Source organism: Streptomyces sp. NPDC059224 (assembly GCF_042754285.1).
In the GTDB taxonomy this organism is placed as follows: Bacteria; Actinomycetota; Actinomycetes; order Streptomycetales; family Streptomycetaceae; genus Streptomyces.
In genome coordinates this window covers 1-189,405 of sequence record NZ_JBHZAN010000023.1, presented here as the reverse complement: position 1 = coordinate 189,405, position 189,405 = coordinate 1, and the positions used below count along the sequence as shown (strand labels likewise).

The following is a 189,405-nucleotide window of genomic DNA, read 5'->3' as shown; positions in this document are numbered from 1 at the left end:
GGCGTTCGCCGGCGCGCATGCCCTCACTCACCGCATGTCCGCCCGAGCCCTACAGCCGCCGCAGTCAGAGGCGTAGCAGGTCCCCCACGGTCGCGGGGGGGGGGGGGGGGGGCCCCCCCCCCCCCCCCCCCCCCCACCCCCGGCCCCCCCCCCGGCGGCGGCGCCCCCCCCCCCCCCCCCACGCCTGTGACACCGCCTGGACGACGGGTCACGGGGGACGGCGCGGTCAGGCCGAGCGGGACGCGATCACGGTCGAGACCGGATACGCGCCGTGCGGCGCGGTGTGTTCGCGGCGCTGGTGATCTTCGGAGCGGTGGCGGGGCCGGCCCTGCTCTTCGGCCTGTCCACCGGTCTCGAACGGACGCTGCCGCCGGTGGGCGCGGTGCCGGCCGTCGTGCTGTTCTTCGCCCGGGAGGTCAGCGTGCCGGTCCGCTTCCGGCCCTCCCCTCAGCCCAGCCAGCCGGGCCGCACCAGCCCCGACTCGTAGGCCAGGACGACCAGTTGGGCCCGGTCGCGGGCGCCCAGCTTGACCATCGTGCGGCTCACATGGGTCTTGGCGGTGAGCGGGCTGACCACCAGGCGGCGGGCGATCTCGTCGTTCGACAGGCCCATGCCGACCAGGGCCATCACCTCCCTCTCCCGGTCCGTGAGCCGGGCCAGCGCGCCGGCGGCGGCCGGCTCCTTGGAGCGGGCCGCGAACTCCGCGATCAGCCGGCGCGTCACCCCCGGCGACAGCAGCGCGTCCCCGCCCACCACCGCCCGGACGGCGCGCACGAGTTCTTCCGGCTCGGTGTCCTTCACCAGGAACCCGGAGGCGCCGGAGCGGATCGCCTCGAAGACGTACTCGTCCAGTTCGAACGTCGTCAGCATCACCACCTTGACGTCCGTCAGCTCCCGCTCACCGGTGATCCGGCGAGTCGCGGCCAGGCCGTCCAGCCGTGGCATGCGGATGTCCATGAGGACGACGTCGGGGCGCAGTTCGCGCACCTTGCGCAGCGCCTCCTCGCCGTCCGCCGCCTCCCCGGCCACCTCGACGTCCGGCTGCGCGTCGAGCAACGCCCGGAACCCGGCCCGCACCAGCGACTGGTCGTCGGCGAGCAGTACCCGGATCATCGGTCCTCCCGGTCGGTCAGGGGCAGCACGGCCAGGACCCGGAAGCCGCCGTCGGCGCGTGGCCCCGCCTCGATCGTGCCACCGAGGGCGGCCGCCCGTTCCCGCATCCCGGCCAGGCCGTTCCCGCTGCCGCCCGCGTCCGCGCCGGTCGCCGGACCGTCGTCGTCGATCCGCAACCGCAGCTCCCCGCCCCCGCCCCCGCGTCCGAGCCGCACGCGCGCGTGCCGGGAACCCGAGTGCCGTACGACGTTGGTGAGCGCCTCCTGGACGATCCGGAAGGCGGCCAGATCGGCGCCGGGCGGCAGCCGGGGCGGCTCCCCCTCCACGGTCACCGTGAGCCCTGCGCTCGCCGCCTGTTCGACCAGTTCCGGCAGCCGCCCGAGGCCGGGAGCGGGCGTTCGCGGCGCGTCTCCCGGGGCGCGCAGGGTGTCCAGGACCTGACGCACCTCGCCGAGCGCCTCCCTGCTGGCGGCCTTGATGGTGGTGAGCGCGGCCCGGGCCTGCTCGGGGTCGGCGTCCAGGAGCGCCAGGCCCATGCTCGCCTGGACGTTGATGACGGAGATGCTGTGCGCCAGTACGTCGTGCAGTTCGCGGGCGATCCGCAGCCGTTCCGCGTCCGCCCGCCGCCGGGCCGCCTGAGCGCGGTCGGCCCGCTCCCGCGCCCACTGCTCACGCCGCAGCCGGACCAGCTCCGCCACGAAGAGGACGATCAGCACCCAGGTGGCGACGATCACCTCCTGGCCCGCGCTTGCCCCCGTGTCACCCGGTGGGGGCAGCCTGCGGTACAGCCAGAGCGAGATCAGCAGGTGGCCGCCCCACAGCATCCCGACGGCCGCCCAGGCGGCCCGGCGGCGCCCGGCGACGACGGCGCTGAAGCAGGCGACGGCCACGGCCGCGAAGACCGGGCCGTAGGGGTAGCCGGCCGCCAGGTAGCCGAGGGCGAGCACCGCCGTGCCGAACACCACGGGCACCGGGTGCCGGTGCCGCCACAGCAGCAGCGCGCAGGCGGCCAGCAGCAGCAGCCGGGCGTACCCGTCCAGGGGCTCGCGGTGCGGCTGCCCGTGGGCGGCGAGGTTCGAGCCGGCCAGGACCAGCACGGTGAGCGGGAGGGTGGTGCGCCATGGGAGCCGGCCGCGCGGCGGCTCGCCCGTGCCCTCGCCCTCGTGGTGCCACCACGGGGGGCCGTGGTGCCACCACTGCGCGGGGCCGCGCCCCCGTTCCCGCCGCTCGTCCATGCCCGCCACGCTAGACGGCACCCGCCCGCACGAGCGTCAGCCCGGCGAGGTGATCACACGTACTCCCCGCGGAGTAGGGAGCCGCGTGCGGTGCGGCGGGAGGCCGTGCGGTGCGGTCAGCGGCCGCACGGACAGGAGCCGTGCGGTCAGGAACCGTGCGGTCAGGAGTCGCGGTCAGCGGCCGTCCGTCAGTTCGGCGACCTCGGCGTCGAAGAGCCGCTCCGGATCGAACCCCATGCCCGTGAACTGCCCGGCGAGTTCCAGCGAGAGCACACCGTGCATCCGGGTCCAGAACGCCAGCGCCCTGCGCAGCACCCCCGGCGACGCGGGGTGGCCCCCGGCCCACTCGCGGTGCTGGGCGAGGTGGGCCGTGAAGCCCGCGGAGGCCGGTGCCTCGGGCTCGGCCGCGGCGCACACGTCGAGCAGTGCGGCCATGATCTCCTGGGCGATGGCGGTGATGTCGTCGGGCGCGTGGTAGCCGGGCACCGGCGTGCCGTAGACGAGGAAGTACCGCTGGGGGTCGTCGAGCGCCCAGCGGCGCAGAACGTGCGCGAGGCCTTCGATGCCGGCCCGGGAGCCGGCCGCGGCGCGGAAGGTCTCGGCAAGGCCCCGGTAGGCGTCCCGGATCAGCTCGGTGATCAGCTCGTCGCGGCTGCCGAAGTAGCGGTAGAGGGCGGGGCCGCTCATGCCCAGCTCCTTGGCGATCGCGTTCAGGGACAGGCCCGACGCGCCGGACTTCGCGATCTGTTTCCAGGCGTGCGCCTTGATGTCGGCCCGCACCTGGCTCCGGTACCGCTCGCGGGGGCTCACTGCTTCTGCCGCCATGACCTGCACGCTCCTCTCGCTGCTGACGTGTGCGCTTCGGGGCTGTTCCGGCCGTTTCAACCTATCACTTCAGGGATCACCTCTAACGGAAACTAGCACCACCCATTTCGCGAGAGCTTGACACCCAAGCTATGACCAATCATTTTAGTTATAGCTTCTAACGCAAGCAGGCACCCCTCCCGCTTGCGACTGCGTCTTCAGGGAGATCGTCATGGAGGTCGTGATGGAAAACGCCGCAAACACCGCACCCCAGCAGGGCACCACCATCGGCACCGAGCTCGTCGAGGTCGTCCTGCCGGGCATCGTGGAGCCCGAAGGCCTGCAGATCCGGCACCGGCAGATCCCGGCCCCGGGCGCCGGCCAGATCGTCGTACGCGTGGAGGCCACCGGCGTCTCCTTCGCGGAGCAGCAGATGCGCCGCGGCCGCTACTACGACCAGCCGCCGTTCCCCTTCGTCCCCGGCTACGACCTGGTCGGCACCGTGCTCACGGCCGGCGAGGCAGTCACGCCCGGCCTCGTCGGCAAGCGGGTGGCGTCCCTGGTCAAGGTGGGCGGCTGGGCCAGTCACGTCGTACTCGACGCGGCCGACGCCGTGGAGGTGCCGGCCGGGGTCGGGGCGGCGGAGGCCGAGACGCTGGTCGTCAACGGCATCACGGCCTGGCAGATGCTCCATCGCAAGGCCAGGGTGCGGCAGGGCGGCACGATCCTGGTGCACGGCGCCAACGGCGGGGTCGGCACGGTCCTCGTCCAGCTCGCGCGCGCCGCGGGCCTGCGCGTCATCGGCACGGCCTCCGCCCGCCACCACGACGCGCTGCGGGAGATGGGCGTCACCCCGGTCGACTACCGTGCCGAGGACGTCCCCGCCCGGGTCCGCGAACTGGCCCCCGGTGGTGTCGACGCCGTCTTCGACCACCTCGGCGGCCGCAGCGTCGTCGACTCCTGGAATCTCCTCGCCCGGGCCGGCACCCTCGTCGCCTACGGCAGCGCCACCACCCGGGACGACTCGGGCTCCAAGCAACTGCCCGTCCTGAAGATCCTCGGCCGGGTGTGGCTGTGGAACGCGCTGCCCAACGGCCGGCACGCCTGCTTCTTCAACGTCTGGGAGGGCCGCGCCCTCGGCAAGAACCGCTTCCGGGCCCGGCTGAGCGCCGACCTCACCCAGGTGTTCGAGGCCCTCCAGCGCGGCGAGGTCACCGCCCGCATCGCCGCCCGGATGCCCCTCACCCGGGCCGCGGAGGCCCTGCGGCTCGCCGAGTCGGGGACGGTCGCGGGCAAGATCGTACTCGTCCCGGACACCGGCGCCGGAACGTCGGCCGCCGAGGCCCGGTGACGGCCGCCTGCACCGGGACGGGTGCCGACACCGGGACGGCGCCGGCCCGGCGACCGGTCTTCACCCGGATCGCCGGAGCCCGCCGCGGCAAGACGGGTTGCCGCAGGACGGGCTACGGGAAGACCAGGCCCACCCCGTGGGCGAGCTGCGCGGCCGCATGCCGGAAGAACCGGTCACGGTCCTCCACGACCCCCTTGAACTGGCCGAACAGTTCGAAGCCGACCAGCCCGAACAGCTGCGCCCACGCCGCGGCCATGGCCACGGCCACCTCGGGCGGCAGGCCCGGCATGAGTTCGTCGGCCATCCGGCGGGCCTCGGGCGCGAGTTCGGCGGGCACGGGGGTGCGGGCCAGACCCCGTCGCTCGAACGCGTCGAGCAGGATGCCGATCAGGACGAGGGCGACCCGGGCGGCCGGCTGGATGGTGGTGTCCGGCGCCGAGTAACCGGGCACCGGCGAGCCGTAGATCAGCGCGTACTCGTGGGGGTGGGCCAGCGCCCAGCCGCGCACCGCCTCGCAGACCGTGACCCAGCGCTGCGCGGGGGCGGCGTCGGCGTCGGCGGCGTGCGCGGTCTCGGCGGCCTCGCCGAGGGAGTCGTACGCGTCGATGATCAGCGCGGTGAGCAGGTCGTCGCGGCTCGGGAAGTAGCGGTAGAGCGCCGAGGACACCATGCCGAGTTCGCGCGCGACGGCCCGCAGCGACAGTTTGGCCGCGCCCTCGGCCGCGAGCTGTCGGCGCGCCTCGTCCTTGATGGCCGCGGTGACTTCCATCCTGGCTCGCGCGCGGGCGCCCTGTGCGGTGGTCATGGAGAGCAGTCTGCCACGCGGGCAGAGCGGTGCACACATTTTGGAGCAGTGCACTCGAACTGGAGCACCGCACCTCCTTCAGTGCACCGATCCCAAAGAAGTGCACCGCACAAAAAAGAGAGCACTGCTCTTGCTTTGGATCGCCGATCTCCCCCACACTGAAGTCAAGCGAGAGCACCGCTCTCCCAAATGGTGGGGGTCACCGTGTCGACACATGTTCAGAAGCCCGGCTGGTTCACCGTCAAGGTCTTCAACCGGGCCGTGGCCTCGCTCACCGGGCGCGGCATCAGCATCTGGGGCTCCCGCGTGCTCGCCGTCCGCGGACGCAAGAGCGGGGAGTGGCGGACCACCCCCGTGAACCTGCTGACGGTGGACGGACAGCAGTATCTGCTCGCGCCGCGCGGCCACGTCCAGTGGACCCACAACATGCGCGCCGCCGGCGGCGGCGAACTGCGGCTCGGCAAGAACGTGGACGTCTTCACCGCCACGGAGGTCGCCGACGACGACAAGGTCGAGCTGCTGCGGGCCTACCTGAAGCGCTGGAAGGCCGAGGTCGGCGTCTTCTTCAACGGGGTCGGCCCCGACTCTCCGGACGCCGACCTGCGCCGCATCGCACCGGACCACCCGGTCTTCCGGATCGCCGTCACGAAGTGACCGAGCCCTCCGTGTTCGGGTCGTCCACGTCGTCCGTCTCGTCCGCCTCGGCGTCGGCGGCCCGCTGCGCGGCGACCGGCTCCGGAGCCAGTGTGGTGAGGGCGCGCTGGGCCAGCGGGTGGGAGCGGACGAGTTCGCCGAGCGAGGTCCGGCCCTGGGTGATCTCCTTGAATGCGCGCCAGGCGGGGCGGAAGCCGGTCAGGGCCGCGTGGAACAGGCCGGGCCTGCGCTCGAACACCGCCAGCATCCGCTTGCCGACGCTCATCTCGACGCCGAGGCCGGCCTTGACGGCGAAGGCGTAGTTCAGCGCCTGACGGCGGGTGTCCACGGCGTCGTGGGCCTCGGCGATGCGCACCGCCCACTCCCCCGCGAGCCGTCCGGAGCGCAGCGCGAAGGAGATGCCCTCGCGGGTCCACGGCTCCAGCAGGCCCGCCGCGTCACCGCACACGAGCACCCGGCCCCGCGACAGCGGTGAGTCGTCGGCGCGGCAGCGGGTCAGGTGGCCTGAGGAGATGCTCGGTTCGAAGCCGGCGAGGCCGAGCCGGGCGATGAAGTCCTCCAAGTAGCGCTTGGTCGCCGCGCCTTCGCCCCGTGCCGAGATCACGCCGACGGTCAGGGTGTCGCCCTTGGGGAAGACCCAGCCGTAACTGCCGGGCATCGGGCCCCAGTCGATGAGCACCCGCCCCTTCCAGTCCTCGGCGACCGTCTCCGGCACCGGGATCTCCGCCTCCAGGCCGAGGTCCACCTGGTCGACCTTCACGCCGACGTGGGCGCCTATCCGGCTCGCACTGCCGTCGGCACCGACCACCGCGTGGGCCAGCACGGTCTCGCCGCCCTGGAGGACCACGGCGACCGTGCGCCGGTCGGGGACGGCCGAGCCGTGCTGCTCGACGCGCTGCACGGCGGCGCCGGTGCGCAGTTCGGCACCCGCCTTCTGGGCGTGCTCGACCAGCTGCTGGTCGAACTCGGGCCGGTTGATCAGCCCGAACATCATCTGCTTGGAACGGCGGGTGCGGGTGAACCGGCCGTTGTTGGAGAAGGTGACCGCGTGCACCCGGTCCTTGAGGGGCAGCTCGAAGCCGGGCGGGAGCGAGTCGCGCGAGGGTCCGATGATGCCGCCGCCGCAGGTCTTGTACCGGGGCAGCTCGGCTTTCTCCAGCAACAGCACGCGCCGTCCCGCGACCGCCGCCGCGTAGGCCGCCGAGGCCCCTGCGGGTCCCGCGCCCACCACGACGACGTCCCACACCCGCTGCATGTCGTCCGCCGAGGAATTCTCACCGCTCACGATGGTCCGCTGCTCCGATCAAGCCGTAGAAGCCGTAAAAGCCGTATGCCGTGTCCGGCCGTAGGGGCCGTGGTCAGGCCGTGGGCGCCGTCCCGGCCCGCGGGCCGGGACCTGCCCGTCCGCAGCCGGGCACCCATCACCTGTCCCCCCGCATCCTACGGCGGAGATCGCCGCAGGCCGCTGTGGGAGGATCACTCCACTCACCAGTTCAACGTCGCACCCACGAGGAGCGTGCCCATGTCGTCCAATCCGGTCGCCGAGACCGTCGCCGCCCTGCTGCCCAGGGCGAGGGCGGAGCTCGCCGAGCTGGTGGCCTTCAAGTCGGTGGCGGACTTCGCCCAGTTCCCGAGGAGCGAGAGCGAGGGCGCCGCGAACTGGGTCGCCGACGCGCTGCGCGCCGAGGACTTCGTGGACGTCGCCGTGCTGGACACCCCGGACGGCACCCAGTCGGTGTACGGCTACCTGCCTGGGCCGGAGGGTGCCAAAACGGTCCTGCTGTACGCGCACTACGATGTGCAGCCGCCGCTGGACGAGGCCGCCTGGACCAGCCCGCCCTTCGAGCTGACCGAGCGGGACGGCCGCTGGTACGGACGCGGTGCCGCCGACTGCAAGGGCGGCGTGATCATGCACCTGCTCGCGCTGCGGGCGCTGAAGGCGAACGGTGGCGTCCCGGTCCACGTCAAGGTGATCGCCGAGGGCTCGGAGGAGATGGGCACCGGCGGTCTGGAGCGGTACGCCGAACAGCACCCCGGCCTGCTGACAGCGGACACGATCGTGATCGGCGACGCGGGCAACTTCCGTGTCGGCCTGCCCACGGTGACCACGACCCTGCGCGGCATGGCCATGCTCCGGGTCCAGATCGACACCCTCCAGGGCAATCTGCACTCCGGGCAGTTCGGCGGTGCCGCCCCGGACGCGCTTGCCGCGCTGATCCGGGTACTGGACTCGCTGCGCGCCGAGGACGGTTCGACGACGGTCGACGGGCTCGCGCCGGAGTCGGGCTGGGAGGGGCTGGAGTACGCCGAGGAGCAGTTCCGCACGGACGCCAAGGTGCTGGACGGCGTCGGCCTGATCGGTGACGGCTCGGTCGCGGACCGCATCTGGGCGCGTCCGGCGGTCACGGTGCTCGGCATCGACTGCCCGCCGGTGGTCGGCGCCACCCCGTCGGTCCAGGCGAGCGCCCGTGCCCTGGTCAGCCTGCGGGTGCCGCCGGGCGTGGACGCGGCCGAGGCGAGCAAGCTGCTCCAGGCCCACCTGGAGGCGCACACGCCGTGGGGTGCCCGGGTGCGGACCGAGGCGGTCGGCCAGGGCCAGGCGTTCCGCGCCGACACCACCAGCCCGGCGTACCAGGCGATGGCCGACGCGATGTCGGTCGCCTATCCGGGCGAGACGATGCAGTACGCCGGCCAGGGCGGCTCCATCCCGCTGTGCAACACCCTGGCGAGCCTGTACCCGGACGCCGAGATCCTGCTGATCGGGCTGAGCGAGCCGGAGGCGCAGATCCACGCGGTCGACGAGAGCGTGTCGCCCGAGGAGCTGGAGCGCCTGTCGGTGGCGGAGGCGCTGTTCCTGCGGAACTACGCGGCGGGCTGAACCGCTCTGCCCTCGGCAGAGGACCCTCGTCCGCGGACGGGGGTCCTCCTACGGTCGGGACATGGACGTCATCGAGCTGTTCCCCCGGCTGCACCTGCTGCGCTTCCCCGTCGGCCAGGCCTACCTGTGGCACGACCCGGACACCGGCGTCTCGACCCTGATCGACGCCGGCCCGCTCGGCTCCGGCAGGCCCGTCGCCGACGCGCTCACCGCGCTGGGGCGGTCCCCTTCGTCGGTACGGCGGATCGTCCTCACCCATTTCCACGAGGATCACGTCGGCGGGGCTGCCGAGTTCGCCGCCCTCAGCGGCGCCGAGGTGCTGGCCCACCGTCTGGACGCGCCGGTGATACGGGGCGACCTCCCGGGGCCGCCCCCGGTGTTCGAGGAGTGGGAACTGCCGGTCCACGCCGCGGCCGCGAAGCAGCTGCCCGTCGGTGAGCCGGCCCGTCCGGGCCTGGTGACGGAGTTGTCCGACGGTGACGTCCTGGACTTCGGCGGCGGCGCCCGCGTCGTGCACGTCCCGGGGCATACCCACGGCAGTATCGCCCTGCATCTTCCCTCGCAAGAGCTGCTGTTCACCGGGGACGCGGCGGCGGCCGCGCCGGACACCGGCTCGGTGATGCCCGGGGTGTTCAACCTCGACCGGAACCAAGCCCTCGCGTCCTTCCGGCGGCTGGCTGCTCTGCGGGCGGAGGTGGCCTGCTTCGGACACGGCGATCCGGTGACCGCGGGCGCCTGCGGGGCGCTGCGGAAATCCGCGGACACCTACGGGTCGCCGTGGTGACCATGGGGCTGGATGTTCTTCTCGATGACGTAGGTGAACGTGCCGCCGGCCTTGGTGTCACCGGAGTTGCAGGTGTCCGCCTCGCCCTGGCTGGAGCGGGAGGCGGGACCGGCCGAGGTTCCCTTTTCGCCGCCACCACCGCCACCGCTGCTGCAGGCGGCGAGCGCCAGGATGAGCCCGGCGGGAAGAGAGTCCCCTTGTGGGGGCCGAAGAGTGCGCGCGCATGTCCCTCCTTCGAGCGGTGGATGTCCGGCCTGTGCACGGCGGCCGGCGGCCGCGAGGAAGTTGAGCCGCGCACCGACGTCAGAACGCCCGTATACCTCCTTCACGTTCCTGTTCATACGGGACGGCGCCGATTCACCCTCGGTTGTCCCTCGGAACCTTCCGCCCCACGCAATGTCCCCTGCACAAGCCCCGGACAGGGTCGTGGATGCGTCAACTTACGCAAGATCAAATCTGTTTGACGGTTCATCAGAGAGTGTCAACCGACCGGAACGCCGGCCTCCAGATAGAGCGCGGCACCGCGCTCGCGTGCCCGCAGCGCCCAGCGCAGCCGTTCGTAGCGCACCGGGGGCAGCAGCTCCGCGGCCTCCTGTTCGGTGACGAAGCGCCAGCCGCGCAGTTCGGGCCCCGGCAGCACCAGCCGCCCGGCCTCGGCGGAGTCCAGCCGGCCGCCGTCGAAGAGCAGCCGCAGGCCTCCGTAGCGGGGCGGTACGGGCTGCTCCCAGTCGACGACCAGCAGTCTCGGCACCTTCTCCAGCCGTATCCCGGTCTCCTCCTCGACCTCGCGCACGCCCGCCTGCGCGGGGGCCTCACCGGGCTCGACGACACCGCCGGGGAACTCCCAGCCGGCCTTGTAGGTGGGGTCGACCAGCAGGACACGGTCCCGCTCGTCGAAGAGGAGCACTCCGGCCGCGAGGGTCTCGGCGGTGGGTTCCGGGGTCTGCACGATCTCGCAGGCGGTCGCGGCACCGGTGCCGACGGCCTCGGCGATGTACACGGCCGTCTCGTAGGGGGTGAGGGCGCTGGTGTCCACGAGATGGGCGTCGGCGCCGATCCAGGCGGCGAGGGCCGCGCGGTAGGGCTCGATCCGGTCGTAGGACCACTGCCGGACGCGTATCTCGCCGTCCTGCAGGTCGGGCGGGATCTCCCGGCCGGCTATCCGCTCGCGCAGGATCGTTTCGGCCGGGGTGAGACACAGGTGCCGGACGGCGATCCGGCGGGCCGCGAGACCGCCGAAGATCTCGTCGCGGTACTCCTGGCGCAACAACGTCATCGGAACCACCAGGGTCCCGCCCAGCTCGGCCAGCATCGCCGCCGCGGTGTCGATCACCAGCCGGCGCCAGATCGGCAGATCCTGGAAGTCGCCGGTCTCGGCGAGCTGCTTGGCCGGCAGCAGGTGTGTCAGCGCCCCGCCGATGACCTCGGGGTCGAAGAGCGTGCTGTTCGGGATCAGTTCGATCAGTTCACGTGCGGTGGTGCTCTTGCCCGCACCGAACGCGCCGTTGACCCAGACGATCACGGACTCCCCCTCTTCTGTTGGCCCCCTGAGGCTTGCCCGTTCCACACTGCCACGGAAACCAGTTCCCGTTGAGGGCGCGCAGAACGGAGTGCCGGTGCCCCTTGGGGGAACACCGGCACCGTCGGCCGCTCCGGCCCCGCCGGACTACCGCCGGCCCAGGAAGTCCTGATCGGCCTTCAGGCTGTCCTCGCCCACGAGGTGGCCGACGTGCTCCAGGGTGTCCGAGACGAACAGGCCGTCGAGCGGACCGCCGGAGGCGGTTGCGGCGTGCGACGGGGTGATGGCGGCCACGACGAATCCGGTGGCCAGGCTGGCGATGGCGAGCATGCTGCGCTTCTTCATGCCCCTTTCAACTTCGCCGGCGGCCAGGGGTCACGGGTGGACCCACCTGGGGAGCAACGCGGCACGGGAGCTGAAGTGGCGCGGCCGGCCGCCTCGGCCGCCCGAGCAGCAGATCCCGTTGGGCAGGACATCGGATGTCCGGCGCCGCGGCGCCCCGCAGACCCCACAGGCCGGCCTCAGGCACCTCACAGTCTCTCGCGACGTCACCATTCAACACAACCCAACGGACATCAAAGCCTTTCCGCCTCAACCAGCAGGACAACCAGGCCAGTAGAGCCGGCAAAGCAACCTTCACCACTTCCCTTCCAACACAGCCGAACAGCTCCTACCATAAGCGCGCACCGATGACGCCCACCCACCGCTATCCCACCTTTCGCGAGTCGGAGGAACGTAACGATGCGTCACCCTCACACCCGCACAACCCGCCGAAGAGTGGTCGGAGCACTGACCGCGGCCCTTCTGTGTACGGCGGGGCTCGCCGCGCCCGCGGCCGCCGGCGCCGGGGCCCCCGGCTCGGCCGCCCCGGCCGACGGTCTCGCCCTCACCCCGCCGATGGGCTTCAACAACTGGAACTCCACGCACTGCGGCGCGGACTTCGACGAGACCATGGTCGAGGGCATCGCGGACCTCTTCGTGTCGAAGGGCCTCAAGGACGCCGGCTACCGGTACGTCAACCTCGACGACTGCTGGGCCCTGCCGAGCCGCGACGCGGACGGCAAGCTGGTCCCGGACCCGGCCCGGTTCCCGCACGGCATCAAGGCGGTCGCCGACTACGTGCACGCCAAGGGTCTCAAGCTCGGCATCTACACCAGCGCGGGCACCAAGACCTGCAACGACGCGGGCTTCCCCGGCGCCCTCGGCCACGAGTACAGCGACGCCCGGCAGTTCGCCGACTGGGGTGTCGACTACCTCAAGTACGACAACTGCAACAACCAGGGCGTGGACGCCAGGCAGCGCTACCTCACCATGCGGGACGCGCTGAGGGCCACCGGCCGGCCCATCGTCTACAGCATCTGCGAATGGGGCGAGAACAAGCCCTGGGAGTGGGCGTCGGACGTCGGTCAGCTGTGGCGCACCACCGGGGACATCAGTGACAGCTGGGGCTCGATGGTCTCGATCCTGAAGCAGAACCTGCCCCTCGCGCCCTACGCGGGCCCCGGGCACTGGAACGACCCGGACATGCTGGAGGTCGGCAACGGCGGCATGACCGACACCGAGTACCGCACGCACTTCTCGATGTGGTCGATGATGGCGGCCCCGCTGCTCATCGGCACCGACCTGCGCAAGGCCACCCCGGCGACCTTCGACATCCTGGACAACAAGGAGGTCATCGCCGTCGACCAGGACCCGCTGGGCGAACAGGGCACGGTGCTCTCCTCTGCGGGCGGACGCTGGGTCGTCGCCAAGGAGATGAAGGACGGCAGCCGCGCGGTCGCCCTCTTCAACGAGTCCGGCTCTCCCCAGCGCATCGCGACCACCGCGGCGGCGGTCGGCCTCCCGAAGGCGCCCGCCTACACCCTGCGCGACCTGTGGCAGCACCGGAGCTACAACACCGCGGGCACCATCTCCGCGGTCGTCCCGGCGCACGGCACGGCCCTGGTCCGGGTCGCCGCCGACCGGCACTGGGCGGCCAACCCGCCGGCCGTCGAACTCGGCCTGGACGGCAGCCGGTTCATCGAGCCGGGCAGTACGGCAGCACTCACCGCCTCGGTCACCGACCTCGGCCGCACGACGGCACGCAAGGTCTCCGTGGCGCTCACCGGCCCCCGCGGCTGGACCCTCACGCCGACCTCGCGGACCCGGGCCACGGCACTGCCGACGGGCCGCGCCCTGCGCACCGGCTGGCGGGTGACCGCTCCCGCGGGGACGCCGAAGGGGTCGTACGACCTCGAACTCAGGGCCGCCTACCGGTCACCGGCCGGAGCACGCGCCGAGACCACGATGACGATCACCATGACCGTCGCGGACCCGCCGCCCGCCGGAAGCTCCTATCTCAGCGACCTTCCCTGGCTGTCGGCCGACAACGGCTGGGGGCCCGTGGAGCGCGACACCAGCAACGGGGAGACCGCCGCGGGCGACGGGCATCCGATCACCATCGCCGGGGTGGTGTACGCCAAGGGGCTCGGCGCCCATGCCCCGAGCCAGGTCGACTACTACACCGGGAAGGCATGCGAGAGGGTCACCGCCGAGGTCGGCGTGGACGACGAGGAAGGCGCCGCCGGAAGCGTCTCCTTCGAGGTGTGGGCGGACGGCACGAAGGTCGCCTCCACCGGCGTGCTGACCACGGAGATGGCCGCTCAGCCGCTCACCGCCGACGTCAGCGGCGCCGAGGTGGTCAGCCTCGTCGTCACCGACGGCGGGAACGGCGTCACCTCCGACCACGGCGACTGGGCGGCCGCGCGGATCACCTGCTGACGGCCGTCCACGAGCGGCCCGGTCGGCCCGGCCTGAACCCCGGCCGACCGGGCCTGGACGTTACCGCCGGGCCCCGTGGCCGCCTCAGACCCCCGCGGCCGTCGCGTCCGTACCCAGTCGTGCCAGGGCGGCCGCCGCGGCGCCCACCAGACCCGCGTCCGTGCCCATCTGGGCCGGCACGACCGTCAGCCGCTGCACGAAGGAGAGGGTCGCGTAGTCGGTGAGGGCCTTGCGCAACGGCGTGAAGAGGATGTCCCCCGCCTTGCCCACCCCGCCACCGATCACCGCGATGTCGATCTCGACCAGGGTCGCGGTGGCCGCGATCCCGGCCGCCAGCGCCTGTGCGGCCCGCTCGAAGGACGCCACCGCGACCGGGTCACCGGTCCGGGCGGCGTCCGCGACCGCCGCGGCCGAGGTGTCGCCGTCGGGCCCCGGCTGCCAGCCGCCCTCCAGGGCGCGCCGGGCGATGTTGGGCCCGCTCGCGATGCGTTCCACGCAGCCGCGTGACCCGCAGGGGCAGGGGTCCCCGTCGAGGTCGACGCTGATGTGGCCGATGTGCCCCGCGTTGCCGGTCGGCCCGGGGTGCAGCTTGCCGCCGAGCACCAGGCCGCCGCCGACGCCCGTCGACACCACCATGCACAGCGCGTTGTCGTGACCGCGAGCCGCGCCCTGCCAGTGTTCGGCGGCCGTGATGGCGACGCCGTCGCCGATCAGTTCGACCGGCAGCCCGCCGGTGGCCGCCCGCACCCGCTCGACGAGCGGGAAGTCCCGCCAGCCCGGCACGTTGACCGGACTCACGGTGCCGGCGGAGGCGTCCACCGGGCCCGCGCTGCCGATGCCGAGCGAGCCGGCCCTTCCCCACAGGGGTGAACCGGCGAGTTCGCCGACCACCTCCTCGACGGCACCCATGACCGTCTCGCCGTCCTGCTGGGCGGGCGTCGCACGCTGGGAGCGCGCCTGGATCCGTCCGTGACCGTCCACCAGTGCGCCGGCGATCTTTGTGCCGCCGATGTCGAGGGCCGCCACGAGGTCGGTGTGCATCAGAGTCAGATCTCCCCGTCAACCATGAGTAGCCGAGTGAAAGGCAGCCGTCCAGCGGTGGGGTCGCGGGCCGGAGATTGCGGTGGACAGTCTCCCTCGCATCTGACAACGTTGTCCAGGCTCTATGCTCGACGCCACATCCTCATACAAACCCATGGACCTGTGCATCCCCCGTGGACAACAGGAATCCCACCGTGGACGACAGGACAGGACGCCGCATCGTGCCCGACACCTCCCGCCGCGCAGACCGTCTTCCCGGCTCCCGTTACGGGACCCGGCCGACGATGAAGGACGTGGCTGCGCGCGCCGGTGTCGGCCTGAAGACGGTGAGCCGGGTGGTCAACGGCGAGCCCGGGGTGACCCCGGACACCGAGCGCCGGGTCCAGGAGGCGATCGACGCGCTCGGCTTCCGCCGCAACGACAGCGCGCGGGTGCTGCGCAAGGGCCGCACCGCGAGCATCGGTCTCGTCCTGGAGGACCTGGCCGACCCGTTCTACGGCCCGCTCAGCCGTGCCGTGGAGGAGGTGGCCAGGGCCCACGGCGCGCTGCTGATCAACGGCTCCAGCGCCGAGGACGCGGACCGGGAACAGGAGTTGGCGCTCGCGCTGTGCGCGCGGCGGGTGGACGGGCTGGTGGTGATCCCGGCCGGCGACGACCACCGCTATCTGGAGCCGGAGATCAGGGCGGGCGTGGCCACGGTGTTCGTGGACCGCCCGGCCGGGAAGATCGACGCCGACGTGGTGCTGTCCGACAGCTACGGCGGCGCCCGGGACGGGGTCGCCCATCTGATCGCGCACGGCCACCGCCGGATCGGCTTCATCGGTGACATGCCCCGGATCCACACGGCGGCCGAGCGGCTGCGCGGCTACCGGGCGGCGATGGAGGACGCCGGGATATCCGTCGAGCCGGCCTGGACCTCGCTCGGCGTGACGGACCCGGAGCGGGTGCGCCGGGCGGCGGAGGAAATGCTGACCGGGCCCGGCCGGGTCACCGCGGTCTTCGCGGGCAACAACCGGGTGACCGTCACGGTGATCCGGGTGCTGGCCGAACTGCCCCGCCCGGTCGCGCTCGTGGGCTTCGACGACATCGAGCTGGCCGATCTGCTGCACCCGGGCCTCACGGTCGTCGCCCAGGACGCGGCCCTGCTCGGCCGCACGGCCGCCGAGCGGCTCTTCCGCCAGCTGGACGGCACGCTGCTGGCGCCGGAGCGCATCGAGCTGCCGACCCGGCTGGTCACCCGCGGCTCGGGCGAGCTGCCGCCCTCGGAGTGAGCGGCGGATGACCGGCCGTACGCTCGCGGAACTGGGCCTCGACCAGGCACCGCGCGACCACCCGCTGGCCTACCCCGGCACCTGGCCCGCCGACTCCGCGCTCCTCGACGGCGACCGGCTGCTGCCGCTGGAACGGCTGGTGCACGACGACGGCCGGGTGCCGGTCCTCGCGGTCGGTTCCAACGCCTCCCCCGCCCAACTCCAGCACAAGATGGCCGAGTCCGGGACGAGCGGTCCGATCCCCATGGTGCGCACCCGGGTGAGCGGCCTGGACGTGGGTGTTTCCGCGCACATCAGCCGCCTCGGCTATGTCTCGGCGTCCCCGCTGTGCTCCCCCACGTCGGTACGGGAGTTGTTCGTCGTCTGGCTGGACCGCCCGCAGCTGGAGGTGATCGACGCGAGCGAGGGCGTAGCGCTGCCGGGCGGCAACTTCGGCCGGGCCTGGCTGCCCGCCCCCCACGTGCGAGTCACGCTCGCGGACGGCACCGCGCTGCCCGGCGTCCATGCCTACGTCAACCGGCACGGCGTCCTCCACGACGGCACCGGAGCGCCCCGCCGCCACCCCGGCGAGCGCGCCCTGCTGACCGAACTCCTCGGGGAGTCGGCCGAGTTGCGGAAACTGTTCGGTGGCACGCCCGAGGAGTTCTGCGCGCGGGCGCGAGCCGACGCCGAACTGTGCCGACGGGGCACCCGGCTGTTCGCCGAGCGGAAGTGGGCGGTCCCGTCGGGCCTGGAGCGGTACCTGCGGGTCGAGCGGACGGGGAGCCTTGAGAGCGGCTCGTCGTCACCACCTCGGTGACCCGGCCGCCGCGCCTCAGTTGCCCGAGGCCGTCAGACCGCCGCGCCGGGGTGTCGCGAAGCCTTCCAGGTCGGCCCGGGTCAGACCGGTCAGCCGGGCCACCTCGGCGATGTCGAGGGCGCCGCAGTCCAGTCCGCGCAGCAGGTAGCCACCGAGGGCCTTGGCGGTGGCGGGCTCGTCCATGACGTCACCACCGGTGCGGTTGGCGTACCGGGCGAGCCGGGCGGCGGCCTGCTCGAACCCCTCGCGGTAGAAGGCGAACACGGCCGCGTACCGGGTCGGGATGTGACCGGGGTGCATGTCCCAGCCCTGGTAGTAGGCGCGGGCCAGGGCGCGCCGGGTGAGCCCGTAGTGCAGCCGCCAGGCGTCGTGCACCTTCGCGGTCGGGCCGACCGGCAGCACGTTGGTGGAACCGTCCGACACGCGTACGCCGGTGCCTGCGGCCGCCACCTGCATGACCGCCTTGGCGTGGTCGGCCGCCGGGTGGTCGCTCGCCTGGTAGGCGGCGGAGACGCCGAGGCAGGCGCTGTAGTCGAAGGTGCCGTAGTGCAGTCCGGTGGCGCGGCCCTCGGCGGCCTGGATCATCCGGGCGACGGTGGCGGTGCCGTCGGTGGCGAGGATGGACTGGCTGGTCTCGATCTGGATCTCGAAGCCGATCCGGCCCGTCTCCAGACCGTGCGCCTCCTCGAAGGCCTCCAGGAGCCGGACCATCGCGGTGACCTGCTCGGGATAGGTCACCTTGGGCAGGGTCAGCACCAGACCCGCGGGCAGTCCGCCGGCCGCCATCAGCCCGGTGAGGAAGATGTCGAGGGTGCGGATGCCCCGGTCGCGCACCGCGGCCTCCATGCACTTCGTCCGGATGCCCATGTACGGGGCCGCCGTCCCCTCGGCGTACGCCTCGGCGATCAGCCGCGCCGCCCGGGCCGCCGTCTCGTCCTCCTCGGCGTCGGGACGGGGTCCGTAGCCGTCCTCGAAGTCGACCCGCAGGTCTTCGATCGGCTCGCGCTCCAGTTTGGCGCGGACCCGGGAGTGGACGGGCTCGGCGAGTTCCTCGGACAGACCGAGGACTGCGGCGAAGGAGGCGGCGTCCGGGGCGTGTTCGTCCAGCGCGGCCAGCGCCCGGTCGCCCCAGGAGCGAACGGTGTCGGCGGCGAAGGCGTCACCGGGGACGTACACGGTGTGGACGGGCTGGCGGGTGCCGGGGTCGCCCGGGTAGCGGCGCTCCAGTTCGGCGTCGACCGGCGCGAGGGAGACGCTGATCTCCTCGCTGACGGCGCCCGCGAGACTCGTCGCCACCTTCTCCTGCTGACCCATCCCACACCCTCCTGTTTTCCACTGTACGGAATCAACAATCCGTTGAATGAAGTTATCCGGGCCCCTTCGGGATGGTCAACACCATGTCCACGGGGCGACACATCCCGCTCCGGGCATGTTCACGCGTGACTCGGACCTGGGTAGCACACTCTCTGCGCAGGACTCGCCTCACGCACGCCTCGTCCGGCCGCCGCCACCCAAGGAGCACCCGTGCCGAACCAGCGCCGAGTCACCCGCCGCCTGGGCCTGAAGGTCCTGCTGGCCGCGGCTGTCACCGTGCCCCTCGCCAGTGCCGCGATCTCCGCCTCGTCCGCCTCCTCCAGAGCGTCCGCCACCCCGCGGTCCGCGCGGACGGCCCCGTCGGCTTTGCCGCGGCGCGCGCCCCGGCTCGACGTCATGACCTTCAACCTGCGGTACGCGAGCACCGCGGAACCCCACAGCTGGGCCGACCGCCGGCCCGTGATGCGCGAACTGCTGCGGCGCGCCCGCCCTCAGGTCATCGGCACCCAGGAGGGCCTCTACCAGCAGCTGCGCGACATCGACACGGACCTCGGACCGCACTACGACTGGATCGGCACCGGTCGTGAGGGCGGCAGCCGGGACGAGTCCACGGCGATCTACTACGACATCCGGCGCCTGGCCCCCGTGGAGCACTACACCTTCTGGCTCTCCGACACCCCGGAGGTCATCCGCTCCAACACCTGGAACGCCGCTTTCCCCCGCATCGTCACCTGGGTCCGCTTCCGCGATCTCGCCGACGACGGCCGGGAGTTCTATGTCGCCAACACCCACTTCGACCAGAAGAGCCAGTACGCCCGGGCGCGCAGCGCGACCCTGCTCGCCCAGCGGATCACTCAGTTCGACCCCGCGCTGCCGGTCGTGGTGACCGGCGACTTCAACGCCGCCGCGCACCAGAACCCGGCCTACGACACCCTGGTGGGCTCCGGGCTCGTGGACGCCTGGGACGCGGCGGAGCGGCGCGGCACCCTGTACGGCACCTTCCACGGGTACCGCAGGCTCGTGCGGGACGGCGACCGTATCGACTGGCTCCTGACCTCGCCCGGGGTGACCACGCACCGGGCGACGATCGACACCTTCTCGATGCACGGCCAGTTCCCCAGCGACCATCTGCCCGTGCAGGCCTCGCTGAGCCTGCGCTGACACCACGAGGCCCCCGTGACCGGTACAGGTCACGGGGGCCTCGGACAGCCTGAAGGCGATCAGCCCTTGCGGGTGTTGATCTCCTCGGTGAGCTGGGGGACGACGTCGAAGAGGTCGCCGACCACGCCGAAGTCGACGAGTTCGAAGATCGGGGCCTCGGCGTCCTTGTTGACCGCCACGATCGTCTTCGAGGTCTGCATGCCGGCCCGGTGCTGGATGGCGCCCGAGATGCCGTTGGCGATGTACAGCTGCGGGGAGACGGACTTGCCGGTCTGGCCGACCTGGTTGGTGTGCGGGTACCAGCCGGCGTCGACGGCGGCACGCGAGGCGCCCACGGCCGCGCCGAGGGAGTCGGCGAGGGCCTCGATGACCGCGAAGTTCTCGGCGCCGTTGACGCCGCGGCCGCCGGAGACCACGATCGCGGCCTCGGTCAGCTCCGGACGCCCGGTCGACTCGCGCGGGGTACGCCCGGTCACCTTGGTGCCGGTGGCCTGGTCGGAGAAGGTGACGCTCAGGGTCTCGACGGCACCGGCGGCCGGGGCGGCCTCCACGGCGGCGCTGTTGGGCTTGACCGTGATGACCGCGGTGCCCTTGGAGATACGGGACTTGGTGGTGAAGGACGCGGCGAACACCGACTGGGTGGCCACCGGGCCCTCCTCGCCGGCCTCCAGGTCGACTGCGTCGGTGATGATGCCGGACCCGATCCGCAGCGCCAGACGGGCGGCGATCTCCTTGCCCTCCGCGGAGGACGGCACCAGCACCGCGGCCGGGGACACCGCGGCGACGGCGGCCTGCAGAGCGTCGACCTTCGGGACGACCAGGTAGTCGGCGTACTCGGAGGCGTCGTGGGTCAGCACCTTCGCCGCGCCGTGCTCGGCGAGGGTGGCGGCGGTGTCGGAGGCGCCGTTGCCCAGCGCGACGGCGACGGGCTCGCCGATCCGGCGGGCCAGGGTCAACAGCTCCAGGGTGGGCTTGCGGACGGCACCGTCCACGTGGTCGACGTAGACGAGGACTTCAGCCATGGGAATGCTCTCCTGCGAAACGAGGGGGAAGGGCGGTCAGCGGCTACGGGGCTCAGATGAACTTCTGGCCCGCGAGGAACTCGGCGAGCTGCTTGCCGCCCTCGCCCTCGTCCTTGACGATCGTGCCCGCGGTACGGGCCGGACGCGCGGTCGCGGTCTCGACCTTGGTCCAGGAACCCTCCAGGCCGACCGCGCCGGCCTCGATGTCCAGGTCGGACAGGTCCCAGGACTGAACCGGCTTCTTCTTCGCGGCCATGATGCCCTTGAAGGACGGGTAACGCGCCTCACCCGACTGGTCGGTGACCGACACGACCGCCGGCAGGGAGGCCTCCAGCTGCTCACTGGCGGCGTCGCCGTCACGACGGCCCTTGACCGTGCCGTCCTCGACCGAGACCTCGGACAGCAGGGTGACCTGCGGGACACCGAGACGCTCGGCCAGCAGGGCCGGGACCACACCGGCGGTGCCGTCGGTGGAGGCCATGCCCGAGACCACCAGGTCGAAGCCGGCCTTCTCGATCGCCTTGGCCAGCACCAGCGAGGTACCGATGACGTCACTGCCGTGCAGGTCGTCGTCCTCGACGTGGATCGCCTTGTCCGCACCCATCGACAGCGCCTTGCGCAGCGCGTCCTTCGCGTCCTCCGGACCCACCGTCAGGACGGTGACCTCGACGTCGTCGTCGGAGTTCTCGGAGATCTGCAGCGCCTGCTCGACCGCGTACTCGTCCAGTTCGGAGAGCAGACCGTCCACGTCGTCACGGTCCACGGTCAGGTCATCGGCGAAATGCCGGTCGCCCGTGGCGTCGGGCACGTACTTCACAGTGACAACGATCCTCAGGCTCACGCCGGCTCTCCTACTGCATCGTCTTTTCTGGGCTGCCTCTTGAAGGCAGCATAGGCGCCCCAAGCGGCTCATCCCGGTCGGGGCGGCCGTGCGCTCCGAACGAAATATTACTCGTCAGTACACCCAGTTCGTTCCCGCTAAGCAAGCGCTTTGAACTGTGACCTTCGCAACGCAGCGTAACCGGAACCCGACGCCTCCGCAGAAGAGGGCGCGTGATCAATCGCGCAGTCCGTTGAAACCGCCCTGGTGGTACAGGAGCGGGCGGCCGGCGCGGGAGGGGTCTCCGACGACCACCTCGGCCAGCACGATGCGGTGGTCGCCGGCCGGAACGCGTGCGACGACCCGGCACACCAGCCAGACCAGCACGTCGTCGAGGACCGGAACCCCCGCGTGGCCCTCGCGCCAGCCGGTGGGCGCCCCGAACCGGTCGGCGCCGCTGCGCGCGAAGGTGGCCGCGAGCTCCGCCTGGTGCTCGCCGAGGATGTGCACGCCGATGTGCTCGGCGGTGGATATCGCGGGCCAGCTGGAGGCGCCCGTGCCGACACCGAAGGAGAGCATCGGGGGTTCGGCGGAGACGGAGGTGAGCGAGGTGGCGGTGAAGCCGACCGGACCGCCGGCACCCCGTGCGGTGATCACCGCGACTCCGGCGGCATGCCGCCGGAAGGCGGACCGGAGAAGGTCGGGAGAGGCGAGCTGCGGGGTACCGAGGTCGGGCGTGGCCGTCATGGAGTCTTCCTTCTGAGTGAGGCGGCGTTCAGGTCCGGGGCTGTTCAGCGACCCGGACAGCGCGCGCTCGCGGTGCGGGCCAGGTCGACGTGGACCCGCCCGAAGAGAAGGAGTTCATGGGACATACGGTCAGGCTGACGATAGGTGGCACGCCCAGTCAAGTACGTTCCGGGATATGGGAGCTGCCTCACCGTCATCGGCACGTCCGTCAGACCGCCTCTCCCAGCGCGGCGATGACGTCCGCCTTCCGCGGCTGCCCGGTGGCCCGGCGCACCACCCGGCCGTCGGCGTCGAGCACCAGGACGGTGGGTGTCTTGAGGATCTCCAGCTCGCGCACCAGGTCCAGGCGGTCCTCCGCGTCGATCTCGACGTGCGTGACGCCGGGGACCATCGCGGCGACCTCGCCGAGCACCCGCCGGGTGGCCCGGCAGGGGGCGCAGAACGCGCTGGAGAACCGCACCAGCGTCGCCCGTCGGCCCAGTTCGCCGCCGATCTCGGCCGATCCCAGCCGTTTGCCGTCGTCCCGCCCGCGCACTCGTACCCTCCCGCTCCGCCGCCTGTGCAGCACTCCGTAGACGCTCGCCACGGCGAGCACCGCCACGCACACCACCAGTCCGGTCGTCACGGACCCCAGCATTCACGACCCTGCCCGCCCTTTCGACCAGCGTTCACGAGACTGCAAAGATTCCCGGCTCCCGTATCGGCCGCCGGGGCGGAATCCTTGGCTCATGGACATCGACGCACGTGGGCCGCGATTCGCGGCGGCCGTGACGACGGTCGTACTGGCCGCCGCGCTGATCACCCGAAGCCCCTGGATCCTCGCCTGGCAGACGCTGGTGTTCGCGCTCGGCGCCGCAGCGGGCGTGAGCCGTTCACCGTACGGCTGGGCGTTCCGGACGGCCGTACGCCCCCGGCTCGCTCCCGCTACCGAATTCGAACCACCCGAACCCCCGCGATTCGCCCAGGCGGTGGGACTGGTGTTCGCCGGACTCGGTCTGGTCGGCTTCGTGTTGGGCCCCGGCTGGCTGGGCCTCGCTGCGACCGGACTGGCGCTCGCGGCGGCGTTCCTGAACGCGGCGTTCGGGTACTGCCTGGGGTGCGAGATGTTCCTGCTCGTCCGCCGATTCACCGTACGCACAGAGTAAAGGGGGGTTAAAAATCCGAGGTGGATCATAGGCCGACGTGACGAGGATCTCGCCACTCCGGGGCACCAGGGCTGGCTCCCCGCCCGTTCTTCGGGCACGATCTGCGAAAGCCGTAAACCTACGGCTCCGTAACTTTCCCGCCGGGAGCCCCTTTCCCAGGCAGAGCAGAAAGGGTCCGCCCCGCCCATGGCAGAGCTGGTCTACCGTCCCGTCATCGGTTTCGCCAAGACGCTGTTCAAGGTCTGGGACCTCAAGATCGACTGCCAGGGTTCCGAGAACATCCCGCGCTCGGGCGGGGCCGTGCTGGTGAGCAATCACATCAGCTATCTGGACTTCGTCTTCGACGGCCTGGCCGCTCTCCCGCAGAAGCGCCTGGTGCGTTTCATGGCCAAGGAGTCGGTCTTCCGGCACCGGATCTCCGGTCCGCTGATGCGCGGGATGAAGCACATCCCGGTGGACCGCAAGCAGGGCGAGACGGCATACCAGCACGCGCTGGACTCGCTCAAGTCCGGTGAGATCGTGGGGGTCTTCCCGGAGGCCACGATCTCCCAGTCGTTCACGCTGAAGAGCTTCAAGTCGGGCGCGGCCCGCCTCGCCCAGGAGGCCGGCGTCCCGCTGATCCCGATGGCACTGTGGGGCACCCAGCGGCTGTGGACCAAGGGCCAGCCGCGCAACTTCAAGCGCAACCACCTCCCCATCACCGTCCGGGTGGGCGAGCCGCTCGAGGCCCCGCGCGACCAGTACGCGGGCGCCATCACCCGCCGCCTGCGCGAGCGCGTCCAGGACCTGCTGGACGCGGCCCAACGCGCCTACCCGGCCCGCCCGAAGGACACGACCGACACCTGGTGGCTGCCGAGCCACCTGGGCGGTACGGCACCCACGCAGGAGCAGCTGAAGGCGGCCGAAGCGGTCTGAGTCTCAGCCGGCCGACTCGGGCGCCCGCACCTCGACACGCGCCCCCGGGCTGAACTTCTCCAGCAGCTCGGCGAGTTCGGCACCCGCCGACTCGACGTCGGCGACCGGCATCGGGGCGAGGCTCTCCAGCAGGAAGAGGGCCGAGGTGGTCCGCTCGGTCAGGCGGGTGCGGGGGCCCTGGCGCCAGTTCCAGCGACGGCAGGTGACACCCCCTCCGTCGCACCACACGACCTCGCCGGCGTCCGGGTGCTCGACGCTCTCCTCGCCCCCCGTGACCGTCACGAAGTCCTCCTCGCCCGTGGCCCGCACCAGGCGCATGCCGCCCTGGACGAGGTCGAGGTCCTCGCCGCCGACGGGGATGAGGTGGGCGACGCTGATGGCGTTGTAGAGGTCGACGAGCAGGTTGATGCGGGGCAGGCCGCCGTCCGCGAGGGCCCGCTTGGCCAGCGCCTCCGCGGAGTTCCGGGTACGGGACGGCTTGGAACCGAACGCGGTGTAGGCCGCACGCCAGGCCACCATGTGCGGGTCCTCGTGCGGGGCGCGCCCGTCCAGGCGCGCGGCGAGCCGCCGCGCCGCGTCGTCGAGGAGAGCCGAACTCGCGTCGGTGCCGGGCCCGTTGACCAGACCATGGGCCTCGATCGCGAGATGCCTGAAGCCGGGCGCGAGTGCACGCACCTCGTCGGACACGGTGAGCGTGAGAGTCATCCGGCTTGCCTCAGAGTGCGGTGGGGAGCGTCTTCCACAGGGCCGGACGGTCGGGCGCCGCTTGCAACGCGCCGAGCACCACCGGGTGAGGTTCAGCGTACAGGACCGGATAGTCCACCTCACTGGACCGCGGATCGGGGACCCAGGCCAGCCGCTCGCCGTCCAGGGAGAACCGGGCGTCGACGCCGGGCTTGTTGCCGCGCGGATCCTGCCGGTGCCAGGCACCGCCGAAGCGGACGGCGACCAGTCCGTGCACGACGTGACCGGCACCGTCGTCGTCCGCCAGCCGCTGGTAGCACAGGGCCGTGGGGATGTCCTCGGCCCGCAACAGGGCGGCCAGGGCGTGGGCCTTCGCGTGGCAGATGCCGGTGCGCTGCTCCAGCACGTCCGACGCCCGCCAGGTGACACGCAGATCACCGGCATCGGCGGAGTGCGGGATGGTGTCCCGTACGAACTCGTAGGCGGCCCGCGCATAGGCATACGAGTCCTCGACGCCCGACGCCAGCCGCGCGGCCGTCTCGCGGACCCGTGGGTGCTGATGGTCGACGGCCTCACCGGCGGCCAGGTAAGCGGACAGGTCGGCGTTGTTCTGGATCAGCTGCATGGGCGCAGAGCATAGGAATGCGGTCACCCGACAGTCAATGACTTTTCAGGCGACCGCATATCTATGCACTTTCCGCGGTGGGCTCGCTCAGCGCGCCATCTCCTCCTTGAGCGCCGCCACGAACGCGTCCACGTCCTCCTCGGTGGTGTCGAAGGCGCACATCCAGCGCACGTCTCCGGCGGCCTCGTCCCAGAAGTAGAACCGGAACCGCTTCTGCAGACGAAGGCTCACGTCGTGCGGGAGCCGCGCGAACACCCCGTTGGCCTGCACCGGGTGCAGGATCTCCACGCCGTGCACCGCACGCACGCCCTCGGCGAGCCGCTGGGCCATCTCGTTGGCGTGCCGGGCGTTGCGCAGCCACAGGTCCTTCGCCAGCAGCGCCTCCAGCTGCACCGACACGAAGCGCATCTTGGAGGCGAGCTGCATGGACAGCTTGCGCAGGTGCTTCATGTGGCTGACGGCGTCCTGGTTGATCACCACGACCGCCTCACCGAACACGGCCCCGTTCTTGGTACCGCCCAGGGAGAGGATGTCGACGCCGACGGCGTTGGTGAACGTGCGCATCGGCACGTTCAGGGAGGCCGCCGCGTTGGCTATCCGGGAGCCGTCCAGGTGGACCCTCATGCCGTGCGCGTGGGCGTGCTCGCAGATCGCGCGGATCTCCTCCGGCGTGTAGAGCGTGCCCAGCTCGGTGCTCTGGGTGATCGACACGACCTGCGGCATCGCGCGGTGCTCGTCGTCCCAGCCGTACGCCTGCCGGTCGATCAGCTCCGGGGTGAGCTTGCCGTCGGGCGTGGGCACGGTGAGCAGCTTGAGGCCGCCCATGCGCTCGGGGGCGCCGCCCTCGTCGACGTTGATGTGCGCGCTCTCGGCGCAGATCACCGCACCCCAGCGGTCGGTGACCGCCTGGAGCGCGACGACGTTCGCGCCGGTGCCGTTGAAGACCGGGAAGGCTTCCGCGGTCGCGCCGAAGTGGCCGCGGATGATCCGCTGGAGGTTCTCGGTGTACTCGTCCTCGCCGTAGGCCACCTGGTGACCGCCGTTGGCGAGGGCCAGAGCGGCCAGTATCTCGGGGTGGGTGCCGGCGTAGTTGTCACTGGCGAAGCCGCGGACCTCCGGGTCGTGGTGGCGACGTGCGTCGGTCTTCGGAGGGTTCACGGCTGCTCGGTCAGCCACAGACGGTTTCCGTTCACTTCGGAGGCGGACTTGCTCCAGACGCCCTCGACGGCCTGGGCCAGGTCCGTGACGTCCGTGAAGCCCGCGAACTTCGCGTTGGGCCGCTCGGCGCGCATCGCGTCGTGCACCAACGCCTTCACCACCAGGATGACAGCAGCGGAGGTCGGGCCCCCGGCGCCCTCGGTCGTCCCGGCCTTGCGGAAGCCGTCGGCCATGGCGAGCGTCCAGGCCTCGGCGGCGGCCTTGGCGGCGGAGTACGCGGCGTTCCCGGCGGTCGGCTTCGAGGCACCGGAGGCACTGATCAGCACGTACCGGCCACGGTCACTGCGCTGCAGGCCGTCGTAGAAGGCCAGCGAGGTGTGCTGGACGGTGCGGATCAGCAGCTTCTCGAGGAGGTCCCAGTCGGCCAGGTCGGTCTCGGTGAACTTGGAGCTGCCGCGCCAGCCGCCGACCAGGTGGACGAGGCCGTCGACCCGGCCGTGGTCCTTCTCGATGCGGTCGGCCCACGCCCGGGTCGAGTCCAGGTTGAGCAGGTCGACCGTCTCACCGGTTACCACGGCGCCGCCGCCCGCGTAGCGGGCCGCGTCCACGGCCTCGGCCAGGCGCTCGGGATTGTTGTCGGCGCCGACCACGGTCGCACCCGCCCCCGCGAGCCTGACCAGGGTCGCGTGCCCGGCGGGTCCACCCGCCCCCGCCACCGCGATCACCGCACCACTGAGAGACCCGTTGCCCGCCATCCGCTTCCCCTCTTGAGCCGTGTTCCGAAGGCGGTCGCTCACGCGGCGACCGGCTCGGCGCTGTCCGCGGTGATGCCCTTGGTCTCGGCGATCACGTTCTTCAGCTTCTTGGACAGGGCCTCGTAGAACATGCTCAGCGGAAACTCGTCCGCAAGCACGTCGTCCACGAGCTTGCGCGGCGGCAGGCTCAGGTCGAGGGCCTCGGGGCCCTTGGCCCACTTGGAGCCGGGGTGCGGGGCGAGGTAGGTGGCGACCAGGTCGTAGCCGGCGAACCAGTGGACCAGCTTCGGGCGGTCGATGCCGTCCCGGTAGAGCTTCTCGATCTCGCCGCACAGCTGGTTGGTGACCTGCGGGGCACGCTCCCAGTCGATGGCGAGCTTGTTGTCGGTCCAGCGCACCACGTCGTGCTTGTGCAGGTAGGCGAAGAGCAGCTGGCCGCCGAGCCCGTCGTAGTTGCGCACCCGGTCGCCGGTGACCGGGAAGCGGAACATCCGGTCGAAGAGGACCGCGTACTGCACGTCGCGGGCCTGCGGGACGCCGTCGGCCGCCAGCTTCACGGCCTCCTTGAAGGCGGTGAGGTCGCAGCGCAGCTCCTCCAGGCCGTACATCCAGAACGGCTGGCGCTGCTTGATCATGAACGGGTCGAACGGCAGGTCGCCGTGGCTGTGGGTGCGGTCGTGGACCATGTCCCACAGCACGAAGGCCTCCTCGCAGCGCTTCTGGTCGTGGACCATGGCGGCGACGTCCTCGGGAAGTTCGAGGCCGAGGAGGTCCACCGCCGCGTCGGTGACCCGGCGGAACCGGGCGGCCTCGCGGTCGCAGAAGATGCCGCCCCAGGAGAATCGTTCCGGCGCCTGGCGCACGGCGATGGTCTCCGGGAAGAGGACGGCGGAGTTGGTGTCGTACCCGGCCGTGAAGTCCTCGAAGGTGATGCCGCAGAACAGCGGGTTGTCGTACCGGGTGCGCTCCAGCTCGGCCAGCCAGTCGGGCCAGACCATGCGCAGCGCGACCGCCTCCAGGTTGCGGTCCGGGTTGCCGTTCTGGGTGTACATCGGGAAGACGACCAGATGCTGGAGGCCGTGCGCGCGGCTCGCGGCGGGCTGGAAGGCCAGCAGCGAGTCGAGGAAGTCGGGCACCTGGAAGCCGCCGACGGCCCACCGCCGCAGGTCGGTCACCAGGGCGCGGTGGTAGTCGGCGTCGTGCGGAAGCAGCGGGGACAGCTCCTCGACGGCGGCGATCACCGTGTCCACGGCGCGTTCGGCGTCGGCGCGCGCGGGCGCGCCCTCGGCGTCGAAGTCGATCGACCCGTCCTTGGACTGCCATGGCCGGATCCGTTCCACGCCATCCTTGAGCATGGGCCACGCCGGGTGCTCGACCACCCTGGTCACGGGAGGAACCCGCTCCTCCGAACCCACCTGCACAAGAATTTCCGTCATGACCCATCCTCCACGGGTGTACCTCGCGTAAGGACACCGTATGCATACGGGCTTTCTCCCAGCAAGAGGGCCCTCAGGAAATTATCCTGCGGCACCGCATCTTCACCGCGCTTTTTCCTGTCTGAAACCGTGAAGGCGCTCACATTCGTCGCGATCAATGACGGAGCGTCAGCTGTTCCGCATCGCATGGATCCGGCCGGTCAATGCGCGGCGGGACGCGCCCACCCCCGGGTGACCTCCGACAGGGGCACGAGCCAGGCACCACGCGCCCGGCGCACCAATCCCCCGCGCACGCAGGGGGTTCATCACGACGGGCGGCCATTAGGCTGCGCCCAGCCGCGTGGACAGCGACGTCCCGTCGTACGGTCCGCGCGCGTGCATCCCCGCCGCCGTCGACGGAAGCGAGTTGAATCTTGAACTTCCTTACCATCGGTCACCGCGGAGTCATGGGCGTCGAGCCCGAGAACACCCTCCGTTCCTTCGTCGCCGCCCAGCAGGCCGGCCTCGACCTGATCGAACTCGATCTGCACCTCAGCAAGGACGGCGCCCTGGTCGTCATGCACGACGCGGAGGTCGACCGCACGACCGACGGCACCGGCCCGATCGCCGAGAAGACCCTGGAGGAGCTGCGCACCCTGGACGCGGGCCGCGGTGAGCGGGTGCCCGTCTTCGAGGAGGTCCTGGACGCGGTGCAGGCCCCGTTGCAGGCCGAGATCAAGGACGTGGCGGCGGCCCGCGCGCTGGCCCAGCTGATGCAGCGGCGGGACCTGGTGTCCCGGGTGGAGGTGTCGTCGTTCCACGACGAGGCCGTCGCCGAGATCGGCCGGCTGGTGCCGGGCGTACGGACCGCGCTGATCGCCAGCCGCTACGGCACCGACGTGGTGGAGCGGGCCCGGGAGGCGGGGGCGGCGACCCTCTGCCTGAACATCCGGCGGCTGACCCTGGAGGTCGTCGAGCTCGCCCGCAAGGCGGACCTGAAGGTGATCGGCTGGGTGGTGAACACCCAGGACGACCTGCGGCTGGTGCGCGCCCTCCAGCTGGACGGCGCGACGACCGACTACCCGGAGATCAAACGCACCGCCCGCTTCACCGCGTGAGCCGTCACACCAGAGGCTTGACCAGCAGCTCGAACTGCAGGTCGGCACGCTGGGGGATGCCGAAGCGCTCGTCACCGTACGGGAACGGCGTCATCTTTCCCGTACGGCGGTAGCCGCGCCGCTCGTACCACGCGATCAGGTCGTCGCGCACGGAGATCACCGTCATGTGCATCTCCGTGGCGCCCCAGTCCTCGCGGGCCCGGCGCTCCGCCTCGGCGATGACGACCTTGCCGAGGCCGGCGCCCTGGAGGGCGGGGCTGACCGCGAACATGCCGAAGTAGGCGTGGGTGCCGCGGTGCTCCAGCTGGCAGCAGGCGACCATCCGGCCGTCCCGCTCGACCGTGAGCAGCTTGCCGTCCGGCGCCTTGACGACCTCGAGGACGCCCTCCGGGTCGGTCCGCTGTCCCTCCAGGATGTCCGCCTCGGTCGTCCAGCCGGTCCGGCTCTCGTCGCCCCGGTACGCCGACTCGATCAGCGCGACCAGCGCGTCCACGTCGGCGTCGGTGGCGTCGCGGAAGGTCAGTGCGGTGACGGGGTTCTCCATGGGCGGTCTCTCCGATCTCGGGCAGCCTGAACCGCACCCGAGCCTATCGCCGCCCCTCACCGCCGACGGAGCGAGGCAGGGAGCGCACGGTCACCGGGTGGCGGGTGCCGGGTGGCGGCGTCGGGTGGGGTTACGCTCCGGTCGCATGGTGCACGTCGTGAGCAGTCGTACTCTTGTCCGCCCCAGCGACCCCGAGCGCTCCCGCGCCTTCTACGGGGAGCAGCTCGGCCTCGCCGTCTACCGCGAGTTCGGCACCGGCCCCGAGCGCGGCACGGTCTACTTCCTGGGTGGCGGCTTCCTGGAGGTCTCCGGCCGCGCGGACGTCCCCGCCGCCCCCGCCGTCCAGCTGTGGATGCAGGTCCCCGACGTCGGCGCGGCGCACGAGGAACTGGTGGCCAGGGGCGTCGAGATCGTCCGCCCGCCGGTGAAGGAGCCGTGGGGCCTGGTCGAGATGTGGCTCGCGGATCCGGACGGCATCAGGATCGTGCTGGTGGAGGTACCGGCCGACCATCCGATCCGGCACACCGGTCCGCGGGGCGTGGTGTTCGGCGTCCTGCGGCCGGATGAGGAAGGCTGAAGGGACGGGCTGAGGGCCCGGCTCAGGGGAAGGGCCCGGCCCTCCTGCCGTCAGGCTCGCAGAGCACCCATTCGGCCCTCCAGGCGTCCCAGCAACTCGGCCAGCAGGCCGGCCAGTTCGCCCTGTCCGGCGGGGGCGAGCACGGACAGCACCGCCGTCTCGTAGGCGAGTTGCTCGGGCAGGATGCCGTCGACCAGCTCGCGCCCGGCGTCGGTGAGACGGAGGTGGGCCACCCGCCGGTCCCGGGCGTCGCCGCGTCGCTCGACCAGGCCCCGCTCGGTCAGCTGCTTGAGGCGTTTGGTGACGGCGGCACCGGAGGAGAAGGTCTCCTTCGCCAGCTCGCTCGGGGTCAGTTCGTGGCCGGTGCGGCGCAGCGCTCCGAGCAGGTCGAACTCGGGTCGGCTGAGGCCCGCCCGGCGCAGCGGGGCGTCCTCCGCCTGCTGGAGAAGGGCGGCGCAGCGGTTGATCCGGCCGATGACCTCCATGGGTCCGGTGTCCAGCTGGGGATGGACGCTCCGCCACTGACGGACGACGGCGGCGACCGTGTCGTCTCTGCCCGGGCCTCCGTCCGCGTCGCCGCCGGCCGCCGGTCGTCCGCTGGTCGCCGTCATGGCCGTACGTCCTCCGTAGTCCTCGTGCCGTTCCAGGAGTGCGGTCCCTGGCGTCGTACCGTCGCGGCGAGCGTACGGTGTCCGGACTGCTCGGCGAGCACGACCCGCTCCTCGGGCAGTGCGCGCTGCCACCACTCGCCGGACGCGGCGTCGGCCACGGCGCGCAGCTCGGCGAGGGCGGCGGACAGGGTACGGCGGGCGGTCTCCAGGGCACGCGGGGCCGGGCGCTGCTCGGCCAGCAGCCGGGCGGCCTCCTCCCGGGCCCGTTCGACCGCGGTCAGGGCGTGTTCGATGCGGTCGCCGGCCCGCCGGTCGGTGACCACGACGGCGGCGGCGAAGCCGACGAGCGCACCGACCAGGGTGTCCAGGACCCGCTCGGTGATCAGCTGCCCGGAGTCCTGGGTGCGGGCGAACTCGGTGATGAGCAGCGCCATCGGGGTGACGCAGACGCTGCCGAGCCAGTAGTTGCGGCCGATCAGCGCCTCGGCACCGAAGTTGAAGGCGAGGCAGCTCAGCACCAGCACGGCCGGGTGCGGACGGGCGAGCGGCGCGACCGCGGCGAAGACCAGGACGCCGAGGAGGTTGCCGACGACGCGCTGGACGCCCCGGCTCCAGGTGAGGGTGGTGTTGGCCTGGTAGAGGGAGGCGGCGGTGACCAGCGCCCAGTAGGGGCGGCCGACGCCGAGGGCGAGGGAGGCGTATCCGGCGAGGGCGCAGCCGAGCGCGGTACGGGTGGCGAGTGGGGCGAGCGGGCGGAGCCGGTGCCACAGGGAGCGGTCCGGCAGGGCGCGTTCGGTGTCGACGCCGAGGAGTTCGTCGGCGGCGCCGGCCACCCGCGGGACGCGTCCGGTGCCGCGCAGCAGGTGTGCCCAGCCGCGCAGCCGCTCCGGGTCGGCGTCGGCCGGGGCGGCGAGGGCGACCTCGGCACGGACGACGAGGTGTTCGAGGGCACGGCGGGTGCGGTCGGGACGGGCGCCGGTGGCGAGCAGGGACTGCCAGGCGGCCTGCACGGCGGCCGCCGCGGCGGCCCGGGCCCGGGCGTGGCCCTCTCCGGTACCGCGGGTGCCGGCGTAGGCGGCGGTGGCGTGCAGCGCCCGGGCGGTGGCCCGGCGTTCGGGACCGTGCGGGCGCAGCAGCCCGGGCGCCATGCCGACCAGCCAGGCCCAGGCGCCCGCGAGCAGGGCGAGTCCGACGTGGCCGGGTACCTGGCCGAGAGCCTGCGGGGCGAACAGCCCGGCGGAGCTGATGAAGGTGAGGACCACGTTGCCGGGCGGGCCGACCCGGGTGGCGTCGCACAGCACCTTCTGCACGGCGGCCATCAGGGCGCCGACGGTGACCAGGGCGGCCGCGTTCGTGGTGAGCGAAGCCGCGAGCAGGGCGACGGCGAGGCCGCCGGTCATGCCGAGTACGACCAGGGCCAGGGTGCGGGCGCGGGCCGGGTAGGGACGGTTGTGGCCGTAGAGGGCGCACAGCGACCCGGCCATCGTGTACATCGCCAGGTCGAGGCGGCCGAGGGTCAGCAGGGTCAGGTTGGGCGGAGCGACCGCGGCGACCGCGCTGAGGGCGGGCTTGAACCAGATGTCGGAGGGCCGCCCGAGGCGCAGCGCACCGGCGAGGGGCAGACGGCGGGTGGTCGGGGTCGCAGTGCTCATACCCATCAATTTAGCATGTGTTTTACTGGTGAAATATTCTCGGACATGCCGCCGGGACGACCGCCGGATACCGTGCGAACACGCCACCCTCACCTGCTGTGCTCTACCGAGTGCTCCCCGTGTACATCTTTGCGCTCGCGTGCGCGCCGGGTGGGCGGGGCATCGCATCCATCGATGCGATGTCGAGCGGGGAGGCGCGCGTGCACGGACCGGCTTCGCCCGGCTGGCTGCTGGTCGCGCTGTGCGCGGCGACCGGGGCCTACTGCCTGCTGCGGATGCGCAGCAGCGTCGAGGAACAGCGGCGCGCCGCGGGCGGCGAGGCGCTGATGGGGTTCGGCATGGCCGCGATGGCCGTACCCGCGACCGTCTTCACCCCACCGGTCTGGGCATGGCCGCTGTACGCGACGGTGTTCGGCGCCGCCGCGGCGCGCGCCCTGTTCAGCGCCCGCGACAGCCTGCACCATCTCCACCACCTGGTGGGGACGGTGGCGATGGTCTACATGGCGGCGGCGATGGCGGCCTCTCCCGGCGCTCATCACCACGGCGGCGCTGGAGTACCGGCGGTGACCGGGCTGCTGCTCGTCTACTTCACCGGCTATGTCCTGCTGTCCGGGGCCCGGCTGGTTCCGGTCGCGGTCGCCGCGGCCGGGAGCGGGACGGCCGGCTGGGGCGACCGGCCCGAACTGGCCCGGGCCTGCCGGTTGTCGATGGGAATCGGCATGGTCGCGATGCTGCTGGGACTGTGAGCGGGTGACGGCACCCGGAGCGCACACGTTGCCTGCGTCACTTTGGCGCAACGGGCTGTACCCCTCGGTGGCACCCCGCTCATAGGCTGCCGACCATGATGGTCCCCGTGGCACTGCTGCTGCTCGGCGCCCTGACGGCCGTGGCCGGCCCCCGGCTGCTCGCCCGGGCCGACTGGACGGACCGGGAGCCGGTCGTCGCCCTGTGGGTGTGGCAGTGCGTGGTGGCGGCCGTACTGCTGTGCTGTGCGCTGTCGATGACGCTGAGCGCGGCGGCGGCCTGGCAGGCGGCGCGGGGGCGGCTGTTCGCGAACGCCCCGAGCGGGGTGGCGGACGCCTACCCGCTCACCGCGAGCGGCCCCTGGGCGGCGGTGACCGCGCTGACACTCGCCTGCGCCGGGCTGTGGAGCGGCGCGATGCTGGTGCGCGAGATCTCGGGCGCCAGGGCCCGGCGCCGGCAGCGGCGGGCCGAACTCCTCGCCCGCGCACCGCTGTTGCCCGGTGAGGAGAGGTCCACCGACCGCCTGGTCGTCCTGGAGGGTGACCGCTCCGACGCCTGGTGGCTGCCCGGCGCACCGCCTCGACTCGTGGTGACCACGGCCGCGTTGCGACGGCTGAAGGGCGGCCGGCTGGACGCGGTCCTCGCCCACGAACAGGGGCACGCCCAGGCCCGGCACGACTGGCTGCTGCACTGTTCGGCCGCGCTGGCGGGCGGGTTTCCGCAGATCCCGGTGTTCGCCGCGTTCCGCGACGAGATGCACCGGCTGGTCGAACTGGCCGCCGACGACATGGCCTCCCGGCGCCACGGCCGCCTCACCACCGCGCTCGCCCTGGTCGAACTCAACGAGGACCGGGGCGTGTTCGGTCCCGGACCGGCCTCGCACGCGCATGTCCCGCAGCGCGTCGACCGGTTGCTCACCGCCCCGGACCGGCTCCCGGCCCGGCACCGGCTGCGGCTGACCGCGACCGCGGCCCTTGTTCCGGCGGTCCCGGTACTGGTGGCGCTCGTGCCCGGACTGCGCGCGCTCGGGTAAAGCCTTGTCGACATGGGGAATTGCCCTGCGGGCAATGATTCGGCAAAGATCACGTCATGCGCCCCCCGCCCAGCGACCGTCCCGCCCCGCTTCTCACGACCGCCGTCCTCGCCCTCTCCTCGGCGCTGCTGCTCGCCCTCGTCGCCGGCGAGTGGCCCCCGCTGGTCGCACTGGACGAGGACATCGCCGGCACGACCCACCGCTGGGCCGTCGCGGACCACGGCACCACCCAGGTGCTGCGCATCCTCACGGACTGGGTCTGGGACCCGCTGACCATGCGCCTGCTGTGCGCGGGGGTCGCGGTGTGGCTGGTGTGGCGGCACTCGGCATGGTGGACCGCCCTGTGGCTGGCCGTGACGTGCGCGCTGGGCACCGTCGCCCAGCAGTCCCTGAAGGCCGCCGTCGACCGCCCGCGTCCGGAGTGGCACGACCCGGTCGCGTCCGCCCACTACGCGGCGTTCCCCTCGGGGCACACCATGACGGCCACCGTGGTCTGCGGCCTGCTGCTGTGGCTGCTGCACCGCTGCGGCACCGGCCGGGCACTGCGGCGCACGGCCCTGCTCGGGGCCGGTGTCTCGATCGTCGGCGTCGGCCTGACCCGGGTGTGGCTCGGCGTCCACTGGCCCTCGGACGTCCTGGGCGGCTGGCTGCTCGGGGCCCTGGTGGTGGCGCTGGCGGTGGTGGCGTACGAGTGGGAGCGCGACGGCCGTCGACGCTCCCACTAACGTACGGCCCCTTTCAGGGCCCTGCCGCCGGTCCCGCTGCCGACGATCGGCGGCCTGGCGGTCGGCCCTCGGCCCTCGGCAGCAGGGCGTCCACACCGCAGGAGGCGCAGGCGCGGGCGCGGGGAGCGGACCGGGCGGCCGGGACCGTGGCGGCGGCGCGGATCCCCAGGGGACGCTCCTCACCGGCGACTTCGCCGTCAGACGCGGCCGGCCGGCCGTCACGTTCCACTGCGCCCCGCTCCCCGCCGAGCCGGGACGGAGCACCTCCCGGGCGGCAGTCCGCGCCGGACGGCGGCCCGGGTAAAGTCCGGTCCATGGCTGCCGTGCTCTTCGACTTCTCCGGGACGCTCTTCCGTATCGAGTCCACCGAATCCTGGCTGCGGGCGGTGCTCGCCGAGACCGGGGCCGGTACGGCGCCCGGGGCGCGGCTCACCGAAGCGGAGCTGGCCGTGACCGCACGGGCGCTCGAGGTGGCCGGAGCGCAGCCCGGCGGGGCGAACCCGGTGGAGCTGCCCGCGGAACTCGCCGAGGTGTGGGAGGTGCGCGACCGGAGCGCGGAGCAGCACCGGGCCGCGTACACCGGGCTCTCCCGCCGGGTGCCGCTGCCGGATCCGGCCCTGCACGAGGCTCTGTACCGGCGGCACATGGTCCCGGACGCCTGGGCACCGTACCCGGATGCCGCCGAGGTGCTGCGGACGCTGCGCGCACAGGGGATCGGGGTCGGCGTGGTCAGCAACATCGGCTGGGACCTGCGCCCGGTCTTCCGCGCCCACGGTCTCGACGCGTTCGTGGACACGTACGTCCTGTCGTACGAGCACGGTGTGCAGAAGCCCGATCCGCGGCTCTTCGCGGTCGCCCTGGAGGCGCTCGGGGCCGCGCCCGCCGAGACGCTGATGGTCGGGGACAGCAGGCCCGCCGACGGCGGCGCGGCGGCGCTGGGCTGCCGGGTGCACTTCGTGGACCATCTGCCGGTGACCGAACGTCCGGACGCGCTGCTGCCGGTGCTCGACCTGGTGGGCGTGGCCCGCCGACCGGTAACGCCCACACAGGCCTGACCTGTGTGAGCCGTCCGCCCGAGACGCTCCCCCGTGTCGTCCCGGACGGACGGCAGCACTGAACAGGCCCCGCGCAAGGCGGTGCCCACTGCGTCGATTATAGTTGGCTGGCAGCCAGTCAACGCAGGAGCTCCAGCATGTCCCCTCGCAGCGCCTCGGTCAATGAAGAGTTGCGCAGGCGTTCCCGGGAGCGGCTGCTGCAGGCCGCGGTCGAGCTGGTCGACGAGCACGGTTTCGAGGCCACCACGCTGGGCGCCATCGCCGACCGGGCCGGATCGGCGCGCGGACTGGTGTCGTACTACTTCCCCGGCAAGCGCCAGCTGGTGCAGTCGGCCGTGCACCGGCTGATGCACCGCACGCTGGAGGAGGGACTGGAGCGCGAGCCGCACACGGAGGACGGCCGGGAGCGGCTGGCCCGCGCCATCGACGCCATCCTGGGTCTCACGCGCGACAGGCCGGTGCTGATGCGCCAGCACATGGCCGGCCTGCTCCAGGCGGAGGGCTTCGTGCAGTGCCCCGAGCAGCGCCGGCTGTCGGAGCTGCTCGGCGACACCGTCGCCCGCTACGGCTCGCCCGACGTCACGGCCGACTACCCGATGCTGCGCGCGCTACTGATGGGGGCGGTGTACGCGGCGCTGGTGCCGGGGGTACCGATGCCGGTCCCGGTGCTGCGGGCGGAGTTGTTCGAGCGCTACGGGCTCGACTGGGAGCTGGGCGTCCCCCCGGAGTCCGCGCCCGCGACAGAGCCGCAGGACCTGTCGCGGTTCTTCGCCACGGAGGACCGGTCCGGGTCCATGTGACCGGCGCGGTCAGCGTCGTGCGTGACGCGGTGTCAGAAAGCCCGCGTCACGCGCCTGGGCGATGAGCCGGAGCGACCGCCGGCGGCTGTGCCCGGTCGCCCGCATCACGGCGAGGACGGGGTCGGCACCCTCCTCCTGCGCGGCCCGGTACTCCTGGGCGACCAGCCACCGCCCCTCGATGCCCCGTGGCCAGGCGGGCCGGGCGCGTCGCGGACCGGCGGCACCCTCCGCGCCTTCACCGCCCTCCGTCCGCTCCGCTCCCTCGGCGCCTTCCGGACCCGCCGAACCGTCGTCGAGATCCTCGGCCGCGGGCTCCTCGTCCGCGTACGACTCCATCCCGCACGCCCTGAACAGCGGCTCCTCGATCCAGTCGGCGAGCACCGTCAGATCGGCCAGGGACAGCGCGGGCTGCGCCTTGACGTCCTCGATCGACACCCGTCCCCCGGCCACCACGGCGAGGGCCTCCACCTGAGCGCCGTCCCCGAAGGCCAGCCGGACCTGGAACCAGGACGTGGCCCCCGTGTGCTCCTGCACCTCCCAGGCCGGCGTCACGGACACCGTGCCGTCCTCCGCACGCCGATCAGAAAGATTAAGAAAGGATGCTTCTAGCACACACGAAACGTAACCGCATGATCACATCTCGTACGGCCGGACACGCTTCCGCTTCACCCCAGCGGCCCCTGTCGAGGCGGACGTACCGGTGGGATGCTGGAGCCACCAGCCCCTCGGGCAAGGAGTCCCCCGTGTTGCGTGTCGCCGTCGTCGGCTCCGGGCCCAGCGGGTGCTACACCGCCCAGAGCCTCGTCCAGCTCGACCCCACGGTGGTCGTGGACGTCCTGGACCGGCTGCCGTGCCCGTACGGGCTGGTGCGCTACGGCGTCGCCCCGGACCACGAGAAGATCAAGTCGCTGCAGGGCAACCTGCGCACGGTCCTCGAACACGAGCGGGTGCGGTTCCTCGGCGGGGTCCGGATCGGCGGCGGTCCCGGCGAACTCCCGGTGGAGCGGCTGCGCGAGCTGTACCACGCGGTGGTGTACTGCGTGGGCGCCGCCGGTGACCGGCGCCTGGGCATCCCGGGCGAGGAGCTGCCGGGCAGTTGGTCGGCGACCGAGTTCGTGTCCTGGTACAGCGCGCATCCGGACGCGATCGACGCCGGTTTCGTGCGCGACGCCCGCTCGGCGGTGGTCATCGGCGTCGGCAATGTCGCGGTGGACGTGGCCCGGATGCTGGCCCGGGGCGTGGCGGAACTGAGCCCGACCGACATGCCGCAGGCGGCGCTGACCGCGCTGGCGGCGAGCCGCATAAGAGAGGTCCATGTGGTGGGCCGGCGCGGGCCCTCCCAAGCCCGTTTCACCACCAAGGAACTGCGCGAGCTCGCTGCTCTGCCGGACACCGAAGTCCGCGTGGATCCGCATGAGTTGGCGCTCGACCCGGCCTACGCGGACCCGTCCGCGCTGCCTGCCGCGCAGCGCCGCAACGTGGAGGTGCTGCGCGGCTGGGACGGGGCCGGCGCCCGGGGTGCGCGGCGCCGCATCTGGCTCCGGTTCTTCCTGCGCCCGGTCGAACTGCTCGCGGACGGCGGGCGGGTGAGCGCGGTGCGCTTCGAACGGACGGAGCCGGACGAGTTCGGCGGGGTGCGGGGCACCGGCCGGTACGAGACCCTCGACGCGCAGTTGGTGCTGCGGTCGGTGGGCTATCGCGGGGTACCGCTGGCCGGGCTCCCGTTCGACGCGGGGACGGGCACGGTGCCGCACGCGGCCGGCCGGGTCCTGCACGGTCGCGCCGGTGCGCCCGGTGACTACGTGGCCGGCTGGATCAAGCGCGGCCCGACCGGCGTCATCGGCACCAACCGGCCCGACGCCAAGGAGACGGTGACCTCGCTCCTGGCGGACGCGCCCGTGCTGCTCGGCCGGGCGGTGCCGGAGGATCCGGTCGCCGCGCTGCGCTCGCTGGGCGTCCGGCCGGTCGAGTGGCCGGGGTGGCAGGCGATCGAACGGGCGGAGGCGGCGCTCGGTGCCCGCCTCGGCCGCGGGGTGGTCAAGCTGGCCGACTGGGACGCCCTGCTGACGGCGGCGCGCTCGGGGGCGTAGCGCGTCGAGCGCGATCAGGTGGGCAGGACATGTACCGGCAACACCACGGCAATCAACAAACTGTTCAAGCCGCTTACGGTCTCGTCCTGACCGGATGTCGTCCCGCCGCCGCCCTGGAGTGCTCGTGTCCACCACCGCCGCCCCCGCCCCCGTCCATCCCGTCGACGAGGTGCCACCCGTACGGCACCTGGCCGCGTTCGGCCTGCAGCACGTGCTCGCGATGTACGCGGGCGCCGTCGCCGTCCCGCTGATCGTGGGCGGTGCGATGAAGCTGTCGGCCGCCGACCTGGCGTATCTGATCACCGCCGACCTGCTGGTGTGCGGGGTGGCGACGCTCATCCAGTGCGTCGGCTTCTGGCGCTTCGGCGTCCGGCTGCCGATCATGCAGGGCTGCACGTTCGCCGCGGTGTCGCCGATGGTCCTGATCGGCACCACGGGCGGCGGCCTGCCCGCGATCTACGGCTCGGTGATCGTCTCGGGTCTGGCGATCATGCTCCTGGCCCCGGTCTTCGGAAAGCTGCTGCGCTTCTTCCCGCCGCTGGTCACCGGCACGGTGATCCTGATCATCGGGCTCTCGCTGCTGCCGGTGGCGGGCAACTGGGCGGCGGGCGGCGCCGGTGCGAAGGACTTCGGCGAACCGAAGAACCTGGCGCTGGCCGCCTTCGTGCTCGCGGTGGTGATCGGCGTGCGGCGGTTCGCCCCGGTGTACCTCGCCCGGATCGCGGTCCTGGTCGGGATCGCGGTCGGCCTCGCGGTGGCGGTGCCCTTCGGGTTCACGGACTTCGGCGGGGTCGGCGACGCGGACTGGCTGGGCATCAGCACGCCGTTCCACTTCGGTACGCCGACGTTCAGGGCGTCCGCGATCGTCTCCATGCTGGTGGTGGCCCTGGTCACCATGACGGAGACGACCGGTGACCTGATCGCGGTCGGCGAGATGACCGGCCGCAGGGTCGAGCCGCGCTCCCTGTCCGACGGTCTGCGTGCCGACGGTCTCTCAACCGTCCTGGGCGGGGTCTTCAACACGTTCCCGTACACGGCGTTCGCGCAGAACGTGGGGCTGGTCGGCATGACCCGGGTGCGCAGCCGCTGGGTGGTCGCGGCGGCCGGCGGCATGCTGGTGCTGCTCGGTCTGCTGCCCAAACTGGGCGCGGTGGTCGCGGCCGTACCGGCCCCGGTGCTCGGCGGCGCCGGCCTGGTGATGTTCGGGACGGTCGCGGCGAGCGGCCTGCGTACGCTGGCGACCGTGGACTTCCGCGGCAACGACAACCTGACGGTGGTGGCCGTCTCGGTGGCGGTCGGACTGCTGCCGGTGGGGGTGCCGACGGTCTACGAGAAGTTCCCCGACTGGTTCCAGACGGTGATGAACAGCGGTATCAGCGCGGGCTGTCTGACCGCGATCGTCCTGAACCTGCTCTTCAACCACCTGCCGGCGAAAGCGGATCCGGCACCGAGGAGCGTGCCGTCCGGAGCCGAACCCGTCTGATCGGCTCGCGCCGGCGAGGGGTACACGACCTCGGCGGTCACCTGCAAGTGAGCCCGGGCGGCGGGGCCTTCGCCACTCATCCGGTGCCGGCCGCGTCCCGGGTGGTTCGCGTGCGCCGTGGAGCGGGGATGAACCAGGAGACCGGGGGACGGAGTCGGGCATGGCGGCAGGGAACGCAGAGAACATCGACGAGGTCGTGGACAGGCTCGCCGGGATCGTGGGGGAGGCCGCCCGCGCCGGTGACCGGGTCGGGTACTTCGCGGCGCTGTACCGCCAGGTGACCGTCGAGGTCCGGACGGCCATCCACGGCGGGCTCTTCGACGACGGCCCCCGCATGGACCGTTTCGACACCCACTTCGGCAACCGCTACTTCGAGGCGTACGACGCCTGGCGCCGCGACGACGGCGGGCCGCGCTGCTGGCGCGAGGCGTTCGGGCTGCTGGAGGACGCCGACACCGTCATCGTGCAGCATCTGGTGCTCGGCGTGAACGCCCACATCAACCTCGACCTGGCCGTCGCCGCCGCGCGGACCAGCCCGGGCCCGGCCGTCCAGGAGTTGCGGCACGACTTCCTGCTGATCAACGACATCCTGGCGCGGGTGGTGCTGGCGGTGCAGGATTCAGTCGACGCCCTCTCGCCGTTCATGTCACTGCTCGACCGGGTCGGTGGCCGTACCGACGAACGGATCCTCGACTTCAGTGTCCGGCAGTCCCGCGAGGAGGCCTGGTACAACGCCGTCCTGCTGGCCGGCCAGAGCGAAGCGGAACGCGAGGCCACCATCGAGCGGCTCGACGTGCGGGCCGCCGTGCTCGCGCGGTTGATCGCCCGGCCGGGCGGCCTCCTGCGGCCGGCTCTGGAACTGATCCGGCGCACCGAGAACGGTGACGCGCGCGCCGTCATCACCCGTCTGGACAACGCCATGGAGCAGGCCGCCGCCCACCCGGGGACGGGGTGAGTCCGGCCGGGCGGGCGAGGCCCTTCCGCACACCCGGTCCGTCAGGTCGGAGTGCCGGGCACCGGCGGCTGGTCGGGCCAGGCGACCGCGTACCGGGGATCGCCGCCGCGGCTCAGCCGTACGAAGCGCAGGAGTTCGCGGACGACGCCCGCGTTGCCCATCGCCCAGCCGGTGCGCGGTTCGAGGTCGCCGGGGACGGGCCGGTGTTGGACGTTGGACCAGCGAGCGCCGTCCTCGTCCCGGATCGCGCGGGCGGCGAGGTCCGCGACGAGCACGTGGGCGAACTCGTAGGGGTCCTGCCGTTCGGCGATCCGGTCGCAGGCCAGGGCGAGGACGCCCGCGGTGCCGCAGCAGCGGCCGTTGTTGTCCCAGAAGCCGGGGCGCAGCCGCTGGGGCAGGCCGGAGCGGGTGACCGTGTGCCAGCAGCGGTCGGCGAGGTCGGTCCAGACCGGGTCGGCGGTGACGTCCCGCAGCAGCCGGAAGGCCTGGGCGTCGCCGGCCGGGCCGTGGCACCAGCCGTAGCTGACGGGATCGACCACGTCGGGGCGGTACTGGGGGGTGGAGTGCGGCACCAGGAAGCCCACGGGCCCCGCCCGGTCCCGCGCCACCACGTCCGCGGCACCGGCCAGGGCCAGTTCGACCAGGTCCGTGCGGCCCGTGGCTCCGCCGACCCGGGCCAGCGCCAGGACGATCCCGAGCGTGCCGTGCGACACGTGGTGCAGACGGGATTCGACACCCGTGCGGTGAGGCCACTGGACGCCCGCCGGCGTCGGCTCCGCCGTCCGCAGGTACGGCTCCACGGCCAGGACGGCCAGTTCGGGGTCTCCGGCCGCGAGTGCGCCGAGGCCGATCCCCGCGTTGCCGCCCATCAGCTCGAACAGGACCCCCCACCGGGTGCCGTCGAAGCGTGACCGCACGACCGCCAGCGCCCGGTCGGCCGCGGCACCGGCGGCCTGGTCGCCGAGAGCTTCCTGAAGCTCCCTCAGGACCAGCGCCATTCCGGTGCGGCCGAAGTACAGGGAGTCGTCGTCGACGCCGGCGACGGCGTCCGCGAGGCCGCGGCCCGCGCGCAGGGCGGTGTCGGCGTAGGAGTCGTCGCCGAAGTGGCGCCATGCCTCCAGGAGCACCGGGACCTGCCCGGCCGTACCGCTGTAGAACGCCGGGGCGACGTCGCTGTCAGAGCGGCGGTTCGGCCAGCCGAGGCCCCCCGCGGTGGTCTCCCGCGCGGACCCGGTCAGCCACCGCAGTCCGGCGGCCGCGAGCGCCTCGGCTTCGCCGGCCACCGCCGCCGTGTCCCGTGCTGCCGTCATGGGACCACTCTCGCATGATCGTCCGGACTCGCCCAGGGAGATTCCCGTGCCGCCGCACTCCGGTCCCGGGCCCCTCACGGGCGGTCCGGCGCCCGCCGGGGTCAGCCGGCTTCGCCCGACGTCACCCGCCCTCGGCCGGCTCGCCCAGTTCCGCGCGGTAGGCCGCGTAGGCGCCGCGCAGGTCGTCGCCCGGCCAGTCGGCGGGCAGGAGTTCCGGGGGCAGGACGGGGTCTTTCAGCAGGTGCCGTACGGCCGCCGCGAAGACCGTGAAGCGGTCCGGCGGGCGGTGGGCCTCGGCCGCGCGGCTCAGCAGGGCGCGGGCGGTAGCCGCCCAGGTGGTCAACGGCCAGAGCTCGGCGGCGAGTTCGGATGCGGGGCGGGACGGGCGGGCCGTGCAGGGCTCGGTGATCTCCAGCACGTCGGCGGGCAGCGGGCGGACCAGGTTCGCCGGGCGGAGCCAGACGCCCTCACGGAGTTCGGCCAGGCGGAGAAAGGCCAGGCGGGTGCGCAGGTCCGCGCGTTCGGCGGGGCCGCGGCCCGTGGTCGTGATGATCAGCATCTCCCAGTCGCCCTGCCAGGCGCGCGTGCGGGGCCGCACCGCCTCGTCCTGGCGCCGCTGGCGGGCCAGCAGTCGGTCGCTGAGGCCGTAGACGGCGTCGTCGGTGCGGCGCAGGTCGCCGGCGGCCGTCATCCGGCTGAGCGCGGCCCGGAGCGCGGAGCCGCCGACCCCGAACGGCTCCACGAGCCGGAGCAGGTCCTTCACCGGCAGCCGCGGCGGATGCGTGCCCAGCAGCAGGCTCAGCACGACCGACCGGGCGGACAGCGGCCGCAGACCCGCGCCGTCGGGCTCGGCGGACACGTTCATACGCATGGTCACGTACTCTACGTGCGGCGCCATATTGCAGTATTGCTACAGCCGTAGCGAGAGTGCAACATGGAGTCATGGACTCGACCGCCGCGCTCCCTCAGCCGCAGTACGCCACCCACGACGTCACCAATCAGCCGCCGCCGCTCGCTCCGTACGACGCCTCCGACGACCCGGCCCTGCTCGAAGGGCTGCGCCGGGAGGGCGCCGAGTGGGCCGAGCAGGGGATCCGGCGGCTGGGGGCGCGGGCCGGGAGCGCGGAGGCGCAGGAGTGGGGGGAGCTGGCCAACCGGCACGAGCCGGAGCTGCGCAGCCACGACCGGTACGGCAACCGGGTCGACGAGGTCGACTTCCACCCCAGCTGGCACCACCTGATGCGGACGGCCGTGACCGAGGGCCTGGCGGGGGCGGCCTGGGCGGACGACCGCCCCGGCGCCCATGTCGCGCGGACGGCCGGCGGACTGGTGTGGGGACACACCGACTCCGGCCACGGCTGCCCCGTCTCGATGACCTATGCGGCCGTACCCGCGCTGCGCGCCACACCGGAACTGGCCAAGGTGTACGAGCCGCTGCTGACCAGCCGGGAGTACGACCCCGGGCTGCGGGTCCCGGCCGAGAAGCCGGGGCTGCTCGCCGGGATGGGGATGACCGAGAAGCAGGGCGGTTCGGACGTCCGGACGAACACCACGGCCGCCACGCCCACCGCCGAGCCGGGCGTCTACACCCTGCGCGGGCACAAGTGGTTCACCTCGGCGCCGATGTGCGACGTCTTCCTGGTGCTGGCCCAGGCCCCGGGCGGGCTGTCGTGCTTCCTCGTGCCGCGGGTGCTGCCCGACGGCAGCCGTAACGCGTTCCGTATCCAGCGGCTCAAGGACAAACTCGGAAACCGGTCCAACGCGTCCTCGGAACCGGAGTTCGACGGAACCGTGGCCTGGCTCGTCGGGGCCGAGGGGCGGGGCGTGAAGACCATCATCGAGATGGTCAACTGCACCCGGCTGGACTGCGTGATGAACTCGGCGACCCTGATGCGCAAGACGCTCGTGGAGGCCGGTCATCATGTGCGCCACCGCGGCGCGTTCGGCGCGCGGCTCGTCGACCAGCCGCTGATGCGCAACGTCCTGGCCGACCTGGCGCTGGAGTCGGAGGCCGCGACCACGCTCACGCTGCGGCTGGCCGGTGCCGCCGACCGCGCGGTGCGCGGGGACGCACAGGAGCGGGCCTTCCGGCGGATCGCGACCGCCGTCGGCAAGTACTGGGTCACCAAGCGCGGCCCGGCGTTCACCGCCGAGGCCCTGGAGTGCCTGGGCGGCAACGGCTACGTCGAGGACTCCGGCATGCCCCGCCACTACCGCGAGGCACCCCTGCTGTCGATCTGGGAGGGCTCGGGCAACGTCAACGCGCTCGACGTGCTGCGGGCGCTGGCCCGTGAACCCGGCGCCGCCGACGCCCTGTTCGGGGAGCTCGCGCTCGCGCGCGGGGCGGACGCCCGGCTGGATGCCACCGTGACCCGGCTGAAGGCCGAGTTGGCGGAAACCGATCAGGCGGGCGCCCGCCGGCTGGTCGAGCGGATGGCGCTGGCCCTCCAGGCCTCGTTGCTGGTCCGGTACGCCCCGACCGCCGTCGCGGAGGCCTTCTGCGCGACCCGGCTCGGTGGCGACTGGGGGTACGCGTTCGGCACGCTGCCCGTCGGCACGGGGATCGACGCGATCCTGGAGCGGGCGCTGCCTGGCGCGAACTGATCCCCCCGGGGGCCGTGGCTGGCCGGTGACCGTCGACGGATCGCACACAGTCGTCGTCCGATTCCGCATCGTTGTCAGTGCCGTGGTGCAAACTCCTGAGCAGGTGCTACTCGCCCGGGGAGGACAACGTGTTCACGGGGATCGACGAGGTCGACTGGGCCTCGCTGCGGCACGCGTACGGCAGCGCGGAGGACGTGCCCGGTCTGCTGCGCGCACTGGCCTCGCCGGACGCCGCCGAGCGGGAGGTCGCGCTGGACGGGATGTACGGCTCGGTGCACCACCAGGGGAACGTGTACGACTCGACGCTCGCCTGCGTTCCGTTCCTCTTCGCGCTCGCCACCCGCGCGGAGGTACCGGACCGGGGCGCCATAGTCGAACTGCTGGTCAGCATCGGGACGGAGAGCGCCGGCCCGCCCGCCCAGGCCGCGGTGCGGGCCGGTGCCGAGGCCTTCGTGCCGCTGGCCGACGATCCGTGCCCGGGGGTACGGCGGGCGGCCACGCCCGCGCTGGTCCGGTTCCTGGACGAACCCGCTCGGGTGCTGGAGCTGCTGCGCCGGCGGATCACGATGGAGCGGGACGAACAGGTGCTGCCGGCCCTGACCGCGTCCCTCGGCCTGTTCGCGCGACGCCATCCCGCCGACGCGGCCGGGGCGGTGGAGCTGCTGGCCGCGCAGAGCGAGCCACCGCACTCGCCGGGGACGCGGCTCGCCGCGCTCGGCCAGCTGGCCCTCGGCGCACCGGAGCGACTGCCCGCCGATCTGGTGCCGACGGCGGTCCGGCTGCTCCGCGAGCGGTCCGGGCGGCGCGCCACGGGTCCGGACCGGACGGACCCGCACACGCTGGTCGGCCGGATACGGCGGCTGAGGCCCTCGGACGAGGAGGGCTCCTCGCTGCTGCGCACCCTCCACCGGGGGCTGGACGACCGGGTGGCCGAGCGGATCGCCCTGCTCGTGGGCCAGTTGGGCAGTCCGGACGCCATGGACCGGTGCAACGCGGTGCGTATGTCGGCCGGGCTGTTCCGGGAGTGGCGGGCGGACTTCAGCGTGCCCGTCTCCCTGATCGGCACCCAACTGGGCTGCGAGGAAGACCAGTTGCGTGATGCCGCGGTCTCGGTGCTCGCCGAGCTGTTCGAGCTGGCCGCGCCCGCCGCCGACGAGCTGCACGCACTGGTGATCGCGCGGCCCGACCTGTGGGTACGGACCTGGGAGCGGGGCAGGCCCTCGCTGGGCGGACCGCTCAAGGCGCTGGCCAGAAGCGGTGATCCGCGAGCGGTCCCGGTCCTGGCGCAGTCACTGGCGGGCCCGGCGGCCCCCGCCGGCCTGGGCTTCGAGGTGGTCCGGCTGGGCCCGGCCGCCGCTCCGCTCGCCCCCGCACTGCGCCGCCGGCTGGGCCGGATACCGCTGGACTCCCCCGAGGCCGCCGAACTGGCCGCTCCGCTGCTGGCGGCCCTGACCGCCCTCAGGGATCCGGCGGCGGTGCCCGAGGTGCTGCGCCTGCTGCGCGGCGCACCGGACGGGCTCGGGGCGCGGGAGGCCCTCGTCGGACAGGCCGTGCGCACACTCGACGCCCTGGGTGCATCGGCCCGGGCGGCGTCGCCGCTCCTGCGCAGGCTCCTCGACACCCGGCACGCGCCGCTGGCGGCGGGCGCCCTGTGGTCGGCGGAGGGCGACGCGGGCGCCGTACTTCCGCCGCTGTTGCGGGAGTTGACGCACGGTCGCAGTCGCAGCGCCCGGACGGCGGCCGAGCAGCTGGGGCGGCTCGGGGCCGCCGCCGGCGACGCACTGCCCGCGCTGCGCAGGCTGGCCGGATCGGGCCGGGTGTGGGAGCGGACGGCGGCGGCGCAGGCCTGCTGGCGGATCGACGGGGACCCGGATCCGGTGCTGCCGGTGCTGAAGGCCGCCTGGTCGGAGAACCCGTACACGCGCGCCACGATCGCCGGCTGCCTGGCGGAGATGGGCCCTGCGGGTGCGCCGCTGCGCGACCTGCTGACGGCCGAACTCGCCACCGCCCGGCGGCACACGGCCCGCCCCGGCGGATACGGCAGCCACGACATCGCCCGGGACGAACAGCTGCTCGCCGACTGCCGGAGGGCACTGGCCGGTCAGTGACCTCGAAGCCACCGGGACGGCCCGGTTCAGCCGATCGTCCGGCCCCACTGCGGGCCGAGCCGCGACCACTCGGCGTCCCAGCGGTCCATCCGCCTCCGCTCCAGCCGGCCGCGCGCCACGAGCCCGGCGACGAACGGGACGGCCGCCGCGCTCAGCCCGACCAGACCGCCGATCAGCGCGGACCGGACGTGGGCCTCGGACGCGGTGACGGGCCGGGTGACGAGACGCCCCTGGGGGTCCGTCCAGACGGGGACCGGGGTGCCGACCTTGCTGCCCGCCGCGACCCGCGCCTGGCCGGTGTGCGCGGAGCCGTCGGCGACGGTCCAGCCCACCCTCGCCCAGACCCGTTCGCCGCCGGAGGACGGGGACTTGGGCGCGGACCCTCCTGGGGCCCTGTCCATGACGTGGGCCACGACCGGGTGCCATTCGGCGCGTTCACGGGCCAGACCGTCGTCGACCGACCGGGCCGCCGCGAGCCCGCCGAGCACTCCGGCCACCAGGGTGAACAGCCAGGCGCCGAGCAGCACCCAGGCCTCGAGCGTGTCGCCGGGACGCTTCAGCGGGTTGCGCCGCCAGCGCCACAACCAGACCTTCGGACCACGGAACGCCTTCAAAGGCATCCTCCTCACGCGCGCACGGAAAGCCCGGACCGCCCTCCCATACGGGAGCGGCCGCCAGGTTGCTCACGGCGAACCTCCGAGTCGACGGTCGCACGACCGAGCCCGCCCGCGCAGGCGTCTTTCCGAACGAGTCCCGCCACCTTGTCCGAACGGGCCGGCACGGCGGCTCCGACCTGACCCGGCGGAGGGCCGAAGGCCGCGGTTCCTGTCGTACGAGCCGACGGTCCGGTCATCCTCGGCCGTCCCGCGACCGCGGCTTGATCACCGACCCGTGTACGGCAGTAGGGTGACGCCGTGGCACCACGACCCTTGCATGAAATCGTCGAACCGGGCTGGGCGAAAGCCCTGGAACCCGTGGCCGGGAAGATCGCCGCGATGGGCGACTTCCTGCGCACGGAGATCGCCGCGGGACGCACCTACCTCCCGGCCGGGCCGAACGTGCTGCGGGCCTTCCAGCAGCCCTTCGACGACGTTCGCGTCCTGATCGTCGGTCAGGACCCGTATCCCACTCCGGGGCACGCGGTGGGCCTGTCGTTCTCGGTCGCGCCCGAGGTACGCCCGCTGCCGGGCAGCCTGATCAACATCTTCCGGGAGCTGAACACCGACCTCGGCCTGCCCCAGCCGTCCAGCGGCGACCTCACCCCCTGGACCCGGCAGGGCGTCCTGCTGCTCAACAGGGCGCTCACGACGGCTCCGCGCAGCCCGGCCGCGCACCGGGGCAAGGGCTGGGAGGAGGTCACCGAGCAGGCGATCCGGGCGCTGGCCGGGCGCGGCAAGCCGCTGGTGTCCGTCCTGTGGGGCCGGGACGCCCGCAACCTCCGTCCGTTGCTCGGCCAGTTGCCGGCCGTGGAGTCCGCGCACCCCTCGCCCATGTCGGCGGACCGCGGCTTCTTCGGCTCCCGCCCGTTCAGCCGGGCCAACGACCTGCTGATCCAGCAGGGGGGACAGCCGGTGGACTGGCGCCTGCCGTGAGGCACCTCCCATGAGGCACCTCCTATGACGAAGGGAGCGGCGCCGCGCGCCTTCGACCGGTGGGGCGGCGCCGGGCCGCTCACTCAGCCGGGTGATGAAAAGCTGCTCTCCGTAGTACATACAAAAAGGGATTGATCCCACTCGGACGTGAAGTGTCCGACAGTTGGCGGGATCACCTCCGAATCATGCGTAACTCATCAGACAAAACCGGACGGATACCGCTCACCTGCACCCTCCCCGAACAGGGGAGCCCCCTGAGCCAGTAACATGCGTCGCCATGAGCTCCCCCACTGGGCCCGCGTCCGGCCTGCCAGTACGAATGCCGCGACCTCGCCAGCCCGGGCGGCACCGCCGACCCGAGCCGCTGGTGGCTCCCGAGGACGCGCCCGCGCTCGTCCTCGCGGTGCCGGGTACCCCCAGCGCAGCCACCCGCGGCCTCGCCGAGGAAGTCGTGAGCATCGCCCGCTCCGAGCTGCCCGGCCTGGATGCCAGGATCGGGTACCTGGACGGCGACGACGCCGAGTTCCCCACCCTGCAGTCCGTGCTCGCCGGTGCCGCCGAGGAGCGCACCGCCCGCTATGAGCAGGCCGTCGCCGCCGGTGTCGAGGGCGTCAAGATGCCCGACGGACCCGTCGCGGTCGTCGTGCCGCTGCTGGCAGGCCCGGACAGCGCGCTGCTGCGCCAGGTCCGCCAGGCGGTCATGGAGAGCCGGATCGCCGCCGACCTGACCGACGTCCTCGGCCCGCACCCGCTGCTCGCCGAGGCGCTGCACGTGCGGCTGTCGGAGGCAGGTCTGGCCCGCGCCGACCGTGCCCGGCTGTTCACCGTGGCCACGGCCGCCGACGGCATCATCCTCGCCTCCGTGGGCGGCGAGGAGGCCGTGCAGGCCGCCGGGATCACCGGCATGCTGCTCGCCGCGCGCCTGGCCGTGCCGGTGATGGCCGCGGCGCTGGACCAGGAGGGTTCGATCTCCTCCATCGCGGAGCAGCTGCGGGCGTCGGGTTCGCAGCAGCTGGCGCTGGCGCCGTACCTGATCGGTCCCGAGATAGACGGAGACCTGCTGGCGGCGGCCGCCGAGGAGGCGGGGTGCGCCACGGCCGAGCCGCTGGGTCCGTATCCGGCGATCGGCAAGCTGGCGCTGGCCAAGTACACGACGGCACTGGGGATCGCTCCGCAGCAGCCGCAGGGTACGCCGGTGCGCTGAGGCCGGCGCGAGTCTCCCGACGGGTTCCTTCCTGGAAGGGACCCGTCGGTCTTTTCAGCCGAAGACCACGCAGGACGCCGCCGGGATCTCCACCGAACCGTCGTAGCGCGGCACGCCCGTCTCCTGGCCGACGGCGAACCAGGTGATGTCCCCGGAGCGTTCGTTGGCCGAGTAGAGGAAACCCCCGGACTCGGTGAGGGCCCTCGGCCAGTGCCCGCCGCACGGGACCGTGGCCGTCAGGCGGAGTTGGTCCCCGTCGACCGCGAACGTCGTCAGGACGTCCTCGCCGCGGGTCGCCGTCCAGACGAACCGGCCGTCGGGCGACACGACGATGCCGGACGGGTAGGCGTCGCCGGCCGGGGCGCCGGGCAGCACCGGGGTCTCGGCCAGGGGCTTCAGGGCGCCGGTCCCGGCGTCCCAGCGGCAGACCGTGACCGTCGGGGTGAGTTCGTTGACCACGTACGCGTACCGGCCGCCGGGGTGGAAGGCGAGGTGACGGGGGCCGGAGCCGGGGCGCAGGGCGAACTCGCGGTGGACGGCGAGGGCGCCGCCGGTCAGCGTGCAGACCCGGACCGAGTCGGTGCCGAGGTCGACGCTGACCGCCCAGCGGCCGCTGGGGTCCGGCTGCACCTGGTGGGCGTGCGGGCCGCGCTGGCGGCGCTCGTGCGGTCCGGAGCCGGTGTGCCGCAGCACCCCGGAGGCGGTGCCGGCGAGCGTGCCGTCGGGGCGGACGGGGACGGCGCTGACGCTGCCCGAGCCGTAGTTGGCGGTCAGGACGTGACCGTCGAAGACGCTGAGGTGGGTGGGGCCGCTGGCGTCGACCGGGACCGGCGGTCCGGCGAGCCGCGGCTTGTCGTCGTGGACGTGGTACGCGGCCACCGCGCCGTCGGCGGTCTCGCTGACCGCGTAGAGGGTGCGCCCGCCGGGTGAGAGCGCGAGATACGACGGGTCGGGGACGCCGTCGACACTCTCCAGCAGGGCCAGGGCACCGCTGTGCGGATGGACCGCCGCCGTGACGACCCCCGGTCCGCCCGCCGCCGTGAACGACCCGATGAAGGCCCTCCGCCGCCTGCCGCCGTCTGCCACCGGTGTCCCCTCTCGATACGAGCCGGTACGAGTCAGTACTACGAGCCAGTCCGGGCCGACGGTAGCAGTTTGCGGTCTAGACCAAGACTTCCGGGGCGGCGCGTCTCAGGCGCCGACCAGGGGTGAGCCCGAGGGGGCGCGCAACGGCTCGGCGAGTTCGGCCAGCGCGCGCTCCACGCGGTGCAGATGGGCGAGGGCGGGCTCGGTGGGCGGCTCGGCGGGGCCCGCGCTGTGTGCGCAGCCCCGGGTGAGTGCCTCCACGGCAGCCTCGACCCGCCAGCAGGTGGCGGCCAGCCGGGCGTCGTGGGAGGCCTCGGGATCGGCGGCGACGGTGACCAGCCCGCGGATCTCCCGGGCGCAGTCGTCGAGCAGGGCGAGGACCCGGCGGGCGCGGCGCTTGCGCCCGGTCATCGGGGTGAGCGGGTGGACGAGGGGGGCGACCGAGAGCCGTACCCGGCCCAGCAGCTGCTCCAGTTCGGCGAGCCGGGCGGCTGCCTCGGCCGTGCAGGCTTGGACGCAGCGCAGGGCACGCTGGATCCAGGCGTCGGTGGTCAGGTGGGTGGTGACCGGCAGCACGAACAGCACGAACAGCACGGCCAGTGCCGCGCCGAGGGCGCCCACCGCGGTCTCGGTCAGCCGGAGCGCCAGCAGGCCGGGGGTGAGGACGCCGATGAGGCCGTAGAGCCGATGAGGCCGTAGAGGAGCCCGGCGAGGAAGGTCACCCAGAGCATCATGAATGCTGTAGTGCAGCGGTTCTCGCAGGTCAAGAGGCTGCCGGCCGAGAGGGGGTCAGCAAAAAGTCAGCATCAGCGTGTCGCGCGCCGATGGCAGGAGTCATCGCCACCCCGATCGCGCTTGAAGGCCGGTGCGCTATCCGTGACGTAGCGAAGCCATGTCACATCTCGACGGGTCCATCCCAGCTGCTGACGGTTCGCCTTCGCTGCGGTGGCACAACGTCCTCGACAACCAGCCCTACACCCCAAGCTGCCTCGCCTGAACCGACAGCTCGCATGGGCAGCAGCCGACTGCCAACAGGTCTGTTCGCAGGACAGCGGTCACGTGTAGCACGCGATCCCCGGTTACGGAAATCGGGGATTCTCCGGACCATGGCCTTTGTCCACAGCAGCCTTCTTCGCCAATGGAACGCCTTGAACCAGACCTGACTGCCCATCTGCACCCTTCCGATTCAGCTCAGCCCCTCCCCTCAAAGCAAATCGACCCCGCCCCTGGAGAAACCAAACAATGGCCACCAAGACCCTCACCCGCGGCATGGGCACCTTCTTCAAGGAATGCGACCATCCCCCGAGCCACTGGTCCAAGTGCCCTCACCCTTACAAGATCAGGTACCGGGATGCCACAGGTCGGCAGCGTGAAGAGGCCGGCTACGCCACTCAGGACAAGGCGACGACTCGGCTCACCGAGATCCACCAGGCAAAGAAGGGGCCGCTCAAGACTGGGAACACAGAAGCCCAGGAGATAGCCGAGATGCGGTTCGAGGACTTCGCGGCTCGGTATATCTCGAATCGGAAGCGTGGCCTGGAGTCCAACACCATCGACCAGTACGAGCGCGGCCTCAAGACCCAGATCAACCCGCACGTCGGGAGTCGCCGCGTCGGCACATTCACACCCGGAGTGATCGAGGACTGGCTCAACGGAATGGAGCTGAACAAGGTTGGCCTGGCCAGCCAGAAGAACGCATACCTTGTTCTGAAACTCGTCATCGACGCGGCGCGTCATCGCGGGGCGATCACACTGGACCCCTTCCTTGACATCACCCCTCCCGACTATGTGCCGAATGAGGTGATCATTCCGATCTTCGAAGAGCTCAATGCCATCCGCGAAGCGGCCGAGGACGACGACCTCTGTCTTGTCATTGAGCTCATGTCTGGGTGCGGCCATCGCAACGGAGAAGCTCATGCCGTAAACATCAAGTCGATTGTGGCTGACGATGTCTATCGGATCAACGAGCAGATCCACAGCAATAAGGTCCAGCCCGCACCGCTAAAGCACCGCAAGCGTGGAGAATTCCGCGAAGTGCCACTCCCCAGAAAGACCCACGACTTCTTCTCGTATTTTACCGATAAATACGGTACCGACAAGAACGGCTACCTTCTTGTCAAGGGAAACAGCTCCGGCAACCAGCACATGCAGCACTACTTCTACGGGAAACAGACCCTGCGATGGCGATGGGACAGGTGTCTCGAACGCGCCGACGTAGAGGTCAAGTACACGATGTACTCCCTCCGCCACTACTTCGCATCGAACTGCCTTACCCACGGCATTCCCATCACTGATGTGGCGGAGTGGATGGGTCACAAATCAATCGAGGTCACCTACCGGATCTACCGGCACCTCGTGCCGGGCTCCATCACGAGAGCAGCCAAGATCCTCAACGAGCGGCTGTGAGTCTGGCAGAGAGCGCCGGACCGTAGGTCGACGCTCTTCCTCCCGCTCAGGAACGGACAAGTGGAGGGCGCGGAGACAACCCAAGAGGCATCGCCAGCTCCGACAGAGCCTTCTCCAAGCCGCGCAGATGCACGAGGGCCGACTCCGTCTCGTCCTGCTGGGGCAGCTCGCCGTTAGCGGACGCCACTCGTCTGCGCCCCAGGCCGCTGACAGTGAGCGCATCCACCGCTGCCTCGACGCGCCAGCAGGCAGCGGCCAGACGGGCGTCGTGCGACGCGACAGGATCGGCGGCAACGCACACCAGACCCCGCACTTCGCGGGCGCAGTCGTCGAGCAGCTCAATGACCTGGCGGGCACGGGATTTCCGAGCACGGAAGGGAGTCAAAGGGTGCATCAACGGAGCGAGGGCCATCCGTACCCGGCCGAGCAGCAGTTCCAGTTCGGCGGCGTGCGGGGCAGGGTCGCCCATCGGGTCTCCAGCGAGGCGAGCGGTCGCTTCGGCGGTGGCCGCGTGGACGCAGTGCAGTGCCCGCTGGATCCAGGCATCGTTCGTGGCGTGCGTGGTGACCGGCAGGACGAGGGCCACGGCCAGCGCGGCACACAGCGCGCCCACACCGGTCTCTGCAAGACGGAGCCCGAGCAGGCTGAGGTCCAGCACGCCCAGCAGGCCGTAGAGCAGGCTGACCATAACCGTCACTGCCAGCATCATCCAGGAATACGAGACGGCGGCGGTGTAGAAAATGCCGAAGACACAGACGGCAACGAGGGCGGCCGTCGGCGCGGGCGCGCCGTGCAGCGGGATGGCGACCAGCAGACCGACGGCGATACCGATCACAGTTCCGAAGACCCGGCGGAAACCGCGGACCAGGGTTTCGCCGCGAGAAGCCGTGTTGACGAAGATCCACCAGGCAGTACCGACGGCCCAGTACCAGCGCTCTTCGGAGAGCAGCTGCCCGACCAGAAGCGCGAGAGTCGAGGCAGCAGTGGCCTGGAAGGCTTGCCGGGTGGTGGGCCGCGCCAATCCGCTGCCGGGCAGGGCCGGCGGGGCTGCCGCGGGTGGGGTGTAACGCTCGATGGGCCAGAGCACGAAGCGCGTGGCGCCGGCCGCGAAGAGGGCAAGGCTTATGGCGGTGTACAGCTCGGGCAGTTGAACGGGAACCGCGTGCAGGAACTGCGCGATGAAGAAGCTCATGAACGCGAAGATCCCGAGCGCGTGGCCCCGCGGGCCCCAGCGGCGGGCATAGACCCCGCAGAAGACGACGGCCAGGAACGCGGCGTCACGGGCCGGGGTGATGCCGTGCAGTGTGGTGGCAAGCGCCAGCACGGGGAATCCGGCGATAGGAAGCAGGGCGGTGGTGAGCAGTTGGCCACGGACGGTCGCATCGGTGACCGTGAAGAGGGCGAGCAGTGCCGCGAGCCCTCCGGTGATCGATGCGGTGAGCGATAGCCCGCAGAGTTCGGAAACGGCGACGGCGGCGGCGACACCGATGACAGCGCGGGTCGCGTTCCGCAGCCTCAAGCGCCCCGGGTCCGGAGCCACGAACATCCTTTTCACGGCGGTGCGCCGCCCCCTCATGGTGGTACGCGTACTACCGGCGGTCGTCCCGGGTGGCGGACAACAAGCAGGCACGACAAAGGCACCGCGGTCCGGACCCGGCCTCGTCGCCGTCCGGCGCTACGCGGCGCCACAAGTACATGGGTAGGACAAAGATAACCACCGCCCTACCCATCGGCTCAACAGTCGCGCCGTTGACTGCGCCAATGGCACAGCTGATCCGTCTCCATGTCGACCACTGGGAGGCCAATGGATCAGACTTCACCCAGGCCCTGGGCAACAGCTGACCGGACTCTGGTAGCCACGCGCCACGCCCATCTGTGATCTCACGGCGACTTCCGCCGCATCTCACTTGGCCGGCTCCCCGACGATTGTGAAGACGTACCCGATTCCGGCTCACAGCGAGCCGATCTGCCCAGCGCCCGTGAACCGACCGCCATGGACACCAAACCTGCTGGCGGACCGACCGTATATAGCAGCGAATCCCCGGTTATGGAACCCGGGGATGCTCCGGAACATAGGTGTCACCCGTGTGCGATACGTGGCAGTAGCGCACTGCGGAAGATGGTGACCGATACCCACCTAAAGGACTCCGATGCTCGACGCCGCGAACACCCCTCCTGATGGCATCCAGCCTTCGCCCACCCCTCCTCGAAGGACCCGCCGAGTGGAGCCCGTCCTCATGGATACCAATGAGCTCGCAGCGATGCTGAACATGTCGGCAAGCTGGATCGGGCCTTGTCCCCGAGGGGTGGACACCTGTTCGTGTCGTTACGCGGCGAGTGTCAGGGTAGCTGACTGTTGCTCGTAGGCGATCGGTGCCTGCTGTCCGTTCGCCGAGTGTCGTCGGCGGGTGTTGTAGCGGCTGGTCCAGCGGAAGACGGCCAGGCGGCAGGCGCGGGCCCCGCCGAAGCGGCGGGCGCCGCGGAGCGTCTCGCGTTTGAGGGCCGCGTTGAAGCTCTCGGCGAGTGCGTTGTCCGCGCTCGTGCCGACCGCACCCATGGACTGTCGTACCCCCAACTCGGCTTATACATCGGCGAATTGGCGGGAGGTGTATTGCGCTCCGTGATCGGTGTGGAAGACGGCTCCGGCCAGGCTGCCGCGGACCCGGGCGGCTGCCCGGAGCGCGTCGGCGACCAGCGAGGTGCGCATGTGGTCGGCGATCGACCAGCCCGCCAGGCGGCGCGAGAAGCAGTCAATCACCGTCGCCAGATACAGGAATTCACCGTCGCCCACCGGCAAGTACGTGATGTCGCCGACGTACTTGGTGTTCGGCGTGCTTGCGGTGAAGTCGCGCCGGAACAGGTCCGGCACCGGCGTGGCGGACGGTTCGGGCACCGTGGTGACCTGGCGCTTGCGCAGCCGCAGCCCGGCGATGCCGAACTTCCGCATGACCCGTCCGACACGCTTGTGGTTCACGCGCTCGCCCTGGTCGCACAGCTCGGCGGTGATCCGAGGCCGGCCGTAGGTGCCGTCCCACTCGGCGTGCACGGCCCTGATCCGCTCGGCGAGCGCGGCGTCCGCCCGCTCACGCGCGGCGCGGGCCTGACGGCCGGCCCGCCATTTGTAGAAGCTGGAGCGGGCGACCTCCGGTACGTGACACAACCGCTTCACGCCCCAGGCGCGGTGGTGGTCCTCAATGAACTTGAAGCGGTTCACCAGTTCATCTCGGTGGCGAAAAACTTCGTCGCCTTGCGGAGGATGTCCCGTTCGGTGGCCAGCGTCGCGTTCTGCTTGCGCAGGTCCTTGTTCTCCGCGCGCAGGGCCGCTATCTCGGCCTCCAGCTCTTCCTTCGTGGCCTCGCTCACCGGGACGTCCTTCGTACTCTTGATCATGGCGCCGCTCTGGCCGCGGCCGGCCCGCTCGGCCCGCACCCAGTTGCGCAGCGTCTCCCGGCTGATCCCCAGATCCTTGCCGATGCCCTCGAAGGTATGGCTCGGATACGACAGGTACAGCGCGACAGCGTCCGCCTTGAACTCGGGCGAATAGACCTTCATCACCATAAGAGATCCCTCCTGCCCGGCCCCCGCCGGGGCCGGGCTCAGAGGTGTCCACCACTCAGGGACAGGTCCCCGCGACCGATCAGGCTTCGTCTGCGAGTCGTTCATCGCGGATCTCGGCCCATCGCAAGGAGCTCCGGATGCCGTCCGCGATGCTGTGGCGGGGCTCCCAGCCGAGGAGCCGCTTGGCGCGAACGCTCCGTGTGAAGGCACCGGCAGCGTCGCCGGGACGGGGATCGGTCTCCACAACGGGGACCGGTGGTGTGACCACACTGTTGAAGGCGTCCACCAGTTCTTTGACCGTGGTGCCGGTCCCGGTGCCCAGGTTGATCACACTGGACCGCGTGGAGCCACTCATGACCTCGTCGAATCGTTGCAGTGCCGACACGTGAGCGGTGGCCAGGTCCCACACGTGGATGTAGTCGCGGATCCCCGAGCCGTCCCGGGTGGGCCAGTCGGTGCCCGTGATCCGGAACGGCTCGCCCTCGGCGTGTGCCTCGATGAGCTTGCCCACGGCATGGCTGGGACGCCTCACTTGCAGGCCCGTGCGGAGCTCGGGATCCGCGCCGACCGGGTTGAAGTAGCGCAGGGACAGGACCCGGATCGGCTGGGCGGCGGCAATGTCGGCGAACATGGCTTCGCACACTGCCTTGGTACGCGAATAGGGGCTCAGCGGCTCGAGCGGGGAGTCTTCGGTGACGCTGAAGTCCGCACCGGCGGCGTAGATCGAACCGGATGAGGAGAAGATCATTCTCCCGCATCCGTTCCGGACGAGGTGACCGACGAACTCCAGACTCTTGACCACGTTCGCCTGGTAGTAGCCCACCGGATCGGCGACGGAGTCCGGGACGAGGATGAGAGCCGCGCAGTGAACGACGGCGTCGATGTCAGGGTGCTCGGTGAAGATCCGGTCGATCAGGGCACCGTCGGCGATGTCGCCCTCGTAGAAGAGCCGCCCCTCGGTGAACTCCCTTCGCCCCGTCACCAGATTGTCGAGCACGACCGGGGTGATACCGGCATCCAGGCAGGCTGAGCCGACGGTGCTGCCGATGTAGCCGGCGCCACCGGAGATCAGTACCTTCACTCGCGGGAGACCTCTCTGCTTGCGGTACGTGAGGAGCCTTGGACCTTGGCTGTCACAGCAGGTCAGTTCGTCCGGCCGGGCACCCAGGCGCTCAGCGGGACGAAGGCGCCGAGGTCTGCCACGCTCGCCCCCGCGTCAACGCGGTACGGGCTGCCCAGGCAGTCGTCGTTCGGGAAGAGGGCCGCACTGGCCGTGTGGGTGTTGGCCGCGGACTCGACCCGTCCGGCCCACCCGTGGTCGACGAGGCTGATACAAGCCCCGCTGGTGGTCAGCGAGGAGAGGGTCAGACGTTCACCGCCAAAGCCCTGCACGGAGTACAGGCACAGAGCGCCGGACGGGCAGTCGGCCGCCTGGGCGGCGTGGGCCGTGGTCGAGGTCAGGGCAGCCAGGGCCAGCGCGGCCGCCGACGCAACTCCAGCGGTCAGCCTTCGCGTTCGGTAGGGCCGCGCGGACGTACGCTTGCCTGCGGTGAGCTTGTTCATCTCGTGAATCCCTTCGTCGTGAGACGGTCACTGCTCGTCGTTGCTGACGATGACGACCTTGGCTCCCTGGTAGCCGTGGCCGTTGACGCCGATGAGTTCGACGGCCCGCTCGTGTTCGTCGAGCGGGATGTGGTGGGTGACGATGCGTTCCAGCGGCAGGTGCTCGGCCAGCGCGAGGGCGCGGGGGAAGGACGGCGCGTTGTAGTCGCCGGCGCCGACGATGCGCAGGCCACGGCGGAGGATGTCCAGTGGCTGCACCGTCACGCGGGCCCGGTCGTCGAAGCCCATGACCACGACGGTTCCCGCGGTGTCCACCAGCCGCAGCGCCGTGTCGAGCAGGCTGCCGACGGTGTCGATGACCGTGCGGGACCGGGGCGCCGACGCGGCCGTGTCCGGCTCGGTCACGCTGAGGGGCGCGGAGACCGGCAGATCGTGCAGGAGCTTGGCCGCGAGCTCACGCCGGAACGGGTCCGTCTCGACGAGGACGACACCGCTGCCCAGGTGGAGCGCCGCCATCGCGGTCACCAGACCGATGGGTCCCGCGCCGAGGACGGTCACGGCTTCGCCGGGCACGATCGACGCCGCGTCGAGGTTGTTGAGCACGCAGGCCAGCGGCTCCACGACCACCGCGCGGTCCCAGCTCATCCCGTCCGGCAGCCGGTGTACGAACCTCTCGGGCAGGACGATGTAGTCGGCGTAGGACCCGTCCCGGTCCAGGCCCACCTCGGTCCCGGCCTTGTTCATGCAGTGCTGGAATCGTGCCGCAGCGCACTGGGGGCAGGCCGAGCAGTACAGCGTGGGGTTGATCACGACACGGTTGCCCGGCGCGAACCGGCTCGCAGGGCCCGCGCTCTCGACCCGGCCGACGGCCTCGTGCCCCATGACCACGCCCGGCTCCGCCGGGAACTTGCCCGTCAGCACACCGCGATCGGTGCCGCAGATACCGGTCTGCACCACGCGGATGCGAACGTCATCGGGTCCGGTCAACCGGGGATCCGGCCGCTCGGTGCGGACGAGAGTGCCGTTCTCGCCGAAAGTGAGCGCACGCATACAACCTCCGTACGAAGTAAGGGAGTCGGGTGTCACCAACGGATGGTGTCGAGCAGGTGCGCGTGCAGCTCCGCGGTCGAGGCGGCGATGCACGAGCGCTGGTTGAGCGGAGACAAGTCGAGCAGGGCCGTCTCGTCCAGGCCTTCGCCGTACGCGTCGGTGATCACCACACCGGCCCTGCGGGCCAGGACCACCGCGGCCGCGATGTCGTAGGGGAACAGGTGGAGGACATCGCCGCCGCCGACCCTGCGGAACTCGGGCTCCGTCTCGGGCCGGTCCCGCAGGATGCGGTTGCCGATGTCGACGTATGCGTCCAGCTGGCCGGTCACGATGCGGCTGATGGAATAGCAGGCGCTGTTGAAGACGAAGACACCGCCCGTGTTGGCGGAGGCGTCGACCAGGTGGGCGTACGCGTCCGACATGAGCCGCATGGGGTGACCGTTGAACTCCAGCGACCAGAACATGTGGCGCGGGGAGACTGTGGCGCTCAGCGACGGGACCGGCGCGGCGAAGCCGTCGGCCTCCACACCCGCGGTCTCGGGGCCGGCGTACATCCAGGCGCCCGATGCGAGTTCCATGAGGAGTGCGTGCGTGACATCGCCGATGGTGGGGGTCGGCTTGTCCAATGGAGCGACCGCGATGGAGACCATCGCCATCTCCAGGCCCGCCGACGCCGGCCGGGTGCCGTCGATGGGGTCGATGACGAGGAGATGGCGCGGGTCGTCCCCGGTGTCCCGGCGATGGTTGTCCTCGGTCTGCACGGCCAGGGGGACGGAGGCGTTGGCCAGCAGGTACTTCCACAGGGCCGCCTCGGCGACCGCGTCGATGTCGAACTGGGCGTCACCGCCCGGGGAGACACCCAGCACCCGCCGGGAGAGCTGGGCCGGGCCGGCGGCCCGCAGTCTGTCGCGGATCGCCTCGGCTGTGCCGATCAGCAGGTCTTTCACGTGAGGACCTCCGTGAGCAGGGCGTCGAGGCGGTCGCACATGAGGCCGGCCTCCTGAAGCGTCATCGTGAGCGGGGGCCGGATCTTGAAGACGTTGCCGAAGCCGTAGCGCGAGCTCCGGATGATCAGGCCGTGGTCCATCGCCCGTTTTACGACCGTGTTGGCGAGGTCGACGGAGGGTTCTCCGGCTTCTTCCACCATCTCCACGCCGATCATCAGACCGACGCCACGCACATCGCCGAGCTGGGGGAACCGCGTCTGCATGACGCGCAGGCGCCGCATGACGTACTCCCCGACGGCGGTGACGTTGTCGAGGAAGCCGGGCCGGCCGATGATCTCCAGGGTCGTATTCGCCGCCGCGGCCGCCATGACGTTCGCCCCGTACGTGAAGGAGTGGTGGTGGGCGTCGAGGCCGGCCAGGCGGTCGTTGGTGAGGATCGCCGCCACTTGGGCACCGGATCCGCCGAGGCCCTTGGCCACGGTGATCGCGTCGGGTTCGACCTCGAAGTAGTCGGCAGCGAACATGTGGCCGGTGCGGCCGATGCCGGTCTGTATCTCGTCGAAGATCAGCACGATCCCGCGTTCGTCGCAGAATTCGCGGAGCCGCTGGAAGTATCCCGGCGGGGGGACGATGTTGCCGCCGTTGCCGGATATCGGCTCCACCATCACCGCGGCGATCTGACCGGTGCTGGCGTACTCGATGAAGTCGTCGATCCTGTCGACGCACATCATCGCGCAGCTCGCCGGGGTCTGGCCGTAGAAGCAACGGAAGCAGTACGGGTCGGGGACCTGGAGGCCGCCGGGCAGCAGGGAGGGGAAGGGCTCCTTCCGGAAGGCGTTCCCGGAGAGGGACGCCATCATCATCGTCTGGCCGAGGTGGCTGCGGAACAGGGTGATGACGTCCCGTTTCCCGGTCGCCACCTGTGCCATCTTGATCGCGCCCTCGTTGGCGGCGGAGCCGCTGGAGACCTTCAGGTGCACCTTGGTCAGGTTCTTCGGCGACACGGAGACTAGACGGTCGACGAGTTCGTTGACGGGTTCGCTCTGGAAGGACGACGTGATGTGGACCAGCTGGCTGGCCTGCTTCTGGATGGCAGCCACGACCTCGGGATGGCTGTAGCCGAGGCTGAGGTTGAACGTGGCGGCCGCACAGTCGATGTAGTCGCGGCCCAGGTCGTCGTAGAGGTAGACGCCCTCCCCACGGGTCATCCGGTGATCGGAGACCGGGTAGTACAGGCCTTCCGGGACCTGCCTGTCGGGCATGGTCATTTCTCTCCTGACGGCTCAATCGTGTGGTGTACCGCAGGGGGCGGACCGTCGGTGTGCGCTGCCGTCGTCGACACGTCGGGGTGCGCGGCGGCGCGGGTCCGTGCCGGGGTGGGCCCGCCCGCGCCGGCGCGCCGGATCAGGGGGCCGCTCAGCGCGACCGTGACAGCGAGGAGGAGCGGAATCAGCAAGGCGGTCGACAGGCTGGTCCAGTCCGCCAGTGAGCCGACGAGCGGCGGGCCCGCGAGGAAGCCGAAGTAGCCCAGCGTCGCGGCACGGGCGAGCGCCGCCCCGGACTGGTCGGTGCTGAGATTACCGACGGCCGTGAAGATCTGCGGTACGACGGTCGACACGCCCGCGCCGGCCAGCAACCAGCCCAGCAGGATCGGCACCAGATGCCCGGACCACACCACCAGGGCGAGGCCCGCGGCGGCCGTCGCGCCGCCCCAGCGGACGACCATGACCGATCCGTACCGGGCGACAATACGATCGCCCAGCGCCCGGCCCGTGGTCATGGCTGCGGCGAAGGCGGCGTAGGCGAGGGCCGCCACGCCGTTGTCCGCGTCCACCGTCTCCTGGAGGTGAACCCCGCCCCAGTCCGCGGCCGCTCCCTCGACGACCATGCTGCTGAACGCGACGCAACCCAGGAGCGTGGCGAGCAGGGGCAGCCGTCCCATGGCGCCGGCCCCCTCCTCCTTGGCGTCGTCGGTGTCCGAGGGGGCCACCTTCGGCAGCAGCCTGCACCTGAGCGCCACGGCCGCCGAGCCGAGCACCACGGCCGCCACCGGCAGGGAGATCTCACGGGGGACGTCCAGGCTCAGCAGCAGGGCGCCGACCCCGGCGCCCACCACTCCGCCGACACTGAACACGGCGTGGAAGGCGGACATGATGGGCCTCTCGTAGCGCCGTTCGACCTCGACGGCCTGCCCGTTCATCGAGACGTCCATCAGGCCGTTGGCCGCGCCGAGCAGAGCGAGTGAGAACACCAGCCACGGCAGCGAAGTGGCGAAGGCCGGACCCAGCAGGGTCAGCGGAAGCAGTACACCGCTGACCCGGGTCACGGCGGCCGAGCCGACGCGGTCGATGAGCCGGCCGGCGATCTGCATGGCGGCCAGGGCTCCGCCGGCCACCACCAGCAGCGCCGCTCCCAGTTGCAGGGGGCTCAGGTCCAGGTCCCGCTTGATGTCGGGGATGTGAGCCACCCACAGAGCAAGCGCCGTGCCGTTGATGCCGAAGTATCCGAAGACCGCGGCGCGAGCAGCCGCAGCTCTGGGTTCCATGCAGGTTCTCCTGTCTGGTGGGTGTGGGCCGCCCTGCGGTGCTGCGGGAGGAGCCGGGACTCGGTGCGTGCGCTATCGGATGGTCTTGAGCAGGGGAACGAGCTCCGGCCACGGTCCGTAGTCCGTGTAGGCACTGCCGCAGCGGTGCAGCGCGAGCTCCTGAGCGGTGACGTCGATACGTCCGCCGTTGGCCTTGAGGTGCTGGAGCATCCGGCGTGACTCGTCCACGGTGTCGGGGTAGGTCAGGTGCCAGTCGCCGGACGAGTACGCCTGCTCCCGCTGCACGAGCCGGGGCAGCACCGAGTCGTTCCATTTGAAATGGTGGACCTGGGGGAAAGCCTCCTCGGCGGGCATGAGCCGCCCCGTCTCGGCCCCGTGCTGTCCGAGGTGCAGTCGTACCTCGCCGCGGGCCAGGGTCACCTTGGACGAGCCGGCGCCCGGCAGGCGCAGCGTCACGAGTCCGGCGAGCGGGTACTGCACCCAGATGGATTCGTGCGGTTTCAGCGCCGTCAGACTGCCGTCGGCGGACACCCGGTCCAGCAGGGCACCCTTGACGTAGTCGTACCCGCCGGCCTCGCACGCGGCGATGATGTCGGTCAGCGGCCGGTCGTAGACATGAAACTCGTCAAGGTCCGCGACGACCCACCAGTCCTTGGGATGCCGCCGCATCTGCGCCCGGATCAGATATCCGTTGAGGTCCTCGTCCCAAGGCCCCTGATGCACGGCTGCGAAGGAGATGCCGTGCCGCGCGACCACGTCCTGGGAGCGCTGGAAGTCAGGGTCGTCGAACGTCTCGATGTGCCGGGCGATATGGAAGGACTCGACACCGAGGGTGCGGTAGTGCGTAATCGCGGCATCCAGCAGGCCGGTGTCGGCACCGACGACGGATACGAAGCGGATCGTCACGTCAGATCTCTCTCGTCTTCATCCGGGCAGTTCGGTAACCCCTCGCCGGAGGACAGGGGGAGGGGACGGGAAGGAAGGGGAAGCGGCGCGGCGGTCGGATGCTGCCGCGCCGGCGCGCTAACTCGCTGCCTCCTGCGAACTCGCCGGCCTTCCGTCACCCCTGCCCCGCGAAGCCAGCCGGAAGAGGAGGAGTACGGCGGCGAGCGCGCAGAGGCCGGCACAGATCCAGAAGACGCTGCGGTACCCCGACTGCGCGGCGACCACCCCGGTGATGGCTCCGGCGAGCAGCTGGGCAACCGGGAAGGTGGACGAGTAGAGCGCGGACACCGTGCCGGTTCCGCCGGGAACCTCCTGTTGCACCACCACCATCGGGATACTCGTGATCACCGCGATCCACATGGCGTTCGGCAACTGGAGGGCGATCAGTACGGGCGCCGAGCCCGCCATCGGCAGCAGGCAGAAGAAGATGACGGCGAGGACCACGGCGGCGGCCACGATCCGCATCTTCCCGACGCGGTCGGCCAGACGGCCCACCGTGATCATCAGCGGAATCTCCAGCGCCGCGCAGGCTCCGGCCATCAAGCCGACCAAGAAGGCCGACAGATGCAGATCCTTGGTGACGTACAGGGCGATGGTGATCAGGTACATCTGGTTCGCCACGTTGACCGCCGTAACCGCGCCGAGCAGGAGCCAGGAACGGGGCGGCACCGTGGTGAGAACGCGGGGAAGGGCCGAACGGCGGTCCTCGGCCTTGTCCTTGGGGCCCGGCCGGGGCGGCGAGGCCAGGGCCGGCAGGAACCAGCGGCCGAGGACCACGGTCAGCAGAAGCAGGGCCGCCGCAGCCGCGTACATGCGCCCGAACCCCGCGTGGGTCAGCAGGAAGAGGCCGACCGGCGGACCGACCACCCATCCGGCGGAGAAGACCGACCGCACCGCGGAACTGAACGGGGTCACCTCTCTGCCGGTCGCGTCGGCGAATTCCTTGACGTATGCGAACAACTGGGAAATGTATGCCTCGTTGAGGCCGAGGAGCACGGCCCCGGTGGCGAACACCACCGCGTAGTCACGGGCGCCCGTGAAGATCAGCGCGCCGGCGACCCCTGCCAGCGCGGTCGAGGCAAGGGCGATCCTTCGGTCGGACAGCCGGTCGGACCACCAGCCCATCGCCAGATTGATGCCGATGCCGACGACGGCACAGCCTGTGAAGTACAAGCCGATGAGCCCGGGTCCCGCACCCACGGCATCCGCGAGGAACAGGCTGAGCGTGGTGCCGAACACCGACATCGCGAGGGCATAGCATCCGGCGGCGACCCCCAGGGACGTCGCCGTCCTGCTGGGCCGGCGCGCCCGAGGGGCACCTTCCGCGTCCCCGGCGTGCGTGAGACGCGCGAGCTTCACGTTGTTCCCCCGTTGCCCAGGTGATGCGTACGCCAGCGCTCGTCGTGAGTCGCCAGCCATTTGCCTACCGAAATCGCGGATGCGAAGATCGAGAGGCGAGGTTCGGTAGGGGCTCCGATCACGACAGCCTCACCGACGGCTTCGAGCATGGGAATGTCGTTGGCCCGGTCCCCGAAGGCGACGGCGTCGGCCGGCGTCAAGCCCGCCTCCTGGAGGATTCTCCGTACCGCATGTCCCTTGGAGGCGAGGGGCGACATTACTTCGACCGGTCCGCCTTCCTCCGGCCTGCAGGAGTAGGTGACGGTGACACCGAACCCCAGGGCCTCCGCCTTGTGGGCCAAGTCCCCGGCATTCAGGTCTCCGCTACGGCAGAGCAGTTTCGTGATGGTTAGGGCGCTGCTGGTCAGGTCCGGGATGTCCGCGCAGAATCCGTCCGCCCCCGTATCTGTGGCCGGCCACCAGGCATATCCCGGCTCGTAGCCGAATGCGGACTCGAACTCCGTCGCGAAGTTGACCTTGGGGTCGACCCTGCGGAGCGCTTCGGAGAAATCCCGCACCCGCTGTCCGTGCAGTGCAGCAAGGATCCGCGTCCCGCCGTCCACGACCTCCGACGCCCCGTTCGAGGTGACGACGCGACGGGAGAGCTCCTCGACCGCTGCCGGAAGATCGGACAGACAGCGTGAGGGACGCCCTGTCACGAAGACAAGACGGGCTCCGCCGGAGGTCACCTGCCGCAGCAGGTCAATGTCCTCGTCGAGGACGAGCCCACCCGGGCGCACGAGAGTCCCGTCGAGGTCGCAGAAGATCGCCCTGATCACTTCGTCCCCCGTCGACGCCGTATCACACTTCCGCGGCTCGCCACCACCAAGAGGTTCCTGAGAGCGGCGTACGCCCCTGCGCCGGGTTCGCCGCGCTGCACACCTCTCCACGCCACCGTGCACGCCTTCCTGAGTTCGTGGCGCAGGGACATGGTGGGCAGCACTTTCAGGGATTCACCGTGCGCCTGGCCCGCTCCGTAGGCCCGGACGCTTCTCAGGTCGTCCCGTACGCTGAGAGGTTTGTGCCAGATAACCGCTTGCGGGACGAGTCGCACCGGTACGTTCGACTTCCGCCGGCGCAGCTCGAAATCGCGGTCCTCGCGCCACTTCATGGCAGTGTTGAAGTGGTAGCCGCCCATCTTCTCCACGATGCCCGTGCTGTAGAGAAGCGGCGGGCTGTAGGCGTTGACCTTCTTCGTGACCAAAGGGTCTTCCGTCAGTCGCCGCGCCGCGGCCACCAACCGGCTGCCACGGCCTGCGGTTTCGAACTGAACGCGTCCCTTCACCAACCCGAAGGACGCTTCGGCCAGCATCGAGGCAATGGCTCCCGGCTCAAACACGCAGTCGGAGTCCATGAGGAGAACCAGCGGCGTGACCGCCTGCGTGATCGCGCGGTTGTAGGCCAGACCGATTCCGCTCTCCGAGGTGCTCAGGACGGTCACCTGCGACGCGGCCTTCGCATACGTCGTCAATCCCTCGAGGAACCAGTCCGGCGACCCGTTGGTGGAGATGATGACGGGGCAGAGGACGTCGATGGACGCCAAGCACCGATAGATCAGGGGATCGTCGCGCACAGGGATGATGATCGTCAGGTCGTGCGAGGACAAGGGCGGGGGCGTGGGGGAGACAGAAGGCGAGGAGTCGACGGAGCCGGCGCTCAATGGGAACTCCTCGGTCGGCTCACGGCTGCTTCGAACCGCCGGACCACGGCATCGGGATCGATGTGCGTCACCAGACGGTGTGCTCCATCTCCTGGCCTGAATCGAATGGCCCCGCGGCTCGCCAGATCTGTGTCGACGGAGATGGTCCCCGTCTCTTCCTTGTACGGCAGGGTGGCGTCCGCCATGAGTGAGGCCGCCACCACGTCCCAGATGGGTTCGCGGTCCGTGCTCTCGCCCCGCGGCGACTCGCGTTCGAGCTTGTCCAGAGCCGCACCCAGCGGAGTGCCGGTACGCCTGATCCGGTCCACCGCCGCCGGCACCAGCCGAGGGGCCTGCAGAACCTCGAGCGGGACCATCACCACGGTCTCCCACTCCGCCGACAGACACTCCTCCAGGGCTTCGGGGTCGGCGAACGTGTTGAACTCGGCGTGCTCCGTCACGTTTCCGCTCTCGATGGATCCACCGGAGATCCACAGACGATGCCGCGCCAGGACGGAAGGTGCGAGCTGCCGCAGGGCCCGGGCGATGTTCGTGACCGGACCGAGGGCGAGGACTTCGGACCCTTGAGATCGCGTCAGGGCCGCGGCCAGCGCATCGGGCGCCGGCCCGTCCTCGGTGCGGGTGCCCCAGAAGGCCTCGTTGTCCGGGCGCAGCGAAGCGACATACGTGTCCGCCGGCAGGTCCGCGACGACCCCGCGCACGCCCTCCCGGACGGGCTCGTACCACCACAGAGGCTTCTCGCACCCCCGTACGACACCGATGTCCAGAAGGTGATCACGGGCCAGTGCGTGCGCGTGTCGCGCCGAGGTGGTGGCAGTGGTGTTTCCGAAGACCGTGGTGATGAGGCGAGGGACCCGCGCCAGGGTGAAGAGATAGTGGAGCGCGAGGGCGTCGTCGTTGATGCCCAACGTATCGGTGTCGACGAGCAGATCGCGCTCGGTGTCCTGCTCAGAACTCAGCTCAGAACTCAATGGGGGCTCCCAAGCTCATCCAGTACCGGAGCGCCTGTGCGTAACCGCGCCCTTCGTTTTCGAGAAGGTCCACGGCCTCCTCCGGCCGCAGCACGCTGACGGAGTCGACCTGTTCGGCGCCGGCCGGGTTCGTGGGGGGACCGACGAGCTTTCCTTCGACCACTCCCCACAACCAGGCCTTCAGCGGGAAAGGAGCGTAGGGCTTGTAGGGGACGCGGTTGTAGCAGACGCCGCTGTGCGCGGCGAACCAGTGGGGTCGCCCCTTCATGAGGAAACCCGCCTCTTCGGCGAGTTCGCGACTCATGCAAGCGTCGACGGACTCACCTTCCTCCCTGGTACCACCAGGGAGGAAGGCCGTGCCGTCGGAAAGCCGGCAGACCACGACACCGTCCTCTACCAGGGGGATGGCCCGAACGCTCTGGACCACCTGATCCGGAGGCCGTCGGTCGGTGAACCTGACGATCGTCTGAGCCCACTCCCAGTCCTCTAGGTGTTCTCGCACACCAGCCCCCGGGCTCCTGCCGCCTCGGCGATGAACTTCAGATCGGTCCGGTAGGTCACGAACGATTCCGCGTACGGGACGCCGATGGCGGCCCCCTGGACAGCGTCGGCCCGCTCGATCCCGCTCATGGACCGCAGATGCGGGTCCGGCTTGGTCTGATGTCGGTAGCACGCGACCGCGGCCTGTTTCTGCCCGTAGTGCTCGGTGATGTCGAGGGTGGCTGTCGCCTGCTCCAGCTGCGAGCTCCATGAATCCTCGGGACACTGATAGCCCAGGATCACGGACGGAGCGTGATGGCCGGCTCCGCGGTTGCGGCATGCGGCGAACGCCGCCTGGTGGGCCACCTGGTGGTCCTGGTGGAACGCTCCGCGAGCCGGTAACAGCACGAGTTGTGGCCGCACACGGTCGATCGAGATCGGAGAGCCGGACTCTATCGACTCGACGAGTCGAGCCGTGTGTGTGTGCAGTGTGTCCCGGTGATCGCCGTCCTCGATCATCACGTGGAAATCGCTGACGCCCAGCTTGCTGCATGCCAGCGCAAACTCCGTGCCCCGGTCGGCAGCTACCCGGGCGGCGGCCGGGCCACCGGTGTTGATCCCGTGCTGAACGATGAGCTCCACATAGACGTCCATGCCGGAGGCCGCCAGTGTCGCGATGGTGCCCCCGCACCCGAACGTCTCGTCATCGGGATGCGGCGCAATTACGAGCACGCTCCCACGCGCCATTTCTAATCCTTCCCCGTTCGCGGCTCCATGAGAGCGATGAATTCCTCTGCTTCCGGCCTGACTAGTGTTTCGTAGCTCGGAACACGCACGAGTAGAGTCGTGGTGAAAAAGCGCCTTCCATGCAGCCCTTCAGGCAGCTTTCTCTCTCCGCTGGTCAGCAGGGCAAGATACTGTTCCACCAGATGCGTCGTGCCCCAGAAAGCGGCCGCGCATCCGCCGCCGAACCGTACGTTGATCTCCGTGAAGACGATGCCGTCGGGCTGAAGGAATCCCTGCACACAGGAAGGCCCTACTACCTGAAGTTCTTGCAGCAGTTCGGCGATGAGCAGTTCCAGATCCGGGTGGTGGAAGGTCTCGGTGACCGTGGACATGCCCGAGCGCGTCCGCAGCCGCCGTCGGGCGACGACGAGCGGCAGATCCGAGCCCGTGTACAAACAGTCGGCAGAGAATTCCTGTCCCGTCAGCACTTCCTGAACCAATCCATCCGGATTCCGGGCCAGCCAGGCATCCAGCTCCGGCCGACTGGAGCAGACCATGGCATCCGCCCCGCCGCTGCCCGAGCGCGTCTTGACGAACACGCCGGCAGCCGGGAGGAGATCAGCGCGCAGGTCATCTGCCGAGAAGGAGACCGGCGTTCGGAATCGGGAGTCCCGGCTCAGCCGGCCTGCAAACTCTGCCTTGTCCGAGCAGACCCGGACCGTTTCAGGTGCGGGAATCCACTGCGTCAGACCCAACTCGCTCAGGGTGTCCACCTCGTGGGCGGCGTAACGCACCTCGGCGTCCGTGTTGAAGCTGACGCAGTCGGCTCCGAAGTCCTTCGCTGCCTTCGCCAGTGCTTCGAGGTAGGCGCCGCCTTCCGATGCCAGAGGGAGCAGTTGCGCCCGATGGGAGTTGGTCAGCAGTGCAGGGCAGAGGGGATCGGCGTCGGCCCAGAGGACCTCGTACCCGAGCTGCTCGGCTTGCAGCGCCACTGCGTAGCCGGATGCGCCGCCGGTTCCCGTGACAACTATCCGCATACGGTCCATTTCGTTCTCGAGCTCGCAGGAGTCCCCGCCGCGGGGCGGGAGGAAGCAGTGCCGTCGAGCACGCGACTAGTCCCACTCTCCTCGGGCCACGATCTCCCGGACGCGCTCGCCGAAGGTCGGGTCTGCACCCGGGTACGGATTGGCGATCACGGTGCCCTCTCCGAGGAAGTGGGCCATCCCGCGGCCCATCTTGCGACCCGCTTCGGTGTGGATGTCGAGCGCGTAGTCCGGGATGACCGGGCCACGGAGTCCCTTGTTCATCGTGTGGCGCGACCACATGCAGATTTCGTCCGTGGTCTCGTCCTTGGGGAACGCGACCAGGTAGCGGAGCGCCTGGACGAGGAAGCCCCAGCGTTCGCCGGTGCCCCGCTGCATGCGCATGCCCACGCGATGCAGGGACTCGACGACGAGTGTCTGCATGAATGTCCCGTCATTGCAGTCCGACACGGAGATCACCAAGAGTCGGTTCCACAAGTGCGCTTCCAGCTCCGGGCTCGTCTCGTACATCTCCCGGGCGACGAGAAGTGCCTCCTCCAGATTTCCCCTGCGGATGTATTTCTGCAGGGCGGATATCAACTCATCACACTGAAAGCCGCGGACGCTCGTCACGTCTGCCCAAGGATCTCGGGTGGTCGGCGGAAGGGACATGTTCCTCCTTGCAACTCGATCGGTGCCACAGCCCCTTGTCCGGGAGCTTGTGCTCGCTTCCGGCGGAATCTGTGCGATGTCACGGCGAGGCATTTCTCATTCCAACACGACCGCAAACGTAGATCGCGGCAGCGGGAAAGGGTAGGAACTTTCACGCCCCACAGCACCGGGTTGGAATGTCCCAGTTCGGCCGTTAAGGCGACGACTGTTCGCGGACGCGACGACCGAGCGCTCGCTCCGTGGCGGGCGATGTACGCGCCGGGGTAGCTGCAGCCCAGAGGGGACGCGAAGGTCGATCCGCTTCTCTCATTAGTTAAGAAAAGGCGTGTGCTCGTCTGGTTGGCTGGTTAACGACTCCGACGACGGCGAGACCATGAGGCTCGTGTGGAACTCGACTGGTCTCGGTGAGTTGCCGGGTCCACCCGGCGCGGGGTACGGGTGGCCCACGGACCTGGGCGGCCGGCCGAGGCGTGGGCCCCTCAAAGGTGGTGGCTGAGCAGGGTAATTGCCCGTCGGTGCAGATGAGTTGTCTCGCTCATCCGGACGTGCCGACGGGCTTTCGCGGTGAACGTGGACCGCTGCACAGTCGCGAGGCTCGCCGCCGGAGGTCGCCGAGTGGGGCGCGACTCCGACCGGTAGGTTGTCGTGCGGGCGGTGTCGTAGCGGTCGAGTCCTGTCGGTGAGGGTGAGAATCAGCCATCCGCATGACTACATGACTTTATTTAACTGGTGAAGGAACTTCCTGTCGTCTCGTGGCCCGCTGAACTGCAGTGACTGTCTCACTGGACGCTGACCTGTACGACGCGAGCGGCTCCCCAAGCCCCCTGCCAACAGCCGCCGATTGAGTTGCAAAAGAGGTCATAACGCCCCCGGGTAGGGGACGTGAATCTTGCTGCCGTTTCTCAGCTGCGGTGATCTACGTTTGCAACTGCGGTCACATGCGAGGAGCCGTCCTCCAGTTGCCAGGCTCTCCAGTTCGTTCCACCGTCGGGTGATGCCGGGCCCAGGTGCCGCCGGTATTGCTGCCCTGACGGGCGGTGCAGCGCCGGATTCCGCCGGGGGGCGGTGAGTACCGAAGCGCCAAGAGTCGTCACACCTGTTCCCGCTCGAAGTCCACCGACTCCGGGCCCTTCGCTGTGAAGATCGCCAGAGAAAGAGGAGTGAGCATGACCGACCTCATCCACGCGGTGCGCGACTGGTCCATGTCGGGATACCGGTTGCAGTCGATGATTCGGCTCGCGGAGCGCATTCCGGTGCTCTCGGACGACCTGCGCTACTCCTTCGGCCTCGTGGACCGGCCCATGTACGCCTACGGCGTGCGCAAAGCCGTGGAGCTGGCTCGCTCGCTGAAGCATGACGGAGTGACCGTACTGGAGTTCGGTGTGGGGGAGGGCGGCGGCCTCGAGGCCTTGAGCCGGCACGCGCGGCGCTACTCCCGCAGCAGCGGCATCGACGTCCATGTCTTCGGCTTCGACACCGGTCACGGGCTGCCTGACTCCACCGACTACCGAGATGTGCCCTACATGTGGACGCAGGGCCAATACCAGCTGCGGAAGGACGAATTGCTCGCTCGGCTCGCCGGTTCCGCCCAGCTGGTGCTCGGTGACGTGTCCGAGACGATACCCGAGTTCGTTCGCACCCACGCAGACCACCTGATCAGGAATCCTCTGGGGTTCGTCTCCTTCGACCTGGACTACTACTCCTCCACCACCTCGGCCCTGGCGCTGTTTCGCGACGCGCACGACGAGCACCTTTTGCCGCGCGTCACCGGCTACTTCGACGACATTCTCTCCATCGTCGAGGAGACCGGTGAACTCGCCGCCATCGCCGATTTCAACCGTGCGGAGAAGAAGGGAATCATCGGCAAGGTGAACGCCCTGCGCAGCCACCTTCCCTTCGACCCCCTATGGGCCGACCAGATATTCGAGTACCACCGCTTCGAACACCCGAACTACGGCCGCCACGAGTCGGCACGGAACAATCCGAACTGGCGCCCCTGAGCTGCCGCGCGCATCGGGAGTCCTACAGGAACCTCGTTGGCCACGACGAGGAGCTGAACTCTGGGGTACAGACGCGCGCCTTCATGGCCGTGGCAGTGCTTCCTTGCAGTGAGCCGTGTGCATCGTGACGTTGCAGGTCACGGGTGTGGTGTGCGTGGGGTTCTCGATACTCGTGCCGGTCGCGGGTGGATGACTTCGGTGAAGATCGTCGGTCAGCGGGAGACTTCGCGGTTCGTCAGGACCAGCAGGGCCCTGACCAGGGCTGTTGCCCACGTCGGGCCCGTGCGGACCTTGCCGAGGACCCGCCAGTTCTTGAGATGGGCGAAGCCGTGCTCGACCGGTGCCCGGACGGCGGCGAGCGCCTTGTTGGACTGTTTCTGCCCTCGGGTCAGGGGCCGGTTGCGGGCGGCTTTGTAGCCGGTGATCACCGTCGGGTCGGCGTCCGGTCCGCTGTCGTCGAGGCTGGTGAAGCCCAGGTCGGCGATGGCGCCGAGCCCGGCCGCCCGAAGTTTCGCGGTGAGCTGGTCGTGGCGGCAGGCGGTGATCTCCGAGGATCGTCCGGGCCGGGCAGCCGAGACCCACAGCAGGCGGCCCCGGTCGTCGGTGAGCGCGATCACGAGCAGGCCATGGCATTTGTGCTTGCCGGAGTAGTTCTTCCGGTTCGCCGTGCCGGTGCGCCGCCGGGTCCGCATCAGGGTGCCGTCGAGCAGCACCACTCCGCCACCCGTTCGGGCGATCTTCTTCAGGGCGCGGTCCAGGCGCTGGGCGCGGGCGGCGAGCAGGCCGACGGCCTCCCGCACCCACCGGGTGGCGGTGGTGCGGTGCACTCCGTTGCCGTCGGCGAGGTCGCCGGGGCGCTGGTCACAGCGCAGCACCGCCAGCACGATGCCGGCGATCTTCCCCGCGGGCAGGGCCCGCCACCGCGAGCCGATCTTCTTGCAGTGGCCGCGTATCAGGGTGGCGCTCGACAGCGGCAGGCGGGCGGTGTAGACAAGGCCGTCAGGGCCCGCTCGGCGACCAGCAGTTCCTCCCGCTCGGCCTGGACCTCCTGCAGCTGCTTGGCCAACTCCTCAGCGAGCGTGTCCAGTTCACTGCGGCGAGCGATGATCCGCTCCAGGTCCCCCATACCCTGCACCCTCCCGCGATCTCAACCCGTACCGCCCCGGTCACGGATCGTAGGAGCGGTCCCGCGACGAGCGCAGCGGAACCCGAGAACCGCCTCAGCCGACAGGGCAGACGATCTTCACCGTGGACACCCGCCGCCGACCAGCACGGGCACGGCAACTCGCCCGCACACCAGCCCACCTCACCTGCACGTTTCACGATGCACGGGTCTCACAGCCCCTATGAGCGGGGTACTGGCTGTAGCTGTTTGACCAGGTGGAAGACCTCCCAGGCAGCGTAGCGTTTGAGGCAGCGGACGATTTCGCGCCGGGTCTTGCCCTCCTTGATCCGGCGCTCGTAGTAGTCCTGGGTGCGCGAGTCGACCCGTAGACGGGTGAACACGATGCGGTGGAGCGCGGCGTTGGCCTGCCGGTCGCCGCCGCGGTTGAGGCGACGGAACTGCCGACGTCCCGAGGAACGCTCGACAGGGCTGACACCGCAGAGGGCGGCGAACGACGCCTCGCTGTCGAGTCGTTCCGGGTTGTCCCCCACCGTGATCAGCAACGTGACCGCCGTGTCCGGACCGATCCCCACCACATCGAGAAGCTGCGGGGCATGCTGTTCCATGAGCCGGGTCAGACGAGTCTCCACGTCCCGGATCTGCTCGGAGAGCTGGCCGATCCGGTGAGCCAGCAGGCCCAGCGTGATCCGGGTGGCCTGCAGCACCGACTCCTCGCCGACCTCTTCGTGACCACGCGCATCGGTGAACTGTGCGCAGGTACGAAAGAGTTCGGCATTGCCCAGTCCGGCCAGCTCCTCCCGCAAGACGGGATCGGCAGTGACGAGTACGGCTTTGAGCTGATTGATGGCCGTAGTGCGGGCCTTGACGACGGGCAGCAGCGCGGTGGTGAGGGCCTGCCCGCGCACGGTGGCGTCGGCGACCGTGAACAGGGCGAGGAGCGCGGCCAGCCCGCCGGTGACGGTGCCCGTCAGGGAGTGCCCGGCGACCCCGCAGAGCACGACCGCGAGGCCGATGCCCAGCACGGCCCGCCCGGCGAAGCGCAGCCGCACCCGTCCCGGGTCCGGAGCCGTGAACGCCCTCTTCAGCACTGCTTCCCCTCCTGTGGACGGCACAGAAATGGCGCCGCGGGGATCCGCAGCGCCATCGACACCCCCCATGAGAGCACCGCCGGGCAGACTGGCTCAAGTCATCCCGATTTTGCTGGACCATTGGCCCACTCGCCGGAATCAGTTCATCCCTGACGCGGCGCCATTGGCACGCATCGGCGCGGTTGCGCTGTGAGCCATTGGTACAGTCGGGCAGATGGCCGTGGACGAGCTCGACACCCGCATCCTGCGCCTGCTGCTGGAGCAGCCGCGCACCAGCGTGCGCGAGTACGCCCGGATCCTCGGGGTCGCCCGGGGCACCCTGCAGGCCCGCCTGGACCGGCTGGAACGGGACGGCGTGATCACCGGTGCCGGCCCCTGTCTCTCCCCCGCCGCGCTCGGTCACCCGGTGCTGGCCTTCGTGCACATCGAGGTGACCCAGGGCCACCTCGACGATGTCGGGGACGCGCTGGCCGCCGTACCGGAGATCGTGGAGGCCTTCTCCGTCACGGGCGGCGGGGACCTGCTGACCCGGGTGGTGGCGAGGGACAACGCACACCTGGAGGACGTGATCCAGAAGCTGATCAGCCTGCCGGGCGTGGTACGCACCCGCACCGAGGTGGTCCTGCGCGAACGCGTCCCGCACCGACTGCTTCCCCTGGTCGAGTCCATCGGCCGGGCCGCACGCACCTGACGGCGTCCTGCGTCACCCGCACGGAGCAGCGCCGCCAGCCGTTCGCTCCGCCGGTCGTGCGATGTCCGAGAGGGCTGCCTAGCGTGACGGCATGACCACGACCTGGGCGAAGCCACAGCGACCGGCCACCGAGGACCGGCGGTGGCGGGCGCTCGGGGTGTGTCTGGCGGCCGGTTTCATCTCGCTGCTCGACACCTCCATCGTGAACGTGGCGCTGCCCTCGATCGAGCATGGGCTCGGCGCGAGCGATGCCGCCCAGTCCTGGGTGGTCTCCGGCTACGCCCTGACCTTCGGGCTGGCGCTCGTCCCGGCCGGCCGGCTCGGCGACATGCGCGGACGGCGCCAGGCCTTCCTGATCGGACTCGCCGTGTTCACGCTGGCGTCGACGGCCTGCGGGCTCGCCGCGAGCCCTGACTGGCTGGTGGTGTTCCGGCTGATCCAGGGCGCGGCGGCGGGCATGGTGGCCCCGCAGACCTCGGGGCTGATCCAGCAGATGTTCCAGGGCGCCGAGCGCGCCAGGGCCTTCGGGCTGCTCGGCAGTGTCATCGGCGTCTCGACGGCGGTGGGTCCGCTGGCGGGTGGTCTGATCATCGACGCGGTCGGCACCGGCGACGGCTGGCGCTGGGTGTTCTTCGTCAACCTGCCCATCGGGGTGGCCGCGCTCGCGGCCGGACTGCGGCTGCTGCCTCGGTTTCCCCCCTCGACCGGGCGGCGCGAGGAGTTCGACCCCGTCGGCGTGGTGCTCCTCGGTGGCGGGGTGCTCGCGCTGATGCTGCCGCTGGTGCAGGAGCAGCAGTGGACCGGGCGGCTGAAGTGGGCGCTGCTGCCGGTGGGCGGGCTGCTGCTGTGCCTGTTCTGGGCGTGGGAACGGCGCCAGGGCCGGCTCGGCCGGGCGCCCCTGGTCGATCTGGAGCTGTTCTCGCTGCGGTCCTTCACCCGCGGCGCGCTGATCAGCCTGAGCTACTTCGCGGGCTTCACCACGGTCTTCTTCGTTCTCGCCCTCTTCCTGCAGAACGCGGCCGGATACAGCGCGCTGGCCTCCGGTCTCACGGTGCTGCCCTTCGCGGTCTCCTCGGCGGTCGGTGCCGCCCTCGGGGGCCGGCTGGTGGTGCGCCACGGGCGCAGGCTGGTCGTCATCGGCCTCAGCGCAGTGGCGGTGGGGCTGCTCGGGATCGCCGCGGTGGCGTGGCTGGTGCCGCTGGAGGACCTGGGATGGGCCGCGGCGGTACCGATGATCATCGGCGGGATCGGCTCCGGTGTCACGGTCCCCCCCAATACGACGCTCACCCTCACCCTCGTCCCGGTGAAGCGCGCCGGCGCGGCCGGCGGGGTGCTGCAGACCGGCCAGCGCGTCGGCTCGGCGGCCGGGATCGCCGTGGTGGGCGCGGTGTACTTCGCCCACCTGGCGAACGGCGGCCCGGCCACCGAGGCGCTCCAGCTGGGCCTGCTCACGTCCGTCGGGCTCATCCTGCTGGCGTTGTGCCTGGCCGTCGCCGACCTGCGCGACCGCTCGCACGCGCCGCAGGACGACTGAACCCAGGAGGTCCTGGGCCGGCGCCCGTACGAACGGCGGCCTACGACCGGCGGCGGGGCTTTCCGCGTTTCGCCGGCTTGCCGGACTGGGCGCGCTTGGCTCCGCCGGCTGCGGCCCGGCCCTGTGCGCCACGACCCGCCGCGGCCGCCTTCTGCGACCGTTTCGGCTGCGTCCGCGCGCCCTGGGACCCCTGGGAGGGCTGTTCGGTCTGGCGGCCACGCGTGCTGTTGACCGTACGGCCGCGGACGATGCCGATGAAGTCCTCGACCAGGTCCGTGGTCGCCTCCTCGGGCCAGGACAGGGCGACCGTCGACCGGGGGGCGTCGGTGAGCGGCCGGTAGGTGAGGTCCCGGCGGTGGTAGAGCCTGGCCAGCGACTGCGGAACGGCCACCAGGCCGACGCCGGCGGCGACCAGTTCGACGGCGTCCTCGGTGGTGGCCGGGCGCTCGAAGGCGGGCTCGCCGGGCGGTGCGTCCCAGTCGAGGACGTCGTCCAGGGGGTGGAAGAGGACCTCGTCGGCGAGGTCGGCGACGGTGACCTCCTCGGCCGCCGTGATCACGTGGTCCTTGGGTACGACGACCACCGTGGCCTCGGTGTAGAGGGGGATCGCGCTGAAGAACGTGCGGTCCACCGGGAGCCGTACCAGACCCGCGTCCGCGCCGCGGGCGCGCAGCAGGTCGGACGCCTCGGCGGGCGTGACCTGGTGGAGGCTGAGAGGAATGCCGGGCAGCCGCTCATTCCAGATCCGAACCCATTTGGCGGGCGTCACGCCGGGGACGTACGCGAGCCGGAACGACGGTGTTTCCTCCGAGCCTGTCACCTGGCCAGGTTAACCGCCCGGCGGCGGCCGCCCCGCATCGGCCGTGGCCGGCGGCCCGGCACCGGCCGTGGCGGGCCGCCCCACGTCAGGCGTGGCGGGCCCCCCGCGTCGGCCGTGGTCGGCGCTCACGTACCCGGCCGATACCCTTGACCTCATGAGTTCGCACCAGACCACCCAGACGATGAAGCCCGCGACCGCGGCGAAGAAGCTGGGTGTGTACCTGCCCGCCACGCCCGCCGCCTTCCAGGAGGGTGTCGTCTCGCGCGCCGAGCTGACCGGACTCCAGGCGGATCCGCCCGAGTGGCTGCGCGAACTGCGGGCCAACGGGCCGCACCCGCGTCCGGTGGTCGCGGAGCGGCTGGGCGTGTCCATCGCGGGGCTGGCGCGCGGCGGAGTGACCGAGCCGCTCACCACCGAGCAGATCGAGGAGCTCAGGCGCGAGCGGCCCGAGTGGCTGGAGAAGGAACGCGCCACCCAGGCGGAGGTCCGCAAGGAGGGCGCACGCCTGAAGAACCTGAAGCGGGAGAAGGAGGCGCGGCAGGGCTGAGACCCTCGCCCGCGTGACGTCGGTACGGCCCCGGTCCAGGCGTGTCCGCCTGGACCGGGGCCGTTCGCGTACCTTGCCGCATGTCGTCGGACCGCCCAGCTCACCTGCGACGCGTTCTTACACCGTCGCCGAGGACCGCGCGGGGCGTTGTCAGTGCTCTCCCCTACAGTCGCCCTCACTTGATCACTGCGGTGCGGGGAGGCACGCATGGGGTGGGTGACGGCCGGGGACTACGAAGTGGCCCTGGACGACGGGAAGGTGATCTGCCGCAACGCGGCGGGACGGCGGCTGAAGTCCGTGCCCGCGAAGCTCGCGGACGATCCGGCGGTGGTGGGACTGCGGCAGCTCTCCGAGTGGCTGGAGCGGCACGAACGGCAGTGCCTGGCCGATGTGGAGCGGTGGTTGACCCGTTCCCTGCCGGTGCCGCTGGAGGTCCTCACCCGCGTCTGGCCGGACCCCGCCTGGCAGGCGGCGCTGCGCGACCTGGTGGTCACCGGCGCCGACGGCGAGGTCGCCGGTTTCCTGCGGGACGCCGACACCGAGCGCGGGCTCGGCCTGGTGGATCTCGACGGCGACACCGTGCGCATCACACCCGACCTGGTCCGGCTGCCGCATCCGGTGCTCCTCGAAGACCTCGAGGAACTGCGGGAGTTCGCCGTCGAGCTGGGCGTCGAGCAGCAGGCCCGGCAGCTCTTCCGTGAGGTCTGGCACCGCCCCGCCGGCCTGGACGCGGACGCCACGCAGGTCGAGGAGTACGCGGGCGGGGTCTTCAAGGAGCTGCGCTTCCTGCACGGCAGGGTCACACAGTTGGGGTACCGGGTGCGCGGCGGCCACGCGGTGTGCTCCGTGCTGGAGGAGGGCCGCGGGATCGAGGCCCGGGTGTGGGTCGGCGACTTCGACGCCTACTACGAGACCGAGACCGGCCCCCTGGTGTGGACCGATCCGGCGGGCCGGGCACTGAGGCTCAGTCAGGTCGGCCCGGTCGCCTGGTCGGAGGGCATGCGGATGGCGGCGGCGCTGTACGCCGGGCGGGACATCGAGGACGAGGAGCGGGCGGCATGAGCACGTACGACGACACCAGCACGGCCGCGCTGCTGGACGCCGGCGCGATCCTGCCGTCGGGCACCACCGGGCGCGAGGACGCCGACGTCCTGACCGCCCGCACCTACACCCATCCCGCTCTGGACGACCGCCCGGTGGTGCGCCTGGTGCCGGGCACCCTCGGTGAGGCCGAGGACCTGGCCCTGGAGTTCCTCGGCCTCGCCCGGGAGCCGGAGGCGCCCGAGGTCGGTCAGGTGCGCCGGGAGACCCTGGGCTTCCCCGCCTGGGCACTGGTCCACGACCCGGCCAACGGCCATCACGCCCTCGCCCTGGTCAAGGACGTCGAGCGGCTGGCCCGGCAGGCCAAGTCCAGGCCGGGCAACGCGAAGGAGGGCTTCGAGGCGCTCGGCGAACGGCTGGGCCGGGCCGTCCCGCACTTCCTGCCGACCTTCTACGAGCAGGCCGCGCGGGTCTTCCTCCAGTACGAGAACACCACCTACGCGGCGGCCTTCTTCGGCAAGGCCCGCGAGGCGGAGCGGGTGCACGCCCTGGCCGTGGACGAGGAGCGGCAGCGTGCGGTGTTCCTGGAGTTCGCCTTCGCCGGGGCGCTCACCGTCAAGGCGCTCAAGGAATACGTGAGGGACCTCGCCCGACGGCTCGAACCGGGCACCGCCTGGGCCCAGTTCCGGCAGCTGACGGTGGAGCGCTGCGCGGCCGGCATGCCCCCGTACGCCTCGCTGCCGCAGGACGCGCGCGGGCTGATCAGGGCGGCGGGGCTCGACCGGGTCACCGAGGAGTGTGCGCTGGTCGCCGATCTCCTCGCCTCCCCGGCCGCTGTGCGGGCACCGGCCTCCTTCTGGAACGCCTACCGCGGTGTGCTGCCGGTCCTCGCCGAGTCCCGGCCCGAGGTCCGGGTGCGGCTGCTGGAGATCATGCCGGCCGGGCTGGGCCGGGAGGTGGCGGACGACGAGTTCTGGCTGGCGCTGCTGGCCGAGTGCGGGGCGGATCTGCTGCTCACCTCCGACGGCGGGGCCGACGGGATCGACGGGGGCCTGAACGCGGCGGACTGGCTGAGCCGCTGGGCCCAGCACCGCAAGCACGGGGCGGCGTACTCGCATCGCTCCCCCGCCACGCTGGCGCTGGTCGAGCGGATGGCGTCCCGGCTGCGGGCCTCGGGGCGGCCCGTTGACCTGTTCACCGGGCGCTGGCAGGCCGGGGCCGACCTCGACCTGCTGGACCTGTGCGTGTCGGAGGGCGTCGCACTGACCGCTCCGGACGCGGACACCCAGGTGCATCTGCCGCTGAGCGCCTGGCTGCGCGACGAGCGGCCCGGGCGGCGGGATCTGAAGACGCTGGCCGCCGAATCCCGTTACCGCACCCTGCTGTCCGAGGCCGTCGAGGAGCTCGGGCGTGGGCGGGGACCCGCGGATCTCCCCCGGGTGAGCGCGCATCCGGTCCTCGGCGCGGTGCTGCGCGAGTGGCTGCGGGAGGCGACCGCTCAGTTCGCCGCCGCGGCCGGACTGCCCGGCGCCGACGCGAAGCTGCAGCGGCTGCGCCCGTTCCGGGCGGTCATGCCGGAGAGCCCGCCCGCCGTGCGAGGGCTCACCGCGTACGACGTCGTCCCGGTCCTCGGCCGTACGCTCCGCGCCGGACTCCTGGACGAACTGGGCTGGCCCGCGCTGGAGGACGCGCTGGAGCTGCTCGACTCCGAGGTGCGCAAGGACCGTGACAACGCGCTGTCGGTGACCGAGGCGTGGCCCGCGCTGATCCTGGCGCGCGGCCACAAGGCGATCGTGGTCGGCCCCGAAGGGGTGCTGCTCACGCACGACCTGCGGCTGCCGGCGGACCTGGACCGCTGGCAACGGCCCCGGTTCCGTTACGCCGACGGCGAGTTGCTGGTGCTGTGGCGGGACGGCTCGAAGCAGTACGGCTACTGGTCGAACCGCCCGTCCGAGGTGTTCTCGCTCGGCGGTGAGCAGGTGCCCGGCTGGTGGTCCGGCATGGACGCGGCCAACGCGTCGATCCCGCTGCCCGGCGGCGGCCGGGCCACGGGCGGCCACACCCTGCACGCGGGCGACACGGTCCTGCCGCCGAGCCGCCCGGTGCTGGGCGACGGCACCACGTACTGGCGTCAGGGCAGGCAGGGGCGGCAGTCGGTGTGGCTGGAGTACGACCCGGCGACCGGTGAGCACGGACGCGCCTCGCTGCCGGCGCTGCTGGCCTCGGCCGTCCGCGAGGACGCGTCGCTGCTGCACGGCTCCTGCGAGGTGCTGCCGTTGCAACCCGGGCTCGAGCACAGCCCGTTCGGCACCGACGGCACGGTCCTGGGACGCTGGGTGCGCACGGAGGGCGAGGGTGCCGAGGCCCGGACCGTCGTCGGTACGCCGGACGGGCGGACGGCGGCTCTGCGGGCGGACCGCGACGGCCGGGTCCGGGGGGTGCCGCTGGGCGGGCTGCGGCTGCCGGGCGGGGCCGAGCCGATGGCCGCGCAGACGCACCAGAGCGTGGCCCTGCACGCCGGCGACGGCACCGAACTCGGCCGGCTGTCCTTCGGCGAGGGCGGCGGGACGTACGCGGCCGGTACCCGGCTGGTGCCGCCGGTCGCGTTCTGGCACGCGCTGCGCCCCCGTGACGAAAGCGGCTCCGGTGCGCTGCGTGCCCTGAGCGACGAGGCGGCCGGCGCCCTGATGCGGGCGACGGCGACGGCACTGGACGAACGCCGGCAGGCGCTGGCCGGGGCCGGGCAGGACGAGCGGGCCAGAGCCGCGGTGCCGGCCGCCGACGAGGTGGCCGTGGCCGCGGTGGCACGGTCGCTGCCCGCGCTGACCGACCGGCGGCTGCTGACCGGTGTCGCCTCCGTCGTCCGGGCTGCGCTGCGGATCGCCGAGTCCGCCGTGTCCCTGGCCACGCCCGCGCAGGAGCGGCCTCGGCAGCCCCGGCAGCGGACCGAGGGGATGTTCGCCGACTACTCCCCCGAGCACGGCGGGGACCGGGCCCTGCACGACGCCGTCGCCGGAGTGGTCATGCTGCAGAACGCGTGGCAGAACGGCTGGGCCGCGCTGCGGCAGATCCGGTCGGTGAACCATGTGCTGTCCGGCAGGCCCGCCGACGGCAAGCCGCTGCCGGGACACGAGCAGCTCGCCGCCCTGGGCGACGGCTGGCTGAGCGACGAGCACACCGTCCCCGGCGTCGGCGCGATCTGGCCGGCCGTCCTGGGAGCGCTGCGCCCGCTCGCCTACCGGGCCGCCTCACCGGCCCTGACCGACGTCCAGCGCGAGCCGCTGCTCCTGCTGTTCGAGGCGCTGACCGAGGGACCGCTCGCCGGGCTGGGGAGCACGCTGCGCGAGGTGGTGCTGAGCGAACCGCACGACAAGCAGCAGCGGGCGGGGCAGGTGCTGCGCCGGAACGGCCGAACGGTGGTGGTCCTCGGCTGCCAGAGCGTGGACGTCCGGCAGGGCCAGGTCGAGTGGCTGGCCCTGGACCACGATCCGTCCGGGGCGTTCGGTGCCGTGGGGCACTTCACGCTGGTCCGGGAGACCCGGCACACCCCCGGGATTCCGGCGGACCGGCTCGCGGCCCTGACCCGGCTGGTCCGGGAGAAGGGCGCCGCACCCTGGCGACCCGAGGCCCCCGAGGCGCTGGTGGCCGCCACGGGCGGCGGGCTCGGTCCGCTCCAGGCCACCGTGCTGCTGGCCGGCCATCCCCAGGCTCCCGGCGCCGACGGCCTTGCCACCATCGGTCTCAAGCCTCGCCAGCGCGGCTTCGGCGCCGAGATGTTGAACTCCCTTGATCCGGCCGAGCAGCGGGCGCTGCTCGGCGCGCTCCTGCCGGACGACCCGGCCGACCTGTGGACGTCCGGCCCCGCCACGGCGGCCGCGGCCCGGCTGTGGGCCGAGCTGCTCGGCACCCTGGTGCGCCTGCCGGAGGATCTCAGCACCGATCTGGCGGGCATGGGCGTCTCTCACGCCGAGGCGGTGCTCAACCCCGGACGAACCCCTTGGCTGGCCCGTACCACGGTGTTCCGGCCCGACGAGGACGGCGACCCGGCGCCCGCCGATCCGTCGGCGGTACCCGGTTCGCACACGCTGGCCGGAGCCGTGGAGAGCCTCGCGGCGCTCGCCTATCTGCTGCCGTACGGGCATCCGCTGCGAGCCGGGCTGACGGACGGGCACAGCGCGCTGCGCCGCCGGCTGGCCGACCCCGGGCTGCTGCTCGAACCGGGCCTGGAGTGGACGGAGAAGGGCGGCCCGACCTCCGTCCAGCTGCGCAGGGTCTTCGGCCTGCCCGAGTCCGGCGGCGCCGACGCCGACGGACTGACCCGGGCCGGTGACACGCTGGTGCTGCGCCCCTGGTACGCGGAGACGGAGCACGTCATGATCCGGCCCGCCACGCTGAGCGGAGCGGACGACCCGGTCCTCGGGCTCCTGGAGGGGCTGGTCGGCGAGGGGCGCACCACCGGGCTGCGCGCCCTGCGGACGATCCTCGGCGACGACCTGGCCCGCGCCCTCGCCGCCGACGGGCCCGCCGGGTACGCCCAGGACCCTACGGTCAGCGTGCCCGCGCTGGTCGCCGAGGTCGCCTCGGCCCAGGGTCTCGGCGAGGACGCGGCGGCGCTCTACCTCCAATTGCTGGCGCTGCCAGACCCGACCGACCGCAACTGCGCCCGCTGGACAGGCTGGAAGCCCGCCCGGACGAAGAAGGCCCGCGCCGAACTGGCGGCGGCCGCCCTGGTCGTCGAGGCCAAGCGCCCGCGCGCCGGCCGCACCCTCTTCCTGCCGGGCGGCTGGCGCGACCTCAAGGCCCCGGCTCTGCCGGTGGAGACCTGGAAGGAGGCGCTCTACCCGGTCTCCGACGGCGAACGCACCCTCCCGCTGGTCCCGGTGCCGGAACTGTTCGCCCGCGCCTGGGAGCGCGTGCGGGCCGGGGACGCGCCCGCGTACGAGCAGCTGACCACGCGGGCCGCTCGCGCCGGCCGCCGCCGATGACCACGATCCGTACCACCGCGAAGGACGACCACCGATGACCGCCAGTGCCGCTCCGCTCCGCCAGATCGTGCCGCCCGAGGACCGGTACGCCACCGAACTGGCCTTCCTCGCCGCCTACGACGGCGGGCCGCGCCCGCCCGCCTGGCGGCTCACGCCCCGCGCCGTCGTCACCTTCGTCATGGGCAGCGACGGCCGGGCGCTGCGGCTGCCGGACGACGCCGAGGTGCCGGCCGGGGTGCCGCGCCGGCTGGTCGTGGCGGGCAAGTTCGTCGGCGACCGGGCCCTGGTCGAGCGCTGTGTGGTCACGCTCGCCGGGGAGCGGGGTCTGCTGCTGGTGGGCGAGCCCGGTACCGCCAAGTCGATGCTGTCCGAGCTGCTCTCGGCCGCCGTGTGCGGCACCAGCGGGCTGGTCGTCCAGGGCACCGCGGGCACGACCGAGGACCAGCTCAAGTACGGCTGGAACTACGCCCTGCTGCTCGCCCAGGGGCCCAGCCGGCAGGCGCTCGTCCCCTCCCCGGTGCTCACCGCGATGTCCCGGGGCGCCGTGGCCCGGGTGGAGGAGGTGACCCGCTGTCTGCCCGAGGTCCAGGACTCCCTGGTGTCGTTGCTGTCCGAGCGGCGCATCGCGGTGCCCGAACTGGCGGGCACCGAGGACGCGCTGGCGCACGCCGCGCCCGGCTTCACCCTCATCGCCACGGCCAACCTGCGCGACCGGGGCGTCTCGGAGATGTCGGCCGCGCTCAAGCGCCGTTTCAACTTCGAGACCGTGGGCCCGATCGCGGACCTGGACGCCGAGACCGCGCTGGTGCGTGGCCAGGCCCGGGCGTCGGTGGAGCGGGCCGGAGCGCCGTTCCAGGTCGACGACGCGGTGCTCGAGGCGCTGGTCACCGCGTTCCGGGATCTGCGGGAGGGACGGTCGGCGGAGGGCTGGGAGGTGGAGCGCCCGTCCACGGTGATGAGCACGGCGGAGGCGGTGTCGGTGGCGGGCGCGCTGGCCCTGGCCGCGGCCTACTTCCCCGGGGACCGCGATGTCCTCGGCCTGCTCCCGGGACATCTCCTGGGCGTCGTGCGCAAGGACGATCCCGCCGACGCGGCACGGCTGCGCGGCTACTGGGACGGTCCGGTGCGCCGGCGCGCGGAACAGGGCTCGGCGACCTGGCGCACCCTGTGGGACCTGCGCACGGTCCTGGAGGCGTGACCATCGTGACCGACTCCCCCGAGGCCGCTCTGGCGGCCCTCACCGACCCTGCCGGCCCGTACCTGATCGGCGTACGGCACCACGCGCCCTCCCTGGCCGCGGCCGTGCCCGAGCTGCTGGACGCCGCCGGGCCGGACGTGCTCCTGGTCGAGCTGCCCGCGGAGCTGCAGGAGTGGCTGCCGTGGCTGGCCCACGAGGAGACCCGGGCCCCGGTGGCCCTGGCGGCGGCACCGTCCGACGGCAGCGGCGGGCCGGCGTTCTATCCGTTCGCCGACTTCTCCCCGGAGCTGGCGGCGGTGCGGTGGGCGGCGCGGCAGGGAGTACCGGTGGTGGCCTGCGATCTGCCGCTGGCGGATCGGGGATGGCACGAGGGGGAACGCACGGCGCAGGGGCCGGGCCGGCTGTCGGGCGCCCTGCGTTCCCGGATCACCGGACGCGCGGGCGAGGACCTCTGGGACCGGTTGGTCGAGGCCGCCGCGCCCGGTTCGGCACCGGAGGCGCTGCGGCGGGCGGCCCTGCTGACGGGGTGGGCGCTGCGGGCGGAGTCGGATGTGCCGGAGGTCGACCTGCGGCGGGAGGAGTGGATGCGTTCCCGGCTGGCGGAGGCCACGCGGGGCGGCGGCCGGGCGGCCGTGCTCGTGGGCGCCTTCCACACTCCCGCGCTGCTGAGCCCCTCCGGGGACGCGGGGCCGCGGTCGATGTGCGGCCACCACGAGGCGGGTACGACCGGCCCCCGCCCGGCCACGGCCGGATGGGCCACCTCACTCATCCCCTACACCTACGCCCTCCTGGACGAGCGCTCCGGTTACCCGGCAGGCATCCGCGATCCCGAATGGCAGCACCTGATCCTCGAAGCGGCCGGTGAACCGGCCGCTCTTCAGGACGCGTTGACCAGTTCGGCGGTCCGGATCTGTGCCGGCCTCCGCGAGCTGGGCCACCCGTCGGGTCCCGCCGACGCCCGGGAGATCACCCGCCTCGCGGGAGATCTCGCCCGGCTGCGCGGCCTGCCGGCCGCGGGCCGCGGAGAGCTGGTCGAAGCGGTCCAGACCGTGCTGACGCAGGGAGAGCCCTACGGGCGTGGCCGAGCCGTGGCGCGGGCGATGGAGAGCGTGCTGGTGGGTACTCGTACCGGCTCGCCCGCGCCCGGCGCTCCGCGAAGCGGCCTGGCACCCGCCGTGGAGGCCGACCTCGCGGCCCTCGGTCTGCCCGGCCCCGCGGACCCCGGGCCCGCCCGGGACCTGCGGCTCGACCCCCTGCGCTCGGACCTCGACCGGCGCCGCGAACTGCTGCTGCACCGGCTGGCGTTGTGCTCGGTGCCCTACGCCGAGCACAGGCAGGTGACCGGTACCGGCGGTGCCGAGGCCCTCACCTCGCGCTGGGAGGTGCGCTGGACCCCGGCGACCGCCGCGATGCTGACGGCGGCCGGGGTCCGCGGGGTCACCCTCGTCCAGGCCGCCGAGGGCCTGCTGCGCGAGCGGAGCCGCAAGGAGCGGGAGGCGGGCGGCCCCACGGCGGCGCAGGTGCTCGACGGCCTGGGGCAGGCGGCCCGCTGCGGCCTGCCCGGCCTGGTGGACGAGCGGCTCGACGACACCGCGGCCGCCCTGCCGAACGCCGGCACCCTGCCCGAGCTCCTCACCGGACTGGCCCTGCTGGACCGGCTGCGGGCCGGTCATGTCGCCGGTCTCGGCACGGACGAGGACCGTACGGCCCGCGTGGTCGCCGCGGCCGAGTTGCTGACCGCCGCCGCGGTGCGCCAGGTGGACGGCCTCACGGGTTCCGAGGACCCGGCCGACGCCCGTGCACTGCTCGAACTCGCCCATCGTGCCGATCTGTCGGGCGGGATCCGGCTCACCGACGCGCTGGCCCGGCTGGCCGCCGGCGGGTCCCCGTTGATGCGGGGTGCCGCCGGAGCCGTCCGGGTCCTGCTCGGTCAGGAGGACCCGGGTGACTTCGGGGGCAGGGTCGCTTCCTGGGTGGACGGGGCTGTCGACGCCGAGTCGCGTACCGCGCTCACCGCCCGGCTGACCGGGCTGCTGACGGCCGCCGGACGCCTGCTGGAGGCGGCCGCGCCGGCGCTGGAACCGCTGGTCGGCCGGGTGTCGGAGCTGTCCGACCGGGACTTCCTCGACCGGCTGCCGGCCCTGCGGGGCGGCTTCGACGCGCTGAGCCCGGCCGACCGCGGCCGGCTGCTGGCCGGTGTGGAGGAGCGTCTGGGCGCCGACCGGGTGGCCGACACCGGCGCCGTCGACCCCGCCGCGCTGGCCATCTGGGCGCGGGCGGATCTCGCCGCCCGCGAGACCCTGCACACGCTAGGCCTGTTGCCGCCCCGCCGCAGACACGCGGAGCCCGCCGCCGTCAGCGCCGCCGCGCTCTTGGCGGACCATCGGCTGGCCCCCGCCGACCGCTGGCGCCTGCTGCTCGGCCGCCGCGCCGATCAACTCCCCCCGCGGGCACGCGCGGTGGCGACCGCGCTCGACGAGTTGTACGGCAGCGGGCGCGGTGAGGGCAGCCGGGGCGACCTCGGTGGCGGTACCGGCGGCGGGCGCGAGGCGCCGTATCCCGGGGTGCGGGAGTGGTCGCAGGAACTCGCGGCGCTGTTCGGGCCGGGTGTCCGGGAGGAGGTGCTGGCGGCGGCCGCCGCGACCGGCCGTCAGGACGTGCTGGCCGAGCTGGACCCGGACAGCGTGCGCCCCTCCGTGGATCTGCTGCGCTCGGTGCTGCGGCACGCGGGCGGGCTGCCGGAGGCCAGGCTGGCCGCGCTGCGCCCACTGGTGCGACGCCTGGTCGACGCTCTGACCCGGGAGCTGGCGACGCGACTGCGCCCCGCGCTGCACGGCACGACGCTGCCCCGCCCCGGCAGGCGACCGGGCGGCGGCCTCGACCTGCCCCGTACGCTGCGGGCCAACCTGGCCACCGCCCGCCGGGCGGCCGACGGCACGGTCCGGGTGGTCCCGGAGCGTCCGGTCTTCCGCACCCGGGCCCGGCGCGCGTCCGACTGGCGGCTGGTCCTGGTCACCGATGTGTCGGGGTCCATGGAGGCGTCGACCGTCTGGGCGGCGCTCACGGCCTCCGTGCTGGCCGGTGTGCCGACCCTGTCCACGCACTTCCTGGCGTTCTCCACCGAGGTCATCGACCTCACCGACCATGTCGAGGACCCGCTGTCGCTGCTGCTGGAGGTCAGGGTGGGCGGCGGCACCCATATCGCGGCCGGACTGCGGCATGCGCGCGAGCTGGTGACGGTGCCGTCCCGGACGCTCGTCGTCGTGGTCAGCGACTTCGAGGAGGGCTACCCGGTCGGCGGGCTGCTCGCCGAGGTCAGGGCGCTGGTCGCCGCGGGGTGTCAGGTGCTGGGCTGCGCCAGCCTCGACGACTCGGGGCGCCCCCGGTACTCCACCGGGATCGCCGGACAGCTGGTGGCCGCCGGCATGCCGGTCGCCGCTCTCAGCCCCCTCGAACTCGCCCGCTGGGTAGGGGAGAAGATCGCATGAGCCTCGAACTGCCCGCGGTCGCGCCCGCGGTGACCGCCGAACTGGTCGCGGCGCTCTCGCCCCGGCTGCGCAAGCGGCTGGACGCGGGCGTCGCCAAGCTGGCGGGCCGCCCGGTGGTCCGGGACGGCGACACCGTGCGCGTCACCGTCGACGACGAGGGCTCGGAGCTCGAACTGCACGCCCCCGGGGGCGTCGTGGCCGGGACGGCGGCCATCCGCTGCGGCTGTCTGCTGTCCCCGGACTGCCTGCACCGCGCGGCGGCGGCTTCGGCGGCACCGGTGGCGGACGCGCCTGCGCCCGCGCCGACGGCCGACGCGGCCGTCGCGGCCGTCGCGGCCGTCGCGGTGCCGGGCTCCCCGGAGACCCTCGATGAACCGGCGTCCGGCTCGACGGCACCAACGGCTCCCGCCCCCGCTCCGCCTCCCGCCTCCGAGGAATCCGCCACGCACCCTCAACGCGTCGCCGCCGGAGCCGTTCTCGCCGCCGCGGCCGCTGTGCTCGACGCCGGCACGGACGGTTCCGGCGCGGTGCTCCAGGCGGAGCTGCTGCACGCCGCGCACGCCGCGCGTCTCGCGGGGCTCCCCCGGGCGGCCACGGCCGTGGTCTCCGTGGTCACCGCCCTGCGTGCGGTCCGCGCCGCCGACCCGGCGTTCCGGCTCGCCGAGCTGGTGGCCGCCCTGTCGGAGACCCTGTACGTGGCTCACCGCGTTCCGTCCGCGACCGGCCCGGAACTGACCGGGCTGCGCGGCACCGTACGGCAGCCGTACACCCCGGACGGTTCGCTGCGGTTGTACGGGCTGTTCTCCGAACCCGTGCTGACCGCGAGCGGCTACGCGGGCGCCGTCACCTGGACCGCCGACGCCGAGGGCCGCCTGTACACGGTCTCGGACGTGGCCCCGGGCGGCGCGGGCCGGGCGGTGGGCGCCGCCGACCGCGCCGTCCGCATCGGCGACACCGCTCTGACGCACCGGGAGTTGGCGCGGGCGGGCCTCGCGGTGTCGGGCGCGACGGTGTCCGCGACCGGGCGGCTGGGAGCGGGCGCGGGGGTACGGGCCGTGCGCGCGTCCGGAGCGGGCTGGCGGGCCGAACCACTGGACCGGTTGTGGACGGTGCCGGTGGCCGAGCAGGTCGGGCGTGCCCAGAGCGGCGGTCACGATCTGCTGTTCCTGGAGGTCACCCCGGCCGGCGTGGCACGCGAGGCGGCGGGCGACGCTCTGCTGGCCGACTGCGGCGGGGTGCCGCTGCGGCTGACGGCGGCACACGACCATCCGGCGCTGCCGCACCGCGACAACCTGCGGTTGCTGTCGGCGGCCCGGGGCGGTCGGCTGCGTGTGGTCGCGCGTCTGGTGTCCGCCCCGCACGCCCGTGCCCAGTTGCTCGCGACCGAGCATCCGACGATCGCCGGGAACCGTGTCGACGTGGGCCTGGACCGGCTCCAGCACGCGGACCTGCCGGCTCCGGCGGCGGCCTCTGCCGTGCCCACCGCCGAGGAGGCGCCGCTGCACCTGCTGCGCCGCAGGGTCGAGCAGGCGGCCGCGGGCGGCCGGCGGGTGCTGGCCTTCCCGGGGAACACGACCGCGGACGTCCACCGGCTGCACCGGCACGGTCTCGCCACGGCCGGGGATGTCCTCGACGAGCTGCTCGCGGCCGCGGCGGAGCGCTCGCGCGACGCCTTCGGCCGCCTGCTGCCGGCCGACACGGGCCGGTTCGCGCGGGCGTGGCTGACCGCGGCGCGCTACGCGGACGAGGTCGACCGTGTGCTGTGTGCCGCGGCCTGGGGCGGCTGAGCGGGCCGACGACCGGACGCGGGCCGCCGCTCCCCCGTGCCGGCGGCCCGCACGACCGGAGTCGTCGCACCCGATCCCGGTGCCCGGTTGAAGCATGCGACAGCAGGCCGTGGCATGGGTATGCGTAGAACTGCGTAGGAGCGCGGGCGGAGAGGAACACGTGATACGAGGGCTGGACAGGGCCTACGAACGCCTCACGGGGCTCGCCGTGGCCGCGTTGAACGAGCGCGAGCCCGAACGGCTGTGGCCACTGCTCGCCGACGCGCTGACCGACCTGTGCGAAGGCGAGACGCTGATCTACAAGCTGGACGACTGGAACGAGGGCGAGGGCACGCTCGGCATGTCCGCCGCTGCCGCCGACGAGTTGGACCGGCTCGGCCACCGGGAGCTGGGCGTGCTCCGCTCGGGCTACCCGTTCGCCCGTCACTACGCGGCCGGCCCCGGGCGGGTGCCCGCCACGGCCCGCCGCCTCGCGGGCGGGGCCTGGACGGCGAGCGAGACCGCGCGGGTGCTCGGCCGGGCCCTGGACCTGGACCAGGTGCTGGCCCTTCCGCTGCCCGGGACGGTCGCGCCGATCACCGGCTGCCTGATCTACCGCTCCGGGGCGGACTTCACCGAGGACCACCTGCGCACCGCCGAGCGTGCCCAGCCGCTGCTGGCCGCCGTCGAGCGGCAGCGCCAACTGCTGGAGCAGTGGCGCGGGTCGGCCGCACCCGCCGGCGAGCCGGAGGAGCGGGCGGCGGACTGTGCGCTGACGCCCCGTGAACTGACCGTCCTGCTCCTGCTCACCGATGCCCTGACGGCGGACGCGATCGGCCGGCGGCTCGGCATCTCGGCCCGCACGGTGCACAAGCACGTCGAGAACATCTACCGCAAGCTCGGCACCCGCGACCGTTTGAGCACGGTCCTCAAGGCCCAGCGTCTGGGTCTGGTGTCCGTCCCCGACCGGGCGGCGGACGGCCGTCGCAGCAGTGACCGGGGCCGGGAAATTGCGTGGACGGCGGTTGAGGCCGCCCGGCAGAGTGGCCGTCCATGACGAGCAGCGAGCTGTGGAGCCGTGCCGAGGCCGACCGTTACGACGCCGAGGAGACCGAGATGACCTCGGCGGCCGTGCTCGGGCCGACCGTCGAGTTCCTCGCCGGACTCGCCGGCCGGGGGCGGGCGTTGGAGTTCGCCATCGGCACCGGCCGGGTGGGGGTGCCACTCCGTGAGCGTGGGGTGCCCGTGGTGGGGATCGAGTTCTCCGAGCACATGGCGGCCGTGCTGCGCCGCAAGGTCGACGCCGCGACGCTGCCGGTGGTGATCGGGGACATGGCGACGACCACCGTGCCCGGTGAGTTCTCCCTGGTGTACCTCGTCTACAACACCATCTCGAACCTGCTCACGCAGGACGAGCAGGTCGAGTGCTTCCGCAACGCGGCGCGGCATCTGGCGCCCGGCGGCCGGTTCGTGATCGAGCTGGGGGTGCCGCCGCTGCGGCTGCTGCCGCCCGGTCAGACCGCGGTGCCCTTCGACGTGTCCGCGGGGCACATCGGTTTCGACACCTTCGACCTGGTCGGGCAGATCCTCGTCTCGCACCATCTCACCCGTGACGGCGAGGACGGCCGCTACCGCCGCGACGCCTCCCGGCACCGGTACGCGTGGCCGGCCGAGCTGGATCTGATGGCCAGGATCGCGGGGCTCGAACCGGAGCGGCGCGTCGCGGACTGGGACGGTTCCCCGTTCACCCGGGACTCGGCGAAGCACATCTCCGTGTGGCGCAGGCCGGCGTAGCCCGTGGAGCGCGGGGCCGGAATCCAGCCGGTCGGCGCGTCCGGCGGGCGGAGCGGGTTCAGGCGCCGAGCCGCCCGGCGGAGGCCCAGGCGGCGTACTCCTGGCGGACGTAGTCGCGGTGGCTCTGCCCGGACGGGACCTCGTCGGGTCGGTGCGGCCCGGCCACCAGGTCGGGACGGGACCGGTCGTGCGCCAGGAGGTGTCCGGCGGTCTGCGCGGCGGCGCCCGCCGGGCCCGGGTCGGCGCTCTCCAGCGCCATCCGGTCCATGAGGGCCGCCCGGCGCAGCAGCCAGGCACGTTCGGCGACCGCGGCGTCGGCCGGCGGGTCGGCGACGGTCCTGGGCCCGCGGCCGTCACGCTCGGCCCCGAGGGCGAGCACCCGGTGCATCTCGCGGCGCAGGGCGGGCGCGTTCGCGTACGCCTCGTGCGGGGGCGGAGCGTCGATCTCGTCGCCGGTGTCCGGGGGCACATCCCCGCCCGGCGGACGGGGGCGGTCGCCCTGGCGTGCGGGGCCGGTCATGCCGAACACCTCAGGCAGGCGCGGACCTCGCGGCCGCCGCGCGTCTGGTGGACCTCGGTCGACTCCGCGAGGCACCGGACGATGCCGGTGCCGCGTCCGTGCTCGTCCGGGGCGATGTCGGGGCGGGGGCGCTCCACGGCGGTGCCGGAGTCACTGACCACGATGTGCAGGGTGCCGAGGTCGAGCACGAGCAGCAGGGTCATGCGCTCACGGCCGTACTGGGCGGCGTTGGCCGCGAGTTCGTCGACGATGAGTACGGCGGAGTCCCGCTCGCTCTCCGGAACGCTCCAGGTCTCCAGCAGATCGGCCGCGAAGTGACGAGCGGCGGGGACGTGCGCCTCCTGCGCGGGCAGGGTGAGCAGTGCCTCGCGGCGGCGGAGCGGGGAGAGCAGTGGGTTCAGGCGGGGGGCATCGGTTACAGACATGGTCTTCCGACTCTTCTGTGGGGGTTCCTGTAGAGGAGCGCTCACTCAGTTCCACGGATGACACATGCCGGACGGTTCGAGCAAATTCGCGCCTTTTGCTCCGCTGTCTCACGCCTGGATCGTGACGAGTTTCCGGCCGTCGCCGGCGACGATCTCGAAGTGCTCGATGGCATTCGGAGACATGGGAACCGCGCCCGGGACCGTGGTGCCGGGAGGGTATTCGCCCGCCCGCCAGGTGGCGCCGTCCGCCCTGACCCCGCCGTGCCCGACGGCCTGCAGCCGGCAGGTGATCCCGGCGGGCGCTCCCTTGGCGGAGACCAGCAGGACGCTGCCCCAGGCGGAGGGCGAGACCTTCACCGAGGCGGTGACCCCGGTGGCGGGATCGCTTCCGGAGAAGGTGCGCGCAGGAGCCGGCGCGGTGGGTCCGGGCTGTTTCGCCTCACTGCCCAGGGACCCGACGGTCGCCAGCCAGGCGCCGGTGACCGCTCCCGCCACGAGCATCAGGGAGGCGGCGGCCCCCGCCAGCTGCATCCGCCAGGTCCTGCGGCGCCGGGCGGCGGCCTGTCCCAGCAGCCTCTCCAGCACCCCTGCCTCGTGCGCCTGCGGTGCCGCGGCCGCGACGGGCCGCTCGGGCGCAGCGGCCGGCGTGCCCTCGGCGGCCCGCGCCACCAGCCGACCGGCCGGGTCCCCGTCGGCAGCGGGTACCGTCAGGCCGGCGGCTTCGGTCGCGGTCACCGTCGCCAGCAGCGCCGGCAGTCCCGCCAACTGGGCGTGTTCCGCCCGGCACTCGGCGCACCCCGCGAGATGGCCGCGCACCCGTTCCGCCTCCTGCGGCGGCAGTGTGCCCAGGACGTAGCCCCCCAGCGCCAGCCGGAGGGCGTCGCACTCCGCACTCATGGTGCCCACCTCCCGCACGGCGTGGTCATGGCTCGATGCCCCGTTCCTGCAGCGCCAGCCGCAGGGCATGCAGGGCGTAGTACGTCCGCGACTTCACGGTGCCGAGGGGGATGCCCAGCACCCGCGCGGCCTCCGCCATGGTCCGGCCCCGGTAATAGGTCTCCAACAAAACGGCGCGGTGGTCAGGGGACAGCGCCCGGAGGGCTTCCGCCACCGCCCAGCTCTGCAGCGCCTGCTCGATCTCGTCCTCGCCCGGCGCCTGCTCCGCGACCCGCTCGAGCGCCTCGCCGCCGGCCTCGGCCGGCCTGGCCCGGCGGGCCCGGTGGGCATCGATGACCAGGTGCCGGGCGACCGTGCACAGCCATGCCCGGGCCGGGCCCCGCGCGGGATCGAACGCGTCGGGATGCTGCCACGCTCGCAGCAACGTCTCCTGCACGACGTCCTCCGCCCATTGCCGGTCACCCGAGGTCAGCCGAAGCGCGTAGTGGAACAGGGGCCCCGCGTGCTCGGCGTACAGGGTGCGCAGCAGTTCCTCGTCCGTGGTCGAAAGGGTCCCTCTACCAGAGACACGGTCCGTGGAGCGATCCGGATCGGTCCTCGGGTCACGTTTTCGGGAACGCCAGGACATAAGCCGATCATTACGCAGACTCACCGCTTTGTCCTGTGATGCACCGCACCGGATCAGTCACTCCCCGTGAGCGTCATCATCCCCTGTCCACACGAGGGCGAAAGCCGTCGAAAAAGGTGCGAACCGACCGAACCGTTCGCCCCCTGCCGCCCGTGAAGCCAGACGAGAGCCGACGAACGCGGCACATCCCGCCGGCGTCCCAGGCCGGTCCCGCCCACGGAGATTGCCCACGGACAGCGCCCGCGGACGGGGAACCGCCGCATGGCGCCCGAGACTTCGCCTCGTCAGCGCACCCGTTCGGCGCACTGCCCGACTCCATCCGATCACGAGGAACGAACAGCATGCATGTACACCTTCGTACACCAGGCCGGCGGTCACTCACCGCCACCGGACTTGCCGTCGCCACCGCCGGCGCGCTGGGGCTCCTGAGCGCATGCGGCCAGTCGTCGCACGCCCCGTCCGCCGGGACCGTCGCCATCACACCGGGACGCGCCCAGCATCAGACCGCCGGGATGCCCGGCACCTCCGGACCGCGGAACGCGGCAGGCTCCGCTCCCGGCGCCTCGCCGATGCCCCACATGAGCATGCCCATGAGCCCCCCGAGCACCGGGACGCCGACCGCGCCGGTGGCCGGAGACGCCGTGGCGATCAAGAACTTCGCGTTCGCGCCGGCCGCGCTGAAGGTCAGGGCGGGCACGACGGTGACCTGGACCAACCAGGACAGCGACCCCCACACCGTCACCAGCACCCAGCCGGGCGGCCCGTTGCACTCGGCCGCCCTGACCAGCCACGCCACCTACAGCTACCGGTTCACCAAGCCCGGTACCTACGCCTACCTCTGCACCGTCCATCCGTTCATGACCGCCACCGTGGAGGTGACCCGATGACCGAGTACCTCGACCCTCAGCCGGCAGGACCCGGCGACGGCACCGAGCACGGCACCGAGCAGCCGGCCCGGGAACACGACATGACCCGCCGCCAGCTCCTGCGGCATGCGGGATGGTTCGGCGGGGCCGTGGTCCTGACCCTGACCGCCGGAGAGGTGGTCAGTCAGATCGCGGGCTCCGGGGACACCACCGCCGGGGCGGCCTCGGCGACGGACGGAACGACGGCGAGCGGGGAGCTGCGTTTCGTGCAGGTCTCCGACAGCCACATCGGATTCCAGGGCCCGGCGAACACGGACGTGGTCGGCTCCTTCACCGAAGCCATCCACCAGGTCAACTCGCTCGGATTCCGGCCCGACTTCGTCATGCACAGCGGTGACCTCACCCACCTTTCCACGGCAGCCCAGTTCGACCAGGTCCGGCAGATGCTGACCGGCATGGAGACCGACCGCGTCTTCACCGTGCCGGGCGAGCACGACTCCATCGGCGACGGGGGCCGCGCCTACCGGCAGACCTTCGGCAAGGGCACGCTCGGCGACGGCTGGTACAGCTTCGACACCCACGGCGTGCACGTCATCGCCCTGGTCAACACCCTGAGCCTGGAGAAGCTCGGCCATCTGGGCGACGAACAGATCGAGTTCGTACGCAAGGACCTGCAGGGACTGTCGTCGGACACGCCCATCGTCGTCTTCAGCCACATCCCGCTGTTCGCCATGTATCCGCGGTGGGGCTGGAGCACGGACGACGCGTTGCGGGTCATCGCGCTCCTGCGCCGCTTCTCCTCCGTCACCTGCCTCAACGGGCATGTCCACCAGCTGTTCACGAAGACGGACGGCAACATCACCTTCCACTCCGCCACCACCACGGCCTACCCGCTGCCGAAGCCGGGCCGGGCCCCCGCACCGACGCCTCAGGTCGTCCCCGCCCGACAGCTCAAGGACGCCCTCGGCATCCGCACCGTCGGCTACCGGCGGGGCGACCGGGAGCTGGCGATCAAGGAAGAGAGGCTGACATGACGCCCGGAAGACTCCTCGACCCGGCCCTGCGCGTGGCGACCGCCGTCACCCTCGCCGTGAGCGGGTACCTCCACGCCCGGCTCTACGCCGACGGGTACCGCTTCATCCACGTCGTCGGCCCCCTCTTCCTGGTCCAGGCGAGCGTGTCCTTCGCGGTCGCCGCCCTGCTGCTGATCGGCATGCCGCCGCTGCTGTCGCTCGCCGCCGGCGGTGTGGCGCTGGGCGCCCTCGGCGGATTCGCCGCCTCCCGCACCGTGGGCGTCTTCGGATTCACCGAACACGGTCTGCAGCCGGCCCCGCAGGCCCTGCTCAGCCTCCTGGCCGAAGCCGGGACCCTGCTGCTCATCGCCGTCCGGCAGGCAGGCGTGGCCAGACGGCGCCGCGCCGGCCGGGCCCCCCGCCGACCGCCGGCCCGGGACCGGGTCACCCTCCACACCCCACCCAAGTGACAGAACCGAACGGAACCAAGGAGTCTCCCCATGCCACCGCAACCACACCCGGCAACCGGCGGACCGAGCCCGCGGCCGCGCGGACTGAGGGAGCGCGTGCGCGCCCTGCTCGGCCTGGACGACGACACCGCCGTCGTGATCCGCGAGTTCCGGTACACCGAACCCGGCCGGCCACCGCGCAGGACCGTCGTCGCCGTGCTCCCCATGGACGGCGAGGCACACCGCTGGACGCTTCACCGCCCTCCCGACCAGATCACCGATCAGGCCCTGCGGGCCGCGCTGCTCCACCAGCCGCCCGCCTGAGCGGTCCGGGCCCGTCCCCGCCCGCGGTGAAGTCAGCCCAGGAAGCTCAGCCGGACCTGACGGTCGGTGTTGTCCTTGTTCGTGTCGACCAGGCACACCGACTGCCAGGTGCCCAGTGCCGGCCGGCCGTCGATCACCGGGAGGGTGGCGTGCGGGGGCACGAAGGCCGGCAGGACGTGGTCGCGGCCGTGGCCCGGGCTGCCGTGCCGGTGCTGCCAGCGGTCGTCGGCGGGGAGCAGGGTGTGCAGGGCGGCCAGCAGGTCGTCGTCGCTGCCGGCGCCGGTCTCGATGACCGCGATCCCGGCCGTCGCGTGCGGCGTGAAGACGTTCAGCAGGCCGTCCCGGCCGGCCGCGGCCTCGCGGAGGAAGGCCTCGCACTCCGCGGTCAGGTCGACGACCCGCTCGCGGGTCCCGGTGGTGACGTGCAGCACGCGTGTGGTGAAGGCATCCGGCATGCCCCCATCCTCGCGCATCCGCCGCACCGCCGGCGCACGCGGCCGCCGTGGCGGGAAGATCCGTGGCGGGTCTCCTGTTGGTGGAAGCGTGAACAACATGCGCGAGGTCGAGGTGGTCGTCGCGGGCGCTGGTCAGGCCGGTCTGTCCAGCGCCTATCACCTGCGCCGCACCGGTTTCGAGCCGGACCGCGACTTCGTGGTCCTGGACCACTCCCCCGCCCCGGGCGGCGCCTGGCAGTTCCGGTGGCCGTCGCTGACGTACGGCAAGGTCCACGGGATGCACGCGCTGCCGGGCATGGAGCTGACCGGGGCCGACCCGGCGCGGCCCTCCGCCGAGGTGATCGGCGCGTACTTCGCGGACTACGAGCGCACCTTCGACCTGCGCGTACGGCGCCCCGTGAACGTCCGCGCGGTGCGCGAGGGCGAGGGCGGACGGCTGCTCGTGGAGACGGACGCCGGGGACTGGTCGGCGCGGGCGCTGATCAACGCGACCGGTACCTGGGACCGGCCGTTCTGGCCGCGTTACCCGGGTCAGGAGACGTTCCGCGGCCGGCAGTTGCACACCGCGCAGTACGCCGGGCCCGAGGAGTTCACCGGGAAGCGGGTGGTGGTCGTCGGTGGCGGTGCCTCCGGCACCCAGCACCTGCTGGAGCTCGCCCCGTACGCGGCCGCCACCACCTGGGTCACCCGGCGCCCGCCGGTCTTCCGTGAGGGGCCCTTCGACGAGGGCGCGGGCCGGTCCGCGGTGGCGCTGGTGGAGGAGCGGGTCCGGCAGGGGCTGCCGCCGCGGAGCGTGGTCTCGGTGACCGGGCTGCCCCTCAACGACGCGATCCGCCAGGGCCTGAGGGACGGTGTCCTGGACCGGCGCCCGATGTTCGCCCGCCTGACGCCGGACGGGGTGGAGTGGAGCGACGGCAGTCGTGTCGAGGCCGACGTCATCCTGTGGGCGACCGGTTTCCGTGCCGCCCTCGACCATCTGACGCCGCTGCGGCTGCGCGAGCCGGGCGGCGGGATCCGCGTCGAGGGAACCCGTTCGGTCGTCGATCCGCGGGTCCATCTCGTGGGGTACGGCCCCTCGGCCAGCACCATCGGCGCCAACCGCGCCGGCCGCCAGGCCGTCACGGACATCAGGCGGCTGCTCGCGGGAGAGCGGGTCGCCGCGTGACACCCGGCCGCGCTGCCCCGCACGTGGGGCAGCGGCGTCTCAGCCGGACGGCTGCGCGGCCGACGGCGACCTCCGGGTGGTGTCCTTCGCCTCCGCGTTCTTCCGCTCCGCGTTGAACTCCGCGACATTGCGCTGGTGTTCGGCGTAGTCGGCGGTGAACCGGGTGTCCCCCGGCTTGACCGTGACGAAGTACAGCCAGTTGCCCGGCGTGGGGTTCATCGCGGCGCGCATGGCGTCCTCGCCCGGGTTGTCGATGGGACTGGGCGGCAGGCCCATGCGCTGGTAGGAGTTGTACGGGTTCTCGACACGGGTGTCGGCCACCGTGGTGTCGAGGGTGCTGCGGCCGAGGGCGTAGTTGAGGGTGGAGTCCATCTGCAGCGGCATGCCGCTCTGCAGCCGGTTGAAGACGACCCGGGCCACCTTCCCCATGTCGGCCTTGTCCGCCGCCTCGGCCTGGACGATGCTGGCGATGGTCACCGCCTGGTAGACGTTCATCGCGTCGCGCTGCGCACCGGCCGCGACGGGCGCCCCGCCGAACCGCTGGTTGGCGGTGTCGACCATGTACCGCAGCACGGACTGCGGGGTCGCGTCCTTGTCCAGCGGATAGGTGGCCGGGAAGAGATAGCCCTCGGGGTTGCCCCCAGCGTCGCCGGGCAGTTTCAGGCCCGCGTCGCCGACGGACTGCCTGGTGCTGCCCGCGGGAAGGGCGAGCGCCCTGTCGACGGCGTCGTAGACCTGGCTGGCGCGCCAGCCCTCCGGAATGACCAGGGTGGTGGGCCTGCCGGCCGCGCCGTGGGCCAGGACCAGCAGCGGCACCGTCACGGCGGCGCCCGCCACGACGACACCGGCCGCACCGAGGAGGAGCCTGCCCCGACGCGTCAGCCGGACGGCCTTCCGCCGGATCGCCCTCGACCGGACCGTGTTCCGTCGGACCGCGCCCCCTCGGGCGGCTTTCCGTCGCGGAGTGTTCATCTGCATGCGGGAACGTTAGCCCGCAAACAGTCATAAACCCGACATATCGTCAGCTTGTCGGGCTCAGCTTGTCGGCGGAGTCACCCACTGCCGCCGCATGATCGCCCCGCCGGCGCCCCGGCCGTCTCGCCGTCTCCCACGGGGCCGCGTCGCCGGTCTGGCCCGGCCGCTCCCTCGCGGCACCATCCGTCGCCTCCGATGCCGCCGCCGTCTCCACCCGGGCGTCCCGGCGCACCAGCGCCGCGTACCGTCCGTCGCGTTCCAGCAGCTCCTCGTGCGTGCCCCGTTCGGCCACCCGGCCGGAGTCGAGAACGACGATCTGGTCGGCACCGCGGATCGTGGACAGCCGGTGGGCGATGGTGACGGTCGTCCGGTTGGCCGCGAGGGAGTCGATGGCTTGCTGGACCGCGTGCTCGGTGCGGGTGTCCAGGGCGCTGGTCGCCTCGTCGAGGATGAGGACCGGCGGATCGCGCAGGATGGTACGCGCGATGGCCAGCCGCTGCTTCTCGCCGCCGGAGAAACGGTGGCCGCGTTCGCCGACGACGGTGTCGTAGCCGTCGGGCAGTGCGGCGATGTGATCGTGGATCTGGGCCGCGCGGGCGGCCGCGCGAAGTTCCTCGTCGGTGGCGTCCGGCTTGGCGAAGCGCAGGTTGTCGGCGACCGAGGCGTGGAAGAGGTACGTCTCCTGGGAGACGACGCCGACCGCGCGGGCGAGGGTGTCGAAGTCGAGGTCACGGACGTCGACGCCGTCCAGGGTGACCCGGCCGCCGGTGACGTCGTAGAGCCGCGGCACCAGGTAGCCGAGCGTGGACTTGCCGGCGCCGGTCGGGCCGACGACCGCCAGGCTGCCGCCGGCCGGGACGGTGAGGTCGATGCCGTCGAGGACCGGACCGCTCTTGTCGTCGTAGCGGAACTCGACCTTCTCGAAGCGCACCTCGCCCTTCACCCGGTCGAGGTGGACCGGCTCGTCCCGCTCGGTGATGTCGACGGGCAGGTCGAGGTACTCGAAGATGCGCTGGAACAGGGCGAGGGAGGTCTGGATCTGCACGCCGGTCGCCAGCAGGCTCACGGCGGGCCGGAACAGGCCCTGCTGGAGCGAGACGAAGGCGACGATGGTGCCGAGCGAGATCCGCGGGCCGCCCAGGTGGAGCGCCATGCCGGCGGTCCAGTAGATGACGGCGGGCATCGCGGCCATCACGATCGTGATCACGGCCATGCGCCAGCGGCCGGCCATGTTCGAGCGCACTTCCAGGCCGACGAGCCGCTCGGACTCCTCCGCGAAGGAGGCGGTGAGCGAGTCGGCGCGGCCCATGGTCCGGCCGAGCAGGATGCCGCTGACGGAGAGCGACTCGGTGACCGTCGCGGCCATCGCGGCCATCTGCTTCTGGCGCTCGGTGGTGATCCTCTTGCGCTCGTTGCCGACCCGGCGGCTGATCCACACGAAGGCGGGCAGCAGGACCAGCGAGACGACGGTGAGCCGCCAGTCGAGGGCGATCATCGCGATGATCGTGGCGACCACGCCGGTCAGGTTGGAGACCAGGGAGGTGGCCGTCGAGGTGACGGTGGCCTGCATGCCGCCGATGTCGTTGGCGATGCGGGACTGCACCTCGCCGGTGCGGGTGCGGGTGAAGAAGGCGAGCGACATGCGCTGCAGCCGGCCGTAGACGGCGGTGCGCAGGTCGTGCATGACGCGCTGGCCGACGGTGGTGGATATCAGCGTCTGCAGGACGCCGAAGACGCTGGTGAGGACGGCACTGAGGATCATGCCCAGCGCCAGCAGGCTGAGCAGTCCGGTGCGGCCCTGCGGGATGGCGGTGTCGAGGATCGCCTTCAGCAGGAAGGGCGTGGCGACCGACACCAGCGATGCGGCGCCGACCAGCAGGCCGACGATCGCGAGCCGTCCGCGGTAGGGGCGGAAGAGGCTGAGGATACGGCGCACCTGCCGGGGTTCTCCGGTCGAGGTGCCGTCTGGGGTCCAGTTGATCTCGTCTCGGGGCATGGCTCCTGCGGATGGGTGCGGTGTGTACGGATTCACGGAGCATAGCTCACTGTTACCTATGCTCACAATGAACATAGTCCTGATATTGTTCCCGTATGAGCACCCCCGACTCCGACGGCCCGCTCGCCGAGCAGTTGCTGCACCTCACCCGCCGGGTGTGGCGTATCCAGAAGCGCCATCTGGCGGCGCGCGATCTGGGCGTCACTCCGGCCCAGTCTCGGCTGCTGCGCACTCTCGCGCACTACGACGCACCTCCGCGCATGGCCGACCTCGCCGCACGCCTCGAGGTGGTGCCGCGCGCGGTGACGACGCTGGTCGACGGCCTGGAGGCGAGCGGCAAGGTGTGCCGGGTACCGGATCCGACGAACCGCCGGGTGACCCGGATCGAGATCACGGACGAGGGGCACGCGACCCTGCGTGAGCTGCGCGCCGCCCGGAGGTCCGCGGCGGAGGAGATCCTCGCCCCGCTGTCGGAGGAGCAGCGGGAGGTACTGGGCGGACTGCTCGACACCCTGGTCGACGGGCCGGTGCCGGCGAGGCACTGCTGAGCCGCGACGGAGCGGCTCACCCCGCCCGGCCTTCCGGAGGATGAGCCGCTCCCCGCTCCGCGGCCGCCGCTCAGCAGCCGTCGCGGTCCGCCGTCAGCACCCCCTGTTCGGTGGTCAGCAACCGGTCGTAGCACCCGCCGGATCCGTACAGCCGGAAGCGCTCGCTCGACGTGCCGACCGCGTGCCGCTGGTCGCGCGGCACGTTCAAGGTGTACGTCGCGTCGCCGCGGTAGGTGTCGTCCAGCCATGACCGACCGCCCAGGGGCGAGGTGACCGCCGCCCGGTCGCCGAGGGTAAGTCCGGTGCGCAGCCGGCCGTCGGCGCCGATCGTGATGGCCCCGCCCATCGTGTACGTCCGCCGGGTGCGCGTCGTCCGGGGCGCCCCGCCCGCCCGCACCGTGACACTCTGGTCGTCCGTCCAGACGGCGTCGAGCGCGTCGGTCGTCTCGCCGTCGGTCCAGCGGTGCGCGGAGGTGTTGGCCAGCGTCCGGCTGACGGTGGTGGTCACCCGGCCGTGCGAGGTGTCGACGTATCCGGAGACGGTCAGCCGGTGCCCGGCGCCGGTGTCGACCCGGTACTCCCCCGGACCCGGGGTGTACACCGAGGAGTTGACGGGTGCGGAGGCCCTGGCGACGGTGACCGCGCCGGTGACGCGGGCGCGGTGCGCGTCCTGCCAGACCAGCACGTTCACAGGGGCGCTCCAGCCGGCCTGCCCCTCGGGCACCCCGGCCACGGAGACCTCGACCCGGTGCGGGCGACCGTCGTCGAGCAGTCCGGCGAACGGCGTCAGGTCGTACTCGATCGGCTTGACGTCGAAGGCGCGGGGGGCCGGCACGACGTACCAGAGGAAGGGGTTGGACCAGCCGCCGGTCCACACGTTCGGGAACGGCGCGGCGATTCCGGCCGGCCGGCCGTCCACCGTGATCTGCACCTCCCGGTAGGGGCCGCGGTCCGCCTTGCAGGAGTACGACGCCGGGTCGGCGACCGTCAGGTACCAGAACTCCTCGCAGCCGCCGCCGGATCCGGTGGCGTACACCTCTGCGACGATGCGCTCGCTGTTGCGCGGGGTGGTCAGGGTGGTGCCGCCGTCGAGGGTGAGCACCCGGTCGGGGACCGTGGCCCGGGGGCGTCCCGCGTAGAACGTGAGCGTGGCCTTGACGTCGATGACGCCCGTGTACGTGTCGTCGACGACGTTGCCGATCAGCATCTCGACGTCCTGGGTGCCGCGGAAGGTGTCGCTGTAGCGGGTGACGTCCTTCTCCACGTGCCACTCGATGCCGTCCGGCGAGGGTTCGGGGGTGGAGGTGCGCAGCACCTCCACCCCTCCGACGTGCAGATAGCCGAGCCGGTCGTACTGACGGCCCTTCACCTTGCCGTCGAGCCGCAGCACCACCTCGCTCCAGCGTCCGCCGCAGCCCCGGGGCGGTGCGTAGGTGCCCCGGTACGGCGTGAAGTCGCGGAACCGGGCCTCGGCCAGGGTGACTTGGCAGGACTTCGCGCCCTTGGGCACGGACACCGGCGGGGCGGCGGTCACCGGGTCGTGCCAGTCGGTGCCGAACTCCGCCGGGACGTCGGCCGCCGAGGCGGCCGGGGCGCCCGTGCCCAAGAGCGCGCTCGCCAGGAGGGTCACCCCGGCAAGCATGGACATGACGATCCGTCTTCTCATGGCCGGTGTTCTACGGGGAGTTGCCCCCCGACCGCAACGAGGAGACCGGCCTACCACCCCAGCGGCGCGCGCACGCGCGCACGGATCCGCACGGGCACCCACCAGGGGTAAATATGGTGCTATAAACCGATCCTGCTGCCACAGTGCTCCCATGGAGATCACGACCGGCCGCGTCCGTCGCATGGCCCTCGCCCTCGCCCTCGGCGGTGCCACCGCCCTCACCTGCGACGCCGTGCTCGCCGGCCTCCCGCACCGGGACCACGACTCCCCCTCCCCCGGCCCTTCGGCCGCCGCCTCCGGCCCGGCCCAGGCCCCGGCCCAGGCCCCGGCCCCAGCCCCAGCCCCAGCCCCCGGCGCGCCGGGTATCGGCGATCCGCTGATGCCGCTGGACGGCAACGGCGGCTACACGGTGCGCCGTTACGCACTCGACTTCGACTGGCAGGCACCCGGGACGCCCTTCGAGGCCGGCGCCACCGTCAGCGCGACCGCCACGCAGGCGCTGTCCCGCTTCGACCTGGACTTCGCCGGCAACACCCTGCACAAGGTCACCGTCGACGGCACACCGGCCACGGCCGTACGGGACGGCGACGAACTCGTCGTCACGCCCGCCCGGCCGATCCCGCGCGGCCGCGCGTTCGCCGTCCGCGTCACCTACACCGCCGACCCCACCCAGCGCCGGCGGCGCGGCGACGCGATCCGGGAGTACGGCTGGGTGCCCACCGCCGACGGGACCCTGCTGTATGCACAGCCCGACGGCGCCAAACTGGTCTTCCCGGTGGACGACCACCCCAGCCTGCGGGCGCCGGTCACCTTCCGCATCACCACCCCCGCGGGGCTCCGCGCGGTGGCCAACGGACGGCTCGTCGAGCGCGCGCCCCGGCCCGGCGGACGCGTGCGGTGGACGTACGACTCCGAGGAGCCGCTCGCGGCCCAGCTGATCCAGGTGGCGATCGGGAAGTTCACGGTCCTCGACAGCACCGGTCCGCGCGGACTGCCCGTCAGGGACGTGGTGCCGGACGGCCTGGTCGCGGACACCGCGGCCGCCCGCGCGCTCACGGCGGACCACCTCGCCTGGCTGGAGGAGCGTCTCGGGCCGTACCCGTTCCGTCGCTACGGCGTCCTGGTCGGGGACACCGACCTGCCGGTGGCGCTGGAGACGCAGTCCCTGTCCGTCGTACCGAAGGACGACCTGCTGGGCGACCGCGTCGACGCCGAACGCAATCTCGTGCACGAGCTGACCCACCACTGGACCGGGGACAGCGTCGCCATCCGGCGGTGGTCCGACCTGTGGCTGAGTGAGGGTCATGCCCGGTACTACGAACGGCTGTACTCCGACGAGCACGGCGGCGTCCGCATGGAGGACGCCATGCGGGACGCGTACGAGCAGCACGACCAGTGGCGCCACGACGACGGGGCACCCGCCGAGCCCACGGAGCCGACGCTCTTCAAGGTGATGCGCTACGACGGCTCGGCACTGGTGCTGTACGCCCTGCGGCAGAAGGTAGGTGACGAGACGTTCGACCGGATCGAACGCACCTGGGTGACCAGGTACCGGGGCCGTGCGGCCGGCACCAAGGACTTCGTCGCGCTCGCCTCGCGGGTCGCGGGCGAGGATCTGACGCCCTTTCTGACGGCCTGGCTGTACGGGCCGGACACCCCGCCGATGCCCGGCCATCCCGACTGGCGGGTGGATCCGGTCGAGGACTGAGTCCGGACGGTCCGCGGCCACCCCCTCGGATGCCGATGCGCTGCCGCCGACCGGGTGGCCTCTGCCGGACCGCTGGTCCACCCGGTTGACGTTCGGCGCGCCGTGCCGCGCGGGACACGGAAGCGTACGGGGGGTGGCATAAGGGCGGTCCCTTCGCCCTGGTTGCGACGAGCGTGGTTGGAGACCCTCAGCAAGCGGTTGGAGACCCTCAGGTATGAGAAGAACTGTCGCCCAACGTGTCCCCGGCGGCCTGCGAACCTGCCGACTGACGGCGTGTCTGCTCGCGACGGCCGCGCTGCTGCCACCGCTGCTGATCCTCCCGGCGTCGGGCGCCGACGAGGCGGAGGACCAGCGCCTGCAGAACGCCTTCACGGACGCCGCCCGCGAGTTCCACGTCCCGAGCAGTGTGCTCCTGAGCGTGTCCTACATGCAGTCGCGCTGGGACTCCCACCCCGGCACCCCCAGCGTCGCGGGCGGGTACGGGCCGATGCACCTGGTGGAGACCGGCGGCGGCACCGGCGGCGCACCGGCGACGCCGGACGGCCGCGAGAACAGCGCCGTCGCCGGGACGGTGTTCGCCTCGGGCGGGCACGCCGTGCAGCCTGCGGACCTGGATCGCGCCGCCCGCCTCATCAAGGCGCCGCCCGCCGTCCTGCGATCGGACGCCGTCGCCAACGTACGCGGCGGCGCGGCCCTGCTCGCCGCCGCGCAGCGGCACCTCGGCAAGCGGCTCAGCAAGGACCCGGCGGACTGGTGGCAGGCGGTGGAACGTTTCCCCGGCACCCGTGACGTCGCCACGGCGACGACGTACGCCGACGACGTCTTCGCCCTGATCCGCCGGGGTGCCCACCGGACCACCGCCGAGGGCCAGGAGGTCACGCTCCCCGCGAGTCCCGGTGTCCGCTCGAACCCCGGGCCGCAGGTCCCGCGGCGGCCCAAGGAGGTCGAGTGCCCTCCGGAGCTGGCCTGCGACTGGCTCGCCGCGCCGTACGTGCAGATCGACGAGGACGGCGACTACGGCAACCACGACCTGGCCGACCGCCCCCGGGACCAGAAGATCGAGTACATCGTCATCCACGACACCGAGTCGACGCTGCCGAACATGTTCAAGACCGTGCAGGACCCGACCGAGGCGTCCTGGCACTACTCGATCCGCTCCACCGACGGCCACGTCACCCAGCACGTGCGGACCAAGGACGAGGCCTGGCACTCGGGCAGCCAGTTCGTCAACGCCCGTTCGATCGGCGTCGAGCACGAGGGGTTCCTCGCCCACCCCGGCGCCTGGTACACGGAGCAGATGTACCGGTCCTCGGCCCGTCTGGTGCGCTTCCTGGCGAGGAAGTACGGCGTCCCGCTCGACCGGCAGCACATCTTCGGGCATGACAACGTGCCCGCCCCGACCGGCGACAGCATCCCCGAGATGCACGAGGACCCCGGCCCGTTCTGGGACTGGCAGCACTACTTCGACCTGCTCGGCGCTCCGCTGAAGGCCACGGCCGGACCGGCCGGCGACATGGTGATGATCCTGCCCGACTACGCCACCCACAAGCCCCGGTACACCGGGTGCGACGGCGCGGGGAAGCGGTGCCAGCCGCACGGCTCCAGCGCCGTCCGCCTGCACACCCAACCGGCCGACGACGCCCCGCTGATCCAGGACCCGGGCCGCAGGCCGGACGGCGAGGAGTCCACCGAGGACGTCAGCGACCTCGGTTCGCGGGTCTCCACCGGCCAGACCTTCGCCGTCGCCGACCGCCGCGGCGAATGGACGGCCATCTGGTTCCAGGGCAACAAGGCCTGGTTCAAGAACCCCAAGGACCACCCGACGGCCGTCGGTGCCGGCGGCCGCATGGTGACCCCGAAGCAGGGACTGGACGAGATCCCCGTGTACGGGCGCGCCCTGCCGGAGGAAACCGCCTACCCCGAGGGGATGGAGGAGGAGTCCGACTCGCCGCTCCCGTACAGCCTCCGGGCCGGCCAGCGATATGTTACCCAGTCCGGCGTGGAGAGTTCCTACGTCGACAGGTCGACCTTCTCCGACATTCCCCAGCCCGTGGTACTGGGCCGGGAGAAGTACTACGAGATCCAGTTCGGCCACCGGCTCGCCTACGTCCGGGCGAACGACGTGGACCTGGTGCACACCAGCACCGGATCGGCGGGGACACCCGAGGTGAAGCCCGGCACCACCGGCCGGTGATCCCGCGCGGCACCCGGTGTCCCGCTAGGCCAGCAGGTCCGCCCGGTCCCCCATCACCACGACGGGGTAGCGGTCCGGGTCGAACGTGCGGAGCAGGACATTCATGGCCTCCTCCGGGAGGCCGATACAGGCCGAGGTGCCGCTGCCGTGGTCGAGGTGGAGCCAGATCTTGCCGCCCCGGCCGGCGCCCCAGGGGCGGGTGGCGTCGTGCGGCGGCGCGCCCCGCAACCGGTTGTAGTCGATGGCGATGACGTAGTCGAAGTCGTGCTGGTACGCCGCGCTCCAGTAGGGCGGGGGCACGTAGGCGGCCCTGTCGTGGGTGTAGGAGAGCCGGGTGCCGGGGTCGGGGAGCACACCGCCCGCGTCGCTGACGGTGAACACGCCGACCGGGCTGCGCCCGTCGCCCGCGTAGTGGTCGGTGGTCCAGCCGTTCCGTCCGTTGTGCGCGGGCCAGCTGCCCACCGGGCGCCAGCCGTCGTCCCCCAGGACGTACAGCACGACCGTGGAGTCGGCCGAGTCCCGGCCCTCGCCGTACACGACCAGAACCTGGCCGGATCCGGGAGGGATCCCCGTGTGCAGGCGCTCGCCGACGCCGGGCAGCGTGGCCGGGTCGCCGACGGGGACGGACGCGGCAACGGGTACGGCCGGACTCGGCCGCTCCGCCGGGCCCGTCCCGGCGGCTCTGCCGGGTGTGCCCGGCACACCGTTCTTCGCGCCGTCGCCGCTCTCCGGTCCCCCGCACCCGCCCAGGGCCATCAGGACGGCCCCGAAGGCCACCGCCGTCACGGCCGCCGCACGCCGAACGTTTTTGATCTGCACCCGGTCATCCTGGCATCACATAACATCACATTGAATTACTTTCCTGACATGTGCCGCGTGTTGGATGGTGAGCCCTGGCCGGAAAGCGGTGGATTTCGCCGATCGTCCAGGAAAACCGTTTGATTTCGACCACGCCCCGACGCGAACCTTTCACGGCTTGTCGCCACCTTTCCCCCCGACACGAGCCGCTGGGACGTCATGCACATTCAAGATCTTCCGTATTCCGATCCGGGCGTGCCGGACGCACGTTCAGGTCCCCGGTTCCTGTGGTGGCTCGGGCGGAACCAGCTCGGCGGCCAGCTGAAGGCGCTGGCCTGGGGACTGCTGCACTTCGTGGCCGTCTCCGCGCTCCCCTTCTGCGTGGGGTTCGCCGTGCAGGCCGTCGTCGACCGTTCCGGTACCCGGCTGGCGCTGACGGGCGGTCTGCTCGTGCTGTGCGGCGCGGCGATCGCCGTCGGCGACACCTTCCTGCACCGCGCCGCCGTCACCAACTGGATCACCGCGGCCGCCCGCGTCCAGCAGCTGCTCGCCCGCAGGGCCACCCAGCTCGGCTCGGCCCTGACCCGGCGGGTGGCGGCCGGCGAGGTGGTCGCCGTCTCCACCGGCGACGTGGAGAAGATCGGCTGGTTCGTCGAGGCGGTCTCCCGGTTCACCGCGGCCGCCCTGACCGTCGTCGTGGTCGGCGTCGGCCTGTTCTTCTACCAGCCGGCGCTCGGCTGGGTGGTCGCCGCGGGACTGCCGCTGGTGGCGATCGCCGTCCTGCCGCTGCTGCCCCGGGCGACCCGGCGCGCCGACTTCCAGCGGGCGAAGGCCGGCCGGGCCACCGAGTTGGCCTCGGACACCGTGGCGGGCCTGCGGGTGCTGCGCGGCATCGGCGGCGAGGACCTCTTTCTCGACCGCTACCGCCGGGCCTCCCAGGAGGTACGGCGGGCCGCCGTGCGCAGCGCCCGGATGTGGTCCCTGATCGCCGCGATCCAGGTGCTGGTACCCGGGCTGCTGCTGATCGCGGTGGTCTGGCACGGCGTCCACCTCGCCCGGCAGGGCCGGGTCACCGTCGGCGAACTGGTCACCGTCTACAGCTCGGTCATGATCCTCAACTACCCGTTGCAGCACTTCACCGAGATCGCCATGGCGTACTCCTTCTCGCGTCCCTCGGCGAAACGGGCGGCCCGGGTGCTCTCCCTGGAGCGGGTCACCGACACCGGCGGCTCGCGCGCGGCCGCGGTGCCGGACGGCGACCTGTACGACCCGGACACCGGTCTGCTGGCCCCCGCGGGCCGGCTGACCGCCGTGGTCTGCGGCGACCCCGACGCGGCCGGCCGCCTCGCCGAACGGGTGGGCGGCCACCCGGCCGAGAGCGCGGCCTCCGTGCTGCTCGGCGGTGTACCACTCGACGAACTGCCGCTGGAGACCGCCCGTACCGCGGTGCTCGTCCAGGACAAGGACCCGGTCCTGCTCTCCGGTTCGCTGCGCGAACTGCTCGACGTGCCGGCCTCCGGCGCCGTCCGGGCCGAGGACGCGCTGGCCGCCGCCCAGTGCGCGGACGTCCTGGACGCCCTGGTCCAGGGTTCGTTGGGCGTCACCGACCCGATGGACGCCCGGATCACCGAGCGGGGCCGCTCCCTGTCCGGCGGCCAGCGCCAGCGGCTCGCGCTCGCCCGGTCGCTGATCACCGACCCCGAGGTGCTCGTCCTGGACGAGCCGACCTCCGCCGTCGACTCGCACACCGAGGCGCGGATCGCGGAGGGCATCCGTGAGGTGCGCTCGGGCCGTACGACCGTGCTGTTCACCTCCTCGCCGCTGCTGCTCGACCGGGCCGACCGGGTCGTGCTCATCCTCGACGGCGAGGTCGAGGCGGTAGGCGTGCACCGCGAACTGGTGCGCACCGAGCCCCGGTACCGGGCGGTGGTGACCCGGGAGACGGACGACGACGCCGACCTGCGAGGCGGCGCGTTCAAGGAGAAGGAAGCCGCGCTGCGGAGCGGCGCGCTGGAAGAGATCGAGGAAAGCGCATGATCGGCGTCGCACCACCGGCCTACGACCCGGCGGCCCCGACGACGGCCACCACCCTCCCCGTCGGCGCCGGCTCCACCGTGCGCGCCTACGTGGCCGAGCTGTTCCGCCGGCACCGCCGGGCCTTCACCGTCCTCGTCCTGGTCAACACGGTGGCCGTGATCGCCTCCATGGTCGGCCCCTACCTGCTCGGCGGACTGATCGAGCGGGTGTCCGACGGTGCCAGAGAACTGCATCTGGGCCTGACCATCGGCCTGTTCGTGCTCGCGCTCGCCGTCCAGGCCGTCTTCGTCCGCGAGGTACGGCTGCGCGGCGCCGTGCTCGGCGAGCGGATGCTGGCCGACCTGCGCGAGGACTTCCTCGTCCGGTCGGTCGGGCTGCCGCCGGGCGTCCTGGAACGGGCGGGCACCGGCGATCTGCTGTCCCGGATCACCACCGACATCGACCGGCTCGCCAACGCCATGCGGGAGGCCGTGCCGCAGCTGTCGATCGGCGCCGTGTGGGTGGTGCTGCTGCTCGGCGGGCTCGTGGTCACGGCGCCGCCGCTGGCCGCCGCCGTACTGCTCGCCCTGCCGGTCCTGATCGTCGGCTGCCGCTGGTACTTCAGGCGGGCCCCCGCCGGCTACCGCTCCGAAGCCGCCGGTTACGCGTCCGTGGCCGCCGCTCTCACCGAGTCCGTGGACGCCGGGCGCACCATCGAGGCGCACCGCCTCGGCGCCCGGCGCGTCGCCCTGTCCGACCGCCGGATCAAGGAATGGACCAGCTGGGAGCGGTACACCCTGTGGCTGCGCTCGGTGCTCTTCCCCGTCACCAACGCCACCCACACCACCGTGCTCGGCTCGGTGCTGATGATCGGAGGCGTCTTCGTCCTCCACGGCTGGCTCGACGTCGGCCAGCTGACCACGGGCGCCCTCATCGCCCAGATGCTCGTCGAACCGGTGAACCTGATCCTGCGCTGGTACGACGAGGTGCAGGTCGCGCACGTGTCGCTGGCCCGGCTGGTCGGCGTACGGGACATCGAGCCGGAGCCCGGCGACGCCGCGCTGACACCCGAGGGCCGCGAGGTGCACGCCGACGAGGTCCGGTTCGGCTACCTGCAGGGCGTCGACGTGCTGCGCCGGGTCTCCCTGGAGGTCGCGCCGGGCACCCGGCTCGCCCTGGTCGGCCCCTCGGGCGCGGGAAAGTCCACCCTGGGCCGGCTGCTCGCCGGGATCTACGCGCCCCGCGACGGCCGGATCACCCTCGGCGGCGCCGAGCTGTCCCGGATGACCGCCGAGCGGGTCCGTTCCCATGTCGCCCTCGTCAACCAGGAGCACCACGTCTTCGTGGGCTCGCTGCGCGACAACCTGCTGCTCGCCCGGACCGGCGCCGAGGACGCCGAGCTGTGGGCGGCCCTGGGCGCCGTCGACGCCGACGGCTGGGCGCGGGCCCTGGAACAGGGCCTGGAGACCGAGGTGGGCTCCGGCGGCCTCACACTGACCCCGGCGCAGGCCCAGCAGATCGCGCTGGCCCGGCTGGTGCTGGCCGACCCGCACACCCTGGTCCTGGACGAGGCGACCTCGCTCCTGGACCCGCGGGCGGCCCGCCACCTGGAACGGTCCCTGGCCCGGGTCCTCGACGGCCGCACCGTGGTCGCCATCGCGCACCGGCTGCACACCGCCCATGACGCGGACGTCATCGCCGTGGTCGAGAACGGCCGGATCAGCGAGCTCGGCAGCCACGACGAGCTGGTGGCGGCCGACGGCGCCTACGCGGCGCTGTGGCGGTCGTGGCACGGGTGACCGGCCCTGGCACGGGGGGCGCGCGCCGCAGGTCGCACCCCGTGCCGTTGCGCGGGTACGAGCAGGGGTGGAAGGCTGGAGAGCGGCACCGGTTCGGGGGCGGGCCGGGAACCGGAGGGTTCGCGGCGCGTGAGGCCCGTGCCGAGCATGCCGGCGGGCCGCCCCTCGGACCGCCGCCTCACCCCCTGGAGGTAGCCGTGACCACCGCCGACGGATGGGGGGACGACGTCTACCAGCCCGACGGATCCGAGATCCGTGAGGACACGGGAGTGCTCGACGTGGAGGACACGCTGGAGTCCGACGGCGTCAGCGATCCCCTGGACCGGGGCTGGTCCCCGCCCGAACGGCCGTGGGCCGTGGAACACACCGGGGTGACCGCGGCGGAGGGCCACCGGGGCGAGACCCTGGACCAGCGCCTCGCCGAGGAACTGCCCGATCCGGCCGCCCCCGACGGCGACGGCATCGGAGACTGCCAGGGCAGTGACGGCGAGCTCCTGGACAACGAGGTCGGTGATCTGCGCTCCGGCCGTCTCGTGGCACCCGACGAGGGGGCGCACGAGGACGACGAGAGCGGCCTCGTCGCCACCGACGTCGGCATCGACGGCGCCGGGGCCTCCGCGGAGGAGGCCGCGATGCACATCGTCGACGAGGACACCGCCTACGGCTGACGCCGGACCGCCCTGCTCGTCCGCCCCGACCGACCTGTCCGCCTTGTTGTCCGCCTTGCCGGAGGAGACGCCATGCAGCAGGACAAGCAGCCCGACTACCACCCCGTGGTCTTCCGCGACCGCGCCGCCGGGTACGCCTTCCTCACCCGGTCCACCGCGACCAGCGACCAGACCATCGACTGGGACGACGGCGAGACCTACCCGGTGGTCGACGTGGAGATCTCCTCCGAGAGCCACCCCTTCTACACCGGGAAGGCCCGCACGGTGGACACCGAGGGCCGTGTCGCCGCGTTCGAGCGACGCTACGGAGGCGGTTCCCCGCAGGCCGGCTGACCCCCGGGCCCCCGCGCTCAGATCACGTTCAGGGCGGCGGCGCAGCCTATGCCTCCCAGCACCATGAACACCGGCATCAGCACCTTGATCTCGACCCAGCTGCCCGCGCGGAACCGCATCACCTTCGGCGGGCCCAGCGGGTACCAGCGCTTGCGGCCGATCGGGATGGGCCACAGGATCGGGCAGCCGGAGACGGTCAGCGCGTCCCCGATGTCGTGCACCAGCGCCCCCAGCACCACCGGCAGCCCCAGCCACAGGTACTCCTGGCCGGGCTGGGTGAACAACCAGTCCGAGCCGTTGCCCGGCTTGTCCAGGATGCCCGCCAGGATCCAGGCGCTGGTCCCCGCGAGCAGCCACACCAGCACGTCGCTGCTGGAGCCGCGGGCGGCCCGCCACAGCAGGCCCTCGATCGCCAGCACCATGTGCGCGAAGAGGATCGCCAGGACCGCCCAGCGCCCGCCGAGGATCGCCGCGGCGGAACAGCCCCCGCCGATCAGCACCGCCCACACCCAGGTGTGGGTCAGCGTGCGGTGGCCGCCGGAGCGGCGCGGGTCGCCCGGCTTCCGGGTCGACTTGTAGGCGGCGTAGGAGAGCTTGTCGACGATCTCGCAGAGCCAGCGTGACAGCGGCCCGAAGGCGCGCGAGATGGTGGCCGCCTTGTGGTCGAGGTCCGGGGCGAGCGCCGCGCCGGCGCAGATCAGTGCCCCGACCAGGAGTACCGGCCAGGGCATCCCGTGCCCGGCCGCGGCCGCCGCGGCTCCGACGCCGAGCCAGGCGGCGGCTCCCGACAGTGAGTGTGCTGGTCCCATCATGGCCGCTGTGCGCCCCATTCCTCTTGTGCCGCTGTCCAGTTGACCGGGTGCGATGACGCTCCGTCGGCGACACAGCATAGGCGTCGTGATCATCGGCCTCGAAGCCGATTCCCCCCTCGGGCGTCGGGCCAGGCAAGATGGGTGCGTGACCCTCATCGATCGACTGCCGCCCACCGCCGACCCCGACGCCCTGTACGAAGCCTTCGAGTCCTGGGCGCAGGAGCGCGGTCTCACGCTCTACCCCCACCAGGAGGAGGCGCTGATCGAGGCGGTCTCCGGGGCGAACGTGATCGTGTCGACGCCGACCGGCTCCGGCAAGAGCATGATCGCCGCGGGCGCGCACTTCGCCGCCCTGGCCCGGGACGAGGTCACCTTCTACACGGCGCCGATCAAGGCGCTGGTGTCGGAGAAGTTCTTCGAGCTGTGCAAGATCTTCGGCACCGAGAACGTCGGCATGCTCACCGGCGACGCCTCCGTGAACTCCGACGCACCCGTCATCTGCTGCACCGCCGAGGTACTCGCCTCCATCGCCCTGCGCGACGGCAGGCAGGCGGACGTCGGCCAGGTCGTCATGGACGAGTTCCACTTCTACGCCGAGGGCGACCGCGGCTGGGCCTGGCAGATCCCGCTCCTCGAACTGCCGCAGGCCCAGTTCATCCTGATGTCCGCCACCCTCGGTGACGTCTCCTTCTTCGAGAAGGACCTGGCCCGCCGCACCGGCCGTCCCACCTCGGTGGTCCGCTCGGCGACCCGCCCGGTACCGCTGTCCTACGAGTACAAGTTCACCCCGCTCACCGAGACGCTGACCGAACTGCTGGAGAGCAGGCAGGCGCCGGTGTACATCGTGCACTTCACGCAGGCGCAGGCGGTGGAGCGGGCGCAGGCGCTGATGAGCATCAACATGTGCTCGAAGGAGGAGAAGGAGCAGATCGCCGAACTGATCGGCAACTTCCGCTTCACCACCAAGTTCGGCCGCAACCTCTCCCGGTACGTGCGGCACGGCATCGGCGTCCACCACGCCGGCATGCTGCCCAAGTACCGGCGGCTGGTGGAGAAGCTCGCGCAGGCCGGCCTGCTGAAGGTCATCTGCGGTACCGACACCCTGGGCGTGGGCGTCAACGTGCCCATCCGCACGGTGTTGTTCACCGCCCTCACCAAGTACGACGGCAACCGGGTGCGCACGCTGCGCGCCCGCGAGTTCCACCAGATCGCCGGGCGGGCGGGCCGGGCCGGCTTCGACACGGCCGGGCTGGTGGTCGCGCAGGCGCCCGAGCACGTCATCGAGAACGAGAAGGCGCTGGCGAAGGCGGGCGACGACCCGAAGAAGCGGCGCAAGGTGGTGCGCAAGAAGGCACCGGAGGGCTTCGTCGCCTGGTCGGAGACCACGTTCGAGAAGCTGATCGCGTCCGAGCCGGAGCCGCTGACGTCCCGGTTCCGGGTGACGCACACGATGCTGCTGTCGGTGATCGCCCGCCCGGGCAATGCCTTCGAGGCGATGCGCCATCTGCTGGAGGACAACCACGAGCCGCGCAAGCAGCAGCTGCGGCACATCCGCCGGGCGATCGCCATCTACCGCTCGCTCCTGGACGGCGGCATCGTCGAGAAGCTCGACGAGCCGGACCCGACCGGCCGTATCGTCCGCCTCACCGTCGACCTCCAGCAGGACTTCGCGCTCAACCAGCCGCTCTCCACGTTCGCCCTCGCCGCGTTCGAACTCCTCGACCCCGAATCGCCGTCCTACGCGCTCGACATGGTGTCCGTCGTCGAGTCCACCCTGGACGACCCGCGGCAGATCCTGGTCGCCCAGCTGAACAAGGCGAAGGGCGAGGCGGTGGCCGCGATGAAGGCGGACGGCGTCGAGTACGAGGAGCGCATGGAGCGCCTCCAGGACGTCACCTACCCGAAGCCCCTGGAAGAGCTGCTGTTCCACGCGTACGACACCTACCGCAAGAGCCACCCCTGGGTCGGCGACCATCCGCTGTCGCCGAAGTCGGTGATCCGGGACATGTACGAACGGGCCATGTCCTTCACCGAGTTGGTCTCCTTCTACGAACTGGCCCGGACCGAGGGGATCGTGCTGCGCTACCTGGCGAGCGCGTACAAGACGCTGGACCACAACATCCCCGACGACCTCAAGTCCGAGGACCTGCAGGACCTGATCGAGTGGCTGGGCGAGATGGTCCGCCAGGTCGACTCCAGCCTGCTGGACGAGTGGGAACAGCTCGCCAACCCGGAGGAGATGACCGCCGAGGAGGCCCAGGAGAAGGCCGACGAGGTCAAGCCGGTCACCGCCAACGCACGGGCCTTCCGGGTCCTGGTCCGCAACGCGATGTTCCGCCGCGTGGAGCTGGCGGCCCTCGACCACGTCGACGAGCTGGGCGAGCTGGACGCGGAGTCCGGCTGGGACGCCGACGCCTGGGGCGAGGCGATGGACAAGTACTGGGACGAGTACGAGGACCTGGGCACCGGTCCCGACGCCCGTGGTCCCAAGCTGCTCGTGATCCAGGAGGAGCCGCAGAACGCGCTGTGGCGGGTCAGGCAGATCTTCGACGACCCGAACGACGACCACGACTGGGGCATCAGCGCGGAGATCGACCTGACGGCGTCCGACGCCGAGGGCCGCGCGGTCGTCCGCGTCACCGATGTCGGCCAGCTCTGACCACAGGAGAACTCCACCCATGACCAACCCGGCCGAGAGACTGGTCGGCCTGCTCGACCTGGAGAAGATCGAGGTCGACATCTTCAGTGGCCGCAGTCCCCAGGAGTCCATCCAACGGGTCTTCGGCGGGCAGGTGGCCGGCCAGGCGCTGGTCGCGGCCGGCCGCACCACGGCGGGCGACCGCCCCGTGCACTCGCTGCACGCGTACTTCCTGCGCCCGGGCCGGCCCGGGGTGCCGATCGTGTACCAGGTCGAACGGATCCGGGACGGGCGGTCGTTCACGACACGCCGGGTCACCGCCGTGCAGCAGGGCCGCACGATCTTCAATCTGACCGCCTCCTTCCACAAGCCCGAGGTGGGAGCTTTCGAGCACCAGCTGCCGCCGGCCCGCGAGGTGCCGCACCCGGAGTCGCTGCCGACGCTCGCCGAGGAGATCCGCGAGCATCTGGGCCAGCTGCCCGAGCAGTTGGAGCGGATGGCACGCCGCCAGCCCTTCGACATCCGTTATGTCGACCGGCTGCGCTGGAACACCGAGGAGATAGCGGGCTCCGACCCGCGCAGCGCGGTGTGGATGCGGGCGGTCGGTTCGCTGGGTGACGATCCGCTGGTGCACACCTGCGCGCTGACCTACGCCAGCGACATGACCCTGCTGGACGCGGTACGGGTGCCCGTCGAACCCCTCTGGGGGCCGCGGAACTTCGACATGGCCTCGCTGGACCACGCCATGTGGTTCCACCGGCCGTTCCGTGCCGACGAGTGGTTCCTGTACGAGCAGGAGTCGCCCATCGCCACGGGGGGCCTGGGACTGGCCCGCGGCCGGGTCTACGACCTGGAGGGACGGCTGCTGGTGTCGGTCGTCCAGGAAGGGCTGTTCAGGGCCCTGCAGTAGAGACGCAACCAGCCGCGAAGACCCCGCGGGTGCCCCGGTTTCGCCGGTGCCCGGAGCTGCGACCGGGTGGCGGCCGGGTGCGGTCGCTCCGTCGGGCGCGGCGCGGGCCGGACGACGCGGGCCTCCGCCGCTGCCCGTGCCAGGTCGTTGCGGAACCAGTCGATCTCGTCCGGATCGTCCGCCGTCATCAGCTCCTCGGCGAGCAGCGCGCTCGGCGACCCCGGTGCGCCGTGGGCGGGCGGGGCCGGACGGAGTGCCTTCACGTGCGCACGCTCGTGGGGATCCGCCAGAGCGTCGTCGATCTCCTCGGGACCGAGGAAGGCCGCCACCGCCCCGGCGCGCTCCCACGGCCCGTACGCCGCCCGCAGCAGGAAGCCGCAGTGGCGTCCGCGCCAGTTGCGGGCCCGCTTGTCCGCTCCCGTCCTCAGCCGGTCACGCAGCTCCTCGGGTGTGCGGCCGGTCAGCAGAGGCGCGTTCTTCTCGTCGGCCGCGAACTGCCGCAGTTCCTCCGCCAGATAGAGCCAGACCACGGCCCGATAGCGGTTCGGGTACCAGTTCACCGGAGTCACCAGGCCGAGTTTCGCCAAGCGGGTGAACCGGCCCGCCGGGATCTCCATCAGGGCGGCGCCCTCGGTCGTACCGACGGCTCGTACGCTCGCGCGGAGGCTGTCCGCCCGGTCCTGGAACCGCTCGATCTCGGCCAGGGCGACGCGGCGGCCTTTGCCACCGCCCTCGTCGGGCACGGTGCGGATCCGGCCAAGGTGTACCGCGAGGTCGAACTCGCCCCGCCTGAGGCCCAGTTCACGGGCGGCTCGACTGAACGTGCAGCTGGCCGGGCGGGTTCGGGCGATGGTGGTGACGGACATGGTCGTACTCCCCCGTGGAGCGGTGACTCGCGCCGGATGCGCTCGCCGTGGAAAAACGGTAGCCGCTCCGGCGGATCTCCTGGCGGGCCTGTGGACAACTCCGCGCCGAGGTTGAAACAGCAGGTCAGAGGTCCGCTGCGGAGGAACGCTCCGGTTGCCGGGCGTCCACCCCGAGATGTTCGCCGACCCGGTTGACGAGCAGTGTCATCTCGTAGGCGATCTGGCCGATGTCCGCCTCCGCGCCGCTGAGCACGCACAGACAGCTGCCGGTTCCGGCGGCGGTCACGAAGAGGACCGCGTCGTCGTACTCGATCATCGTCTGGCGGACCTGGCCCGCCCCGAAGTGCCGTCCGGAGCCCTTGGCGAGGCTGTGCAGCCCGGAGGCGACGGCGGCCAGATGCTCGGCGTCCTCCCGGCGAAGGCCGTTGCTCGCTCCCGTGACCAGCCCGTCGTTCGACAGGACCAGCGCGTGTCGTACGTGCTCCACGCGTTCGGTCAGGTCGTCGAGCAGCCAGCCGAGTTTCTGGTTCTGCGCCATGTCGTAGCGTCTCCCCGTGTGCCGTCTCCCCCTGGCGGGAGGATCTCCCCGCCAGCCTTCCCCACCACCGGCGTCCGGGCAAGGAGGATGGGGGCATGGCACAGAAGATGACCGACGAGGAATGGCGGGCGTTCGTCTCTCAGGGCACCCGCACCGGCAAGCTCTCCACCGTCAGGGCCGACGGCAGCCCGCACGTGGCCCCCATCTGGTTTCTGCTGGACGGGGACGATCTGGTCTTCAACACCGGCAAGGACACCGTGAAGGGGCGCAACCTGGCCCGCGACGGGCGGGTCGCCCTGTGCGTGGACGACGACCGGCCCCCCTTCCATTTCGTGGTGCTGAGCGGGACCGCCCGGCTGTCGGAGGAACCGGGTGCGCTGCGCGACTGGGCCACCCGGATCGCGGCCCGTTACGTGGGCGAGGATCACGCGGAGGAGTTCGGCGCCCGTAACGGCGTCCCGGGCGAGCTGCTGGTCCGGGTCGCCGTGGAGAAGGTGGTGGCCCTCAAGGACCTCACGGGCTGAGGCTCAGCCCACCGAGTCGAGAAGCCGGGCGGTGTGCATCCGCCCGGCGTACTCGACGAGCCGGATCAGCACCTCCTTGCCGGAGTCCCGGTCACGGGCGTCGCACAGCACCACGGGCGTGCCCTGGTCCAGGTCCAGGGCGTGCGAGACGTCACGCGCGCCGTAGGTCCGGGCTCCGACGAAGCAGTTGACGGCGACGACGAACGGGATGTGCCGGTGCTCGAAGTAGTCGACCGCCGGGAAGCAGTCCTCCAGGCGCCGGGTGTCGGCGAGGACGACGGCGCCGAGGGCTCCTTGCGACAGCTCGTCCCAGAGGAACCAGAAACGGTCCTGGCCGGGGGTGCCGAAGAGGTACAGGGAGAGCCCGGAACGGATGGTGATGCGGCCGAAGTCCATGGCCACGGTGGTGGTGACCTTGTGGTCCACGCCGTCGGTGTCGTCCACCAGCTGGCCCGCCTCACTGAGCAGCTCCTCGGTGCGCAGCGGCCGGATCTCACTGACGGCACCGACCAGCGTCGTCTTTCCGACGCCGAAGCCGCCGGCGACCAATATCTTGAGCGCCAGGGCCGATGTGTCGTCGGCGGCGGACTCGGGATGCTCGGAGACCATGATCACTTCTCTCGTGAGGGCCGGCTGCGGACGACATGCTCAGGAGGCTCGGGACGCGAAGCCAGCATCATGACAACTGCGGTCGCCTCGCGTGCGGTTGGACCGGAACGCGTCTGTTCTGACCGGCGGCTGCGCGGTTGGTTCCGGATGCTCATCTACAGTGCCCGCAATCCCGCGATGACCTCGCGCAGAATCCGCTCGTCGGGAAGCTGGGCCGGTGGCACCGGACGGCTCACGGTGACGCAGCCCCCTTCGAGCAGATCGCCCAGGAGCACCCGGACCACGCCCACCGGAAGGTCCGCGCCGGCCGCGAGTTCGGCGACGGACTGCGTCTCCACCCGGCACAGGTCGATCAGCGCGCGGTGTTCGGGGCCGAGCGCGGTGTCGCCGTCGGCGCCGGGCGCGCCCGGGTCGAGCGTGACGAGGGCGATCAGGTCGAACCTGACTCCGGTGGGGCCGGGTCTGGTGCGGCCGCCGGTCATGGCGTAGGGACGGACGAGGGGCCCGGCCTCGCCGTCGTACCACTGGCTGCCCGCCTCGCGCGGGGCGCCGGTCGTGTACTCGGTCATCGGGGACGCTTCCGGCTCATCCGGCGGCGGGCGGCCGGGCGGCGACCCGCGGTGCGGTGTAGAGGTGCTCACCGACGCGCTTGACCAGGCGTGCCATCTCGTAGGCGACCAGGCCGATGTCGGCGGTGACGGCGGTGAGTACGGCGAGGCAGGAGCCGTCGCCGGCGGCGGCCACGAAGAGAAAGGCGTCGTCCATCTCGACCATGGTCTGGCGCACCCCGCCGGCCCCGAAGTGCCGTCCCGTGCCCTTGGCGAGACTGTTGAAGCCGGAGGCGACGGCGGCGAGGTGCTCGGCGTCCTCACGTCCGAGGGCGGTCGAGGCGCCGACGGCGAGGCCGTCGTTGGAGAGCACCACCGCGTGCCGTACCTCTTCGACACGCAGCACCAGGTCGTCCAGCAGCCAGTCGAGTTCACCGGATCGGTGGTCGGCCCTCAGGCCCGGGTCCTGGATCATGCGCGGTCTCCTTCGGTGCTGTCGGTGCCCTCTTCGGGTTCCGGGGTGGCTGCGCGGCCGGGCTGCCTGCCGCCGCCGCGCGCCCAGCCGTCGCGGTAGGCCGTCATGCGGTCGCGGACGAGTTCGGGGGTGCGTTCGTCCCCGCCCCGGGCGGGCGTGGGTGCCTCGGTGTGTGGATCGCGCAGTTGGGGGGCGAGGCTCGCCTGCCGCACCCGGCGTGGCAGGTCGTCGTCGCGGGGTTCGGAGCCGTGCGGTGGGCGGTGCGGCCTCAAGGTCGTGACTCCGGGGGGTGGTGGCTCGGGCGCCGGGTGCGCAGTGGTGCGGGTGGTGGGGGTCGTGGCGAGGGCGGGACGGGCGGCGGGGGCGACGGGGGCCTGCGGGGAGTCGGTGCCGGGCACGCGCGCGTCCTCCCCGCCTTCCGGTGCCTGTCCGACGCCGGCCGCCGGACGGCCGGAACGTTCCGCCGGACCCGCGTGCAGCAGGGCCTTCGGCAGCAGGACCACCGCGGTGGTGCCGCCGTAGGGCGAGGTCCGCAGGTGCACCTTGATGCCGTGGCGGGCCGCGAGCCGGCTGACGACGAACAGGCCGAGCCGGTCGCTGTCGAACAGGTCGAGGGCCTCCGACTGCTCGATCCGCCGGTTGGCCTCGGCGAGGGTCTCCTGGCCCATGCCGAGTCCGCGGTCCTCGACCTCCAGGACGTAGCCGTTGCCGACGGGTTCCCCGCAGACGCGCACGCGCGTGTGCGGCGGCGAGAACTGGGCGGCGTTCTCCACGACCTCGGCGAGCAGATGGGTGAGGTCGGCCACGGCCGCGCCGACGACGGCCGCCTCGGGGAGCCGGCGTACCTCCACGCGCGCGTAGTCCTCGACCTCCGACACCGCGGCCCGTACGACGTTGGTCAGGGAGACCGGCATGCGCCAGGCCCGGCCGGGGGCCGCCCCGGAGAGGATGATCAGGCTCTCCGCGTGGCGGCGCATCCGGGTGGTGAGGTGGTCGAGGCGGAACAGGTCGCTGAGTTCGTTCGGGTCGTCGGAGCGGCGTTCCATGCTGTCCAGCAGGCTCAGCTGCCGGTGGACCAGGACCTGGCTGCGGCGGGCGAGGTTGACGAACACGCCCGCGATGCCGCTGGCGAGTTCGGCGCGCTCCACGGCGGCGCGCAGGGCTGCCCGGTGCACGGTGGCGAGGGCCTCCGCGACCTGTCCGGTCTCGTCCTCCGCGGGCGGCCCCGGTGGTGCCTCCGCGTGGACGTCGATCTCCTCGCCGGCCCGCAGTCTGCGCATCGCCTCGGGGAGCTTGCGCCGGGCGATCTCCAGTGCGCCGTTACGCAGGCTCACCAGCTCGATCACGAGGCCGCGTCCGATGCGTACCGAGATGACGAGCGAGGCGGTCACCGCGAGGAGCCCGAAGAGGACGGCGGCTCCGGCCGGGGTGAGCAGGCCGCGCGCGAACGGATCGGCCCGGCCCGCGACCGCCCGTGCCGTGCCGGTCTGGATGGTCCGCATACCGTCCCGCACGCGCGCGTGAGCGGCGTCCCAGGTCGCCTCCGGGACCGCGTCCAGCGCCTTGGCTCCGGGCCGGCTCGCGAGGATCCGGTCCTCGGCGGCCCCCAGCGCGCCGTAGTCGTCACCTGCGGCGAGCCGACTCCAGGCGGTGCGCTGTGCGCCGGGCAGGTCCGCGACGGCCACGTCGGTCAGGGCTCGGCGGGTGTCGACGGCGCCGGTGAACAGGCGCAGCGGCTCGCCGTCCAGGCCACCGGTCCGCCGGGCACCGGCGAGGACCGCGTCCTCCTGGGCCAACGCCTCTCCCGCGCGGGAGAATTCGAGCAGCACGCGCGCGTCGGCGCCCATGTCGTCGGCCTGGACGCCGGTGAGGGAGCCGTCCACGGCGAAGGCCCTGGCGATGGTCTGCGTGTACCGCCCGTAGGTCTCGTCCCAGCCGGCGCCCCGGCCCGGTACCGCCGTCCGGCGGGCGCGCAGTCCCTCGGCGTCGGTGACGAAGACCTGGAGGCGCTGGGCGACACCGGAGGGCAGTTCCCCGCTGTCGGCGACGGTGCTGTCCTTGCCGAGCCTCAGCTCGGCCACGGCCCGGTCGGTACGGGTGCCGAGCCTCTTGAGGTCACCGCCCCGTTCGGCGGTGGGGTCGGTGGCGTAGCGGACGGCCGCGGTACGTTCGGCCTGGAGCGCGGCGACGGCGTCGGCGACCGGGGTCCGCAACGCGGCGTCGACGCGTTGGGACTGGCGCAGCCGGGAGACGTCCTGAGCGGTGGTGACCGTGGCGTACGCCCACAGGGCGAGCAGCGACATGACCGGCACCATGAGCAGGCAGACGACCTTGGCCCGGACCGTCCGGGGACGGATCCGCCAGCCTCCGGCGGGCGCGTCGCCGGACGTGGTGCCGACGACGTCGTCGACCGGTTCGTCGGCCGGTGCTCCGGCGTGCGCGCGGCGGCCGCTGGGTGGCCGCGGGGACGGTGTCCGCGGGTCTGCCGTGGGGGTCCTACGGGGTGTACGCATGGCCTCCTCGCTCGGGAGTGGGTAGGGGACCGCGGGCCCGGGCCGCACCGGGTCGCGTGCGGCGGCCGGTCGGTGCGGCGCGGGGCCGGTCACCGCGCGGTGCTGGTGACGGGCCGCTGGGCCGAGGCGGACGCCGCGCGCTCGCCGGCCGTGGGAGACAGCGCGACGAAGGCCGAGGTGAGGAACAGATAGGACCCGAGGCCGACGGCGAGCGGGAAGATGAACTGCATCGCCGTGGCTCCGGGCAGGGCGGCTCCGGACGGGGTGACGCGCACACTGACCGCGAACATCCCCGTGTAGTGCATGCTGCTGACGGCCGCGCCCATGACCAGTGAGGCGACGGTGACCGCCACGGGTGACTTGATGTTGAGCGCCGCCCACAGGGCCGCGGTCGCGGCGGCCACCGCGATGAGCACGGAGAGCCCGACGAGCATCGGGTCGTAGTGCACGTCACCGTGCAGCCGGACCGCCGCCATCCCGAGGTAGTGCATGCTGGCGACGCCCAGGCCGGTGGTGAGCCCGCCCAGCAGAAGTGCCCGGTTGCGGTCGCGGCTGTAGCCGACGGCGAAGACGCCGGCGGTGACCACGATCACGGCGACGAGCAGGCTGAGGATGGTCAGCGGCACGTCGTAGCGGATGTCGGTGCCACTGACGCCGAAGCCGAGCATGGCCACGAAGTGCATGGTCCAGATGCCGGTGCCGAGTGCGGACGCCGCGGTGAGGAGCCAGTTGCGGCGCGAGCGGCCGGTGCTGCCGAGTGCACGGACGGTGCAGCGCAGCCCCAGTGCGGCGCCTATGCAGGCCATGACGTACGACAGCACGGGGGTCAGCCAGCCGAAGGTGGCGTGGTCCAGGTGTCCCATGACCAAGGGACGCTAGGGGGCACGGAAGCATGAAGCGGGCGCATTTCGAAAGGTGTTGCAATATGACCCGGAGATGTGCCGGAACGATCGCGTCCGGCTCGAACGTGCGCGCAGGTTCATCCTCCGTGACGGTGAGGGAACATGCGAACCATGAGCGACGACCACACGCACGTCCAGGAGTTCTTCACAGCACGAGCGGCCGACTGGGACAGCAGGTTCCCCGACGACGGCCCCGCGTACGCGGCGGCCGTGACCGAGTTGGGGCTGCGCGCGGGTGACCGGGTGCTCGACGCGGGCTGCGGTACGGGCCGCGCGCTGCCGCCGCTGCGCACCGCCGTCGGACCCTCGGGCGCGGTCCTCGGAATGGACCTGACCCCGGCGATGCTGCAGGCCGCGGTACGCGCCGGGCGCCACCGTGACGGACGGCTGCTGCTCGCCGACGTCGCCGCGCTGCCCGTGCGCTCGAAGTCACTGGACGCCGTGTTCGCCGCGGGTCTGATCGCCCACCTGCCCCGGCCCGCCCGGAATCTGCGGGAGTTGGCGCGTGTGGTCCGCCCCGGCGGCACGCTCGCCCTGTTCCACCCCATCGGCCGGGCCGCCCTGGCGGCGCGCCAGGGACGGCGGATCACCCCCGGCGACCTGCGCGCGGAGGGCAACCTCGGTCCGCTGCTCGCCGGTTCGGGCTGGCACATGACCTCGTACGTGGACGAGGACACCCGTTTCCTGGCACTCGCGGTCCGCGGCGACTAGCCGGCGACCGCCGCTCCCCCGAGGCCGGGCCGGGGCCGGTCGGGACGGGTCGGCCATGCCCTCTTCTGTCGCCGGGGCTTCAACTCTACGTTCGACAGAGGAAGACGAATGTTCGCGAGCGACAGTCATGCGACAGCCGACGAAGGAAGGTGGCCGGCATGTTCGACCGGATGCGCAGGTACGCGGAGAGGGTTCGTGGCGCCGGGGGCACGCGGGTGCCGGAGCGTCGTGAGAAGCGTGCACACAATTTGTTCGAGGCGGCGGCCGCCTATGTGGCGGCCCGCGCGGAGGACGACCAGGACCGGATCGAGGAGACGGCCGGCTGGGTGTCGCCGGAGGCGCTGTCGTTCGGGGTGAGCGAACTGGCCTGCCGTGCCGTCGTCACGCTGGCGCGGGAACGCGGGCAGTCGCCGCGGACGGTGGCGCGCGACCTCCTCGGACTGCCGGTCGCCTGATGCTTCGCCCCGCCGAGGTCGTTTCGTCCCCCTCCCGGTGGAAAGCTGCAGCTCCGGCTGTGGTGGCCGGTCGTGACAACGGCCTTCCGATCGCACTAGGGTGCGCGCCGTTGGACGAACGACTGGGAGGCAGGCATGGCCGGGACGGACGAGGAGGCCCTCGCCGCCGCGGACGAGGCGCTGTACGTGCTCACCGCGGTGCTGCTGACGCCCGCGCAGTTTCCGAGCGTCTTGGGCGACGACTACCCGGAGGCCTGCGCGGCGCTGGAGCTGGCACCGCGCGCCGACGGCTACGGCCTGGTGCTGGGCCAGGACGGTGGTGGGGCGCGCTGGACGGTCGTCGTGGACGACGTCTCGCTGGTCGCGGTCGCGATCGCGTCCTGGGACTGCGGCATGGAGCACGACCTCTCCCCGGACGAGCGCACCGTGGTCGCCGCCCTGCCCGGCTGGCCGCTCGCGGTCGCCGTGGCGGCCCCGAACGTGCCCGCGCCGCACGACCCCGGCCCCGAGATCGCCGACCGTGCCCCGCTGACCCCGCCGGACACCAGTTCCTGGGGCCCCGCGCAGCGGCGGCTGGGCGCGGACGAGATCGCCCTCCAGTGGGCGGTCTGGCGGGAACAGATCGGCGACGACCACTTCCCGGCGCTGGACGAGGCACCGAAAGCCTCCGAGGAGGCCCCTGGGGACGGCGTGACGGCCGCGAAGGGGCACCTCGGGATCCGGCGGGTACTGGCCGAGGCGCGCGCCTACGTGGACACGCCTCCGCCGCTGGGCCGGGTCCGCTCGTCGTTCGCCCCGGGTGACGCGCGGACCCTGCGCGCCGACGGGCCCGGCTGGTCGATGGTGGCCCGCACCGACGACATCGCCTTCGTGCTTCTCGACGCGGAGCCCGGGGAGGTCCTGCCCGTGGGACGTGGCCCCGAGCTCCCCGGCCTCCTGGAGGCCCTGGACAAGATGGCCGTACGGCCCCTGTGAACCCCTCCGGGCCGCGCTCCCGCCGAGGGATCCGCGGCCTCGGGCGGGTGGCTCAGCGGCCGATCTCCTTGCGCGTCACCCTGCGCAGCCTGCGCCGCTGCGAGGGGTCCAGGGTGAGGTAGGCGGCCACCGGGACGCCGACCACGATCAGGAACGTCACCCACCAGGGCAGCCATATCAGCAGGATGAGCCCGACCGCCACACCTCCTGCGGCGATCTTCGCGTTCTTCGACATCAGCGTCGCCTCCTTCGCGGCCACTGCCGCTCTCTGATCTGAAAACGGGCCCGCGCCTCCCGCGGTTCCGGACCGCGCCCCTGAGACATCCCTGACGAGCGACCCCTACTGGTCCCTGATACCGGGTCGAACAGTTTGTGAAGCAGTCCCGCTCCCAGCGTAGTCACTCCCGCCCCGGTGTCGGGACGGGTTGCCCCCCGGTGTTCCGCCGCCCGCCGGTGCCGCGCAACCGGACGGCCGGCCTGCGGAAAATCCCACTCACAGCGGCCGGTTGGCCGGATGTTCCGTCGCGCGGGGGCTGGCCGCGGCCCTGCTGATCACCGACGGCGTCTGCACCGGGTGGACACCGAAGGCGCCGGTCCGCCTCCACTACGCCGACGGCGGCGAGCAGGCCGTCAACGCGAACACGGCCCGCTGCCACGCCGCCCTGCGCGCCCACGGCGCCGACGCCCCGGTGGTCGACCTCGGCGAGCGGGACTACGGCGGTTCCCCGCACCCGGGTTCCCAGCAGGCGGGAACCGCCGCCGTGGTGCGGTGGTTCGGGTCACTGGACTGAGCCGGAGGGCCGGAACCGCGGGCGGCCCCGGCCGGCTGGGGGTCACCCCGGCAGCGAGGGCAGCAGCGAGTCCAGACCGCTCGGCAGCCCGCTGGGGAGCTCCGACGGCCAGGTGGAGGGCAGTTCGCTCGGCAGCCCCGACGGCAGACCGCTGGGCAGTCCCGACGGCAGACCGCTGGGCAGCTCCGTCGGGAGGCTGAAGGACGGCCGCGCGGAGGCGGACGCGGTCGGGCTGCTCGTGGTGGACGTGTCACCGGGCGAACCGTTGCCGCCGGACACCATCAGAAAGACGACGGCCACGGCCACCGCGGCCACCAGCACGGTCAGCACGGCGTACAGCGGTCCCCTGCGCCGGCGGGGCGGCTCCGGGGGCGGACCGGACGCCCAGTCGACGGCGGTGGGCGGGTCATGGTCCCCGAATCCCCCTCCCGAGGGCGGTCCGAACCCTCCGTACGGAGGCGGGTCGTCGCCTCCGTCCGAGGGCGGGGTGCCGTTCGGCGGGCCGGGCGGGCGGGGCGGTACGGGTGGCAGGGCCATACCGCCAAGAGTCACCGCGTACCGGTCATCGCGCGAGCCCCGAGCCGGAGTTGATACGGACTCATGCAACGGACCGCACGATTCCGGAGCATTTCCCGCACGGACCGGTCGCGGGGTGCGGGCAACCGGTCGCGCGGGTGCGGGCAACGGCACGCGCGCGTGCGGGTGTTCGCTCCGAGAGCGGCCCTCACGCGCGCGTACGGGTTCAGCCCCGGGCGCCCAGCAGGTGGTCCATCGCCAGCTGGTCGAGCTGCTCGAAGGCCATCCCGCGCGCGGCGGCCGCCTCCGCGTCGAACTCCTCGAACGCCGCGCGGTCCGCAAGGAGCGCCTGGAGGCCGTCCGCGGCCGTCGGCTGCGCCAGCTGGTCCAGGCGGGAGGCGCGCAGGGCCTCCTGGACCTCCGGGTCGGCGCGGAAGGCGGCCGCGCGCTCCTTGAGCATCAGGTAGTTGCGCATGCAGCCGGCGGCAGAGGCCCACACGCCGTCGAGGTCCTCGGTGCGCGGCGGCTTGAAGTCGAAGTGCTTCGGGCCCTCGTAGCCCGCGCTCTCCAGCAGGTCGACCAGCCAGAAGGCGGCGCGCAGGTCGCCGGCGCCGAAGCGCAGATCCTGGTCGTACTTGATGCCGGACTGACCGTTGAGGTCGATGTGGAAGAGCTTGCCGGCCCACAGCGCCTGCGCGATGCCGTGCGGGAAGTTCAGGCCGGCCATCTGCTCGTGGCCCACCTCGGGGTTGACGCCGTACAGCTCGGGGCGCTCCAGGCGCTCGATGAAGGCGAGCGCGTGGCCGACGGTGGGGAGCAGGATGTCGCCGCGGGGCTCGTTCGGCTTGGGCTCGATGGCGAAGCGCAGGTCATAGCCCTGGGAGGTGACGTACTCGCCGAGGAGGTCGAAGGCCTCCTTCATGCGGTCGAGAGCGACGCGCACGTCCTTGGCGGCGCCGGACTCCGCGCCCTCACGGCCGCCCCAGGCGACGTAGGTCTCGGCACCCAGCTCGGCGGCCAGGTCGATGTTGCGGATGGTCTTGCGCAGGGCGTAACGGCGCACGTCACGGTCGTTCGCGGTGAACGCGCCGTCCTTGAAGACCGGGTGGGTGAAGAGGTTGGTGGTGGCCATCGGCACCTTCATGCCGGTCGCGTCGAGGGCCTGGCGGAAGCGCTTGATGTGCGATTCGCGCTCGGTGTCGGAGGACCCGAAGGGGATCAGGTCGTCGTCGTGGAACGTCACACCGTGGGCGCCCAGTTCGGACAGGCGCTGCACCGTCTCGACCGGGTCGAGGGCACGGCGGGTGGCGTCGCCGAACGGGTCCCTTCCCTGCCAGCCGACGGTCCACAGGCCGAAGGTGAACCTGTCCTCGGGGGTGGGCTGGTAGCTCATGCCGCGGCTCCTTGCTCGGGGGTTCTGCGCGAAGACTGTGCCGGACGACTGTCGTGCCGACTATTTCGTCATGGCGGTTTACAAATTAGTATGCCGACGCGTCCCTGGGAAGGGTCACCCTGTCCCCGAAGGACGAAAACCGGGTCGCGACACCCCGTCGGACCGGAAAAACTGCAGGTCAGGTAAACCGCGAGCCGCGGAAAAAGGGAGAGCCCGATGTCAGCAGCCGAGGGTCCGCTCGTCGTCGGCGTGGACACGTCCACCCAGTCCACCAAGGCGCTGGTGGTCGACGCGTCCACCGGCCAGGTCGTGGCGAGCGGCCAGGCGCCGCACACCGTGTCCTCCGGCGCGGGGCGGGAGAGCGATCCGCGTCAGTGGTGGGACGCGCTGTGCGAGGCGCTGCGCCAGTGCGGGGACGCGGCGCGCGAGGCGGCGGCCGTGTCGATCGGCGGGCAGCAGCACGGTCTGGTCACGCTGGACGAGCGGGGCGAGCCGGTGCGCCCGGCCATGCTGTGGAACGACGTCCGTTCGGCGCCCCAGGCCCAGCGGCTGGTCGAGGAGCTGGGCGGGCCGAAGGCCTGGGCGGAGCGCACCGGCAGTGTTCCGGGCGCGTCCTTCACGGTCACCAAGTGGGCCTGGCTGGCGGAGCACGAGCCGGAGGCGGTCCGTGCGACCAGGGCCGTCCGGCTCCCCCACGACTACCTCACCGAGCGCCTCACCGGGCAGGGCACGACCGACCGCGGTGACGCCTCCGGCACCGGCTGGTGGGCGTCGGCGACCGAGGCGTACGACGAGGAGACCCTCGCCCACGTGGGCCTGGACCCGGCGTTCCTGCCCCGCGTGGTCCGCCCCGGCGAGATCGCCGGCACCGTGCGTGACGGTCACGAGCTGCCGTTCTCCAAGGGCACCCTGGTGGCGCCGGGTACGGGCGACAACGCGGCGGCCGCGCTGGGTCTCGGGCTGCGCCCCGGGACGCCGGTGCTCAGCCTCGGCACCTCGGGCACGGTGTACGCGGTGTCGAAGCACCGTCCCGCCGATCCGACCGGTACCGTCGCGGGCTTCGCCGACGCGCACGGCGACTGGCTGCCGCTGGCCTGCACACTGAACTGCACCCTCGCGGTCGACCGGGTCGCGGCGCTGCTCGGCCTGGACCGGGAGGCCGTCGAGCCCGGTACCTCGGTCACCCTGCTGCCGTACCTGGACGGTGAGCGCACCCCCAACCTGCCGAACGCCTCCGGGCTGCTGCACGGCCTGCGCCATGACACCACCGCCGGACAGCTCCTGCAGGCCGCCTACGACGGCGCCGTGCACGCCCTGCTCGGCGCCCTGGACCTGGTGCTCGACGCGGACGCCGACCGGACCACGCCGCTGCTGCTGATCGGCGGCGGGGCCCGGGGCCGCGCCTGGCAGGAGACGGTACGGCGGCTGTCGGGACGTCCGGTGCAGGTGCCCGAGGCGAAGGAACTGGTCGCCCTCGGTGCCGCCGCGCAGGCGGCCGGGCTGCTGACCGGTGAGGATCCGGCGGCGGTGGCCCGGCGCTGGAACACGGCGGCGGGACCGGTGCTGGACGCCGTGGAGCGGGACTCGGCGACGCTGGCGAGGATCTCCGGGGTACTCTCCGACGCGGCCCCGCTGCTGGACCGGGCGCCGCAGGAGCGGTGACCGCGCGGGAGGCAGGTCGCAGGACCGTCCAGGGGACTGAGGATTGATCGAGGCATGACCGCACCGCTGCACGAGGCCCGCCCGACGACGACCGGCCGTGCCCTGCCGGACACCCAGCAGGGCATGCGCCGGCGCAACCTCGCGCGCGTGATGCACGCGGTCAGCGCCGAGGGTTCGCTGTCGCGGGCCGCGGTCGCCTCACGCATCGGTCTGACCAGGGCGGCGGTGTCGACCCTGGTGGACGAGCTGGTCCGCTGGGGACTCCTGGAGGAGCTGGGGCCCGAGCGGCCCAGCCGGGTCGGACGGCCCGGTTCCGCGCTCGCGGTGAGCGGGCGCGGCCCGGTCGGCATCGGGGCGGAGATCGGGGTCGACCACCTCGCCGTGTGCGCGGTGGACCTGCGCGGCGAGGTACGGGCGCGTGCCGTGCGGCACGGCGCGAACCGGGGCCGGGCGCCGGAACCGGTGGTCGAGGAGCTCTCCGAGCTGGTCCGGCGGGTCGTGGCGGACGCGGAGCGCGAAGGGCTGTGGCCGGCCGGTCTCGCGGTCGCCGTCCCCGGCCTGGTGGACCGCGACGGGCACACGGTCGTCCACGCCCCGAACCTCGACTGGCACGACACCGACCTCCGCGCGCTGCTGCCCGCCGACCTCCCACCCAACGTCGACAACGAGGCCAACTTCGGTGCCCTGGCCGAACTGTGGCTCGGCGATGCCACCCCACCGGACTTCCTGCACGTGTCCGCGGAGATCGGTATCGGCGCCGCGGTCGTCGTCGGCGGCCAGCTGCTGCGGGGGAAGCGTGGGTTCGCGGGCGAACTCGGCCATGTGCCGGTCCACCCCGACGGACCGCACTGCGCCTGCGGCGGGCGCGGGTGCCTGGAGCAGTACGCCGGTGAGGAGGCGGTGCTGCGCGCGGCCGGTCTCGCACCCCGCGAGGACGCGGTGGGTCTGCTCGCGCTGCGGGCGGGCGAGGACCACGAGGGAGTACGCCGCGCCCTGCACGACGCCGGTACGGCCCTGGGCATCGCCCTGACCGGCGCCGTCAACCTCCTCGATCCCGAGACGGTGGTTCTGGGCGGCGCCCTGGCCGGCCTCGCCCCGTGGCTGCTTCCGTCCCTGGAGACCGAACTGGCCGACCGCACGACCGGCCCGGCCTGCCCGGTCGCCGTCTCCCGCCTCGGGTCCGAAGGCCCGCTCCTGGGCGCCGCCCACTCGGTGGTCCGCGCCGTACTGGACGATCCGGCGACGGTGGCGGAACGGGTCTGAGGGCGATCGCCGGGCCGGGCGCCGGCTCCTTCCCCCGTCCGGGTGACGACGTTTTCCACCAGCGCCGCCCCGTCCACAGAGCCACTTCGCGCCCTCCTTCCCCACCCGTCGGCGCCGTAACGTGTTGCACGCGAGGCGGTCCGTGGGACCGACGGGTGCACGCACGGGGGACGGCGGCATCGCCGTCGGCCGAGGTGTGCGACACCAACCACACCTGTGTGGCCGAGCTCCGCAAGGAGTGGCCGCCCGCGCGCGAGACTTACCGCGGACCGCACGCGCGGCCGCGCGAGACCGCGGTGGCCCCGCGCCGCTGACCGCGACTCCCCCGTGCTTCGGGCACGCTTCGGAAAGGGACCTCATCCATGGACCGGGCACGACCGCTCCCCACCAGGCGACTGCTCCTGAAGGGCGCGGCCCTCGCCGCCGTCCCCTACCCGCTGCTCCCCGCCCGCCCCGCGGGCGCGAGCACCGGAGTCATCGACTACCCCAGGGCCGAGTGGCAGGCGGCGAGCGACGAGAACCGCACGTCGGCCCAGCGCCCCGACGGGTGCGGCATCGACCGGGTGATCATCCATGTGACCCAGTACGCGTACGCCGGCACGCTGTCCATCTTCCAGAACCCGAAGAATCGGGTGTCCGCGCACTATCTGCTGCGTTCGGCCGACGGCCATGTGGCGCAGTGCGTCCGGGAGTCGGACGTCGCCTGGCACGCGGGGAACTGGGAGTACAACACGCGCAGCATCGGCATCGAGCACGAGGGCTGGGTGGAGAAGCCGGAGTACTTCACCGACGCCCTGTACGCGGAGTCGGCGCGGCTGACGGCGTCCATCTGCGACAGATACGGGATCCCGAAGGACCGTGACCACGTCATCGGCCATGCCGAGGTGCCGGGGACCGATCACACCGACCCGGGTCCGCACTGGGACTGGGCGCGCTACATGAGGCTGGTCGGACTGTCCTTGGAGTGAGGGCGAGGCAGAGCGGTCGAAACGGTTGTCGGACCGAACACCCTGGGTGACGATGTCCCCAGCCGCATCGCCTTCCGGGAGGCCGAGTTGACCGATCAGTGGGTGGCTCTGGAACCGGGGGCCGACCCTGCCGCGCGCGTCCGGGTGCTGCGCCGGGCGCATGAGACGTTCACGACGGCGGGTACGGTGCCGCGCCCGGTGCGGTCGGTGGTGGCCGAGTCGTGGCGGCGTTCGGCACGGGCCGGGGTGGGACCGGACGGCGCGGCCCGGGTGGAGCTGACCGACGGGGACCTCGGGACCTACCGGGCGGAGCATCCGCTGGCCAGGGTGATGCCGCTGGTGCGGGAGCTGATGGGCACGTTCGCGGCGGACGGCGAACATCTGCTGGCGGTGTGCGACGCGGACGGCAGGCTGCTGTGGGTGGAGGGGCATCCGGCGACCCGGCGGCGGGCGGACCGGATGAACTTCGTGCCGGGCGCGCGCTGGTCGGAGAGCGCGGTCGGCACCAACGCGCCGGGGACGGCGGTGGCCGTGGACCGGCCGGTGCAGGTGTTCGCGGCGGAGCACTTCATCCGCCGGGTGCAGCCGTGGACGTGCGCGGCGGCGCCGGTGCACGATCCCCGCAACGGGCGGGTGCTGGGCGCCGTCGACATCACCGGCGGCGACCGGCTGGCGCATCCGCACAGCCTGGGTTTCGTGCAGGCGGTGGCGCGGGCCGCCGAGTCGCAGCTGGCGCTGCTGGATCCGCCGGCGCCCGCCGACGAGTCGCCCGCGTTGGCGGCGCTCGGCCGTGACGAGGCCGAACTCCGGCTGGGCGGGCACCGGATCAGGCTCGGCCGCCGCCACAGCGAGCTGCTGGTGCTGCTCTCCCGCCATCCGGAGGGACTGACCGGCGACGAGCTGCTGTGCGCGCTGTACGAGGACGAGTCGGTGACGCCGGTGACACTGCGGGCCGAACTGGCCCGGCTGCGGAGGCTGCTGGGGCCCGGGCTGCTCGCCTCCCGACCGTACCGGCTGACCGCTCCGGTCGAGTCCGACGCGAGCGTCGTGGAGCGGCGGCTGGAGGCGGGGGCGGTGACGGCGGCGGTGACGGCGTACCCGGGTCCGCTGCTGCCCGCTTCGCAGGCGCCCGCGGTCGTACTGCTCAGGCGACGGCTCGCGGACGGGCTGCGGGCCGCGCTGATCGCGCGCCGCGATCCCGATCTGCTGGCGGACTGGGCGCACGCTCCGTGGGGCGAGGACGACGTCCAGGTGTGGCGTGCCCTCGCGGCGGTGCGGCCGACCCCGGTGGTCCGCAGCCGGTTGACCGCACTGGAGTCGGAGTTGGCGGCTCCGGCGCGCTGACCTGCGGTGCAACGTGAGCGCAACGTCCGCTTCCCTAGCCTGCGCGCCGGAGCTGCCCAACGGCGGGCAGCGCATCTGCAAGGAGGCAGGCCACCATGACCCGTTACACGGCGCCCGGCACCGAGGGTGCGATCGTCTCCTACCAGGCGCGCTACGACCACTTCATCGGCGGCGAGTACGTGCCGCCGGCCCGGGGACAGTACTTCGAGAACCCCTCGCCGGTGAACGGGCAGCCGTTCACCGAGGTCGCACGGGGCACCGCCGAGGACGTGGAGCGGGCCCTGGACGCGGCGCACGCGGCCGCGCCGGGCTGGGGCCGTATGTCGGTGACGGAGCGCTCCGACATCCTCCTCAAGATCGCCGACCGAATGGAGGCCCACCTCGAACCGCTCGCGGTCGCCGAGAGCTGGGAGAACGGCAAGCCGGTGCGGGAGACACTGGCCGCGGACATCCCGCTCGCCATCGACCACTTCCGCTACTTCGCGGGGGCGATCCGCGCCCAGGAGGGTTCGCTGGGCGAGATCGACGACGACACGGTGGCGTACCACTTCCATGAGCCGCTCGGGGTCGTGGCGCAGATCATTCCGTGGAACTTCCCGATCCTGATGGCGACGTGGAAACTCGCGCCCGCCCTGGCGGCCGGCAACGCCGTCGTCATCAAGCCGGCCGAACAGACCCCCGCCTCCATCCATTACTGGATGAGCCTGATCGCGGACCTGCTGCCGCCGGGCGTGGTGAACATCGTCAACGGCTTCGGCGTGGAGGCGGGCAAGCCGCTGGCTTCGAGCCCACGGGTGGCGAAGGTGGCGTTCACCGGGGAGACCACCACCGGGCGGCTGATCATGCAGTACGCCTCGGAGAACATCAAGCCGGTCACCCTGGAACTGGGCGGCAAGTCCCCGAACATCTTCTTCGACGACGTCTGGGCGCACGACGACGACTTCCGCGACAAGGCCCTCGAGGGCTTCACGATGTTCGCGCTCAACCAGGGCGAGGTCTGCACCTGCCCCTCCCGCGCCCTCGTCCAGCGCGGTCACTACGCCGAGTTCATGGCGGCGGCGGTGGCCCGCACCGAGCAGATCAAGCCGGGGCACTCCCTCGACACCGACACGATGATCGGCGCGCAGGCCTCCAACGACCAGCTGGAGAAGATCCTCTCCTACCTGGACATCGGCCGGCAGGAGGGCGCGAAGATCCTCACGGGCGGCGAACGCATCGAACACGACGGCGAGTTGAAGGGCGGCTACTACGTCCAGCCTACGATCTTCGAGGGCGACAACCGGATGCGTATCTTCCAGGAGGAGATCTTCGGCCCGGTCGTCTCGGTCACGTCCTTCGACGACTTCGACGACGCGATCAAGATGGCGAACGACACGCTGTACGGCCTCGGGGCGGGCGTCTGGACCCGTGACATCAACGCCGCGTACCGCGCGGGCCGGGCGATCCAGGCGGGCCGGGTGTGGACGAACTGCTACCACGCCTACCCGGCGCACGCGGCGTTCGGCGGCTACAAGCAGTCCGGGATCGGCCGTGAGACCCACAAGATGATGCTGGAGCACTACCAGCAGACGAAGAATCTCCTGGTGTCGTACTCGCCGAAGAGGCTGGGCTTCTTCTAAGGGTTGTCCCGCAAATGATCTCCGTATCGTCCACGACCAGGGCCCTGTCTGGCAGCCGGGATCTGCGGCAGACTTCGGGCGACAGGCTCGACTGAGGGAAGGAGAGTGCGCATAGAACGTATCAGTGAGTCGTTGACGGGGTGCGGTCCGTCTGTGCAGGACGCGCTGCGTATTGCCGGCTGGACAGCAGGTCGCGCGGTTACCACTGGGGACTGGACGCGGCAACTGACAGCGGCTGGGTTCGAGCTCAACGACGCAGCAGTCGGGATCTGGGCCGAGTTCGGCGACCTGACGATCAAGAGCTACCCGGCCCGTGCCCCCGCCTCTTCACTGCGTATAGACCCCGTGGACGCCTGCATCGACACCGCTGCGGAAGCTGCTTCGCTGAAGCACCGATATGCAGAGAACTACAGCCCTTTGGGCACGTGGTCGGTCCAGCTCAGGTCGTACATCGCAGCCGGCGGGCGCGTCGTCGCCGTGGGGCCGAATGTCCTGTGGTCCCTGGGTTCCACCTTCGCGGAGGCACTGATCTACGTCGTGTACGGCGATGGTGGAGTCGATCGTGCAGAGCAGGCGGACTGGCTCGGCAACTGCCTCACTGGCAGGTGAGACGATCTTGCGGTGGCTGGTGTGATCACGGCGTCGGAGCCCTCCTGGATAGCCCCGTTCACCGGACTGAGCCTGCGTAGCTTCGGCAAGCTCGTGACCGCCGTACGCCGCGAGGCAGCGGATACGGTCCGGCGAGGCCGGCCGTGGAGTCTGCCCCTGGAGGACCGCGTCCTGCTGGTCACAGCCTATTGGCGCACCACTTTGACGGTGCGCCAGCTCGCCTCACTGTTCGGAATCTCCAAGTCCGCAGCCGACCGCATCATCAACCGACTCGGCCCGCTGCTCGCTCTGCGGCCGCGCCAACGGTTCCGCAAGGACACTGTGCTCATCGTGGACGGCACCTTGGTGCCCACGTGTGATCACGCGGTGGCCGAGCAGTCGAAGAATTACCGGTACTCCACCAACCACCAGGTCGTCATCGACGCCGATCCCCGTCTGGTGGTCGCGATCGGGCCGGCCCCTGCCAGGCAACCGCAACGACTGCAAGGGCGTGGGAGCTGTCCGGGGCGAAGGCCGCCGTCGGCAACACCCTGGTGATCGCCGACGGCGGCTACCGCGGTACGGGGCTGGTGATCCCACACCGTCGCGAACGCGGCCAGGAAGAGCTTCCGGCCTGGAAGGAGGAGCGCAACCGCTCACACCGCAAGGTCCGCGCCCGGGTGGAGCACACCTTCGCCAGGATGAAGAACTGGAAGATCCTTCGCGACTGCCGCTCGAAAGGCGACGGCGTACATCACGCCATGCTTGGCATCGCCCGCCTCCACAACCTCGCCCTCGCGGGATAGTCAGGACGAACGTGGACGGCCCAACCCTGACCGCCGGAGCCAGTTGATCATTGCGGGACAGCCTTTAGCGAGCGCACAAGGTCGCTATCGACGCGGGCCGGGAATCCAGGAGGATGCTTCACCGGGAGGCTCTCGTCACACTCCACCGCCTCAAAGGCACCGGCCTGTCAGCCCGCAGCCGCAACGACCTGGACACCATCACTTCCGAGCTCAATAGCCGCCCACGCAAGGCGCGCGCCAGCTTCGCTGACCCGATCGCGCACTTCCAGTCGATCGCCCGCACCGGCATCGCCACGGCCGCCGGTCAGCGGTTCACGCCGAGCGTGGGCTCCTCCGCCTGGGCCACGTCCGAGGCGTCGCTGAGCCCGAGGCGCTGGTGCTCAATGTGGTAGACGGCCTGGTCGAGGAGTTCGGCGACGTGGTTGTCGTAGAGGGCGTAGATCACCGAACGGCCCTGGCGCCGGCCGATCACCAGGCCGAGGTTGCGCAGCAGGCGCAGCTGATGGGAGCACGCGGACTGTTCCATGCCGACCTCGGTGGCGAGTTCGGTGGCGGCGCAGGGGCCTTCCCGCAGGCGGGAGAGGATCAGCAGCCGGGAGGGGGTGGCGAGGGCCTGGAGGGTGGTGGCCACCCGGGCGGCGCTGTCTGCGTCCAGGCGGGTGTGCGGGACGGGGGTGTTCGCGGGAGCTGCTCCATGGCCCATGGGGCCATCATACAAGCGATACTTGAAGAGGTCTTCATATGTACCTGTATGGTGGTTGGGTCGAACCGTCCCGCCCTCCCGAAGGGTTCTTCGTCATGTCTTCGACCCTGACCGAGCGGCCCGCGCCCACGGTGACCGCGCACCCGGATGCCGCCCCACGGCGGCGAACCCGGGTCTTCGCGCTGCCTGAGGCCCGCTGGGCCGCAACGGCCACGGTGCTGTTCCTGCTCGCCCTGCCGCTGCAGCTGACCGGCGCGCCCGCCTGGGCGTGGGGCCCGCTGTACGGGCTCGCCTACGCCGTCGGCGGCTGGGAGCCCGCGCTGGCCGGGCTGCGGGCGCTGCGGGAGAGGACCCTCGACGTCGACCTGCTGATGATCGTGGCCGCGCTCGGGGCCGCCGCCGTCGGCCAGGTCATGGACGGCGCCCTGCTGATCGTCATCTTCGCCACGTCCGGCGCCTTGGAGGCGCTGGCCACCGCCCGCACCGCCGACTCGGTGCGCGGCCTGCTCGACCTGGCCCCCGCCACCGCGACCCGACTGCGCGACGACGGCGGCGAGGAGACCGTGCCCACCACCGGCCTCGCCGTCGGCGACACCGTGCTGGTGCGGCCCGGCAAGCGGATCGGCGCCGACGGCCGCGTGCTGGACGGGGCGAGCGAGGTCGACCAGGCCACCATCACCGGCGAGCCGCTGCCCGTCGCGAAGGAGCCGGGCGACGAGGTGTTCGCCGGCACCCTCAACGGCACCGGCGCCCTCCGTGTCCGGGTCGAGCGGGACGCCTCCGACTCGGTGATCGCCCGGATCGTGCAGATGGTCGAGGAGGCGTCCGAGACCAAGGCGCCGACTCAGTTGTTCATCGAGAAGGTCGAGCAGCGCTACTCGATCGGCATGGTGGTGGCCACGCTGGCCGTGTTCGCCGTGCCGCTCGCCTTCGGCGCCGCGCTGACCGGCTCGTTGCTGCGGGCGATGACCTTCATGATCGTCGCGTCGCCGTGCGCGGTGGTGCTGGCGACCATGCCGCCGCTGCTGTCCGCGATCGCCAACGCCGGGCGGCACGGTGTACTGGTGAAGTCCGCGGTGGTGATGGAGCGCCTGGATCAGGTGGACGCGGTGGCGCTGGACAAGACCGGCACGCTCACCGAAGGCACCCCGCGCGTCACCGACGTCCGTCCGCTGCCCGGCTCGCGGCTCGCGGAAGGGGAGTTGCTGCGGCTGGCCGCGGCGGCCGAACACCCCAGCGAGCACCCGCTGGCCCGCGCCGTCGTGGCCGCCGCACGCGCCCGGGGTCTCGCCCTGCCCGGCGCCGAGGACTTCGTCTCCACCCCGGGTGTCGGAGTCACCGCCACGGTGGACGGCCGCAAGATCGCTGTCGGCTCCCCGGCCCGGCTGCTGTCCGGCGCCGAGGGCGGGCACACCGCCGTCGCCGCCGCACTGGAGGAGGGCGGGCGCACCGCGGTCCTGGTGGTGGCCGACGGCACGCCGGCCGGCGTCCTGGGCATCGCCGACCGGCTGCGCCCGGACGCCATCGCCACCGTCGCCTCCCTCACCGCGCTCACCGGCACGGCGCCGACGCTGGTCACCGGCGACAACCCCCGCGCGGCCGCCCGCCTGGCCGCCGAGGCCGGCATCACCGACGTCCGCGCCGGGCTGCTGCCGCAGGACAAGGTGGCCGCGGTCCGGGAGCTGGAGCGGGCCGGCCGCAGGGTCCTGGTCGTGGGGGACGGCGTCAACGACGCGCCCGCCCTGGCCGCCGCCCACACCGGCATCGCCATGGGCCGGGCCGGCTCCGACCTCGCGTTGGCGACCGCCGACGCGGTGATCGTCCGCGACGAACTGGCCACCGCGCCCGCGGTGGTGGCACTCTCCCGCCGGGCCAGCCGCCTGGTCGTGCAGAACCTGGTCATCGCCGCGGTGTTCATCTCCGGCCTGGTCGTCTGGGACCTCACCGCCACCCTCCCCCTCCCTCTCGGCGTCCTCGGCCACGAGGGCTCGACCGTCATCGTCGGGCTCAACGGCCTGCGGCTGCTCCGCGAGGCGGCCTGGACGCGGGCCCGCATGGAGGGCCGCCGCTGACCCAGCGGGTCCCACGGCCCGTCGTACCCACACAGGGTGCGGCGGGCCGTTGCCGTCTGATTGCTCCGGGAGCGGTGCTGAACCAGGTGTGGTCACTCAACCGCACATGACCGGCCATTCATATGGACATGGATTTCATCTCTATCTACGGTGGAGCGTGCCGACCCAGCGCGAGCCACAGGGGGTGATGCGCCATGGGCGGCCGGACGACCCGACAACGCAAGGCGGTCACGCGGGCTGCCAGGACTTCGTGTCGGCCCAGGACTTGTACGCCCTTCTGGTGGCCGGCGACCACGCGATCGGCCTGACCACCGTCTACCGCGCCCTGCGCGAGCTGGAGGCGGACGGCGGCGTGGACGTAGGGGGTGCGGCGGATGCCTCCGGGACAAGCCTTGGCGGCCGTCGCTCACGAGGACCGGGTGTCCTGTTGGGCGACGGCCGCCAAGGGACAAAGTGGCGGACCTGACTGCCGACCGCCGGTTCCGGCAGGCAGCGGTCGCGATCGGCAGTGGTTCAGCAGTCGCGGAACTCCGGTGACTGGTTGAGGATCTGCGCGCGCAGGGATGTGAAGCGGGTGTGGGTGGCGCTGCCGCGCGCCTCAGGGTGGAAGGCCGCGACGCGGTGGCAGTTCTGGAAGGTGAGGGCGATGCCGAAGTGCCGTTCCAGGCTGCCCCGGATGGCGTCGCTGGACAGGGCTCGCAGGAGTTGGCCGCGCTCCCTCTCGGAGGGCGGCGGGGTCTGGTTGTCGGCGAACTCCGCCGTGCCGGACCTCAGTTCCTCGGCGAGGCGGGCGATGAGGTCATAGGCGTACGGCAGGGAGGTGCGCACCGTTTCCACGAAGTCCTGCTCCCGTACCTCGCCGTTCTCGGCTTCGGCGAGGAGCTGCGGGGAGACGTCGAGTGACATGAAGGGCTGTCCTGTTCTCTTGCTCTGGGTTTTGGTCTTGGGGAGTGGGGGTCAGGCGAAGGCGGTCAGTGATGCGGGGCCGTGGCGAAAGTCCGGGTCGACCTGGCCGGCGAGGTCTTGGCCGGTGGCTTCGTTGGCCCGGGCGGCGGCGTTGCGCAGGTGGAAGTCCACGGCGTGCTTCTGGAAGGCCGCCCAGTCCTTGGGGCGGGCGTCCACGGCCACGCGCAGCAGGTCCAGGGTGCGAGTGTTGTGCGGCTCCAGCTCGCTGTGGCTGCGGCCCTGTTCCTGCGCGCGTACGTAGGAGGACTGCTCGCAGTGCGCGAGCAGATCGTCGCCGACGTGCTTCTTGAGGAAGAGCAGGTCGTCCTCACCGGTGACCTTGTTGCCGACGACGGCGATCGGGATGCCGAACTCGGCCGCGTGATCGCGGTACTGGCGGTACACCGAGACGCTCTTGCGGGTCGGCTCGACGACCAGGAATGTCATGTCGAAGCGGGTGAACAGGCCGGAGGCGAAGGCGTCGGCGCCGGCGGTCATGTCGACGACGACGTACTCGCCGGGGCCGTCCACGAGGTGGTTCAGGTACAGCTCGACCGCGCCGAGCTTGGAGTGGTAGCAGGCCACGCCGAGGTCGCTCTCGTCGAAGGCGCCGGTCACCATGAGCGTACGCCGCCGACCTCCTGGACGTGGTGGCCGTGGATCTCGTCGTCGCCGAGCAGTCGCAGCAGCCGGGAGCCGCGTCCGGGCGGGGTTGTCTTGACCATGGCGCCGCGGGACGGGATCCGCGGATTGGTGCCCCGCAGGTAGTCCTTGATCTCGCCGGTGCGCGCGCTGAGCGGCGGGGCGGCGGAGACCTCGTCCTCGTCGAGGCCGAGGGCGTGGGCCAGGTGCTGGTTGATGTCGCCGTCGATTGCGACGACCGGCGCCCCCGAGTGTGCCAGGTGGCGGGAGAAGAGAGCCGACAGGGTGGTCTTGCCGCTGCCGCCCTTGCCGACGAAGGCAACACGCATGGCTAACCGCCACCCCCTCTATTGAAAATGGATGTCATGAGCATAGGCTGGTGGCGCGGCCAGGTGCTGTCAAATCCCCGGTGTGTCAACTTGCTTACTGCTGCGGCGGGTTGGGTCTCCGCGGCGGCAAACAGGGGATCTCTTTCACTCATGCGGAGGAAACACGGAGATGAGCGATACCGCCGACGACCGTCAGAGACGCCCTTTCACCCTTGTCGTCTGCGGCTCATGCCCTGCCGCCGCGAGGGGAGGGGCGATGAACAGGCTGCGTCACGCGGTCCGGGAGTGCCCGCACGCGGTGATGGTCTCCACCGGTTGCCTGGGAAAGGTGCTGCATTGCCAAGGCGGCCGCGGGCTGCAAGGCGCTGTGCAGCCCTGCGGGATCGACCGCAGGCCCACTGGGATGGTGGTATGCCTCGGTCCGCTGGTGACGGAAGCCGACGCCGAGGCGGTGGGGGCGTGGCTGCGGGCCGGGATGCCCGACGACGGCACACTACCCGACCGGCTCCGGGCGGCCCCGGCGCCGCAGCAGGTCGCCCACCTCAACTGAGGGTGACGATGGCGTCCAGCCGCAGCTGGGCGGCGATCTCGTCGTCCATGAAGAAGGTCTGCGCGACGGGCGCGGGGTCGGCGAGGCCGGTGGTCTCGATGAGGATGCGGTCGAACTTCTCGCGGCGCCGCACCAGTGCGCCCAGGATGCGGATGAGATCTCCGCGCACGGTGCAGCAGATGCAGCCGTTGTTCATCTCGAACATCTCTTCCTCGGCGTCGAGGACGAGGGCGTCGTCGATGCCGACCTCGCCGAACTCGTTCTCGATCACGGCGATCCTCAGGCCGTGGTTCTCGGTGAGGAAGCGGTTGAGGAGGGTGGTCTTGCCGGAGCCGAGGAAGCCGGTCAGGACGGTGACGGGAACCCGCTCGTCGCACGGCTCGCTGGGTTCGGGGGTGGTCAAGTCAGTCTCCTAGTCGTGCTCTTCAGGGGCGAGGAGGGCGGCCCGTAGGCCGTCCTCGGTGATCTGGTCGGCGGGTCGGTGCAGGGTCCAGCGGCGGGCGTCGCCCTCCATCGGCAGCACGACGGCGACGGTCTCCAACGGCGGGCAGCCCGGTTCGGTGCAGGCGAGCTGGCGGATCAAGACGGCGGTGTCGTCGTCGAGACCGAGCAGGGCACGCACGGTCTCCTTCAGCTCGCGCAGCTGCGGACTGGGCCCCGGAGGCCCGGGCCGCGATCCCAGTGGCATGGCCGTTCCTCTCCTCCCTCTCCGTCCCCGGACGGCCGGCCTGCGTCGGTGTGGGGCAGGCAGTCGGCGCAGACGCCGGTGAGTTCGACGGTGTGCTCCACCGCGGTGAAGCCGGTCGCGGCGGCGATCCGGCCCGCCCACTCCTCGACGACCTCGGAGTCCACCGGCCAGCTGCGGCCGCAGTCACGGCACATCAAGTAGTGGCGGTGACCGTCGGCCGGGCGCAGCCGGTAGAGCCGCCCGCCGGTCTCCTCGCGTACGACTCGTCGACGCCGCACACGTTCTCCAACCTGCGCAGCCCCGGATCAGTCGTACGTCCGGTCAAAGGGCGGCAATGGTTTTCATTTGCCATTGATCTGAAAATCATTTCCATCTAGCCTCGAAGGTGTCGCCACACGGCCGGCGCGTGTGCGCCGCGCGCCCGGTATCGCCCGAAGGAGCTCCGCATGTCCACCGCCCCCGCCTCCCGTTCCGCCCGGCCGACCGCGAGGATCGCCCTGGTCACGGCAACGGCCGCCCTGACGGCCGTGACGGCGACCGCGTGCTCGACCTCCTCCTCGCACACCACCGACACCCCCGCTACCGGCAGCGGCAGCGGCTCGGGGAAGGCGATCCAGGTGGTGGCGGCGGAGAACTTCTGGGGCAGCATCGCCTCCCAGCTCGGCGGCAGCCACGTGAAGGTGTCCAGCATCATCAGCAACCCGGACACCGACCCGCATGACTACGAGCCGACCGCCGCCGACGCCCGTACCGTGGCCGGCGCCCAGTACACGATCGTCAACGGCATCGGCTACGACGCCTGGGCCGACAAGCTGCTGGCCGCCAATCCCGGCAGCGGACGCACCCAGCTCAAGGTCGGCGACCTGGTCGGGATCAAGCCGGGCGGCAACCCGCACCGCTGGTACTCCCCGGACAACGTCCACCAGGTCATCGAGAGGATCACCGCCGACTACAAGAAGATCGACCCGGCGGACGCGGCCTACTTCGACCAGCAGAAGAAGACCTTCGAGACGAAGACGCTCGCCGGCTACAACAAGCTCATCACCGACATCAAGGCGAAATACGCGGGCACTCCGATCGGCGCTTCCGAGTCCATCGTCACCCCGCTCGCCGAGGGCCTGGGGCTGCAAATGCTCACCCCGGAGACGTTCCTGGACGCGATGAGCGAGGGCTCCGACCCCACGGCCAAGGACAAGGCCACCATCGACCAGCAGATCAAGAACAAGAAGATCAAGATCTACGTCTACAACTCCCAGAACTCCACGCCGGACGTGCAGGCGCAGGTCAAGGAGGCCAAGGCGCAGGGCATCCCGGTCGCCACGGTGACCGAGACCCTCAGCCCTGCCGGGGCCTCCTTCCAGCAGTGGCAGACCACCCAGCTGCAGGGCATCGAGCAGGCCCTGGCCAAGGCCACCGGGAAGTGAACTGAAGCCATGAACCCGATAGCGAAGGCCCGCGAAGCCGTCACACACGCGGTGCCCACTGCGCCCACCCAGCGCAGCGGCGGCCACGAGGCGGTCGCGGGAGAGGGAAGCGGCCCAGTGGTCGAGCTGCGCGGCGCCGCCGTGCGGGTCGGCGGCCGGATGTTGTGGTCGGGGGTGGATCTTCGCATCGGGGCCGGTGAGTTCACCGCCGTGCTCGGGCCCAACGGCGTCGGCAAGTCCACCATGATCATGGTCCTGCTCGGCGCCCTGCCTGCGGCTGTCGGCGAGGTACGGGTGCTCGGCGCCCGGCCCGGGCAGGCCAACGACCGCATCGGCTATCTGCCGCAGCGTCGCAGCTTCGACGCCAACCTGCGCATCCGCGGCATTGACGTGGTGCGCATGGGCCTGGACGGCGACCGGTGGGGGGTGCCGCTGCCGTTTCCCAGCGCGCGGCGGCGGGCCGACCGTGCGCGGGTGGACGAGGTGATCGAGCTGGTCGGGGCGTCGGCGTACGCACACCGGCCGATCGGGCAGTGTTCCGGCGGTGAGCAGCAGCGCCTGCTGATCGCCCAGGCACTGGTCCGCCGACCCGAACTGCTCCTGCTCGACGAGCCATTGGACAGTCTCGACCTGCCCAACCAGAGCGCGGTCGCGGCGCTGATCGGGCGCATCTGCCATCACGAGGGCGTGTCGGTGGTCATGGTCGCCCATGACGTGAACCCGATCCTGCACCACCTGGACCGGGTGGTGTACCTGGCCGAGGGCGGCGCCGCCACCGGCACCCCGGCGGAGGTCATCACCTCCGAGACGCTGACCCGGCTCTACGGCACTCCCGTCGAGGTGCTGCGGACCTCGGACGGCCGGCTGGTCGTGGTGGGCCAGCCGGAGGCACCGGCCGTGCACACCGACCGACACGGCACCCCGAGGAGCGGTCATGCCGCTGACTGAGACAGGGGCACCAACCTGGTCGTGGAACCTCCTGACCGACTTCCAGGACATGTGGTCCTACCCCTTCATGGTCAACGCGTTCCGCGCGGGCGCGGTCGTGGCCGTGGTCTCGGCCGTCGTGGGCTGGTTCGTGGTACTGCGGCGGCAGACGTTCGCCGCGCACACCGTCTCCGCCGTCGCCTTCCCCGGCGCCGCCGGGGCGCTCCTGCTCGGATTCAGCGCGGTCTACGGCTACTTCACGCTGTGTGTAGCCGCCGCACTGGTCATCGCCGCCCTGCGCGGCGGCGGTGAACACGAGGAGTCGGCGCTCACCGGAACCGTGCAGGCGTTCCTGCTCGCGTCCGGGTTCCTGTTCACCGCCCTGTACAGAGGACTGCTGGAGGGACCGCAGACCATCCTCTTCGGCACCTTCCTGGGAATCACCTCCTCCCAGGTGACCGTGCTGACGGTGGTCGGCGCGGTGGTGCTCGCGGTGCTCGCGCTGATCGGACGGCCGCTGCTGTTCGAGTCCGTCGACCCGCAGGTCGCCGCCGGGCGCGGTGTCCCGGTCCGCACCCTGTCCGTGGTCTTCCTCGTCCTGCTCGGCGCAGCCACCGCCGAGGCGAGCCAGATCACCGGGACCCTCCTGGTCTTCGCCCTCATGGTGATCCCGGCCGCCACTGCGCAAGTCCTCACCGCCCGCCCGGTGTTGAGCCTCGCGCTGGCCGTCCTGCTGGCCTTCGCCGCCACCTGGCTGGGACTGACCGCCGCCTACTACTCGCCCTACCCCTTGGGCTTCTTCGTGACGACCATCGCCTTCGCCGGATACCTGCTCGCCCTGGGCCGACGCTCGCTGCGCGAGGTACTCGCTCGCACCCGGGCCGGGGCCACGCCCACCGCCAGGGAGGTGATCGCATGACCGTCCTGCTCGCCGCCTCCCCGCTGTCCCACCCGTTCTTCCTGCACGCCTTCCTCGCCGGTACCGCCATCGCCGCGGCCTGCGGACTGGTCGGCTACTTCCTGGTACTGCGGGCCCAGGTCTTCACCGGCGACGCGCTCAGCCACGTCGCCTTCACCGGCGCGATGGCAGCCCTCGCCTTCGGCGCCGACCTTCGCCTCGGCCTGTTCGCCGCCACCATCGCCATGGCGCTGCTCTTCGGCACCCTCGGCCGCAAGGCGCGACCCGACGACGTGGTCATCGGGAGCGTCTTCTCCTGGATCCTGGGCCTGGGCGCCTTCTTCATCACCCTCTACACCACCTCCCGCAGCACCACGAACGGCACCGCCGGGGTGAGTGTGCTGTTCGGCTCCGTCTTCGGCATCTCCTCCAGTAGCGCAGTCGTCGCCGCTCTGGTGGCGGGTGGAGTCGGCCTGCTGGTGGTCCTCATCGCCCGGCCACTGCTGTTCGCCACGCTCGACGAGGCCGTGGCCGCCGCCCGCGGCGTACCGGTCCGACTGCTCGGATACGGCTTCCTCGCCCTGGCCGGCATCAGCGCCGCCGAGGCCACCCAAGCGGTCGGCTCCCTGCTCCTGCTCGGCCTGCTCGCAGCCCCCGCGGGCGCCGCGATCCGCCTCACCGACCGCCCCTACCGGGTACTCGCCCTCTCCGCCGGCCTGGCGGTACTGGAGATGTGGGCAGGGCTGTTCGCCTCGTATGCGGTGCCGAAGATGCCGCCGAGCTTCGCCATCATGGCCGCCGCCACGGCCGTATACGCCGCCACCTTCCTGATACGACGCCCGGTTCCCGGTCCCCGAACGCACACCGCCGTACCCACCGGCACATGAGCGAAGGCACCCGATGGCACCCGACCGCCAGCGCACCCCCACCCCGTCGCACGACGTCACGCTGATCGGCCGCCTCACCCAGCAACGCACCACCGTGGTCGAGGAACTCATCCGGGCCGACGGCTTCATCGGCGCACAAGCCCTCCACAACCAACTCGCCGCCGCCGGCTCGTCAGTCGGCCTCTCCACGGTCTACCGCACACCGACCGCCCTGGCCAGCGTCGGCCGGGCCGACCTGGTCCGCGACACCAGCGGTGAACGCCTCTTCCGCTACCGCCCCGGCCCCGAACACCGCCACTACCTCATCTGCACCGAATGCGGCCTGAGCCGGCCCGTCGACTCAGGCCCGGTGGAGGACTGGGCCGACACCATCGCGCAGACCTCCGGGTTCGCGAACCTCCGGCACACGGTGGAGCTGTCCGGGGTGTGCCCGGACTGCGGCCGACGGCAAGCTGCGGACGAGCGCGCCTGAGCGCCGGCGCCGCTTCCTGTCCGGAGTGGTCTCCGTCAAGGGCAGCAGTCGCACCCCGGAGCACAGCCGCAGGCATCCACCTCCCGCCGGCCCGCACCCGGCGCAACGGCCGCCGGCGTCGCACAACACCCCTCCCCACGCCAGGCGTCGCGCCCCTCCTTCACCGCGACAGCGGCGATGACCAGGGCCGCCAGCGGATCAGCCCACGACCAGCCGAACACGGCATTGACGACCAGGCCCACCAGCAGCACCGCCGACAAATAGGTGCACAGCAGGGTCTGCTTGGAGTCGGCCACGGCCGATGCGGAGCCGAGCTCCCGTCCGGCGCGGCGCTGGGCCGCCGACAGGACCGGCATGACCGCGAGTGAGAGGCCGGCCAGCACGATCCCGGGCAGGGAGCGCGTGGCCTCACCCGTGCCGGTCAGGGCCCGTACGGCGTCGACGCTGACGTAGGCGGCGAGCGCGAAGAACGACAGCGCGATGATCCGCAACGCGGTCTTCTCCCGGGCCTCGCGCACCGCATGCTCGCGGGCGGAGAACTGCCAGGCGACGGTGGCGGCCGAGGAGACCTCGATGACCGAGTCGAGGCCGAAGCCGATCAGCGCGGTGGACGACGCCAGTGTCCCGGCTGTGAGGGCGACGGCCGCCTCGACGGCGTTGTAGGTGATGGTCGCGGCGACCAGCAGCCGTATCCGCCGGGCAAGCACGCCACGCCTGGCCGGGTCGGGACCGAAAGACAGGGACATCTCTGCGCTCATGGTCAGCAGCACCCCTTGTCGTCGGCGTCGACGCACGTGCGGTCGCCCTCGACGGCGACCACGGCGGTGCGCAGATCGTCGAGCGCGTGGCCGAGGCGTTCGTCGGCGAGTTCGTAGCGTGTGCGTCGGCCGTCGGGGACGCTGACGACCAGGCCGCAGTCACGCAGGCACGCCAGATGGTTCGACAGCCTGGTGCGCGAGACGTCCAGCGCGTCGGCCAAGTCCGCGGGGTAGGCGGGTGCTTCCCGCAGGGCGAGCAGGACGCGGCAGCGGATCGGATCGGCGAGCGCCCGGCCGAACCGGACCAGGACCTCGATGTCGGAGGCAACAGTCAGCACACCGCCCACGCTACACAGATTCCTGAATTCAGGAAACCCTGAATCATGGAGACCACTTCGTAATGGTATTCATTTTCATGTAGCCTCTACTCACCATCCCAACGAGGAGGACTCCCATGGCTGTTCCCAAGCGGAAGATGTCCCGCAGCAACACCCGCCACCGCCGTGCCCAGTGGAAGGCGAGCACGCCGGCGCTCGTGCCGGTCACCGTCGACGGAGTGTCATACCTGGTCCCTCAGCGGCTGGTGAAAGCGTACGAGCGCGGGTTGCTGCGCCCCGAGGGCTGAGCGTTGATGCCGTCCGCCCCCGCCAGCCGCCTGCCCGTCACCGTCCTGTCCGGATTCCTCGGCGCGGGCAAGACCACCCTCCTCAACCACATCCTCGGCAACCGCGAGGGCCTGCGTGTCGCGGTGATCGTCAATGACATGAGCGACGTCAACATCGACGCCGCCCTGGTGCGGGGCGGCGAGGCGGCCCTGTCGCGTACCGAGGAACGCCTGGTCGAGATGACCAACGGCTGTATCTGCTGCACCCTGCGCGACGACCTGCTTGAGGAGGTTGACCGGCTGGCCCGCGAGGGCCGCTTCGACTACCTGCTCATCGAGTCGTCCGGCATCTCCGAACCCATGCCGGTCGCCGCGACCTTCGCCTTCGCACGCGACGACGGCGCCACCCTCGGCGACTTCGCCCGCCTGGACACCATGGTCACGGTCGTGGACGCCGCGAACTTCCTGACCGAGCTGGCAAGCGGCGACGAACTCGTCGAGCGCGGCCTGGACCAGTACGAGGACGACGAACGCACCGTCAGTGACCTGCTGATGGACCAGATCGAGTTCGCCGACGTCATCGTGCTCAACAAGCTCGACCTCGTCGACGAGGAGTCCTCCGACCGCCTGCGGGCGACGCTCACCCGCCTCAACCCGGCCGCGCGCATCGTCCCCGCCGTCCATGCTCGCGTGCAGACCGGCGAGGTCCTGGGCACCAGGCTGTTCGACCTGGAACGCGCCCAACAGGCCCCCGGCTGGGTGAGGGAGCTCAACGGCGACCACGTCCCTGAGACGGAGGAGTACGGGATCTCCTCGACCGTCTTCCGCTCTGAGCAGCCCTTCCATCCCGGCCGCCTGTGGACGTTCGTGACCAAGGAACTCGACAGCGGCGCATACGGACAGATCCTGCGCTCCAAGGGCTTCTTCACTCTCGCCAGCCGCCCGCACGTGACGGGCCTGTGGTCACAGGCCGGTTCCGTCGCGCGCTTCGAGCCCTCAGCCGCACGCGACACCGACAGCCCCGAGTGCCAGGAACTGGTCTTCATCGGCACGCACCTGCACGCGGACGCGCTGCACGCGGTACTGACCGACTGTCTCATGGCCGACGGCGAGAGCCTGCCGCCCGCGGACCCGTTCCCTACCTGGGACACCTACGGCATCGACGACACCTGCGAGCACGAGCATCCCCACCTCGTGGCGGGCGTCTGAGGCCCCGGGCCGGGCGGCGAACACAGCCACGGCGCCGCCCGCCCCGGTATGGACACCAAGAGCTCCGGATAAATGCGTTGGGCTGCCCGGCCCCCGCTGATAGCGTCTGGGCAGCCGTGAGAGAACGCGAGGAGGTGAGACCCATGAAGGCTGTATCCCTGTGGGTGCTCCCCCATGTCGTCACGGTGGGCGATTGACGTAGGTGTCGCCGGGAGCGCCTTGACAAGGCACTCCTGAAAGGCAACTCCCATGGACTCTGCGCATTCCACTCCGGGCAGGGACAACCAACCGGTCGTGGTCACGCGGGTCTCGGACACGCAGTGGCACGCCGTGGAGGACGACCTGACAGTCGGCCGCGGCGTCGCTTCGCGTCGGCCCGACGGGCGGCTCTTCGTCAGCATCGACGCGTGGCACGGCGCGGTCTTCGACCGCATCGCCGACGCGATGCTGGCGGACCTGCCGACACCGCTGTACACCGTCGTCGACGAGGCCGACCACGACTCGAGGTCCGCCTGGGAGCGGGCCGGCTTCGCCACCGCACGCCGCGAGTGGGGCTATCTCGTGCCCACCGACCCGCACATCACCGGTCTCGGCTCGGTGCGGCCCCCGTCCGGCGTGACGATCGTGCCCGCCGGTGAGGCGGAGGAGGGCCCGCTGCGCGCCCTGGACCGCCTCATCCGCGACGAGGTCGAGGCCACCGTCGGATGGCAGACGATGGCGGCCAAGGTGCTGCCCCGCCCGGCGGGCACCACCCTGCTCGACCCATCGAAGTACGCGGTGGCGCGGCACGTGGATCAGTACGTGGGACTCATCCGGGTGGCACCGCTGACGCGCCAGCCACAGATCGGGCTGATCGCCGTCCGGGCCGACAGACACCGCCGCGGCATCGCCCGGACGCTGCTGGCGCACGCGCTGGGTTCGCTGCACCACTCCGGGACCGCTTCGGCATGGGCCGAGGTGGACGAGTCCAACGCGGCGGCCACCGCCCTGTTCGAGAGCATCGATGCCCGGCGTACGGCCGGCACCCTGGAGATCGTCCGCCGCTGACGCTCCGTCACATCGCACCGGGCGACCGTTTCCTACCGAATTCGCCGTCACAGAACGGGAGAAGTGAGCGACCATGACCAAAGCAGCAGGGGGCGTAGAAGCCGAAGGCACCGTCGTCGAGTGCCTGCGCAATGCCACCTTCAGGGTGGAGCTCCAGAACGGGCACACGGTGCTCGCCCACATCAGCGGGAAGATCCGGAAGAACCGCATCAAGATCCTCCCGTACGACCGGGTGCTCGTGGAACTCAGCCCCTACGACCTCACCCGCGGCCGAATCCGCTACCGGTACCGGGCGTAGCGGAAGAAGAAGCCGGCACCTCCGAGATCACCCGGCAGGACAATCAGAAGCCGCAGTGGTTCCGCTGCCTCCCGCACATGGCCATCGCCCTACCGGGAGCTGTAGGGCAGGAGCGCCATCTCGCGTGCGTTCTTGATGGCCTGCGCTATCTGCCGCTGCTGCTGACGCGTCACGTGGGTCACCCGACGGCTGCGGATCTTGCCGCGGTCGGAGATGAACTTCCGCAGCAAGTCGGTGTCCTTGTAGTCGATGTAAGTGATGCCGGCGGCGTCCAGCGGGTTGGTGCGCTGACGCTTGGCCGTCTGCCGCCGGATGCTTGTGCGTCGGGTCATGGTGAGGTCGGTCCTCTCTCCTTCATGTCACGGGGTCGAGCAAGTCGTCGAATGCGTGCGGGAGTTGTTTCCAGCGGTCTCTGCCCGCCGCGTACTCGTCGTCGGTGAGCAGGCAGGAGTCGAGCAGGGCGGACAGGCCGTCGCGGTCCAGGCCGGGTGAGGTGAAGGTGAGGTACTGGCGGCGGTCGCCGTGTTCGGGGTGCCAGTCCACGGAGGCGGCGAGGCGGCGCTCGGCGGGCACCATCTCCCAGGCGGCGTCGGGCAGAGCTGCCAGCCAGGGGCCGGCCGACTCCACGCACAGCGCGCCGCCGGCGGCGTCCCAGGACAGCAGTGTGTCGGGACGGTCCGCCAGCCAGAACCTCCCGCGGCTGCGCGCGGCGGCGCAGGTGAGGTCCTCAAGCGCTGCGTACAGGCGCTGCGGATGGAAGGGCCGTTCGCGCCGCCAGACGAAGGTGCTCACGCCGTGTTCGTCGCACGACTGCGGCAATAGCGCGCACGCAGGATGTACACGGGCGGCGGCCGCTGCCACGTCGAAGCCCGCCAACAGCGCTGCCCCCAGGGCACCGTCGCTCTCTACGCGTACGCTTCGTGCGCCTGGTGTGAGCTGGGCGAGCAGCGCGTGGTCGGTGTCGTCGGCGACCTCGTCGCAGGAATCGTCGTCGCCGAGGGCGATCACTGTGGGGTACTCCAGCTGCCGGGCGAAGGTGTCGGCGACGGTGCGCTGGTCGGTTGGCGCGGCGGCGAGGCCGACGTCGGCCAGGTCGTCGCCGTTGGACAGGTACGGCAGGACGAGTGCGGGGTCGACCGCGGTGGCGGCCCCGGTCAGGGCCAACGGTGCGCCCGCGGCGGCGATGACTGCGGCCATGGCCTGGGGCTCGACGGAGTCCCACAGTTCCACGACGGCCAGCCGGTACGTTCCCTCCTGGGCGAGCCGCAGCAGTTCGGGGACGAGATCCTCGCGCAGTGCGCAGCAGGCGCAGTCGTTCACCAGGGGTGCGTCGCCACTGCCCAGCAGGCCGTGGGCGTCGCGCACCGTGCGGTGCACCGCGCTGTCGACGGCGGACGTCAGGTCGTGGTGCAGTGCGACCGAGCCGGGGACCGTACGCAGGATCTGCTCTACGGCGGCCCGGCGGGCGTCGGCGTGCAACCCAGCGACGATCGCCACCGGCAGCCGCGCCTCGTCCCGGTTCACGGCTTGCTCCGTCCGCGTCCGTACCGCCGCTCGAAGCGCTCGACCCGCCCCGCGGTGTCCAGGACCCGCTGGGTGCCGGTGTAGAAGGGGTGGCTCAGCGAGGAGATCTCGACGTCGATGACCGGGTAGGTGTTGCCGTCCTCCCATTCGATGGTCTTGTCGCTCGTGGCCGTGGACCGGGTGAGGAAGGCGTAGTCGGCGGCCCGGTCACGGAAGACGACCGGGCGGTACTCGGGATGGATTCCGGGCTTCACGGCTCTCAGCGCTCCTCACGGAAGTCGACGTGGCGGCCGGCGACCGGGTCGTACTTGCGCAGCGTGAGCCGGTCGGGGTTGTTACGACAGTTCTTGCGGGTCACGTAGGTGTAGCCGGTACCGGCGGTGGACCTCAGCCTGATGATCGGGCGCAGTTCGTTGCGGGCCATGAACAGCACCATACAAGAGATTGGTTTTCATTTTCATCTGACGCTAGTGTGCTGCTGCATCCGACCCCCAAGGAGGAACAGCCATGTCCGCCCACTGCCAACTCACTGGCCGACAGCCCGGCTTCGGCCACCACATCTCCCACTCTCACCGGCGCAGCAAGCGCCGCTTCGACCCCAACATCCAGAGCAAGCGCTACTGGCTGCCGAGCGAAGGCCGCCACGTCCGACTCACGCTCTCGGCCAAGGGCATCAAGACGGTCGACACGATCGGCATCGAAGCCGCGGTGGCCCGCATCCGCGCCCGTGGAGGGAAGGTCTGATGGCGAAGAAGAGCAAGATCGCGAAGAACGAGCAGCGGCGCCTCATCGTGGCCCGCCACGCCGCGCGCCGCGCCGCATTGAAGGCGATCATCGCGTTCCCCGGAAGCTCCGACGAGGACCGCGCCGCCGCCCAGCGGGAACTACGCCGGCAGCCGCGCGATGCCAGCGCCACCCGCCTACGCAATCGCGACTTTGTGGACGGCCGCCCCCGCGGCTACCTGCGCGCCTTCGGCCTGTCCCGCATCCGCCTACGCGAGATGGCCCACGCGGGCAAGCTCCCTGGCGTGACCAACAGCAGTTGGTAACCCGGCACGCCAGGGGCTCACAACGGGCGCGTCGGCGACGCAGCCCGATTCTGTGCCCGGTTTCGAGCGCGCCTTCCGCCACTTTGAACGGGGGCGGGCGGCGGCACCGGCTCGTGGCGATCTGCCACGACCAGGTGGATACGGCCTACCCCGCACGCGGACGGCTTCCGCGTGCGGGATCGAGTGCTCAGTTCATACCGGTCAGCTGGTCGTCAGGGCGGTGTCGTCCACGACGAAGCTGGTCTGCAGCGAGGAGTCCTCCACGCCGTGGAACTCCAGGGTGACCGTCTGGCCTGCCAGCGAGGACAGGTCGAAGGTCTTCTGCGCGTACCCGGAGTTGTGGTTGAGGTTCGAGTAGGTCGCCAGGGTGGTCGAACCGGCGGTGACCGTCAGCTTGTCGTACGCGAGCCGTTCGGTGACCGAGGTCCGGGCGGCGGGCACCTCTCTGGGCAACGCGGGGAACTTCCATCCCGCCACGTGGCCCCTGTCCAGTACCCGGGTCCTGGCCACGAGCAGCGCGATGTCGTCGTCGGGCACCGGGGGCGCACCGGCGATCACCCGCTCGCACAGGTCCTGCGGCGGACCGCTGGCCGGGGTGAGCCTTTCCGCCAGCGTCCGGAGCGCCTCGTCCGTCTCGCGGTGCCGCAGATCGAGCAGGCCGTCGGTGTAGAGCGCGATGACGGTGCCCTCGGGGAGGTGACCAGCGCGGTCTCGAAGTCCGCGGTCCCCGAGCCCAATGGGGGGTTGCGGATCTGCGGTTGGACCTCGGTCTGGCCGTCGGGCAGGACGAAAATCGGAGGCGTGTGGCCGGCGCTGGCGATGTCGCACTGCCGCGAGATCGAGTTGTACACCACGTACAGGCAGCTTGCGACCAGCTCGTTCTCCGCGAGGTCGTGGCTCATCGACGCGACCAAATTGTCCATCCGGGCGAGGACTTCGTCCGGCTCCAGGTCCAGGTCCGCCAAGATGCGCACCGCGGTGCGCATACGGCCCATGGTCGCGGTCGCGTTCAGCCCATGGCCGACCATGTCTCCCATCACCAGCGCGACCCGGGCGCCGGACAGCGGGATGGCGTCGAACCAGTCGCCCCCCACGCCGGCGTCCGCGGGCACATACCGGTGCCCGACGGTGACCGCCGTGCTGTCCGGGAAGTCCCGGGGAAGTAGACCCTGCTGGAGGGCCAGAGCAGTGTCGCGGGTACAGCGCAACTCGTGCTCGCGGGTCCGGCTCCAACTGAGCAGCACCCCGAGCAACGCCGACACCCCGATTTTGACCGCCGCGATGGTGGTGTCGTCCAGGCCCAGCGCGGCGTGCAGCGCCGCGTACGTTCCCACCGTCAGCGCACCGAAGGCGGTGGTCGCAGTCACGTCGTACGCCGAAGCGGCCGGCAACGGGACCAGCGCGAGTAGGAGGGCGTGGTGGCCGCGGGGGCTGGTCAGGGCGACGGTCACTGTCACGGCGACCAGCATCAGCGGTGGCAGTGCCTGCGTCCGCAGCGATACGGGGGTCATCGCACAGGGGCCCCGGGCGTGCACCCCGGAGTTGTGATCGCGGTCAGATTCATCGCCTTCCCACCCCCCGGTGCGTCCGACATGCGAGATGCGTCTTGCCTCGGGATGACCCGTAAAAGATCGACAGATATGTCAGTGCCTATGGGGGCCAATATTCGTCACCTTCCGTAGGCGGTGACGTGCAGCCAAGTCCCACGGAGACGTGTCCGACGGACGAAAACCCGTTGGCCGACTCATGCCTCCTTTACTTCTCGGTTGCTAAGCAGATTCTTTCGCCGCGGAGGGTTCGTTGCGACCACATGCAGCGCCCATGCGGATCACCATCTTCTGCCGACCTCTGGGTGCTCCGAACTGCGCGGAAGGCGCCAGATCAGGGCGCGGGCGGCGCAACGTGCAGCCGGTCTCACCCGGGCCTTCACCTGGGGGCCCGTTTCGTCGGTATCTCAGACCCGGTGGCCGTCGAGTGACGAAAGTCGCTTCCTGGGCCCGTTTCTCGCGTTGATCACGGGCTCTGTCGATCGGTCCGGCCTCTCGTTGCGTCCCTCACACGTCGAAAGCCCCCTCGCTGGCCGCCAGTGGCCGGCGAGGGGGCTTTCCACGTGTGGCGCTGTCCTATATGCAATGCGTGTCACTCAGATAGCGGACTCCAGGAACCCGATCAGGCAGGCTGCTGGGTCACGCCGGCACGCCCTGGGCGAGGTTGGCGATGTGGTCCCATGCCCGGAACTCCGCGATCCTGCGGTCGTACTCCTCCTGCAGCGGCTCGATGCCGCCCGTGCCGAAGAGCACGCGCAGCGGCGGGTTGGGGGCGTCGGCGATCACGAGCAGCGCGTCCGCTGTCGTCGCTGCGTCGCCGGTGACGAACGGCGCGTCCTTCATCCCGGCCATGAGCTCTTCGCGGACGGGCTCGTACTCCGGCATCGGGTCGACTGCCGGAGCGGTGGCGCCGAGGTCGGTAGCGAAGGTGAGGGGCTCGACTAGGGTGACCAGGATCCCCTGGTGGGCGACCTCGGCAGCCAGGGCCTGACTCAGGCTTTCCAGCGCCCACTTGGAGGAATGGTAGAGGCCCATCGTCGGATATGCGACGAGGCCGCCGTAGGAAGAGACTTGGATGATCCTGCCGTGTCCGCGGGCCCGCATGCCCGGGAGCACCGCCCGAGTGGTCCACAGGGCGCCGAAGAAGTTCACGTCGAACTGCGCCCGGGCCTGCTCCTCGGAGACCTCTTCGACGGCTCCCTGCAGCGCGTGGCCGGCGTTGTTCACCAGGATGTCGATGCCGCCGAAGCGGTGCTCGGTTTCTCCCACGGCCTGCCGGACGGCAGCGGAGTCCGCCACGTCGAACGCCAGCGGCAGTACCTGATCGCCGAACTCGCTGACCAGCGGTTCCAGTGACGAGGAGTTCCGGGCGGTGGCCGCGACGCGGTCGCCGCGGGAGAGGGCGGCCCTGGCCCAGTGGAAGCCAAGGCCTCGGGAGGCTCCGGTGACAAGCCAGACAGGGGGTGACGAGGCAGCCATCGAGTCGTTCCTTTGCGCGGTACGGGGACAACGCCGGGCAGGCGTTGCGGTCGACGGAAGAACAAACGGAGATTCATCTCCGTTTCACTGTACTCCGAATCGGAGATGAATCTCCACATAGGTGTCCGGGTCGATGACCGGGAGTCCGCGCGCCCCCGGCTGGGCCGGGCGAAACCTGGTCCGCCCCTTCTGGCTTGCTTCGGCTTTGCCAAGGGCATGCCGCGATAGGCTGTCCGCCGCAGCCGCCGTGACGTCGTCGGCGCGGTGGGCACGGGTGGCGGCCGGGTTGAGGATCGCCGTCCGGATGTCCCCTGCGGAGCCAGGGCGGCGGCGAACGAGGCGCCAGTGCCGTCCTGGGCCATGACCGAAATCGTCGGCCCACGCCCCGGTGTCCTCACCCTCGGCACCTCGGTGGGCGGGTGCCGCCCGGCCGGCCGCGGGCGGCGATTCCCGCCGGTTCAGTCCTCGGCGGCCTCGAGCTTTCGCCAGATGCGGATGAGGGCGGCGATGTCCTGCTCGCCGAGCGGTGCCACGAAGTACTGCTGTACGGCCGCTTCGAAGGTCTCGGCCACCGTATCGGCGTACCTGCGGCCCGCTTCGGTGAAGCCGATCAGGGAGATCCGGCCGTCGCCCTGGTCGGCGCTGCGGTGCAGGTGGCCTCGGTCGATCAGTTCCTGCACCAGCCGGGACGCGCGGGTGGGGCTCACGCTGACGAGTTCGCCGGCCAGCGCCCGCACGGGCTGTGGCTCCAGATCCTGCAGACGGCACAGGATCTCGAAGGCGCTGAACGAGATCTTGTGCCGCTCCATCAGCACGGCCTCGATCCGCGCGGTCAGCGCCGCGTGCGTGTAGAGGAGAGCGAACCAGGCGTCCTCCTGCGGCTGGGAGATGATCGCGTGCCTGGTGGAGGGCGGTCTCATGACGACCATGATAACAAAGATGCGTGTGCACTTGCGTGCGAGCGCACGCATCTCTATGGTGCAGGCATGAACCGATCCGAAGAACCCGCCGGAACTCCGGCAACAACCGCCGATCCGCACCACGCACACCGATGGCTGATCCTGCTGGTCGTCCTGATCTCCCAGGTGATGATCCTGATCGACGCCACCGTCATCAATGTGGCGCTCCCCTCGGCCCAGGCGGGGCTGCACTTCTCCGACGCGACCCGGCAGTGGGTGGTGACGGCCTACGTCCTCGCCTTCGGCAGCCTGCTCCCGCTCGGAGGACGGCTGGCCGACCTGGTCGGACGCAAACGGGTCTTCATCGTGGGCCTCGTGGGCTTCGGCGTGTTCTCCGCCCTCGCCGGCGCCGCCCCTGACACGGCCGTGCTACTGATCGCGCGCACTTTGCAGGGAGTGTTCGCCGCCGCACTGGCGCCCACCGCGGTCTCCCTGATCACCGTCACCTTCACCGACCACGCCGAACGCAACAAGGCGTTCGCTGTGTTCGGCGCGGTCGGCGGCGGCTCCGGAGCCCTCGGCCTGCTGCTGGGAGGGCTGCTCACCAGCTACCTGGACTGGCGGTGGACGATGTTCGTCAACATCGCCTTCGCCGCTGTCGCCCTTGTCGGCGCGCTGACCTTGATGACGAACTCCGCCGACCCGGACCGGCCGCGCCTAGATCTTCCCGGTGTGCTGCTGGCGTCGGGCGGTCTGTTCCTGCTCGTGTTCGGCAGCGCCCAGGCCGAGAAGGACGGCTGGGGCTCCGCACTCACGATCGGCTCCCTCGTCGGCGGCGCGATTCTCCTCGCCGGGTTCGTCGCCGTCGAACGCCGCGCGGTCAATCCCCTCGTCCCCCTGCGGGTGGTGATCGACCGGAACCGCGGCGCGGCCTATCTGAGCCTGCTGCTGGGCAGTGCCGCGCTGTTCGCGCTGTTCCTCTTCCTGACCTATTACTTCCAGGGAATCCTCGGCTACACCCCCATCAGAACCGGCCTCGCCTTCCTTCCCCTGCCCGTCGGGATCGCGGTCGGCGCCACCATCGCCCAAAGTGCCCTGCTTCCGCGCTTCACCGCCCGGACCATCGTCGCCTCAGGACTGGTCCTGTCGGCGCTCGGGGCCGCACTGCTCACAAGGGTGGGCGTTCAGGCCGCGTACGCGTCCCGCGTTCTTCCCGGACTCGTGCTGGTCGGCGTCGGTGTCGGCGTCTACTTCGTCATCGCCGTGACCATCGGCAGCGTTCCGGACGACCCGCGCGACGCAGGCACCGCCGGCAGCATGAACAATGTCGGCCAGCAGATCGGCACAGCGCTAGGGGTGGCTGTCATCAGCACGTTTGTCGCGTCGGCGACCAGCGGCTACTTGCACTCCCACCGTCCGGCGGGCCCGTCGATGCTCGCCCGCGCTGCCGTTCACGGGTACGCGACGGGCTTCTGGTGGGGCGCCGCTGCCTTCGCGTTCACCGCCGCACTGTGCACCGCGCTGATCAGGCCGAAGACGTCTCTGGCCGTAGCCGCCGAGCCGTCCGGCCCCCAGCCCGCGGCACCGGCCTTCCAGTGAGCGGCCCCCTGCACGGCCTGCACCCCCGCCGGCAGTGCGCTCCCACGGGTCAGTCCCCTTCGCCCTTGACCAGGGCGAGGAACTCCCCGCGGCCCAGGGGCGGGACGGGCAGCGGAGTGGGAGCGTCGGAACGCAGGCCGTCGAGCAGGAGGGGGACGAACCGGCGCCACAGGTCGGGGGACGCCCTGCCGTAGGTATCGATGAGCGTCGTCAGCAGGGACATCAGCACGCCGACGTCCGTCGACGTAATCTCGGCACGGATCGTGCCCTGGGCCTGTCCGCGCTCCAGCAACTGCTCGATGCACGACTCGACCCGGGTACGGACATCCGGCAGCATCGGGCCCTCGGGGGCACTGCGCAGGAAATCCAGGAGCGCGCGCTTGGCGGCCTGCGGCCGCAGGACCGCCTCGAAGAACGCCGCCAGCCCGGCCAAGCCGTCCTTATGCGCCGCCGCCCGCTCGGCCTCCGCCAACATGGCATCGAACGACTCGGCGAGGACGGCGTCAGCCAGTTCGTACTTGTTGGCGAAGTGCCGATAGGCGGTGCCCACACCGACACCGGCCCGCAGCGCGACATCGTCAAGGGTCGGGCTGAGGCCCCCCGCGTCGAACAACTCCCGCCCGGCGGCAATCAGCGCCTCCCGGTTGCGCGCGGCATCCCTGCGCCGGGGCCGCACCGACTGCCCGGGCTCTTCCGGCTCGCCCACGTCCGACCTCCCTCGACTGCCCTAGCCTATCTGAACGGAGAAGCACCTCCGCTTCCGCACCCGGCCGCCCAGGGAGAGGACAGCTCCGTTGTCGCCGGGTACTGCCTGGCCGGGCGGGGAGCCGGCGAAACGGGCCGGGGACCAGGCGGGCGGGCGGGCGGGCGGTGAGATGCAGCCACCGTTACGACATGTGTACCTACGTGGTGGAGCATCCGCACGATGACCAGTGAACCGTTCCGGGTTAGTGCTGATGCGGTCCTGCCTGTTCCCAGAGAGATTCGAGCCGCAATCCGGCGCCTCCGGCCACCCCTCTCGGACGGAACAGACAGAACTGATCGTTCAAGCAGCCGGCCATAAGCAGACACGGAGGTCTTTTCAACCTGCGGTCGAGCTGGCGTGATGCAGGGAGTTCCACCGGAAGACCTTTCAGTGCAGGAGTAGCCGCCGCACATCCGGACCCCGGCGATATCCGGCCAGGACTGTGGAGTGCAGACCGTGGCCAGCAAGCAGGTGGAGGGTGCGGATGCCGTTGAACCGACCGTACTCGGCGCTTTGCTTGGTCCGGCCGTAGACGCGTTTGTGGGTGGGGTCGACATCGATGAACGCCATCTGGTCGGCCCCGGGCACCAGTGGGGTACGCGCGGCCGGCGCACCCAGGAACCTCCTGTACACGGCGGGAAGTTGGAGGGCATGGCCGTGGGTGAACGCGCGCAGGAAAGTGCCGAGCGTGGAGGGGGGCACGGGTACCTGCGAACATGGCCGGCATCGCACCGTGCCGCAGGGCGTCGAGGTCGTCGATACTGTCTGTGCCTGCGGCCATGCCGCCCACGATGCTGGTGACCTTCGCGTCCGCCACCGTACCCGCGTCCTTCGTCGCCCCGATCAACTTGACCTTTTACGTCACCAGTCGCAGCAGACCACACCGCTCTGCCAGCCGCATCACCGGGACGGCCCGGCCTGCGCGATCAGATTCGGGGCATCGAACGCAGCGGAGACCGTCGCCGGCGTGCGGGAAATTTGCATCTCGGAAATACCTTGCTGATTGTGCGTGCCAGAAGCGTGAAGAACTCCCATCATCGCAGGTCAAAGGCACTTCTTCATTTTCCCAAGCATCGTCCACAGACATCGGGCGGTGGATCGAGGGCTAAGCAGGCACGTTTCTTCTCTGGTGTCGAAGAGTTCGTCATCAGCGTTCCATTGATGCCGACTCAGCAGAATCGTGGTTGTCTCCGGCCTTGTCCGTCCCTACTGTCCTTATCGATCCCGTCCGCGCCGGTGGGCGCCGGGACCAGTGGACTGCGTTGAGAAAGGAGCGGTGTGGGCTTGGGCAGTTGACGACCGCGGGATGTGCGGGGTGAGGCGTAGACGTCACAGCCAACTGTTCTGCGCCGCCTTCATTCCTGCTTCGAACCGGCTCTGTGCGCCGAGGCGCTCCATGATGGCGGACATCTGCCGACGTACCGTGCGCAGTCCGATTCCCAGTCGTTTGGCAGCAACCTGGTCCGTCATGCCCTGGGCCAGCAGGGTCAGCAATTTATGCTGGGTCTCCGTCAGGCCGTGGTCCGGATGCGTGCTCTGATCTCTGCTGTACGGGACGGCGGCGGTCCATGCCAGCTCGTACGTCGCGACCAGAGTGGCGACGATGCCGGGCTCGCGCGTGATGAGCGCGCCGGCGCGGGAGTTGTCCGGATTTATCGGCACGACCGCGACCTTCCGATCGAAGATCAGCATGCGGGGCGGCAGCACGGTGGCGATGCGCACCTGTCCCCCCTGTTCGGCCAGCCACTCCGCGTAGGTACGCGTCGGCCCGTCGTGGCGCATGGTGTCCTGATAGAGGTTGCGCAGGGTGATTCCTCGCCTCAGCGCTTCCTCGTCGAGAGGGCGGGAGGCGTTGAGGCTCGCCTGGGACTGGGCGCCGCCGGGGAGCACCGCGAGACAATCGTCCTCGACCTCTTGGGCGAGGATCTCAAGTTTCATCTCGATGGCGTCGATACCGATCAGTCGTTCCGTGCAGTCGTATACGACGCTGAGGGGCGCCCGGGCTTCCGCCACTGCCTCTCTCATGGCGGCCAACTCCTCCACCTGCCGGGCCAGTTTGACTTCCTGGTTGCGTATCAGCTTGGTGAGGGCGACCGGGATACTCACCGCACGGATGCTCGCGGGATCTTCTCTTGACGGGCGGACGAGAGACAAGGCGGCTAATTCTGCGAGTGCGGTGGATATTTCGTCTTCCTTGAGGCCGAGTGCTTCTTCGAGTTCTACGGACCGTGACTGCGGCCGGTCCGCCAGAGTCATGTATACGGCTTCGGCCGTCGAGCTGAGGCCCAGAACAGCTAGCATCGTCACCAGGCGTTTTCTCCTGTCTTCTTCCCTCCCCCGTCTCGCACGCAACGCGCTGATTGTGCCCCGGTCGGACTCGCTTCAACCACACAAGAGTTGACCTGAAGTGGGCTGACCAGGGATGTGGCACTAAGGTGCCTCGGCACGGAGGTGCCACCAGGTGGGTATTCCATCGGCACTGGCCCATCGGCAAGACTGCTGATCGTCGGTGACCGCCGCACCAGACGGATTGATTCCTGACTCACCGTAAGTAAGGGATCGTCCTTCTCGGGACTTATCTGGATCCCATGCCGCATCGTGAATGAGGAGTACTTCTCATGTACAAGATCGCGGGCCTCGTGGCCGCTGCCATCCTCGCCGTCGCTTCCCTCTCCGCCGTCGGAAGGGCAGCCTCCGTCGCCCTGGTGGGGGACGGCATCGGCTGGGACTCCGTAGGGCTGGTCTCGGCCCTGCACGACTCCGGTCGGTCCGCGCAGTCCGCTCCGGCCCAGGATAACGTTGTCAAATCGCTCTGACCTGGAACTCTGCTCGCCTCGAGTACGACGTGACCGCCGCCATGAGTCCCAAGGAGCCCACCACCGTGACCTCGACGGAGGGTCAGACCGCACCTCCACGCGCCGACTTCGCGCCCCGCGCGACGGACCAGCCTGTCCGCCTGGTCATCCTGGACGAAGACCCGATTCTGCGGGCCGGTATCCGGGCGATCCTCGACTCCTACGCGCAGATCGAGATCGTTGCCGATTTCGGTTCGGCGAGACTGGCATCCAGCCGTGCCCTGCAGACACGGACCGACGTGCTGCTCGTCGGTGGCGACTATCTCAAGGACAGGGCAGGAACGGCGCTGCACGATCAGGTCACGACCGGTCGGAGACCGGCCGTGGTGACCTTGATGCAGCCGGACGACGCCGTCACGCTGCGCAAGGCGGTGAAGTACGCGGTCCGCGGCTTCGTGGACCGCAACACCAGCCAGCATGATCTCGGCACCGCCGTGCTGGAGGCACACGGCGGACGCACCTATCTGTCCGCCTCCATCGCCGAGGTCCTGGTGGCCTGGATGGCGGACGGCATCCGGCGCGAGCACCTGTCGCTGCCCCAGGTCGAGGATGTGTTGACCGAGCGGGAGCTGGAGGTGCTGGAAGCCCTGGGTCACGGCATCACCAATACCGCCATCGCCCATCGGCTGCATGTCCAGGAGGCTACGGTCCGCAGCCACGTCTACCACATCCTCACCAAGCTCAACCTGCGCACCCGTACCGAGGCGGTACTGCTGGGCCACAGCTACGCGAACAGGCGTCCGACTCAGCGGCCGCCGAGCTGAGCACGCACGGCGATGACGAACCGGTGGCCCGTCCCCAGGGGACGGGCCACCGGTTCGTTCAGCAGGAGAGCTAGCGTGCGACGGCGGCCAGGGCGGCCCCCGCCCGATCGGGCCGCAGCACGACGGCGGCGGCCAGCGCCACGACCGCTGTCGCCGGGCCGAGCAGCAGCATGTGATGGACGCTGACACCGGCGAGGAGTACACCGGCGAACGCGTATCCGATGCTCTGCGTGGCGACGAGCACGGTGAAGGCCTCCGACATCCGGGACTGCGGGACCAGGTACCCGGGTGCCTCCGTCATCACCGAGTTCAGCGGAGCGGCGCACAGACCGAGGAGTGCGAAGCCCGCGACCAGTCCCCACCAGCCCGAGACGGTGGCGATGACCAGTGTGGCCGCAGTCATCGTGAGCAGTAGGACGACGGCACGCACCGTGAACCCGACGCCGATCCGGGTCGCGTACCAGGCATAGACGAGCCCGGCCAGCGCGCTGGCCCCGCCGAGCACCGCCGTGAGGACGGCGGCCTCGGAGGCGCCGCCGCCGTCGAGGGTCACCCGGGGCAGCGCGCCCACTTCGGCGGTGCCCAGGAAGTGTCCGAAGGCCATGGTCACCAGCGCCCAGAACAGGAAGGCCGGGTTGCGCCAGACGCCGACCGAGTCCGGGAGGCCGGGTGCGATTCCGTCGTCCTTCTTCTCCGGCTTGCCGATGGCCTCGTTCACCTCCTGGAGAACGGCCGCGCCGGACCGCTTCGGCCACAGCAGCAGCGCGTCGGCCAGCATGGCGGCACCCATGACGGCCAGCGCGTACGCAGGACCGAAGAGGGCGCAGACGAAGACCACGAAGGGTGCTCCGATGACGATGAGTTCGACGAGAACCGCGTCGAGCGACAACGCGGAGCCGATGAGTCGCTGCGGCACCGTGGTGCGCAGCAGGGTCCTGATGGCGCCGCCGACCCCGAAGGTGCCCATGTTGCCGATGAGGGACAGGACGAACAGGATCCACAGCGGGGCGTGCATGGCGAAGCCGCTGGCCACTCCGAGCCGCCCGACGCCACCCGCGGCCAGGACGCGCGGAGTCCACCGTTCGCGGCCCAGCCGCTCCAGCAGCCGGCTGAACAGCGGCGCGACCAGGATGCAGGGCACCGTCGTGAAGCCGACCAGCATGCCGCCCACGGCCGGGCTGCCGGTGTAGTGGGTGCTGGCCAGGACCAGGGCGAACGGGGCCATGATGGGAGGGAGCCGGTACAGCATGGTGGCGGCCACCCACCGCCAGTACGCCGCGTTCCTGATCAGCTCGGCCAGGGGCCGGTCCGGAGCCGGCCGTTCCGGCGCGTCGGTTGCGTCGGTCGTCATTGATTCTCCACGGTATTGCCGAGAGGGGTGCGTCGGCCGCCGGTGTACGCGGCGTCCGTTCCGGCCGAGACGGGCTGGTCCGGGTCGGTGGTGTACTGGGTGAGCAGCCGTTCGTATGCTGAGGCGAGGTCGCGCGCCGTGGCCTCGTCGAACAGGCTCGTGCGGTAGGTCAGGCCCACTTCCAGCCGGTCGCCGTGGTCCTCGACCACGCAGACCAGTTCGAACTTCGCGTATCCGGTCGGCAGGATGACGTTCTGGTCGAGCGTCAGTCCGGAGAAGGAGCGCTCCAGCGCCTTCGCGTCCTCCAGCGCGAGCAGCACCTGGAAGTACGGACTACGGCCGGGGTGCCGGCGCGGACCCAGCTTCTCCACCAACTGGTCGAACGGCAGCGCCTGGTGTGCGTAGGTGCCGAGGCAGTTGTCGCGCACCGCGGCCAGAAGGTCGCGGAAGCGGACGCCCGTGGGCACCTTCTGGCGCAGGACGACGGTGTTGCTGACGCAGCCGATCAGCCGGTCGGTGAGCGGACCGCCCCGGTTGGCGACCGGCGTGCCCACACAGAGGTCGTCGCTGCCCGAGCGGGCGTGCAGCAGGGAGTAGAAGCAGGTGAGCAGCACCATGAACGGGGTGACGCCCTCGCGCCTGGCCAGCGTGTGAACGGCTTCCCGCAGGGCGGCGGGCAGGTCCACCGCCAGACGTCGGCCGCGGTAGTCGGCGGTCTCCGGTGCGGGACGGTCGAAGCCGAGGTCCAGCGGCTCGGGCTCCGGATCCGCGAGCCGGCCGCGCCAGTAGTCGACCAGCCGGTCGAGGTTCTCTCCCCGCAGGTGGTTGCGCTGCCACAGTGCGTAGGCGCCGTACTGGAGCGGGGGCGCCGGCAGGTCCGGGTCGCGGTCGGTGCGGAAGGCCGCGTAGCAGGCGGCGAGTTCGTCCATGAAGACGTCCACGGACACGAAGTCGATGATGAGGTGGTGCGCGGTGAACACGGCGATGTGCTCGGTCGGTGACAGGGACAGGACGAGGACCCGCAGCAGCGGGGGCTCGGCCAGGTCGATCGGTTCACGTATCTCCGCTTCGCGCAGTGCCGGCACGTCGTGCGGCCGGGTCGACACGTCGACGTACCGTACGGGGATGTCCGTGTCCGGGGCGACGAACTGGACCGGGCTGCCGCCGAGAAGACCGAAGGAGGTGCGCAGCGACTCGTGTCGTCGGGCGATCTCCTCGATGGCGCGGTCGAACGCGCTGCGGTCCAGCGGTCCGGTCAGCCGGCACTGCCAGGCCTCGTTGTACAGCGGGATGTCCCGGGCGAGTTGGCTGAGCATGTACAGGCCCTGCTGGGCCGGTGAGATCGGTGCGGCGCGACGACCGTCGGCGTACCGGGCGAGGGAGGCCTCGATGGCGGCGCGTTTGCGGGCCCATTGGGCCATCTCGCGGATCTCGACCTCTTTGGCCGCCTGCGCGGCCTGCGGGGTCGGTTGCCCGTCCGGTCGTCTGCCGTCGATGAGTGCGGCGAGCTGGGCGACGGTCCGGGACGCCAGCAGGTCGTTGGGCAGGATGTCGATGCCGAGTTCGCGGTGCAGCCGTGCCGCGATCTTCACCGCCTGCAGCGAGTTGCCACCGAGGGCGAGGAACTCGTCGTCCGCGGCGACGTGGTCAAGCTTGAGCACCGACCGCCAGATCGCGGCCAGGTCCGCCTCCGTGCCCGGCCGGGCCCGCCGGCCGGCCGCGGCGCCGTCCGACCCGCCCGGTGCCGTGGACGACAGCGCCGCGAAGTCGACCTTGCCGTGCGCGGTGAGCGGAATCGCGTCCAGGACGGTGACGGTGGCCGGCACCATGTAGGCCGGGAGCAACCCGGCGAGGTAGTCGTGCAGTTGCGCGGCGCGCGGGTCGTCCGGCTGGGCCGGGAGTTCTCCCGGGGCCAGTGTGACGTGGGCCAGCAGGACCGCGCTCTCGCTGCCGTCCTCCCGCCGTTCCACGGTGACCAGGGCCTGTCGTACGGCGGGATGCTGCTGGAGTACCGCCTCGATCTCACCGGGCTCGACCCGGAACCCGCGGATCTTCACCTGGTTGTCCGTGCGGCCCAGGAACTCCAGCTGGCCGTCCGGGAGCAGCCGCGCCAGGTCGCCGGTGCGGTACATCCGGGTGCCGGCGGGTCCGTACGGGTCGGGCAGGAAGCGAGCCGCGGTCTCGCCCGGCGCCCGGTGGTAGCCGCGGGCCAGGGCTCGGCCCGCGACGAACACCTCGCCGGCGTCGCCCCTGGCCACGGGAAGCAGGTCGCCGTCCAGGAGCCGTACGTCCGTGTTGTCGATGGCGGTGCCGATCGGCAGCAGTCCGTCCGAGCGAGGCGCGGTGCGGCCCGAGTGGTGGTAGGTGGCGGTGGCGGTCGACTCGGTGGGGCCGTAGACGTGGATCAGCGGGATCCCGGACTCGCGCCAGGCCAGCACCCGGTCGGGGCGCACCCGGTCGCCGCCCATCACCACCCATCGGACCGTGTCGGGCAGGCGTCGGCCGGACTCGGCCAGTTCGTCGGCCAGTTGGTGCCAGTAAGCGGTGGTGATCTCGAAGCCGGTGACCTCGTACCGCTCCAGGATCCGCAGGAAGTGGCGGACCGTCGGCAGCGCCCGCTGATAGCCGGCCATGAGCAGCGTCGCACCGCTGAGCAGGGCGGGGAAGATCTCCTCCAGGGCGGCGGAGAAGCTGACGGAGGCGAGCTGGAGGAACCGCTGTCCGGGCCCGAGACCGAAGGTGCCGGCCGCGGCCTGCGCGAGGTTGGTGAGACCGCGGTGGGTGATCAGCACACCCTTGGGCGCACCGGTGGATCCGGAGGTGTAGATGACGCAAGCCGTGCTGTCCGGGCCCACCTCCACCCGCTGGGGAGGCGCGGGCTCACCGGCGAGTTCCGTGAATCCGGCGTCCAGCAGCAGGAGTTCGGCGCCGCCGTGCGGGAGCCGTGCCGCCGTCTCCGGCTGCGCGACGACCACGGCGGCGCCGGAGTGCTCCAGCAGGTGGCTCAGCCGGGCGGCCGGATAGTCGGGGTCGAGCGGCACGAAGGCCGCGCCCGCCTTCATGATGCCGAGCATGGCCACCGCGAGCCCCACGGACGGCTCGACGCAGATGCCCACCCGGGACTCGATGCCGACGCCCAGAGCGGTCAGCCGGTGCGCCAACCGGTCGGCGAGCGCGTCGAGTTCGGCGAACGTGAGCCGCTCGGTGTCGGCCCAGGCGGTGTCGGGACCCGCCACCGAGGCGACGGCGGTCATGCCGGGAAACTCCCGGGCACGCCGGGCGAAGACGTCGTGCACGCCGGCGGTGTCGCACGACGTTCCCGGGGACAGTCCCGGGTTGAGCAGGTCTTGGGGCGCGATCATGCGGTTCCATCCTCGTGGTCTGGCGCTGCGGAAAGGCGGGAAAGGGGCACTGCGCGCGCGGTCGCGTCGCTCAGGCCGCCGCGGCGGGCACGGCCTCCCGGCCCGCCGGCGGACGGTACTTTCCAGTGATACGCGGCGCGTTGTCGAAGACGTGGTACATCCGGTCGACGATCTCCGGTGCCGGACCGGCGCCCGGGCGGTCGTTGTAGTCCATGATCTGCCGGGCCAGCCGGTGGAACTCGACGATGTCCGGCATGTCGAGGCCCTTGCCCATGAGGTAGGGAAGCGCCCAGAAGTCGAAGTTGTATCCCGGCATCCACAGTGAGTTGGTCACCTGGTCGAACAGGGCGTGGCAGGCGTCCACCGCACCGTTGATGTCCATGGTGTTGTGCCGCCAGCTGTACTCCCGTCCGGTGAGCCCGAACTCGGCCGCCTGCTTCTGCACCGGCGCGCGGTGGTTGTACCACCAGGGTTCGGTGCGCCAGAAGGTCGGCCCGACCTCGTTGATGAAGTCGATGGTGTTCTGGACGGTCTTCTCGGTCTCACCGGGGAACCCGGAGATGAACGAGGCGAAGGTGTCGATGCCCCGCGTGTGCAGGCGCTCGATGCCGACCCGGTAGCGGTCGAGCGTGGCCACCTTCGACATGTTGCGCAGGATCCCGTCGTCGCCGGCCTCGATGCCGAGGAAGACCGCGCGGCACTTGCTCTCCGCCATCAAGTTGTAGGTCTCCTCGTCGCGGGCCGTGCCCGCGCGGAAGAAGGAGTACCACTGGAATCCGAAGTCGTTGCGCGCCATCATCCGGCACAGCTCCTTGAACCGGGGTCCGGGCACATTGAAGGTGTCGTCGATGAACACCATCTGCTTGACGCCCATCCGGTCGAGCTGTCGCAGTTCCCGTTCCACGGTCTCCACGCTGGCCAGCGTCAACGCGCCGGCACGTATCGGGTAGTCGCAGAAGCTGCACTTGAAGGCGCAGCTGCGCGCGGTGCGGGTGTGCACGGTCGGGCCGAGGCTGTCGCCGAACGTGGACCAGTCGATGGCGCACTCGTCCAGCACGTTGGCCTCGGCCTTGATCCGGGTGAGTTTGAAGTCGCCGGCACCGGTGGGCAGCAACAGGTTCGGTACGTCCTTCAGGTCGCTGCCTTCGCGCAGCGCCGCGGCGACCTGGGTGAGGGTCCACTCTCCTTGCGACTCGTTGATGTAGACGTCGGCGTCCATCCACGTCAGGACCTCGGAGAGTTCGTCCTTCTCCAGGTCCTTGAGCAGGTTGCCGACCAGCGGGCCGCCCACCACTATCGTCGTCCCGGGCAGCACCTCACGGATGAAGCGGGTGATCTCCACGACCGGGTTCGGGATGATGTAGTACGTCGTGGTGATCGCCACGACGCGGGGGCGCCGGGTCTGGAGGATGTCGCGGATACGGTCCTGCTCGCAGCCGAAGAGACTGGTGCACTCCGCGGAGAAACCGTGCCTGAGCAGGTAGTTGGCCAGGTAGTGGGCGGCGAGGTTGGGGGTCTCGCCGCCGTGGATGTAGACGTTCTCGTCCATCTTTCCGGCACGGTGCAGGACTTTGTTCATCACGTCCATGTACGGCAGCCGTTCGCCGTCGAACAGCAGGTGGTCGCGCATGAACATCAGGCGCTCGGGATCCCGCGCGCCGCGGTTGCTGACCCGGTTCCACTGCTGCGAGAACGGTACGTCGTTGTAGCCGATGATCAGGCAGTCCAGGTCTGAGGTGGGGGCCATGACTGAGCTCCGGTCTCTTCGGGAGGGCGGACGGCGAGGCGGAAGGGGGTCAGTGCGAGGGCTCTTCGTTCCTGGTCAGCGCCAGCAACTCGGTCGAGAACAGCTGCACGGTCGGCCGGCGCAGCAGGACGTCGAGCGGAACCTTGCGGCCGAGCGCGTCCTGGACGGCGCCCATGACCTGTACCGCGCGGAAGGAGTCCCCGCCGATGTCGAAGAAGTCCTCGTCACGGGCAAGCCGGGGCACACCCAGCACCGCCCGCCAGATCCCGGACACCAGATCCTCCATGCGGTCGGGGGTGGAGAGGTCGGTGGCCGCCGGGAGCGGCGTGGGCGGCGCCGGGCGTACGGCCAGGGCACGTTCCGACAGCAGCCGACGGTCCAGCTTGCCGTTCTGGGTAAGGGGCAGCGCATCGAGGACGGCGATGGCGGAGGGCAGCATGGCCTGCGGGAGCCACTCCCCCAGCCGGGCACGCAGTTCGCCGGGCAGCGCCGCACGATCCGCGTCCGGCTCCGGTACGACGTAGGCGTAGAGCCGTTTGTCGCTGCCGTCACCCGCGGCGACCACGGCGGCCTGGCGCACCCCGGGACAGCGCAGCGCCGTCGCCTCGATCTCCCCGGTCTCCACCCGCACCCCACGGATCTTCACCTGGTGGTCGATCCGCCCCAGGAACTCCAGTGCACCGTCCGCGTGACGGCGGGCCAGGTCCCCGGTGCGGTACAGGCGGCCCTCGGTGCCGGGGACTCCCGTGACGAACCGCTGCGCCGTCAGCTCCGGACGGCCCAGGTATCCGTCAGCCACGCCCACGCCTCCGATGTGGATCTCGCCCGGCTGCCCGTCGGGGACCGGCCGGCGGTTCTCGTCGAGGAGGTGCACAGTCGTGTCGGGTATCGGCGGGCCGATGAGCACCAGCTCCGGATCCGGGTCGCGCGGGCAGGTCCAGGCGGTGGCGAAAACGGTGCACTCACTGGGCCCGTAGATGTTGGTCAGCGAGGCGGTGGAGCGAGCGTGGAAGCGCCGGACCAGGTCGGCGCTGAGGGCTTCACCACCGGCGATGACGTACTTTAGCCCGTCGTAGCGTTCGGCGCCGTCGCGGTCGAGGAGGAACAGTTCCAGCAGTGAGGGAACACAGCAGAACGTCGTGACGTGTGTGCTGCGGATGAGCCGCTCGAGATGGGCTGCGTCGCGCTGCCGTCCCGGCTCGGCAATCACCACTGCCGCGCCGACCAGCAGCGGCCAGTACAGCTCGGCGAGGTAGAGATCGAAGGTGCAGGTGGTGTGGTGCAGGACGCGGTCGCCGGGGCCCATGGGGTGGCCGCTCTGGAAGGCCGCCATCCGGGAGGCAACCGCGGCGTGGCTGATGACGGAGGCCTTGGGGCGGCCGGTGGAGCCGGACGTGAAGAGGACGACGGCGGGCGCGTCGGGCGTGGTGCGAGGTGGCGCGAGCCGGTCGGGAGCCGGCTGCCGGTGGCCGTCGACCAGTAGGACCGGCGCAGGCGGGTCGAGGCGGGCCGCTCCTTCCCGGGTAGTGAGGACCAGGCGGGCCGTGCAGTCCTCGATCTCGTGCCGGGTCCGCTCGGGCGGGTCGCCGACGTCGAAGGCGACGTGGGCCGCGCCGGCGAACACGACGGCCAGCAGGGAAACCACGAACTCGATGGAGCGGGGCTGGTAGACCGCCACCCGGTCGCCGTCGACCACGCCCTGGTCGCGGAGGACTGCGGCCAGGGCCAGCACCCGGCTCTTGAGTTCGCCCGCGGTGACAACGCTGTCGCCGCGGATGAGGGCCAGCAGGTCCGGCTCGCGCTCCCACTGCCGGAGAAGGAGGAGGTCGAGCCGCCGCTCGGCCGCTGTCTCGGTCGCTTCCATCACCGCGCACCTTTCTCGTCGTGTGGGGTCGTGTCGTGGCGGGGGCCCGCGTGGTCGGGGCTCATCGGAAGTGGTCCAGGTTCGCCGCGATCGCTCCCACCAGTTCCGCCGGGCGCTCGACCAGCAGCATGTGTCCGCCCGGGATCCGGGCCTGCCGGGACCGCTCGGCGAACGGCGCCCAGCGGGCGACGCGCTCCGGAGGGCACAGCGGATCGTCCTCGCCGGAGATCACCAGGAGGGGAGAGGTGAGTACGGGTTCGGGCTCGCTCCGGTAGTCCTGGACGGCCCGCATGTCGGCGACGATGAGCGGCAGGTAGATGCGCGCCATGTCGTCGTCGGCGACGTGCTGCGGGACGTAGCCGAAGCCGCGCACCGCGGCCATCAGCTCCTCGGTGTCGTCACCGTCGGGCAGAAGTCTCGTGGCGTCCGGCGCGTGGTCCACCGACCAGTAGGAGACGGTGACGAGCCCCGCCACCAGCCCCGGATCGGAGTCCTGGAGCGTCCGTACCGCTTCCAGGGCGATGACGGCGCCCGCACAGACGCCGACCACCAGCAGGGGTGCCGTACCGGCGAGAGCGCGCGCCGTTGCCGCCACGTCGGCGGCCAGACCGGGCAGGTCTCCGACCGGCTCGCGGACGCGGGACTCGCGGCCGGGGAGCCTGACGGCCGACAGCTGCCAGTCCGGCGGCAGGTGGGGCACCAGGACGCGCGCGTTCGCCGCTCCGGCTCCCGAGTGCGGGACCAACAGGACGCGCAACGAGGCCGTGTCCGGGTCACCGCTGATCACAACATGGGGTTTGCCTGCCACGGCCGCTGTCTCCGATCGCTGTTGTCGTCCGCCCGGATCACCGGGTCCGCTCCGCTGAAGTGGTCCGCCTGGTCGAGGTGTGCCGCCGGCCAGGCCGTCTGCTCGATGGTCCGGTCCGCCGTGTGCCGCACCGGTTCTCCGCCGGCGTACGGCAGCCGCAGGTCCTGGAGGAGGGCTCCGCCGTCGCGCCGGTCGGCGGCGGCGAGGCGCACCGGCGTTCCGGTACGTGCCGGCAGGTCCCGCGGGAGACGGCCGTGCAGACATGCGCGAGTCGGGACCGCGGGTCTTCGGCGACACCGCGGTCGGCCGTCTCCCGCTGGAGGTCGGCCGCTGCCTGCTCGCCGGAAGGAGGCGCCGGCACGCCGCCGCCCAGGTCGGTCTTCGTGTCGCGGTGGAGGTCGCGCATCCGGTCTGCGAGTGGCGCGTGCGGATATCTCATGAGGGGTCGCTCGCCTTCAGTTGCGCCCGGAAGACAGCGGCGGTGTGCGGGAGTTGGGGTTCGCGCAGGATGCTGTAGTGGTCTCCCGGCACCTCCACGACGCTGAGTGGCCCGGTCACGTGGTGGGACCAACCGTGGTCCACCGCGTCGCCCAGCCGCCCGGAGCCTGCGGCGAGCAGGGTCACCGGTCCCGGGTAGGGGGTGGCGGGCCGATAGTGGTCCAGCGCGACGGCGTGTGCCGCGTACGTCCGGAACAGGCGGTCCAGCAGGACCAGGTCGTCGTCGAGGGAGAGCACACCGGCGGCCTTGGCACGTGCCAGCAACCGCTCGAGGCCGGCGCGCACCCCGATCTCCGCGAGGTCGCTGCAGGACAGGCCGAAGTCGAGGTCCAGGTTGCCTCCCCAGTCCGCGGCGAAGTCGGCCAGCAGCGCGGCCTCGTCCTGCTCACCGCCGGTGGCACCGTGCGGGTGCGCCGGGTAGCTGTCCAGCATCACCACCGGGAGGGGCCGGCCCGTCGACCGGAGGAACTGCCGGGCCATCTCAAGGGCGACGGCACCTCCCATCGACCAGCCCGCGAGGAGGAAAGGCCGGTCGGTGGTGGCTTTCGGCAGGGCGGCCAGGTAGGAGGCCGCCATGGCCTCGATGCGGTCGCGTGGCACCCCGTCGCCGCCGAGGCCACGCGCGACCAGCCCGTGGACGGGCCGGTCCGAGCCCAGTTCGTCGCACAGCCCGGCGTAGCACAGGACGTTGCCGCCGATGGGGTGGACGAGGAGGACGGGCGCCCCGGCACCGCCGCCGCGCAACGTCACCAGGGGTGACGCGTCGCCCGTGGCGTCCTCTTCGCTCAGCAGTGCGGCCAACTGCCCCACCGTGGGTGCCTGGAAGACGGCGGCGGGCCGGACAGCCCGGCCGCCCGTCTGTTCGATGCGGGCCACCATCCGCATGGCGGAGAGGGAGTTGCCGCCGAGGTCGAAGAAGTTGTCGTGCAGGCCGATGTCGTCCCGGTGCAGGACTTCTGCCCAGGCGTCCGCGACCAGGCGCTCGTGCGGGGAGCGTGGCAGTTCGGAGGCTTCCCTCGCCGGCCGGTCGACCGTCGGCGCCGGCAGGCTCGCCCGGTCGAGCTTGCCGTTCGCCGTGAGCGTCAGCGCCTGCAGCACCACCACGGCCGCAGGCACCATGTACTCCGGCAGCACCGCCGCCGCATGCGCCCGCAGGAGGGCGGATTCAGGGGCGGCGCCCGTCGTCGGCACCACGTACGCGACGATCCGTCTGTCACCCGGAACGTCCTCGCGAACCATGGCGGCGGCCTGCCGTACGGCTGGATGCGTCAGGAGCGCGGACTCGATCTCGCCGAGTTCGATGCGGAAGCCGCGGACCTTGACCTGGTCGTCCGTGCGGCCGAGGTAGGCGAGTGTTCCGTCGGCGTTCCATCTGACGAGGTCGCCGGTACGGTACATCCGCTCGCCCGGAGTGCCGAAGGGGTTGGGCAGGAACCGTTCCGCCGACAGCGCGGGCTGCCCGAAGTACCCCCTGGCCAGCTGTACACCGGACAGATACAGCTCTCCGGTGACACCGGTGGGAACGAGCTGGAGGGAGGCGTCCAGGACGTAGACCTGTGTGTTGTCGGTGGGCCGGCCGATCGGCGTCGGACCGCCGTCGGGGCCCATGGGCCGACCGGTCCATGCGGTCACTGCGACGGTGGCTTCGGTCGGTCCGTAGAGGTTGTGCAAGGGGATGTCGAACAGAGCGTCGAACGCGCGATGCAGTTCGGACGGCAGCGCCTCACCGATGCAGATCACCAGGCGCAGGCCGACGCATTCGCGGGCCGTGCGGTCGTCGAGGAACAGCTGGAGCATCGAGGGGACGAACTGAACGACTGTCACCCGCTCGTCCTGGATGAGCCCGGCAAGGTAACGGGCGTCCCGGTGACCGCCCGGCCGGGCCACCACTATCGTGGCCCCCGACGTCAAAGGCCAGAACAGCTCCCACACCGATACGTCGAATCCCACCGGCGTCTTGTGCAGAACGCGGTCGGCCGCGGTGAGCTCGTACTCGCGCTGCATCCACGCGAATTGGTTGACCACGCCGGCGTGGGAGACGGTCACACCCTTGGGCCGGCCGGTGGAGCCGGAGGTGTAGATGACATAGGCCGGGTGCTCCGGCGACAGGGGTCCGTCGCGGTCCGCGTCGGTGAGGTCCGTACCGTCCAGGTCTGCCAGGAGCGACACCGTCTCCGGGGTGTCGAGGAACAGGACCGCGGCACCGTGCCGCTCGGACAGCACGCCTGTTTCCTCGACAGAGGTCTCCGTGATGACGGTGACGGGCCGGGCGTCGTCGAGCATGTGGGCGATGCGGGCCGCCGGGTGGTCGAGGTCGATCGGTACGTATGCTCCGCCGGCCTTGAGCACGGCCAGCAGGGCGACGATCAGGTCAGCCGATCTGGGCAGCGCGACCGCGACCAGGGACTCCGGGCCGACGCCTTGCCGGACCAGGGCCCTCGCGACACGGTTCGCCCGCTCGTTCAGGCCGGTGTACGACAGTTCCTCCCTCTCGGAAGCGACCACGGCCTCCGCCGAAGGCGGCACCTGCGCGTCGGCGCCGTCGCAGAGCACGGCCGGGGCGTCCGGTGTGCGGCGCACCTGCTCCTCGATCAGGCCGTGCAGCGTGGCGGACGCGCCAGGTACGGCCGCTCCCCGTCCCTGCCGCAGCAGCCCCGACGCCTCCTCGGGCAGCAGCAGGTCCACGCTTCCCAGAGTCCGCTCCGGTTCGGCAAGGAACTGGGCGAGGAGCTCCGCGTAGCGCCGGCTCAGCCGCTGCGCGGTCTCCGGCTCGAACAGGTCGGTGCGGTAGCCGATCTCGCAGCGCAGCGTGTCGCCGTCCTCCACCACGTCCAGGCTCAGGTCGAACTTGGCGTCGCTGGTGGTCACCGCGCAGGGGACGGCCTCGATGCCGGGAAGCCGCACAGGGTCCTCGGCGCCGGTGTTCTGGAGGGTGAACATGGCCTGGAACAGCGGGTTGTGGCTCAAGGTCCGCTCCGGCCTGAGCTCCTCGACGACCAGCTCGAAGGGCACGTCCTGGTGCTCCAGCGCATCGAGCACCGTCTGCCGCGTCCGCCGCAGGTACGCCCGGAACGTGAGCTCGTCCGCGACCTCTCCGCGCAGCACCACGGTGTTGACGAAGAATCCGAGCAGCCCCTCCAGTTCGGTGCGCGGCCGACAGGCGACGTGGGATCCCACGAGAACCTCCCGCTGCCCCGACAGCCGGGCCAGCAGTACCTGGTAGGCGGCGAGCAGCACCATGTAGAGGGTGCAGCCCTCCGCGCGCGCCCGGGAGCGGACGGCGGCCGTCAGGTCCGGAGGCAGAACGAAGGCGAACTGCGCACCGGTGTACGAAGCCGCGGCCGGACGCGGCCGGTCCGTCGGCAGGGCCAGCAGGCCGGGGGCACCGGCCAGGGCACGCCGCCAGTAGGCCAGCCCTTCGGTCAGGGCGCCCTGGTCGAACCGGGTCTGCTGCCACACCGAGTAGTCGGTGTACTGCAACGCCGGTTCGGCGAGCGGCGAGCGGCGCCCCGCCCCGAACGCGGCGTACAACGCGGCCAGTTCGTCGAAGAGGACGCCGAACGACCAACCGTCGAAGACCGCGTGGTGGAAGACCAGCACCAGGGTGTGCTCGGCCGGGGCCGAGCGCACCAGCAGCGCATGGAAGAGCGGCTCCGCGGCCAGATCGAACGGGCGGGACAGCTCGCCCTCGGCCAGCAGACGCACCGCCTCGGTCCGCTCCGCCGGTGGGAGCGCGCTGACGTCGCGCACCGGCAGCCGGACCGGGCCGGCGTCGTGCACCACCTGCAGGGGGACGCCGTCCTGCGCGGTGAAGGTGGTCCGCAGCACCTGGTGCCTGCGGACGATCTCCGTCAGGCATCGCTCCAGCAGGTCCGGGTCGAGCGGGCCGCGCAAGGTCATCGCCTGGCCCAGGTTGTAGGCAGCCCGGTCGCCCGGCTCCATGACCCGGTCCAGGAACCACAGGGCGCGTTGGGCCGTGGACGCGGGCACGGGCGCGGGCACGGCGAGACCGGCCCGCAACGCGATCGGGTCGGTGTCGGCGGACACGGACGGACCGGGCTCGCTCGTCGGGTCACTGGGGATCCGTGGGGGCAGCATGACGTCGAGGTCGCCCTGGACCGCTTCCGGCCGTACGTCCGTGTGCTGGAGCGTGAGGGCGAGTTCCGCCACCGTCGGCGCCTCGAACAGCGTCCGCAGCCCCATCTCGACGTCGAGCACGTCACTCACCCTGGCGATCAGCCGGGACGCGAGCATGGAGTGACCGCCGATGTCGAAGAAGTCGTCGTCGAGTCCGACCGAGGGCAGGTCGAGTACGTCGGCGAACAGTTCGCGCAGCACGGCCTCAAGGGGTGTACCCGGCTCCCGGTCGACCGGTGCGCGGACGGGCTCGGGTGCGGGAAGGGCAGCCCGGTCCAGCCGCCCGTTGGGCGCGGTGGGCAGCGCGTCGGTCACCAGGACGGCCGCGGGCACCATGTGGGCCGCGAGCAGGCCCGCGACGTGCCGGCGCAGCTGTTGCGGTTCGACGGTCGTGCCCGATGCCGCCACCACGTGGGCGATCGGGCGCGGGCCGTCGGTGTGGTCGGCCATCGACACGACCGCCCGCTCCACCTCCGGGTGGCTCCGCAGCGCGGCCTCGACGGCGCCGGGCTCCACGGGCATGCCGTGCACGAGGACTCGATGGGCGGCGCGTCCGAGGACGACGACCCGCCCCCGGTCGTCCAGGCGGGCGAGATCGCCGGTACGGAACATCCGTGCCCCGGGCGGTCCGTAGGGGTCGGGGAGGAACCGTGCCGCAGTGCGAGCCGGACGTCCGTGGTATCCCTGTGCCAGACCCGCGCCGCCGATGTACAACTCTCCGTTCACGCCCGGAGGAAGCCTGCGCAGGTCCGCGTCGAGCACCCGGGCGCGGACCCCGGCGGCCGGGGCGAGCGGGAGCAGTCCGGACGGGGTCGGCCGGAGGTCGGCGGTGAGGGCGAGGACTGAGGTCTCGGTCTGTCCGTAACCGATGGCCGGCGCGGGTTCGCCGTCCGGCCAGGCGTCCCGGGTCACCGGGCCCTCGTCCGTGAGAGCGAGGCCCGGCACGCGAGCCGAGCGGTCGCCGGGTCCGGGGCCGACGATGGTGACGTGGTGGGACGACGGCTCGTCGGCGGAGGCGAGAACCAGGTGGGCGCCGTTGGTCAGCGCCGTGAAGGTCTCCCAGAGAGCGCGGTCGGTTCCCGGGGCGCCGTGCGGACGGACCGAGCTCCCCGGCGTCACCGCCAGGGTCGCGGCCGTGTGGTGCAACGCGTTCGCGAGGCCGTGATGGGTGAGCAGCACTCCGTGCGGCTGCGCGTCGTCCGCGCCGGTGTACAGCAGGAAGGCGGCCTGGCCGGGCAGGACGCGGGTCGGCCGGGAGGTGCCGGTGGGTGCGGCGGTGAGGGCTTCGTCGTCGAGGAGGAGGACGGTTCTGGCGTCCAGTGGCTCGCGGAGTGCCGCCTTGTCGGTGATCACCAGAGCCGGGCGGGCATCGGCCAGGACGGTGCGCAGCCTGTCCGCCGGCGCCTGGAGGTCGACGGGCAGACACACGGCACCCGCCTTGAGGACCGCCAGGGTGACCAGGACGTGGTCCGGCGACGGGGGCAGCGCCACGGCCACGACCGTCTCCGGGGTGACGCCGTGTGTGGTCAGCCACTGGGCGAGCCGGGCCGCGCCGGCGTCGAGGTCGCCGTAGGAGAGGGTGCGTTCGCCGTCCGAGACGGCCGGTTCCCGGGGTGTGGCGATCGCGTACCGCTGAACGAGGTCGTGCAGGCAGGCGGAGAGCGCCGGTGGTGCCGGCTGTGCGGCGAGCAGGAGCCGCTCCTCCGGGAGGAGCATCTCCAGGGCGCCGATGGGCGTGTCCGGCTGTGCCACGATGCTCTCCAGGAGCTGCCGGTAGTGCGCGACCATGCGCGTGACGCCTGGCTCGTCGAACAGATCGGTGGCGTATTCCACGGTCACGTCGATGGTGCCGTCGTGCTCGACGGCCGACACGTTCAGGTCGAACTTCGAGCGGCCGAGCTCGATGGGCAGGAGCTGTCCCATCTCCAAGCCGGTGAAGCGGGTCCGCTGTTGCCATTCGTCCTCGTCGTGGGACTCGAACACGACCTGGACGAGCGGGTTGTGGCTGAGGCCGCGGTGCGGGGCCAGTTCCTCCACCAGGCGGTCGAAGGAGAGCGCCTGGTGGTCGTAGGCGGACAGGAACGTGGTCCGGGTGCGGCGCAGGTGCTCCCGAAAGCTCGGATCACCGGTCAGATCGCCGCGCACCACCAGGGTGTTGACGAAGTAGCCGATCATCTGCTCGAACTCGCTGCGGACCCGGCCGTGGGCCACGGTCCCCACGCTGATGTCGCGTTGTCCGCTGTAGCGGGACAAAAGGACCTGGAAGCCGGCCAGCAGGACCGTGTACAGGGTGCTGCGCTCGCCGCGGGCCAACGCGCGCAGTCGCTCGCTGAGTTGGGCCGGGAAAACGGCGGTGTACTCCGCTCCGGCGTGCGACTGTTCGGCCGGGCGCGGCCGTAGCGTCGGCAGGGCCAGCAGGCCCGGTGCGCCGGTGAGCTGTCGGCGCCAGTAGCCGATCAGCTGCTCCAGCCGCGGACCGGTGAGGTGGCGGCGCTGCCAGCGGGCGAACTGCGGGTACTGGGGCGGGGGCGCGGTGTGCGGGGGCGTGCCGCTGGCGACGAGAGCGTTGTAGACCTGGGAGAGGTCGCGCAGGGCCACGTCCACCGAGACGGCGTCGAAGACGATGTGGTGGACGACGATCGTGAGGACGTGTTCCTCGTCGGCCACACGGATCAGCCGGAAGCGGGCCAGCGGGCCCTTCTCCAGATCGAAGGCGCAGGCGACCTCCGCGGCGCACAGGTCCGCCGTCCGCTGTTCGCGGGCGGGGCCGTCCAGCTCGCGCAGGTCGTCGACCGGGACGGGTGTGCGGAGCTGGGGGTGTACGACCTGGAGCGGACGGCCGTCCTCGACGGTGAACGTGGTGCGCAGGGCAGCGTGCCGGGCGACCAGCGCGTCCACCGCCCCGGTGAGCGCGCCGGTGTCCAGCCGGCCGCTGAGCCGCAGGCGCCAGCCGACCGTGTAGAGCCGGTCGTCGGGGGTGATCTGGTCGATGAGCCACAAGCCCTGCTGGGTGACGGAGGTCTCGCAGGTCTGCGGTACGCCGCGCTCGCGCAGCGCCCGTTCCACCAGGGCGCGTTGCGACGGAGGCAGTTCATGGAGCCGGGCGAGGAGGTCGGCGACGTCCATCAGAGCGTCCCCCGCCGTTCCACCAGCGCCTTGTGAAGGCGGGACAACCCCTCCCCGAAGGCGTCCTCGGCCCCGCCGAAGCCGAGCCGGACGCGGTCGGGATGCCCGAAGCCGGAACCGGGGACGAGCAGTAGATCGTGACGGCGGCCGAGCTCGCGGCAGAGCTCCTCGGTGTCGGCGACACCCACGACGGCCGGGAAGGCCGTGACACCGCCCGAGGGACGAGTCCAGGACACCAGGTCGGCATTGTCCTCGGCCCAGGCGGCGAGCCGGTCGAGATTACGGGTCGCCTGGGCGCGGCGGATCGCGAGAATGAGGTCGGCGTCGGTCAGGGCGCGTGCGGCGAGGTACTCGGTGAGCGGTGACAGGCAGATCGTCAGGGCGTCACGCAGCGGTACCAGGCGGGCCAGGATCTCCGGCGCGGCCAGACACCAGCCGACGCGGGTGCCGGGCAGCCCGTACGCCTTGGACATGGTGCCCAGGCCGATGCAGCGGTCGTGCAGCGTCGACGGATCCGGCAACGGTTCCTGACCGTGGACGAGTTCGGCGAACGCGGCGTCCCACACAAGGTGCAGGTCGTGGCCGTCTACCAGACCCAGCAGGTCGTCGAACTGCCCGCGGGTGAGGTGGGCGCCGGTGGGGTTGTGCGGGAAGTTGAGGACGATCATGCGGGTGCGTGGGGTCACCAGCGCACGGAGTTCGTCGAGGTCGGGCGTGAAGCCTGTCTCGGGGCGGAGCCGCCAGCGCACCAGCCCGCAGCCGATGGCCTCGGCGACGGAGGTCAGCGAGTGGTAGGCGGGGTCCGGGACGACCACCTCGTCGCCGGCGGACAGCAGGGCGTTCATGACGACGAAGATCGCCTCGGTGGACCCGTGGGTGGCCATCACACGGTCCGTGTCGCCGGCGGCGAAGCGGTCGGCGACGGCCCGGCGCAGGTTCGGGCCGCCGTAGGAGGGACTGTCGTCCAGCGCGATCTCGTCCAGTTCTTCGACGGTGATGCCGAGAAGCCGCCGCAGTTCGGCGAGCGACCAGCACTGCACGCCGCTGCTGCCCAGGTCGATGGAGGTGTCGAAGTAGAAGTCACGCATCCAGTCCTCCAGTGCGGCGTGCGGCAGATGCATGGCGTGCTCCTGATTCGTGAGTGGGGCGCGGTCCCGGCGGGCCTTCGCGAGTGACGGGTGAGCGGGTGGGGCGACTGCCTGCGCGGCTCAGGGCACCGGCTGCCTGTCCCGCGCGGTGCGGGCCGCCGCGAGAGACGGGCTGTGCAGGCCGTGCAGGACTTCGAGCGCGCCGGTGACGCCGCTGCCGGGCCGGACGGGATGCCCGAGATCGGCCAGGCCCAGTTCGATGGCGGACAGTGCGGTCAGTACGTCGAACTCGTCCATGAAGCCGCAGTGCCCGATCCGCAGGACACGGCCGTCCAACGGGGGCTGCGCCCCGGCGAGTTGCAGGGCGTAGCGGTCCAGCAACCGGTCGACCAGGGCGGTCGCGTCCACGCCCGGCGGCAGCTCGGCGGCGGTGACCGCGCTGTGGCGGTCCTCGTCCGGTGAGAACAGCCGCAGGCCGAGACCGCGAACGCCCGCCCGGGCGATCCGGCCGAGCCGCACGTGCCGGGCCAGGACGTTGTCCAGCCCTTCGGCGTGGATCTGCCGCAGAGCCACGTCGAGTTGGCTGATCAGGGAGATCGCCGGGGTCCACGGTGTGCGGGGGATCTCCACGCGCAGCGCCTCGCGTGTCTCGTCCCAGTCGAAGTAGAAACGCGGCAGGCCGGCGCGCCGGTGCTGCTCCCATGCCCGTTCGCTGACACTGGCGAAGGCCAGGCCGGGCGGAGTCATCAGCGCCTTCTGGCAGCCGCCTACGACAACGTCGATGCCCCAGTCGTCGGTGCGCAGTTCGCAGGCGCCGACTCCGGACGCGGAGTCCACCACGGTGAGTAGAGGCGCGCATGCGGACACGAACCCGCGGATGTCGTTGACCATGGCGGTCGACGTCTCGCAGTGCACGGCGATCGCGGCCCTGAGGCCCGGGGTCGCAGCCGCCGCGGAGATCCGGGCCATGTCCAGTGGTTCGCCCCATGCATGCCGCACCTCGGTGACCTCTAGCCCGAACGTGGCGGCCATCTGGCTCCAGCGCTCCCCGAAGGCGCCGTTGCTGGCGACCAGGACGGCATCGCCCGGCGCGAACAGGTTCTGCAGGGTGCCCTCGAACGCGCCGGTCATGCTGGAGGTGAACAGCAGGACGTCGTTACGGGTGCACAGGGTCCGTCGCAGGTTCTCGAGGACTCTGGCGAACACGCCGGCGAAGGCCCGGGTGCGCTCGTCCTCGACAGGGAGCAACGCGGCGGCGGCGACCTCGGGCGGGGTCGGTGTGGGGCCTGGGACCATCAGCCGGTATTTCCTCATGAAACGGTCATGCCTTTCGGTGGCCTGGCGGGGGGAGGCGGAACGGGCTCAGAAGATGACGCGGGAGCCGGCGCTCACCCGGGCGTCCCGCGACTTGCGCAGGTCGCGCGTGACGTTGACCCGCCGCAGCCAGCGATCGCGTCCGTCGTAGCGGGCCCGGTAGGGGTTCCTGCCGTGGACGGCCTTGTAGTTGTCGAGGAAGAGCACCTCGCCCGGTCGCAGGGCGATGCCGGTCAGCTTGGCGTCGATCTGCTCGACGAGGGCTTCGAACGCGGTCGCCGCCTCCGGGTCGTCGGCCGTCCGGTCCATGAAGTAGGGATCGAGCCGGCCGTAGGGCGTCCGCGGGTCGCCGAAGAGAACCGGCACCTTCTCGGGAGCAGCGTTGAGCTGGTCGATCCTGCGGATGCTGCGTTCGATGACGTCCGCCGGTGCCTGGAGCCGGCTGCGTCCGGTGCGGTTCTCCGGCTGGTGGGAGTTGTCCGGGCGGATGACGTAGCGCGGGCCGGCTAGCGCCCGCCTGGTCTCCGCGTCCAGCTCCAGGTCGTCGAAGAGCGCGTAGGTGGTCTGCACCGCGTCCGGGTTGCGCAGGCACATGAGACCGACGTACTCGGCGCGATAGGGGTGGAACGCGTCCTCGGTGTGCCAGGTCAGCGGCTCGGCCGTGGAGGAGTTGAGCTGGGCGTGTTCATGGCCCTTGATCGGCACCACGTCGTGCAGGAGCCGCCCGTCCTGCTGGGTGGCCCAGGCCATGGGGTCGCCCAGCAGCGAGGCGCACATCAGCAGGAACATGTCCTCGCGCCGGGTACGACCGTCGTCGTCGGCTTCGCCCCACTGCACGGGCGTCGCTCCGATCCCTGCGTCGTCCACCCGGAAACCGCTGATCACGCAGCCACCGGAGGGTTCATTGAGACGGAAGTCGTTCAGCCGGGCCCGCAGCGGTCGCGGCATCTCCTGGGCGCGCAGGGCCACGGCGTCGAGGAGCTGCTCGTCGGTCGCCGGCTCCTCTGCGAGCAGCTCCTCGACGAGGGTGTCGATCGGTGCGCGGTCGGCGTCGGTCAAGTCGATCCGGTACATGCTCAGCTCCGTGGGAAGGTCCGGTGCCTGTGGGTGCCGGTGGTCATCCGTGTGCGGCGTCGTCGGCCGAGGGGCCCTCCAGCCCCAGCAGGGTGAGTGCCTGCTCCTCGGAGAGACGGTCGATGTCGGCGAGGAGGTCGTTGAGGCTCGGTTCGTCCGCCGGGTGCGGGAACACCTCCGGTGCCAAGGGCCGCGCGCCGAGCTCGATCAGCCGGTACGCCACTTCCAGCACGGTCGGCAGGTCGAAGAAGTCGGCCAGCGGCAGGTCGACGTCATAGCGGTCGGCGATCTTGCCAACGAGCCGCACGGCCAGCATCGAGTAGCCGCCCAGTGCGAAGAAGTCGTCGTCCGCACCGATGCCGTCGTCCTCGAACGCCTCCCGCCACAGGGGCAGCAGACCGCTGAGGACGCCGAACGCGGGGAGCTCCGCGTGGTCCACGGAGCCGTCCTCGGCGCGCGGGAGCTCCGGCACAGGGACGAGAGCGATCCCGTCGGGCACGGAATGAGCCTCTTGCTCCAGGTGCCGGCGCAGTTCCGCCGCGTCGAAGGCGTGGCCGTCCTCGACGAGGACGTACACGACCGGCTCGCCGTCACTGTGCATGGCGCCTACGGCCTCACGCACCGCGGGATGGCGGTGGAGTCCGACCACGCAGGTGTCCAAACCGTGCTTGGTGCGATCCATTCGGTTGACCCAGACTCTCTGCTCGTCACTTGGCCGCTTGCGTAAACCCTAGGAATGCCTGGAGTCGAGAGGCAATGAACGGCCGGAGCAACTACGGTCAGAGATTCGCGGAAACGCCTCAACAATCCGCTGAGAGCATCACGTCCGCACCGCTGTCGACTGCGCAAATCCAGGAGATAGACTCCTGATGAGTTCCCCCTTTTTCTTGTCTCCGCTCACCGCATGAAGTGAGAGAAGGAATCATCGTGATGGAAACACAGGAAAACGCCGAGTATTTCGCAGTGGTCGTCAACGACGAGGAGCAGTACTCGATATGGCGCGCCGACGGTGTGCTGCCGGAGGGCTGGCGGAAGGAGGGGCGCACCGGCACGCGCGAGGAGTGCCTGTCGCACATCGACATGGTGTGGACCGACCTGCGTCCGCGCAGCGTGCGGGAGCGCGCCGAGGCGCACGGCTAGGTGGCCGCGCGACAGCGCGACGGGCTGCGGCTGTTCGGGCTGCCGCCGCGGGCGGGCGAGCGGGTCGCCGCACTGTGGCCGGGCCCGCTGGCGGGACCGGATGGCCGCGGGACGTCCGGCCCCTGCGCCGCCGCACTCGTGTGGCAGGGCGACGACGCCGAGGTGGCCGCGTTCCTGGGCGCGCACCCGGAGTGCCGTTGGCTGCACACCACGGCCGTGGGCGTGCCGCACGCGGTGCTGCGGCACGCGGACGCGACCGATCTCACCGTCACCAACGGCGCCGGGACGCACGGCAGCGCGGTGGCGGAGCACGTCCTGGCGCTGCTGCTGGCCCACTTCAAGGGCCTCCCGCAGACACTCGCGGCGCAGCGGGAGCGGGACTGGAAGGTGCCGGTCGCCGCGGAGCTGCGCGGTCGGCGGACCGGAGTCCTGGGACTCGGGGACATCGGCCGCCGGACGGCCCGCCTCCTCGACGCGTTCGGAGCACGGGTGAGGGGCTGTCGGCGCGGTGCAAGCGGCAGTCCCGGTTCCGGCTTCCACGTCCCGGGGGTGTCCGCGGTGTACGGGCGCGAGCGGATCGATGAGTTCCTGACCGGCCTCGACGTCCTCGTCGTGGCCGTGCCGCTTACCGAGGAGACCGCCGGGCTCGTCGGCGACGCCGAACTGGCACTGCTGCGGCCGGGAGCCGTGCTCGTCAACGTCGGCAGGGGCCCGGTGGTGGACGAGGCCGCGCTGGTGTCCGCGCTGCGCACCGGGAGGCTGGCCGGCGCGGCACTGGACGTCTTCGCCACCGAGCCGCTGCCCGCGTCGTCTCCGCTGTGGTCGGAGCCCGGAGTGCTGGTCACGCCGCACAGCGCGGACGCCACGGCCGAGACGGACCAGCGGTGCCTGGAGCTCCTGCTGGACAACCTGGCCCGGTTCGGCGCGGGCCGGCCGCTGCGCAACGTCGTGGATCCGGCGCGCGGTTACTGACCCCGGGGTTCGGTCGCGGATCGGGAGACGGGGGCCGCACACATGTGTGCGGCC

Annotated in this window: 174 protein-coding genes and 9 pseudogenes; 82 read left to right on the top strand and 101 right to left on the bottom strand. The window is 71.5% G+C overall.

The features are described from left to right. Nucleotides 1–245: 245 nt before the first annotated feature. Nucleotides 246–487 (top strand): annotated as a pseudogene (locus ACFXI4_RS26100) (DUF6332 family protein). Here the strand turns inward: ACFXI4_RS26100 and ACFXI4_RS26095 are convergent. The 3 genes from ACFXI4_RS26095 to ACFXI4_RS26085 form a co-directional block, all read right to left on the bottom strand. After that, nucleotides 448–1,113 carry a response regulator transcription factor gene (locus ACFXI4_RS26095; protein ID WP_362733115.1) on the bottom strand — a complete coding sequence of 222 codons (666 nt, stop codon included), beginning with the start codon at nucleotides 1,111–1,113 and terminating at the stop codon, nucleotides 448–450. The pseudogene ACFXI4_RS26100 and the gene ACFXI4_RS26095 sit on opposite strands and share 40 nt — an antisense overlap. Continuing rightward, nucleotides 1,110–2,348, bottom strand: coding sequence for a sensor histidine kinase (locus ACFXI4_RS26090; RefSeq protein ID WP_384995192.1), 1,239 nt, complete (start codon nucleotides 2,346–2,348; stop codon nucleotides 1,110–1,112). The genes ACFXI4_RS26095 and ACFXI4_RS26090 overlap by 4 nt, the downstream gene beginning before the upstream one ends. A 174-nt stretch (nucleotides 2,349–2,522) precedes the next feature. Next, a complete protein-coding gene (locus ACFXI4_RS26085; protein ID WP_384995190.1) occupies nucleotides 2,523–3,173 on the bottom strand; it encodes a TetR/AcrR family transcriptional regulator in 651 nt (216 codons plus the stop codon). A gap of 223 nt (nucleotides 3,174–3,396) precedes the next feature. Between ACFXI4_RS26085 and ACFXI4_RS26080 the strand changes: the two genes are divergently transcribed. After that, on the top strand, nucleotides 3,397–4,503 hold the full coding sequence (locus ACFXI4_RS26080; RefSeq protein ID WP_384995188.1) for a medium chain dehydrogenase/reductase family protein: 1,107 nt from the start codon (nucleotides 3,397–3,399) through the stop codon (nucleotides 4,501–4,503). Nucleotides 4,504–4,615: 112 nt separating this feature from the next. On the opposite strand, the gene ACFXI4_RS26075 is transcribed toward ACFXI4_RS26080, so the two are convergent. Next, nucleotides 4,616–5,308: a TetR/AcrR family transcriptional regulator gene (locus ACFXI4_RS26075; protein WP_384995186.1), complete on the bottom strand. Its 693-nt coding sequence runs from the start codon at nucleotides 5,306–5,308 to the stop codon at nucleotides 4,616–4,618. A gap of 204 nt (nucleotides 5,309–5,512) precedes the next feature. On the opposite strand from ACFXI4_RS26075, the gene ACFXI4_RS26070 reads away from it, so the two are divergent. Then, nucleotides 5,513–5,962, top strand: coding sequence for a nitroreductase family deazaflavin-dependent oxidoreductase (locus ACFXI4_RS26070; protein WP_362718812.1), 450 nt, complete (start codon nucleotides 5,513–5,515; stop codon nucleotides 5,960–5,962). Here ACFXI4_RS26070 and ACFXI4_RS26065 read toward each other — a convergent pair. Further along, nucleotides 5,952–7,247, bottom strand: a complete 1,296-nt coding sequence (locus ACFXI4_RS26065) for a geranylgeranyl reductase family protein (protein WP_362718810.1) — start codon at nucleotides 7,245–7,247, stop codon at nucleotides 5,952–5,954. The genes ACFXI4_RS26070 and ACFXI4_RS26065 overlap by 11 nt on opposite strands. A 237-nt stretch (nucleotides 7,248–7,484) precedes the next feature. Here ACFXI4_RS26065 and ACFXI4_RS26060 point away from each other — a divergent pair, with 237 nt between their 5' ends. Next, complete coding sequence (locus ACFXI4_RS26060; RefSeq protein ID WP_384995183.1) at nucleotides 7,485–8,840, top strand: dipeptidase; 1,356 nt, start codon at nucleotides 7,485–7,487, stop codon at nucleotides 8,838–8,840. Nucleotides 8,841–8,901: 61 nt separating this feature from the next. Beyond that, nucleotides 8,902–9,624 carry an MBL fold metallo-hydrolase gene (locus ACFXI4_RS26055; protein WP_384995181.1) on the top strand — a complete coding sequence of 241 codons (723 nt, stop codon included), beginning with the start codon at nucleotides 8,902–8,904 and terminating at the stop codon, nucleotides 9,622–9,624. Here ACFXI4_RS26055 and ACFXI4_RS26050 read toward each other — a convergent pair. The 3 genes from ACFXI4_RS26050 to ACFXI4_RS26040 all read right to left on the bottom strand — a co-directional run bounded on the left by ACFXI4_RS26050 (nucleotide 9,606) and on the right by ACFXI4_RS26040 (nucleotide 11,488). Then, a complete protein-coding gene (locus tag ACFXI4_RS26050; RefSeq protein ID WP_384995178.1) occupies nucleotides 9,606–9,953 on the bottom strand; it encodes a hypothetical protein in 348 nt (115 codons plus the stop codon). The two genes, ACFXI4_RS26055 and ACFXI4_RS26050, sit on opposite strands and share 19 nt — an antisense overlap. A gap of 152 nt (nucleotides 9,954–10,105) precedes the next feature. Continuing rightward, nucleotides 10,106–11,146, bottom strand: coding sequence for an NUDIX domain-containing protein (locus ACFXI4_RS26045; RefSeq protein ID WP_384995176.1), 1,041 nt, complete (start codon nucleotides 11,144–11,146; stop codon nucleotides 10,106–10,108). Between the two features lie 144 nt (nucleotides 11,147–11,290). Next, a complete protein-coding gene (locus ACFXI4_RS26040; RefSeq protein WP_384995173.1) occupies nucleotides 11,291–11,488 on the bottom strand; it encodes a hypothetical protein in 198 nt (65 codons plus the stop codon). 396 nt (nucleotides 11,489–11,884) lie between these two features. Here ACFXI4_RS26040 and ACFXI4_RS26035 point away from each other — a divergent pair, with 396 nt between their 5' ends. Then, the gene (locus ACFXI4_RS26035; protein ID WP_384995171.1) at nucleotides 11,885–13,903 is read left to right on the top strand and encodes an NPCBM/NEW2 domain-containing protein; all 2,019 of its coding nucleotides are present in this window, start codon (nucleotides 11,885–11,887) and stop codon (nucleotides 13,901–13,903) included. A gap of 84 nt (nucleotides 13,904–13,987) precedes the next feature. On the opposite strand, the gene ACFXI4_RS26030 is transcribed toward ACFXI4_RS26035, so the two are convergent. After that, complete coding sequence (locus ACFXI4_RS26030) at nucleotides 13,988–14,944, bottom strand: ROK family protein (protein WP_384995168.1); 957 nt, start codon at nucleotides 14,942–14,944, stop codon at nucleotides 13,988–13,990. Nucleotides 14,945–15,165: 221 nt separating this feature from the next. Here ACFXI4_RS26030 and ACFXI4_RS26025 point away from each other — a divergent pair, with 221 nt between their 5' ends. Both ACFXI4_RS26025 and ACFXI4_RS26020 read left to right on the top strand, forming a co-directional pair. Further along, on the top strand, nucleotides 15,166–16,215 hold the full coding sequence (locus ACFXI4_RS26025; RefSeq protein ID WP_384995208.1) for a LacI family DNA-binding transcriptional regulator: 1,050 nt from the start codon (nucleotides 15,166–15,168) through the stop codon (nucleotides 16,213–16,215). 7 nt (nucleotides 16,216–16,222) lie between these two features. Continuing rightward, on the top strand, nucleotides 16,223–17,014 hold the full coding sequence (locus ACFXI4_RS26020) for a hypothetical protein (RefSeq protein ID WP_384995166.1): 792 nt from the start codon (nucleotides 16,223–16,225) through the stop codon (nucleotides 17,012–17,014). A 15-nt stretch (nucleotides 17,015–17,029) separates the two neighbouring features. Here the strand turns inward: ACFXI4_RS26020 and ACFXI4_RS26015 are convergent, their stop codons facing one another. Further along, nucleotides 17,030–18,328, bottom strand: coding sequence for a DUF6986 family protein (locus ACFXI4_RS26015; protein ID WP_384995164.1), 1,299 nt, complete (start codon nucleotides 18,326–18,328; stop codon nucleotides 17,030–17,032). 210 nt (nucleotides 18,329–18,538) lie between these two features. On the opposite strand from ACFXI4_RS26015, the gene ACFXI4_RS26010 reads away from it, so the two are divergent. Further along, nucleotides 18,539–19,489 (top strand): endonuclease/exonuclease/phosphatase family protein, encoded by a 951-nt coding sequence (locus ACFXI4_RS26010; protein ID WP_384995162.1) that lies wholly within the window; start codon nucleotides 18,539–18,541, stop codon nucleotides 19,487–19,489. A gap of 59 nt (nucleotides 19,490–19,548) precedes the next feature. On the opposite strand, the gene ACFXI4_RS26005 is transcribed toward ACFXI4_RS26010, so the two are convergent. The 4 genes from ACFXI4_RS26005 to ACFXI4_RS25990 form a co-directional block, all read right to left on the bottom strand. Continuing rightward, nucleotides 19,549–20,511 (bottom strand): electron transfer flavoprotein subunit alpha/FixB family protein, encoded by a 963-nt coding sequence (locus ACFXI4_RS26005; protein ID WP_384995160.1) that lies wholly within the window; start codon nucleotides 20,509–20,511, stop codon nucleotides 19,549–19,551. Between the two features lie 52 nt (nucleotides 20,512–20,563). Continuing rightward, nucleotides 20,564–21,352, bottom strand: coding sequence for an electron transfer flavoprotein subunit beta/FixA family protein (locus tag ACFXI4_RS26000; RefSeq protein ID WP_384995157.1), 789 nt, complete (start codon nucleotides 21,350–21,352; stop codon nucleotides 20,564–20,566). A 216-nt stretch (nucleotides 21,353–21,568) separates the two neighbouring features. Continuing rightward, entirely contained in the window at nucleotides 21,569–22,078 is a 510-nt protein-coding gene (locus ACFXI4_RS25995) for a flavin reductase family protein (protein WP_352222821.1), read from the bottom strand. A gap of 208 nt (nucleotides 22,079–22,286) precedes the next feature. Next, complete coding sequence (locus ACFXI4_RS25990; protein ID WP_384995155.1) at nucleotides 22,287–22,715, bottom strand: TlpA family protein disulfide reductase; 429 nt, start codon at nucleotides 22,713–22,715, stop codon at nucleotides 22,287–22,289. Between the two features lie 91 nt (nucleotides 22,716–22,806). Between ACFXI4_RS25990 and ACFXI4_RS25985 the strand changes: the two genes are divergently transcribed. Together ACFXI4_RS25985 and ACFXI4_RS25980 are read left to right on the top strand one after the other, a co-directional pair. Then, a complete protein-coding gene (locus tag ACFXI4_RS25985; RefSeq protein ID WP_384995153.1) occupies nucleotides 22,807–23,223 on the top strand; it encodes a DUF4395 domain-containing protein in 417 nt (138 codons plus the stop codon). 186 nt (nucleotides 23,224–23,409) lie between these two features. Beyond that, nucleotides 23,410–24,138, top strand: a complete 729-nt coding sequence (locus tag ACFXI4_RS25980) for a lysophospholipid acyltransferase family protein (RefSeq protein WP_384995150.1) — start codon at nucleotides 23,410–23,412, stop codon at nucleotides 24,136–24,138. A gap of 3 nt (nucleotides 24,139–24,141) precedes the next feature. Here ACFXI4_RS25980 and ACFXI4_RS25975 read toward each other — a convergent pair whose 3' ends face one another. From ACFXI4_RS25975 to ACFXI4_RS25955, 5 genes are all read right to left on the bottom strand, one after another. Further along, nucleotides 24,142–24,843: a B3/4 domain-containing protein gene (locus tag ACFXI4_RS25975; RefSeq protein WP_384995148.1), complete on the bottom strand. Its 702-nt coding sequence runs from the start codon at nucleotides 24,841–24,843 to the stop codon at nucleotides 24,142–24,144. 10 nt (nucleotides 24,844–24,853) lie between these two features. Next, the gene (locus tag ACFXI4_RS25970; RefSeq protein ID WP_384995146.1) at nucleotides 24,854–25,447 is read right to left on the bottom strand and encodes a transglutaminase domain-containing protein; all 594 of its coding nucleotides are present in this window, start codon (nucleotides 25,445–25,447) and stop codon (nucleotides 24,854–24,856) included. Nucleotides 25,448–25,534: 87 nt separating this feature from the next. Beyond that, entirely contained in the window at nucleotides 25,535–26,605 is a 1,071-nt protein-coding gene (locus tag ACFXI4_RS25965) for a threonine aldolase family protein (RefSeq protein ID WP_384995143.1), read from the bottom strand. Beyond that, nucleotides 26,602–27,360, bottom strand: a complete 759-nt coding sequence (locus tag ACFXI4_RS25960) for an SDR family oxidoreductase (RefSeq protein WP_362724877.1) — start codon at nucleotides 27,358–27,360, stop codon at nucleotides 26,602–26,604. The genes ACFXI4_RS25965 and ACFXI4_RS25960 overlap by 4 nt, the downstream gene beginning before the upstream one ends. Before the next feature lie 38 nt (nucleotides 27,361–27,398). Further along, a complete protein-coding gene (locus ACFXI4_RS25955) occupies nucleotides 27,399–28,796 on the bottom strand; it encodes a DUF6421 family protein (protein WP_384995139.1) in 1,398 nt (465 codons plus the stop codon). 413 nt (nucleotides 28,797–29,209) lie between these two features. Here ACFXI4_RS25955 and ACFXI4_RS25950 point away from each other — a divergent pair, with 413 nt between their 5' ends. Next, complete coding sequence (locus ACFXI4_RS25950) at nucleotides 29,210–29,893, top strand: glycerophosphodiester phosphodiesterase family protein (RefSeq protein WP_362724871.1); 684 nt, start codon at nucleotides 29,210–29,212, stop codon at nucleotides 29,891–29,893. 4 nt (nucleotides 29,894–29,897) lie between these two features. Here ACFXI4_RS25950 and ACFXI4_RS25945 read toward each other — a convergent pair whose 3' ends face one another. Further along, nucleotides 29,898–30,437, bottom strand: a complete 540-nt coding sequence (locus ACFXI4_RS25945; protein WP_384995136.1) for a GNAT family N-acetyltransferase — start codon at nucleotides 30,435–30,437, stop codon at nucleotides 29,898–29,900. A gap of 145 nt (nucleotides 30,438–30,582) precedes the next feature. Here ACFXI4_RS25945 and ACFXI4_RS25940 point away from each other — a divergent pair, with 145 nt between their 5' ends. Beyond that, nucleotides 30,583–31,014, top strand: a complete 432-nt coding sequence (locus tag ACFXI4_RS25940; RefSeq protein WP_384995133.1) for a VOC family protein — start codon at nucleotides 30,583–30,585, stop codon at nucleotides 31,012–31,014. 50 nt (nucleotides 31,015–31,064) lie between these two features. Here the strand turns inward: ACFXI4_RS25940 and ACFXI4_RS25935 are convergent, their stop codons facing one another. Both ACFXI4_RS25935 and ACFXI4_RS25930 read right to left on the bottom strand, forming a co-directional pair. Further along, nucleotides 31,065–31,625: a MarR family winged helix-turn-helix transcriptional regulator gene (locus tag ACFXI4_RS25935; RefSeq protein ID WP_384995131.1), complete on the bottom strand. Its 561-nt coding sequence runs from the start codon at nucleotides 31,623–31,625 to the stop codon at nucleotides 31,065–31,067. Then, nucleotides 31,622–33,277, bottom strand: a complete 1,656-nt coding sequence (locus tag ACFXI4_RS25930) for an FUSC family protein (protein ID WP_384995129.1) — start codon at nucleotides 33,275–33,277, stop codon at nucleotides 31,622–31,624. The genes ACFXI4_RS25935 and ACFXI4_RS25930 overlap by 4 nt, the downstream gene beginning before the upstream one ends. Before the next feature lie 200 nt (nucleotides 33,278–33,477). On the opposite strand from ACFXI4_RS25930, the gene ACFXI4_RS25925 reads away from it, so the two are divergent. The 5 genes from ACFXI4_RS25925 (at nucleotide 33,478) to ACFXI4_RS25905 (ending at nucleotide 37,634) form a co-directional block, all read left to right on the top strand. Further along, nucleotides 33,478–34,023 (top strand): DUF5134 domain-containing protein, encoded by a 546-nt coding sequence (locus tag ACFXI4_RS25925; RefSeq protein ID WP_384995126.1) that lies wholly within the window; start codon nucleotides 33,478–33,480, stop codon nucleotides 34,021–34,023. A gap of 95 nt (nucleotides 34,024–34,118) precedes the next feature. Then, a complete protein-coding gene (locus tag ACFXI4_RS25920) occupies nucleotides 34,119–35,054 on the top strand; it encodes a M56 family metallopeptidase (RefSeq protein WP_384995123.1) in 936 nt (311 codons plus the stop codon). Nucleotides 35,055–35,110: 56 nt separating this feature from the next. Then, nucleotides 35,111–35,779, top strand: coding sequence for a phosphatase PAP2 family protein (locus tag ACFXI4_RS25915; protein ID WP_384995121.1), 669 nt, complete (start codon nucleotides 35,111–35,113; stop codon nucleotides 35,777–35,779). Between the two features lie 314 nt (nucleotides 35,780–36,093). Further along, nucleotides 36,094–36,834, top strand: a complete 741-nt coding sequence (locus ACFXI4_RS25910; RefSeq protein ID WP_384995118.1) for an HAD family hydrolase — start codon at nucleotides 36,094–36,096, stop codon at nucleotides 36,832–36,834. A 137-nt stretch (nucleotides 36,835–36,971) separates the two neighbouring features. Next, entirely contained in the window at nucleotides 36,972–37,634 is a 663-nt protein-coding gene (locus ACFXI4_RS25905) for a TetR/AcrR family transcriptional regulator (protein ID WP_384995115.1), read from the top strand. 9 nt (nucleotides 37,635–37,643) lie between these two features. Here the strand turns inward: ACFXI4_RS25905 and ACFXI4_RS25900 are convergent, their stop codons facing one another. Beyond that, nucleotides 37,644–38,192 (bottom strand): DUF6214 family protein, encoded by a 549-nt coding sequence (locus ACFXI4_RS25900; RefSeq protein ID WP_384995112.1) that lies wholly within the window; start codon nucleotides 38,190–38,192, stop codon nucleotides 37,644–37,646. Nucleotides 38,193–38,377: 185 nt separating this feature from the next. On the opposite strand from ACFXI4_RS25900, the gene ACFXI4_RS25895 reads away from it, so the two are divergent. The 3 genes from ACFXI4_RS25895 to ACFXI4_RS25885 all read left to right on the top strand — a co-directional run bounded on the left by ACFXI4_RS25895 (nucleotide 38,378) and on the right by ACFXI4_RS25885 (nucleotide 42,162). Beyond that, nucleotides 38,378–39,724, top strand: coding sequence for an FAD-dependent oxidoreductase (locus ACFXI4_RS25895; RefSeq protein ID WP_384995110.1), 1,347 nt, complete (start codon nucleotides 38,378–38,380; stop codon nucleotides 39,722–39,724). A gap of 124 nt (nucleotides 39,725–39,848) precedes the next feature. Then, nucleotides 39,849–41,207 carry a nucleobase:cation symporter-2 family protein gene (locus ACFXI4_RS25890; RefSeq protein WP_384995107.1) on the top strand — a complete coding sequence of 453 codons (1,359 nt, stop codon included), beginning with the start codon at nucleotides 39,849–39,851 and terminating at the stop codon, nucleotides 41,205–41,207. A 160-nt stretch (nucleotides 41,208–41,367) separates the two neighbouring features. Continuing rightward, nucleotides 41,368–42,162, top strand: a complete 795-nt coding sequence (locus tag ACFXI4_RS25885) for a DUF5995 family protein (RefSeq protein WP_384995104.1) — start codon at nucleotides 41,368–41,370, stop codon at nucleotides 42,160–42,162. Between the two features lie 41 nt (nucleotides 42,163–42,203). Here ACFXI4_RS25885 and ACFXI4_RS25880 read toward each other — a convergent pair whose 3' ends face one another. Continuing rightward, nucleotides 42,204–43,472 (bottom strand): lanthionine synthetase LanC family protein, encoded by a 1,269-nt coding sequence (locus tag ACFXI4_RS25880; RefSeq protein ID WP_384995101.1) that lies wholly within the window; start codon nucleotides 43,470–43,472, stop codon nucleotides 42,204–42,206. 121 nt (nucleotides 43,473–43,593) lie between these two features. Then, the gene (locus tag ACFXI4_RS25875; RefSeq protein WP_384995098.1) at nucleotides 43,594–44,343 is read right to left on the bottom strand and encodes a PaaX family transcriptional regulator C-terminal domain-containing protein; all 750 of its coding nucleotides are present in this window, start codon (nucleotides 44,341–44,343) and stop codon (nucleotides 43,594–43,596) included. 71 nt (nucleotides 44,344–44,414) lie between these two features. On the opposite strand from ACFXI4_RS25875, the gene ACFXI4_RS25870 reads away from it, so the two are divergent. Together ACFXI4_RS25870 and ACFXI4_RS25865 are read left to right on the top strand one after the other, a co-directional pair. Then, nucleotides 44,415–46,076: an acyl-CoA dehydrogenase family protein gene (locus ACFXI4_RS25870; protein WP_384995096.1), complete on the top strand. Its 1,662-nt coding sequence runs from the start codon at nucleotides 44,415–44,417 to the stop codon at nucleotides 46,074–46,076. A 128-nt stretch (nucleotides 46,077–46,204) separates the two neighbouring features. Next, nucleotides 46,205–48,184, top strand: coding sequence for a HEAT repeat domain-containing protein (locus ACFXI4_RS25865; RefSeq protein WP_384995093.1), 1,980 nt, complete (start codon nucleotides 46,205–46,207; stop codon nucleotides 48,182–48,184). A 26-nt stretch (nucleotides 48,185–48,210) separates the two neighbouring features. On the opposite strand, the gene ACFXI4_RS25860 is transcribed toward ACFXI4_RS25865, so the two are convergent. Further along, nucleotides 48,211–48,804 carry a hypothetical protein gene (locus ACFXI4_RS25860; protein WP_384995091.1) on the bottom strand — a complete coding sequence of 198 codons (594 nt, stop codon included), beginning with the start codon at nucleotides 48,802–48,804 and terminating at the stop codon, nucleotides 48,211–48,213. A gap of 294 nt (nucleotides 48,805–49,098) precedes the next feature. On the opposite strand from ACFXI4_RS25860, the gene ACFXI4_RS25855 reads away from it, so the two are divergent. Together ACFXI4_RS25855 and ACFXI4_RS25850 are read left to right on the top strand one after the other, a co-directional pair. Then, entirely contained in the window at nucleotides 49,099–49,776 is a 678-nt protein-coding gene (locus ACFXI4_RS25855) for a uracil-DNA glycosylase (protein ID WP_384995088.1), read from the top strand. A 277-nt stretch (nucleotides 49,777–50,053) separates the two neighbouring features. Continuing rightward, complete coding sequence (locus ACFXI4_RS25850) at nucleotides 50,054–50,980, top strand: sirohydrochlorin chelatase (RefSeq protein WP_384995085.1); 927 nt, start codon at nucleotides 50,054–50,056, stop codon at nucleotides 50,978–50,980. A 54-nt stretch (nucleotides 50,981–51,034) separates the two neighbouring features. Here ACFXI4_RS25850 and ACFXI4_RS25845 read toward each other — a convergent pair whose 3' ends face one another. Together ACFXI4_RS25845 and ACFXI4_RS25840 are read right to left on the bottom strand one after the other, a co-directional pair. Continuing rightward, nucleotides 51,035–52,066, bottom strand: a complete 1,032-nt coding sequence (locus tag ACFXI4_RS25845; protein ID WP_384995082.1) for a lactonase family protein — start codon at nucleotides 52,064–52,066, stop codon at nucleotides 51,035–51,037. 105 nt (nucleotides 52,067–52,171) lie between these two features. Then, a pseudogene (locus tag ACFXI4_RS25840) lies at nucleotides 52,172–52,750 on the bottom strand (FUSC family protein); the annotation flags it as partial. 558 nt (nucleotides 52,751–53,308) lie between these two features. On the opposite strand from ACFXI4_RS25840, the gene ACFXI4_RS25835 reads away from it, so the two are divergent. Continuing rightward, nucleotides 53,309–54,472: a tyrosine-type recombinase/integrase gene (locus ACFXI4_RS25835; protein ID WP_384995080.1), complete on the top strand. Its 1,164-nt coding sequence runs from the start codon at nucleotides 53,309–53,311 to the stop codon at nucleotides 54,470–54,472. A gap of 46 nt (nucleotides 54,473–54,518) precedes the next feature. On the opposite strand, the gene ACFXI4_RS25830 is transcribed toward ACFXI4_RS25835, so the two are convergent. The 17 genes and pseudogenes from ACFXI4_RS25830 to ACFXI4_RS25750 form a co-directional block, all read right to left on the bottom strand. Further along, nucleotides 54,519–56,018: an FUSC family protein gene (locus ACFXI4_RS25830; RefSeq protein WP_384995078.1), complete on the bottom strand. Its 1,500-nt coding sequence runs from the start codon at nucleotides 56,016–56,018 to the stop codon at nucleotides 54,519–54,521. A 780-nt stretch (nucleotides 56,019–56,798) separates the two neighbouring features. Continuing rightward, nucleotides 56,799–58,030, bottom strand: a pseudogene (locus ACFXI4_RS25825) (IS3 family transposase). A gap of 79 nt (nucleotides 58,031–58,109) precedes the next feature. Continuing rightward, entirely contained in the window at nucleotides 58,110–59,111 is a 1,002-nt protein-coding gene (gene galE / locus ACFXI4_RS25820) for a UDP-glucose 4-epimerase GalE (protein WP_384995075.1), read from the bottom strand. Between the two features lie 62 nt (nucleotides 59,112–59,173). Next, a complete protein-coding gene (locus ACFXI4_RS25815; protein WP_384995073.1) occupies nucleotides 59,174–59,593 on the bottom strand; it encodes a peptidase inhibitor family I36 protein in 420 nt (139 codons plus the stop codon). A gap of 27 nt (nucleotides 59,594–59,620) precedes the next feature. Further along, complete coding sequence (locus ACFXI4_RS25810; RefSeq protein WP_384995071.1) at nucleotides 59,621–60,643, bottom strand: zinc-binding dehydrogenase; 1,023 nt, start codon at nucleotides 60,641–60,643, stop codon at nucleotides 59,621–59,623. A gap of 32 nt (nucleotides 60,644–60,675) precedes the next feature. Next, a complete protein-coding gene (locus ACFXI4_RS25805; RefSeq protein WP_384995068.1) occupies nucleotides 60,676–61,590 on the bottom strand; it encodes an inositol monophosphatase family protein in 915 nt (304 codons plus the stop codon). Beyond that, entirely contained in the window at nucleotides 61,587–62,852 is a 1,266-nt protein-coding gene (locus ACFXI4_RS25800) for an aspartate aminotransferase family protein (RefSeq protein ID WP_384995065.1), read from the bottom strand. The genes ACFXI4_RS25805 and ACFXI4_RS25800 overlap by 4 nt, the downstream gene beginning before the upstream one ends. Nucleotides 62,853–62,854: 2 nt before the next feature. Then, nucleotides 62,855–64,135 (bottom strand): MFS transporter, encoded by a 1,281-nt coding sequence (locus ACFXI4_RS25795; RefSeq protein ID WP_384995062.1) that lies wholly within the window; start codon nucleotides 64,133–64,135, stop codon nucleotides 62,855–62,857. A gap of 72 nt (nucleotides 64,136–64,207) precedes the next feature. After that, entirely contained in the window at nucleotides 64,208–65,041 is an 834-nt protein-coding gene (locus tag ACFXI4_RS25790; protein ID WP_384995060.1) for a hypothetical protein, read from the bottom strand. A gap of 117 nt (nucleotides 65,042–65,158) precedes the next feature. After that, entirely contained in the window at nucleotides 65,159–66,358 is a 1,200-nt protein-coding gene (locus ACFXI4_RS25785) for a sugar efflux transporter (RefSeq protein WP_384995206.1), read from the bottom strand. Nucleotides 66,359–66,435: 77 nt separating this feature from the next. Further along, complete coding sequence (locus ACFXI4_RS25780) at nucleotides 66,436–67,257, bottom strand: HAD hydrolase family protein (RefSeq protein ID WP_384995057.1); 822 nt, start codon at nucleotides 67,255–67,257, stop codon at nucleotides 66,436–66,438. Further along, entirely contained in the window at nucleotides 67,254–68,084 is an 831-nt protein-coding gene (locus ACFXI4_RS25775) for a glycosyltransferase family 2 protein (RefSeq protein WP_384995054.1), read from the bottom strand. The genes ACFXI4_RS25780 and ACFXI4_RS25775 overlap by 4 nt, the downstream gene beginning before the upstream one ends. Before the next feature lie 50 nt (nucleotides 68,085–68,134). Beyond that, nucleotides 68,135–69,109, bottom strand: a complete 975-nt coding sequence (locus ACFXI4_RS25770; RefSeq protein ID WP_384995051.1) for a nucleoside hydrolase — start codon at nucleotides 69,107–69,109, stop codon at nucleotides 68,135–68,137. Further along, nucleotides 69,099–69,611: an NUDIX domain-containing protein gene (locus tag ACFXI4_RS25765; RefSeq protein ID WP_384995049.1), complete on the bottom strand. Its 513-nt coding sequence runs from the start codon at nucleotides 69,609–69,611 to the stop codon at nucleotides 69,099–69,101. Before ACFXI4_RS25765 ends, ACFXI4_RS25770 begins: the two co-directional genes overlap by 11 nt. Beyond that, nucleotides 69,596–70,336 carry a PIG-L deacetylase family protein gene (locus tag ACFXI4_RS25760; protein WP_384995046.1) on the bottom strand — a complete coding sequence of 247 codons (741 nt, stop codon included), beginning with the start codon at nucleotides 70,334–70,336 and terminating at the stop codon, nucleotides 69,596–69,598. The genes ACFXI4_RS25765 and ACFXI4_RS25760 overlap by 16 nt, the downstream gene beginning before the upstream one ends. A 2-nt stretch (nucleotides 70,337–70,338) precedes the next feature. Next, on the bottom strand, nucleotides 70,339–71,352 hold the full coding sequence (locus ACFXI4_RS25755) for an ATP-grasp domain-containing protein (RefSeq protein ID WP_384995043.1): 1,014 nt from the start codon (nucleotides 71,350–71,352) through the stop codon (nucleotides 70,339–70,341). A gap of 75 nt (nucleotides 71,353–71,427) precedes the next feature. Continuing rightward, entirely contained in the window at nucleotides 71,428–72,009 is a 582-nt protein-coding gene (locus ACFXI4_RS25750) for a hypothetical protein (RefSeq protein WP_384995041.1), read from the bottom strand. Between the two features lie 1,166 nt (nucleotides 72,010–73,175). Between ACFXI4_RS25750 and ACFXI4_RS25745 the strand changes: the two genes are divergently transcribed. After that, on the top strand, nucleotides 73,176–74,009 hold the full coding sequence (locus ACFXI4_RS25745; RefSeq protein WP_384995039.1) for a hypothetical protein: 834 nt from the start codon (nucleotides 73,176–73,178) through the stop codon (nucleotides 74,007–74,009). 212 nt (nucleotides 74,010–74,221) lie between these two features. Here the strand turns inward: ACFXI4_RS25745 and ACFXI4_RS25740 are convergent, their stop codons facing one another. The 4 genes and pseudogenes from ACFXI4_RS25740 to ACFXI4_RS25725 form a co-directional block, all read right to left on the bottom strand. After that, on the bottom strand, nucleotides 74,222–74,986 hold the full coding sequence (locus ACFXI4_RS25740; protein ID WP_384995203.1) for a transposase family protein: 765 nt from the start codon (nucleotides 74,984–74,986) through the stop codon (nucleotides 74,222–74,224). Beyond that, nucleotides 74,962–75,135, bottom strand: a complete 174-nt coding sequence (locus tag ACFXI4_RS25735; protein ID WP_384995036.1) for a hypothetical protein — start codon at nucleotides 75,133–75,135, stop codon at nucleotides 74,962–74,964. The genes ACFXI4_RS25740 and ACFXI4_RS25735 overlap by 25 nt, the downstream gene beginning before the upstream one ends. Nucleotides 75,136–75,353: 218 nt before the next feature. Then, the gene (locus ACFXI4_RS25730; protein ID WP_384995201.1) at nucleotides 75,354–75,740 is read right to left on the bottom strand and encodes a transposase; all 387 of its coding nucleotides are present in this window, start codon (nucleotides 75,738–75,740) and stop codon (nucleotides 75,354–75,356) included. 258 nt (nucleotides 75,741–75,998) lie between these two features. Beyond that, nucleotides 75,999–76,223 (bottom strand): annotated as a pseudogene (locus tag ACFXI4_RS25725) (FUSC family protein); the annotation flags it as partial. Between the two features lie 214 nt (nucleotides 76,224–76,437). Between ACFXI4_RS25725 and ACFXI4_RS25720 the strand changes: the two are divergent. Both ACFXI4_RS25720 and ACFXI4_RS25715 read left to right on the top strand, forming a co-directional pair. Further along, nucleotides 76,438–76,914, top strand: a complete 477-nt coding sequence (locus ACFXI4_RS25720) for an Lrp/AsnC family transcriptional regulator (protein WP_384995033.1) — start codon at nucleotides 76,438–76,440, stop codon at nucleotides 76,912–76,914. A 91-nt stretch (nucleotides 76,915–77,005) separates the two neighbouring features. Beyond that, nucleotides 77,006–78,448, top strand: coding sequence for an MFS transporter (locus ACFXI4_RS25715; protein ID WP_384995030.1), 1,443 nt, complete (start codon nucleotides 77,006–77,008; stop codon nucleotides 78,446–78,448). Nucleotides 78,449–78,488: 40 nt separating this feature from the next. Here ACFXI4_RS25715 and ACFXI4_RS25710 read toward each other — a convergent pair whose 3' ends face one another. After that, on the bottom strand, nucleotides 78,489–79,268 hold the full coding sequence (locus ACFXI4_RS25710) for a LysR family substrate-binding domain-containing protein (RefSeq protein ID WP_384995027.1): 780 nt from the start codon (nucleotides 79,266–79,268) through the stop codon (nucleotides 78,489–78,491). 154 nt (nucleotides 79,269–79,422) lie between these two features. Between ACFXI4_RS25710 and ACFXI4_RS25705 the strand changes: the two genes are divergently transcribed. From ACFXI4_RS25705 to ACFXI4_RS25670, 8 genes are all read left to right on the top strand, one after another. Continuing rightward, entirely contained in the window at nucleotides 79,423–79,815 is a 393-nt protein-coding gene (locus ACFXI4_RS25705) for a DUF5997 family protein (protein ID WP_384995025.1), read from the top strand. A 207-nt stretch (nucleotides 79,816–80,022) separates the two neighbouring features. Further along, a complete protein-coding gene (locus ACFXI4_RS25700) occupies nucleotides 80,023–80,877 on the top strand; it encodes a DUF4132 domain-containing protein (RefSeq protein WP_384995022.1) in 855 nt (284 codons plus the stop codon). Then, complete coding sequence (locus tag ACFXI4_RS25695; protein ID WP_384995019.1) at nucleotides 80,874–85,841, top strand: hypothetical protein; 4,968 nt, start codon at nucleotides 80,874–80,876, stop codon at nucleotides 85,839–85,841. Before ACFXI4_RS25700 ends, ACFXI4_RS25695 begins: the two co-directional genes overlap by 4 nt. A 34-nt stretch (nucleotides 85,842–85,875) precedes the next feature. After that, nucleotides 85,876–87,039 (top strand): AAA family ATPase, encoded by a 1,164-nt coding sequence (locus ACFXI4_RS25690; protein WP_384995017.1) that lies wholly within the window; start codon nucleotides 85,876–85,878, stop codon nucleotides 87,037–87,039. Beyond that, the gene (locus tag ACFXI4_RS25685) at nucleotides 87,036–90,527 is read left to right on the top strand and encodes a DUF5682 family protein (protein WP_384995015.1); all 3,492 of its coding nucleotides are present in this window, start codon (nucleotides 87,036–87,038) and stop codon (nucleotides 90,525–90,527) included. The genes ACFXI4_RS25690 and ACFXI4_RS25685 overlap by 4 nt, the downstream gene beginning before the upstream one ends. Further along, the gene (locus ACFXI4_RS25680) at nucleotides 90,524–92,314 is read left to right on the top strand and encodes a hypothetical protein (RefSeq protein ID WP_384995013.1); all 1,791 of its coding nucleotides are present in this window, start codon (nucleotides 90,524–90,526) and stop codon (nucleotides 92,312–92,314) included. Before ACFXI4_RS25685 ends, ACFXI4_RS25680 begins: the two co-directional genes overlap by 4 nt. A gap of 160 nt (nucleotides 92,315–92,474) precedes the next feature. After that, nucleotides 92,475–93,350, top strand: coding sequence for a LuxR C-terminal-related transcriptional regulator (locus tag ACFXI4_RS25675; protein ID WP_384995010.1), 876 nt, complete (start codon nucleotides 92,475–92,477; stop codon nucleotides 93,348–93,350). Then, on the top strand, nucleotides 93,347–94,087 hold the full coding sequence (locus tag ACFXI4_RS25670; protein ID WP_384995008.1) for a class I SAM-dependent DNA methyltransferase: 741 nt from the start codon (nucleotides 93,347–93,349) through the stop codon (nucleotides 94,085–94,087). Before ACFXI4_RS25675 ends, ACFXI4_RS25670 begins: the two co-directional genes overlap by 4 nt. Nucleotides 94,088–94,145: 58 nt before the next feature. On the opposite strand, the gene ACFXI4_RS25665 is transcribed toward ACFXI4_RS25670, so the two are convergent. The 4 genes from ACFXI4_RS25665 to ACFXI4_RS25650 all read right to left on the bottom strand — a co-directional run bounded on the left by ACFXI4_RS25665 (nucleotide 94,146) and on the right by ACFXI4_RS25650 (nucleotide 96,557). After that, nucleotides 94,146–94,607, bottom strand: a complete 462-nt coding sequence (locus tag ACFXI4_RS25665) for a hypothetical protein (protein WP_384995006.1) — start codon at nucleotides 94,605–94,607, stop codon at nucleotides 94,146–94,148. Next, the gene (locus ACFXI4_RS25660) at nucleotides 94,604–95,032 is read right to left on the bottom strand and encodes an ATP-binding protein (RefSeq protein WP_362732928.1); all 429 of its coding nucleotides are present in this window, start codon (nucleotides 95,030–95,032) and stop codon (nucleotides 94,604–94,606) included. Before ACFXI4_RS25660 ends, ACFXI4_RS25665 begins: the two co-directional genes overlap by 4 nt. Nucleotides 95,033–95,140: 108 nt before the next feature. Continuing rightward, nucleotides 95,141–95,929, bottom strand: a complete 789-nt coding sequence (locus ACFXI4_RS25655) for a zf-HC2 domain-containing protein (protein ID WP_384995003.1) — start codon at nucleotides 95,927–95,929, stop codon at nucleotides 95,141–95,143. Between the two features lie 25 nt (nucleotides 95,930–95,954). Continuing rightward, nucleotides 95,955–96,557, bottom strand: coding sequence for a sigma-70 family RNA polymerase sigma factor (locus tag ACFXI4_RS25650; RefSeq protein ID WP_384995000.1), 603 nt, complete (start codon nucleotides 96,555–96,557; stop codon nucleotides 95,955–95,957). Nucleotides 96,558–97,147: 590 nt separating this feature from the next. On the opposite strand from ACFXI4_RS25650, the gene ACFXI4_RS25645 reads away from it, so the two are divergent. From ACFXI4_RS25645 to ACFXI4_RS25630, 4 genes are read left to right on the top strand one after another with little or no spacing between them, the layout of a single operon-like run. Beyond that, entirely contained in the window at nucleotides 97,148–97,444 is a 297-nt protein-coding gene (locus ACFXI4_RS25645) for a plastocyanin/azurin family copper-binding protein (protein WP_384994997.1), read from the top strand. Next, entirely contained in the window at nucleotides 97,441–98,457 is a 1,017-nt protein-coding gene (locus tag ACFXI4_RS25640) for a metallophosphoesterase family protein (RefSeq protein ID WP_384994994.1), read from the top strand. Before ACFXI4_RS25645 ends, ACFXI4_RS25640 begins: the two co-directional genes overlap by 4 nt. Then, entirely contained in the window at nucleotides 98,454–98,906 is a 453-nt protein-coding gene (locus ACFXI4_RS25635) for a hypothetical protein (RefSeq protein WP_384994991.1), read from the top strand. The genes ACFXI4_RS25640 and ACFXI4_RS25635 overlap by 4 nt, the downstream gene beginning before the upstream one ends. Before the next feature lie 30 nt (nucleotides 98,907–98,936). After that, entirely contained in the window at nucleotides 98,937–99,209 is a 273-nt protein-coding gene (locus tag ACFXI4_RS25630; RefSeq protein ID WP_384994989.1) for a hypothetical protein, read from the top strand. A gap of 32 nt (nucleotides 99,210–99,241) precedes the next feature. Here ACFXI4_RS25630 and ACFXI4_RS25625 read toward each other — a convergent pair whose 3' ends face one another. Further along, the gene (locus ACFXI4_RS25625) at nucleotides 99,242–99,664 is read right to left on the bottom strand and encodes a secondary thiamine-phosphate synthase enzyme YjbQ (protein ID WP_384994986.1); all 423 of its coding nucleotides are present in this window, start codon (nucleotides 99,662–99,664) and stop codon (nucleotides 99,242–99,244) included. 88 nt (nucleotides 99,665–99,752) lie between these two features. Here ACFXI4_RS25625 and ACFXI4_RS25620 point away from each other — a divergent pair, with 88 nt between their 5' ends. Further along, nucleotides 99,753–100,829, top strand: coding sequence for an NAD(P)-binding domain-containing protein (locus ACFXI4_RS25620; protein WP_384994984.1), 1,077 nt, complete (start codon nucleotides 99,753–99,755; stop codon nucleotides 100,827–100,829). A gap of 39 nt (nucleotides 100,830–100,868) precedes the next feature. Here ACFXI4_RS25620 and mltG read toward each other — a convergent pair whose 3' ends face one another. Further along, the gene (mltG, locus tag ACFXI4_RS25615) at nucleotides 100,869–101,807 is read right to left on the bottom strand and encodes an endolytic transglycosylase MltG (protein ID WP_362733067.1); all 939 of its coding nucleotides are present in this window, start codon (nucleotides 101,805–101,807) and stop codon (nucleotides 100,869–100,871) included. 43 nt (nucleotides 101,808–101,850) lie between these two features. Further along, nucleotides 101,851–103,800 carry an ABC transporter ATP-binding protein gene (locus ACFXI4_RS25610; protein WP_384994981.1) on the bottom strand — a complete coding sequence of 650 codons (1,950 nt, stop codon included), beginning with the start codon at nucleotides 103,798–103,800 and terminating at the stop codon, nucleotides 101,851–101,853. A gap of 95 nt (nucleotides 103,801–103,895) precedes the next feature. Here ACFXI4_RS25610 and ACFXI4_RS25605 point away from each other — a divergent pair, with 95 nt between their 5' ends. Continuing rightward, nucleotides 103,896–104,348, top strand: coding sequence for a MarR family winged helix-turn-helix transcriptional regulator (locus tag ACFXI4_RS25605; RefSeq protein WP_384994978.1), 453 nt, complete (start codon nucleotides 103,896–103,898; stop codon nucleotides 104,346–104,348). A gap of 70 nt (nucleotides 104,349–104,418) precedes the next feature. On the opposite strand, the gene ACFXI4_RS25600 is transcribed toward ACFXI4_RS25605, so the two are convergent. Further along, nucleotides 104,419–106,014 (bottom strand): peptide-N4-asparagine amidase, encoded by a 1,596-nt coding sequence (locus tag ACFXI4_RS25600; protein ID WP_384994976.1) that lies wholly within the window; start codon nucleotides 106,012–106,014, stop codon nucleotides 104,419–104,421. A 151-nt stretch (nucleotides 106,015–106,165) separates the two neighbouring features. Between ACFXI4_RS25600 and ACFXI4_RS25595 the strand changes: the two genes are divergently transcribed. Next, nucleotides 106,166–107,722 (top strand): M1 family metallopeptidase, encoded by a 1,557-nt coding sequence (locus tag ACFXI4_RS25595; protein WP_384994974.1) that lies wholly within the window; start codon nucleotides 106,166–106,168, stop codon nucleotides 107,720–107,722. 214 nt (nucleotides 107,723–107,936) lie between these two features. After that, complete coding sequence (locus ACFXI4_RS25590) at nucleotides 107,937–109,916, top strand: N-acetylmuramoyl-L-alanine amidase (protein ID WP_384994972.1); 1,980 nt, start codon at nucleotides 107,937–107,939, stop codon at nucleotides 109,914–109,916. Between the two features lie 24 nt (nucleotides 109,917–109,940). Here the strand turns inward: ACFXI4_RS25590 and ACFXI4_RS25585 are convergent, their stop codons facing one another. Next, the gene (locus tag ACFXI4_RS25585; protein WP_384995198.1) at nucleotides 109,941–110,672 is read right to left on the bottom strand and encodes a hypothetical protein; all 732 of its coding nucleotides are present in this window, start codon (nucleotides 110,670–110,672) and stop codon (nucleotides 109,941–109,943) included. Nucleotides 110,673–110,933: 261 nt separating this feature from the next. Here ACFXI4_RS25585 and ACFXI4_RS25580 point away from each other — a divergent pair, with 261 nt between their 5' ends. The 4 genes from ACFXI4_RS25580 to ACFXI4_RS25565 all read left to right on the top strand — a co-directional run bounded on the left by ACFXI4_RS25580 (nucleotide 110,934) and on the right by ACFXI4_RS25565 (nucleotide 115,530). Continuing rightward, nucleotides 110,934–112,751, top strand: a complete 1,818-nt coding sequence (locus ACFXI4_RS25580; RefSeq protein WP_384994970.1) for an ABC transporter ATP-binding protein — start codon at nucleotides 110,934–110,936, stop codon at nucleotides 112,749–112,751. Then, nucleotides 112,748–114,529 carry an ABC transporter ATP-binding protein gene (locus ACFXI4_RS25575; protein ID WP_384994967.1) on the top strand — a complete coding sequence of 594 codons (1,782 nt, stop codon included), beginning with the start codon at nucleotides 112,748–112,750 and terminating at the stop codon, nucleotides 114,527–114,529. Before ACFXI4_RS25580 ends, ACFXI4_RS25575 begins: the two co-directional genes overlap by 4 nt. 197 nt (nucleotides 114,530–114,726) lie before the next feature. Next, nucleotides 114,727–115,197: a DUF5709 domain-containing protein gene (locus ACFXI4_RS25570; RefSeq protein ID WP_362721649.1), complete on the top strand. Its 471-nt coding sequence runs from the start codon at nucleotides 114,727–114,729 to the stop codon at nucleotides 115,195–115,197. Between the two features lie 72 nt (nucleotides 115,198–115,269). After that, nucleotides 115,270–115,530, top strand: a complete 261-nt coding sequence (locus tag ACFXI4_RS25565; RefSeq protein ID WP_362721622.1) for a type B 50S ribosomal protein L31 — start codon at nucleotides 115,270–115,272, stop codon at nucleotides 115,528–115,530. A 17-nt stretch (nucleotides 115,531–115,547) separates the two neighbouring features. Here the strand turns inward: ACFXI4_RS25565 and ACFXI4_RS25560 are convergent, their stop codons facing one another. Beyond that, nucleotides 115,548–116,342, bottom strand: a complete 795-nt coding sequence (locus ACFXI4_RS25560; protein ID WP_384994962.1) for a metal-dependent hydrolase — start codon at nucleotides 116,340–116,342, stop codon at nucleotides 115,548–115,550. A gap of 145 nt (nucleotides 116,343–116,487) precedes the next feature. Between ACFXI4_RS25560 and ACFXI4_RS25555 the strand changes: the two genes are divergently transcribed. Together ACFXI4_RS25555 and ACFXI4_RS25550 are read left to right on the top strand one after the other, a co-directional pair. Continuing rightward, nucleotides 116,488–119,001 (top strand): DUF3516 domain-containing protein, encoded by a 2,514-nt coding sequence (locus ACFXI4_RS25555; protein WP_384994960.1) that lies wholly within the window; start codon nucleotides 116,488–116,490, stop codon nucleotides 118,999–119,001. A gap of 19 nt (nucleotides 119,002–119,020) precedes the next feature. Continuing rightward, entirely contained in the window at nucleotides 119,021–119,890 is an 870-nt protein-coding gene (locus tag ACFXI4_RS25550; RefSeq protein WP_384994957.1) for an acyl-CoA thioesterase, read from the top strand. On the opposite strand, the gene ACFXI4_RS25545 is transcribed toward ACFXI4_RS25550, so the two are convergent. Both ACFXI4_RS25545 and ACFXI4_RS25540 read right to left on the bottom strand, forming a co-directional pair. Then, complete coding sequence (locus ACFXI4_RS25545) at nucleotides 119,824–120,756, bottom strand: DUF6397 family protein (protein WP_384994954.1); 933 nt, start codon at nucleotides 120,754–120,756, stop codon at nucleotides 119,824–119,826. The two genes, ACFXI4_RS25550 and ACFXI4_RS25545, sit on opposite strands and share 67 nt — an antisense overlap. Before the next feature lie 124 nt (nucleotides 120,757–120,880). After that, complete coding sequence (locus tag ACFXI4_RS25540) at nucleotides 120,881–121,294, bottom strand: roadblock/LC7 domain-containing protein (protein WP_384994951.1); 414 nt, start codon at nucleotides 121,292–121,294, stop codon at nucleotides 120,881–120,883. 95 nt (nucleotides 121,295–121,389) lie between these two features. Between ACFXI4_RS25540 and ACFXI4_RS25535 the strand changes: the two genes are divergently transcribed. Further along, nucleotides 121,390–121,818, top strand: coding sequence for a PPOX class F420-dependent oxidoreductase (locus ACFXI4_RS25535; protein WP_384994949.1), 429 nt, complete (start codon nucleotides 121,390–121,392; stop codon nucleotides 121,816–121,818). 3 nt (nucleotides 121,819–121,821) lie between these two features. Here the strand turns inward: ACFXI4_RS25535 and ACFXI4_RS25530 are convergent, their stop codons facing one another. The 5 genes from ACFXI4_RS25530 to ACFXI4_RS25510 form a co-directional block, all read right to left on the bottom strand. Further along, nucleotides 121,822–122,427, bottom strand: a complete 606-nt coding sequence (locus ACFXI4_RS25530) for an ATP/GTP-binding protein (protein WP_362721641.1) — start codon at nucleotides 122,425–122,427, stop codon at nucleotides 121,822–121,824. A gap of 155 nt (nucleotides 122,428–122,582) precedes the next feature. Beyond that, complete coding sequence (locus ACFXI4_RS25525) at nucleotides 122,583–122,996, bottom strand: DUF742 domain-containing protein (RefSeq protein WP_384994945.1); 414 nt, start codon at nucleotides 122,994–122,996, stop codon at nucleotides 122,583–122,585. A gap of 16 nt (nucleotides 122,997–123,012) precedes the next feature. Further along, entirely contained in the window at nucleotides 123,013–123,450 is a 438-nt protein-coding gene (locus ACFXI4_RS25520; RefSeq protein ID WP_384994942.1) for a roadblock/LC7 domain-containing protein, read from the bottom strand. After that, nucleotides 123,447–125,963 (bottom strand): nitrate- and nitrite sensing domain-containing protein, encoded by a 2,517-nt coding sequence (locus ACFXI4_RS25515; protein WP_384994939.1) that lies wholly within the window; start codon nucleotides 125,961–125,963, stop codon nucleotides 123,447–123,449. Before ACFXI4_RS25515 ends, ACFXI4_RS25520 begins: the two co-directional genes overlap by 4 nt. 89 nt (nucleotides 125,964–126,052) lie before the next feature. Continuing rightward, entirely contained in the window at nucleotides 126,053–126,826 is a 774-nt protein-coding gene (locus tag ACFXI4_RS25510; RefSeq protein ID WP_384994937.1) for an MHYT domain-containing protein, read from the bottom strand. 150 nt (nucleotides 126,827–126,976) lie between these two features. Between ACFXI4_RS25510 and ACFXI4_RS25505 the strand changes: the two genes are divergently transcribed. The 3 genes from ACFXI4_RS25505 to ACFXI4_RS25495 all read left to right on the top strand — a co-directional run bounded on the left by ACFXI4_RS25505 (nucleotide 126,977) and on the right by ACFXI4_RS25495 (nucleotide 129,006). Further along, nucleotides 126,977–127,576 carry a class I SAM-dependent methyltransferase gene (locus ACFXI4_RS25505; protein WP_384994935.1) on the top strand — a complete coding sequence of 200 codons (600 nt, stop codon included), beginning with the start codon at nucleotides 126,977–126,979 and terminating at the stop codon, nucleotides 127,574–127,576. A 158-nt stretch (nucleotides 127,577–127,734) separates the two neighbouring features. Next, entirely contained in the window at nucleotides 127,735–128,031 is a 297-nt protein-coding gene (locus ACFXI4_RS25500) for a hypothetical protein (protein WP_384994932.1), read from the top strand. 135 nt (nucleotides 128,032–128,166) lie between these two features. After that, complete coding sequence (locus ACFXI4_RS25495; RefSeq protein ID WP_384994929.1) at nucleotides 128,167–129,006, top strand: hypothetical protein; 840 nt, start codon at nucleotides 128,167–128,169, stop codon at nucleotides 129,004–129,006. 52 nt (nucleotides 129,007–129,058) lie between these two features. Here the strand turns inward: ACFXI4_RS25495 and ACFXI4_RS25490 are convergent, their stop codons facing one another. Next, nucleotides 129,059–129,241 (bottom strand): hypothetical protein, encoded by a 183-nt coding sequence (locus ACFXI4_RS25490; protein ID WP_181809683.1) that lies wholly within the window; start codon nucleotides 129,239–129,241, stop codon nucleotides 129,059–129,061. Nucleotides 129,242–129,512: 271 nt separating this feature from the next. Between ACFXI4_RS25490 and ACFXI4_RS25485 the strand changes: the two genes are divergently transcribed. Continuing rightward, on the top strand, nucleotides 129,513–129,797 hold the full coding sequence (locus ACFXI4_RS25485) for a hypothetical protein (protein ID WP_384994927.1): 285 nt from the start codon (nucleotides 129,513–129,515) through the stop codon (nucleotides 129,795–129,797). 42 nt (nucleotides 129,798–129,839) lie between these two features. On the opposite strand, the gene ACFXI4_RS25480 is transcribed toward ACFXI4_RS25485, so the two are convergent. Both ACFXI4_RS25480 and xylA read right to left on the bottom strand, forming a co-directional pair. Further along, entirely contained in the window at nucleotides 129,840–130,334 is a 495-nt protein-coding gene (locus ACFXI4_RS25480; protein ID WP_384994924.1) for a hypothetical protein, read from the bottom strand. A 205-nt stretch (nucleotides 130,335–130,539) separates the two neighbouring features. Continuing rightward, nucleotides 130,540–131,706 (bottom strand): xylose isomerase, encoded by a 1,167-nt coding sequence (gene xylA / locus ACFXI4_RS25475; protein ID WP_384994922.1) that lies wholly within the window; start codon nucleotides 131,704–131,706, stop codon nucleotides 130,540–130,542. Nucleotides 131,707–131,922: 216 nt separating this feature from the next. Between xylA and xylB the strand changes: the two genes are divergently transcribed. The 7 genes and pseudogenes from xylB to ACFXI4_RS25440 all read left to right on the top strand — a co-directional run bounded on the left by xylB (nucleotide 131,923) and on the right by ACFXI4_RS25440 (nucleotide 139,956). Further along, nucleotides 131,923–133,368: a xylulokinase gene (gene xylB / locus ACFXI4_RS25470; RefSeq protein ID WP_384994919.1), complete on the top strand. Its 1,446-nt coding sequence runs from the start codon at nucleotides 131,923–131,925 to the stop codon at nucleotides 133,366–133,368. 54 nt (nucleotides 133,369–133,422) lie between these two features. Next, nucleotides 133,423–134,631, top strand: coding sequence for an ROK family protein (locus tag ACFXI4_RS25465; protein WP_384994916.1), 1,209 nt, complete (start codon nucleotides 133,423–133,425; stop codon nucleotides 134,629–134,631). Between the two features lie 362 nt (nucleotides 134,632–134,993). After that, entirely contained in the window at nucleotides 134,994–135,599 is a 606-nt protein-coding gene (locus tag ACFXI4_RS25460; protein ID WP_384994914.1) for an N-acetylmuramoyl-L-alanine amidase, read from the top strand. Nucleotides 135,600–135,686: 87 nt separating this feature from the next. Further along, the gene (locus ACFXI4_RS25455) at nucleotides 135,687–136,943 is read left to right on the top strand and encodes a GAF domain-containing protein (protein WP_384994911.1); all 1,257 of its coding nucleotides are present in this window, start codon (nucleotides 135,687–135,689) and stop codon (nucleotides 136,941–136,943) included. Nucleotides 136,944–137,038: 95 nt separating this feature from the next. Further along, nucleotides 137,039–138,562: an aldehyde dehydrogenase family protein gene (locus ACFXI4_RS25450; RefSeq protein WP_384994908.1), complete on the top strand. Its 1,524-nt coding sequence runs from the start codon at nucleotides 137,039–137,041 to the stop codon at nucleotides 138,560–138,562. Between the two features lie 153 nt (nucleotides 138,563–138,715). Further along, nucleotides 138,716–139,171, top strand: a complete 456-nt coding sequence (locus ACFXI4_RS25445) for an SUKH-3 domain-containing protein (protein WP_384994906.1) — start codon at nucleotides 138,716–138,718, stop codon at nucleotides 139,169–139,171. A 12-nt stretch (nucleotides 139,172–139,183) separates the two neighbouring features. Continuing rightward, nucleotides 139,184–139,956, top strand: a pseudogene (locus ACFXI4_RS25440) (transposase). A 304-nt stretch (nucleotides 139,957–140,260) separates the two neighbouring features. Here ACFXI4_RS25440 and ACFXI4_RS25435 read toward each other — a convergent pair. Continuing rightward, a complete protein-coding gene (locus tag ACFXI4_RS25435) occupies nucleotides 140,261–140,659 on the bottom strand; it encodes an ArsR/SmtB family transcription factor (protein ID WP_384994903.1) in 399 nt (132 codons plus the stop codon). Nucleotides 140,660–140,754: 95 nt separating this feature from the next. Here ACFXI4_RS25435 and ACFXI4_RS25430 point away from each other — a divergent pair, with 95 nt between their 5' ends. Then, on the top strand, nucleotides 140,755–142,731 hold the full coding sequence (locus tag ACFXI4_RS25430; RefSeq protein WP_384994900.1) for a heavy metal translocating P-type ATPase: 1,977 nt from the start codon (nucleotides 140,755–140,757) through the stop codon (nucleotides 142,729–142,731). 106 nt (nucleotides 142,732–142,837) lie between these two features. Beyond that, a complete protein-coding gene (locus tag ACFXI4_RS25425; protein ID WP_384994897.1) occupies nucleotides 142,838–143,197 on the top strand; it encodes a transcriptional repressor in 360 nt (119 codons plus the stop codon). Between the two features lie 47 nt (nucleotides 143,198–143,244). On the opposite strand, the gene ACFXI4_RS25420 is transcribed toward ACFXI4_RS25425, so the two are convergent. Continuing rightward, nucleotides 143,245–143,637, bottom strand: a complete 393-nt coding sequence (locus ACFXI4_RS25420; RefSeq protein WP_384994894.1) for an SCO5389 family protein — start codon at nucleotides 143,635–143,637, stop codon at nucleotides 143,245–143,247. Nucleotides 143,638–143,688: 51 nt separating this feature from the next. Continuing rightward, a pseudogene (locus ACFXI4_RS25415) lies at nucleotides 143,689–144,647 on the bottom strand (adenylyl-sulfate kinase). A 427-nt stretch (nucleotides 144,648–145,074) separates the two neighbouring features. On the opposite strand from ACFXI4_RS25415, the gene ACFXI4_RS25410 reads away from it, so the two are divergent. After that, a complete protein-coding gene (locus ACFXI4_RS25410) occupies nucleotides 145,075–145,197 on the top strand; it encodes a hypothetical protein (protein WP_384994892.1) in 123 nt (40 codons plus the stop codon). On the opposite strand, the gene ACFXI4_RS25405 is transcribed toward ACFXI4_RS25410, so the two are convergent. From ACFXI4_RS25405 to ACFXI4_RS25395, 3 genes are read right to left on the bottom strand one after another with little or no spacing between them, the layout of a single operon-like run. Next, nucleotides 145,190–145,600 carry a CobW family GTP-binding protein gene (locus ACFXI4_RS25405; RefSeq protein WP_384994889.1) on the bottom strand — a complete coding sequence of 137 codons (411 nt, stop codon included), beginning with the start codon at nucleotides 145,598–145,600 and terminating at the stop codon, nucleotides 145,190–145,192. The genes ACFXI4_RS25410 and ACFXI4_RS25405 overlap by 8 nt on opposite strands. A 9-nt stretch (nucleotides 145,601–145,609) precedes the next feature. After that, nucleotides 145,610–145,819, bottom strand: coding sequence for a hypothetical protein (locus tag ACFXI4_RS25400; RefSeq protein ID WP_384994887.1), 210 nt, complete (start codon nucleotides 145,817–145,819; stop codon nucleotides 145,610–145,612). Nucleotides 145,820–145,827: 8 nt separating this feature from the next. Further along, a complete protein-coding gene (locus tag ACFXI4_RS25395; protein WP_384994885.1) occupies nucleotides 145,828–146,163 on the bottom strand; it encodes a Fur family transcriptional regulator in 336 nt (111 codons plus the stop codon). Nucleotides 146,164–146,331: 168 nt separating this feature from the next. On the opposite strand from ACFXI4_RS25395, the gene ACFXI4_RS25390 reads away from it, so the two are divergent. The 5 genes from ACFXI4_RS25390 to ACFXI4_RS25370 are packed head-to-tail and all read left to right on the top strand — an operon-like array spanning nucleotide 146,332 to nucleotide 150,493. Next, entirely contained in the window at nucleotides 146,332–147,309 is a 978-nt protein-coding gene (locus tag ACFXI4_RS25390; RefSeq protein WP_384994882.1) for a metal ABC transporter solute-binding protein, Zn/Mn family, read from the top strand. Nucleotides 147,310–147,318: 9 nt separating this feature from the next. After that, entirely contained in the window at nucleotides 147,319–148,257 is a 939-nt protein-coding gene (locus ACFXI4_RS25385; RefSeq protein WP_384994879.1) for a metal ABC transporter ATP-binding protein, read from the top strand. Then, a complete protein-coding gene (locus ACFXI4_RS25380) occupies nucleotides 148,244–149,155 on the top strand; it encodes a metal ABC transporter permease (RefSeq protein ID WP_384994877.1) in 912 nt (303 codons plus the stop codon). The genes ACFXI4_RS25385 and ACFXI4_RS25380 overlap by 14 nt, the downstream gene beginning before the upstream one ends. Beyond that, nucleotides 149,152–150,021 (top strand): metal ABC transporter permease, encoded by an 870-nt coding sequence (locus ACFXI4_RS25375; protein ID WP_384994874.1) that lies wholly within the window; start codon nucleotides 149,152–149,154, stop codon nucleotides 150,019–150,021. The genes ACFXI4_RS25380 and ACFXI4_RS25375 overlap by 4 nt, the downstream gene beginning before the upstream one ends. A gap of 13 nt (nucleotides 150,022–150,034) precedes the next feature. Next, entirely contained in the window at nucleotides 150,035–150,493 is a 459-nt protein-coding gene (locus tag ACFXI4_RS25370; RefSeq protein ID WP_384994872.1) for a Fur family transcriptional regulator, read from the top strand. A gap of 35 nt (nucleotides 150,494–150,528) precedes the next feature. Here ACFXI4_RS25370 and ACFXI4_RS25365 read toward each other — a convergent pair whose 3' ends face one another. Continuing rightward, the gene (locus ACFXI4_RS25365; protein WP_384994869.1) at nucleotides 150,529–151,251 is read right to left on the bottom strand and encodes a cation transporter; all 723 of its coding nucleotides are present in this window, start codon (nucleotides 151,249–151,251) and stop codon (nucleotides 150,529–150,531) included. A gap of 2 nt (nucleotides 151,252–151,253) precedes the next feature. Next, nucleotides 151,254–151,589: an ArsR/SmtB family transcription factor gene (locus ACFXI4_RS25360; protein ID WP_384994867.1), complete on the bottom strand. Its 336-nt coding sequence runs from the start codon at nucleotides 151,587–151,589 to the stop codon at nucleotides 151,254–151,256. A 116-nt stretch (nucleotides 151,590–151,705) separates the two neighbouring features. Here ACFXI4_RS25360 and rpmF point away from each other — a divergent pair, with 116 nt between their 5' ends. The 4 genes from rpmF (at nucleotide 151,706) to infA (ending at nucleotide 154,409) form a co-directional block, all read left to right on the top strand. Continuing rightward, nucleotides 151,706–151,876 carry a 50S ribosomal protein L32 gene (gene rpmF, locus ACFXI4_RS25355; protein WP_351204455.1) on the top strand — a complete coding sequence of 57 codons (171 nt, stop codon included), beginning with the start codon at nucleotides 151,706–151,708 and terminating at the stop codon, nucleotides 151,874–151,876. Nucleotides 151,877–151,882: 6 nt separating this feature from the next. Beyond that, entirely contained in the window at nucleotides 151,883–153,064 is a 1,182-nt protein-coding gene (locus ACFXI4_RS25350) for a GTP-binding protein (RefSeq protein ID WP_384994864.1), read from the top strand. A 249-nt stretch (nucleotides 153,065–153,313) separates the two neighbouring features. Further along, a complete protein-coding gene (locus ACFXI4_RS25345) occupies nucleotides 153,314–154,111 on the top strand; it encodes a GNAT family N-acetyltransferase (protein ID WP_384994861.1) in 798 nt (265 codons plus the stop codon). A gap of 73 nt (nucleotides 154,112–154,184) precedes the next feature. Next, a complete protein-coding gene (gene infA, locus ACFXI4_RS25340; protein WP_384994858.1) occupies nucleotides 154,185–154,409 on the top strand; it encodes a translation initiation factor IF-1 in 225 nt (74 codons plus the stop codon). A gap of 89 nt (nucleotides 154,410–154,498) precedes the next feature. Here infA and rpsR read toward each other — a convergent pair whose 3' ends face one another. The 4 genes from rpsR to rpmG are packed head-to-tail and all read right to left on the bottom strand — an operon-like array spanning nucleotide 154,499 to nucleotide 156,357. Beyond that, entirely contained in the window at nucleotides 154,499–154,741 is a 243-nt protein-coding gene (gene rpsR / locus ACFXI4_RS25335; RefSeq protein ID WP_384994854.1) for a 30S ribosomal protein S18, read from the bottom strand. Between the two features lie 22 nt (nucleotides 154,742–154,763). Beyond that, nucleotides 154,764–155,933 carry a GTP-binding protein gene (locus tag ACFXI4_RS25330; RefSeq protein ID WP_384994851.1) on the bottom strand — a complete coding sequence of 390 codons (1,170 nt, stop codon included), beginning with the start codon at nucleotides 155,931–155,933 and terminating at the stop codon, nucleotides 154,764–154,766. Next, the gene (locus tag ACFXI4_RS25325; protein ID WP_384994848.1) at nucleotides 155,930–156,187 is read right to left on the bottom strand and encodes a type B 50S ribosomal protein L31; all 258 of its coding nucleotides are present in this window, start codon (nucleotides 156,185–156,187) and stop codon (nucleotides 155,930–155,932) included. The genes ACFXI4_RS25330 and ACFXI4_RS25325 overlap by 4 nt, the downstream gene beginning before the upstream one ends. A gap of 5 nt (nucleotides 156,188–156,192) precedes the next feature. Next, a complete protein-coding gene (rpmG, locus tag ACFXI4_RS25320; protein ID WP_384994845.1) occupies nucleotides 156,193–156,357 on the bottom strand; it encodes a 50S ribosomal protein L33 in 165 nt (54 codons plus the stop codon). Nucleotides 156,358–156,440: 83 nt separating this feature from the next. On the opposite strand from rpmG, the gene rpmB reads away from it, so the two are divergent. After that, nucleotides 156,441–156,677, top strand: coding sequence for a 50S ribosomal protein L28 (gene rpmB / locus ACFXI4_RS25315; RefSeq protein ID WP_020937821.1), 237 nt, complete (start codon nucleotides 156,441–156,443; stop codon nucleotides 156,675–156,677). After that, nucleotides 156,677–156,982 carry a 30S ribosomal protein S14 gene (rpsN, locus tag ACFXI4_RS25310; protein WP_384994842.1) on the top strand — a complete coding sequence of 102 codons (306 nt, stop codon included), beginning with the start codon at nucleotides 156,677–156,679 and terminating at the stop codon, nucleotides 156,980–156,982. The genes rpmB and rpsN overlap by 1 nt, the downstream gene beginning before the upstream one ends. A gap of 201 nt (nucleotides 156,983–157,183) precedes the next feature. On the opposite strand, the pseudogene ACFXI4_RS25305 reads toward rpsN, so the two are convergent. The 5 genes and pseudogenes from ACFXI4_RS25305 to ACFXI4_RS25285 form a co-directional block, all read right to left on the bottom strand. Beyond that, nucleotides 157,184–157,393, bottom strand: a pseudogene (locus ACFXI4_RS25305) (hypothetical protein); the annotation flags it as partial. A gap of 147 nt (nucleotides 157,394–157,540) precedes the next feature. Next, nucleotides 157,541–157,810: pseudogene (locus ACFXI4_RS25300) on the bottom strand (SpoIIE family protein phosphatase); the annotation flags it as partial. Further along, nucleotides 157,759–158,451 (bottom strand): annotated as a pseudogene (locus ACFXI4_RS25295) (PP2C family protein-serine/threonine phosphatase); the annotation flags it as partial. The pseudogenes ACFXI4_RS25295 and ACFXI4_RS25300, both read right to left, overlap by 52 nt. Nucleotides 158,452–159,168: 717 nt before the next feature. Beyond that, nucleotides 159,169–160,008 (bottom strand): SDR family NAD(P)-dependent oxidoreductase, encoded by an 840-nt coding sequence (locus ACFXI4_RS25290; protein WP_384994839.1) that lies wholly within the window; start codon nucleotides 160,006–160,008, stop codon nucleotides 159,169–159,171. A 458-nt stretch (nucleotides 160,009–160,466) separates the two neighbouring features. Beyond that, nucleotides 160,467–160,928: a MarR family winged helix-turn-helix transcriptional regulator gene (locus ACFXI4_RS25285; protein ID WP_384994837.1), complete on the bottom strand. Its 462-nt coding sequence runs from the start codon at nucleotides 160,926–160,928 to the stop codon at nucleotides 160,467–160,469. Between the two features lie 66 nt (nucleotides 160,929–160,994). Between ACFXI4_RS25285 and ACFXI4_RS25280 the strand changes: the two genes are divergently transcribed. Continuing rightward, nucleotides 160,995–162,506: an MFS transporter gene (locus ACFXI4_RS25280; protein WP_384994834.1), complete on the top strand. Its 1,512-nt coding sequence runs from the start codon at nucleotides 160,995–160,997 to the stop codon at nucleotides 162,504–162,506. Between the two features lie 49 nt (nucleotides 162,507–162,555). Here ACFXI4_RS25280 and ACFXI4_RS25275 read toward each other — a convergent pair whose 3' ends face one another. The 3 genes from ACFXI4_RS25275 to ACFXI4_RS25265 form a co-directional block, all read right to left on the bottom strand. Beyond that, entirely contained in the window at nucleotides 162,556–163,212 is a 657-nt protein-coding gene (locus ACFXI4_RS25275) for a TetR/AcrR family transcriptional regulator (RefSeq protein ID WP_384994832.1), read from the bottom strand. A gap of 426 nt (nucleotides 163,213–163,638) precedes the next feature. Continuing rightward, on the bottom strand, nucleotides 163,639–163,953 hold the full coding sequence (locus ACFXI4_RS25270; RefSeq protein WP_384994830.1) for a hypothetical protein: 315 nt from the start codon (nucleotides 163,951–163,953) through the stop codon (nucleotides 163,639–163,641). A 627-nt stretch (nucleotides 163,954–164,580) separates the two neighbouring features. After that, a complete protein-coding gene (locus tag ACFXI4_RS25265) occupies nucleotides 164,581–165,552 on the bottom strand; it encodes a LuxR C-terminal-related transcriptional regulator (protein ID WP_384995195.1) in 972 nt (323 codons plus the stop codon). A 317-nt stretch (nucleotides 165,553–165,869) separates the two neighbouring features. Here ACFXI4_RS25265 and ACFXI4_RS25260 point away from each other — a divergent pair, with 317 nt between their 5' ends. Together ACFXI4_RS25260 and ACFXI4_RS25255 are read left to right on the top strand one after the other, a co-directional pair. Continuing rightward, complete coding sequence (locus ACFXI4_RS25260; RefSeq protein ID WP_384994827.1) at nucleotides 165,870–166,067, top strand: hypothetical protein; 198 nt, start codon at nucleotides 165,870–165,872, stop codon at nucleotides 166,065–166,067. A 65-nt stretch (nucleotides 166,068–166,132) separates the two neighbouring features. After that, nucleotides 166,133–166,870: a LuxR C-terminal-related transcriptional regulator gene (locus tag ACFXI4_RS25255; protein ID WP_384994825.1), complete on the top strand. Its 738-nt coding sequence runs from the start codon at nucleotides 166,133–166,135 to the stop codon at nucleotides 166,868–166,870. 70 nt (nucleotides 166,871–166,940) lie between these two features. Here the strand turns inward: ACFXI4_RS25255 and ACFXI4_RS25250 are convergent, their stop codons facing one another. The 11 genes from ACFXI4_RS25250 to ACFXI4_RS25200 form a co-directional block, all read right to left on the bottom strand. After that, on the bottom strand, nucleotides 166,941–168,221 hold the full coding sequence (locus ACFXI4_RS25250) for an MFS transporter (RefSeq protein ID WP_384994822.1): 1,281 nt from the start codon (nucleotides 168,219–168,221) through the stop codon (nucleotides 166,941–166,943). Beyond that, nucleotides 168,218–171,583 carry an amino acid adenylation domain-containing protein gene (locus ACFXI4_RS25245; protein WP_384994820.1) on the bottom strand — a complete coding sequence of 1,122 codons (3,366 nt, stop codon included), beginning with the start codon at nucleotides 171,581–171,583 and terminating at the stop codon, nucleotides 168,218–168,220. The genes ACFXI4_RS25250 and ACFXI4_RS25245 overlap by 4 nt, the downstream gene beginning before the upstream one ends. A gap of 70 nt (nucleotides 171,584–171,653) precedes the next feature. After that, a complete protein-coding gene (locus tag ACFXI4_RS25240; RefSeq protein ID WP_384994817.1) occupies nucleotides 171,654–173,330 on the bottom strand; it encodes a PhpK family radical SAM P-methyltransferase in 1,677 nt (558 codons plus the stop codon). A gap of 49 nt (nucleotides 173,331–173,379) precedes the next feature. After that, complete coding sequence (locus tag ACFXI4_RS25235; RefSeq protein ID WP_384994814.1) at nucleotides 173,380–175,194, bottom strand: non-ribosomal peptide synthetase; 1,815 nt, start codon at nucleotides 175,192–175,194, stop codon at nucleotides 173,380–173,382. A gap of 61 nt (nucleotides 175,195–175,255) precedes the next feature. Continuing rightward, nucleotides 175,256–176,002, bottom strand: a complete 747-nt coding sequence (locus ACFXI4_RS25230) for a thioesterase II family protein (protein ID WP_384994811.1) — start codon at nucleotides 176,000–176,002, stop codon at nucleotides 175,256–175,258. Further along, complete coding sequence (locus ACFXI4_RS25225; RefSeq protein ID WP_384994808.1) at nucleotides 175,978–176,214, bottom strand: hypothetical protein; 237 nt, start codon at nucleotides 176,212–176,214, stop codon at nucleotides 175,978–175,980. Before ACFXI4_RS25225 ends, ACFXI4_RS25230 begins: the two co-directional genes overlap by 25 nt. 223 nt (nucleotides 176,215–176,437) lie before the next feature. Beyond that, nucleotides 176,438–183,763 (bottom strand): amino acid adenylation domain-containing protein, encoded by a 7,326-nt coding sequence (locus ACFXI4_RS25220; RefSeq protein WP_384994806.1) that lies wholly within the window; start codon nucleotides 183,761–183,763, stop codon nucleotides 176,438–176,440. Then, nucleotides 183,763–184,884 carry a capreomycidine synthase gene (gene vioD, locus ACFXI4_RS25215; protein ID WP_384994803.1) on the bottom strand — a complete coding sequence of 374 codons (1,122 nt, stop codon included), beginning with the start codon at nucleotides 184,882–184,884 and terminating at the stop codon, nucleotides 183,763–183,765. The genes ACFXI4_RS25220 and vioD overlap by 1 nt, the downstream gene beginning before the upstream one ends. A gap of 87 nt (nucleotides 184,885–184,971) precedes the next feature. Continuing rightward, the gene (locus ACFXI4_RS25210) at nucleotides 184,972–186,147 is read right to left on the bottom strand and encodes a pyridoxal-phosphate-dependent aminotransferase family protein (protein WP_384994801.1); all 1,176 of its coding nucleotides are present in this window, start codon (nucleotides 186,145–186,147) and stop codon (nucleotides 184,972–184,974) included. Between the two features lie 66 nt (nucleotides 186,148–186,213). Next, a complete protein-coding gene (gntD, locus tag ACFXI4_RS25205) occupies nucleotides 186,214–187,239 on the bottom strand; it encodes a guanitoxin biosynthesis L-enduracididine beta-hydroxylase GntD (protein WP_384994798.1) in 1,026 nt (341 codons plus the stop codon). Between the two features lie 43 nt (nucleotides 187,240–187,282). Then, the gene (locus tag ACFXI4_RS25200) at nucleotides 187,283–187,861 is read right to left on the bottom strand and encodes a phosphopantetheine-binding protein (RefSeq protein ID WP_384994796.1); all 579 of its coding nucleotides are present in this window, start codon (nucleotides 187,859–187,861) and stop codon (nucleotides 187,283–187,285) included. 308 nt (nucleotides 187,862–188,169) lie between these two features. Here ACFXI4_RS25200 and ACFXI4_RS25195 point away from each other — a divergent pair, with 308 nt between their 5' ends. Together ACFXI4_RS25195 and ACFXI4_RS25190 are read left to right on the top strand one after the other, a co-directional pair. After that, nucleotides 188,170–188,379, top strand: coding sequence for an MbtH family protein (locus ACFXI4_RS25195; RefSeq protein WP_384994793.1), 210 nt, complete (start codon nucleotides 188,170–188,172; stop codon nucleotides 188,377–188,379). Then, nucleotides 188,380–189,351, top strand: coding sequence for a D-2-hydroxyacid dehydrogenase (locus ACFXI4_RS25190; protein WP_384994789.1), 972 nt, complete (start codon nucleotides 188,380–188,382; stop codon nucleotides 189,349–189,351). Nucleotides 189,352–189,405 lie beyond the last annotated feature (54 nt).

Excerpts from the sequence above, each read along its gene's own strand:
- ACFXI4_RS25240 (WP_384994817.1), bottom strand. The coding sequence starts at position 173,330 with ATGGCCCCCACCTCAGACCTGGACTGCCTGATCATCGGCTACAACGAC.
- rpmB (WP_020937821.1), top strand. The coding sequence starts at position 156,441 with ATGTCCGCCCACTGCCAACTCACTGGCCGACAGCCCGGCTTCGGCCAC.
- ACFXI4_RS25745 (WP_384995039.1), top strand. The coding sequence starts at position 73,176 with ATGACCGACCTCATCCACGCGGTGCGCGACTGGTCCATGTCGGGATAC.
- ACFXI4_RS25345 (WP_384994861.1), top strand. The coding sequence starts at position 153,314 with ATGGACTCTGCGCATTCCACTCCGGGCAGGGACAACCAACCGGTCGTG.
- ACFXI4_RS25390 (WP_384994882.1), top strand. The coding sequence starts at position 146,332 with ATGTCCACCGCCCCCGCCTCCCGTTCCGCCCGGCCGACCGCGAGGATC.
- ACFXI4_RS25365 (WP_384994869.1), bottom strand. The coding sequence starts at position 151,251 with ATGAGCGCAGAGATGTCCCTGTCTTTCGGTCCCGACCCGGCCAGGCGT.
- ACFXI4_RS25955 (WP_384995139.1), bottom strand. The coding sequence starts at position 28,796 with ATGACGGAAATTCTTGTGCAGGTGGGTTCGGAGGAGCGGGTTCCTCCC.
- ACFXI4_RS25990 (WP_384995155.1), bottom strand. The coding sequence starts at position 22,715 with ATGCTGGGGTCCGTGACGACCGGACTGGTGGTGTGCGTGGCGGTGCTC.
- ACFXI4_RS25520 (WP_384994942.1), bottom strand. The coding sequence starts at position 123,450 with ATGATCCAGGACCCGGGCCTGAGGGCCGACCACCGATCCGGTGAACTC.
- ACFXI4_RS26015 (WP_384995164.1), bottom strand. The coding sequence starts at position 18,328 with ATGGGTCAGCAGGAGAAGGTGGCGACGAGTCTCGCGGGCGCCGTCAGC.
- ACFXI4_RS25985 (WP_384995153.1), top strand. The coding sequence starts at position 22,807 with ATGGACATCGACGCACGTGGGCCGCGATTCGCGGCGGCCGTGACGACG.
- ACFXI4_RS25350 (WP_384994864.1), top strand. The coding sequence starts at position 151,883 with ATGCCGTCCGCCCCCGCCAGCCGCCTGCCCGTCACCGTCCTGTCCGGA.
- ACFXI4_RS25980 (WP_384995150.1), top strand. The coding sequence starts at position 23,410 with ATGGCAGAGCTGGTCTACCGTCCCGTCATCGGTTTCGCCAAGACGCTG.
- ACFXI4_RS25885 (WP_384995104.1), top strand. The coding sequence starts at position 41,368 with ATGGCGGCAGGGAACGCAGAGAACATCGACGAGGTCGTGGACAGGCTC.
- ACFXI4_RS25910 (WP_384995118.1), top strand. The coding sequence starts at position 36,094 with ATGGCTGCCGTGCTCTTCGACTTCTCCGGGACGCTCTTCCGTATCGAG.
- rpmF (WP_351204455.1), top strand. The coding sequence starts at position 151,706 with ATGGCTGTTCCCAAGCGGAAGATGTCCCGCAGCAACACCCGCCACCGC.
- ACFXI4_RS25585 (WP_384995198.1), bottom strand. The coding sequence starts at position 110,672 with ATGGCCCTGGGCGGGTGCGGGGGACCGGAGAGCGGCGACGGCGCGAAG.
- mltG (WP_362733067.1), bottom strand. The coding sequence starts at position 101,807 with ATGCAGATGAACACTCCGCGACGGAAAGCCGCCCGAGGGGGCGCGGTC.
- ACFXI4_RS25245 (WP_384994820.1), bottom strand. The coding sequence starts at position 171,583 with ATGATCGCGCCCCAAGACCTGCTCAACCCGGGACTGTCCCCGGGAACG.
- ACFXI4_RS25690 (WP_384995017.1), top strand. The coding sequence starts at position 85,876 with ATGACCGCCAGTGCCGCTCCGCTCCGCCAGATCGTGCCGCCCGAGGAC.
- ACFXI4_RS25250 (WP_384994822.1), bottom strand. The coding sequence starts at position 168,221 with ATGACGACCGACGCAACCGACGCGCCGGAACGGCCGGCTCCGGACCGG.
- ACFXI4_RS25970 (WP_384995146.1), bottom strand. The coding sequence starts at position 25,447 with ATGCAGCTGATCCAGAACAACGCCGACCTGTCCGCTTACCTGGCCGCC.
- ACFXI4_RS25290 (WP_384994839.1), bottom strand. The coding sequence starts at position 160,008 with ATGGCTGCCTCGTCACCCCCTGTCTGGCTTGTCACCGGAGCCTCCCGA.
- ACFXI4_RS25605 (WP_384994978.1), top strand. The coding sequence starts at position 103,896 with ATGAGCACCCCCGACTCCGACGGCCCGCTCGCCGAGCAGTTGCTGCAC.
- ACFXI4_RS25930 (WP_384995129.1), bottom strand. The coding sequence starts at position 33,277 with ATGAGCACTGCGACCCCGACCACCCGCCGTCTGCCCCTCGCCGGTGCG.
- ACFXI4_RS25425 (WP_384994897.1), top strand. The coding sequence starts at position 142,838 with ATGACCGGCCATTCATATGGACATGGATTTCATCTCTATCTACGGTGG.
- ACFXI4_RS25905 (WP_384995115.1), top strand. The coding sequence starts at position 36,972 with ATGTCCCCTCGCAGCGCCTCGGTCAATGAAGAGTTGCGCAGGCGTTCC.
- ACFXI4_RS25600 (WP_384994976.1), bottom strand. The coding sequence starts at position 106,014 with ATGAGAAGACGGATCGTCATGTCCATGCTTGCCGGGGTGACCCTCCTG.
- ACFXI4_RS25375 (WP_384994874.1), top strand. The coding sequence starts at position 149,152 with ATGACCGTCCTGCTCGCCGCCTCCCCGCTGTCCCACCCGTTCTTCCTG.
- ACFXI4_RS25940 (WP_384995133.1), top strand. The coding sequence starts at position 30,583 with ATGGTGCACGTCGTGAGCAGTCGTACTCTTGTCCGCCCCAGCGACCCC.
- ACFXI4_RS25635 (WP_384994991.1), top strand. The coding sequence starts at position 98,454 with ATGACGCCCGGAAGACTCCTCGACCCGGCCCTGCGCGTGGCGACCGCC.
- ACFXI4_RS25495 (WP_384994929.1), top strand. The coding sequence starts at position 128,167 with ATGGCCGGGACGGACGAGGAGGCCCTCGCCGCCGCGGACGAGGCGCTG.
- ACFXI4_RS25530 (WP_362721641.1), bottom strand. The coding sequence starts at position 122,427 with ATGGTCTCCGAGCATCCCGAGTCCGCCGCCGACGACACATCGGCCCTG.
- ACFXI4_RS25535 (WP_384994949.1), top strand. The coding sequence starts at position 121,390 with ATGGCACAGAAGATGACCGACGAGGAATGGCGGGCGTTCGTCTCTCAG.
- ACFXI4_RS25760 (WP_384995046.1), bottom strand. The coding sequence starts at position 70,336 with ATGGCGCGTGGGAGCGTGCTCGTAATTGCGCCGCATCCCGATGACGAG.
- ACFXI4_RS26095 (WP_362733115.1), bottom strand. The coding sequence starts at position 1,113 with ATGATCCGGGTACTGCTCGCCGACGACCAGTCGCTGGTGCGGGCCGGG.
- ACFXI4_RS25705 (WP_384995025.1), top strand. The coding sequence starts at position 79,423 with ATGAGTTCGCACCAGACCACCCAGACGATGAAGCCCGCGACCGCGGCG.
- ACFXI4_RS25700 (WP_384995022.1), top strand. The coding sequence starts at position 80,023 with ATGGGGTGGGTGACGGCCGGGGACTACGAAGTGGCCCTGGACGACGGG.
- ACFXI4_RS25450 (WP_384994908.1), top strand. The coding sequence starts at position 137,039 with ATGACCCGTTACACGGCGCCCGGCACCGAGGGTGCGATCGTCTCCTAC.
- ACFXI4_RS25550 (WP_384994957.1), top strand. The coding sequence starts at position 119,021 with ATGACCAACCCGGCCGAGAGACTGGTCGGCCTGCTCGACCTGGAGAAG.
- ACFXI4_RS25460 (WP_384994914.1), top strand. The coding sequence starts at position 134,994 with ATGGACCGGGCACGACCGCTCCCCACCAGGCGACTGCTCCTGAAGGGC.
- infA (WP_384994858.1), top strand. The coding sequence starts at position 154,185 with ATGACCAAAGCAGCAGGGGGCGTAGAAGCCGAAGGCACCGTCGTCGAG.
- ACFXI4_RS25285 (WP_384994837.1), bottom strand. The coding sequence starts at position 160,928 with ATGAGACCGCCCTCCACCAGGCACGCGATCATCTCCCAGCCGCAGGAG.
- ACFXI4_RS25480 (WP_384994924.1), bottom strand. The coding sequence starts at position 130,334 with ATGGCCCTGCCACCCGTACCGCCCCGCCCGCCCGGCCCGCCGAACGGC.
- ACFXI4_RS25695 (WP_384995019.1), top strand. The coding sequence starts at position 80,874 with ATGAGCACGTACGACGACACCAGCACGGCCGCGCTGCTGGACGCCGGC.
- ACFXI4_RS25915 (WP_384995121.1), top strand. The coding sequence starts at position 35,111 with ATGCGCCCCCCGCCCAGCGACCGTCCCGCCCCGCTTCTCACGACCGCC.
- rpsN (WP_384994842.1), top strand. The coding sequence starts at position 156,677 with ATGGCGAAGAAGAGCAAGATCGCGAAGAACGAGCAGCGGCGCCTCATC.
- ACFXI4_RS25625 (WP_384994986.1), bottom strand. The coding sequence starts at position 99,664 with ATGCCGGATGCCTTCACCACACGCGTGCTGCACGTCACCACCGGGACC.
- ACFXI4_RS25640 (WP_384994994.1), top strand. The coding sequence starts at position 97,441 with ATGACCGAGTACCTCGACCCTCAGCCGGCAGGACCCGGCGACGGCACC.
- ACFXI4_RS25800 (WP_384995065.1), bottom strand. The coding sequence starts at position 62,852 with ATGCCCGACAGGCAGGTCCCGGAAGGCCTGTACTACCCGGTCTCCGAT.
- ACFXI4_RS25750 (WP_384995041.1), bottom strand. The coding sequence starts at position 72,009 with ATGTCCCTTCCGCCGACCACCCGAGATCCTTGGGCAGACGTGACGAGC.
- ACFXI4_RS25960 (WP_362724877.1), bottom strand. The coding sequence starts at position 27,360 with ATGGCGGGCAACGGGTCTCTCAGTGGTGCGGTGATCGCGGTGGCGGGG.
- ACFXI4_RS25515 (WP_384994939.1), bottom strand. The coding sequence starts at position 125,963 with ATGCGTACACCCCGTAGGACCCCCACGGCAGACCCGCGGACACCGTCC.
- ACFXI4_RS25430 (WP_384994900.1), top strand. The coding sequence starts at position 140,755 with ATGTCTTCGACCCTGACCGAGCGGCCCGCGCCCACGGTGACCGCGCAC.
- ACFXI4_RS25280 (WP_384994834.1), top strand. The coding sequence starts at position 160,995 with ATGAACCGATCCGAAGAACCCGCCGGAACTCCGGCAACAACCGCCGAT.
- vioD (WP_384994803.1), bottom strand. The coding sequence starts at position 184,884 with ATGCATCTGCCGCACGCCGCACTGGAGGACTGGATGCGTGACTTCTAC.
- ACFXI4_RS25195 (WP_384994793.1), top strand. The coding sequence starts at position 188,170 with ATGGAAACACAGGAAAACGCCGAGTATTTCGCAGTGGTCGTCAACGAC.
- ACFXI4_RS25510 (WP_384994937.1), bottom strand. The coding sequence starts at position 126,826 with ATGGGACACCTGGACCACGCCACCTTCGGCTGGCTGACCCCCGTGCTG.
- ACFXI4_RS25835 (WP_384995080.1), top strand. The coding sequence starts at position 53,309 with ATGGCCACCAAGACCCTCACCCGCGGCATGGGCACCTTCTTCAAGGAA.
- ACFXI4_RS25995 (WP_352222821.1), bottom strand. The coding sequence starts at position 22,078 with ATGACGGCCACGCCCGACCTCGGTACCCCGCAGCTCGCCTCTCCCGAC.
- ACFXI4_RS25650 (WP_384995000.1), bottom strand. The coding sequence starts at position 96,557 with ATGTCCTGGCGTTCCCGAAAACGTGACCCGAGGACCGATCCGGATCGC.
- ACFXI4_RS25680 (WP_384995013.1), top strand. The coding sequence starts at position 90,524 with ATGAGCCTCGAACTGCCCGCGGTCGCGCCCGCGGTGACCGCCGAACTG.
- ACFXI4_RS25870 (WP_384995096.1), top strand. The coding sequence starts at position 44,415 with ATGGACTCGACCGCCGCGCTCCCTCAGCCGCAGTACGCCACCCACGAC.
- ACFXI4_RS26035 (WP_384995171.1), top strand. The coding sequence starts at position 11,885 with ATGCGTCACCCTCACACCCGCACAACCCGCCGAAGAGTGGTCGGAGCA.
- gntD (WP_384994798.1), bottom strand. The coding sequence starts at position 187,239 with ATGTACCGGATCGACTTGACCGACGCCGACCGCGCACCGATCGACACC.
- ACFXI4_RS25385 (WP_384994879.1), top strand. The coding sequence starts at position 147,319 with ATGAACCCGATAGCGAAGGCCCGCGAAGCCGTCACACACGCGGTGCCC.
- rpsR (WP_384994854.1), bottom strand. The coding sequence starts at position 154,741 with ATGACCCGACGCACAAGCATCCGGCGGCAGACGGCCAAGCGTCAGCGC.
- ACFXI4_RS25465 (WP_384994916.1), top strand. The coding sequence starts at position 133,423 with ATGACCGCACCGCTGCACGAGGCCCGCCCGACGACGACCGGCCGTGCC.
- ACFXI4_RS25945 (WP_384995136.1), bottom strand. The coding sequence starts at position 30,437 with ATGGAGAACCCCGTCACCGCACTGACCTTCCGCGACGCCACCGACGCC.
- ACFXI4_RS26080 (WP_384995188.1), top strand. The coding sequence starts at position 3,397 with ATGGAAAACGCCGCAAACACCGCACCCCAGCAGGGCACCACCATCGGC.
- ACFXI4_RS25735 (WP_384995036.1), bottom strand. The coding sequence starts at position 75,135 with ATGGGGGACCTGGAGCGGATCATCGCTCGCCGCAGTGAACTGGACACG.
- ACFXI4_RS25220 (WP_384994806.1), bottom strand. The coding sequence starts at position 183,763 with ATGGACGTCGCCGACCTCCTCGCCCGGCTCCATGAACTGCCTCCGTCG.
- ACFXI4_RS25260 (WP_384994827.1), top strand. The coding sequence starts at position 165,870 with ATGTACAAGATCGCGGGCCTCGTGGCCGCTGCCATCCTCGCCGTCGCT.
- ACFXI4_RS25755 (WP_384995043.1), bottom strand. The coding sequence starts at position 71,352 with ATGCGGATAGTTGTCACGGGAACCGGCGGCGCATCCGGCTACGCAGTG.
- ACFXI4_RS25525 (WP_384994945.1), bottom strand. The coding sequence starts at position 122,996 with ATGACCGAGTACACGACCGGCGCCCCGCGCGAGGCGGGCAGCCAGTGG.
- ACFXI4_RS25715 (WP_384995030.1), top strand. The coding sequence starts at position 77,006 with ATGACCACGACCTGGGCGAAGCCACAGCGACCGGCCACCGAGGACCGG.
- ACFXI4_RS26040 (WP_384995173.1), bottom strand. The coding sequence starts at position 11,488 with ATGAAGAAGCGCAGCATGCTCGCCATCGCCAGCCTGGCCACCGGATTC.
- ACFXI4_RS25580 (WP_384994970.1), top strand. The coding sequence starts at position 110,934 with ATGCACATTCAAGATCTTCCGTATTCCGATCCGGGCGTGCCGGACGCA.
- ACFXI4_RS25975 (WP_384995148.1), bottom strand. The coding sequence starts at position 24,843 with ATGACTCTCACGCTCACCGTGTCCGACGAGGTGCGTGCACTCGCGCCC.
- ACFXI4_RS25490 (WP_181809683.1), bottom strand. The coding sequence starts at position 129,241 with ATGTCGAAGAACGCGAAGATCGCCGCAGGAGGTGTGGCGGTCGGGCTC.
- ACFXI4_RS25565 (WP_362721622.1), top strand. The coding sequence starts at position 115,270 with ATGCAGCAGGACAAGCAGCCCGACTACCACCCCGTGGTCTTCCGCGAC.
- ACFXI4_RS25560 (WP_384994962.1), bottom strand. The coding sequence starts at position 116,342 with ATGATGGGACCAGCACACTCACTGTCGGGAGCCGCCGCCTGGCTCGGC.
- ACFXI4_RS26060 (WP_384995183.1), top strand. The coding sequence starts at position 7,485 with ATGTCGTCCAATCCGGTCGCCGAGACCGTCGCCGCCCTGCTGCCCAGG.
- ACFXI4_RS25545 (WP_384994954.1), bottom strand. The coding sequence starts at position 120,756 with ATGTCCGTCACCACCATCGCCCGAACCCGCCCGGCCAGCTGCACGTTC.
- ACFXI4_RS25435 (WP_384994903.1), bottom strand. The coding sequence starts at position 140,659 with ATGGGCCATGGAGCAGCTCCCGCGAACACCCCCGTCCCGCACACCCGC.
- ACFXI4_RS25860 (WP_384995091.1), bottom strand. The coding sequence starts at position 48,804 with ATGCCTTTGAAGGCGTTCCGTGGTCCGAAGGTCTGGTTGTGGCGCTGG.
- ACFXI4_RS26075 (WP_384995186.1), bottom strand. The coding sequence starts at position 5,308 with ATGACCACCGCACAGGGCGCCCGCGCGCGAGCCAGGATGGAAGTCACC.
- ACFXI4_RS25500 (WP_384994932.1), top strand. The coding sequence starts at position 127,735 with ATGTTCGACCGGATGCGCAGGTACGCGGAGAGGGTTCGTGGCGCCGGG.
- ACFXI4_RS25540 (WP_384994951.1), bottom strand. The coding sequence starts at position 121,294 with ATGGCGCAGAACCAGAAACTCGGCTGGCTGCTCGACGACCTGACCGAA.
- ACFXI4_RS25920 (WP_384995123.1), top strand. The coding sequence starts at position 34,119 with ATGATGGTCCCCGTGGCACTGCTGCTGCTCGGCGCCCTGACGGCCGTG.
- ACFXI4_RS25670 (WP_384995008.1), top strand. The coding sequence starts at position 93,347 with ATGACGAGCAGCGAGCTGTGGAGCCGTGCCGAGGCCGACCGTTACGAC.
- ACFXI4_RS25210 (WP_384994801.1), bottom strand. The coding sequence starts at position 186,147 with ATGGTCCCAGGCCCCACACCGACCCCGCCCGAGGTCGCCGCCGCCGCG.
- ACFXI4_RS25795 (WP_384995062.1), bottom strand. The coding sequence starts at position 64,135 with ATGGAACCCAGAGCTGCGGCTGCTCGCGCCGCGGTCTTCGGATACTTC.
- ACFXI4_RS26005 (WP_384995160.1), bottom strand. The coding sequence starts at position 20,511 with ATGGCTGAAGTCCTCGTCTACGTCGACCACGTGGACGGTGCCGTCCGC.
- ACFXI4_RS26085 (WP_384995190.1), bottom strand. The coding sequence starts at position 3,173 with ATGGCGGCAGAAGCAGTGAGCCCCCGCGAGCGGTACCGGAGCCAGGTG.
- ACFXI4_RS25730 (WP_384995201.1), bottom strand. The coding sequence starts at position 75,740 with ATGGAACAGCATGCCCCGCAGCTTCTCGATGTGGTGGGGATCGGTCCG.
- ACFXI4_RS25420 (WP_384994894.1), bottom strand. The coding sequence starts at position 143,637 with ATGTCACTCGACGTCTCCCCGCAGCTCCTCGCCGAAGCCGAGAACGGC.
- ACFXI4_RS25660 (WP_362732928.1), bottom strand. The coding sequence starts at position 95,032 with ATGTCTGTAACCGATGCCCCCCGCCTGAACCCACTGCTCTCCCCGCTC.
- ACFXI4_RS26020 (WP_384995166.1), top strand. The coding sequence starts at position 16,223 with ATGACCGGCCGTACGCTCGCGGAACTGGGCCTCGACCAGGCACCGCGC.
- ACFXI4_RS25630 (WP_384994989.1), top strand. The coding sequence starts at position 98,937 with ATGCCACCGCAACCACACCCGGCAACCGGCGGACCGAGCCCGCGGCCG.
- ACFXI4_RS25380 (WP_384994877.1), top strand. The coding sequence starts at position 148,244 with ATGCCGCTGACTGAGACAGGGGCACCAACCTGGTCGTGGAACCTCCTG.
- ACFXI4_RS25665 (WP_384995006.1), bottom strand. The coding sequence starts at position 94,607 with ATGACCGGCCCCGCACGCCAGGGCGACCGCCCCCGTCCGCCGGGCGGG.
- ACFXI4_RS26090 (WP_384995192.1), bottom strand. The coding sequence starts at position 2,348 with ATGGACGAGCGGCGGGAACGGGGGCGCGGCCCCGCGCAGTGGTGGCAC.
- ACFXI4_RS25265 (WP_384995195.1), bottom strand. The coding sequence starts at position 165,552 with ATGCTAGCTGTTCTGGGCCTCAGCTCGACGGCCGAAGCCGTATACATG.
- ACFXI4_RS25610 (WP_384994981.1), bottom strand. The coding sequence starts at position 103,800 with ATGCCCCGAGACGAGATCAACTGGACCCCAGACGGCACCTCGACCGGA.
- ACFXI4_RS25880 (WP_384995101.1), bottom strand. The coding sequence starts at position 43,472 with ATGACGGCAGCACGGGACACGGCGGCGGTGGCCGGCGAAGCCGAGGCG.
- ACFXI4_RS25645 (WP_384994997.1), top strand. The coding sequence starts at position 97,148 with ATGAGCCCCCCGAGCACCGGGACGCCGACCGCGCCGGTGGCCGGAGAC.
- ACFXI4_RS25590 (WP_384994972.1), top strand. The coding sequence starts at position 107,937 with ATGAGAAGAACTGTCGCCCAACGTGTCCCCGGCGGCCTGCGAACCTGC.
- ACFXI4_RS25850 (WP_384995085.1), top strand. The coding sequence starts at position 50,054 with ATGAGCTCCCCCACTGGGCCCGCGTCCGGCCTGCCAGTACGAATGCCG.
- ACFXI4_RS25935 (WP_384995131.1), bottom strand. The coding sequence starts at position 31,625 with ATGACGGCGACCAGCGGACGACCGGCGGCCGGCGGCGACGCGGACGGA.
- ACFXI4_RS25235 (WP_384994814.1), bottom strand. The coding sequence starts at position 175,194 with ATGGAAGCGACCGAGACAGCGGCCGAGCGGCGGCTCGACCTCCTCCTT.
- ACFXI4_RS25830 (WP_384995078.1), bottom strand. The coding sequence starts at position 56,018 with ATGTTCGTGGCTCCGGACCCGGGGCGCTTGAGGCTGCGGAACGCGACC.
- ACFXI4_RS25575 (WP_384994967.1), top strand. The coding sequence starts at position 112,748 with ATGATCGGCGTCGCACCACCGGCCTACGACCCGGCGGCCCCGACGACG.
- ACFXI4_RS25815 (WP_384995073.1), bottom strand. The coding sequence starts at position 59,593 with ATGAACAAGCTCACCGCAGGCAAGCGTACGTCCGCGCGGCCCTACCGA.
- ACFXI4_RS25810 (WP_384995071.1), bottom strand. The coding sequence starts at position 60,643 with ATGCGTGCGCTCACTTTCGGCGAGAACGGCACTCTCGTCCGCACCGAG.
- ACFXI4_RS25655 (WP_384995003.1), bottom strand. The coding sequence starts at position 95,929 with ATGAGTGCGGAGTGCGACGCCCTCCGGCTGGCGCTGGGGGGCTACGTC.
- ACFXI4_RS25720 (WP_384995033.1), top strand. The coding sequence starts at position 76,438 with ATGGCCGTGGACGAGCTCGACACCCGCATCCTGCGCCTGCTGCTGGAG.
- ACFXI4_RS26030 (WP_384995168.1), bottom strand. The coding sequence starts at position 14,944 with ATGCACACCGACCTCGTGGCGGCCCTCGACATCGGCGGCACAAAGATC.
- rpmG (WP_384994845.1), bottom strand. The coding sequence starts at position 156,357 with ATGGCCCGCAACGAACTGCGCCCGATCATCAGGCTGAGGTCCACCGCC.
- ACFXI4_RS25875 (WP_384995098.1), bottom strand. The coding sequence starts at position 44,343 with ATGCGTATGAACGTGTCCGCCGAGCCCGACGGCGCGGGTCTGCGGCCG.
- ACFXI4_RS25595 (WP_384994974.1), top strand. The coding sequence starts at position 106,166 with ATGGAGATCACGACCGGCCGCGTCCGTCGCATGGCCCTCGCCCTCGCC.
- ACFXI4_RS26055 (WP_384995181.1), top strand. The coding sequence starts at position 8,902 with ATGGACGTCATCGAGCTGTTCCCCCGGCTGCACCTGCTGCGCTTCCCC.
- ACFXI4_RS25505 (WP_384994935.1), top strand. The coding sequence starts at position 126,977 with ATGAGCGACGACCACACGCACGTCCAGGAGTTCTTCACAGCACGAGCG.
- ACFXI4_RS25370 (WP_384994872.1), top strand. The coding sequence starts at position 150,035 with ATGGCACCCGACCGCCAGCGCACCCCCACCCCGTCGCACGACGTCACG.
- xylA (WP_384994922.1), bottom strand. The coding sequence starts at position 131,706 with ATGAGCTACCAGCCCACCCCCGAGGACAGGTTCACCTTCGGCCTGTGG.
- xylB (WP_384994919.1), top strand. The coding sequence starts at position 131,923 with ATGTCAGCAGCCGAGGGTCCGCTCGTCGTCGGCGTGGACACGTCCACC.